This is a genomic window from Tianweitania populi, from assembly GCF_014652875.1.
In the GTDB taxonomy this organism is placed as follows: domain Bacteria; phylum Pseudomonadota; class Alphaproteobacteria; order Rhizobiales; family Rhizobiaceae; genus Tianweitania; species Tianweitania populi.
Genome location: NZ_BMZQ01000001.1, coordinates 394,793 through 622,622, shown reverse-complemented (window position 1 = coordinate 622,622; position 227,830 = coordinate 394,793). Strand labels below are relative to the sequence as shown.

The 227,830-nt window shown below is 61.5% G+C and carries 217 protein-coding genes, 3 tRNA genes and 2 pseudogenes (2 of these 222 cut by a window edge); 106 read left to right on the top strand and 116 right to left on the bottom strand.

The window, feature by feature from the left end; translation table 11 throughout:
- The 9 genes from IE166_RS03060 to IE166_RS03020 all read left to right on the top strand — a co-directional run.
- On the top strand, positions 1 to 1,220 hold the 3' portion of the coding sequence (locus IE166_RS03060) for a NosR/NirI family protein (protein WP_244641304.1). It extends 1,048 nt beyond the left edge of the window; only the last 1,220 of its 2,268 coding nucleotides appear in the window; the start codon falls outside the window, past its left edge; the stop codon is at positions 1,218 to 1,220.
- A gap of 23 nt (positions 1,221 to 1,243) precedes the next feature.
- Positions 1,244 to 3,163: a TAT-dependent nitrous-oxide reductase gene (nosZ, locus tag IE166_RS03055; protein ID WP_189501542.1), complete on the top strand. Its 1,920-nt coding sequence runs from the start codon at positions 1,244 to 1,246 to the stop codon at positions 3,161 to 3,163.
- Positions 3,160 to 4,539 (top strand): nitrous oxide reductase family maturation protein NosD, encoded by a 1,380-nt coding sequence (locus IE166_RS03050; RefSeq protein ID WP_385965094.1) that lies wholly within the window; start codon positions 3,160 to 3,162, stop codon positions 4,537 to 4,539. Before nosZ ends, IE166_RS03050 begins: the two co-directional genes overlap by 4 nt.
- The gene (locus IE166_RS03045) at positions 4,536 to 5,462 is read left to right on the top strand and encodes an ABC transporter ATP-binding protein (RefSeq protein WP_189501540.1); all 927 of its coding nucleotides are present in this window, start codon (positions 4,536 to 4,538) and stop codon (positions 5,460 to 5,462) included. The genes IE166_RS03050 and IE166_RS03045 overlap by 4 nt, the downstream gene beginning before the upstream one ends.
- The gene (locus IE166_RS03040; RefSeq protein WP_189501539.1) at positions 5,459 to 6,286 is read left to right on the top strand and encodes an ABC transporter permease; all 828 of its coding nucleotides are present in this window, start codon (positions 5,459 to 5,461) and stop codon (positions 6,284 to 6,286) included. The genes IE166_RS03045 and IE166_RS03040 overlap by 4 nt, the downstream gene beginning before the upstream one ends.
- The gene (locus tag IE166_RS03035; RefSeq protein WP_189501538.1) at positions 6,283 to 6,861 is read left to right on the top strand and encodes a nitrous oxide reductase accessory protein NosL; all 579 of its coding nucleotides are present in this window, start codon (positions 6,283 to 6,285) and stop codon (positions 6,859 to 6,861) included. Before IE166_RS03040 ends, IE166_RS03035 begins: the two co-directional genes overlap by 4 nt.
- A complete protein-coding gene (locus IE166_RS03030; protein WP_189501537.1) occupies positions 6,854 to 7,849 on the top strand; it encodes an FAD:protein FMN transferase in 996 nt (331 codons plus the stop codon). Before IE166_RS03035 ends, IE166_RS03030 begins: the two co-directional genes overlap by 8 nt.
- Before the next feature lie 250 nt (positions 7,850 to 8,099).
- A complete protein-coding gene (locus IE166_RS03025; protein ID WP_189501536.1) occupies positions 8,100 to 10,454 on the top strand; it encodes a bifunctional diguanylate cyclase/phosphodiesterase in 2,355 nt (784 codons plus the stop codon).
- A 196-nt stretch (positions 10,455 to 10,650) separates the two neighbouring features.
- Positions 10,651 to 11,028, top strand: coding sequence for a MarR family winged helix-turn-helix transcriptional regulator (locus IE166_RS03020; protein WP_189501535.1), 378 nt, complete (start codon positions 10,651 to 10,653; stop codon positions 11,026 to 11,028).
- A gap of 82 nt (positions 11,029 to 11,110) precedes the next feature.
- Here the strand turns inward: IE166_RS03020 and IE166_RS03015 are convergent, their stop codons facing one another.
- The 9 genes from IE166_RS03015 to IE166_RS02975 all read right to left on the bottom strand — a co-directional run bounded on the left by IE166_RS03015 (position 11,111) and on the right by IE166_RS02975 (position 20,589).
- Entirely contained in the window at positions 11,111 to 11,386 is a 276-nt protein-coding gene (locus IE166_RS03015) for an HU family DNA-binding protein (protein ID WP_189501534.1), read from the bottom strand.
- Between the two features lie 179 nt (positions 11,387 to 11,565).
- Positions 11,566 to 13,971, bottom strand: a complete 2,406-nt coding sequence (gene lon / locus IE166_RS03010; protein ID WP_189501533.1) for an endopeptidase La — start codon at positions 13,969 to 13,971, stop codon at positions 11,566 to 11,568.
- Positions 13,972 to 14,267: 296 nt separating this feature from the next.
- Positions 14,268 to 15,536: an ATP-dependent Clp protease ATP-binding subunit ClpX gene (gene clpX / locus IE166_RS03005; protein ID WP_189501532.1), complete on the bottom strand. Its 1,269-nt coding sequence runs from the start codon at positions 15,534 to 15,536 to the stop codon at positions 14,268 to 14,270.
- Positions 15,537 to 15,875: 339 nt separating this feature from the next.
- The gene (locus IE166_RS03000; protein ID WP_189501531.1) at positions 15,876 to 16,511 is read right to left on the bottom strand and encodes an ATP-dependent Clp protease proteolytic subunit; all 636 of its coding nucleotides are present in this window, start codon (positions 16,509 to 16,511) and stop codon (positions 15,876 to 15,878) included.
- A gap of 185 nt (positions 16,512 to 16,696) precedes the next feature.
- Entirely contained in the window at positions 16,697 to 17,464 is a 768-nt protein-coding gene (locus IE166_RS02995; protein ID WP_189501530.1) for a glycosyltransferase family 25 protein, read from the bottom strand.
- 8 nt (positions 17,465 to 17,472) lie between these two features.
- On the bottom strand, positions 17,473 to 17,832 hold the full coding sequence (locus tag IE166_RS02990; RefSeq protein ID WP_189501529.1) for a cupin domain-containing protein: 360 nt from the start codon (positions 17,830 to 17,832) through the stop codon (positions 17,473 to 17,475).
- A 40-nt stretch (positions 17,833 to 17,872) separates the two neighbouring features.
- Positions 17,873 to 19,153: an O-acetylhomoserine aminocarboxypropyltransferase gene (locus IE166_RS02985; protein ID WP_189501528.1), complete on the bottom strand. Its 1,281-nt coding sequence runs from the start codon at positions 19,151 to 19,153 to the stop codon at positions 17,873 to 17,875.
- Positions 19,154 to 19,318: 165 nt separating this feature from the next.
- Positions 19,319 to 19,765: a CoA-binding protein gene (locus IE166_RS02980; RefSeq protein ID WP_189501527.1), complete on the bottom strand. Its 447-nt coding sequence runs from the start codon at positions 19,763 to 19,765 to the stop codon at positions 19,319 to 19,321.
- Between the two features lie 2 nt (positions 19,766 to 19,767).
- Positions 19,768 to 20,589, bottom strand: coding sequence for an enoyl-CoA hydratase (locus IE166_RS02975; protein ID WP_189501526.1), 822 nt, complete (start codon positions 20,587 to 20,589; stop codon positions 19,768 to 19,770).
- Between the two features lie 122 nt (positions 20,590 to 20,711).
- Between IE166_RS02975 and IE166_RS02970 the strand changes: the two genes are divergently transcribed.
- The 5 genes from IE166_RS02970 to argC all read left to right on the top strand — a co-directional run bounded on the left by IE166_RS02970 (position 20,712) and on the right by argC (position 24,396).
- Positions 20,712 to 21,137, top strand: coding sequence for a PaaI family thioesterase (locus IE166_RS02970; protein WP_189503209.1), 426 nt, complete (start codon positions 20,712 to 20,714; stop codon positions 21,135 to 21,137).
- 210 nt (positions 21,138 to 21,347) lie between these two features.
- Complete coding sequence (gene rplM, locus IE166_RS02965; protein ID WP_189501525.1) at positions 21,348 to 21,812, top strand: 50S ribosomal protein L13; 465 nt, start codon at positions 21,348 to 21,350, stop codon at positions 21,810 to 21,812.
- A complete protein-coding gene (rpsI, locus tag IE166_RS02960) occupies positions 21,812 to 22,297 on the top strand; it encodes a 30S ribosomal protein S9 (RefSeq protein WP_189501524.1) in 486 nt (161 codons plus the stop codon). Before rplM ends, rpsI begins: the two co-directional genes overlap by 1 nt.
- 118 nt (positions 22,298 to 22,415) lie before the next feature.
- Positions 22,416 to 23,366: an agmatinase gene (speB, locus tag IE166_RS02955; protein ID WP_189501523.1), complete on the top strand. Its 951-nt coding sequence runs from the start codon at positions 22,416 to 22,418 to the stop codon at positions 23,364 to 23,366.
- 91 nt (positions 23,367 to 23,457) lie between these two features.
- Positions 23,458 to 24,396, top strand: coding sequence for an N-acetyl-gamma-glutamyl-phosphate reductase (argC, locus tag IE166_RS02950; protein ID WP_189501522.1), 939 nt, complete (start codon positions 23,458 to 23,460; stop codon positions 24,394 to 24,396).
- 3 nt (positions 24,397 to 24,399) lie between these two features.
- On the opposite strand, the gene IE166_RS02945 is transcribed toward argC, so the two are convergent.
- Positions 24,400 to 25,506 (bottom strand): COX15/CtaA family protein, encoded by a 1,107-nt coding sequence (locus IE166_RS02945; RefSeq protein ID WP_189501521.1) that lies wholly within the window; start codon positions 25,504 to 25,506, stop codon positions 24,400 to 24,402.
- A 128-nt stretch (positions 25,507 to 25,634) separates the two neighbouring features.
- On the opposite strand from IE166_RS02945, the gene IE166_RS02940 reads away from it, so the two are divergent.
- Positions 25,635 to 25,847 (top strand): DUF2842 domain-containing protein, encoded by a 213-nt coding sequence (locus IE166_RS02940; RefSeq protein WP_189501520.1) that lies wholly within the window; start codon positions 25,635 to 25,637, stop codon positions 25,845 to 25,847.
- On the opposite strand, the gene IE166_RS02935 is transcribed toward IE166_RS02940, so the two are convergent.
- Positions 25,848 to 26,906 (bottom strand): polysaccharide deacetylase family protein, encoded by a 1,059-nt coding sequence (locus tag IE166_RS02935; RefSeq protein WP_189501519.1) that lies wholly within the window; start codon positions 26,904 to 26,906, stop codon positions 25,848 to 25,850. It abuts the gene before it with no gap.
- 102 nt (positions 26,907 to 27,008) lie between these two features.
- Between IE166_RS02935 and IE166_RS02930 the strand changes: the two genes are divergently transcribed.
- Positions 27,009 to 28,214, top strand: a complete 1,206-nt coding sequence (locus IE166_RS02930; RefSeq protein WP_189501518.1) for a GNAT family N-acetyltransferase — start codon at positions 27,009 to 27,011, stop codon at positions 28,212 to 28,214.
- Here IE166_RS02930 and IE166_RS02925 read toward each other — a convergent pair.
- Positions 28,211 to 30,301 carry a GumC family protein gene (locus tag IE166_RS02925; RefSeq protein ID WP_189501517.1) on the bottom strand — a complete coding sequence of 697 codons (2,091 nt, stop codon included), beginning with the start codon at positions 30,299 to 30,301 and terminating at the stop codon, positions 28,211 to 28,213. The two genes, IE166_RS02930 and IE166_RS02925, sit on opposite strands and share 4 nt — an antisense overlap.
- Positions 30,302 to 30,490: 189 nt before the next feature.
- Here IE166_RS02925 and IE166_RS02920 point away from each other — a divergent pair, with 189 nt between their 5' ends.
- The 5 genes from IE166_RS02920 (at position 30,491) to IE166_RS02900 (ending at position 36,537) form a co-directional block, all read left to right on the top strand.
- Positions 30,491 to 31,051: a polysaccharide biosynthesis/export family protein gene (locus IE166_RS02920; protein ID WP_189501516.1), complete on the top strand. Its 561-nt coding sequence runs from the start codon at positions 30,491 to 30,493 to the stop codon at positions 31,049 to 31,051.
- A gap of 20 nt (positions 31,052 to 31,071) precedes the next feature.
- Positions 31,072 to 32,208 carry a glycosyltransferase family 4 protein gene (locus tag IE166_RS02915; RefSeq protein ID WP_189501515.1) on the top strand — a complete coding sequence of 379 codons (1,137 nt, stop codon included), beginning with the start codon at positions 31,072 to 31,074 and terminating at the stop codon, positions 32,206 to 32,208.
- 109 nt (positions 32,209 to 32,317) lie between these two features.
- Positions 32,318 to 33,856, top strand: coding sequence for an undecaprenyl-phosphate glucose phosphotransferase (locus IE166_RS02910; RefSeq protein ID WP_189501514.1), 1,539 nt, complete (start codon positions 32,318 to 32,320; stop codon positions 33,854 to 33,856).
- Entirely contained in the window at positions 33,852 to 35,105 is a 1,254-nt protein-coding gene (locus IE166_RS02905) for an O-antigen ligase family protein (protein WP_189503208.1), read from the top strand. Before IE166_RS02910 ends, IE166_RS02905 begins: the two co-directional genes overlap by 5 nt.
- Before the next feature lie 133 nt (positions 35,106 to 35,238).
- Complete coding sequence (locus IE166_RS02900) at positions 35,239 to 36,537, top strand: PQQ-dependent sugar dehydrogenase (protein ID WP_189501513.1); 1,299 nt, start codon at positions 35,239 to 35,241, stop codon at positions 36,535 to 36,537.
- An 847-nt stretch (positions 36,538 to 37,384) separates the two neighbouring features.
- On the opposite strand, the gene IE166_RS02895 is transcribed toward IE166_RS02900, so the two are convergent.
- On the bottom strand, positions 37,385 to 37,684 hold the full coding sequence (locus IE166_RS02895) for a hypothetical protein (RefSeq protein ID WP_189501512.1): 300 nt from the start codon (positions 37,682 to 37,684) through the stop codon (positions 37,385 to 37,387).
- Between the two features lie 76 nt (positions 37,685 to 37,760).
- Positions 37,761 to 38,285: a hypothetical protein gene (locus IE166_RS02890; RefSeq protein WP_189501511.1), complete on the bottom strand. Its 525-nt coding sequence runs from the start codon at positions 38,283 to 38,285 to the stop codon at positions 37,761 to 37,763.
- A 273-nt stretch (positions 38,286 to 38,558) separates the two neighbouring features.
- Between IE166_RS02890 and IE166_RS02885 the strand changes: the two genes are divergently transcribed.
- Both IE166_RS02885 and IE166_RS02880 read left to right on the top strand, forming a co-directional pair.
- A tRNA-Pro gene (locus tag IE166_RS02885) sits at positions 38,559 to 38,635 on the top strand.
- Between the two features lie 70 nt (positions 38,636 to 38,705).
- Positions 38,706 to 38,921: a hypothetical protein gene (locus tag IE166_RS02880; protein ID WP_189501510.1), complete on the top strand. Its 216-nt coding sequence runs from the start codon at positions 38,706 to 38,708 to the stop codon at positions 38,919 to 38,921.
- A 9-nt stretch (positions 38,922 to 38,930) separates the two neighbouring features.
- On the opposite strand, the gene IE166_RS02875 is transcribed toward IE166_RS02880, so the two are convergent.
- The 6 genes from IE166_RS02875 to IE166_RS02850 form a co-directional block, all read right to left on the bottom strand.
- Positions 38,931 to 39,482 carry a MerR family transcriptional regulator gene (locus IE166_RS02875; protein WP_189503207.1) on the bottom strand — a complete coding sequence of 184 codons (552 nt, stop codon included), beginning with the start codon at positions 39,480 to 39,482 and terminating at the stop codon, positions 38,931 to 38,933.
- 102 nt (positions 39,483 to 39,584) lie between these two features.
- Positions 39,585 to 39,920, bottom strand: a complete 336-nt coding sequence (locus IE166_RS02870; protein ID WP_189501509.1) for an integration host factor subunit alpha — start codon at positions 39,918 to 39,920, stop codon at positions 39,585 to 39,587.
- Positions 39,921 to 40,018: 98 nt separating this feature from the next.
- Positions 40,019 to 40,990 (bottom strand): beta-ketoacyl-ACP synthase III, encoded by a 972-nt coding sequence (locus IE166_RS02865; protein ID WP_189501508.1) that lies wholly within the window; start codon positions 40,988 to 40,990, stop codon positions 40,019 to 40,021.
- On the bottom strand, positions 40,987 to 42,063 hold the full coding sequence (gene plsX, locus IE166_RS02860) for a phosphate acyltransferase PlsX (RefSeq protein WP_189501507.1): 1,077 nt from the start codon (positions 42,061 to 42,063) through the stop codon (positions 40,987 to 40,989). The genes IE166_RS02865 and plsX overlap by 4 nt, the downstream gene beginning before the upstream one ends.
- A gap of 102 nt (positions 42,064 to 42,165) precedes the next feature.
- Positions 42,166 to 42,708, bottom strand: coding sequence for a DUF177 domain-containing protein (locus tag IE166_RS02855; RefSeq protein WP_244641303.1), 543 nt, complete (start codon positions 42,706 to 42,708; stop codon positions 42,166 to 42,168).
- Positions 42,705 to 43,256, bottom strand: coding sequence for a ubiquinol-cytochrome C chaperone family protein (locus IE166_RS02850; protein ID WP_189501506.1), 552 nt, complete (start codon positions 43,254 to 43,256; stop codon positions 42,705 to 42,707). Before IE166_RS02850 ends, IE166_RS02855 begins: the two co-directional genes overlap by 4 nt.
- A gap of 132 nt (positions 43,257 to 43,388) precedes the next feature.
- On the opposite strand from IE166_RS02850, the gene IE166_RS02845 reads away from it, so the two are divergent.
- The gene (locus IE166_RS02845; protein ID WP_244641394.1) at positions 43,389 to 43,883 is read left to right on the top strand and encodes an outer membrane protein assembly factor BamE; all 495 of its coding nucleotides are present in this window, start codon (positions 43,389 to 43,391) and stop codon (positions 43,881 to 43,883) included.
- 61 nt (positions 43,884 to 43,944) lie between these two features.
- Here the strand turns inward: IE166_RS02845 and IE166_RS02840 are convergent, their stop codons facing one another.
- From IE166_RS02840 to IE166_RS02820, 5 genes are all read right to left on the bottom strand, one after another.
- Entirely contained in the window at positions 43,945 to 46,101 is a 2,157-nt protein-coding gene (locus tag IE166_RS02840; protein WP_189501504.1) for a sodium-translocating pyrophosphatase, read from the bottom strand.
- Between the two features lie 167 nt (positions 46,102 to 46,268).
- Positions 46,269 to 47,471 (bottom strand): MFS transporter, encoded by a 1,203-nt coding sequence (locus IE166_RS02835; protein ID WP_189501503.1) that lies wholly within the window; start codon positions 47,469 to 47,471, stop codon positions 46,269 to 46,271.
- A complete protein-coding gene (gene nusB / locus IE166_RS02830; protein WP_189503205.1) occupies positions 47,468 to 47,947 on the bottom strand; it encodes a transcription antitermination factor NusB in 480 nt (159 codons plus the stop codon). The genes IE166_RS02835 and nusB overlap by 4 nt, the downstream gene beginning before the upstream one ends.
- A 54-nt stretch (positions 47,948 to 48,001) precedes the next feature.
- Complete coding sequence (gene ribH / locus IE166_RS02825) at positions 48,002 to 48,457, bottom strand: 6,7-dimethyl-8-ribityllumazine synthase (protein WP_189501502.1); 456 nt, start codon at positions 48,455 to 48,457, stop codon at positions 48,002 to 48,004.
- A 25-nt stretch (positions 48,458 to 48,482) separates the two neighbouring features.
- Positions 48,483 to 48,728: a hypothetical protein gene (locus IE166_RS02820; RefSeq protein WP_189501501.1), complete on the bottom strand. Its 246-nt coding sequence runs from the start codon at positions 48,726 to 48,728 to the stop codon at positions 48,483 to 48,485.
- Here IE166_RS02820 and IE166_RS02815 point away from each other — a divergent pair.
- The gene (locus tag IE166_RS02815) at positions 48,721 to 49,209 is read left to right on the top strand and encodes a hypothetical protein (RefSeq protein WP_189501500.1); all 489 of its coding nucleotides are present in this window, start codon (positions 48,721 to 48,723) and stop codon (positions 49,207 to 49,209) included. The two genes, IE166_RS02820 and IE166_RS02815, sit on opposite strands and share 8 nt — an antisense overlap.
- Before the next feature lie 112 nt (positions 49,210 to 49,321).
- On the opposite strand, the gene IE166_RS02810 is transcribed toward IE166_RS02815, so the two are convergent.
- The 8 genes from IE166_RS02810 to IE166_RS02775 form a co-directional block, all read right to left on the bottom strand.
- A complete protein-coding gene (locus tag IE166_RS02810) occupies positions 49,322 to 49,939 on the bottom strand; it encodes a riboflavin synthase (protein WP_189501499.1) in 618 nt (205 codons plus the stop codon).
- The gene (gene ribD, locus IE166_RS02805; protein ID WP_189501498.1) at positions 49,939 to 51,045 is read right to left on the bottom strand and encodes a bifunctional diaminohydroxyphosphoribosylaminopyrimidine deaminase/5-amino-6-(5-phosphoribosylamino)uracil reductase RibD; all 1,107 of its coding nucleotides are present in this window, start codon (positions 51,043 to 51,045) and stop codon (positions 49,939 to 49,941) included. Before ribD ends, IE166_RS02810 begins: the two co-directional genes overlap by 1 nt.
- Positions 51,038 to 51,526, bottom strand: coding sequence for a transcriptional regulator NrdR (gene nrdR, locus IE166_RS02800; protein WP_189501497.1), 489 nt, complete (start codon positions 51,524 to 51,526; stop codon positions 51,038 to 51,040). The genes ribD and nrdR overlap by 8 nt, the downstream gene beginning before the upstream one ends.
- Positions 51,527 to 51,557: 31 nt before the next feature.
- The gene (gene glyA / locus IE166_RS02795) at positions 51,558 to 52,853 is read right to left on the bottom strand and encodes a serine hydroxymethyltransferase (protein WP_189501496.1); all 1,296 of its coding nucleotides are present in this window, start codon (positions 52,851 to 52,853) and stop codon (positions 51,558 to 51,560) included.
- A gap of 166 nt (positions 52,854 to 53,019) precedes the next feature.
- Complete coding sequence (locus tag IE166_RS02790; protein ID WP_189503204.1) at positions 53,020 to 54,276, bottom strand: L,D-transpeptidase family protein; 1,257 nt, start codon at positions 54,274 to 54,276, stop codon at positions 53,020 to 53,022.
- Between the two features lie 367 nt (positions 54,277 to 54,643).
- Positions 54,644 to 55,156 carry a transcriptional regulator LdtR gene (gene ldtR, locus IE166_RS02785; protein WP_189501495.1) on the bottom strand — a complete coding sequence of 171 codons (513 nt, stop codon included), beginning with the start codon at positions 55,154 to 55,156 and terminating at the stop codon, positions 54,644 to 54,646.
- 148 nt (positions 55,157 to 55,304) lie between these two features.
- On the bottom strand, positions 55,305 to 55,703 hold the full coding sequence (locus IE166_RS02780) for a DUF6163 family protein (RefSeq protein ID WP_385965087.1): 399 nt from the start codon (positions 55,701 to 55,703) through the stop codon (positions 55,305 to 55,307).
- A 17-nt stretch (positions 55,704 to 55,720) separates the two neighbouring features.
- Positions 55,721 to 56,767 (bottom strand): enoyl-CoA hydratase/isomerase family protein, encoded by a 1,047-nt coding sequence (locus tag IE166_RS02775; RefSeq protein WP_189503203.1) that lies wholly within the window; start codon positions 56,765 to 56,767, stop codon positions 55,721 to 55,723.
- Between the two features lie 161 nt (positions 56,768 to 56,928).
- Between IE166_RS02775 and hemB the strand changes: the two genes are divergently transcribed.
- The 7 genes from hemB (at position 56,929) to IE166_RS02740 (ending at position 62,368) form a co-directional block, all read left to right on the top strand.
- The gene (gene hemB, locus IE166_RS02770; RefSeq protein ID WP_189501493.1) at positions 56,929 to 57,960 is read left to right on the top strand and encodes a porphobilinogen synthase; all 1,032 of its coding nucleotides are present in this window, start codon (positions 56,929 to 56,931) and stop codon (positions 57,958 to 57,960) included.
- Positions 57,957 to 58,316, top strand: coding sequence for a DUF423 domain-containing protein (locus tag IE166_RS02765; RefSeq protein WP_189501492.1), 360 nt, complete (start codon positions 57,957 to 57,959; stop codon positions 58,314 to 58,316). The genes hemB and IE166_RS02765 overlap by 4 nt, the downstream gene beginning before the upstream one ends.
- Before the next feature lie 76 nt (positions 58,317 to 58,392).
- A complete protein-coding gene (locus IE166_RS02760; protein WP_244641302.1) occupies positions 58,393 to 58,875 on the top strand; it encodes an RDD family protein in 483 nt (160 codons plus the stop codon).
- 98 nt (positions 58,876 to 58,973) lie between these two features.
- A complete protein-coding gene (locus tag IE166_RS02755) occupies positions 58,974 to 59,744 on the top strand; it encodes an arginyltransferase (protein ID WP_189501491.1) in 771 nt (256 codons plus the stop codon).
- Between the two features lie 40 nt (positions 59,745 to 59,784).
- Positions 59,785 to 60,684 carry a DMT family transporter gene (locus IE166_RS02750; protein WP_189501490.1) on the top strand — a complete coding sequence of 300 codons (900 nt, stop codon included), beginning with the start codon at positions 59,785 to 59,787 and terminating at the stop codon, positions 60,682 to 60,684.
- A 44-nt stretch (positions 60,685 to 60,728) separates the two neighbouring features.
- The gene (locus tag IE166_RS02745) at positions 60,729 to 61,919 is read left to right on the top strand and encodes a winged helix-turn-helix domain-containing protein (RefSeq protein WP_189501489.1); all 1,191 of its coding nucleotides are present in this window, start codon (positions 60,729 to 60,731) and stop codon (positions 61,917 to 61,919) included.
- Between the two features lie 14 nt (positions 61,920 to 61,933).
- Positions 61,934 to 62,368: a GNAT family N-acetyltransferase gene (locus tag IE166_RS02740; RefSeq protein ID WP_244641301.1), complete on the top strand. Its 435-nt coding sequence runs from the start codon at positions 61,934 to 61,936 to the stop codon at positions 62,366 to 62,368.
- A 17-nt stretch (positions 62,369 to 62,385) separates the two neighbouring features.
- Here the strand turns inward: IE166_RS02740 and parC are convergent, their stop codons facing one another.
- Entirely contained in the window at positions 62,386 to 64,638 is a 2,253-nt protein-coding gene (gene parC, locus IE166_RS02735; protein ID WP_189501488.1) for a DNA topoisomerase IV subunit A, read from the bottom strand.
- A gap of 266 nt (positions 64,639 to 64,904) precedes the next feature.
- Between parC and IE166_RS02730 the strand changes: the two genes are divergently transcribed.
- Positions 64,905 to 66,104, top strand: a complete 1,200-nt coding sequence (locus IE166_RS02730) for a hypothetical protein (RefSeq protein WP_189501487.1) — start codon at positions 64,905 to 64,907, stop codon at positions 66,102 to 66,104.
- Positions 66,105 to 66,198: 94 nt separating this feature from the next.
- Here the strand turns inward: IE166_RS02730 and aspS are convergent, their stop codons facing one another.
- The gene (gene aspS, locus IE166_RS02725; protein ID WP_189501486.1) at positions 66,199 to 67,986 is read right to left on the bottom strand and encodes an aspartate--tRNA ligase; all 1,788 of its coding nucleotides are present in this window, start codon (positions 67,984 to 67,986) and stop codon (positions 66,199 to 66,201) included.
- 238 nt (positions 67,987 to 68,224) lie between these two features.
- Here aspS and IE166_RS02720 point away from each other — a divergent pair, with 238 nt between their 5' ends.
- Positions 68,225 to 69,472, top strand: coding sequence for an MFS transporter (locus IE166_RS02720; RefSeq protein ID WP_189501485.1), 1,248 nt, complete (start codon positions 68,225 to 68,227; stop codon positions 69,470 to 69,472).
- Between the two features lie 75 nt (positions 69,473 to 69,547).
- The gene (gene rnd / locus IE166_RS02715; protein ID WP_189501484.1) at positions 69,548 to 70,705 is read left to right on the top strand and encodes a ribonuclease D; all 1,158 of its coding nucleotides are present in this window, start codon (positions 69,548 to 69,550) and stop codon (positions 70,703 to 70,705) included.
- A gap of 28 nt (positions 70,706 to 70,733) precedes the next feature.
- Here rnd and ppx read toward each other — a convergent pair whose 3' ends face one another.
- Both ppx and IE166_RS02705 read right to left on the bottom strand, forming a co-directional pair.
- A complete protein-coding gene (gene ppx, locus IE166_RS02710) occupies positions 70,734 to 72,251 on the bottom strand; it encodes an exopolyphosphatase (protein ID WP_189501483.1) in 1,518 nt (505 codons plus the stop codon).
- Entirely contained in the window at positions 72,248 to 74,455 is a 2,208-nt protein-coding gene (locus IE166_RS02705; protein WP_189501482.1) for an RNA degradosome polyphosphate kinase, read from the bottom strand. Before IE166_RS02705 ends, ppx begins: the two co-directional genes overlap by 4 nt.
- Before the next feature lie 141 nt (positions 74,456 to 74,596).
- Between IE166_RS02705 and IE166_RS02700 the strand changes: the two genes are divergently transcribed.
- Positions 74,597 to 74,842 (top strand): zinc-finger domain-containing protein, encoded by a 246-nt coding sequence (locus IE166_RS02700; protein WP_189501481.1) that lies wholly within the window; start codon positions 74,597 to 74,599, stop codon positions 74,840 to 74,842.
- Positions 74,843 to 74,860: 18 nt separating this feature from the next.
- A complete protein-coding gene (locus tag IE166_RS02695; protein ID WP_189501480.1) occupies positions 74,861 to 76,078 on the top strand; it encodes an FAD-dependent monooxygenase in 1,218 nt (405 codons plus the stop codon).
- Positions 76,079 to 76,102: 24 nt separating this feature from the next.
- Here IE166_RS02695 and IE166_RS02690 read toward each other — a convergent pair whose 3' ends face one another.
- The 5 genes from IE166_RS02690 to IE166_RS02670 form a co-directional block, all read right to left on the bottom strand.
- The gene (locus IE166_RS02690; protein ID WP_280514852.1) at positions 76,103 to 76,906 is read right to left on the bottom strand and encodes an amino acid ABC transporter ATP-binding protein; all 804 of its coding nucleotides are present in this window, start codon (positions 76,904 to 76,906) and stop codon (positions 76,103 to 76,105) included.
- 57 nt (positions 76,907 to 76,963) lie between these two features.
- The gene (locus tag IE166_RS02685) at positions 76,964 to 78,124 is read right to left on the bottom strand and encodes an amino acid ABC transporter permease (protein ID WP_189501479.1); all 1,161 of its coding nucleotides are present in this window, start codon (positions 78,122 to 78,124) and stop codon (positions 76,964 to 76,966) included.
- Positions 78,125 to 78,127: 3 nt separating this feature from the next.
- Positions 78,128 to 79,318, bottom strand: coding sequence for an amino acid ABC transporter permease (locus IE166_RS02680; RefSeq protein ID WP_189501478.1), 1,191 nt, complete (start codon positions 79,316 to 79,318; stop codon positions 78,128 to 78,130).
- 113 nt (positions 79,319 to 79,431) lie between these two features.
- Entirely contained in the window at positions 79,432 to 80,460 is a 1,029-nt protein-coding gene (locus tag IE166_RS02675) for an amino acid ABC transporter substrate-binding protein (protein ID WP_189501477.1), read from the bottom strand.
- A 241-nt stretch (positions 80,461 to 80,701) separates the two neighbouring features.
- The gene (locus tag IE166_RS02670) at positions 80,702 to 81,370 is read right to left on the bottom strand and encodes a phosphatase PAP2 family protein (RefSeq protein ID WP_189501476.1); all 669 of its coding nucleotides are present in this window, start codon (positions 81,368 to 81,370) and stop codon (positions 80,702 to 80,704) included.
- Between the two features lie 248 nt (positions 81,371 to 81,618).
- Here IE166_RS02670 and IE166_RS02665 point away from each other — a divergent pair, with 248 nt between their 5' ends.
- From IE166_RS02665 to IE166_RS02645, 5 genes are all read left to right on the top strand, one after another.
- Entirely contained in the window at positions 81,619 to 82,791 is a 1,173-nt protein-coding gene (locus IE166_RS02665; protein WP_189501475.1) for a cystathionine beta-lyase, read from the top strand.
- Between the two features lie 66 nt (positions 82,792 to 82,857).
- A tRNA-Pro gene (locus IE166_RS02660) sits at positions 82,858 to 82,934 on the top strand.
- Positions 82,935 to 83,121: 187 nt separating this feature from the next.
- Positions 83,122 to 83,427, top strand: coding sequence for an ETC complex I subunit (locus tag IE166_RS02655; protein WP_189501474.1), 306 nt, complete (start codon positions 83,122 to 83,124; stop codon positions 83,425 to 83,427).
- A 23-nt stretch (positions 83,428 to 83,450) separates the two neighbouring features.
- A tRNA-Arg gene (locus IE166_RS02650) sits at positions 83,451 to 83,527 on the top strand.
- A 155-nt stretch (positions 83,528 to 83,682) separates the two neighbouring features.
- A complete protein-coding gene (locus IE166_RS02645; protein WP_189501473.1) occupies positions 83,683 to 84,081 on the top strand; it encodes a hypothetical protein in 399 nt (132 codons plus the stop codon).
- Between the two features lie 54 nt (positions 84,082 to 84,135).
- On the opposite strand, the gene IE166_RS02640 is transcribed toward IE166_RS02645, so the two are convergent.
- From IE166_RS02640 to IE166_RS02615, 6 genes are all read right to left on the bottom strand, one after another.
- Complete coding sequence (locus tag IE166_RS02640; protein ID WP_189501472.1) at positions 84,136 to 85,176, bottom strand: sensor histidine kinase; 1,041 nt, start codon at positions 85,174 to 85,176, stop codon at positions 84,136 to 84,138.
- A gap of 1 nt (position 85,177) precedes the next feature.
- Complete coding sequence (locus tag IE166_RS02635) at positions 85,178 to 85,591, bottom strand: response regulator (RefSeq protein ID WP_189503199.1); 414 nt, start codon at positions 85,589 to 85,591, stop codon at positions 85,178 to 85,180.
- Positions 85,592 to 85,623: 32 nt separating this feature from the next.
- The gene (locus tag IE166_RS02630; RefSeq protein ID WP_189501471.1) at positions 85,624 to 87,117 is read right to left on the bottom strand and encodes a sensor histidine kinase; all 1,494 of its coding nucleotides are present in this window, start codon (positions 87,115 to 87,117) and stop codon (positions 85,624 to 85,626) included.
- A gap of 114 nt (positions 87,118 to 87,231) precedes the next feature.
- The gene (locus IE166_RS02625) at positions 87,232 to 87,909 is read right to left on the bottom strand and encodes an HdaA/DnaA family protein (RefSeq protein WP_189501470.1); all 678 of its coding nucleotides are present in this window, start codon (positions 87,907 to 87,909) and stop codon (positions 87,232 to 87,234) included.
- Between the two features lie 3 nt (positions 87,910 to 87,912).
- The gene (locus IE166_RS02620) at positions 87,913 to 89,115 is read right to left on the bottom strand and encodes an AI-2E family transporter (RefSeq protein WP_189501469.1); all 1,203 of its coding nucleotides are present in this window, start codon (positions 89,113 to 89,115) and stop codon (positions 87,913 to 87,915) included.
- Positions 89,087 to 89,644, bottom strand: a complete 558-nt coding sequence (locus IE166_RS02615; protein ID WP_189501468.1) for a CDP-alcohol phosphatidyltransferase family protein — start codon at positions 89,642 to 89,644, stop codon at positions 89,087 to 89,089. Before IE166_RS02615 ends, IE166_RS02620 begins: the two co-directional genes overlap by 29 nt.
- Positions 89,645 to 89,787: 143 nt before the next feature.
- Between IE166_RS02615 and purM the strand changes: the two genes are divergently transcribed.
- Together purM and purN are read left to right on the top strand one after the other, a co-directional pair.
- Complete coding sequence (gene purM, locus IE166_RS02610; RefSeq protein WP_189501467.1) at positions 89,788 to 90,852, top strand: phosphoribosylformylglycinamidine cyclo-ligase; 1,065 nt, start codon at positions 89,788 to 89,790, stop codon at positions 90,850 to 90,852.
- Complete coding sequence (gene purN, locus IE166_RS02605) at positions 90,849 to 91,553, top strand: phosphoribosylglycinamide formyltransferase (protein ID WP_189501466.1); 705 nt, start codon at positions 90,849 to 90,851, stop codon at positions 91,551 to 91,553. The genes purM and purN overlap by 4 nt, the downstream gene beginning before the upstream one ends.
- Here purN and IE166_RS02600 read toward each other — a convergent pair.
- Positions 91,503 to 93,674: a molybdopterin oxidoreductase family protein gene (locus tag IE166_RS02600; protein ID WP_189501465.1), complete on the bottom strand. Its 2,172-nt coding sequence runs from the start codon at positions 93,672 to 93,674 to the stop codon at positions 91,503 to 91,505. The genes purN and IE166_RS02600 overlap by 51 nt on opposite strands.
- A 67-nt stretch (positions 93,675 to 93,741) precedes the next feature.
- Here IE166_RS02600 and IE166_RS02595 point away from each other — a divergent pair, with 67 nt between their 5' ends.
- From IE166_RS02595 to IE166_RS02580, 4 genes are all read left to right on the top strand, one after another.
- On the top strand, positions 93,742 to 94,596 hold the full coding sequence (locus IE166_RS02595; protein ID WP_189501464.1) for a 23S rRNA (adenine(2030)-N(6))-methyltransferase RlmJ: 855 nt from the start codon (positions 93,742 to 93,744) through the stop codon (positions 94,594 to 94,596).
- A gap of 96 nt (positions 94,597 to 94,692) precedes the next feature.
- A complete protein-coding gene (locus IE166_RS02590) occupies positions 94,693 to 95,139 on the top strand; it encodes a hypothetical protein (protein ID WP_189501463.1) in 447 nt (148 codons plus the stop codon).
- Positions 95,121 to 95,825 (top strand): ribonuclease T2 family protein, encoded by a 705-nt coding sequence (locus IE166_RS02585; protein WP_244641300.1) that lies wholly within the window; start codon positions 95,121 to 95,123, stop codon positions 95,823 to 95,825. The genes IE166_RS02590 and IE166_RS02585 overlap by 19 nt, the downstream gene beginning before the upstream one ends.
- Positions 95,826 to 95,855: 30 nt before the next feature.
- A complete protein-coding gene (locus IE166_RS02580) occupies positions 95,856 to 96,455 on the top strand; it encodes a glutathione S-transferase family protein (protein WP_189501462.1) in 600 nt (199 codons plus the stop codon).
- Between the two features lie 73 nt (positions 96,456 to 96,528).
- On the opposite strand, the gene IE166_RS02575 is transcribed toward IE166_RS02580, so the two are convergent.
- The gene (locus tag IE166_RS02575) at positions 96,529 to 97,191 is read right to left on the bottom strand and encodes an outer membrane protein (RefSeq protein ID WP_189501461.1); all 663 of its coding nucleotides are present in this window, start codon (positions 97,189 to 97,191) and stop codon (positions 96,529 to 96,531) included.
- A 344-nt stretch (positions 97,192 to 97,535) separates the two neighbouring features.
- On the opposite strand from IE166_RS02575, the gene IE166_RS02570 reads away from it, so the two are divergent.
- The 5 genes from IE166_RS02570 (at position 97,536) to IE166_RS02550 (ending at position 101,826) form a co-directional block, all read left to right on the top strand.
- Complete coding sequence (locus tag IE166_RS02570) at positions 97,536 to 98,297, top strand: SDR family oxidoreductase (RefSeq protein ID WP_189501460.1); 762 nt, start codon at positions 97,536 to 97,538, stop codon at positions 98,295 to 98,297.
- A gap of 56 nt (positions 98,298 to 98,353) precedes the next feature.
- Positions 98,354 to 100,360 (top strand): excinuclease ABC subunit UvrC, encoded by a 2,007-nt coding sequence (uvrC, locus tag IE166_RS02565; protein WP_189503197.1) that lies wholly within the window; start codon positions 98,354 to 98,356, stop codon positions 100,358 to 100,360.
- A gap of 125 nt (positions 100,361 to 100,485) precedes the next feature.
- A complete protein-coding gene (gene pgsA, locus IE166_RS02560; protein WP_189501459.1) occupies positions 100,486 to 101,079 on the top strand; it encodes a CDP-diacylglycerol--glycerol-3-phosphate 3-phosphatidyltransferase in 594 nt (197 codons plus the stop codon).
- On the top strand, positions 101,036 to 101,335 hold the full coding sequence (gene moaD, locus IE166_RS02555) for a molybdopterin converting factor subunit 1 (protein WP_189501458.1): 300 nt from the start codon (positions 101,036 to 101,038) through the stop codon (positions 101,333 to 101,335). Before pgsA ends, moaD begins: the two co-directional genes overlap by 44 nt.
- A 5-nt stretch (positions 101,336 to 101,340) precedes the next feature.
- On the top strand, positions 101,341 to 101,826 hold the full coding sequence (locus IE166_RS02550; RefSeq protein ID WP_385964270.1) for a molybdenum cofactor biosynthesis protein MoaE: 486 nt from the start codon (positions 101,341 to 101,343) through the stop codon (positions 101,824 to 101,826).
- Between the two features lie 152 nt (positions 101,827 to 101,978).
- On the opposite strand, the gene ndk is transcribed toward IE166_RS02550, so the two are convergent.
- Together ndk and IE166_RS02540 are read right to left on the bottom strand one after the other, a co-directional pair.
- Complete coding sequence (ndk, locus tag IE166_RS02545; protein WP_189501457.1) at positions 101,979 to 102,401, bottom strand: nucleoside-diphosphate kinase; 423 nt, start codon at positions 102,399 to 102,401, stop codon at positions 101,979 to 101,981.
- Positions 102,402 to 102,484: 83 nt separating this feature from the next.
- Positions 102,485 to 103,177, bottom strand: a complete 693-nt coding sequence (locus IE166_RS02540; protein WP_189501456.1) for a glutathione S-transferase family protein — start codon at positions 103,175 to 103,177, stop codon at positions 102,485 to 102,487.
- A gap of 55 nt (positions 103,178 to 103,232) precedes the next feature.
- Between IE166_RS02540 and IE166_RS02535 the strand changes: the two genes are divergently transcribed.
- The 3 genes from IE166_RS02535 to IE166_RS02525 all read left to right on the top strand — a co-directional run bounded on the left by IE166_RS02535 (position 103,233) and on the right by IE166_RS02525 (position 106,825).
- A complete protein-coding gene (locus IE166_RS02535) occupies positions 103,233 to 103,742 on the top strand; it encodes a DinB family protein (protein ID WP_189501455.1) in 510 nt (169 codons plus the stop codon).
- A gap of 139 nt (positions 103,743 to 103,881) precedes the next feature.
- Positions 103,882 to 104,841: a hypothetical protein gene (locus IE166_RS02530; RefSeq protein WP_189501454.1), complete on the top strand. Its 960-nt coding sequence runs from the start codon at positions 103,882 to 103,884 to the stop codon at positions 104,839 to 104,841.
- Between the two features lie 106 nt (positions 104,842 to 104,947).
- Complete coding sequence (locus IE166_RS02525; protein WP_189501453.1) at positions 104,948 to 106,825, top strand: ABC-F family ATP-binding cassette domain-containing protein; 1,878 nt, start codon at positions 104,948 to 104,950, stop codon at positions 106,823 to 106,825.
- A 7-nt stretch (positions 106,826 to 106,832) separates the two neighbouring features.
- Here the strand turns inward: IE166_RS02525 and IE166_RS02520 are convergent, their stop codons facing one another.
- Genes IE166_RS02520 through IE166_RS02505 form a run of 4 tightly spaced genes read right to left on the bottom strand, consistent with a single transcriptional unit; the run spans position 106,833 to position 109,385 of the window.
- Positions 106,833 to 107,114, bottom strand: coding sequence for a type II toxin-antitoxin system YafQ family toxin (locus IE166_RS02520; protein WP_189501452.1), 282 nt, complete (start codon positions 107,112 to 107,114; stop codon positions 106,833 to 106,835).
- A complete protein-coding gene (locus IE166_RS02515; RefSeq protein WP_189501451.1) occupies positions 107,101 to 107,364 on the bottom strand; it encodes a type II toxin-antitoxin system RelB/DinJ family antitoxin in 264 nt (87 codons plus the stop codon). The genes IE166_RS02520 and IE166_RS02515 overlap by 14 nt, the downstream gene beginning before the upstream one ends.
- Before the next feature lie 57 nt (positions 107,365 to 107,421).
- Positions 107,422 to 107,871, bottom strand: coding sequence for a DNA polymerase III subunit chi (locus IE166_RS02510; RefSeq protein WP_189501450.1), 450 nt, complete (start codon positions 107,869 to 107,871; stop codon positions 107,422 to 107,424).
- 17 nt (positions 107,872 to 107,888) lie between these two features.
- Entirely contained in the window at positions 107,889 to 109,385 is a 1,497-nt protein-coding gene (locus IE166_RS02505) for a leucyl aminopeptidase (protein WP_189501449.1), read from the bottom strand.
- Positions 109,386 to 109,752: 367 nt separating this feature from the next.
- On the opposite strand from IE166_RS02505, the gene lptF reads away from it, so the two are divergent.
- From lptF to rsmA, 5 genes are all read left to right on the top strand, one after another.
- Positions 109,753 to 110,943, top strand: coding sequence for an LPS export ABC transporter permease LptF (gene lptF / locus IE166_RS02500; RefSeq protein ID WP_189501448.1), 1,191 nt, complete (start codon positions 109,753 to 109,755; stop codon positions 110,941 to 110,943).
- Positions 110,940 to 112,028 carry an LPS export ABC transporter permease LptG gene (lptG, locus tag IE166_RS02495; protein WP_189501447.1) on the top strand — a complete coding sequence of 363 codons (1,089 nt, stop codon included), beginning with the start codon at positions 110,940 to 110,942 and terminating at the stop codon, positions 112,026 to 112,028. Before lptF ends, lptG begins: the two co-directional genes overlap by 4 nt.
- Positions 112,029 to 112,096: 68 nt before the next feature.
- Positions 112,097 to 114,415: an LPS-assembly protein LptD gene (locus IE166_RS02490; protein WP_189503195.1), complete on the top strand. Its 2,319-nt coding sequence runs from the start codon at positions 112,097 to 112,099 to the stop codon at positions 114,413 to 114,415.
- Positions 114,416 to 114,549: 134 nt separating this feature from the next.
- On the top strand, positions 114,550 to 115,476 hold the full coding sequence (locus IE166_RS02485; RefSeq protein WP_189501446.1) for a SurA N-terminal domain-containing protein: 927 nt from the start codon (positions 114,550 to 114,552) through the stop codon (positions 115,474 to 115,476).
- A gap of 30 nt (positions 115,477 to 115,506) precedes the next feature.
- Positions 115,507 to 116,328: a 16S rRNA (adenine(1518)-N(6)/adenine(1519)-N(6))-dimethyltransferase RsmA gene (gene rsmA / locus IE166_RS02480; RefSeq protein ID WP_189501445.1), complete on the top strand. Its 822-nt coding sequence runs from the start codon at positions 115,507 to 115,509 to the stop codon at positions 116,326 to 116,328.
- A gap of 6 nt (positions 116,329 to 116,334) precedes the next feature.
- On the opposite strand, the gene gmk is transcribed toward rsmA, so the two are convergent.
- The 7 genes from gmk to fabD all read right to left on the bottom strand — a co-directional run bounded on the left by gmk (position 116,335) and on the right by fabD (position 122,690).
- A complete protein-coding gene (gene gmk, locus IE166_RS02475) occupies positions 116,335 to 116,994 on the bottom strand; it encodes a guanylate kinase (protein ID WP_244641299.1) in 660 nt (219 codons plus the stop codon).
- Between the two features lie 3 nt (positions 116,995 to 116,997).
- On the bottom strand, positions 116,998 to 117,870 hold the full coding sequence (locus tag IE166_RS02470) for a YicC/YloC family endoribonuclease (RefSeq protein ID WP_189501444.1): 873 nt from the start codon (positions 117,868 to 117,870) through the stop codon (positions 116,998 to 117,000).
- A gap of 47 nt (positions 117,871 to 117,917) precedes the next feature.
- Positions 117,918 to 119,096, bottom strand: a complete 1,179-nt coding sequence (gene mltG, locus IE166_RS02465) for an endolytic transglycosylase MltG (protein ID WP_189501443.1) — start codon at positions 119,094 to 119,096, stop codon at positions 117,918 to 117,920.
- 108 nt (positions 119,097 to 119,204) lie between these two features.
- Positions 119,205 to 120,464, bottom strand: coding sequence for a beta-ketoacyl-ACP synthase II (fabF, locus tag IE166_RS02460; RefSeq protein ID WP_189501442.1), 1,260 nt, complete (start codon positions 120,462 to 120,464; stop codon positions 119,205 to 119,207).
- Positions 120,465 to 120,549: 85 nt separating this feature from the next.
- The gene (locus IE166_RS02455; RefSeq protein ID WP_189501441.1) at positions 120,550 to 120,786 is read right to left on the bottom strand and encodes an acyl carrier protein; all 237 of its coding nucleotides are present in this window, start codon (positions 120,784 to 120,786) and stop codon (positions 120,550 to 120,552) included.
- Positions 120,787 to 120,967: 181 nt separating this feature from the next.
- Positions 120,968 to 121,705, bottom strand: coding sequence for a 3-oxoacyl-[acyl-carrier-protein] reductase (gene fabG, locus IE166_RS02450; protein ID WP_189501440.1), 738 nt, complete (start codon positions 121,703 to 121,705; stop codon positions 120,968 to 120,970).
- A gap of 43 nt (positions 121,706 to 121,748) precedes the next feature.
- Positions 121,749 to 122,690 carry an ACP S-malonyltransferase gene (gene fabD / locus IE166_RS02445; protein ID WP_189501439.1) on the bottom strand — a complete coding sequence of 314 codons (942 nt, stop codon included), beginning with the start codon at positions 122,688 to 122,690 and terminating at the stop codon, positions 121,749 to 121,751.
- Between the two features lie 376 nt (positions 122,691 to 123,066).
- On the opposite strand from fabD, the gene rpsF reads away from it, so the two are divergent.
- From rpsF to purF, 9 genes are all read left to right on the top strand, one after another.
- Positions 123,067 to 123,564: a 30S ribosomal protein S6 gene (gene rpsF, locus IE166_RS02440; RefSeq protein WP_189501438.1), complete on the top strand. Its 498-nt coding sequence runs from the start codon at positions 123,067 to 123,069 to the stop codon at positions 123,562 to 123,564.
- The gene (rpsR, locus tag IE166_RS02435) at positions 123,564 to 123,812 is read left to right on the top strand and encodes a 30S ribosomal protein S18 (RefSeq protein WP_173190471.1); all 249 of its coding nucleotides are present in this window, start codon (positions 123,564 to 123,566) and stop codon (positions 123,810 to 123,812) included. The genes rpsF and rpsR overlap by 1 nt, the downstream gene beginning before the upstream one ends.
- 193 nt (positions 123,813 to 124,005) lie before the next feature.
- Positions 124,006 to 124,596, top strand: a complete 591-nt coding sequence (gene rplI / locus IE166_RS02430; protein ID WP_189501437.1) for a 50S ribosomal protein L9 — start codon at positions 124,006 to 124,008, stop codon at positions 124,594 to 124,596.
- Between the two features lie 135 nt (positions 124,597 to 124,731).
- Positions 124,732 to 126,006, top strand: a complete 1,275-nt coding sequence (locus IE166_RS02425) for an SAM-dependent methyltransferase (protein WP_189501436.1) — start codon at positions 124,732 to 124,734, stop codon at positions 126,004 to 126,006.
- A 486-nt stretch (positions 126,007 to 126,492) separates the two neighbouring features.
- Positions 126,493 to 127,983 carry a replicative DNA helicase gene (locus IE166_RS02420; protein WP_189501435.1) on the top strand — a complete coding sequence of 497 codons (1,491 nt, stop codon included), beginning with the start codon at positions 126,493 to 126,495 and terminating at the stop codon, positions 127,981 to 127,983.
- Positions 127,983 to 129,140 (top strand): alanine racemase, encoded by a 1,158-nt coding sequence (gene alr, locus IE166_RS02415; protein WP_244641298.1) that lies wholly within the window; start codon positions 127,983 to 127,985, stop codon positions 129,138 to 129,140. The genes IE166_RS02420 and alr overlap by 1 nt, the downstream gene beginning before the upstream one ends.
- Positions 129,140 to 130,540: a DNA repair protein RadA gene (gene radA, locus IE166_RS02410; RefSeq protein ID WP_189501434.1), complete on the top strand. Its 1,401-nt coding sequence runs from the start codon at positions 129,140 to 129,142 to the stop codon at positions 130,538 to 130,540. Before alr ends, radA begins: the two co-directional genes overlap by 1 nt.
- 48 nt (positions 130,541 to 130,588) lie before the next feature.
- On the top strand, positions 130,589 to 131,239 hold the full coding sequence (locus IE166_RS02405; protein WP_189501433.1) for a CvpA family protein: 651 nt from the start codon (positions 130,589 to 130,591) through the stop codon (positions 131,237 to 131,239).
- A 71-nt stretch (positions 131,240 to 131,310) separates the two neighbouring features.
- Positions 131,311 to 132,816, top strand: a complete 1,506-nt coding sequence (gene purF, locus IE166_RS02400) for an amidophosphoribosyltransferase (RefSeq protein WP_189503192.1) — start codon at positions 131,311 to 131,313, stop codon at positions 132,814 to 132,816.
- 55 nt (positions 132,817 to 132,871) lie between these two features.
- Here the strand turns inward: purF and sugE are convergent, their stop codons facing one another.
- Positions 132,872 to 133,189, bottom strand: coding sequence for a quaternary ammonium compound efflux SMR transporter SugE (gene sugE, locus IE166_RS02395; protein WP_189501432.1), 318 nt, complete (start codon positions 133,187 to 133,189; stop codon positions 132,872 to 132,874).
- A gap of 191 nt (positions 133,190 to 133,380) precedes the next feature.
- Here sugE and IE166_RS02390 point away from each other — a divergent pair, with 191 nt between their 5' ends.
- Entirely contained in the window at positions 133,381 to 134,142 is a 762-nt protein-coding gene (locus IE166_RS02390) for an SDR family NAD(P)-dependent oxidoreductase (RefSeq protein WP_189501431.1), read from the top strand.
- 22 nt (positions 134,143 to 134,164) lie between these two features.
- Here IE166_RS02390 and IE166_RS02385 read toward each other — a convergent pair whose 3' ends face one another.
- A complete protein-coding gene (locus IE166_RS02385; protein ID WP_189501430.1) occupies positions 134,165 to 134,389 on the bottom strand; it encodes a hypothetical protein in 225 nt (74 codons plus the stop codon).
- Positions 134,390 to 134,481: 92 nt separating this feature from the next.
- On the opposite strand from IE166_RS02385, the pseudogene IE166_RS02380 reads away from it, so the two are divergent.
- From IE166_RS02380 to IE166_RS02350, 7 genes and pseudogenes are all read left to right on the top strand, one after another.
- Positions 134,482 to 135,380, top strand: a pseudogene (locus tag IE166_RS02380) (LysR substrate-binding domain-containing protein).
- 139 nt (positions 135,381 to 135,519) lie between these two features.
- Positions 135,520 to 136,836: an ABC transporter substrate-binding protein gene (locus tag IE166_RS02375; protein ID WP_189501429.1), complete on the top strand. Its 1,317-nt coding sequence runs from the start codon at positions 135,520 to 135,522 to the stop codon at positions 136,834 to 136,836.
- Positions 136,837 to 136,969: 133 nt separating this feature from the next.
- Entirely contained in the window at positions 136,970 to 137,842 is an 873-nt protein-coding gene (locus IE166_RS02370; protein ID WP_189501428.1) for a carbohydrate ABC transporter permease, read from the top strand.
- A gap of 10 nt (positions 137,843 to 137,852) precedes the next feature.
- Positions 137,853 to 138,677 (top strand): carbohydrate ABC transporter permease, encoded by an 825-nt coding sequence (locus IE166_RS02365; RefSeq protein WP_189501427.1) that lies wholly within the window; start codon positions 137,853 to 137,855, stop codon positions 138,675 to 138,677.
- A gap of 56 nt (positions 138,678 to 138,733) precedes the next feature.
- Complete coding sequence (locus IE166_RS02360) at positions 138,734 to 139,744, top strand: ABC transporter ATP-binding protein (protein ID WP_189501426.1); 1,011 nt, start codon at positions 138,734 to 138,736, stop codon at positions 139,742 to 139,744.
- A 79-nt stretch (positions 139,745 to 139,823) separates the two neighbouring features.
- Complete coding sequence (locus IE166_RS02355; protein WP_189501425.1) at positions 139,824 to 141,302, top strand: mannitol dehydrogenase family protein; 1,479 nt, start codon at positions 139,824 to 139,826, stop codon at positions 141,300 to 141,302.
- A gap of 2 nt (positions 141,303 to 141,304) precedes the next feature.
- The gene (locus IE166_RS02350; protein WP_189501424.1) at positions 141,305 to 142,006 is read left to right on the top strand and encodes an HAD family hydrolase; all 702 of its coding nucleotides are present in this window, start codon (positions 141,305 to 141,307) and stop codon (positions 142,004 to 142,006) included.
- Between the two features lie 18 nt (positions 142,007 to 142,024).
- Here the strand turns inward: IE166_RS02350 and IE166_RS02345 are convergent, their stop codons facing one another.
- The 5 genes from IE166_RS02345 to IE166_RS02325 form a co-directional block, all read right to left on the bottom strand.
- The gene (locus tag IE166_RS02345; protein WP_189501423.1) at positions 142,025 to 142,822 is read right to left on the bottom strand and encodes a CDP-alcohol phosphatidyltransferase family protein; all 798 of its coding nucleotides are present in this window, start codon (positions 142,820 to 142,822) and stop codon (positions 142,025 to 142,027) included.
- A gap of 6 nt (positions 142,823 to 142,828) precedes the next feature.
- Positions 142,829 to 143,527 carry a phosphatidylserine decarboxylase gene (locus IE166_RS02340; protein WP_189501422.1) on the bottom strand — a complete coding sequence of 233 codons (699 nt, stop codon included), beginning with the start codon at positions 143,525 to 143,527 and terminating at the stop codon, positions 142,829 to 142,831.
- An 87-nt stretch (positions 143,528 to 143,614) separates the two neighbouring features.
- Positions 143,615 to 145,507, bottom strand: coding sequence for an ABCB family ABC transporter ATP-binding protein/permease (locus IE166_RS02335; protein WP_189501421.1), 1,893 nt, complete (start codon positions 145,505 to 145,507; stop codon positions 143,615 to 143,617).
- Between the two features lie 5 nt (positions 145,508 to 145,512).
- Positions 145,513 to 145,848, bottom strand: coding sequence for an ArsR/SmtB family transcription factor (locus IE166_RS02330; protein WP_189501420.1), 336 nt, complete (start codon positions 145,846 to 145,848; stop codon positions 145,513 to 145,515).
- A gap of 75 nt (positions 145,849 to 145,923) precedes the next feature.
- On the bottom strand, positions 145,924 to 147,444 hold the full coding sequence (locus IE166_RS02325; protein WP_189501419.1) for an Ig-like domain-containing protein: 1,521 nt from the start codon (positions 147,442 to 147,444) through the stop codon (positions 145,924 to 145,926).
- 105 nt (positions 147,445 to 147,549) lie between these two features.
- Between IE166_RS02325 and IE166_RS02320 the strand changes: the two genes are divergently transcribed.
- Complete coding sequence (locus IE166_RS02320; protein WP_189501418.1) at positions 147,550 to 148,149, top strand: LOG family protein; 600 nt, start codon at positions 147,550 to 147,552, stop codon at positions 148,147 to 148,149.
- A 21-nt stretch (positions 148,150 to 148,170) separates the two neighbouring features.
- Here the strand turns inward: IE166_RS02320 and rarD (IE166_RS02315) are convergent, their stop codons facing one another.
- The 6 genes from rarD (IE166_RS02315) to cysS form a co-directional block, all read right to left on the bottom strand.
- Positions 148,171 to 149,079: an EamA family transporter RarD gene (gene rarD / locus IE166_RS02315; protein ID WP_189501417.1), complete on the bottom strand. Its 909-nt coding sequence runs from the start codon at positions 149,077 to 149,079 to the stop codon at positions 148,171 to 148,173.
- A gap of 75 nt (positions 149,080 to 149,154) precedes the next feature.
- Positions 149,155 to 150,099, bottom strand: coding sequence for an EamA family transporter RarD (rarD, locus tag IE166_RS02310; protein WP_210312946.1), 945 nt, complete (start codon positions 150,097 to 150,099; stop codon positions 149,155 to 149,157).
- Between the two features lie 87 nt (positions 150,100 to 150,186).
- A complete protein-coding gene (gene cimA, locus IE166_RS02305) occupies positions 150,187 to 151,806 on the bottom strand; it encodes a citramalate synthase (protein WP_189501416.1) in 1,620 nt (539 codons plus the stop codon).
- 112 nt (positions 151,807 to 151,918) lie between these two features.
- Complete coding sequence (gene pip / locus IE166_RS02300) at positions 151,919 to 152,884, bottom strand: prolyl aminopeptidase (protein ID WP_189501415.1); 966 nt, start codon at positions 152,882 to 152,884, stop codon at positions 151,919 to 151,921.
- A complete protein-coding gene (locus tag IE166_RS02295; protein ID WP_189501414.1) occupies positions 152,881 to 153,372 on the bottom strand; it encodes a GFA family protein in 492 nt (163 codons plus the stop codon). The genes pip and IE166_RS02295 overlap by 4 nt, the downstream gene beginning before the upstream one ends.
- Positions 153,369 to 154,787, bottom strand: coding sequence for a cysteine--tRNA ligase (gene cysS / locus IE166_RS02290; RefSeq protein ID WP_189501413.1), 1,419 nt, complete (start codon positions 154,785 to 154,787; stop codon positions 153,369 to 153,371). Before cysS ends, IE166_RS02295 begins: the two co-directional genes overlap by 4 nt.
- 410 nt (positions 154,788 to 155,197) lie before the next feature.
- Between cysS and IE166_RS02285 the strand changes: the two genes are divergently transcribed.
- Positions 155,198 to 155,374: a transcriptional regulator gene (locus IE166_RS02285; protein ID WP_189501412.1), complete on the top strand. Its 177-nt coding sequence runs from the start codon at positions 155,198 to 155,200 to the stop codon at positions 155,372 to 155,374.
- Between the two features lie 3 nt (positions 155,375 to 155,377).
- Here the strand turns inward: IE166_RS02285 and IE166_RS02280 are convergent.
- Positions 155,378 to 156,133 (bottom strand): annotated as a pseudogene (locus IE166_RS02280) (SOS response-associated peptidase); the annotation flags it as partial.
- A gap of 89 nt (positions 156,134 to 156,222) precedes the next feature.
- Between IE166_RS02280 and IE166_RS02275 the strand changes: the two are divergent.
- The 4 genes from IE166_RS02275 (at position 156,223) to IE166_RS02260 (ending at position 158,275) form a co-directional block, all read left to right on the top strand.
- The gene (locus IE166_RS02275; protein WP_189501411.1) at positions 156,223 to 156,660 is read left to right on the top strand and encodes an NUDIX domain-containing protein; all 438 of its coding nucleotides are present in this window, start codon (positions 156,223 to 156,225) and stop codon (positions 156,658 to 156,660) included.
- Positions 156,657 to 157,028 carry a TIGR02301 family protein gene (locus IE166_RS02270; RefSeq protein WP_189501410.1) on the top strand — a complete coding sequence of 124 codons (372 nt, stop codon included), beginning with the start codon at positions 156,657 to 156,659 and terminating at the stop codon, positions 157,026 to 157,028. Before IE166_RS02275 ends, IE166_RS02270 begins: the two co-directional genes overlap by 4 nt.
- Before the next feature lie 142 nt (positions 157,029 to 157,170).
- Positions 157,171 to 157,428, top strand: a complete 258-nt coding sequence (locus IE166_RS02265) for a hypothetical protein (protein WP_189503189.1) — start codon at positions 157,171 to 157,173, stop codon at positions 157,426 to 157,428.
- Between the two features lie 76 nt (positions 157,429 to 157,504).
- Complete coding sequence (locus IE166_RS02260; protein WP_244641296.1) at positions 157,505 to 158,275, top strand: hypothetical protein; 771 nt, start codon at positions 157,505 to 157,507, stop codon at positions 158,273 to 158,275.
- 25 nt (positions 158,276 to 158,300) lie between these two features.
- On the opposite strand, the gene IE166_RS02255 is transcribed toward IE166_RS02260, so the two are convergent.
- Complete coding sequence (locus IE166_RS02255) at positions 158,301 to 159,632, bottom strand: dihydroorotase (protein ID WP_189501409.1); 1,332 nt, start codon at positions 159,630 to 159,632, stop codon at positions 158,301 to 158,303.
- Positions 159,633 to 159,695: 63 nt separating this feature from the next.
- Between IE166_RS02255 and ygfZ the strand changes: the two genes are divergently transcribed.
- The 4 genes from ygfZ (at position 159,696) to IE166_RS02235 (ending at position 163,390) form a co-directional block, all read left to right on the top strand.
- Positions 159,696 to 160,547 (top strand): CAF17-like 4Fe-4S cluster assembly/insertion protein YgfZ, encoded by an 852-nt coding sequence (gene ygfZ, locus IE166_RS02250; RefSeq protein WP_189501408.1) that lies wholly within the window; start codon positions 159,696 to 159,698, stop codon positions 160,545 to 160,547.
- Entirely contained in the window at positions 160,547 to 161,149 is a 603-nt protein-coding gene (locus IE166_RS02245) for a YfbR-like 5'-deoxynucleotidase (RefSeq protein ID WP_189501407.1), read from the top strand. Before ygfZ ends, IE166_RS02245 begins: the two co-directional genes overlap by 1 nt.
- Before the next feature lie 96 nt (positions 161,150 to 161,245).
- Complete coding sequence (locus IE166_RS02240; protein ID WP_189501406.1) at positions 161,246 to 162,055, top strand: mechanosensitive ion channel family protein; 810 nt, start codon at positions 161,246 to 161,248, stop codon at positions 162,053 to 162,055.
- Between the two features lie 96 nt (positions 162,056 to 162,151).
- Positions 162,152 to 163,390: an MFS transporter gene (locus IE166_RS02235; RefSeq protein ID WP_189501405.1), complete on the top strand. Its 1,239-nt coding sequence runs from the start codon at positions 162,152 to 162,154 to the stop codon at positions 163,388 to 163,390.
- 2 nt (positions 163,391 to 163,392) lie between these two features.
- On the opposite strand, the gene recO is transcribed toward IE166_RS02235, so the two are convergent.
- The 8 genes from recO to rpoZ form a co-directional block, all read right to left on the bottom strand.
- Entirely contained in the window at positions 163,393 to 164,148 is a 756-nt protein-coding gene (gene recO, locus IE166_RS02230; RefSeq protein ID WP_189501404.1) for a DNA repair protein RecO, read from the bottom strand.
- A 19-nt stretch (positions 164,149 to 164,167) separates the two neighbouring features.
- On the bottom strand, positions 164,168 to 165,103 hold the full coding sequence (gene era / locus IE166_RS02225) for a GTPase Era (protein WP_189501403.1): 936 nt from the start codon (positions 165,101 to 165,103) through the stop codon (positions 164,168 to 164,170).
- A complete protein-coding gene (rnc, locus tag IE166_RS02220) occupies positions 165,096 to 165,818 on the bottom strand; it encodes a ribonuclease III (protein ID WP_189501402.1) in 723 nt (240 codons plus the stop codon). The genes era and rnc overlap by 8 nt, the downstream gene beginning before the upstream one ends.
- A gap of 1 nt (position 165,819) precedes the next feature.
- Positions 165,820 to 166,569, bottom strand: coding sequence for a signal peptidase I (gene lepB / locus IE166_RS02215; RefSeq protein WP_189501401.1), 750 nt, complete (start codon positions 166,567 to 166,569; stop codon positions 165,820 to 165,822).
- Positions 166,570 to 166,678: 109 nt separating this feature from the next.
- Positions 166,679 to 167,077, bottom strand: a complete 399-nt coding sequence (gene acpS / locus IE166_RS02210) for a holo-ACP synthase (protein ID WP_189501400.1) — start codon at positions 167,075 to 167,077, stop codon at positions 166,679 to 166,681.
- 9 nt (positions 167,078 to 167,086) lie between these two features.
- Complete coding sequence (gene pyrE, locus IE166_RS02205) at positions 167,087 to 167,677, bottom strand: orotate phosphoribosyltransferase (RefSeq protein WP_189501399.1); 591 nt, start codon at positions 167,675 to 167,677, stop codon at positions 167,087 to 167,089.
- Positions 167,678 to 167,699: 22 nt separating this feature from the next.
- Positions 167,700 to 169,919 (bottom strand): RelA/SpoT family protein, encoded by a 2,220-nt coding sequence (locus IE166_RS02200; protein WP_189501398.1) that lies wholly within the window; start codon positions 169,917 to 169,919, stop codon positions 167,700 to 167,702.
- A gap of 114 nt (positions 169,920 to 170,033) precedes the next feature.
- On the bottom strand, positions 170,034 to 170,423 hold the full coding sequence (rpoZ, locus tag IE166_RS02195; RefSeq protein ID WP_189501397.1) for a DNA-directed RNA polymerase subunit omega: 390 nt from the start codon (positions 170,421 to 170,423) through the stop codon (positions 170,034 to 170,036).
- 206 nt (positions 170,424 to 170,629) lie between these two features.
- Between rpoZ and IE166_RS02190 the strand changes: the two genes are divergently transcribed.
- Together IE166_RS02190 and IE166_RS02185 are read left to right on the top strand one after the other, a co-directional pair.
- Positions 170,630 to 171,217: a LabA-like NYN domain-containing protein gene (locus IE166_RS02190; RefSeq protein WP_244641295.1), complete on the top strand. Its 588-nt coding sequence runs from the start codon at positions 170,630 to 170,632 to the stop codon at positions 171,215 to 171,217.
- Complete coding sequence (locus tag IE166_RS02185) at positions 171,210 to 171,878, top strand: uracil-DNA glycosylase (RefSeq protein ID WP_244641294.1); 669 nt, start codon at positions 171,210 to 171,212, stop codon at positions 171,876 to 171,878. Before IE166_RS02190 ends, IE166_RS02185 begins: the two co-directional genes overlap by 8 nt.
- A gap of 2 nt (positions 171,879 to 171,880) precedes the next feature.
- Here the strand turns inward: IE166_RS02185 and IE166_RS02180 are convergent, their stop codons facing one another.
- The 3 genes from IE166_RS02180 to dapA are packed head-to-tail and all read right to left on the bottom strand — an operon-like array spanning position 171,881 to position 173,645.
- Positions 171,881 to 172,261, bottom strand: coding sequence for an energy transducer TonB (locus IE166_RS02180; protein ID WP_189501395.1), 381 nt, complete (start codon positions 172,259 to 172,261; stop codon positions 171,881 to 171,883).
- The gene (gene smpB / locus IE166_RS02175; RefSeq protein ID WP_189501394.1) at positions 172,261 to 172,737 is read right to left on the bottom strand and encodes an SsrA-binding protein SmpB; all 477 of its coding nucleotides are present in this window, start codon (positions 172,735 to 172,737) and stop codon (positions 172,261 to 172,263) included. The genes IE166_RS02180 and smpB overlap by 1 nt, the downstream gene beginning before the upstream one ends.
- Positions 172,738 to 172,763: 26 nt before the next feature.
- Positions 172,764 to 173,645, bottom strand: a complete 882-nt coding sequence (gene dapA, locus IE166_RS02170; protein WP_189501393.1) for a 4-hydroxy-tetrahydrodipicolinate synthase — start codon at positions 173,643 to 173,645, stop codon at positions 172,764 to 172,766.
- 229 nt (positions 173,646 to 173,874) lie between these two features.
- On the opposite strand from dapA, the gene IE166_RS02165 reads away from it, so the two are divergent.
- Positions 173,875 to 175,956, top strand: coding sequence for a lytic transglycosylase domain-containing protein (locus tag IE166_RS02165; protein ID WP_189501392.1), 2,082 nt, complete (start codon positions 173,875 to 173,877; stop codon positions 175,954 to 175,956).
- A gap of 510 nt (positions 175,957 to 176,466) precedes the next feature.
- Here IE166_RS02165 and IE166_RS02160 read toward each other — a convergent pair.
- The 4 genes from IE166_RS02160 to IE166_RS02145 form a co-directional block, all read right to left on the bottom strand.
- Positions 176,467 to 177,495 (bottom strand): porin, encoded by a 1,029-nt coding sequence (locus IE166_RS02160; RefSeq protein WP_189501391.1) that lies wholly within the window; start codon positions 177,493 to 177,495, stop codon positions 176,467 to 176,469.
- 402 nt (positions 177,496 to 177,897) lie between these two features.
- Positions 177,898 to 180,150 carry a xanthine dehydrogenase family protein molybdopterin-binding subunit gene (locus IE166_RS02155; RefSeq protein WP_189501390.1) on the bottom strand — a complete coding sequence of 751 codons (2,253 nt, stop codon included), beginning with the start codon at positions 180,148 to 180,150 and terminating at the stop codon, positions 177,898 to 177,900.
- Between the two features lie 11 nt (positions 180,151 to 180,161).
- The gene (locus tag IE166_RS02150) at positions 180,162 to 181,175 is read right to left on the bottom strand and encodes an FAD binding domain-containing protein (RefSeq protein WP_189501389.1); all 1,014 of its coding nucleotides are present in this window, start codon (positions 181,173 to 181,175) and stop codon (positions 180,162 to 180,164) included.
- Positions 181,172 to 181,693, bottom strand: a complete 522-nt coding sequence (locus IE166_RS02145; RefSeq protein ID WP_189501388.1) for a (2Fe-2S)-binding protein — start codon at positions 181,691 to 181,693, stop codon at positions 181,172 to 181,174. The genes IE166_RS02150 and IE166_RS02145 overlap by 4 nt, the downstream gene beginning before the upstream one ends.
- A 462-nt stretch (positions 181,694 to 182,155) precedes the next feature.
- Here IE166_RS02145 and IE166_RS02140 point away from each other — a divergent pair, with 462 nt between their 5' ends.
- The 3 genes from IE166_RS02140 (at position 182,156) to IE166_RS02130 (ending at position 185,614) form a co-directional block, all read left to right on the top strand.
- On the top strand, positions 182,156 to 183,142 hold the full coding sequence (locus IE166_RS02140; RefSeq protein WP_189501387.1) for a porin: 987 nt from the start codon (positions 182,156 to 182,158) through the stop codon (positions 183,140 to 183,142).
- A 290-nt stretch (positions 183,143 to 183,432) separates the two neighbouring features.
- The gene (locus IE166_RS02135; protein WP_189501386.1) at positions 183,433 to 184,419 is read left to right on the top strand and encodes a porin; all 987 of its coding nucleotides are present in this window, start codon (positions 183,433 to 183,435) and stop codon (positions 184,417 to 184,419) included.
- Between the two features lie 88 nt (positions 184,420 to 184,507).
- On the top strand, positions 184,508 to 185,614 hold the full coding sequence (locus tag IE166_RS02130; RefSeq protein WP_189501385.1) for a pyridoxal phosphate-dependent aminotransferase: 1,107 nt from the start codon (positions 184,508 to 184,510) through the stop codon (positions 185,612 to 185,614).
- A 7-nt stretch (positions 185,615 to 185,621) separates the two neighbouring features.
- On the opposite strand, the gene IE166_RS02125 is transcribed toward IE166_RS02130, so the two are convergent.
- Positions 185,622 to 186,866, bottom strand: a complete 1,245-nt coding sequence (locus tag IE166_RS02125) for an OmpP1/FadL family transporter (protein WP_189501384.1) — start codon at positions 186,864 to 186,866, stop codon at positions 185,622 to 185,624.
- A gap of 168 nt (positions 186,867 to 187,034) precedes the next feature.
- Here IE166_RS02125 and IE166_RS02120 point away from each other — a divergent pair, with 168 nt between their 5' ends.
- From IE166_RS02120 to IE166_RS02095, 6 genes are all read left to right on the top strand, one after another.
- The gene (locus IE166_RS02120; RefSeq protein WP_189501383.1) at positions 187,035 to 187,646 is read left to right on the top strand and encodes a TetR/AcrR family transcriptional regulator; all 612 of its coding nucleotides are present in this window, start codon (positions 187,035 to 187,037) and stop codon (positions 187,644 to 187,646) included.
- A gap of 14 nt (positions 187,647 to 187,660) precedes the next feature.
- On the top strand, positions 187,661 to 188,821 hold the full coding sequence (locus IE166_RS02115; RefSeq protein ID WP_189501382.1) for an isovaleryl-CoA dehydrogenase: 1,161 nt from the start codon (positions 187,661 to 187,663) through the stop codon (positions 188,819 to 188,821).
- Positions 188,822 to 188,825: 4 nt separating this feature from the next.
- A complete protein-coding gene (locus IE166_RS02110; RefSeq protein WP_189501381.1) occupies positions 188,826 to 190,433 on the top strand; it encodes a carboxyl transferase domain-containing protein in 1,608 nt (535 codons plus the stop codon).
- A 10-nt stretch (positions 190,434 to 190,443) separates the two neighbouring features.
- Positions 190,444 to 192,405, top strand: a complete 1,962-nt coding sequence (locus IE166_RS02105) for an acetyl/propionyl/methylcrotonyl-CoA carboxylase subunit alpha (RefSeq protein WP_189501380.1) — start codon at positions 190,444 to 190,446, stop codon at positions 192,403 to 192,405.
- 44 nt (positions 192,406 to 192,449) lie between these two features.
- Complete coding sequence (locus IE166_RS02100; RefSeq protein WP_189501379.1) at positions 192,450 to 193,067, top strand: YitT family protein; 618 nt, start codon at positions 192,450 to 192,452, stop codon at positions 193,065 to 193,067.
- Positions 193,068 to 193,136: 69 nt separating this feature from the next.
- The gene (locus IE166_RS02095; RefSeq protein ID WP_189501378.1) at positions 193,137 to 193,667 is read left to right on the top strand and encodes a hypothetical protein; all 531 of its coding nucleotides are present in this window, start codon (positions 193,137 to 193,139) and stop codon (positions 193,665 to 193,667) included.
- Positions 193,668 to 193,735: 68 nt separating this feature from the next.
- Here the strand turns inward: IE166_RS02095 and IE166_RS02090 are convergent, their stop codons facing one another.
- On the bottom strand, positions 193,736 to 194,002 hold the full coding sequence (locus IE166_RS02090; protein ID WP_189501377.1) for a sel1 repeat family protein: 267 nt from the start codon (positions 194,000 to 194,002) through the stop codon (positions 193,736 to 193,738).
- 356 nt (positions 194,003 to 194,358) lie between these two features.
- Between IE166_RS02090 and IE166_RS02085 the strand changes: the two genes are divergently transcribed.
- A complete protein-coding gene (locus tag IE166_RS02085) occupies positions 194,359 to 194,703 on the top strand; it encodes a DUF2147 domain-containing protein (RefSeq protein WP_189501376.1) in 345 nt (114 codons plus the stop codon).
- Positions 194,704 to 194,739: 36 nt separating this feature from the next.
- On the opposite strand, the gene IE166_RS02080 is transcribed toward IE166_RS02085, so the two are convergent.
- Entirely contained in the window at positions 194,740 to 195,441 is a 702-nt protein-coding gene (locus tag IE166_RS02080; protein ID WP_189501375.1) for a glutathione S-transferase N-terminal domain-containing protein, read from the bottom strand.
- Positions 195,442 to 195,611: 170 nt separating this feature from the next.
- Here IE166_RS02080 and IE166_RS02075 point away from each other — a divergent pair, with 170 nt between their 5' ends.
- Both IE166_RS02075 and IE166_RS02070 read left to right on the top strand, forming a co-directional pair.
- Complete coding sequence (locus IE166_RS02075; protein ID WP_189501374.1) at positions 195,612 to 195,770, top strand: hypothetical protein; 159 nt, start codon at positions 195,612 to 195,614, stop codon at positions 195,768 to 195,770.
- A gap of 74 nt (positions 195,771 to 195,844) precedes the next feature.
- Entirely contained in the window at positions 195,845 to 197,347 is a 1,503-nt protein-coding gene (locus IE166_RS02070) for an AMP nucleosidase (RefSeq protein WP_189501373.1), read from the top strand.
- Positions 197,348 to 197,380: 33 nt separating this feature from the next.
- Here the strand turns inward: IE166_RS02070 and IE166_RS02065 are convergent, their stop codons facing one another.
- Entirely contained in the window at positions 197,381 to 199,105 is a 1,725-nt protein-coding gene (locus IE166_RS02065; protein WP_189501372.1) for an electron transfer flavoprotein-ubiquinone oxidoreductase, read from the bottom strand.
- A 212-nt stretch (positions 199,106 to 199,317) separates the two neighbouring features.
- Here IE166_RS02065 and IE166_RS02060 point away from each other — a divergent pair, with 212 nt between their 5' ends.
- Complete coding sequence (locus tag IE166_RS02060) at positions 199,318 to 200,166, top strand: uracil-DNA glycosylase (protein ID WP_189501371.1); 849 nt, start codon at positions 199,318 to 199,320, stop codon at positions 200,164 to 200,166.
- Here the strand turns inward: IE166_RS02060 and IE166_RS02055 are convergent.
- The gene (locus IE166_RS02055; RefSeq protein WP_189501370.1) at positions 200,163 to 201,392 is read right to left on the bottom strand and encodes an NAD(P)/FAD-dependent oxidoreductase; all 1,230 of its coding nucleotides are present in this window, start codon (positions 201,390 to 201,392) and stop codon (positions 200,163 to 200,165) included. The genes IE166_RS02060 and IE166_RS02055 overlap by 4 nt on opposite strands.
- A 122-nt stretch (positions 201,393 to 201,514) precedes the next feature.
- On the bottom strand, positions 201,515 to 202,486 hold the full coding sequence (locus IE166_RS02050; protein WP_385964212.1) for a DMT family transporter: 972 nt from the start codon (positions 202,484 to 202,486) through the stop codon (positions 201,515 to 201,517).
- Between the two features lie 241 nt (positions 202,487 to 202,727).
- On the opposite strand from IE166_RS02050, the gene pepN reads away from it, so the two are divergent.
- Together pepN and IE166_RS02040 are read left to right on the top strand one after the other, a co-directional pair.
- Positions 202,728 to 205,385 (top strand): aminopeptidase N, encoded by a 2,658-nt coding sequence (gene pepN / locus IE166_RS02045; RefSeq protein ID WP_189501369.1) that lies wholly within the window; start codon positions 202,728 to 202,730, stop codon positions 205,383 to 205,385.
- 138 nt (positions 205,386 to 205,523) lie between these two features.
- On the top strand, positions 205,524 to 207,854 hold the full coding sequence (locus tag IE166_RS02040) for a PAS domain-containing sensor histidine kinase (RefSeq protein WP_189501368.1): 2,331 nt from the start codon (positions 205,524 to 205,526) through the stop codon (positions 207,852 to 207,854).
- Between the two features lie 8 nt (positions 207,855 to 207,862).
- Here the strand turns inward: IE166_RS02040 and IE166_RS02035 are convergent, their stop codons facing one another.
- From IE166_RS02035 to IE166_RS01955, 17 genes are all read right to left on the bottom strand, one after another.
- Positions 207,863 to 210,829, bottom strand: a complete 2,967-nt coding sequence (locus tag IE166_RS02035; protein ID WP_189501367.1) for a bifunctional [glutamine synthetase] adenylyltransferase/[glutamine synthetase]-adenylyl-L-tyrosine phosphorylase — start codon at positions 210,827 to 210,829, stop codon at positions 207,863 to 207,865.
- Positions 210,804 to 212,258 carry an ATP-binding protein gene (locus IE166_RS02030; RefSeq protein WP_385964208.1) on the bottom strand — a complete coding sequence of 485 codons (1,455 nt, stop codon included), beginning with the start codon at positions 212,256 to 212,258 and terminating at the stop codon, positions 210,804 to 210,806. Before IE166_RS02030 ends, IE166_RS02035 begins: the two co-directional genes overlap by 26 nt.
- Before the next feature lie 31 nt (positions 212,259 to 212,289).
- Complete coding sequence (locus IE166_RS02025) at positions 212,290 to 212,964, bottom strand: response regulator transcription factor (RefSeq protein ID WP_189501365.1); 675 nt, start codon at positions 212,962 to 212,964, stop codon at positions 212,290 to 212,292.
- Between the two features lie 187 nt (positions 212,965 to 213,151).
- A complete protein-coding gene (locus IE166_RS02020; RefSeq protein ID WP_189501364.1) occupies positions 213,152 to 214,711 on the bottom strand; it encodes a Do family serine endopeptidase in 1,560 nt (519 codons plus the stop codon).
- A 143-nt stretch (positions 214,712 to 214,854) separates the two neighbouring features.
- Positions 214,855 to 215,310, bottom strand: a complete 456-nt coding sequence (locus IE166_RS02015; RefSeq protein ID WP_189503186.1) for a cytochrome c-type biogenesis protein — start codon at positions 215,308 to 215,310, stop codon at positions 214,855 to 214,857.
- Positions 215,311 to 215,320: 10 nt separating this feature from the next.
- Positions 215,321 to 217,300 (bottom strand): heme lyase CcmF/NrfE family subunit, encoded by a 1,980-nt coding sequence (locus tag IE166_RS02010; RefSeq protein WP_189503185.1) that lies wholly within the window; start codon positions 217,298 to 217,300, stop codon positions 215,321 to 215,323.
- Positions 217,301 to 217,315: 15 nt separating this feature from the next.
- Positions 217,316 to 217,753: a cytochrome c maturation protein CcmE gene (ccmE, locus tag IE166_RS02005; protein WP_189501363.1), complete on the bottom strand. Its 438-nt coding sequence runs from the start codon at positions 217,751 to 217,753 to the stop codon at positions 217,316 to 217,318.
- On the bottom strand, positions 217,750 to 218,889 hold the full coding sequence (gene ccmI / locus IE166_RS02000) for a c-type cytochrome biogenesis protein CcmI (protein ID WP_189501362.1): 1,140 nt from the start codon (positions 218,887 to 218,889) through the stop codon (positions 217,750 to 217,752). Before ccmI ends, ccmE begins: the two co-directional genes overlap by 4 nt.
- Before the next feature lie 85 nt (positions 218,890 to 218,974).
- The gene (locus tag IE166_RS01995; protein ID WP_189501361.1) at positions 218,975 to 219,406 is read right to left on the bottom strand and encodes a hypothetical protein; all 432 of its coding nucleotides are present in this window, start codon (positions 219,404 to 219,406) and stop codon (positions 218,975 to 218,977) included.
- A 73-nt stretch (positions 219,407 to 219,479) separates the two neighbouring features.
- On the bottom strand, positions 219,480 to 220,853 hold the full coding sequence (locus IE166_RS01990) for an ATP-binding protein (RefSeq protein ID WP_189501360.1): 1,374 nt from the start codon (positions 220,851 to 220,853) through the stop codon (positions 219,480 to 219,482).
- Positions 220,854 to 220,862: 9 nt separating this feature from the next.
- The gene (locus tag IE166_RS01985) at positions 220,863 to 221,534 is read right to left on the bottom strand and encodes a response regulator transcription factor (RefSeq protein ID WP_189501358.1); all 672 of its coding nucleotides are present in this window, start codon (positions 221,532 to 221,534) and stop codon (positions 220,863 to 220,865) included.
- Between the two features lie 37 nt (positions 221,535 to 221,571).
- Positions 221,572 to 221,835, bottom strand: a complete 264-nt coding sequence (locus IE166_RS01980; protein ID WP_244641293.1) for a hypothetical protein — start codon at positions 221,833 to 221,835, stop codon at positions 221,572 to 221,574.
- 241 nt (positions 221,836 to 222,076) lie between these two features.
- Positions 222,077 to 222,283 carry a hypothetical protein gene (locus tag IE166_RS01975; protein WP_189501357.1) on the bottom strand — a complete coding sequence of 69 codons (207 nt, stop codon included), beginning with the start codon at positions 222,281 to 222,283 and terminating at the stop codon, positions 222,077 to 222,079.
- 23 nt (positions 222,284 to 222,306) lie between these two features.
- On the bottom strand, positions 222,307 to 226,197 hold the full coding sequence (locus IE166_RS01970; protein ID WP_189501351.1) for a baseplate multidomain protein megatron: 3,891 nt from the start codon (positions 226,195 to 226,197) through the stop codon (positions 222,307 to 222,309).
- A gap of 7 nt (positions 226,198 to 226,204) precedes the next feature.
- Positions 226,205 to 226,645, bottom strand: coding sequence for an NlpC/P60 family protein (locus IE166_RS01965; RefSeq protein ID WP_189501349.1), 441 nt, complete (start codon positions 226,643 to 226,645; stop codon positions 226,205 to 226,207).
- Positions 226,642 to 227,529, bottom strand: coding sequence for a DUF2163 domain-containing protein (locus tag IE166_RS01960; protein WP_189501347.1), 888 nt, complete (start codon positions 227,527 to 227,529; stop codon positions 226,642 to 226,644). The genes IE166_RS01965 and IE166_RS01960 overlap by 4 nt, the downstream gene beginning before the upstream one ends.
- Positions 227,526 to 227,830, bottom strand: partial view of a DUF2460 domain-containing protein gene (locus IE166_RS01955; RefSeq protein ID WP_189501345.1) — the 3' portion only. 328 nt of this gene lie beyond the right edge of the window; the window shows 305 of its 633 coding nt (coding positions 329–633); the start codon falls outside the window, past its right edge — the gene reads right to left on this strand; the stop codon is at positions 227,526 to 227,528. The genes IE166_RS01960 and IE166_RS01955 overlap by 4 nt, the downstream gene beginning before the upstream one ends.

The following is a 227,830-nucleotide window of genomic DNA, read 5'->3' as shown; positions in this document are numbered from 1 at the left end:
TGTTCGATGTCACCAAGCCCTTTGAACTGCAGATGCTGGTGCAGCGAAATGCGGAAGGCCGCAACAAGGCGGTTCTGCCCTATAATCTCGGCTACACACTGCCCGACACATACTTGACGATCGAGCAGCCGCCAGCGCCAGCCGCACCTGCCGTTGCCGCGACACCGGCGCCTTCCGCAGGCGACACAGGCCAAGTCCTGAGCGATCAGCAGATCGCGGACGGCCAGCCGCTTTGGGTGCGGATGTGGGAGATGAACCGCATCAACATTGCAATTGCCAGCGTTGCCCTCATCGTCTTGACCGGCATCTTCTTCTTCCAGGACTGGCTGGTGAAGCGTCCGATCATGTTCGGCTGGATCCGGCGTGGCTTTCTGCTTTTCACGCTGGTCTGGCTTGGCTGGTATGCCAATGCGCAGCTTTCGGTGGTGAATGTCCTCACCTTCTTCAACTCGCTGATCAACGGCTTCAACTGGGAGTTCTTCCTGTCGGCGCCGCTGATCTTCATCCTGTGGGCGTCAGTCGCTGCCGGCCTGCTGTTCTGGGGACGGGGACCGTTCTGCGGTTGGCTTTGCCCGTTCGGGGCGCTGCAGGAACTGACCAACAATCTCGCGCAATGGCTGAAGGTGCCGCAGCTTAGGCTTCCCTGGGGCCTGCATGAGCGGCTTTGGCCCATCAAATACATCATCTTCCTCGGCCTGTTCGGCCTGTCGCTTTATTCGCTAGCGCTGGCTGAGGTGTTTGCCGAGGTCGAGCCATTCAAGACCGCGATCATCCTGAAGTTCGCGCGGGAATGGCCGTTCGTGATCTTCGCGCTGACCATGCTGGCCGCCGGTCTGTTCATCGAGCGCTTTTATTGCCGCTACCTGTGCCCGCTGGGCGCTGCACTGGCGATTCCCGGGCGCATCCGCATGTTCGAATGGCTAAAGCGCTATCCCGAATGCGGCTCGCCCTGCCAGCGCTGCGCCAAGGAATGCCCGGTGCAGTCGATCCATCCGGAAGGGCAGATCAACGTCAACGAGTGCATCTACTGCATGCACTGCCAGGAACTCTACCACGACGATCATCGCTGCCCGCACATGATCCAGGTGCGGTTGAAGCGCGAGAAGTTCATGGCGCTGTCAACGCCGGCCTCGCGCGGCGAAGCGCCTGCCAAGCCCGTCATCACTCACAAAGGCGTGCCGATCGCGAAGACCGATCAGCCTGCCAGCAATTCCGCATGAATAGGCAACCAAGGAGAAACGGAATGTCTACCGAAGAAAGCAAGATGCGCCTCAGCAGGCGACAGATGCTGGGGTCGACAGCAGCCATCGCGGCGGCCGGAGCGGCCACCATCGGCGGCGCGGTGACGCTGACCGGCGGCGCCATTACGCCCGCAGCAGCACAGTCGGCTTCGAAGCACACCACGGAAGTGAAGCCAGGTGAGCTCGACGAATATTACACGTTCTTCTCGGGCGGCCACAGCGGCGAAGTCCGCGTCGTCGGCATGCCTTCGATGCGCGAGCTGATGCGCATTCCCGTCTTCAACCGCGATAGCGCGACGGGCTGGGGCCAGACCAACGAGAGCCGCAAGATCCTGACCGAAGGCCTGCTGCCGGAGTCGATCGAGGCGCTCAAGGATCAGGGCGGCATCTACCACAATGGCGACCTGCACCATCCGCATCCCTCCTTCACCGAAGGCACCTATGACGGGCGCTACCTGTTCGCCAACGACAAGGCCAATACGCGCGTCTGTCGTATCCGCCTCGATGTCATGAAATGCGACAAGATCATCCAGCTGCCGAACCAACACACGGTTCACGGCCTGCGCGTGCAGAAATATCCGCGCACCGGCTATGTGTTTGCCAATGGCGAGGACGGCGTGCCGATCCCGAACGACGGCAAGGTTCTGGACGACAAGAAGCAGTATCAGGCCATCTTCAGCGCCGTCGACGGCGACACGATGAAGGTTGCGTGGCAGGTGGCCATCGACGGCAACCTCGACAATGTCGATTGCGACTATCAGGGCAAGTACGCTTTCGCGACCTGCTACAACTCGGAAGAAGGCGTCAACCTTGCCGAGATGATCGCCAACGAGCAGGACTGGATCGTCATCTTCAACCTGAAGCGCATCGAAGAAGCCGTTGCCAAGGGCGACTTCAAGGAGATGGGCGGCGTGCCGGTGATCGACGGCAGCAAGGGTTCGCCCTACACCCGCTATGTCCCGGTGGCCAACAGCCCGCACGGCATCAACACCGCGCCGGACGGCATCCACGTGGTCGTCAACGGCAAGCTGTCGCCCACTGTTACCGTGTTCGACGTGCGCAAGTTCGACGATCTGTTCGACGACAAGATCCAGCCGCGCGACACCGTCGTTGCCGAGCCGGAAGTCGGTCTTGGACCGCTTCACACGGCCTATGACGGCCGGGGCAACTGCTACACGACGCTGTTCCTCGACAGTCAAATCTGCAAGTGGAACCTCGAAGACGCCATCCGCGCCTTCAAGGGTGAGAAAGTCGATCCGATTCGCCAGAAGCTTGATGTGCAGTATCAGCCGGGCCACAACCACACTTCCATGGGCCAGACCAAGGAAGCCGATGGCAAGTGGCTGATCTCGCTGAACAAGTTCTCCAAGGACCGCTACCTCAATGTTGGCCCGCTGAAGCCTGAGAACGACCAGCTCATCGACATTTCGGGCGACGAGATGGTGCTCGTGCATGACAGCCCGTCTTTCGCCGAGCCACATGACGCCACCATCGTGCATTCATCGAAGATCAACCCGGTGAATGTCTGGGATCGTGCCGATCCGATGTTTGCGGACGCTGTGAAGCAGGCGCAGGCCGACGGCATAGACCTGATGATCGACAGCCAGGTGATCCGCGATGGCAACAAGGTTCGCGTTTACATGACCTCGTCCGCACCGGCCTTCGGTTTGGAGCAGTTTGCGGTCAAGCAGGGCGACGAAGTGACCGTGTACGTCACCAATATCGACGAAGTGGAAGACCTCACTCACGGCTTCTCCATCATCAACTACGGCATCAACATGGAAGTCGCGCCGCAGGCCACCGCTTCGGTGACCTTCAAGGCGAACAAGCCGGGTGTGTGGTGGTATTACTGCTCCTGGTTCTGCCATGCCATGCACATGGAGATGAAGGGACGCATGTTCGTCGAGCCGCAGTCGGCCTGATGATCATGCGTCTCACGACGACAACGATCTGGATGGCGGCCACATTGGCCGCCCTCCCCGCGCCTACGTTGGCGGCCAGCCTAACGGTTAAGCCGACGGATGGGCTTGGCTTGCAGACGATCATCTCAAACGCTGCACCCGGCGACACGATCGTGCTTGAGCCAGGCAGCTATGCCGGCCCGATCACCATCGACAAGCAGATCGTGCTCGAGGGCAAGCTAGGCGCTACGGTGCTGGGCAACGGCAAAGGCAGCGTCGTCACCGTGAACGCACCGGGCGCGATCGTGCGCGGTTTGCGTGTCAGCGGGTCAGGACGCGACCTGATGGTGCGCGATTCCGGCATCTACGTCGCGCAATCCGCCACGGGTGCAATCGTGGACAACAACGATGTCACCGACAACCTGTTCGGCATCTATCTTTTCGGCGCTGTCGATTCGATCGCGCGCAACAACCGCGTCGTCGGCTTGAAGAGCGGGCGCATGAGCGAGGCAGGCAGCGGCATTACCGTCTGGAACGCTCCGGGCGCCAAGGTGCTCAACAACGATATCAGCTTTGGCCGCGACGGCATCGCGACGAGTGCCAGCAAGCGCAACACGTTCAGCGGCAACACCTTCCGCGATCTGCGGTTCGCGATCCACTACATGTACACCAATGACAGCGAAGTCAGCGACAATGTCTCGATCGGCAACTCGGTCGGCTACGCCATCATGTTCTCCAACCGGCTGAAGATCACCGGCAATGTCTCGGATGGCGATCGCGATCACGGTTTGCTGCTGAACTCGGCGAACAGTTCGGAAATTCGCGGCAACAAGGTGATCGGCCGCATGCAGCCGGTGGAGCGTTGGCTGTCGGCCGGCGTGCAATCGAGCGAGCACGGCATGCCGAAGCTTGAAGCAGAGGACGTGGTCGCGGGCGCGAGCGAACGCCTCGGGCCGGAAAAATGCGTCTTCATCTACAACGCCAACAAGAACCGGTTCTTCGACAATAGCTTCGAGAACTGCTCCATCGGCATCCATTTCACGGCGGGTTCCGAAGGCAACACGATGAGCGGCAACGCTTTCATAAACAATCGCAACCAGGTCAAATATGTCGGCACTCGCTTCATCGACTGGTCGAGCGAGGGTCGCGGCAATTTCTGGAGCGACAATCCCGCCTTTGATCTCGATGGTGATGGCATCGGCGACAATGCCTACCGGCCGAACGATCTGGTCGACCAGGTGCTGTGGACCTCTCCGCAAGCCAAGCTGCTGACCACGAGCCCTGCAGTGCAGGTGATCCGCTGGGCGCAATCACAGTTCCCTGCCCTCCTGCCCGGCGGCGTGGTCGACAACCATCCGCTGATGGCACCAGTGGCGGCGGAGAAAGACAGGCCATGAGCGCAACCGCTGAAATCGCAACTGTCGAAATCACCGGCGCCTCCAAGCGCTACAACAAGGTCGATGCCGTGCGCGATGTGGGCTTCACCTTGAATGCCGGCGAGACGATCGCGCTTGTCGGGCACAATGGCGCAGGTAAGACCACGCTGATCAAGCTGATGCTCGGCCTGATCCGCCCCACAACCGGCCAGGTGCGCGTGCTTGGCGAAGACCCGGCGCGGGGCGACTTCGCGGTACGCCAACGGCTCGGCTACCTGCCGGAAAGCGTGTCGTTCCATCTGGCGCTGACGGGTCGCGAAACACTGGCCTTCTATGCCCGGCTGAAGCGGGTCGACCTCGAATCCACCGACACTTTGTTCGAGCGCGTGGGTCTGGCGCGCGAAGCGGCAAATCGGCCGGTGCGGACCTATTCCAAAGGCATGCGTCAGCGGCTGGGACTGGCGCAGGCGCTGCTCGGCGAACCGCGCATCCTGCTGCTCGACGAGCCGACCAGCGGTCTCGATCCCGCGCTGCGGCGAAGCTTCTACGACCTCATAACGGATCTGCGCGCACTTGGCACGACGGTGCTGCTGTCTTCGCATGCGCTGACCGAACTCGAGGACCGCGCCAACCGCGTCATCATCATCAATCGGGGCTTGAAGATCGCAGACGGGACGCTGGATGAACTGCGCCACATTGCCCAACTGCCGACGCAGATCAGCGTGCGGCTTGCTGAGGGCATCGATGCGCCGGACTTCATCAATGGCAGCGCGTGGCGGCGAACAAACGGCGGAGCGTGGGAAACGAACATCGGGGCCGCCGACAAGATCGCGCTGCTGCGCGATCTGACGGCCGAGCCGTCGCGCCTTGCCGCGCTGACGGTGGCCGAGCCTACGCTCGATGATCTTTATGCGCATTTTCTCAGCGGTCAGAACAAGCCATGACGAACATCCTCATCATCGCACGCAAGGAGATCCAGGAGGGCCTGCGCAACCGCTGGGTTCTGGCGACCACCCTGCTGCTCGCCGCACTCGCCCTGACACTGTCGTTTCTCGGCGGCGCGCCGACGGGCAACGTCGGCGTCAACAAGCTCGACATCGTAATCGTCAGTCTTTCGAGCCTGACGATCTTCCTGGTGCCGCTGATCGCGCTGCTTTTGTCCCACGATGCAATCGTCGGCGAAACTGAGCGCGGCACCATGATCCTGCTGCTCAGCTATCCGCTAGGGCGGAGCGAGGTGATCTTCGGCAAGTTCCTCGGCCATCTAGCCATTCTCGCCTTCGCCACCTTGTTCGGCTACGGCGTCGCTGCTGCTGCACTCGCCGTGAGTTCGCCCGACATCGGCTTGGAAAGCTGGCGCTCGTTCGCTTCGATGGTTGGCTCGTCGGTGCTGCTCGGCGCAGTGTTTCTGGCGATCGGCTATTTCGTCAGCACGCTTGCGCGCGAACGCAGCACGGCGGGCGGCATCGCGATCGGCATCTGGCTGTTCTTCGTGCTGATCTACGACATGGCGCTGCTTGGCGGGCTGGTTGCCGCGCGCGGCCAGACGGTTCCGCCGATGCTGCTCGATATTCTGCTGGTCGCCAACCCGACTGACGCCTACCGCCTGCTCAACCTCGGATCGGGCAGCGCCAGCGCCTTGTCCGGCATGTCAGGCATTGCAGGACATACCGGCCTGTCCGCCCCCGTTCTGCTTGCAGCGCTCCTTCTTTGGACGCTGGTGCCGCTCGGCCTTTCGACGCTCGTGTTTTCACGGAGGGAAGTATGAGAACCGCTTGGGCAATCGCCGCGCTGGCGGCTTCGCTTCTGCTTGGTGCCTGCTCGGAAGAAAAGGTGGCGGAGATGCCGCCACCTTTCGCGCTGACGGAAGAGGCCATGGGCCGCTATTGCGGCATGAACGTTCTCGAACATGCCGGGCCCAAGGGGCAGATCATCCTAGACAAGATCCCGGAAGCCATCTGGTTCTCGTCCGCGCGCGACGCGCTTGCTTTCACCATGCTGCCGGAAGAACCGCGCAACATCGCAGCGATCTATGTGTCGGACATGAGCAAGGCGCCGAGCTGGGATCAGCCCGGAGCCGAAAACTGGATTGATGCCAAGACCGCGTACTTCGTGATCGAGAGCCAGCAACGCGGCGGCATGGGAAATGAGGAAGCCGTGCCGTTCAGCAAAGAGTCCGACGCTGACGCTTTCGTCGCGAAACATGGCGGCCGCGTCGTCGGCTTCAACGATGTGCCGCAGCAATACATTTTGGGAAGCGGTGCGCCGGCGCAGGGCGATGATGAAGATCCCGTATCGCCGGAAGGTGAGCCTCATAACATGGGGGCGCATCATCATGGCTAGGACGATTTCGCGGCGCCGCGCCATCTCCATCATGGCCGCTGCTGCCGGTGTGCCGCTTCTGGGCACGCTCGGTGCGGCACGAGCGTCGTTTCCGCCGGTGATCTGGCACGGACAGGCGCTCGGGGCACCGGCAACGCTGATCCTGAACCATCCGGACAAAGCCAAGGCAGAAACACTGCTGCGCCGCGTGGTGGCCGAAGTGGAGCGGCTGGAAGGTATCTTCAGCCTTTACAGGCCCTCGTCAGCCCTCTGCGAACTCAATCGCCTTGGCGCCTTGCCGACACCCCCGCAAGAGCTGGTCCAGGTCCTGAACGCCTGTCGCGCTGCCTGGCAGACGACAAACGGCGCGTTCGATCCAACGATCCAGCCTTTGTGGACCCTCTATGCCCAACACTTCTCGCGCCCGGATGCCAAGCCGACCGGCCCATCACTGCGAGACGTCGATCAAGTCCGCTCCCGCATAGGCTTCGACGCCGTGCGCTTCAACGGCGATCGCATCGCCTTCTCGCGTCCCGGCATGGCGCTGACTTTGAACGGCATCGCGCAAGGCTTCATCACCGACGCCATTGTCGACATGCTCAAGGCTGAAGGCATTACCAGCAGCCTGGTCGACATGGGCGAAAACCGCGCGGTTGGCTCGAAGGAAGACGGCCGCCCCTGGCGGGTCGGTGTGGCCGACATGGAAATGGGCTCGGAGCCGGACACCGTGATCGACCTGGTCGACAAGGCGATCGCGACCACCTCAGGCGCGGGCTTCCACTTCGACCGGGATGGCCGCTTCAGCCATGTTTTCGACCCCCGCAGAGGTGCGGTACCACTCACCTATCGCCGCGTCACGACGATTGCGCCGACCGCAACAATAGCCGACGCGTTTTCCACCGCCTTCAGCCTCATGGACGAAGCGGCTATACGCCAGCTGATCAAGACGACAAGCGGATTGGCCGTCTATATAGTGGACTGGAACGGACGGCAGACCTATATCGGTTGAGCGTCCACTTTCCGCTCCGGCCCTTAGTGAGCGTTGAACAAACTAGCCAGATACGAGAAGCTGCGCCGAAAGTTGCATTGTCAGTTATTGACGATGCGTGCTCGGTTAGCCTCTTTTCTTCATCTCTGTATGACTTAGCTAGATGCGATCCTGGCGCGCGCCCTCGCGAGGGATGCGGCAGGCAGCCGAGGAACAGGTTCGACCGATAAGGTCGGTCCTGATCCAGATGAGGGTGCCTGGGCCTTTTTTCATGTCTGCATCCTTTTTGCGGCTCGCAACCGAGCAATCCCTGGGGCTGGTCGCCGCAGCGATTCTGATCTGCCTTGTCGGTTCCTGGCTGCTCGTAGGCTTGTTGCGCCGCTCGGCGCGCACACGGGGAACCGACCGCTACTGGTGGCTGTCCGCCACCGCCGTGGTTGCAGGTGTTACTGTCTGGACGACCCACTTCCTTGCCATGCTCGGCTATCGTGTCGACCTCGCGATGAATTACGACTTGGATTGGACGCTGCTTTCAATCGGCATCAGCGTTCTAACCGTCGGCGTGCCGCTGGCTGCGACGGTTTTTTTCCCGAAACGGCCGATCCGCATCACGCTGGGTGCGATCGCTGGGCTTGGCATCGGTGCCATGCACTTTACGGGCATGGCGGCCATTGTCGGATGTCTGCAAACGCAATCCCTGCCCGCGGCTGTTCTCGCCTGCCTCGCGGGTGCAGTCTGTTACGGCACCGCGATGGCGATTACCGGGCGTTTTCACACCCGCGTCGTCAAAACGCTTCTGTTCACCACCGGCGTTTGTGCCACTCATTTCATTGCCATTTCCGGCGTTTCCCTGACGCAGGTGCCGGGCTTCCAGACCCTTGAGCATCTGAACCCGATTCTAGGCGCTCTGACGGGCGGCGCCTCTCTCACCCTTTTTGCCGGCGCGATGATTTCACTGATCGCTTCCAAGCGTCTGCGCATCCAGGAACGCGCCCACACGACCATTCTGGCGACCGCGCTCGACAACATGTCGAATGGCTTGCTTTTCATTGGCGAGGATCATCGCCTGCGCTTGTTCAACGATCGCTTCCTTAAGATGTTCGACATCAGCAAAGGCGTCGTTCATCGCGGCATGACGGTTTCCGAACTAATTAGTGTGCTTGCGAAAAGCAGTTCCTGGGACGGGCAAGAGCGTCAGCGGATCACCCGGCGCGTGCAGAGCGTGATGAAGCTTGCGCAGTCCGAGACGTTTGAACACAGTTTCGCGGATGGGCGCCTGCTGGAAGTCGTCAGCGGGCCGGTGCAGGGCGGTGTCGTCATCACCTTCGACGACAAGACGGCTGAGCGTCAGGCGCAGCTGCGCATCGAACACATGGCTTATCATGATCCGCTGACCGCGCTTGCTAACCGGCGTGCGTTGCAGGAACGCATGGAAGAGGGCTTTGCGCCCAAGCGCCGCTACAAGCTGCTGCTGGTCGATCTGGATCGGTTCAAGGCCGTCAACGACACGTTCGGCCATTCGGTGGGCGACGAGCTTCTGGTGGCGGTTGCCGAGCGGATCCGCGATGTGACCGGCGGCGACGATTTCGTTGCGCGCTACGGTGGCGATGAACTGGCGGTTCTCGTTTATGGCGACCTCGATCTGTCCATGAGCGTGGCCAACAACATCGTCGAAGCCATGAGCCGACCCTTCCTCATTCAGGATTTCACCCTGTCGATCGGCTGCAGCATCGGCATGTGCTGCACGGATGATGCGCAGGACGTGACCGAGCTGATGCAGCGCGCCGATCTTGCGCTCTACGAGGCCAAGCATGCCGGACGCGGACAAGCTTCCTGTTACCAATCGGGCATGCTGGAGCAGATCGCGGCGCGTCATCAGCTCGAGCAGGATATCAAGGCCGCGATCGAGCAGCGGCAATTCCATCTCGCCTATCAGCCGATCCTTTCGCTGCATGACGATCGCATCGTCGGCTACGAAGCGCTGATCCGGTGGGAGCATCCAACGCGCGGACGCGTGTCGCCAGCGGAGTTCATTCCGTTTGCAGAGGAAACCGGCCAGATCGTTGCGATCGGTCAGTGGGTGCTGGAAGAAGCCTGCCGCGAGGCCGCATGTTGGGCCGACGATCAGCACGTGGCCGTCAATATTTCGCCCGTGCAGTTCAAGTCGCCGTCGCTGCGCGCCCACATTGTCAGCGCACTCGACCGAAGCGGGTTGCCGCCTCATCGCCTGGAAATCGAGCTGACGGAAACTGCTTTGGTGGCCGATGGTCAGGCGCTCGCCCACATCCTGGGTGAAATTCGCGCCTTGGGGATCAAGGTTGCGATGGATGATTTCGGAACGGGCTACTCGTCCTTTGCCCATCTGCGCGATTTCCCGATCGACCGCATCAAGATCGACCGCAGCTTCGTTGCCAGCGCGGTGACCGACAGCCACGCAATGGCTGTTCTCAGGGCCATCACCCAGCTTGGTCAGGACATGCGCGTGCCCACACTTGCTGAAGGCGTGGAAACGCAGGAGCAGCTTGAGCTGGTGCGGCGCCTGGGATGCGATGACGTGCAAGGCTACTTGATCGGCAAGCCGGAACGCCTCGACACCTCGTCCATATCGCAGAAGAAGTACGCTTGATGAAGCTTTGACCGAGGCTGAAGCGGCGACCTTGATCCCTAGCGCCTGGCACATCGAGCCAGTCGCGAGTTCCGCAACTTAAACGTTAGCTATGCATTAGATAGCAACCTATTTATATCGTTGAAGGCGTTTGGCCATGAGTGAAGCTTCCGTGCGGTCTTCTTTCATGCCGCAACTCGGAGTGGTGACGCGCAAAATGCGCACGCTCTACGATGCGCGGCTGAAGGCACAAGACCTCACCCTTTCCCGATCACGTCTGCTCTTCTACCTTTCCGGGCGCGAAGGAACGACCCAGAAGGAGCTGGCCAAGCTTATGGAAGTTGAGCAGCCTTCAATGGTGACCTTGATCGATGCCATGGAGAAGAACGGCTTTATCCGCCGCGTGGCGCTTTCAAGCGACCGACGCTCCAAGGGCATATTCCTGACCGATCGCGCTCGTGAGCAAACGGCGAAGCTGATGCGGCTGACGGACGATTTCAACGAGTTGGTGCTGGCGGGGATCGGTGACGACGAACTGAGCGTCGTTTGCCGCGTACTGCAACGTATGTCCGACAACATCAGCCAAGCCGACTGACTGCTCGTCCATTTATTGCCACGCTGCAATAAAAAAGGGCGGGAATGACCCGCCCCTTGTGAACCACTGGTTCGAAACCAGATTAGCCGTTCACGGAATCCTTGAGGCCCTTGCCGGCCGAGAACTTCGGCACGTTGCGAGCAGGGATCTTCACTTCGGCGCCGGTCTGCGGATTGCGGCCGGTGGTGGCTTCGCGCTTGGAAACGCTGAAGTTGCCGAAGCCGACGAGACGGACGTCGCCGCCATTCTTCAGCTCTGCGGTGATCGCAGCGAAGACAGCGTCGACAGCAGCTGCAGCTTCGTTCTTGCCCAGGCTGGCGGACTCGGACACTGCGGCTACGAGTTCATTCTTGTTCATCGATCTCTCCCTCTCTCAGGTGTTGTCTCGAAAACTAGTTCAATCCGGCGGGACTGTAGGGATCCCAAGCACTTTACCCAAGCCGGAATTTGCGCCGGGGTAAAGCTTTTCCCGCTTTTCCAAGGCTTTTCACACGAAAAAAGCCGGGCCTGGAAGCCCGGCTCTCGTTTTTTTCCTGCTTAGTGGGCGAGCGACTTGCCCGCTTCTTCGCCAATCGGCTTCGGTGTTTCCACCGGCTCGACCCACTCGATCGCCGTCGGCATGCGAACCAGGGCGTGCTGGAGCACCTCGCCGATGCGGCTGACCGGGACAATCTCCATGCCGCTCTTCACGTTATCCGGGATATCCGCCAGATCCTTGGCGTTTTCTTCCGGAATGATCACCTTCTTGATGCCGCCACGAAGGGCTGCGAGCAGCTTCTCCTTGAGGCCGCCGATCGGCAGGACCCTGCCCCGAAGTGTGATCTCGCCGGTCATGGCGACATCGGCGCGGATCGGGATGCCGGTCATGACCGACACGATCGCCGTCGTCATGCCCACACCGGCCGATGGACCATCCTTCGGCGTCGCACCTTCCGGCACGTGCACGTGGATGTCGCGCTTGTCGAAGATCGGCGGCTCGATGCCGAAGTCGATCGCACGCGAGCGAACGTAAGACGCCGCTGCCGAAATCGATTCCTTCATCACGTCCTTGAGGTTACCGGTCACCGTCATCTTGCCCTTGCCGGGCATCATGACCGCTTCCACCGTCAACAGCTCACCACCGACTTCCGTCCAGGCGAGACCCGTGACCACGCCGACCTGATCGTCCATCTCGGCCTGGCCGAAGCGGAAGCGTTGAACGCCGAGATAATCGCCAAGATTCTCGGCGGTCACATCGACCGATGGCTTCTTGGTGCGGATGATCTCGGTCACGGCCTTGCGCGCCAGCTTCATCAGCTCACGCTCAAGGCTGCGAACACCGGCTTCGCGCGTGTAGGTCTGAATGATCAAACGCAGCGCGTCGTCATTGACCGAGAACTCCGTCGGCTGTAGCGCATGGTCGCGGATGGCCTTGGGCAGAAGGTGCCGCTTGGCAATCTCGACCTTCTCGTCTTCCGTGTAGCCGGCAATACGGATGACTTCCATGCGGTCCAGCAAAGGACCCGGAATGTTCATCGTGTTGGCTGTCGTCACGAACATCACGCTCGACAGGTCGTATTCGACCTCGAGATAGTGATCCATGAAGGTCGAGTTCTGTTCGGGATCGAGCACTTCCAGCAGAGCCGACGACGGGTCGCCGCGAAAATCCTGGCCCATCTTGTCGATCTCGTCGAGCAGGAAGAGCGGGTTCGAACGCTTTGCCTTCTTCATCGACTGGATGACCTTGCCGGGCATCGAGCCAATGTACGTACGGCGGTGACCGCGGATCTCCGCTTCGTCACGCACGCCGCCGAGTGCCACGCGGACATATTCACGGCCGGTTGCCTTGGCGATCGAACGAGCGAGCGAGGTCTTGCCGACGCCGGGAGGGCCAACGAGGCAGAGGATCGGACCCTTCAGCTTCTTCTGACGGCTCTGGACCGCGAGATATTCAACGATGCGCTCCTTGACCTTGTCCAGGCCGAAGTGATCGTTGTCGAGCACCTCTTCCGAGAAGGACAGGTCCTGCCGCACCTTGGAATTCTTGTTCCACGGGATCGATAGCATCCAGTCGAGATAGTTGCGCACGACAGTAGCTTCAGCCGACATCGGAGACATCGTCTTGAGCTTCTTCAGCTCGGCGTCGGCCTTTTCGCGGGCTTCCTTGGACAGGCGCGTCTTCTTGATGCGCGCTTCCAGTTCGGCCGCCTCGTCGCGGCCGTCCTCGCCTTCGCCGAGCTCCTTCTGGATCGCCTTCATTTGCTCGTTGAGGTAGTATTCGCGCTGCGTCTTCTCCATCTGCCGCTTGACGCGGCTGCGGATGCGCTTCTCCACCTGCAGAACCGAAATCTCGGCTTCCATGAAGCCCATCGCCTTTTCCAGACGCTCGCGCACGGAAAGGGTCGCCAGCATTTCCTGCTTCTCGGGGATCTTGATCGCGAGATGCGAGGCGATGGTGTCGGCGAGCTTGGAATAATCGTCGATCTGGCTGGCGGCACCAACCACTTCCGGCGAGATCTTCTTGTTCAGCTTGACGTAGTTTTCGAAGTCGGAAACCACCGAGCGGGCCAGCGCCTCGATCTCGACCTCTTCTTCCTCCGGCTCGTCAAGCGTCACCGCCTGCGCCTCATGGAAGTCGCCGCGGTCGGTGAATTCGGTGATCTTTGCGCGCGTCGTGCCTTCCACCAGCACCTTCACGGTGCCGTCGGGCAGCTTCAGCAGCTGGAGAACATTGGCAAGCGTGCCGACATCGAAGATCGCATCGGATGCCGGATCATCGTCGGCAGCATTCATCTGGGTGGCAAGCAGGATTTGCCTGTCGGCGCCCATGACCTCTTCCAAAGCCTTGATCGACTTTTCACGGCCCACGAAGAGCGGCACGATCATGTGGGGGAAAACCACGATGTCGCGCAGCGGCAGGACAGCGAACGTTCCTGATCCGGAAGAGCGGGGAGTCTTGGTCATTGTCTTGCCTTTCACCTCGCCAACGCCTGATGGCCGAAAGCGAGTCTCATATTAACGGCCATGCCGCGGTCCGCCTATGGCTGATTTCATCAGCCACCTATCAGCACGGATCTTGCGGGAAACAGCCTGACAGGGTGTTAGGTGGCTATATCCACCAGGTGTTTCAAGCCTCCGGTCCCGGCGCCTTCGCACCGTTGCGGAAGATGGTTCGACCCGCCCGGATCCGAAACAAAAAAGCCCGCCGGTACCGCGAAAAGTGCGGCGTCGGCGGGCTGATTCTGGTTCCAACGGGAGCCTCAGGCGCTGACGCTGCCCTTTTCCTTCTCGGCATAGATGTAGAGCGGGCGCGCATTGCCCTGCACCACCTCGTCCGAGATCGCGACTTCCTGCACGCCTTCCAGCGCCGGCAGCTCGAACATCGTGTCGAGCAGGATCGCTTCCATGATCGAGCGTAGGCCGCGCGCGCCCGTCTTGCGCTCGATGGCGCGCTTGGCGATCGCCGACAGCGCACCTTCGTGGAAGGTCAGCTCGACATTCTCCATCTCGAACAGGCGCTGATACTGCTTCACCAGCGCGTTCTTCGGCTCGGTCAGGATCTGGATCAGCGCGGGCTCATCCAGGTCTTCCAGCGTCGCCAGCACCGGCAAGCGGCCGACGAACTCCGGAATCAAGCCAAACTTCAGCAGATCTTCCGGCTCCACCTGACGGAACAGGTCGCCCGATCGGCGATCTTCCGGCGAAGCGACGGTTGCACCGAAGCCGATCGAGGTCTTGCGGCCGCGATCCGAGATGATGCGATCGAGGCCGGCAAAGGCGCCGCCGCAGATGAACAGGATGTTGGCCGTATCTACCTGCAGGAATTCCTGCTGCGGATGCTTGCGACCGCCCTGCGGCGGAACGGAAGCGACGGTGCCTTCCATGATCTTCAGCAGGGCCTGCTGCACGCCCTCGCCCGACACGTCGCGCGTGATCGACGGGTTGTCAGACTTGCGGCTGATCTTGTCGATTTCGTCGATGTAGACGATGCCGCGCTGGGCACGCTCGACATTGTAGTCCGCGGCCTGAAGCAGCTTCAAGATGATGTTCTCGACGTCTTCACCGACATAGCCGGCCTCGGTCAGCGTCGTCGCATCGGCCATGGTGAAGGGCACGTCGATGATGCGGGCGAGAGTCTGCGCGAGCAGCGTCTTGCCGCAACCGGTCGGGCCGATCAGCAGGATGTTCGACTTGGCCAGTTCGACGTCGTTGTTCTTCGTCGCATGCGCCAGACGCTTGTAATGGTTGTGAACGGCGACCGACAGCACGCGCTTGGCGTAAGGCTGGCCGATCACGTAATCGTCGAGAACCTTCAGGATCTCCTGCGGGGTCGGAACGCCCTCGCGGGACTTCACCATCGAGGTCTTGTTCTCCTCGCGGATGATGTCCATGCAGAGTTCGACGCATTCATCACAGATGAACACGGTCGGGCCTGCAATCAGCTTGCGCACCTCGTGCTGGCTCTTGCCGCAGAAGGAGCAGTACAGCGTGTTCTTGGAGTCGCCGCCGCCGGTGCCCACTTTGCTCATCAAACTCGTCCTTTCGCTCAACCCGCCCGAAAGCGGCTGCTCATTCCTGGTGAGAAGAAGTCCTGTGCAGCGGGCTCACTGTTGAACAACCATTAATGGTCGCTGTTCCCGCGCACTCGGCTTCGCTTCGATTCCGGCAGATCGACAGCAAAGGTTCTAACTCTTCTCGCCCACCTGATTTCCCGCGTACCGATTCCCAAGAATGGAATCTCCACGCCATAAGCTCAACATAGGCTTAACGTAGGCCTATGCACTCGCTGAGGGAACAAGAAATTGTGACAGAAATACCGCAGCCCTGCGGAAAGTCGCGGGCTGCGGCGGGACCTGCAAGGAAGCGCGTCAGGCCTTTGCGACCGCGTCTTCGATCGCTTCGCGGCTCGAAATGACCTTGTCGATCAAGCCGAAGTCCTTGGCTTCGTCGGCGGTCAGGAAGTGATCGCGGTCGAGCGTGCGCTCGATCGTCTCGTAATCCTTGCCGGTGTGCTTGACGTAAACCTCGTTCAAGCGACGCTTCAGCTTGATAATGTCCTGCGCGTGGCGCTCAATGTCTGAGGCCTGGCCGGAGAAGCCGCCGGAAGGCTGGTGCACCATGATGCGGGCATTCGGCGTTGCGAAGCGCATGTCCGGATGGCCGGCGCACAACAGCAGCGAACCCATCGAAGCTGCCTGACCGACGCACAGCGTCGATACGGCCGGCTTGATGAACTGCATCGTGTCATAGATCGCCATGCCCGAGGTCACCACGCCGCCCGGCGAGTTGATGTAAAGCGCGATCTCCTTCTTCGGGTTTTCGGCCTCAAGGAAAAGCAACTGCGCGCAAACCAGCGTCGCCATGCCGTCTTCCACCGGACCGGTTATGAAGATGATGCGTTCCTTCAGGAGACGCGAGAAGATGTCATAGGCGCGTTCGCCACGGTTCGTCTGTTCGACAACCATGGGGACGAGGCTCATGGCGCGTTCGACCGGATCTCTCATGGGTTTGTCCCTTTGTCAGGCTGGGATTTCCGTCGCCAAGCAGGCCGAATCACGGGAATCGAAGAGTGGAATTGCCAGACACAAATAAGGTGCGCGTGCCCGGCTTCGCAAGGGTGTCGCTGGAAGGTTCGCGGCCAAGGTCAAGTTGGCCGTCCAGGCATGGGTCTCGCGGCTCCCCGCGTGCCTCAGGCAAACGGAACACGCAGATAGCGATGCGTGCCCCGCACGCGGTTCGGTAAGGACATGACCAACCTCGCAAGCCTGCGAAGCCAGCGACGAAGCTCCCTGAACACCTTGGTGATGACGGAAGCGTCGCTCGGCTTGTGGTGACGGATGACGCTGCCCATCGCGGTTCCATGAACCGCGCGGAACCGCTTTTCCTGCGCAACGACAGCCGGGACCGCCTGGAAGATCAGCGGGCACGACATCAACACGGCGCGCTTTCCGAACATGAAGAGATCGACCGGGTCGGTAAACGTCATTGATCGTGCCAGCAATTCGGCAGCGGCTTCGGCGGAAATGATGTAGCCGGCCGTGCCCGTGTGTTCGCTGCAAAGACGCGCGAAGCGAACACGCTCAAGCGCTGCCAGCGTGTTCGCCTCCACCGCAATCGGACGGCCGGACGTATCCAGCTTGAGGATGTGATTGCCTGCGCCAAGCTTCGCGGCGGCTTGCAGCACGGCCGGAAGATCCTGGCTGAGCCGCACGTCGTCTTCGAGCACCAGCGCCAGTTCATCTCCTGAAGCAACAAGGCGGCACCATGCCTCGCGGTGACTGAGGAAGCAGCCCACCTCGCCCGGCCGCAACCCGCTGGCGGCATAAGGCGACAGGTCGATCTTGTCGCCCTCGACCGCAGCCAGCCGCTCGGCCTGCAAGCCCAGCGCCTCGAGCTGCGCCGTCATGAACGCCAGACGATCCGGCGAGTGATCAAGGTTGATCAGGAAGATCCGCATGGGCCGCCTCAGCTGGCTTGCGGCGGAAGGTGAATCACATACTCCTTGCGAGTCGTTTCAAGCACTTCCCAGGTGCCCTTGAAGCCGGGCTTTAGGACGAAACTGTCGCCTGGTTTGACCATGCGCGCTTGCCCATCATCTTCCGTGATGACGGAAAGTCCGCTCAGGATGTGGCAGAACTCCCATTCGTCATAGACGATGCGCCACTTGCCAGGCGTCGCCTCCCAGACGCCGGCATAGATGCCCTGTGCCGTTTCCTCGGCGTTCCAGGTGCGGAAGGTCGGCTGGCCGGATATGATGCGGTCAGGTGCAGGCGGGCCGACCTCCGGCTCGATTCCCGTCGTGTTGATGGCGGCAAAGAAGGTCATTGGCGGCGTGTCTCCAGCCGCCAATGTTCAGGCAGCTCGTTTATAGCTTGTCAAACGACTGTGACAGATCTGCGATGATGTCTTTGACATCCTCGATGCCCACAGAAAGCCGCACCACGTCCGGCCCTGCGCCCGCCGCGACCTTCTGCTCGTCCGACAATTGCCGGTGCGTGGTGGAGGCCGGATGGATCACCAGCGACTTGGTATCGCCGATATTGGCGAGATGGGAAAACAGCTCCAGCCCTTCCACGAACCGGACGCCGGCCTCGTAGCCGCCCTTCAAGCCGAAGGTGAAAACGGCACCGCTGCCCTTGGGCGAATAGCGCTGCTGGAGCGCGTGGTTGGGGTCATCCGGCAGACCGGGATAGTTGACCCATGCAACCTTGTCGTTGTTCTTCAACCACTGCGCCACGGCCAGCGCGTTCTCGCAATGCCGCTCCATGCGCAGCGGCAGCGTTTCCAGACCGGTCAGGATCAGGAAGGCGTTGAAGGGCGAGATGGCCGGGCCGAAGTCGCGCAGACCGAGCACGCGCGCGGCGATCGCGAAGGCGAAGTTGCCGAAGGTCTCGTGCAGCTTGAGGCCGGCATATTCCGGCCGCGGCTCCGACAACATCGGATAGTTGCCGGATTTCGACCAGTCGAACGTGCCGCCATCGACGATGATGCCGCCGATCGAATTGCCATGACCGCCGATGAACTTGGTCAGCGAGTGGATCACCACGTCGGCGCCATGTTCGAACGGGCGGATCAGATACGGCGTGGCCAGTGTATTGTCGACGATCAGCGGCAAACCGTGTTTGTGGGCGATCTCGGCGATGCCGGCAATGTCCACGAAGGTGCCGCCGGGATTGGCGAGGCTTTCGATGAACACGCCACGCGTGCGCTCGTCGATCAGCGGCTCGAAGCTCGCAATGTCGTCCGTATCGCCCCAGCGCACTTCCCAGCCGAAATTCTTGAAGGCATGGCCGAACTGGTTGATCGAGCCGCCATAAAGCCGGCGCGCCGCGACGAAGTTGTCGCCGGGCTGCATGATATTGTGGAAGGCGAGCATCTGCGCCGCGTGGCCGGATGCCGTAGCCAGCGCCGCCGTGCCGCCCTCAAGTGCGGCCACACGCTCTTCGAGCACGGCCTGCGTCGGGTTCATAATGCGGGTGTAGATGTTGCCGAAGGCCTGCAGGCCGAACAGCGACGCCGCATGGTCCGCATCGTTGAAGACATAGGAGGTCGTCTGGTATATCGGCGTCGCGCGCGCGCCGGTCGATGGATCAGGCTGCGCGCCGGCGTGAACGGCAAGCGTGTTGAAGCCAGGGGCGTCGGTCATGCAGGTTCCTCCTCGATGATGTCCGTTTTCATCAGCGACTATGCACCCTGCTTGTTGTCAAGCGCAAAGAACAAAGTTGCCGAACGGATCGGTAGAGGTCGGCATCGGTGCCTTCGCACCTACCGATCCGAGAATGTCATTCCTCCTCGGCGACAGCCAACCCGGTCAGCGGAAGGCTCTGATCTTCCCTGATAGCCTGGGATAATCGATCGCCGGACAGCGGTTCATCACAACCTTGATGCCCTCAGCTTCCGCCTTCGCCGCAGCCTGATCATTGCGAATGCCCAGTTGCATCCAGATCACCTTTGGCAGCCGCTCCAAAGCCAGGATCTCGTCCACCAAAGCGGGAACAGCTTCCGAAGCCCGGCACACATCGACCATGTCGATGTCGTCCGAGATATCGGCCAGCCGGCCGAACACCGGTTGCCCCAGGATCTCCTTGCCCACCTGACCCGGATTGACCGGCAAAACCGTGTAACCGGCACCGATCAGGAACCGCGTCATACCATAAACCGGCCGCGCCGCATTCGGTGACGCGCCCACCACGGCGATCGTGCGCGTGGTGCCGAGGATTTCGGCGATGTACTCGTCGGAATAGCGGTCGTGGTTCACGGTTATTCCCCCGTCCATTCCGGCTTACGCTTGCCGATGAAGGCGCCGATGCCTTCTTCCGCATCGCGCGCCATCATGTTCTCGACCATGACGCGGGCCGTGTGGTCATAGGCGTCCGACAGGCTCATCTCTGCCTGCTTGTAGAAGGCCTCCTTGCCGATCTTCACCGTCAGAGGTGATTTGGAAGCAATGGCTTCGGCATATTTGTTCACAACCTGATTCAGGTATTCCGGTGGCACCACGCGATTGATCAGGCCGAATTCGCGCGCTTCGGTCGCTTCGATCGTCTCACCAGTCAGCAGCATCTCCATGGCCTGCTTGCGCGAGACATTGCGGGTGAGCGCGACCATGGGCGTGGAACAGAACAGGCCGATATTGACGCCCGGCGTGCAGAAGGTCGCCTCCGTCGAAGCGATCGCCAGATCGCAGCTGGCGACAAGCTGACAGCCGGCCGCGGTCGCCAGACCCGCCACTTCGGCAATCACTGGCTTCGGATGGTTGACGATCGTCTGCATCAGGTCCGCGCAAAGCCGCATCGTCTGCTCGAAGAAGGTACGGCCGCGATCAGGGTCGGTGCGATGCAGCGTGATCTCCTTGAGATCGTGCCCGCCGGAAAAGATGCGGCCAACAGCACTGATGACGATGACGCGCACGGCCTTGTCGTCGCGCGCTTTGTCCAGCAGCTCACGCAGCCGCTCCATGAGGGCGATCGACAAGGCGTTGGCGGGCGGCGAATCGAGGGTCAGGCGCAACACGCCTTTTTCCAGCACCTCGTGCACCGGGCCAGACTGGGTTTGCGGACGCAAAGCGTGAACTTCAGCCATCGTTTCCTCCTGCTTTTGTTGCATCATATGCCCGCTTGAAGGGGATGTGCCAGTCATGGTTCATCTGGTGGGCGTAAAGATTGAGGAGGACGATCTTGCCAGCCACTCTACCCCAGCCGGTCATGTCGGCTGATGACATCAACGCCTTCATTGCCGAAAATTATCCGCACCTGAACGGCCAGACACGCGACTATGAGGTCGTTTCCGTTGCGCCGGGCGCTTGTACCGTTCGCCTGAATGCGACCGAGCGGCACCTGCGACCGGGAGACACGGTGTCTGGCCCCTGCCTGTTCACGCTGGCCGATATCGGCGGCTATGCCTGCGTGCTCGCGCATGTCGGCCGCGAGGCGCTGGCGGTTACGACCAACCTCAACATCACCTTCATGCGAAAGGCCGGTCCCGGTGCAGTTCTCGGGCGCACGCGCTTGCTGAAGCTGGGCAAGAGCCTCGCGATGTTCGACATCGAACTGGTGGCCGGCGAAGACGAAGCGGTGATCGCACACGCGACAGGCACCTACGCTCTACCTTCAAAGCATGCGGTAAAATAATACCTCCACTCTTATCCGCTTGTTTTAGTTGGATAAAGTTCTTCTTAGAGCTGCGTCGGTAGCCTTGACGCTGCGCTAGGCGTCGTTTAGAGACATCCCATCAGCGGCTCTCGTTCGGGGGCCGTTGTTTTTATGTTCATCGCGGATCCGTCTTCGATGAACGCAAGCAACAAGAAACGCCTTCCGCATGGAAGGTCCTAAGGAAAAACCATGGCAACCTTTTCGCAGAAGCCTGCGGAGGTGGTGAAGAAGTGGGTCCTGATCGACGCCGAAGGGCTCGTCGTCGGCCGCCTCGCCACCCTCGTCGCAAACCGCCTGCGCGGCAAGCACAAAGCCACGTTCACGCCGCATGTGGACGATGGCGACAACGTCATCATCATCAATGCCGACAAGGTCGTGTTCACCGGCAAGAAGTACACCGACAAGGTTTACTACTGGCACACCGGTCACCCCGGCGGCATCAAGGAGCGCACTGCGCGCCAGCTGCTCGAAGGCCGCTTCCCGGAGCGCGTTGTCGAGAAGGCTATTGAACGCATGATCCCGCGCGGCCCGCTTGGCCGTCGCCAGATGAAGAACCTGCGCGTTTATGCCGGCACCGAGCACGGCCATGAGGCACAGCAGCCGGAGACGCTGGACGTCGGCTCTCTGAACTCCAAGAACAAGAGGGCCGCATAATGGCTGATCTCAACTCCCTCGCAGACCTCGGCGCTGCAACGGGCGTGCAGTCGGGCGAGCAGGCTGCTGCTCCCGTCCACGTCCAGAAGCTGGATAAGCATGGCCGCGCCTATGCAACCGGCAAGCGCAAGAACGCGATCGCTCGCGTTTGGATCAAGCCGGGTTCGGGCAAGATCATCGTCAACGACAAGGAATTCGTGGGCTACTTCGCACGTCCGGTCCTGCAGATGATCCTGCAGCAGCCGATCGTGGCCGCTGCCCGCAACGGCCAGTACGACGTGATCGCAACCGTCGCCGGTGGTGGTCTGTCGGGCCAGGCTGGTGCCGTTCGTCACGGCATTTCCAAGGCTCTCACCTATTTCGAGCCGGAACTGCGCAGCGTCCTCAAGAAGGGTGGCTTCCTGACCCGCGACAGCCGCGTCGTCGAGCGCAAGAAGTACGGCAAGGCGAAGGCCCGTCGTTCGTTCCAGTTCTCGAAGCGCTAAACCGCTTCCATATTGGATCATCGAAAAAGCGGGCCTTCGGGTCCGCTTTTTTGTTGCCTCGTCACGGAAAGGTGCCAACTAGGAAACCGTTGCCCCAGAAGGCCAGAAGGATTCTCGGATGCCGCCCAAGTCGATCGACAACGCTTTCACCGCCCGTAGCACGCTCGGTCCGTCTGGCGATCCGACCTATGCCGGCGCGCTGTCCTTCATGCGCCGCCGCTACACCAAGGACGTGGCGGGCGCCGATGTCGTGGTCTGGGGCATTCCTTTCGACGCTGCGGTCACCAACCGTCCGGGCGCACGCTTCGGCCCGCAGGCAATCCGCCGCGCGTCCGCGATCTTCGACAACGATCCGCAATACCCTTTCCAGCGCCAGTTCTTCGATGACCTCAGCGTCGTCGACTATGGCGACTGCTTGTTCGACAACGGCTACCATGCCGAAACGCCGGGGATCATCGAGAACGAAGCGGCGGAGCTGATTTCCAACGGCTCCTTCCTCCTTTCGCTCGGCGGCGATCACTTCGTAACCTGGCCGATCCTCAAGGCGCATGCCGCCAAATACGGACCGTTGTCGCTCGTACAGTTCGACGCGCATCAGGACACCTGGCCGGATGACGGTAAGCGCATCGATCATGGCTCCTTCGTGTGCCGCGCCGTGCGCGACGGCGTGATCGATCCGGCGACCTCGATCCAGGTCGGCATTCGCACGCATGCGCCCGACGATTTCGGGATCGAGATCATCTATGGCGAGGAAATCGAGGACATGCGCGTGTCCGAGATCGTGGACCGCATCGAGCGCCGTACGGCTGGCCGAAAGACCTACGTCACCTTCGACATCGATTGCCTCGACCCAGCCTTTGCGCCCGGCACCGGAACGCCTGTCGCCGGCGGCCCCTCCTCGGCGCGCATCCTGTCCGTGCTGCGCCGTCTTGGCTCGCTGGACATCGTCGGCGCCGATGTGGTGGAAGTGTCGCCACCCTACGACCATGCCGACATCACGGCGATCGCGGCCTCTACGGTCGCGCAGCATTATGTCGGCCTCGCTGCCGAGCGGAAGGCGCGCCGCTGATCTTCGCATCTTGATTCAACTGGCTCGCAAATCGTGTCTGCAAGCGCTTACAAATCCTTGATAAGCCTCACGGCAAACGGGAATGACGGATATGAAACCGAAGATCTTCATCGATGGCGAACACGGCACCACCGGCCTGCAGATCCGCACGCGCCTGGCCGGTCGCAACGATCTCGAGATCCTGTCCATCCCGGTTGAACGCCGCAAGGACCCGGAAGCGCGCGCCGAGTTCCTGAAGGCGTCGGACATCGCCATCCTCTGCCTGCCAGATGCCGCGTCGAAGGAAGCGGTAGCGCTGCTTGGCGACGACAGCTCGACGCGCGTCATCGACACCTCGACGGCTTTCCGCACGGCACCGGATTGGGCTTATGGCTTTGCGGAGCTGACAAAAGGCCAAGCGGACAAGATTGCTCAAGCGCGGCTGGTCGCCAATCCCGGCTGCTATCCGACTGGTGCCATCGGCCTGATCCGCCCGTTGGTGGAGGCCGGCATTCTGCCTGCCGACTATCCGGTGTCGGTCAACGCCGTGTCTGGCTACACTGGCGGCGGCAAGCAGATGATCGTGCAGATGGAAAACCCGGATGCGCCGGATGCGATCACCGCGCCGCACTTCCTTTACGGGCTAACGCTGTCGCACAAGCACGTTGCCGAGCTTCAAACGCACGGGCTTCTCGACCGCAGGCCACTCTTTTCGCCGAGCGTCGGCCGCTTTGCGCAGGGCATGCTGGTGCAGGTGCCGCTGTTTCTCGGCGATTTGAACGGCAGCCCGAGCTTAGTCGATCTGCATGCCGCACTGGAAAAGCAGTATGCCGGCGCGGGTGTGGTCGAGGTAGTGCCTTACGCCGAAGGCATCGCCCTGCCCCGTGTTGATCCGACCGAGCTCAACGACACCAATCGCATGAAGCTCTTCGTGTTCGGCACTGAGGGTGGCGGTCAGGCCAATCTGGTGGCTGTGCTCGACAATCTCGGCAAAGGCGCTTCGGGCGCGGCCGTGCAGAACATGGACCTCATGCTCGGCAAGGCCGCCTGAGCTTCAGTGCCGAACCGCGCTCGCGGTCGGCAACGGCATCGCGCCCTTCGTGCCGCGCCAATGCGCGGCCGTGAAGCCCAACACGAGAATAGCACCGGCATGGTGCAGGATCGCCCAGGAGAACGGCACCACCAGCACGAGCGCGGTGATGCCGAGGGCCGCTTGACCGAGCAGCAGGATCACCAGCAGCGTCGCGCGTCGTGCATGCGTCGAGTCCGGCGCAAGACGGGCTGTCTGGAAGGCATGGATCAGCGCCAGGATCAGCACCGTATACGCGCCCAGGCGATGCACGAATTGCACGGTCTTCGGGTTTTCGAAGAAGTTGACGATGCCGGGATGCATGGCGAAAAGATCGCCCGGAATTAGGCTGCCATCCATCAAAGGCCAGGTGTTGTAGGTCAGCCCTGCATGCAAGCCGGCTACCAGCGCGCCAAGATAAATCTGCGCCAGAACAGCCACCACCATCCAGCCAGCAAAGCGCTGGACCTTACGATCTGCGGCCGGTGCGGTATGCGGCGCCAGACTGCGGGCAGTGACCACCGTCGCCACGAAGATGATGCAGGCGAGCGTGAGATGGGTTGCAAGGCGGTATTGGCTAACGCTGGTGAGTTCAGACAGGCCGGACGCTACCATCCACCAGCCGACGGCCCCTTGCAGACCCCCGAGTGCAAGGATGCCAAGCAGCTTCGGCTTCAAGCTCCGTTCAAGTCGACCGGTCGCCCAGAAGAAGATAAGCGGCAGCGCCATGACTACGCCGACGCTTCGCGCAAGCAGGCGATGGGCCCATTCCCACCAGAAGATGCCCTTGAACTCGTCGAGGCTCATGCCTCGATTGAGCTCCTGATATTGGGGAATTTCCCGGTATTTTGCGAACTCTTCTTCCCATTCTGCAAGGGAAAACGGGGGAATTACGCCGTGAATCGGCTTCCATTCGGTGATGGAGAGCCCGGAACCGGTCAATCTCGTCCCGCCCCCGACTATAAAAATGGCCACCAGGAAGACGATGACGACGTAAATCCAGGTGCGAACAAGCCGTCGGTTATGCAGGATGCGATCCTGCTCGCTGGCTGGCGTGAGGTCGAGGCTGAGGGGGCTGACGGCGGTGCTCATGGCGGATGTGGTGCGCCATTCGGCACAACCAAGCAAGCCTCCTTATCCAGCGACACGCCGTCGCGCTGGATGCCACCGGTTGCGTTCGACTGGCGCCGGTTCTAGACGGGCTGACGAGGAGATCACCGATGCCCGTTCGCCTGAAGAAACTGATCGGCACCGTGCTGCTGATCATCCTGGTTTGCGTTTACGCGCTGGCCGCGACCTTGTTTGCAGTCGGGCATCTCGGCGAATCCAGCCCATGGGTTCACCTCGCCTACTTCTTCTTTACGGGCCTGCTGTGGATCCTGCCGGCCATGGGCATCATCAAATGGATGGTGACCGAGCCGAAGCGGCGCTGATTACATCGTCACGACGCGCCGGCCGCGATTGGCCATGGCGACGGTGAGCCCCGACAGCATCGTGCGCACATGGCTGATCGACTGGTAGCGGCCGTTGAGTGACAGGCGCGGCATGGCGTGCAGGTGGCCGGCATGTTCGGCATGGATCAAACCGTGGCGCGTGGTGACGGCCGACACGAAGCCAACCTCCTCCGCCAGCCGCGCTTCGCGTTCCCCCACCGCCTTGGCGAAGCCGTAGGGATAGGCCATGTGGCGCGGGCGCACGCCGAGTTCGCGTTCCAGCATGCAGGCGGCTTCGGCGATCTCGGCGCGGGCGGTCGCTTCATCGAGACGACGCAGAGCATAATGATTGACCGTGTGTGCGCCGATCGTGCCCAGCGGATGCGCTTCGATGCTGCGGATCTCGTCCCAGCACATCAGCAGGGATCGGGAGCGTTCGAGGAGGTCGAAATAGGGCAAGCGTCCCAAAGATGAGACGACGCCATGCTGTTCGCTTTCGCTGACGCCGCCCGACAGGTGCCCCATCAAGCGATGAAAGGTCTTTGCCTTTTCCGGTCGCGTACGAGCGCCCCAGGTCACCGCGCCGCTTTCGGTGGCGAGCAACACCTTGTCCTTGACCGTGACGACGTCCTCGATCACCTCCCACCAGAGATCGACATCGCCGCCGATCAAACCCGGCGCGATGTAGATGGTGAAGGGCGTCTGGTGCTTTTCGAAGATCGGCAACGCTTCAGTGAGATTGTCGCGGTAGCCGTCGTCCAGGGTGATTGTCGCGAAAGGCGCGCCGCCGTCGGGTTCCTTCACCAGCCGCACGGCCTCGTCCATGGACACGAAGCGGTAGCCCTGCCGTCGCATGTCGGTGAGGACTGCATCGAGGAAGTCGGGACGCACGGCGAGATGCCCGTTGAGATCGAGCGGTTTGGCCGGAGCTGCGGTCACGCGATGCAGCATCAGGATGACACCGATGCCGCCGAGAAACGGCCGCGCCAGCGCCGCGAGGCCGGTCACCCGCATCGTGGCCAGCGTCAGTTTGCGCAGCGTTTCGACGCCGTCGATCATCCCTTTACCTTTGCGTGCCAATTTGCCCGGCAACTTCTTGCCCGTTCTTTAGAGAACAAGAATTGAAGCATGGTTGACGCAGTCGTTTCGAAACAACCCACTTTGAACAAGCGCGCGATAGTATCGGACAGCGTGGTTCCCCTGGCGCGCGTGGATGCGGTTACTGAAGCAACGCTGCAACGCTACCGTGATTTTACAAGCGACACGACTTGCGGCGCCGCGCAGCATCCGGACTGGGTGGACGCCTGGGCACGTACGCGGTCGACCGAGATCCTGTTCCTCAGTCTGGAGCTTACGGGACGAACCGTCCTCATGATGCCACTGGAGGTGGTTCGGCAAAAAGGCTGCCGGGTTGCGCGCGCGATCGGCGGCAACCACGCCAATGGCAACTTTTCGCCGATACTTCCGGGCCAAGCGCATCTGCTGAGTGCGGACGTAGTCGCAGCCATGCTGAAGGGCTTGCGCCGCGCGCGGCCCGACATCGACCTTGTTCTTATCGAGCGGCAGACCGCATCGATCGACGGCGTCGCTAATCCGTTTGCGAGCGTCATAAACGTGCCAAGCGCTAATATCGGCCTGGCGCTTGATCTCAGCTGCGGCTTCGAAGCCGTGCTCGACCGCATCGGCCGCAAGCGCCGCCTCAAGAAGCATCGCTCGCAAACGCGCAAACTGGAAGCCGCGGGCGGTTTCAGGCGGATCGAAGCGAAGACCCCGGATGAGGTCGAGCGTCTCGTCGCAGAGTTCCTGAGTCAAAAGGCGGACCGTTTTCAGCGGCTCGGCATCCGCAATGTCTTTGCGGATATGCAGCCGTTCCTGACGACGCTGTTCAACCAGGCGCAAAACTCACCGGCGCCGACCTTTCTGCTGCACGGGCTGGAAGTCGGCGGAATTATCCGCGCGGTTACCGGCTCGTCCGTGGTGGGCGATCGCCTGATCTGCGAGTTCGGCAGCATCGTGGAAGACGAACTTGTTCACGCCAGCCCCGGCGACTTCCTGTTTTTTCTCAACATTGAAGATGCCGTGCGGCAGGGCTTCAAGACCTACGATTTCAGCGTCGGCGATGAAGGCTACAAGCGCGCCTGGTGCGATATCGAGATGCAGCAGTTCGACACGATCGCGCCGCTAACCCTGAAAGGCCGGGTCTATGCGCTGGCCCTACAAGGCGTGATTGGCGCCAAGCGTCGGATCAAAGCCAATGACCGGCTTTGGGCGCTACTGAAGCGCCTGAGGCGTGGTACAGCATCTGCGCGATCGGACGCCAGTTCGTCCGATGGCTCCTCTACGGACGGCAGCGGCGACGGCGATTAAGCCGCCGAACGATGTAGCCCGTTCCGACCCGCTGCTGCACCGACTGGCGAGACGAGCAGCATGTCGTCGTGGCCGGCCCGCGCGAAGGCTTCGGTGCTGGCAACGACGGTTTCGTCGGCCGGGTCGATCAGCGCCAGTGCGATCTTCGTGTCTTCACCAAGCAGACGCGCAACGCCTTCCGGGTCGGTCGGACCGCATTCCACGACCACCAGATCATAGGCGCTGGCGAGCGAGCGCATGATGATGGGCAAGCGGTCGGCTGCGCGCATGGCGGTTTCAGGATCGGCCGTACCGACGGGAATGACGTGGCAATCCGAATAGAAGTCGGCATGGATGACGTCGGTAAACTGCGCCTCGGCCGCAAGGAGATTGGTGATGCCGGGACGCTGCTGACCATCCAGCATGGGGTGCGACGCAACGCCCGCTGATGTCAGGTCGAGCAGCAGAACGCGCTGGCCGGAATTTGCGATTTCGCGAGCGACCATGACAGATGCGGCGGCTGCTTCATCCCCTTCCGGCGACACGAAGATCGCGCGCTTGGCATTGTCGGCAATCAGCCGTGCGGCGGCCCGCTCGACGGTGAGCGTGCCGGTCCGCTCCTCAACGAGTTCCCGCTCTTCGACGAGCGCGGCAACCGGCATGGCAGCGGGCATGGCGAGTTCGTCCACGTCATAGAAGCCCTGCCCGGCCCGGCGCATGGCGCGGCCGCTGAACAGTTCCTGCAATAGAGTGATGATGGCCATGATCAGCAAGGAGGCGACGAAGGCCGCGATCGTGATCGGGAGGATCTTTGGGAAATAAGGCTCAACCGGCGCCACGGCACGCGAGAAGATGCGCGCATCGGCCGGCAGGTAGTTGCCTTCGCCGCGCGACATCGCTTCGCGATAGCGCGACAGGTAGGACTCCAGCAATTCACGCTGCGCAGCCGCTTCACGCTCCAGCGAGCGGAGTTCGACCCCCTGGTCGTCGGCACGGGCCGATACCTGCTTCAAGGCATCCAGATCGCGCTGCAGGCTTGCTTCACGCGCGGCGGCTGTCTTTGCTTCCGTTTCCAAGCCGGAAAGAACCTTGCGGGCTTCCGAGCGAATCTGACCTTCGAGATCGTTGAGCTGCGAGTTGAGGGCACGCAGACGCGGGTGGTTGCCGAGCAGCGTGACGGACAGATCGGCGATCTGTGCCTTCAACTCGACTTCCCGCTCCCGCAAACGCTGGATCAGCGGCGAGGACAGAACCTCCGGTGCGGAGTCCAGCGAAGCCCCTGCCCTGATGGTCGAGCGCAGGCTTTCGGCATTGGCTTCGGCCGCCGAGCGGTTGGCGCGCACGCGCGACAATTCACTGGAGAGTTCCGACAGCTGCTGCGTGGCGAGCACCGAATTGTTCTGGCCAATTAGCAGGTCCGATTGCGAACGGTAGGCGGCGACCTTGCCTTCGGCTTCCTTTACGCGATCCGAAAGGTTGGCAATCTCTGGCTGCAGCCACTGCGTGGCATCCGTGTTGGACTGCTGCTTGGCGACCTGCTGCACGCCGAGATAGGCTTCGGCGATCTTATTGGGGATTGCGGCAGCGAGTGCCGGGTCTTCCGAGGAGAACTCGATCACGATCACGCGCGAGCGCTCGACATTGTAGACCTTGAGCTTCTCGCGGAAGGTCGACAGCACGCGTTCATCGGCCGGCACATCCTTGGGGTCGCGCATCAGGCCGGTGGAAACCAGGATACGCTTCGGCAGGGACATATCGATGGAGGGGTCGAATTCCTTGCGGCTGGCAAGGTTCAGATCGGTCGCGACCTTCTTGAGAATGTCGGTGGAGGAAATCACCTGCACCTGGCTGGCTACGCCCTCCGCATCGAGGATCGGACGGTCCGCATCCGCCGGCGCATTGCCCCTCGTCAGCGGGGATTCGCGGGTTTCAATCAGGATACGGGTTTCGGCGCGATAAAGCGGAGTGGCAAGCCAAGCGAGCAGGAAAGCCAGCCCTGTGATGCACAAGGCGACGAGGAGGATGCGCAGCCAGTTTCGAGCCAGGCTGGAGAACAGCCGGCCGAGATCCACATCGATGTCGTTCGCTTGGTTCGAGACCACCGGCATTCGCCTACACTCCACCACGATGGCGAGAATCTAAACAAGTATGGTGACCGGCTGGTTAATATTGCCTGTGTACCTGCCTGTATGACTTGGCCGGCCAGACTTAAAGCCCGGCCCTTTCACCTTTACCCGGCATTAACCCTAACAAGGCAATAACGCGGCATCTCAGACCTTCCGAGGCACACGCCGGCCATGATCACAAAAGCACTTGCCTCCGTTCTTGCGCTTTCGCTGCTGACGGCCGGTTGCTCGGGATATCGTCCGGCGCCTGCCGCTTTCCACCAGGCGATCGACAAGCCCTATGTTCTCGATGCCGGCGACAGTGTTCGCGTCACGGTGTTCGAGCAGGAAGGCCTGACAAACACCTATGCGGTGGATCAATCCGGCTACATCTCCTTCCCGCTCGTCGGCGCAGTCGCTGCGCGTGGGAAGACGGTTCAGCAGATCGAGCGCGACCTCGCGGTGAAGCTGCGCAACGGTTATCTTCGCGATCCCGATATCTCCGTGCAGATCGAGCGGTACCGACCGATCTTCGTGATGGGCGAAGTGGGTGCCGCCGGGCAGTACTCCTATGTTCCCGGCTTGACCGTGCAAAAGGCCGTAGCACTGGCCGGCGGCTTCTCGCCGCGCGCCAACCAGGCCGATGTCGACATTACCCGCAGCATCAATGGCAAGGTCATGACCGGTCGCGTCGTCACCTCCGACCCGCTTCTGCCGGGCGATACGGTTTACGTGCGCGAACGCCTGTTCTGATCCCGGCTGTCCTGAACGCCGTGGGTCAACCCTTACGCATCCTGCACTGCTTCCGTTCGCCGGTGGGCGGCATCTTCCGGCATGTGCGCGATCTCACGCATGCGCAGGTCGCGGCCGGGCATCAGGTCGGCATTCTCTGCGATTCCACCACGGGTGGCTCCCATGAAGCCCGCTTGTTCGACGAGATCGAACCGCAGCTTGCGCTGGGCATCCACCGCACGCCGATCCAGCGCCATATCGGAGCCGGCGACATCGCTGCCGCATGGCGCACCTACAAGATCATCAAGCAATTGCAGCCGGACGTTCTGCACGGACATGGCGCCAAGGGGGGCGTTTATGCCCGCATGTTCGGCTCACTTCTGCGGGTTTCAAGGTCTCGCGTGGCCCGCCTTTATTCACCGCATGGCGGCAGCCTGCATTACGACGAGCATAGCGCCTTTGGCCGGACAGTGTTCGCGATCGAGCGGCTGCTGGAGCGGTTTACGACCGACCAGCTGCTGTTCGTGTCGGAACACGAGATGCAGACATTCCTCGCCAAGGTCGGCCAGCCGAAGGTCCCGTATCGGCTCGTTTACAACGGTTTGCGGGCGGAAGAATTTGAACCCGTTCTGCCCAACGGCGATGCGGCCGACTTCCTTTACATCGGCATGATGCGCGACCTGAAAGGTCCCGACATCTTTATCGACGCGCTGGCGAAAGCAGCGGCCATTCTGCAGCATCCGCTGACGGCGGTAATGGTCGGGGATGGAGACGACCTGCCAAAGTACAAGGCGCAGGCAGCCTCGCTCGGTTTGGCCGAGCAGATCACCTTCCATCCCGCCATGCCGGCGCGGCGCGCCTTTGCTTTAGGCAAAACGATCGTCGTGCCGTCGCGGGCAGAAGCTATGCCCTATATCGTGCTGGAAGCGCTTGCGGCGGGAATGCCAATGATCGCGACCTCCGTTGGCGGTATCCCGGAGATCCTAGGACAAACCTCCAGTGCTTTGATCGTGCCGGGCTCATCAGACGCACTCGCCACCCGCATGGTGGATGCGACCCGTGATCCCAAAGTTTTGCACGATGCCATGCCTTCGCGTGACACCCTGCGGAGCCGGTTTGGTGTCGATGTGATGGCGCAAGAGATCGAACAGGCTTACTTTGCCGCGCTTGCGCGCTGAGATCGCAACAAAGTCACTGACGGCTGCAAGTCTTTATTAGCCGCTCTTTGCTCATATATGCCCTTGAGGAACAAAGCCCTTAGGCAGGGTTTTGGCGGGGCCAGCTTTGATGACCGAGAACGATCCGGCGCTTCGCTATACGCTTGAGGCTGTGCGCAGCTTCCGCGACGGCGAAATTGCGACTGCGCCGCGTCGAGAGTTGAACGATATGGCGCGTCAGATCGCGCAGCAATATCGTGGCGACGGCATGTCCTCGAACATGGTCAGCGGCCTGCTGCGCATCGCCGAGTTCCTGCTGCTTTGCGCAGTTGGCCTCGGTATCCGCGCCGTTTACGTCGGCAAGGGCCCATGGCTAGCCTGGGAATATCCGGCGGTGATCGTGAGCGGCTCGCTGCTTGCGGTGGCCTTCCTCAACATCGCCGAAGCCTACCAGTTTCGCATTCTCAGCCGGCCGCTGCAGAACATCGCCCGCTTAGGGCTTGCCTGGATTGCAGCGCTCGGGGCGTTGGCAACCATGGGCTTCCTGCTGAAATGGTCGGAGGACTTTTCGCGTGTCTGGTTCGGCTCGTGGTTCCTCGGCGGCTTCACCGCGATCCTCCTGGTGCGCGTCATCGTTTCGCATTTCGTAAAGCGTTGGGTGCGCAACGGTGTGATCGAGCGGCGCGCCGTGATTGTAGGCGGAGGGCCTGCGGCGGAGATGCTGATCCGCTCGATCGAGGCGCAGCCCTATAACGACATCCGCATCTGTGGCATCTTCGACGATCGCGATGACCGCCGCTCACCCCCGATCGTTGCCGGCTATCCCAAGCTCGGCACGATCAACGAACTGCTGGAATTCGCGCGCATCGCCCATATCGACATGCTGATCGTGTCGCTGCCGCTGACGGCGGAATCGCGTGTGCTGACGCTTTTGAAGAAGCTCTGGATCCTGCCCGTCGACATTCGCCTGTCGGCCCACACGCACAACCTGCATTTCCGCCCGCGCTCGTATTCCTTTATCGGCCAGGTGCCGATGCTGGATATTTTCGACAAGCCGATCAACGACTGGGACTCGGTTGCGAAGCGCATCTTCGACATCGTGTTCAGCCTGTTCGGGATCATCCTGTTTTCGCCGATCATGATCGCCACGGCCATTGCCATCAAGCTGGACAGCAAGGGTCCGATCCTGTTCCGGCAGAAGCGGCACGGCTTCAACAATGAGGAAATCGAGGTCCTCAAGTTTCGCTCGATGTATAGCGAGCAATGCGATCCCACCGCCAAGCAGGCGGTGACCAAGAACGATCCGCGTGTAACCCGCGTCGGTCGCTTCATCCGCAAGACTTCGATCGACGAGCTGCCGCAGTTCTTCAATGCACTGCTCGGCAGTCTATCGCTGGTAGGCCCCCGCCCCCATGCGGTATCCGCGCAATCGCACGACACGTTGTTTTATGAAGTGGTCGACGGATATTTCGCGCGCCACCGCGTGAAGCCCGGCGTAACCGGCTGGGCGCAGATCAGCGGCTGGCGCGGCGAGATCGATTCTTCCGACAAGATCCGCATGCGCACCGAATATGATTTGGATTATATCGAGAACTGGTCGATCTGGTTCGATCTGAAGATCCTGTTCCTGACCCCGATCCGGCTGCTGCGCTCGGAGAACGCCTATTAGCGCCGTTGTTCATCCGGCGCTGCCGCGTGAGGCGATCAACGCCAAGCTGATTGCCTTGATCGGCACGGCGGCCGTCAGTCTCGGCGTGCTTCTGTCCGGCTTCGTGATCGAGGAACCGGCGCCCTACGAGCTCTATATGGCCGGGCTGATCGGCGTGTGGGCCCTGTTCGGCCTGCGCATCTCGCGCGCCATTCTGCCACTGGTGATCCTGCTGATCACCTTCAACATCGGCGGCATGATCTCGATGACGCAGATGGCCGACCTCAAGGAAACGCCGCTATATCTCGCGGTCTCCATGTTCCTCGCTTTCACGGCGATCTTCTACGCGTCTGTCACGGAATCGCAGCCGGACCTTTTCCGCCCGATGGCTCTGGCCTGGGTGCTGGCAGCTGTCGCAACGTCCTTCCTCGGTATCGCCGGCTATTTCCACCTGCTGCCCGGCGCCGAGATGTTCACGAAATACGACCGCGCAGCGGGTGCCTTCCAAGACCCGAACGTGTTCGGCCCATTTCTGGTTTTTCCCGGCATCTACATGCTGCATCGCATCCTGACCGGCGGCTTGAAGACCGCCGCCGTGTGGAGCGGGCCGCTGCTGATCCTGGTCACCGGCATCTTCCTGTCTTTCTCGCGTGGCGCCTGGGGCCTGTTCGGTGCGGCCGCGATTCTGCTGGTGGCAGCCCTTTTCCTGCAAAGCTCCAGCGGACGGTTCCGACTGCGCGTGGCCGTCATGAGCCTGGGCGCCGTGGTGTTCGTCAGCCTCGCCATCCTCATCGCACTGCAACTGCCGGGCGTGGCCGAACTCTTCTCGACGCGCGCGCAGCTGGTGCAGGACTATGACGGCGCCCGCCTCGGCCGCTTTGCCCGCTACGGCTATGGTTTTGCAATGGCCCTGGAACATCCCCTCGGCATTGGGCCGCTGGTGTTCGGCACGATCTTCGGCGAGGACACGCACAATATCTGGTTGAAGGCGCTGATGGACTACGGCTGGCTCGGCTTCCTGTCCTATATCACGCTGATCCTCTGGACCTTTGCGGCCGGCTTCCGCATCCTGTTCCGCAACCGCCCCTGGCAGCCCTACCTGCTCTGTGCCTATGCGACGCTGCTCGGCCATGTCGCACTCGGCAGCGTGATCGACACCGATCACTGGCGTCACTTCTATCTGCTGCTTGGGATGGTGTGGGGCTGCCTCGCGCTTGAAGCACGATACGGACATGAAGCGCGCTTGCAGCGTTCACAGACATCCCGGTGATGACGCGTTGTTGAGAAGCCGTGTCGCAACCGGCTGATAGGGTCCGCATTGGATCGTGAAGGCGGAAGGCTTCGCAAGCCCGCCCGATCTCGGCATTGGCCGACACATGATAAACGCGACACAAGGACAGTCCATGAGCCGCCTCCTCATTCTTCTCACCAGCACCGCTTTCTCCGTTAGCCTTGCAGGCACAGCCGCGCATGCCCAATCAACCGGGGACACATCGCCGGTCGAACAGGTGGAAGGTCAGGTTCCCGCGAGCGGCGATGAGGGCACGCCGGCCAACAAGCCTGTTGAAACCCAAAGCCCCAACGCGCCCAACCAGAAACCCGCCTTCCAGAATCAAACGCGCGCGCCGCAGCCTTCCACCCTGGCGAAGGTCTCGGTCACGCCCGTGGCAGAAGGCCTGCCGCAACTCTGGGCCATGGAGTTCCTGCCGGGCGGGCGCATGCTGGTGACCACCAAGGAAGGCGCGATGCATGTGGTGTCGGCTGACGGCAAGCCGGGCAAGGCGCTCGAAGGTCTCCCGAAAGTCGACTCGCGCGGCCAGGGCGGCCTCCTCGATGTTGCCCTCGCGACGGATTTCGAAAGCTCGAACCGCATCTACTTCAGCTTCAGCGAGCCACGCGTTGACGGCAATGGCACGTCGGTCGCCTCGGCCACCCTGTCGCTCGATGACAGTAACGACGGAAAGCTGGACGATGTGAAGGTCATCTTCCGTCAAACGCCATCATGGGAAAACAACAAGCACTTCGGCTCGCGCATCGTGCCAACCGACGATGGCCACCTCTATGTCACGGTTGGCGAGCGGTCGGATAAAGAGCCGCGCGTGCAGGCACAGGATCTCAGCAGCGGCCTTGGCAAGGTCTTCCGCATCAAGACGGATGGTACGGCTGCAGACGGCAACCCGCTTGCCGAGCAACAGAATGCCCTGCCGGAGATCTGGTCCTACGGACACCGCAACATGCAGGCGGCCGCCTTGGACAGTCAGGGCCGCTTGTGGACGGTTGAGCATGGGCCCAAGGGCGGCGATGAGCTCAACCGCCCCGAAGGCGGCAAGAACTATGGCTGGCCGGTGATCACCTATGGGATCGAATATAGCGGCCAGCCGGTCGGCGACGGCGTTACGTCCAAAGACGGCATGGAGCAGCCGGTTTATTACTGGGATCCTGTGATCGGCCCATCCGGCATGGTCTTCTATCAGGGCGATCAGTTCTCCGACTGGAAGAACACCGTCCTGATTGGTGGACTGGTTTCCACCGGCATCGTGGTTCTGCATCTCGACAACGACCGCGTCGCTTCCGAAGAGCGCATCCCGCTCGAAGCCCGCGTGCGCGACGTGAAAGTGGCCGACGACGGCGCCATTTACGCCGTGACCGAAAACCCGAAGGCGGGCACGTCGAGCATCCTGAAGGTCACGCCGGACGCCTGATCCGAGTATACACAACGAATGAGCGGGCTGCATCGCGGCCCGCTCAGAACTACGCGTGAACTAGGTCGGACTTAGCGGCTCTCGTGACGAGAGCGCCACACGAAGTAGGTCGCGCCGACTTTCCAGACAGGCACCAGCCTCGCCCGTTCATCACTGCGAAGGTGCCAATAGCGCTTCACCTTCAGGGTTCCGCCGGGGAGCCAAATGCGCAGGGGCAGCATGAGCAGGATCTCTTTGCTCGTTCGTCTTGCATCCTTGTATAAGAATATTATGTTTTTGTGAAATGCCTTGCCACTTTGGCAAGCATCCGAGACTCTGTCCAGCTTGTCACGCCATAGCCGTGGAGTGCGTGCTGATATCAGACACGAAAAAGGGCCACCAAGGCAGCCCTTTCAATGGCACTGTCACTCAGCCAAACCCGTCAGGACTTCGAAGCGCCGCCTTTGTTTTTCGCATCATGCGTGTGGTGGCTATCGGGCTCGCCGCCACCATCGGACACGTTGCTTCGACTGCGTTCATCTGAGTCTGCTGGCGGCTTCTTGATCTCAAGCGGCTCCTTAGCCGCAAGCTATGGAACAATGCGCGATCACAAGTAGCTGACCGCCAAGGTAGCCCATTGTTCTCCGGCGCTTCTTCCCTGCCCTCCGGGCCTGCCATCCGGCCCAATCAAACAGCAGAAAGGAAGCGGCTTCAGCCGACTTCGGCTCCTGTCACAAGAACACCATCGTGTGATTGGTGTTGTGAAAGAGCGGCATGCGTGCAAATAAGGCTTTAAGAAGTTTTTAACCGCAGAGTTCTACGGTTATGTCAGCAGAGGATGGCGGTCCCCTGCTGACAGGCGCGATCGCTAAACTGGGATCGAGCCGTTCAAAAGACCGATAGCAATGGGAATGGCGATTGGAGCAACCCAGGAGTAAATCCTGTCCACCTGCTTCACTCGCCGTTCCTTATCGGCTTCACGTGCATCAAGCTCAAGCTGGACCATGACGTCGGCTAGATAGTGAGCCGCCTTATCGTGGTGACCTTGACGCTTGTATTCGAGGATCTTTTCTCGAAGGGCTTCCAAAAAATCGGCTCGCTTGGCGACCTCTGGAATAACCATGTGCACCAAATAACGGACACGGCTGTTTATCGGATCATCTTCCATGCGGAGGGTCCTTTCCCTGTTGCAGATGGTAAAGTCGTTCGGTCATGTCTCTCTCCTTGTTAGCTAAACAAAAGGGTCAGGCGACTGCCTGACCCTCAGCGGCCTTCAGCGTTTCAGCGTTCAAAATAGCCATCTTGAATGCATCGCGCCCGAAGTTATTGATCTTATAGAGACGGCTTCGCCCCGCCTTACCTTCCGCCGAGTTGATGATCTCGTCGAGCAAGCCTTTGCTCATCAACCGTTCGATTGTCTTATAAACCATTGCAAGGTTCATCGGTCGCCCGTTGAACTGCTCTGTCACCTGAAGAACGGTTGAGTAAGAGATCTCTGCTCCTCCACCCGACCTTTCAGAATAAAGAGATGTAGCTAGGACATGTACCTCGTGTCTGTTGAGTGGCTCGACAAACCAGTCCTCATATAGGCCCAGAGCAATCATCGCCTCCTCAAGTTCACGCTCGAAATCGCTCTGCTCCCAAAGGCGCAGAACGGTTTCAAGTGATTGCTTGAGTCGTTCCTGATGAATGTGCGTCGGTGCCACAGGCCTTGGGTCGTTTGTCGCAGCCAGACCTGGCGGGTCTGTATTAAGCATCATGTGGTCCATTGTGATCCTCCATCAATCACGCGCACGCACGCTTGCGGCGCTCCCTTATTCTAAGATCGTATAATGGAGCTTTCAAGGGCCTATTATACGATCATGTAAATAGGTGGGGAGTGGGAGATTGCATGCTGGAACAAGCACAAAACATCCGCGGTAAAATTGCGGTAGTTTCCGTACCGCAAGCTGCGTCCAGCGACTTTCCAGTGCCCTTATGTTCTTTCCTTCCTTTTTCAGGCTTGCGCCAAAACCCCAGGCTCTATAAGGCTTTCCTTGGTTCGGAGCGTAGCGCAGCCCGGTAGCGCACTTGACTGGGGGTCAAGGGGTCGTGGGTTCGAATCCCGCCGCTCCGACCAATTTCCTTCCGGGAACAAACAAGCTGCCTGCGCGTCTTCATCGACTATCCCTAGATGAGCGACCGAGATCATGACAGCACCCTCCGAAGCGACCACGTTGACGATCACGCTGACGCCGGAGCTTTCAGCTGCCCTTGATCGCTACATTGCGGAATCCAGCCACGACCAAAGCCATGCGCTTGCGATCACGCAGGCGCTGCGGGAATGGGCTGCTTCCAAAGGCTATCTTGAGGGGTCCGACGAAGGGCTGCGGCCCGATCAGTTGAATGCCGCGAATGACGACTGACGCAAACCGTCAGCGCACCTGGTCGAGCAAACGTTTGCATTCCAGCAGATCGAACAGGGCTTCCTGAAGAAGAGCGCGGTTATCGCGAGACAGGCGCCCCTGATCGGCGGAAACGGGGCCGTCTTCCTCGTGTTTGCCCATGCCGAAGAACCGCCGGCTGGGCTTCACCTTCGGCTCTCCGAGCAGCATCTCGTCTTCCGGCCCACGGTGAACCAGCTGCGACGCGGCTGGCACAGGCTCGGGTGCTTCCGCCTGCTTGCGCTGTGCGAGCGCCTCGGCAGCGGCCAGGTCGCCATTTCCGACAGCCATCAGGAACTGGTTGCCATTATCGCGCAGCAGCTTCTGCACGCCCTTGATCGTATAGCCCTGATCATAAAGCATATGACGAATGCCCTTGATCAGCTCGACGTCATGCGGCCGATAATATCGGCGGCCGCCGCCACGTTTCATCGGCTTGATCTGGGTGAAACGGGTTTCCCAAAAGCGCAGCACATGCTGCGGCAGATCGAGATCTTCCGCGACCTCACTGATGGTGCGGAAGGCGTCAGGGCTTTTGTCCAGCATTGTCACACTCCCGCTCGCGTAAGCGATTCGCGAATCATGGGATATTCCAGCGAGTTAAGCTGGCACTTTCAAGCCCGGCAAGAAGCCGGCGCTCAAACTTCAACCGGCTTTCTTCGCCTTTGAAGGCTTGGCAGCACTCGTATGGCCGTCGATGATGCGGCTTTTCAGAACGTTGGAAGCCTTGAAGGTCATCACCCGGCGCGGTGAAATCGGCACTTCCTCGCCGGTCTTTGGATTGCGTCCGATACGTTCGTTCTTCTCGCGGACATGGAAGGTCGCGAAGGAAGACAACTTGACGTCCTCGCCGCGCACGATCGCGGCGCAGATTTCATCGAGCACGGATTCAACGAGTTGGGCAGATTCGCTGCGCGACAAGCCGACCTTGCGATACACGGCCTCGGCAAGATCAGCCCGTGTGAGTGTCTTGCCTTCCATCCGCCGCCGTCCCAGCTTGTCGCTTCATCAAAGTAACAAATGAGAAGCGAACCTAGAAAATTCACTTCGCGAGGTCAAGGACTTAGCCTGGCAAAACGCTACCAGCGCAGAAGCACGGCACCCCAGGTGAAACCGCCGCCCATGGCTTCCAGAAGCACGAGGTCGCCCTTCTTGATACGACCGTCGGCAACAGCGCTGGCCAGCGCCAGCGGAACGGAAGCGGCAGACGTGTTGCCGTGCAGATCGACGGTGACGACGACCTTTTCCATGGGTATGCCGAGTTTCTTGGCCGATGCTTCGATGATGCGGCGGTTGGCCTGATGCGGCACAAACCAGTCGAGCTGATCGGCGGTGATCTCGCCCTGGCGGAAAGTTTCTTCGATCACATCGGTGATCATGCCCACCGCGTGCTTGAAGACTTCCTTGCCTTCCATGCGCAGCACGCCGACCTTGCCAGTCGTGGACGGGCCGCCGTCGACATAAAGCTTCTGCTTGTGGCTGCCGTCTGAGCGCAGGCTGGCTGCGATAATACCCTGATCGGTCAACGCGCCCGTGCCCTCCTCCGCTTCAAGCACGACGGCGCCAGCTCCATCGCCGAACAGCACGCAAGTGGTACGGTCGGTCCAGTCGAGAATGCGCGAGAAGGTTTCGGAGCCGATCACCAGCGCGCGCTTGGCCATGCCGCCACGCAGATGCAGGTCGGCCGTGGTGATCGCGTAAACGAAGCCGGAGCAGACCGCCTGGAGATCGAAGGCGAAACCGTGGGTGATGCCCAGGCGGTTCTGGATCTCCACGGCTGTTGCCGGGAAGGTGTTGTTGGGCGTCGATGTCGCCAGCACGATCAGGTCGATGTCGGCCGGCGTCAGGCCCGCTGCATCAAGCGCTGCACGCGCTGCCGCTTCGCCGAGCGACGCGGTCGATTCGTCGTCACCGGCAATGTGGCGCTGGGTGATACCCGTACGCTGAACAATCCACTCGTCGGTGGTGTCCACCAGTGTTTCGAACTCGGAATTCTTCATGATGCGGCGCGGCAGCGAGGTGCCTACGCCTTTTACGACAGATCGAATCACGCTTCGCCCTCGCCTTCTTCGTCTGCTCGCGCCCGGCCCAGCGCTGATAGTTGATGCCGATGCGCGTGAAACAGCTGCAGATCCGCTTCGATGCGGTCGATCAGCCGGTTGCGCACCATGTCGTAGCCGAGGTCGATCGCGGCCGCGAACCCTTCGTGATCCGTGCCGCCATGGCTTTTCACGACGATGCCGTTCAAGCCGAGAAAGACGCCGCCGTTGGATTTGCGAACATCCATCTTCTCACGCAGCGCGTTGAAGGCACCGCGCGCAAAGAAGTAGCCGATCTTGGACATCAGGCTCTGGCTCATCGCCGCGCGCAGGTAGCCCGCGATCTGCTTGGCCGTGCCTTCGGCAGTCTTCAGCGCGATATTGCCGGAAAAACCTTCGGTCACCACAACGTCAACGGTGCCCTTGCCGATGTCGTCGCCTTCGACGAAGCCTTGGTAAACCAGCGAGTTCAGCTCGGTATAGCGCAGGATCTGCCCGGCTTCCTTGACCTCTTCCTGGCCCTTGATCTCCTCGACGCCGACATTCAGCAGGCCGATGGTCGGCCGTTCGATCTGGAAGAGTGCGCGCGACATGGCACCGCCGAGGATGGCGAAATCAACGAGCTGGTGGGCGTCGGCACCGATTGATGCGCCGACATCCAGCACGATGCTTTCGCCGCGTGTGGTTGGCCAGATCGCGGCGATGGCCGGACGATCAATCTTCGCCATGGTGCGCAGGCAGAAGCGCGCCATGGCCATCAGCGCGCCGGTGTTGCCGGCCGATATGCAGACATCGGCCTGGCCGAGCTTGACCGCCTCGATGGCGCGCCACATCGACGACTTGCCGCGACCATGGCGCAAAGCCTGGCTCGGCTTGTCGTCCATACGCACAGCAACATCGCAGTGGATGAATTCGACTGAACTCGCGAGGCTAGGGAACTTGGCCAGTTCCGGATGCACGGCCTCCTGGCGCCCGAACACGATAAAACGCGAATCGGGCCGGCGTTCAAGAAACGTGGCGAGGGCGGGAACGACGACCCCTGGGCCGTGATCGCCGCCCATGGCGTCGATGGAAATTCGGATCACGCTTGGCTTTTTCTTTTTTGCTTAAGGGGCCGGGCGACAGGAGGCGCGAAAATAGCTGTTTTGGCGGACGGCACAACAGCTAAGGCGCGCCTGCCCGTGAAATCAGAGCTTGTCCTTCAAAGCCGCCAGTTTTTCGGCAAGCGGGTTCATGGGCGCCGCAGAGTCTTCACGGATTTCCAGGGTTTCTACGCCTTCCTTACGCGGATAAGGATCGATTGCGAGGGCGAAGATCTCCTCCGCGAGCGCGCCGACATCCACGGTATCACCCTCAAGAATCTCCGGCGCATCGGGACCGTCGGGATCGATCATCAACTCGTCGCTGGGATCTGGAAGGCGATGCAGCTTGGAATTGCGCGGCAGGAAGGTCGCCTCGATAGCTTCATCGATTCGCGCCGTGAGCGGCTCGAGCGTAACAATGCAGGCCTGGGTGATCTTGGCTTCGACCTTGCCATTCACCGCAACGCCGCTGCCTTTCCAGTCCGTGACCATGACATCGGCGACGAACCGCTCCACCGAAACGAGGTCATGCGCTTCCGCCAGAGCCGCGCGCATATCAGCGTCGGCTTCGATTCGCACCGGCATGCCTTTTGACGGCAAGCGGTTGATGCTGACGGGAAAGGAGACCGGGCTTTTTGTGGTGTTCAAGTTTCGATTTCCTCAAGAACGCTGCCGAAGCGAACCTGCCCCTCGGCGAATGCCGTCAAAGGCTGGCTCGCAAGGTAATTGCTGGCACGCCGCATGTAATCAGCAATCGCAGGTGTTTCCGCCCAATCTGTGACGTCCGGCCGAACATTGCGCGCGATGGCGGCTGCTAGCGCGACTTGATCGCCGCTGTCGAGCGCATCCGAGTAGGATCTTGCGCGACCGAAAAACATACGCGCCAGCTTCTTGATGCGCTTCGGCACGCCTACGTCGGAGATGCCGAGTTCGCGAAGGGAATGATCCACATCGAGAAAGAACTCGTCGGTCAGGATCTGCGCGATGCGCTGGAGATCGCCCGCCTCACCTCGGATGCGGTGCAGAAACAGGACCATGTGAACCGAAATCATCTCGAAACGGCCAATCGGCGTATCGGGTACATTCCAGTGTGCATAAAAAGCTGGCTGCCGCGCCGCTGCCACGATCTGCTCATAAAGGCTGATCGCTGCCGTTCTGCCCGCATTCTCGCTGCGGCCGAACAGTTTGCGTAACATGGTGCGTGAACTCCCGTTTCTGCGGCGAAACCAGTCCGGTTGCATCCGCTTCGAAGCTGGTCTACCGGTTTTCACGCTTTCCTGCAAAGCTGGTGGGGATTGGACAGTATGAACTCGACGGCATTTTCCCGGATGTGGAAGGTTACTCGCGGCATTGCGGTGCTCGGCGCATCGACCCTTGCGCTTTCAGCGTGCACGGCAGCAAGCCTCGCACCCGGCGAAACGCTCACGCAAGGTTATGTCATCGACGAGCAGGCGATTGAGCTGGTGCCAGTCGGCTCGTCTCGCGAACAGGTGCAGCTGGCTCTCGGCAGCCCATCGACCACGGCGACCTTTGACGCCGAAGCCTATTACTACATCTCACAAACGCGCCGCCGCGATGTGGCTTTCATGAACCCGCGCATCGTTGATCGCCGCATCCTCGCCGTTTACTTCGGTGCCGACGGACGCGTGACGCAGATCGCCCATTACGGGTTGCAGGATGGCAAGGTGTTCGACTTCATTTCGCGCACAACGCCAACAGGCGGCAAGGACCAGACGTTTATCGGTCAGGTGCTGACGGGCGCTGGCGCCTTCGGTGCCCCATCCCGCCTTGACGGCAACCGTGGCCCCAAGGCCGGCATCTAGGCCTTCAAAGACTCAAGCAAAGAGCCCGCCGAGATCATCTCGGCGGGCTCTTTCGTTTTGATCAGCCGCTATGGGCGAGCACGGCCAGCAGCAGCAAGGCTACGATGTTGGTGATCTTGATCGCCGGATTGACGGCAGGCCCGGCGGTATCCTTGTAGGGATCGCCGACCGTATCACCGGTCACCGACGCCTTATGCGCGTCCGAGCCTTTGAGGTGGCGGGTGCCGTCCTTGTCGACGAAACCATCCTCGAAGCTTTTCTTGGCATTATCCCAGGCACCGCCACCCGAGGTCATCGAGATCGCCACGAACAGGCCGTTGACGATGACGCCGAGGAGCGATGCACCGAGGGCTGCGAAAGCCGACGCCTTCGAGCCGGAAATCAGCAGGACGCCGAAATACACGACGAGCGGTGCCAGTACCGGCAGCAGCGAGGGCACGATCATCTCCTTGATCGCGGCCTTGGTCAGGATATCCACAGCGCGGGCGTAATCCGGCTTGGACGTTCCCTGCATGATGCCGGCATCGGCGCGGAATTGCCGACGCACCTCCTCGACGATCGACCCCGCGGCTCGACCCACCGCCGTCATGGCAATGCCGCCAAACAGGTAGGGAATCAGCCCGCCAAAGATCAGCCCTGCCACCACATACGGGTTCGACAGGTCGAAGGAGACCGTGCCGATATCCGAGAAGTAGGGGAAAAGCGTCGGGTTCGATGCGAAATATTGCAGGTCGTAGCTATAGGCGGCAAACAGCACGAGCGCGCCCAAACCGGCCGAGCCGATCGCATAGCCCTTGGTGACGGCCTTGGTCGTGTTGCCGACCGCATCGAGCGCATCGGTGGATTGCCGCACTTCCTTGGGCAGGCCCGACATTTCAGCGATACCGCCAGCATTGTCGGTGACGGGGCCGAACGCATCCAGCGCGACGATCATGCCAGCGAGGCCGAGCATCGTCGTGACCGCGATGGCTGTGCCGAACAGGCCGGCAAGCTGGTAGGTCGAGATGATGCCGCCCACGATCACGATCGCCGGAAGCGCGGTTGATTCGAGCGAAACCGCCAGACCCTGGATGACATTTGTGCCGTGACCGGTCACAGATGCCTGGGCAATGGAGTTCACCGGACGTTTGTTGGTTCCGGTGTAGTATTCGGTGATGACCACGATCAGCCCGGTGACGATGAGACCGAGCAAGCCGCAGGTGAAGAGGCTGAGGCCGGTAACAATCATGCCGTTGGCCGAGCCGATATCACCCCAGCCGACCGTCAGCTGCGTAGCAAGTGCCAAGCCAACAATCGATAACAAGCCGGTGACGATCAGGCCCTTGTAGAGGGCGCCCATGATCGAGCCGTTGGCCGACAGTTTTACAAAGAAGGTGCCGATGATCGAGGTGATGATGCAGGTGCCGCAGATGGCGAGAGGATAAAGCAGCACGCTAGACAGCACGTCGGTGCCGGCAAAGAAGATCGCCCCGAGAACCATGGTGGCGACGACCGTCACCGCATAGGTCTCGAACAGATCGGCCGCCATGCCGGCGCAGTCGCCGACATTGTCGCCGACATTATCCGCGATGGTTGCGGGGTTGCGTGGATCGTCTTCCGGGATCCCCGCCTCAACCTTGCCGACGAGATCGCCGCCGACGTCCGCGCCCTTGGTGAAGATGCCGCCGCCCAGACGCGCGAAGATCGAGATCAGCGATGCGCCAAAGCCGAGTGCCACCAAAGCATCGATGACTTCACGCGGCAGCTGGTTGTTGGTGATCGCATAGCCCATCGGCCCGATCAGAACCCAGAAATAGACCGCAACACCAAGCAGAGCGAGGCCGGCCACCAGAAGGCCAGTGATCGCGCCGGACTTGAAGGCGATGTTTAGGCCTGCCGCCAGGCTGTTTGATGCGGCTTGCGCTGTGCGGACATTGGCGCGGACGGACACGTGCATGCCGATGAAGCCGGCGACGCCCGACAGAACCGCTCCGATCAGAAAGCCGATGGCGGCGGTGGCGGACAACAGCCACCAGACGACGAGGAAGACCACCACGCCGACAATGGCGATCGTGGTGTATTGGCGTGCAAGATAGGCCTGCGCGCCTTCGCGGATTGCGGCCGAAATCTCTTGCATGCGCGCGCTACCCTGGTCGGCGGCGAGAACCGACCGGGTTGCCCATATCGCATATGCAAGGGAAAGCAGACCGCAGAGAATGACGACGGTAAGCATGGTCATTGCCTGGGATTTCCTTCCGGTTTCGTCCGGCGAACCCCTCCCCGGACGCAAAGCGAGACCCTGGACAGGACACTCCGATCCCGGCCCCTTCCTTAGGGGTAGGCCCTGGAAGCGGAGATCGTCAAGCGGAAGACGACTCGTCGCGGTCGCAAACGGGCTCGTGCCGATCAGGCGAGAAGCTGGCGCCGCTGCTTGACCAGGGGAACGAGCACCACGAAGCAGATCGCGACAACGGGGAACACGATCCAGTTCAGCATATCCCAGCCATAGGCATTGTAGACCTGGCCGGACATCAGGGAGGCAAAGGCCACGCTGCCGAACAGAACCGAATCGTGGAAGCCGAGCACGCGCGAGCGCTCGGCTGGGCGGTAGGTCTGCGCCGTCATGGCCGTCGAGCCGATGAAGCCGAAGTTCCAGCCAAGGCCGAGGATGATGAGCGATGTCCAGAACTGCCAGAGTTCGATGCCAGACAAAGCGATCAGCGCGCAGACAACGAGCAGGACGAGGCCGACGGTGACGATGACCGGCGCGCCAAAGCGGTTGATCAGCCGGCCGGTGAAGAAGCTCGGCCCAAACATTGCCATCACGTGCCAGGAAATGCCGAGCGTCGCCTGATCCTGGGTGAAGCCGCAACCGACCATCGCGAGCGGTGCGCCGGTCATCACGAAGCTCATCAGCGCATAACTGCCGACACCACAGGTCAAAGCCGCAACGAAGCGGGGCTGGCTGATGATCTCACGCAAGGGTCTCGCCGGCTCAGCGTCGGCGTCTCCGGTCGACTTGGCAGCAAGGGCGCGACGCGGCAGAAATGAAAGGAGAACACCGCCAACCGCGGCAAGCCCAATGATCGAAGCAAAAGAACCGGCGAACATGACCGGCGCCAGTAGCTCGCGCGTGAAGATCACGATCTGCGGTCCGAGAATGGCGGTGAGCACGCCTCCGGTCATGATAAAGGAAATGGCGCGCGCCTTGAACTCCGGCGGCGCATTGTCGGCAGCCGCAAACCGGAATTGCTGGACGAAGGCGCCACCAAGGCCGACCACCAAGAGGCCGACCACGAGCACCCAGAAGTTGCCGGCATACAAAGCGGCAGTGGCGATTGCTCCACCGGCCGCTGTCGTGACGACACCGGCTAGAAAGCCGCCGCGTTGGCCGAGCATGCGGATTGCGGCTGCGGCAGGCAATGCGCCCAAGGCGACGCCCAGCGTGTAACCGGTCACCGGAGCGGTGGCGAGCGCCTTGTCCTGATCAAGCAGATAGTAGCCCGCAAGGGCTCCGATCGAAATGCAGATCGGTCCCGCGGCCCCGACGATAGCCTGGGCAAAAGCGAGGATCAGTGCCGTCCTGCGCGCTTCTGCCGGGCTTGTCATCCCACGTCCTTGCCGGGATCGCGTCCACGGCCCTCGCCCCGAATGCGGCGCGCCACGCGGTCGAGAACCGCGTTCACCAGCTTCGGCTCGTCTTCGAGATAGAAGGCCTTGGCGATGTCGACATATTCGGAAACGATCACAGCCACCGGCACGTCCTGGCGGCGCATCAGCTCGTAAACACCGGCGCGGAGAATGGCACGCAGGGTCGAATCAAGCCGCGACAACGGCCAGTCCTCAGTGAGCGCCTGGCGAATAACCGGATCGATCGTCTTCTGGTCTTCCACGACACCCGACAGAATGGCGCGGAACCACTGCGCGTCGGCATCACGATAGGTGGCCCCATCAATTTCCTTGCCGAGCCGGAACGCCTCATATTCCGCGGCAATTTCCAGAACGCCGGTTCCGGCGACATCCATCTGGTACAGCGCCTGCACGGCAGCGAGCCGAGCCGCGCCACGCTTGTTCACCTGGCGGATCGGGGCGGCTTCGTTGGTTGGCCGACCTTCGTTGGTTGGATTGTCAGACAATCCTCAAGCTCCCAGCTTTGCGCGCAGCGCAATCATCGTCAGCGCGGCGCGAGCGGCGGAACCACCCTTGTCGAGTTCGCTGCGCTTGGCGCGCGTCCAGGCCTGCTCGTCGTTTTCTGTGGTCAGGATGCCGTTGCCGATGGCCAGCGACTCGTCGACCGAAAGCTCCATCAACGCGCGGCAAGACTCGTTCGCCACGATGTCGAAATGGTAGGTTTCGCCGCGAATGACGGTGCCAAGCGCGACATAGCCGTCATAATCAGTTCCGCCATGCTCCGCGGCATCGAGGGAAAACGTAATGGCGGCAGGAATTTCGAGGGCACCCGGCACGGTCACGATGTCATAGGTCGCGCCAGCAGCGTCGAGGGCAGCCTTCGCGCCATCAAGCAACGCGTCGGCGAGATCGTCGTAGAAACGCGCTTCTACAATCAGCAGATGGGGCTTGTTGCTGTCGGCCATGTCAGTCTCCGGAAGAGGCGCTGACTTAGGCCGAACACGCGACGAGCGCAAGAAAGGATTGGCCATGCGTAGTCCGAGAATGATCGGCCCAGTCGCCTGCCAGCTTTTCATCTTGGCGGTTGCTCATGACCGGATGTTCCCAGATGATATTTCGTAAGCTAATCTCGACAATCGGAATGCCGACGTAAATGCCCCGAACACGCCTCGCTGCGCTCGCCTTGAGCGTCTTATTGTTTGCAAGCCCGCCAGCGTATTCCAATGTCTTGACCATCGTCGTGGACGAGCCGCTGCTTACGGAAGGGGGAACCGTGGTAGTCCTGATTACGCGGCTCGACCAAGCGACATTCGATCGGAAATACGGCGTCGAGATCGAGGAGAACGATGGCGAGATCGTGCTTGATGCCGTTGCCCACGGCATCGTCACCTTTGTAGAGTTCGACGCGCCGCCCGGTGTCGAATATCGCTTCAGGACGCCAAGCGGCGAACCAGTCAGGGAACAACAAGTCAGTGTCGGAGAAGGTGGTGGCTATATCGACAGCACGACCGGCGATTTCGCGGCGTCAGATGTTACTTACCACCACCACATCGAAGGAACGCGTGTGGATGAAGCCACTTCGCGCGCCTTGCTCGGCAGTTTCTTTCGCATCGACCCTGCTTCCTGCCGCGTGGTGCCCGCGGTTCGCGTCTGTTCAGGGAGCAGCGAAGCGTTCGACGCGATGCTGCGCTACTTCGAGAAGTCTCGAACGCCTTGATCGTCGCCGGCCGCCAGGCAAAAGGACCGAGCATGCGGCGCACGGTTTGAGGCGGTTCGCTTGATCACACTAGGCTGGCTCGGCCACGATGAGCCCGCAGCTGCGCTGAGGTCTACAGCCCCTGCTCGCGCGCTTCCACGAGGCGCGCGGCATAGCGGGCCATAGTGTCGACTTCGAGGTTGACGCGGTCGCCGACCTGGCGGTCGCCCCAGGTGGTGACGATCAGGGAGTGGTGAATGAGGAGCACGTCGAAGCGCTGGCCCTCGACCTTGTTGACGGTCAGCGACGTGCCGTCCAGAGCGATCGAGCCTTTCGGCGCGATGAACTTCGCCAGCTCCACCGGTGCTTCCAGGGTGAAGCGAACGGCTTCGCCCTCATCCGTTCGCTCCACGATCGTGGCCATGCCGTCGACGTGGCCGGACACGATGTGGCCGCCGAGTTCGTCGCCCATCTTCAGGGCGCGCTCCAGGTTGAGCGCCGTTCCTTCGCTCCAATCTCCGGCGGAGGTGAGGCGCAGGGCTTCTTCCCAGGCTTCCACATCGAACCAGCGCATGTTGGAGGAGGCATCCGGCAGTTCCACGACCGTCAGGCACACGCCGGAGCAGCTGATGGACGCACCGATGTCGATCGTTGCGGGATCATAGGCTGTTTCAATGCGCAGGCGCTTGCCGCCTTCGCGTGGCGTGATCTGGCCAATGCGGCCGATGTCGGTGACAATTCCGGTGAACATCAGTAAGCCCTCACCCATTCCTGGCCGATATCCGCGCCGAAACGGCTTTCGCGCAGGAGACGGAAGCTTGGCGGAACGGTTGCCGGTGTGATCGGCGCGCGCACGCCCGCGCTTCCGATTTCCTTTGTGCTGCTGAACAACACCAAACGATCAACGAGGTCTTCCGCCAGGAACTGCCCGGCGGCATCCGCGCCGCCTTCCACCATCAGCGTGCCGATGCCACGGGCGCTCAGGTCTTCGAGCAGTTCGGGCAGCGCCACGCGGCCTTCATGCGCTTCCGTCGCCAGGAAGGTGACGCCGCGCGATTCGAGTTCCGAGCGCTGGCTAGGTTGGATGGCGTTCGGAAGAGCGGCTACCATCGTCGGCACCATGCGCGCGGTCACGGCCAGCTTGGCGCTTGCTGGCAAGCGTCCATTCCGATCAAGCACGATGCGTACGGGCGAGCGGGCTTCCAAGCCGGTCAGACGGCAGGTCAGTTCGGGATCATCGGCAAGCGCGGTCTTGATGCCGATCAGGATTGCGTCGGATTCGGCGCGCATCAGATGGACCTGCCGCCGCACGGTCTCACCCGTGATCGCTACCCTGCCCTCATCGGTCAGCCCGATCATGCCGTCGGCGGAAACCGCAAGCTTCAGAGTCACTTCCGGGCGGCGCTTCACAGATCGCAGCAGGTAGCCGCGTAGCTGATCGCCGGCTTCTTCAGCCAGAACGCCTTCCAGAACCTCGATGCCGGCGGCCCGAAGGATCGCATAGCCGCGTCCTGCGACGCGCGCGTCCGGATCGGATGCGGCTCCAACGACACGGGTTACACCGGCGGCAACCAATGCTTCGGCGCACGGCGGGGTGCGGCCATGATGCGCGCAGGGTTCGAGCGTGACATAGGCGGTCGTGCCCCTGGCCCGCTCGCCCGCTTCAGCCAGCGCCTGTGGTTCGGCATGCGGCCTTCCGCCAATCGCGGTAACGCCGCGGCCGACGATGACGCCATCGGCAACGATCAAGGTGGCAACGGAGGGATTGGTGCCGGTCAGTCCGAGATGCCGGCGTGACAGCCGAATGGCCGCCGCCATGAAGCGGCGATCATCGGCGTTCGGCTGTGCTTCAGCCATCGTGCCGTTCGGCTCCATGATCGGGATCGTCTTCCACCGTCAGCTCATCGAGGACGCCGTGGAAATCGCGGGCTTCGCGGAAGTTGCGATACACGGAAGCGAAGCGGACATAGGCGACGTCGTCCAGCGCCTTAAGCGCTTCCATGACCAGGCGGCCGATTTCGCCCGCCACGATCTCCGTCTCACCCGAGCTTTCCAGCTGGCGCACGATGCCCGTAACCGCTCGCTCGATCCGGTCGGGATCGACATTGCGCTTGCGCAACGCGATGTCGAAGGAGCGCATCAGCTTGTCGCGGTCGAACGGCACCTTGCGGCCGGACTTCTTGACCACGACGAGATCGCGCAGCTGCACGCGCTCGAAAGTGGTGAAGCGGCCGCCACAAACCGGGCAGATCCGGCGGCGCCGGATCGCGGCGCCGTCTTCGGCAGGCCGCGAATCCTTAACCTGGGTGTCTTCGGATTGGCAGTAAGGGCAGCGCATCGGACTTCCGGTCTAAGAGGAATGCTCCCCCTTACCCCAGATAGGGATAAAGCGGAAAGCGATCCGTCAACGAAACGACCTTGCGCTTCACAGCCTCTTCAACCGACTGGTTGCCTTCATCCGAGTTGGCAGCCTTCAGGCCATCCAACACCTCGGTGATCAACTGGCCGATCTCACGGAACTCCGCTTCGCCGAAGCCGCGCGTCGTGCCGGCCGGCGTGCCGAGACGCACGCCAGAGGTCACGAAAGGCTTTTCCGGGTCGAACGGAATGCCGTTCTTGTTGCAGGTGATGTTGGCGCGGCCCAAAGCCGCCTCCGCGCGCTTGCCCGTGGCGTTCTTCGGCCGGAGGTCGACCAGCATCGAATGATTGTCCGTGCCGCCGGACACAATGTCGAGGCCGGTGTCCTTCAAGCTTGCAGCAAGGGCCTTCGCGTTCGCCACGATATTTGCGGCGTAGGTCTTGAACTCCGGCTGCAGCGCTTCCCCGAAGGCCACGGCCTTGGCGGCGATGACATGCATCAGCGGCCCGCCCTGCAGGCCGGGGAACACGGCCGAATTCATCTTCTTGGCGATATCCTCGTCATTCGTGAGGATCATGCCGCCGCGCGGGCCGCGCAGCGACTTGTGCGTCGTGGTGGTGACGACATGCGCATGCGGCAGTGGCGACGGATGCTGGCCGCCGGCCACGAGACCCGCGATGTGCGCCATGTCGACCATCAGGTAAGCGCCGACCGCATCGGCAATCTCGCGGAAGCGCTTCCAGTCCCAGATGCGGGAATAAGCGGTGCCGCCGGCAAGGATCAGCTTCGGCTTGGTTTCATGCGCCTTCTGCTCCACCACATCCATGTCGATGAGATGATCATCCTCGCGCACGCCATAGGACACGACGTTAAACCACTTGCCGGACATGTTGACCGGGGAGCCGTGCGTGAGATGGCCGCCCGAGTTGAGGTCGAGGCCCATGAACGTGTCGCCGGGCTGCAGAAGCGCCAGGAACACGGCCTGATTCATCTGGCTACCGGAGTTCGGCTGGACGTTGGCGAAGTTGCAGTCAAACAGCTTCTTGGCGCGCTCGATCGCCAGCGTTTCGGCGACATCCACGAACTGGCACCCGCCGTAATAGCGCTTGCCCGGATAGCCCTCCGCATATTTGTTGGTCATGATCGAGCCCTGCGCTTCCAGCACGGCGCGCGACACGATGTTTTCCGAGGCGATCAGCTCGATCTCGTGGCGCTGGCGACCCAGTTCATCGCGGATGGAACCGAAGATTTCCGGATCCCGCTCTTCCAGCGAGGTGGTGAAGAAGGCATTGGTCGAAGAAGCCATCGCAGGATCCTTTACGAAGCGAACGGGAAGATTGAGCGCGCACTATCACACTTGGTGCGCGCTCGCCACGAGCCGGAACCGCATTTTTCTGCTGTGTTTCCGACACAGATGCCGAAACGAAAAAGGCCGCCTCGAAGGCGGCCTTTGATCTTGCAAGCAGAGGCGATCAGATCGCCTGCGACATCTGCAGTTCCTGATTGCCGTCCAGCGCATAAACGTCATCGCGGAAATGCACGACGCCGTCGCCGGTCGACCAGGCCGATACATAAGTGAAGTGCACCGGCACGGCCTGCGAAAGCTGAACGGGCGTGTTCTGGCCGCTGCGGATCGTGTCCTCGAAGCGCTGGCGGCTCCAGCCCGGCGTGTCACGGAGCAGCCAGGTCACGAGATCGCGTACGTTCTGCACGCGCACGCAGCCCGACGAATCGAAGCGCATGAGGTTGTTGAACAGGCTCTGCTGCGGCGTGTCGTGCATGTAGGTCGCATGGCTGTTCGGGAAGTTGATCTTCACCGAAGCCATGGCATTGATCTTGCCCGGATCCTGGCGGAAATGCATCTTGGCGGCATCTTCGGTCGACCAGTCGATGGTCAGCGGATCGATCTCCGAACCATCGGCGGCAAGGATGCGGATGTTGTTGTCGCGCAGATAGTTCGGGTTCTTGCGCATCAACGGAATGATGTCCTTGCGGACGATCGACTCCGGCGCGTTCCAATAGGGATTGACGATCACTTCGTTGATCGCGGAATCGATCAATGGCGTCTGGCGATCGATCTTGCCCACGATTGCCGTATGGCGCGAAACGACGCGACCGTTCTCTACGGCTTCGATCTGCGCCGCCGGAATGTTGACCATGACATAGCGCTGATCCTGATAGGAGCCCATGTTCTGGTTGAGGCGGTTCAGGTTCGTTTGCAACTGACCAAGCCGGATCTGCGGCGACACGTTCATCGCGGCATAGGTGTATTTGCCGGTGACGCCATCGGCCGGGAGGCCATGACGGCGCTGGAAACGCTTGAGGGCGGCATCGGTGTAGGTATCGAAGGACTGGGACAGGCCGGCGCGCTGCGACAGGTCGCCCGAGATCATCAGACGGCGGCGCATAGCCTCGACGTCCGGATGAACGACGCCAAGCTGCAACTTGTTGCCCGACGGCACCTCGTTCCAGCCCCCCTGAGCGACGATGTTCTGATATTCGGTAATCGCCTGCTGCGTGTACATCAGCGTTTCGTGGCTATAGATCGGGATAGCTGACTGAACCGCTTCGCCGCCGGCTGCCTTAGCATCGAACTGGTCGTTCCAGCCGCCGCGGCGGTTGGACTGGAAAACATCGTCGAGGATGTCCTGAGCGAAAGCAGGCGCGGCAAGCGCCGTACCAGCCAAAGCACCGGCTGCGGTCAGAAAATGGCGGCGGGTTGTTTTCATCATCTATCCACGTTGTCTGCGGTCACTCGGACACGTCTGAACTCGGCATCGATCCGTCACGATAGGAAAACAGGCTTAACAAGTTACCAATCAACGGATGGCCATTGAGCCGCTCGATCCTCGATCACGCTGCAACGCAACGCCGATCGGGTCGTTCCAGGCTCCAAACGCCCGTTCCATGACAATCGCCGTGTCACTCGAATATGGCGGCAGCGTGGCCTGCCCTATCACCTTGATCTTCAACGCCCTGGATCAGGCAAGGCACACGTAAATGTGTTGCATTGCGGACGCAGGAACGGCGCCCGGAGTTCAGACCGAGGCGCCGTTTCATCGAGGTTCTCCCTCGAGCCCAGAAGATGTGCGGGACTTACATCCGGTAGGCGATCGTGTCGTTCCAGAAGCGATCGAGGCGCTGCAGCGACTTGTTCATCTGGTTGAACTCGTCGTGGTTGATGCCGCCGACAGCTTCGATGGAGCCGATGTGGCGCTCATACAGGCCGGCAACGATCTTTTCGATTTCCTGGCCCTTCGGCGTCAGGCTGACACGGACCGAGCGGCGATCGATGCGCGAACGCTGGTGGTTGATGAAGCCGAGATCGACCAGCTTCTTCAGGTTGTAGGAAACGTTGGAGCCGAGATAATAACCGCGCGAGCGCAGTTCCCCGGCGGTGAGCTCGGCATTGCCGATGTTGAACAAGAGCAGCGCCTGGATCGCGTTGATGTCGCTGCGGCCGTTGCGGTCGAACTCATCCTTGATCACGTCGAGCAACCGGCGATGCAGCCGCTCAACGAGCTGAAGGGCTTCCATGTAAAGCGTGCGGATTGCTTCGCGGCGTTCGTCTTGCGCCGGTGCGGGCTTGGCGGCCTGTCGCGTGTTCATCGGTTGTGCCTCTCGTGTTGACGCCTGGTGATTGTTTTTTTGATCTCACCTTGGGCATGACCATAACCGTCGCACCTAAAATTCGACTTAAACGCCAAGCTTAACCAGAGCTTTCCAAGCCTCCATTTCAAAGAGGCTTAATAACGACTTACGCCAACCTTTTCTTTTGGAAATAAATAACCAACCGCAGGATCAGATAAAGCGCGGCAACGGTGAAATGAACAGCAACCGCTCCAATGCGCCATCCGAAGACTTGCGGGAAACCGACATACATCACGATTTCCGTGATCGCGCAGATCAGCCACAGGACCGGGCCCCAGGAGGCCAGCATCCATAGGCCGATGGCAGCAAAGGGAAAGAACACGGCGAGCACGACGCCGGCTGCCTGCCAATAGATCGGCATCGTATCGAAGCGCCAGGTGACGCCGTCGTTCAGGCCGATCAAGCGGATCCAGTACAGGATGCCGAACAGGAGGCAGTACACGGCAACCAGCCGATGCAGAAAGGCAAGCGCGCGTTCGGCAAGGGTCGGCGCGGCAACCGCGATCCTGGCTGGGCCGGCAATCACAGACGCAGTTCCCCTTCGCCGAGCGGCGCGAAATAGGCTTCAACATCCGCATTGGACACCGCGTTGATGTCAGCCGGCTTCCATTGCGGTGTCGAGCCCTTGTCGATCAGCGCCGCGCGGATGCCTTCATAGAAGTCATGGCCCTGCAGCATGCGGTTGAGGATGCGATATTCCATCTGCATGCATTCAGGCATCGTAAGCATCTCACCGTCGCGGATCTGCTTGAAGGTGACATGCAGGCTGGTGGGCGAGCGCTTGGAGATGGTGTCGAGCAACTTTTGCGCAAACTCGTCGCGCGGTGCAGCGCGTTGCAGGCCGGCGATAACCTCCTTGAAGCGATCCACCGATAGCAGCTTGGAGATCGTATGCAGCGCGCCATCATCGATCTCACGCGCCGGCTCTTCCGTGATGAACTTGGCGAGGGCTGCACGCGGATTGCCTGAGGAGGCCAGTTCCTCGACCAGCAGCGGATGGCTGGCGGACGGCACGAAATGCGTGCCCATTCCGGACGCCATGATGTCGCCCGCGCGGATACGATCGCCGGTCAGCGCAAGGTAGCGACCGAACGAGCCCGGCAGCTTCGGCAGAAGATGGCTGCCGCCGACATCGGGAAAGAAGCCGATGCCGACTTCCGGCATAGCGAACAGCGCATTCTCGCTGATCACGCGATGCGATCCGTGAAAGGAAATGCCGACACCGCCGCCCATGACGATGCCGTCGATCAACGAGATATATGGTTTTGGGTAGGATTCGATCTGTGTGTTCAGGCGGTATTCGTCGGCAAAGAAGGCCACCGGATGCTCGCCGGCCTTGCCGCGGCGATACACGTCCAGAATGTCGCCGCCGGCCGAAAAGGCCCGGCCTTCCGCCTTTACCACCACGACGGCGACGTCGCTTTCTGTAGCCCATGTCGTCAGCGCTGCCGCCAGCGCCTTGACCATGCCGTGGGTCAGCGCGTTCAGCGCCTTCGGTCGCGTGAGCGTAACGACGCCCGCCCTGCCGACGCGTTCGAAGGCGATCTCTTCGCCGCCGCCGAAATCCACTTTCATGACCACCTCTCCCAAGTCATCGCGCCCAAAGCCAGGTCGTACAGACAAGCTTCGGGCTTACGGTTCGCCCTGCGTGGCGTCAATGCCGCAGGCTTGCTGCGTGGTGCGCGCACAGCCCTTGTGCTATGAGCCCGCTCTGAGAAAGGGCATCTGCCATGGACAGGATATCCCGCGCGCCGACACGGATCGGCCGAAGCGTCGATGAAATTACCGGAAGCCGCCGCCTGCGCCGCACGCGCAAGGCAGACTGGTCGCGCCGACTGGTTCAGGAAAACAGGCTGACCGTCGACGACCTGATCTGGCCGATCTTTCTTGTGGATGGCGAGAACAAGCGCGAACCCCTGCCCGCCATGCCCGGCGTGTTCCGCTTGTCGGTAGACATGGCCGCGCAGGAAGCCAAACGCGCCGCTTCGCTCGGCATTCCCGCCATCGCCACTTTCCCTTATATCGACCACGCGCTGAAGGATCAGACCGGCTCGCATGCCTGCCATGCCGACAATCTGATCAATCGCGGCACGCGCGCGATCAAGGATGCCGCACCTAATATCGGCGTCATCACCGATGCCGCGCTCGACCCTTTCACCGATCATGGCCATGACGGCATTTTGCGCGACGGGGTCATCGTCAATGACGAGACGGTCGACCAGGTCGTTGCGGCTGCGCTGTCTCAGGCGCGTGCCGGCTCCGACATCATCGCGCCTTCCGACATGATGGACGGACGCATCGGCGCGATCCGCGATGCATTGAATGCGGACGGCTTCCAGGACGTCGCGATCATGTCCTATGCGACCAAGTTCTCGTCGGCCTTTTACGGTCCTTATCGTGAAGCGATCGGCACCAGCGGTCTCCTGAAGGGCGACAAGAAGACCTATTATCTCGACCCTGCCAACACAGACGAAGCCATGCGCGAAGCCGAGCAGGATCTCTCCGAAGGCGCTGATATGCTGATGGTGAAGCCAGGCATGCCCTATCTCGACATCGTGCACCGGCTGAAGGAAACCTTCGCCGTTCCGACCTTCGCCTACCAGGTGTCGGGCGAGTTCACGATGATCAAGGCGGCTGCCGCAAATGGTTGGATCGATGGCGAGCGTGCCATGCTTGAAAGCCTGCTTGCCTTCAAGCGCGCGGGCTGCGACGGCATCCTGACCTATTTCGCGCCCGATGTGGCGGAACTCCTCGCATCATGATTGCAGCCGTGCCGGATCGCGGTCTCTGCGTTGCCGCCGCGCTTTGCGGTGCCGCCGGTGTGGCCTTCTCAGCCGTCGCGACCCATAGCGGCGGCGGGCCGATCGCAACCGGCGCTTCCTTTCTTCTGATGCATGCCCCTGCCCTTCTGGCCGTCGGCCTGCTTGGCGCGTCTAAGCCGCTGCGGCTCGCCGCATGGCTGCTTTTTGTCGGCGTCGCGCTGTTTGCGACCGACTTGATCGTGCGCCATTACGGCGCCGAGCGACTGTTCCCGATGGCGGCACCCACCGGCGGCACGCTGATGATCCTCGGCTGGCTTGCCATCGGCGTCACAAGCCTGCTGCCAAGGCGCGCCTGAAGGCGGGCCTTGGCATCGCTTGAAGTTGCTTAGGCAAATCGCCATCTCCATGGGGCAACCCACTGGAAGGACCGCGATGTCGACTCAACACACTGCCACGATGGATCAGACCGGCGCGCTTTACCGCAGCCTCGATGATGTCAGGCTGTATGATGGTGTCCGCCGGCGTCGCATCCTCGCTTTCTGCATCGACTATGCCATCGTGCTTCTTTTGCTGATCCCGGTCAGCGTCATCGTCGGCTTCCTCGGCATCATCACGCTTGGTCTGGGCTGGATGCTGTTTGGCATGCTCACCCCGCTCATCGCGCTTGTTTATGTCTTCTCGACCATGGGCTCGCCACGGCAGGCCACGTTGGGCATGCGCGCCATGTCGATCCGGCTCGAGCGCCTTGATGGTGGGCGCGTGGATGGCGTGCTGGCAGTCGTTCACTCGGTCCTGTTCTGGGCCGGTAACGTGATCCTGACGCCGCTGATCCTGCTCGCATCGCTGTTCATCGACCGCAAGCGCACGCTGCATGACCTGCTGCTTGGCACTGCCGTGATCCGCACGGATCGCTGAGCGACGGCAGCGTCACCTCACGGATCAATCTTTGTGAGTTGACCTTTTGCGCGAGCGGTTCAACCTACGCTCGAAACGAGTGAGCCGCTTCGGCATCGATGACGCATCACCAGCCTCCTTCGCCGCAGTTCTTTCTGACGGCACCCACCGCCTGCCCCTACCTTGAAGGGCAGTTCGAGCGGAAAGTGTTTACGCATCTGATCGGCGACCGGGCCAAGGATCTCAACGACCTGCTGACCCAGGGCGGCTTCCGCCGCTCGCAGAACATCGCCTATCGCCCGGCCTGCGAGACTTGCCGGGCCTGCGTGTCCACCCGGATCCTCGTCAACGAGTTCGAGCCCACCCGCAACATGAAGCGGGTGGCCGCGCGCAACGGCGATCTCGTTGGCGACATGCATGATGCGGAACCCAGCACCGAGCAATATTCCCTTTTCCGCCGCTATCTCGAAGCCCGCCACAAGCGCGGCGGCATGCTGGAGATGAGCGTGCTTGATTATGCAATGATGGTTGAAGACAGCCATGTCGAAACCAAGGTCATCGAATATCGCCGCCGTGGCCCTGATACGTTCATCACCGGCAAGGGCGTGGGCGATCTCGTTGCCGTCGCACTCAGCGATCGCATGGGTGACGGGCTTTCGATGGTCTATTCCTTCTTCGACCCCGAGCTCGAAGACCGCTCGCTCGGCACTTTCATGATCCTCGACCACATCGCCCGCGCCCGCTCCATGGGCCTGCCGCATGTGTATTTGGGATATTGGGTCAACGGCTCGCGCAAAATGGCCTACAAGGTCCGCTTTCAGCCGCAGGAGCATCTTGGACCAAAGGGTTGGGAACGCTTCCGCATAGATGAGGTTGGACAGGACAAGTGAAGTCGACCTAACTCGGGCGAGACCCCGGGGGAAGATTCGCTTGTTCCATTCGCTTTCGCCGCATGCGCGCGGCCTGCTTCTGGCGGCCCTTGGCGGGCTCGTTCTCACCATCGACATCCCGCTGGTCAAGCTCGGCCATGCCAACAGCTGGAGCGCACTTCTGATCCGCACCAGCACGACGCTGGTTTCCACGCTGGTAATCTGGTCGATACTGCGCGGCATCGGCATGAAGCTGCCACCGCTGATACCCGGCCGCATCGGGCTGATCGTTGCCGGGCTTTACTCGCTCTCTTCAATGACGTTTCTGCTTGCCGTGTTCCACACGACAACGGCCGATCTCGTCTTTATCCTGGCGTTCAACACCGCTTTTGCCGCCGTTTTGTCCTGGATTTTCCTGAAAGAGCGGCCAAAACCGGCAACGCTTGCCGCAATTTTCCTGATGATCGTCGGCGTGCTGATCATCGTTCATGCCGGCATCGGCACCGGCAATCTCGTCGGCAATGCTCTGGCCATGTGCTCCGCCTTCCTGATCGCCACCGCCATTACCATCAGCCGCTGGAGCGGCCGCGACATGGGCTTTGCGTCGCTGATGGCCGTCATCCCGGCGTTGTGCATAGCAATCATCATGGTCGCACGCGTCGGCTTCGAAGCGGAAGCGCCGCAATGGATCATGCTCGACGGCTTCGTCGTCATCCCCATCGCGTTCTTCTGCCTTGCCAATGCCCCGAAATACTTGTCGGGGCCGGAAGTCGCGATGTTCTACCTGCTCGAAACGGTACTGGCGCCGATCTGGGTGTGGCTGATCTTCACCGAAGTCCCGACCACCGCCAGCCTGGTCGGCGGCGCGATCCTCATTGTGACGCTGATCGCGCATTCGGCTTGGCAGATCGCGCAAGGACGGCGCCGCCGCGCATCACTCGCCTTGCGCCATCCGACTTGAGACATCTGACTTGAGGCTGGCGGGCGAAAGGCTACCTTCCACCTATGCAGCAGCTGATCCAGAACCGCCTTGCACGCCGCCTCCTGATCCATCACCAGGCCCTGTCCGACCCACCACACCGCGCGCAGACGCTGCCCGAGCTGCAAGGCGTAATCGAGCGTCTTGGCTATGTGCAGGTCGATAGCATCGCGATCGTGGAACGCGCGCATCACCAGATCCTGTTTGCCCGAAACAAGACCTACAAGCAGAAGCAACTACACCGGCTGATCGAACGTGAGCGCACCCTGTTCGAGCATTGGACGCATGATGCGTCGGTCATTCCGGTATCCTTCTTTCCTTACTGGAAGCACCGCTTCATCCGGGAGAAGGAGCGTCTGGCGCTGAGGCCGATGCATTTCGGCAGCGACTTCGCCCGTTCTACCGACGCCATTCTCGAACGCATCCGCCGCGACGGTCCTGTCATGGCGCGCGACTTCGAAGCGCGCGACAAGCCCTCTACCGGCTGGTGGGATTGGCATCCGTCGAAAGCGGCTCTTGAATACCTCTGGCGTACCGGGGAATTGCAGATCAGCCGGCGCGAAGGCTTCCAGAAGGTCTATGACCTCACCGAACGCGTCATCCCGGCCGCCTATCGCGAGCAAACCTTCGATCACGACACCTTCGTCGATTGGGCCTGCACGTCGGCTTTGGCCCGCCTCGGCTTCGGCACACGCGGCCAGATCGCCGCCTTCTTCCAGCTACTCAAGCCGGCGGAAGTCGAGGAATGGGTTGCGGCCAATCGCAGCCGGCTTGAGGAAGTTCGCATCGAAAGCGCCGACGGTTCCAAGCCGCGCACCGCCTTCGCCTTCCCCGCCACGCTAGCAGAACTTGACACAGTGCCCGAGCCGCCGACCAGGGTTCGCGTACTCAGCCCCTTCGATCCGCTGCTGCGCGATCGCGGCCGTGCCGAGCGCATCTTTGACTTCCATTACCGCATTGAGGTCTTCGTGCCGGAAGCGCAGCGCAAATATGGCTATTACGTCTTCCCCGTTATGCGCGGCGACACGATCGTCGGGCGCATCGACATGAAGGCCGATCGCCCGAACGACGTCATGAGCGTGCGCCGCTTCTGGCCAGAAAAGCGTACGCGGCTATCCCGTCAGCTCGTTTCCGGCCTCGAAGCCGAGATCGAGCGCCTGCGCCGCTTCACCGGCGTTTCGCGCACGAATTTCAAGCTGGATTGGCTGCATCCCTAAAGCGAGATTTCAGGATGACGAAGACCCCGGTTTTAAACGGCGACTTTGCATTCGCCACGGAAGTCCCATCCCTTGAAGAGTATATGCGCCTGCGAGGCGTCGCCGGCCTTACGGCTTTTTCCGAAGAGGCCGCAGCGATCGGCCTGAAAGGAACAGTGTTCGCCGCCGTCATCAGGCATCGGGACGTAGCGATCGGCATGGGCCGCATCATTGGCGATGGGGGATGCTTCTTCCAGATCACCGACATCGCGGTCGATCCCGCCCATCAAGGCAAAGGTCTCGGCAAGGCGATCATGGCGCATTTGATGGCCTATGTGAATGAAGCCTTGCCTGCGACCGCCTATGTCAGCCTCATTGCGGATGTCCCGGCAAACCGGCTTTACGAGCAATATGGTTTTCGTGAAACCGCGCCCAGATCGATAGGCATGTCCTACATCGTGCGCCGGTAAGCGTCGCTGCGAAGCCCTCAGCTGAACTGACCCGTGCGCGGGAAGCCCTTGGGCACGACACGCCCGGCGGTCGCACGCTCGGCGGTCCATTCAACCAGCTCGGCCGCGCGGCGGGTAAAGGTTCGGTCGGCCGAGTCGTGCCAGCTCAGGCCTTGTTCCAGCGTGAACACCTTGATGTCGGACATGCCGCCATCCTTAAAGCGCTGCAAGCGCACGCCCTTGCCGCGCGCCATCTCCGGCACTTCGCCCAGCGGGAACACCAGCATCTTCCGGTTTTCGCCGACAATCGCGACCTGATCGCCATTGGCCGGAACGCAGCGCTTGGCTTCGTCCGGCATCTTGACGTTCATCACCTGCTTGCCCTTGCGGGTGTTGGCGACCACTTCGTCTTCCGGCACCAGGAAGCCGTAGCCACCATGCGAAGCGAGCAGCAGCCGCCGGCCCGGCTGATGCGCAAAAGCGGTGACGATCGCCTGATCATTTTCCATGTCGACGATGATACGGATCGGTTCGCCATGGCCGCGACCGCCCGGCAGACGGTCGGCGCCGATCGTGTAGAACTTGCCGCCCGTGGTGAAGACCAGGATCTTGTCTGTCGTCTGCGCATGGAAAGCGAGCTTGAGCTGGTCGCCTTCCTTGAAGGTCAGCGCCGAGAAATCCGCCAGATGCCCTTTCAGCGCCCGCAGCCAGCCCTTTTCGGAAATGACGACGGTGACCGGTTCCTTCTCGATCATCGCCTGATGAATGTCGCCGAGATCAACGTCGGGCGCATCCGCGAACGTCGTGCGGCGCTTGCCGATGTCGGTATCCGGTCCGAAGTTGCGGCGAACAACCGACACTTCCCACTTGATCGTCTGCCACTGCTTCTCGGACGAATCCAGCAGCGCTTCGATCGAGGCCTTTTCAGCCGAAAGCGCGTCGAACTCCTTGCGGATCTCGAACTCTTCCAGCTTGCGCAGCTGGCGCAAACGCAGGTTCAGGATGGCTTCGGCCTGGATGTCGGTCAGGTCCCAGCGCGCGATCATCACCTGCTTGGGCTCATCCTCTTCGCGGATGATGCGGATCACCTCGTCGATGTTGAGGAAGGCGATGAGGTAGCCACCGAGGATTTCCAGCCGGCGCTCGATCTCTGCCAGACGGTGCTTGGACCGGCGGATCAGGACATCCTTGCGGTGCTCCAGCCATTCCTGCAGCACGCCCTTGAGCGACAGCACGTTCGGCACCTTGCCGCGCGACAGCACGTTCATGTTGAGCGGAAAGCGCGTTTCGAGCTCGGTCAGCTTGAACAGCGATTCCATCAGAAGGCCGGGGTCTACCGACCGGCTCTTCGGCACCAGCACGACGCGGATGTCTTCCGCGCTCTCGTCGCGAATGTCTTCCAGCAGCGGCAAACGGCGCGCGATCAGCAGATCGGCGATCTTCTCGATCAGCTTGCCCTTCTGCACGCCATAGGGGATTTCGGTGACGACGACCGTCCAGGTGCCGCGCCCCAGGTCTTCCTTTTCCCACCGCGCACGCAGCCGGAAGCCACCGCGTCCGGTTTCATAGGCTTCCTGAATCACGGCGCGCGAATCGACCACGATGCCGCCGGTCGGGAAGTCGGGCCCCTGCACCCATTGCAGCAGCGATTCCAGCGGCGCGTCGGGATTGTCGATCAGATGAAGGGCTGCATCGCAAAGCTCGGCCGCATTATGAGGCGGGATCGAGGTCGCCATTCCGACCGCGATGCCCGACGAGCCGTTGGCCAGCAGGTTCGGAAAGGCGCCCGGCAAAACGACAGGTTCTTCGTCTTCCTCATTATAGGTCGGGCGATAATCGACGGCATCCTCGGTGATGCCTTCCAGCAGTGCTGTCGCGACATCGGTCATGCGCGCTTCGGTGTAGCGCATGGCCGCAGCGCTATCGCCGTCGATATTGCCGAAGTTCCCCTGCCCGTCGACCAGCGGATAGCGCACGGAAAAATCCTGCGCCAAACGCACCAGCGCATCATAGATCGACTGGTCGCCATGGGGGTGGAACTTGCCCATAACCTCGCCCACGATGCGAGCGCACTTGGCGAAGCCCTGATCGGGATTGAGACGCAACAGGCGCATGGCGTGCATGATGCGGCGATGCACCGGCTTCAGCCCGTCGCGGACATCCGGCAGAGCGCGATGCATGATGGTCGAAAGCGCGTAAGCGAGGTAGCGCTCTTCGAGCGCCCGCTTCAGGTCGACCGGTTCAATGGCGTTGCCGCCATTATCCGGCGGCGGAACAAGGCTTTTTCCCATGGTTTCGGCGTAACGGTCGCAGCGATTCGCGGCAAGAACAAGATCAGAACAGCGGCGTAAACCAGCCGTTCAGCCTGTGAGTTCTGTGGATAGAAGCGCGTTTGCTTTTCGTACTCAGTTTCAGCAAAGTGCCGGTGTTACGGGCAGAGCGCTGAAATTCTTGCCCATCATCATCTTCGAACACGATTCGCCTTGCTCTTGCCGGGATGATCTCGGATTGAAACGATCAAGAGTGACCGAACCATTGTTTTAACGGGATCATCAGCATGACCATTCGTTTGCCGCTGGCTTCAACCCTGTCTTTCACCGCGCTTGCGCTCATCTTGCCCATCACGGGTGCGCAGGCCTTCGAGCTCGAGCAGTTCGGTACGCGCTTGAAGGCGCTGTCGGCCGAACAGGGCACGATCCTGGAATGGAGCGACCTGACCGGCGACGAGTCGGAAGTGGTTGCGAAGGGCGTGAAGGGCACGGTTCCTGGCGCGACACAGCCGGTTCAGCTCGGCGACGTGACCTTCTCCGACATTTCGGAAGAAAGCGATCATTACCTCGTCGGCTCAATCGCCCTATCGGATTATTCCGTCATGCAGGAAGGCGCGACGGTCACGGCCAAGGGTATCGAAGTCAAGGGCGCGCAGTTGCCGTTCGATGCCGCTGCCGCCGCCGGCATGACGCCATATGAGAACGCCAAGGCCGACAGCGCGACTGTTGAACTCGGCGGCAAGCGCGTGCTGACGATCGAAGACCTCAGCAGCTCGGCGACCGAGACCACGGCCGGCAGCGGCGCTTATGACATCACGATCGCGGCCAACCGTTTCAGCAGCGACCTGTTTGAACTGGCAACGCCGGATGTGAAGCCAACCCTCTCGGATCTCGGCTACGAGACCGTTACCGGCAAGATCCAGATGGAAGCCTCCTGGAACACCAAGGACGGCAAGCTTCTGATCAAGAAGAACGACTTCATCGTCGACGATGCCGGCACGCTCAGCATCACCTTCGATCTCGGCGGTTACACGCCGGCACTGATCAAGACCATGCGCGAAACCACCGAGAAGATGGCGGCAGCGCCTGAAGCCGATCAGTCCGCTCAAGGCATGGCGATGCTCGGCCTGATGCAGCAGGTGATCTTCAACCAGGCCACCATCCGCTTCGAAGACGATTCGCTGACCGAAAAGGTCATTGGCGCCATCGCCAAGAAGCAGAACACGACGCCGGAAGCCCTCGTCAATCAGGCCAAGGCGATCGTTCCGTTCGGTCTCGCTCAGCTCAACATGCCGGAATTTGCGCAATCGGTAACCGCTGCCGTCAACAGCTTCCTGGATGATCCGAAAAGCCTGCAGATCACCGCGAAGCCGGCTCAGCCCCTGCCCTTCGCCCAGCTTGCCGCAACCGGCATGATGGCGCGCGGCCCGGATGCGCCCAAGGCGATCATCAACCAGCTCGGCGTCAGCGTCACCGCCAACGATTGAGAACGGTTGAACCGCTTCAACAAAAAAGCCCGGCTCACGCCGGGCTTTTTTGTTTGTCTCGAGAAGAGATGAAGCGGCTGAAAAGCCGCCCGCCTCAGTCCTTCTTCTTCGGCGCGGTGCGCAGCTCAAGCTCGCGCAGCTGCTGCGGCGTGGCTTCCGACGGTGCGCCCATCAGCAGATCATAGGCCTGCTGGTTCATCGGGAACATGGTGATCTCGCGCAGGTTCTTGGCGCCGCACAGAAGCATCACCACGCGGTCCACACCAGCCGCCATGCCGCCATGGGGCGGGGCGCCGTACTGGAATGCTCGGTAAAGGCCGCCGAAGCGCTCTTCCACCGTTTCGCGCGACAGGCCGACCATCTCGAACGCCTTCACCATCGTTTCCGGGAGGTGGTTGCGGATACCGCCGGACGCGATCTCGAAGCCGTTGCAGACCATGTCGTACTGGAACGCCTTGATCGACAGCGGATCCTGCCCGTTCAACGCCTCGATGCCGCCTTGCGGCATGGAGAACGGGTTATGCGCGAAGTCGATCTTCTTCTCGTCCTCGTTCCATTCGAAGAACGGGAAGTCGATGATCCAGCACAGGGCGAACTGCTCGCGATCAACCAGGTTCAGCTCCTCGCCGGCCCGCGTGCGGGCATCGCCTGCGAACTTGTAGAACTTCGCGGGGTTGCCGGCGACGAAGAAGGCGGAATCGCCGTCTTCCAGGCCGAGCTGCTGACGGATGGCTTCGGTACGCTCTTCGCCGATGTTCTTGGCGATCGGCCCAGCGCCTTCAATCTTGTCGCCTTCCTTGCGCCAGAAGATGTAGCCGAGACCCGGCTGCCCTTCGCCTTGCGCCCAGGAGTTCATGCGGTCGCAGAACGCGCGGCTGCCGCCGGTCTTGGCGGGAATAGCCCAGACTTCCGCCTTCGGATCGTTGGCGAGGATGCCTGCGAAGACCTTGAAGCCCGAGCCTGCGAAATGCTCGGACACCGCCTGCATCTCGATGGGGTTGCGCAGGTCAGGCTTGTCGGAGCCATACTTGCGGATCGCGTCATCATACTTGATGCGCGGGAAAGACTGCGTAACGGGCTTGCCCTCGGCAAACGTCTCGAACACGCCGCGCAGCACCGGCTCCATGGTCTGCAGGATGTCTTCCTGTTCCACGAAGCTCATTTCCAGGTCGAGCTGGTAGAACTCGCCAGGCAAACGGTCGGCGCGCGGATCCTCGTCGCGGAAGCAGGGCGCGATCTGGAAATAGCGGTCGAAGCCCGACACCATGATCAGCTGCTTATACTGCTGCGGCGCCTGCGGCAGCGCGTAGAAGGTGCCGGGATGGATGCGCGACGGCACAAGGAAGTCGCGCGCGCCTTCCGGGCTCGAAGCTGTCAGGATCGGCGTCGAGAACTCGGTAAAGGCCGACTCGTTCATGCGCTTGCGCATCTCGGCGATGATCTTGGTGCGCTGAACGATGTTCTTGTGCAGCGTATCGCGGCGCAGATCGAGGAAGCGGTATTTCAGGCGGATGTCTTCGGGATAGTCCGGCTCGCCGAAAACGGGGAGCGGCAGCTCCTTGGCGGCCGACAGCACTTCCATTTCCTTGGCGAAGATCTCGATCTCGCCGGTCGGCAGGTTGGCGTTGGCGGTATCGGCCAGGCGCTCTTTGACCTCGCCATCAACGCGGATCACCCATTCGCCGCGAACCGTTTCCGCGATCTTGAAGCAGGGCGAATCCGGATCGGCGACGATCTGGGTCAAGCCGTAATGATCGCGCAGGTCGATGAAAAGGAGACCGCCATGGTCGCGGACGCGATGAACCCAGCCGGACAGACGGACGGTCTGGCCGACATCGGCCTTACGGAGTTGAGCGCAGGTGTGGCTGCGATAGCGGTGCATGACAGTTCCCGGGTGGTACGGATGCGCTGGAAGTCACCCACAAGTTGCGGGGACCAAAATCGGCGCGAAAAGCGCATGCAGGGTCCGGTTTGTCAAGAACGCGCTCTCATGGGGCGCAATCCTGTTCTTCCCCATCCGCAAATGAATGCTACTGGTACAGCTAATCCGTGCGTTTTGGATCGCAATATGGCCGTTCTGCGCTCCATATTGCTTGGCTTATGCCCCGCCTTGGAAGTTCATGTCGACGCTGCGCCCCCTCATACCCCTCCTGATTGCTGCCGGGATCCTGCTCGGCGGCAATGGTTTGCAGGCAACCTTGATCGCCGTTCGGGGCGCCGCCGAAGGCTTCCAGCCTTCCATGATCGGCTGGATGGGAACCTCCTACTTCGCAGGGTTTTTCATCGGCTGCCTGTGGATCACCCGCATCATGCAGGCCGTCGGCCATGTCCGCGCCTTTGCAACGCTCGCCGCAATCGCCTCCGCCGCAACGCTGATGCTGATCCTGTGGATTGACCCGCTTGTATGGGCCGGCGTGCGCTTCGTCACCGGCTTCTGCTTTTCCGGCCTGTTCACCGTCATGGAAAGCTGGCTCAACCAGGGTGCGTCGAACAAGGACCGCGCCCGTGTCCTGGCGCTCTACCGCATCGTCGATGTCAGTTCAGTCACCGGGTGCCAGTTCCTGATCCCGATCGTCGGAACGGAAGGCTATGCGATCTTCTGCATCATGACGATGATGATCACCCTGTCCCTTGTGCCGGTTTCGCTCGGTGATCGCTCGAACCCGGTCGCGCCGGACGAGGTCAAGCTCGACCTGAAGCGCGCCTGGGCCATCTCGCCGCTGGCCGCCATCGGCTGCGTTGCGGTCGGCGTCACCAATGGCTCTTTCCGCACGCTCGCGCCCGTTTATGCGCAGCAGCTCGGCATGTCGGAAGCCAATATCGTGATCTTCGTCAGTGCCGGCATCATCGGCAGCGTGCTTCTGCAATATCCGCTGGGTTCGCTGTCCGATCGCTGGGACCGCCGCAAGGTGCTGCTGATCGTCACGGCAGTGTCGATGATCGCCGCCTTCGCGCTGGCCTTTCTGGCCGGCAGCAACGTGCTGGCCAACTTTGCGCTCGTCTTCATCTTCGGCGCCTTTGCGATGACGCTGTTTTCGCTGTGCGCCGCGCATGCCAACGACTACGCGGAAAAGGGTGAGTATGTGCTGGTGACAGCAGCGCTGATGCTGTTCTACTCCATCGGCGCCATCGCCGGCCCAGTGATCGCAGCCTATGTCATGCAGGTATTCGGTCCGCCTGCACTGTTCGTTTTTACCGGCATGGTTTATGCCGTTCTGATCGTGATTACGATCTACCGCATGTTCGTTCGCGAGCCCGTGCCGGCATCAAGGCGAAGCCGCTTCACCGCGCTGTTGCGCACGTCGCCCTTGTTTTCACGGCTGACGCGCCGCACCCGCAATTCGTCGGCGCCTCTTGCGGGCGAATGACGCAAATGGCGTCTCGCGGCCTTGACGTGCCGCGCTTGCGCTGAAAACTGCGCAAACGGAATCGAAAGCAGTTTTATGAACCTTATCCAGACCCAGGCAGAACTCGAAGACGCCATTGCAGACTTCGAGCAGGCGGACTTCGTGACGGTTGATACGGAGTTCATCCGCGAAACCACATTCTGGCCTGAGCTCTGCCTCATCCAGATGGCGACGCCTGAGCGCAACGCTCTGATCGACCCTCTTGCGGAAGGCCTAGACCTCGCGCCCTTCTTTCGGTTGATGGCAAACCCGTCAGTCATGAAGGTCTTTCATGCCGCGCGACAGGACATCGAGATCATCTTCCACCTCGGCGGCCTGGTGCCCTCGCCTGTGTTCGACAGCCAGATCGCGGCGATGGTGTGCGGCTTCGGCGAGAGCGTCTCTTATGACCAGCTGGTGCAGAAGATCACCGGCGCGCATCTCGACAAGTCGTCACGCTTTACGGACTGGCGGCATCGGCCCCTGTCCGACAAGCAGCTCGAATATGCGCTGGCCGATGTGACCTATCTCATCCCGGTCTATCTCCACCTCAAGTCGCAGCTTGAGCAGGAAGACCGTGCACATTGGCTGACCGAGGAAACCGGCATCCTGACGGCCACCGAGACCTATGATCTGAAGCCGGAAGACGCCTGGAAGCGGCTGAAGATGCGGCTGCGCAAGCCGGTCGAACTCGCAGTCGTGCAGCATGTCGCAGCGTGGCGCGAGCGCGAAGCCCGCAGCCGCAACGTGCCGCGCGGACGTGTGCTCAAAGACGATGCCATCTACGAGATTGCCCAGCAGCAGCCAAAGGATGCGCATGCGCTTGGACGGCTGCGCACGACGCCGAAGGGCTGGGAGCGGTCGTCTACGGCCACCGAACTTCTCGCCGTCATCAACACCGCCCTCGCCATCCCCAAGGACGAGATGCCGAAGCTGCCGCGCTATGCGCAGCCGGCTGAAGGCACGAGCGCCGGTGCTGAGCTGTTGAAGGTTCTCTTGCGCATTGTGGCCGAACAGCAGTCGGTGGCACCGAAAATGCTGGCTTCCAGCGACGATATCGAACAAATCGCGTCAAAGGGCGAAGACGCCAATGTACCCGCCCTTCAGGGCTGGCGTCGCGAAGTGTTCGGCGAACAGGCGCTGAAGCTCATCAAGGGACAGGTGGCGCTCAAGTTCGAGAAGCGCCGGATTGCCGTGGTCGAGGCACAAGGCTGAAGATCATCTTCAGCCTTGTTTCAGTGCGTCATTGATCGGCGACCAGCATCTCCAGCGCCTTGCCGCTAACCTTGGCAAGCTGCGCCACCCGGCCTTCGGGCCGCTCGCCGGCAAGATGGGCTAGCGCCTTCGGCAAAACAAGCGCGAGGTTGCCGTTCGGCTGCTTCACCCATTTTAGCTGTGGCAGCACGCCCGGCATGGAAGCTGACAGCAGGTAGACCACGCGCATCATGGCGCCGAGCAGACGCGCACGCTCAAGGTAATGCGTGCCTGCAAGCGTGGCGAGTTCGGGCGCAAAACCATCCTGGAACACGCCTTCGTGGCGGAACAAATTGGCCAATGCGATAAAAGCGCGGCCGGGATGATCGACCCCGATAAATGACGCATGCGCGATGATGTTCAGCGACTGCACGCCGCGATATTCGGGATGGGCCCGCCAGCCGATATCGGCCACGAGACAGGCGGTGTGACGCAGGCGCGCTTCGTCTGCGGTCTCCTTCACGCCAAGCGCCCGTAGCGTCTCGCCGGTCCAGGCGGCAAGCTCATGCGCGTGCGTGACTGAGCGGGCGCGCAAGGTCGCCAGTTCTTCCGCTGCCGAGACCAGCGGGTCGGCCTTGCGCTCTTCCTCGGTCAACAGCGAATACAGGTAGCCCTCGCGAACGCCGAGTGCCGACACGACGATGCGCGACGGCTTCATGACCGCAGCAATTTCCTGCAGAGCGGCAGCACCGTAAGGCAGCAGGCTGCGGCGATTCTTGGAGATCAGATTGATCCCCTTCATCTTGTCCAGCTCGCCGCGCGCGACCTGCCGCAGGAACGGCGCGGTGCTTTCCAGATCCATCTCATAATGATGCATGACATTGAGCGGGTAACCGGTCGAGATCATGTGCAGGCGGGCAAGATTTCGCCAGGTGCCGCCCACCGCGTAGAAGGTGCGATTTTCGCCGTCTTCCAGCAGATCGGCGCGCGCCAACTGCTTGCGGATGACCTCCACGGCCGCTTGCGGCGAGCCCTTGGTCACGTCCTGCAAGCGAAGGCCGCCCAACGGCAGCGTGATGCCGTCGCCGATCACGTCACCTTCGACATCCACCAGTTCCAGACTGCCGCCGCCGAGATCGCCGGCGATGCCGTCTGGATCATGGAAGCCGGAGATGACGCCAAGGGCCGAGTAATAGGCTTCTTCGCGCCCGCTCAGCACCTTGATGTCAACGCCGAGAATGTCCTCAGCGCGACGGATGAAGTCCGGGCCATTTTCCGCTTCGCGGGCAGCGGCGGTGGCGATGACATGCAGGCTTTCGGAGCCGGCCTGTTCGGCAAGGGCCCGAAAACGACGGAACTCTTCGACCGAGCGCTGCACGGCTTCGGGATCGAGCCTGCCCGTCGAAACAATGCCGCGGCCGAGACCCGCCAGCATCTTTTCGTTGAACAGCACAGTCGGCGACCGGGCGATGCCCTCATAGATAACCAGTCGGATCGAATTCGATCCGATGTCGATGATGGAGATCGGACGACGGTCTTGCAGACGCCCTTGAGAGATGGCGATCATGCGTTGCCTTCAACGCTCCCTTTCTTACGCTTCTGGCGGGTAATGCGTTTGGGTGCGGATTGTTTCAGCGCATCGCCTCGGCCTGACAGGCTCGGGTTCGTCATGAAATATTCCTGCGCGTTGAACGCTTCCTCGCTGCCGTCCCATTCCATACGGCGGGACGTGCCGTCGGCCAGTACTTCAAAGCTTTGCTGGTTGTCCATGATGTTGCCCAGCATGATCTGCCCGAGAACCTGTTCATGCACAGTCGGATTGGTGATGGGCACCAAGGTCTCGACGCGGCGGTCGAGATTGCGCGGCATAAGATCGGCAGAGCCGATGTAAACCAACGCCCCATCCGAAGGCAGACCACCGCCATTGCCAAAGCAGAAGATGCGGCTGTGTTCGAGGAAGCGGCCGATAATCGACTTGACGCGGATGTTTTCCGACAGTCCGGGCACCTGCGGTCGCAAACAGCAAATGCCGCGCACAACGAGGTCGATGTCCACACCGGCGCTGCTCGCATCATAGAGCGCATCGATGATCTCAGGATCGACCAGCGAGTTCATCTTCATCCAGATCTGCGCCGGACGGCCTGCCTTGGCGTGCTCGATCTCGGCTGCGATGTTCTTGATGATGCTGGAGCGCAGCGTGAATGGCGAAATCGCCAGCCGCATCTCTTCCGTCGGCTCTGCATAGCCGGTGATGAAATTGAACACCTGCGACACATCCCGGGCGAGCTGCGGGTCGCAGGTGAAGTAGGACAGATCGGTGTAGATGCGCGCGGTGATCGGATGGTAGTTGCCGGTTCCGAGATGCACGTAGTTGCGCAGCTTCCCTTCTTCGCGCCGCACTACCAGCGACATCTTGGCATGCGTTTTTAGCTCCACGAAGCCGAACACGACCTGTACGCCGGCGCGCTCGAGATCGCGCGCCCAGCGGATGTTGGCCTCCTCGTCGAAGCGCGCCTTCAGCTCTACCAGAGCGGTCACCGACTTGCCGGCTTCCGCCGCATCCGCCAGCGCGCGCACGATCGGGCTGTCGTTCGAGGTGCGGTAAAGCGTCTGCTTGATTGCCAGCACGTCCGGATCGGCGGCGGCTTGGCGCAGATACTGCACCACCACGTCGAAGCTCTCATAGGGGTGGTGGACGATGATGTCTTTTTCCCGGATCGCCGCAAAACAGTCGCCATTGCGGTCACGCACACGCTCGGGAAAGCGCGGATTGTAGGGCACGAATTTCAGGTCATCGCGCGGGATCGATGTGAGTTCCGAGATCTGGTTGAGCGCAAGGGGCCCGCGCAACACGCTGACACGGCTTTCCGGCACCGCCAGCTCGCGCGCCACGAAAGCCCGCAGCTCGGCCGGCGTTCCGCTGTCGAACTCGATGCGGATTACCTGGCCGCGACGGCGGCGCTTCAGGGCGGTTTCAAAGAAGCGGACGAGATCTTCGGCTTCTTCCTCCACCTCGATATCACTGTCGCGGATAATGCGGAATGTGCCCGACGCCGTCATCTGATAGCCTGGAAACAGCTTGCCGATGAACAACTCGACGGCGTCTTCAAGCAAAACGAGCCGGATCTGCTTGTCCTTTTCCGGCAGACGGATCAGGCGGCGCAGAGCGGGCGGCATGCGCACCAGTGCCGTCATGGTCTCGTTCAAGCGCTTGTGCTTGAGCGCCAGCGCCATGGTGAAGCCGAGATTCGGGATGAACGGAAACGGGTGCGCCGGATCGATCGACATCGGCGTGAGAACCGGGAAGATCGCGTCCATGAAATGGGCTTCGAGCCAAGCCTTTTCATCCTTGGCGAGCGCGTTGGGCTTAACGGTCTCAATGCCTTCAGCCTTCAGCAACTGCCCGAGCTGGCCAAGGCTGGCTTCCTGATCTTCCTGCAGGCGGCCGACTTCGAGCAGGATGTTCTCCAGCTGCTCTTCCGGCGTGCGGCCGTCGGCGGATTTTTCGGCGATGCCCTGGCGCACCTGCCCTGCAAGGCCTGCGACGCGAACCATGAAGAACTCGTCGAGATTGGCAGCCGAGATCGACAGGAACCGGATGCGCTCGAGCAGCGGATGGCGCGGATTTTGCGATTCTTCCAGAACGCGGCGATTGAACTGCAGCCAGGAGAATTCGCGATTGACGAAGCGATCGGGGTTGCCGCCCGACGGTTCAGACACGTCCACTGCGCCGACCTTCAACTCGCCGCGCACCGGCTTGACCTCGTTCATGCACAATCTCCCATTTCACTGCCGCAGGCAGCGCGGCACATAGTAGCGTCATGCAGCGGTTTTGCGACAGTTTCGTCACGGCGGCTTGCAAAGACCCGATTTCTGTTCCAGATGCCGGTCAGCAAGCATGAGGAGCGTGTCATGGCTGGCGGCGCTATTCCGCATTTCCAGAACGATGCCGGACATCCGGTTGTTGAGGTCGGGGTCAAGGAATTCATGTGCGTGGGGGCAAATCCGCCCTTCGACCATCCGCATGTCTACCTGGACATGGGTGCCGACAGCGAGAAGGTCTGCCCTTATTGCTCAACGCTCTACCGCTACAATGCGACTCTCGGCGCGGGTGAAAGCCTGCCGGCCGGCAGCCTTTACGAAGCGCACGCGGCCTGACGGGCTGCGCGTGCAGACATGGACTCCGCCGATAGAACGATCCTGATTGCAGGCGGTGGCATTGCCGGCCTGACGGCAGCACTTGCCTTGGCTGCTGAAGGGTTCTCCGTGCGCCTGTTTGAGGCCACGCACGAGTTTGGCGAGGTCGGTGCCGGGCTTCAGCTATCTCCAAACGCCACCCATATTCTGCGTCGGCTCGGCGTGCTCGATCATCTGCTGCCACATGCGGTGGCACCGACAGGCGTGGTTCTGCGCGATGCCACGACGCTGCGCCAGCTCGCCGAAATCCCGATCAGTGACAGTACCGACCGCTATGGCGCGCCGTATCTCGTGGCGCATCGCGCTGCGATCCAGCAGGCCTTGTTGGCGACGGTGAAGGCAGAACCGCGTATCACGGTGGAAAAAGGCGCGCAGGTGCTCGGTGCGGAGTTCGGAGCCGAGGATGTTACCCTGTCACTTGTGCGCGATAACAGCACCGCCACGATCAAGGGGGCGCTTCTGGTGGGCGCGGATGGCGTGTGGTCCAGTTTGCGTCGCTTCGCGCATCAGGGCCAGCCGGCCGAAAGCGTTTTTTCCGGCATGACGGCGTGGCGCACAACGATCGATCGTGCGACAGCCGAGGCGCTCGGCATTGCCGACATCATCCGCTTCGACAAGGTGTCGACCTTCCTAGATCCCGCCGCCCATCTTGTCGCCTACCCGCTGTCAGCCGGTCACGCGCTGAACCTGGTTGCGATCACGCGCGGAACTGTCGGCACGCAAGGCTGGTCGCAGACGGATGGCAAGGGTGCCTTGTCAGGCTTCCTGTCGCGCTTAGCCGCACCGCTGCGTCCGTTGCAGACCCTGCCCGCCTGGACCCGCTGGCCGCTTTATGGTGCGCCATCGGGGCTGAAGTGGACGGGTCATCGGCTTGCTCTCACAGGCGATGCGGCGCACGCCATGCTGCCCTTTGCAGCGCAGGGCGCCGCGATGGCGATCGAGGATGCCACCGTTCTGGCAACGCGGCTTGCCCAGCATCCCGGCGATGTCGCACGCGCTTTGTCCGCCTATGAAGCCGAGCGCCGTCCGCGCGTGGATCGCGTGCTGGCACGCGGCAGGCTGAACCGCCTGGCATGGCACGCGGCCGGGCCGATTGCCTTTGGTCGCGACATGGTTCTGCGCTTGAAGGGGCCGCAAAGCCTCTCCCGCGACCTCGACTGGCTTTACGGCTGGAAGGAGCCACGCGCGTCGCGCTGACCCCTTCCCGCTTTGGTCTGGATCCTAGTGCAGGATCTGGCTGAGGAAGAGCTTGGTGCGCTCGTGCTGCGGGTTGGTGAAGAACTCGACAGGCGTGTTCTGTTCGACGATCTGACCCTGATCCATGAAGATCACGCGATTGGCGACCTTGCGCGCGAAGCCCATTTCGTGCGTCACACACAGCATCGTCATGCCTTCTTCCGCAAGGCCGACCATGGTTTCCAGCACTTCCTTGATCATCTCGGGATCGAGCGCCGAAGTCGGCTCGTCGAACAGCATGATGCGCGGGTTCATGCAGAGCGAACGGGCAATCGCCACGCGCTGCTGCTGACCGCCGGATAGCTGACCCGGATACTTGTTGGCCTGTTCCGGGATCTTCACGCGACGCAGGAAGTGCATCGCGGTTTCCTCGGCTTCCTTCTTCGGGGTCTTGCGAACCCAGATCGGCGCCAGGGTGCAGTTTTCCAGGATCGTCAGGTGCGGAAACAGGTTGAAGTGCTGGAACACCATGCCGACGTCACGGCGAACCTCGTCGATCTTCTTCAGATCGTCGGTCAGTTCCTTGCCATCGACGATGATCTGGCCGCGCTGGTGTTCTTCCAGCCGGTTGATGCAGCGGATCAGCGTTGATTTGCCGGAACCAGACGGACCGCAGATGACGATCCGCTCGCCGCGCATGACCTTGAGGTTGATGTCGCGCAGAACGTGGAAGTCGCCATACCACTTGTGCATGCCAACGATCTCAACAGCGACTTCCGTGTCCGAGATGTGCATCTTGGAGCGATCGACATGGAGCTCTTGCGCGCTGACGGCATTTTCGATTGCCATTTTCTGTATCCCTTTGGGCGGTTGCGCCTGTAAGTCCTGATAAGTTCCTGGTTGCGCCTAGCGGCGATAGCCTGTGTCCAGCCGCCGCTCCATGAACATGGAATAGCGCGACATGCCGAAGCAAAAGGCCCAGAAGATCAGCGCCGCGAAAACATAGCCTGTCTTCGCGGTCTGCGGCGTGGCCCAGGTCGGGTCACCCGAGATGCTCTGCTTGACCGTGCCCAGCAGGTCGAACATCGAGATGATCAGAACCAGCGTCGTGTCCTTGAAGAGGCTGATGAAGGAGTTGACGATGCCGGGGATCACCAGCTTCAACGCCTGCGGCATGACGATCAGGCCCATCTTCTGCCAATAACCGAGGCCGAGCGAATCGGCGCCCTCATACTGGCCGCGCGGAATGGCCTGAAGGCCGCCGCGAATGACTTCTGCCATGTAGGCGGACGCAAACAGCGCCACACCGATCAGCGCACGCAGAAGCTTGTCGAAAGTCACGCCCGGCGGCACGAAGAGCGGCAGCATGAAGGCTGCCATGAACAGCACGGTCACCAGCGGCACACCGCGCACCGTCTCGATGAAGATCACCGACAGCAGCTTGACCACCGGCATTCTGGATCTGCGGCCCAGCGCCAGAATGATGCCCAACGGCAAGGACACAGCGATGCCGACATAAGACAGCACCAGCGTGACCATCAGCCCGCCCCAGAGCGACGTTTCGACGTGAGGCAAGCCGAAAACACCGCCGAGCAGCAGGATATAGGCGACCACAGGAAAGATGCCGAAGATCAGAACGGCATTAAGCCCCTTGAACGGCACACGGGGGATCAGGAGCGGTATCAGCAGGCCTATAAACAGGATGCCCGTCAGGATCACGCGCCAACGCTCATCGATCGGATAGCGCCCGAACATGAAGTAGCCGAAGCGATTGATGACGAACGGCCAGCATGCGCCGGACCAGCCGACCGGCAGTTGTCCGCCCTGCTCCGTGGTCAAGCATGCCGTACGGTCCGTGCCCGTCCAGACCGCATCGAACAGCAACCAGTTCAGGATCTTGGGCAGGAACCAGGCCACCGCCACGATCGCAATGGCGGTCATCAGAGAGTTCAATGGTGTCGCGAACAGGTTCTTGCGACCCCAGGCAAATGCCCCGGCCTCGCTTCGCGGCGCGCTTTGCGCCAAGGCCATCTCGGTGCGGACCCAGGAGAGATCGTGCTCTTGCATAGTCTATCTCTCGTTGAGGGCCATCTTGGCGTTGAACCAGTTCATGAGAAGCGACGTCAGCAGGCTGATGCTGAGGTAAACCACCATGAAGATGACGACCACTTCGATCGCCTGACCGGTCTGATTCAGGATCGTGCCGCCGACTGCGTAGAGGTCGGGGTAGCCGATCGCGACCGCCAGGGACGAGTTCTTGGTAAGGTTGAGATATTGGCTGGTCAGCGGCGGAATGACGATCCGCATCGCCTGTGGGATCACCACCATCCGTAGGCTTTGGCCTGAACTCAGCCCGAGAGACGAAGCCGCCTCGGTCTGCCCCCTGCTCACGCCCTGGATGCCAGCGCGCACGATCTCGGCGATGAAGGCCGCGGTGTAGAAGGACAGTGCCAACAAGAGCGACAGGAATTCCGGCTTCACGTTGAGGCCGCCGGTCAGATTGAACGCGCCTTTTTGCGGCAGGTCAAAGGTGAGCGGCATTCCGGAAAGGATGAAGCCTAGAATCGGCAAGCCAATGATCAACGCGAGGCTGGTCAGAAAAACAGGAAACTGTTGGCCGGTCGCGGCCTGCCGAGCCTTGGCGCGCCGTGCCACGAAGTAGCTGAGCGCAACACCAACGATCAGTCCGGCAAGCACGAGCCATGCGCCGTCGCCCCAAACCGGACGTGGAAGATAGAAACCGCGGCTGTTCAGAAAAGAGTTGAAGGGCAGCACGTAGCTTCCGCGTACGTTCGGCAGCAGCGCAAGGACACCCTGATACCAGAACAGGATCACCAGAAGCGGCGGAATGTTGCGGAAGACCTCGACATATACGGTCGCAATCTTGCGGATCAGCCAATTGTTCGAAAGCCGTCCGATACCAACAAGAAAGCCAATGATCGTGGCGACGACGATGCCGGTGACCGCAACCAGAAGCGTGTTCAGGATGCCGACAACAAGCGCGCGTCCGTAGGTGCCGTCCGAGCTGTATTCGATCAGGCGATCCGAAATATCGAAACCGGAACGGCCGCGCAGAAAGCCGAAGCCCGTCGTGATGTTGGAGCGGCGAAGATTCAAAAGCGTGTTGTCGACGATCCACCAGATGCCCAGCACGAGCAGCAGGATGACGACGGCTTGAACAAAAAGGCTTCGAACGCGCGGATCATAGAGAAACGAAGCCTTGGCGGGCCTGATGTCCTCTGTCACGTCTTGTGTAGCCACGGGGTTCCCTTCCCACGGTCATTCAATAAGGCGGCCGAATTCTAAAGACCGGTCCTGCCGTGGCTGTCGCCGTCGGGGCACTCGCGCACCCCGACGGATCGTTTCAGCTGATTTTAGCGGATTGGCATGCCGTACTGCAGGCCGCCCTTGGTCCACAGTGCGTTGACGCCGCGGGCAATCTTCAGCGGGCTGCCGGAGCCGACATTGCGCTCGAAGATCTCGCCGTAGTTGCCGGTCGCCTTGATGACGTTGACGACCCAGTCATTGGTGAGACCGAGATCGGTGCCGATCTTGGTTTCAGCCTCGCTGCCGAGCATACGCTTGATGTCCGGATTGGCCGAGTTCTTCATTTCCTCGACATTGGCCTGCGTGATGCCGGCTTCTTCGGCGTTCAGCAGCGCGTAATACGTCCACTTGACGACATCGAACCACTGGTCGTCGCCCTGGCGAACGGCCGGTCCGAGAGGCTCCTTGGAGATGATTTCCGGCAAAACGACGTGGTCGTTCGGCGAGGCCATCTGCAGACGAACGCCATACAGGCCCGACTGGTCGGTCGTGTAGGCATCGCAACGGCCGGCGTCGTAGGCGGCGTTGGCTTCCTCGAACTTCTCGAACACAACAGGATTGTATTCCATGTTGTTGGAACGGAAGTAGTCGGCAAGGTTCAGTTCGGTGGTCGTGCCGGCCTGCACGCAAATAGCGGCGCCGGACAGCTGCATGGTCGAGGTAATGCCTTCGAGCTTCTTCGAATTGATCATGAAGCCCTGGCCGTCATAGTAGGTGACGCCGGCGAAGTTGAAACCGAGCGCGGTATCGCGGTTCACGGTCCAGGTCGTGTTGCGCGACAGGATGTCGATCTCGCCGGACTGGAGCGCCGTGAAGCGATCCTTCGCAGACAGGCCGGTGAACTTCACCTTGGTGCCATCGCCGAAGACGGCAGCGGCAACGGCACGGCAGAAGTCTGCGTCGAGGCCGGTCCATTCACCCTTGTCGTTTGGCGCCGAGAAGCCAGCCAAACCGGTGTTGACACCGCACTGCAGGAAGCCTTTTGCCTTCACATCGGCCAGCGTCGCTGCCGATGCTGTCGCAGCAGACGCGGCAAGCAAGCTTGCGCCAACCAGCACCTTGATGACAGTTTTCATTACCACAACCCTCTTATCGCGCCGAAGCGGCCTGATTTTCTTTGGAGAGTGAACGTTGCTGTCAGGCGGCGCCATGCCGGCGACCTGCTCCTCCGTCCCTCACACCGGCATCGAAAGCGATATTAAGCCAGTGGTCAAGGGCGAAAGGGCCAGACCGCATCTTTGTTGTGCAATATTAAGGGACTGCCCGGCTCTTCATCGTACTAAAGGCTAGTACGCCGCATGGCTGCCGCAATGTCACTCAGCCTGCGCGATGGAACCTCGGCACCGGAAACAGGTGTCCGCTCTCCATGCGAAAGGCGATCTCGCGCTGGGCTAGCCATCGCGCCAGCGTCAGCGTAAACAGGAAGCCGACTGTGAAGCCGCCAACGATGTCGCTCGGGTAATGTGCATCCGCCGCGACCCGGCTTGCCGCCATGAACAGGCCGGCAGCCAGGAACAGCCAGCGGAACCGAGGCATCCAGGTCATCAGGATCACAGTGACCGCTGCTGCCGTGGTGGAATGGCCGGAGGGGAAGCTCGCAAAATCATAGGCCAGAGTGAATGGCTGCAGATGAAGGTGCCCGAAATTGTCGAACAAGAGAGGACGTGCACGGCCAAAAATGATCTTGAAGACGTTGGTGGTGAGCAAGGCTCCGCCAACCGCCACGAACACGAAGACGGCTTGCGCATAAAGGTTTGACCAAACGCGCCGCGCGCCGCTGTCCGGCGCGTCCCAATCCGCCACGCCGGCGATCAGGATCAGCAGCCCGGCCGGCACGATGTACCATTGGATGCGCACTAGGTCCGTCCAATCCGCCATAAAGGCGCGCAAGGGCGCCTCCGAGGCGCGCACGACCGCGTTGATGTCGCCATCCACGAAACTGAGAGCAACGATCAAGATCGCAGCGCTCCAGGCGATGATCGTCATGTGCCGCGTCCAGACCGACGGCGCTCCATCAACAGGTCCTTCGCGCAGCTTTCTCCATCCCTGGCGAGCGCGGTGGATGAAGCGTTGGTGGCCCCGGGCAGGCTCCTGGGGAAGTGATTTTTGCTGCGGCGGAAGCGGTTTAAACAAGCGAGTGCCTTTGAAGGGATGATTGGTCCAGCAGAGCTGGCACAGTTGCGCTTGAGCTAGTGCATGCGTAACCCTCGGCAAACAAGTTTCACGAGGTCATGATGACGACGTCCACAAACGGCAAGCACGGCATGAACACGCGTCTGGCGCACGGCGGCCACGATCCGCAAAGCTTCCACGGCTTCGTCAATCCGCCGGTTGTTCATGCCTCGACGGTTCTTTTCCCCAATGCCGATGTGATGCGTCGCGGTGCCCAGAAATATACCTACGGCACGCATGGCACCCCGACCAGCGACGCGCTCGCCGCTGTTATCGACGATCTCGAAGGCACCGCGGGCACGCTGCTCGTTCCGTCCGGCCTCGCAGCGGTCACCGTTCCGCTGCTGGCCTTCCTGTCTTCGGGCGATTACGTGCTGATTACCGACTCCGTTTATCGCCCGACGCGTCGTTTCGCGGATACCGTGCTGAAGCGGCTCGGCGTTACAGTCACCTATTACGATCCGCTGATCGGCGGCGGGATCAACGCCTTGATCCAGGCGAATACGAAGGTGGTATTCACCGAGTCGCCGGGCTCGAACACGTTTGAAATTCAGGATATTCCGGCCATTGCGGCTGCAGCACATCAGGCCGGCGCTGTTGTCATGATGGACAATACGTGGGCCACGCCGCTTTACTTCCGCTCGGTGGAGCACGGCGTCGATGTGGTGATCCATGCGGCCACCAAATACCCCGCCGGTCATTCGGATGTTCTTCTCGGCACGATCTCGGCCACGCAGCCGCATTTTGCCAAGCTGGAAGAAACCTACACTGCGCTTGGCATGTGCGCTGGCCCCGACGACGCTTACCAGACCTTCCGCGGAATGCGCACCATGGGCGTGCGCCTCGAGCATCACCGCAAATCGGCTTTGGAGATTGCGCAGTGGCTAGAGGATCAGGCTGGCGTGGCGCAGGTTCTGCACCCTGCCCTCGAATCGCACCCGACTCACGACCTGTGGAAGCGCGATTTCACGGGATCGACCGGCGTGTTCTCGATCGTTCTGGATGGCGGCAGCACGGCCCAGGCCGACGCGTTCCTTGATGCCCTGCAGATCTTTGCGCTCGGCTATTCCTGGGGCGGCTTCGAGAGCCTCGCCGTGCCGGTTTTTCTTGAGGATCGCACGGTTGCCAAGGGCGACTATGCCGGCCCCGTTATTCGCCTGCAAATCGGCCTGGAAGATGTCGAGGACCTCAAGGCTGATCTTCTCGGAGCGCTGGCGGCAGCAAAAAGCGTCTGAGATCCTGTAATTTCACCGAAGTGGTCTTGCCATCGCCGGTTCCTATCTCTAGGAGACGCGAACCGGCGGAGTGTAGCGCAGTCTGGTAGCGCATCTGGTTTGGGACCAGAGGGTCGGGAGTTCGAATCTCTCCACTCCGACCATTATTTTCCCAAGAACTTAGTTGCGGCCGTGTTCAACGAAGCGTGCATCGCGCTTCGTGCCGAGCCGAGCCGAGCAGCCTGTGACAATTTACAATCCCAGGCTTTGCATCCAAATCGCGGCTGCTCTATTGAAGCATCAAAATGCGTGCGGCTCGGGCTGCACGATCGCCTCGTTCAGGAGATTATCATGTCCGCCAGAATCTTCAGCCCAGCCAAGACAGCCATGCAGTCGGGCAAGGCGAAGACGGGTTACTGGGTGCTGGAATATGATCCGGAAATGCCGCGCAAGATCGACCCGCTGATGGGCTACACGTCATCGGGCGACATGAAGAGCCAGATCCGGCTGACGTTCCAGACGCAGGAGGAAGCCGTGGCCTATGCCGAAAAGCACGGCATCGAATTTCGCGTGCAGGAACCGAAGGAAAGCCGCCGCCGGCAGATTTCCTATTCGGACAACTTCCGTTACGAGCGCAAGACGCCCTGGACGCACTGATCTAGCGCGGTCGATCGCGCTCCGGTCCCGTAGCTCAGCTGGATAGAGCACCGGCCTTCTAAGCCGATGGTCACAGGTTCGAATCCTGTCGGGATCGCCAGTTTCCCCTGCCCTCAGCTTTCTTGACAGCCGAAGTTGCAACTCGGCTTCAGGGCGAGTTGCAACGTTCGCTCATGCTGCAGTTCTGCTTCGTGCTTTTCAGCACCCGCTTGATCAGCGACGAGAACGAGCCCTCGACCGATCGTCATACATCAAATGGATGATGACGCCGCGTTTGTTCAAGGGCAATCCTCCAATGCATTGGCGCATTTGAGGGGGATCATCATGGCTGCACAACATGGCATCGCATACGACCACGCACCGCTTTCTTTTGACCACTTCGACGGGTTGATTTCCAGCCAACAGGCTGGAACGCTCGTTGAGCCAAAGCTCAACGGCACAGGCAAAGAAACCGCCGAGGGGCTTCTGGTTACCTACGGTGCGGTTCAGCGGAAGCTGCGGGAAGTCGGCATCGTCATGAGTAAGCCGAACGGGCGGTACAGGATCAACTTCTTCGGCGGGCAACCCTCTACCGAGCAACTGATCGATGAGCTTGAAGCTGTTCTGGAAGCAGGATTGAAGCTCGCTTCGACGAGGAAGGGACCGGCTTGGTAGCCTTCCGCCTCGCGGACTTTCTATTGAGCCTGCAGCGCCCTTGGCCGCACTGCATTAGCCACCTTGCAGCACCAGCGTGGTTCGTGTTCCGCCGACGCCGTCGCCATAGCTGATGGTGCTGCCGAGCGTCGAGGCCATTGCCTTCACGATGCGCGAGCCGAGACCAGTGCCCTTCGCGACGCCCTGCCCGTTCCAGCCGATCCCGTCATCCTCGACGATGAGAACGGCGGTCTGATCGTCGGACTTGCGCACGATCAGCCTGACTTCTCCGTCCTGCTCGTCGGGATAGGCGTATTTGAAGGCGTTGGTCAGGAGTTCGGTCACGATCATGCCGACGGAGACAGCACGGTCCGTGGGGACTGTGAAGGATTCCAGGTCGAGTTTCACGCGCGAGCGATAGCCGGTTGCGGCCATGGAAGCGTCGAGCTCGGAAACCAGCGTCGAAAGATAATCGTCCAACGCTACGCTCTTCACGTCCTCGGACGTGTAGAGGCTGCGATGGAGGTTGGCGATGGCGGAGATGCGAGCCTGCGTTTCGGCCAAGGCTTCCTTGGCCCCAGGATCCTGGATCGCAGAGGCCTGCATTCGTACCAGCGCGGCCACAAGCGCCAACGAGTTGGCGACGCGATGGTTGACTTCGGCCAGCAAGAGTTCGGCGCGGTCTTTTGCGCGACGGATCTCGTTCTCGGCTTCAATCTGGGCGTGGCGCATGCGTGCGGCGGTGATCGCCTGTTCCAGCGCTTTCGCCAGAAGGGCGATGAAGTCCTCACCGACTGACTTCAACACATAATCGTCGGCGCCCGCCTTCAGCGCGTCGACGGCAATCGAGGCTTCCATCGAGCCGGTGACATAAACCACCGGCGGTGCGTCAACTTGGTCGCGCAACGCGTTCAACACGCTAAGGCCAGTGCCGGAGGAGAGATAATGGTCCAGCACCACGGCGTCGAAGTCGCCATCGCGAATGCCCGCGAGGCCGCTTTCGATGTCGCTTGCGTTCTCGACCTCGAATCCACGACGCGCCAACGACTTCGCGACCAGCCGAACGAGGGCTGGATCGTCGTCGATATGGAGAATGCGGACGGGTCGAGTATGCAAGTTAGGCAGTCTCCGGAACCTGCATCACCGAAAAGAACAGGCCGAGTTGGCGAATCGCGTGAGCAAAGCCCTCATAGTCGACCGGCTTGGTGATATAAACATTGGCGCCAAGATCGTAGCAGCGCTGGATCTCACGCTCGTCATCGGTGGTCGTCAGGATGACCACCGGAGACCGCTTGGTATGCTCATTGGCCTTGACGCGCTGGAGAATGTCCACGCCCGTCATATCGGGCAGGTTCAAGTCCAGTAAAATGAGCAGCTGGCGGCCAGCATTGGCGGAACCCGAACCATCGGGCCCCAACAGGAACTCGAGCGCCTGGGTGCCGTTGGCGAAAGGCACGATGGGGTTGTTCACGCCGGCACGGCGGATGTTCTTTTCGATCAGTCGGGCGTGGCCCTCATCGTCTTCGACCATGACGATCGTGACCGGCTTAGGATTGTCACTCACTACACTTCACTCCTTACGACGGTTCTGAGGTCCAATGGCAGTTCTACGGTGAATGTCGAGCCGCGGCCGAATTCAGACGTCACGCTTATATCGCCCCCGAGGCTGCGTGTCAGGGTACGCACATGCGCAAGCCCGATGCCCTCACCTGCTTTATCCTGTGTGCCCGCGCGGCGGAACAGGTCAAAAACACGCTCATGATCCTGCTCGGCAATACCACGGCCATTGTCTTCGACGCTGAGCGTGAAGCGGTTGCCGGGTTTGCGTTCTGCCTTCAAGCGCAGCCGCAGCGGTCGGTCCTTGGCGCTGTATTTCACGGCATTGTCCAAGAGGTTGCCTACGATCTGCTCCAGCGACATGCGATCGGACACGATGCGAGGAACCGCTACGTCGAGGGTCGCCTCTCCGTCATCCTCGATGATCTGATGCTGAATGCTGGCCAGCGTATTTTCGAGCATGGACTTAACGTCGATCGGCTCCGGCTTGAGCGGCCGGCGGCCTTCGCGGGAGATCTTGAGGATGGCGTTGATCAGTCCGTCCATCTTCTTGGTGGACGAGCGGATGAAGCCGATGGCTTCCGGCAGATCCTCCTGCGCGGCAAGCTTTGCCTCTTTCGCGTCATTCTCCGAGGCCTTGCCGGGCTCGGCCAGAACGTAGTTCTGGATCGTCTTCATCGTCGTATCGAGTTCGGCGGTGAAACCCATAATGTTGACGAGCGGCGCACGCAGATCATGTGTGACGATGTAGGCGAAGCGCTGCACTTCCTCATTGGCGCGCAGCAAATCCTGCGTGCGTTCCTGAATGCGCGATTCCAAGCCGACATTGAGGGCTTCCACCTCACCGCGCGCCTGCATGATCTCACGCGTGTAAACGAGAGCGGTCCACACCGAGCCACCCACAACCAGAAGAATCACGGCGCCACCGACAAGCGTGACGATGCGCAAAGCGGAAAAGTTGCTCGCCTGCGTGGTCAATCCCTGCAGAGATTGAGCATCGGCTGCCTCGATGGTTTGCGCAAAGAAAGCCTGCGCTTCATCCATCAACTCCTTGCCTTCATTGGTGCGAACAAGGGCAATCGCCTCATCCTTGCGGCCGGTGCGCGCCAGTTCGATCGTGCGCGCCATCTCTTCCAGCTTGGCAGTGATAGCGGTTTCGAAGCGGCTGACATCGACTCGATCACCGAGCAGCGGCTGCACGGTTGCTGCAAGGCGACCGTAAAGAGGCGCGATCCTGCCGACTTCACGCTCATAGGGTTCGAGATACTGTGCGTCGTCGGTCAGCAGAAAGCCGCGCTGGCTTGTTTCCACGAGCTGGAGCGAATTGCGCAGGTTCACGGTTGCCGCACGCGCAATGCGCCATTGCGTCAGCGTGTCGGAAATTCCTTCCGACCTCTGCGCGAGCCAGAAGGTCGCGCCGACGATGGCCAACAAGGCGACCAAGCCGATCAGCAGGAACAATGCGCTGCTTCGCATAAATCGGGCACGGGAAATCGGCATGAAGCGTTGGTCCTTGAACAGCGCTTCCTTGATCGAAGACAGGCAAAGAAACCAGCGGAAAGTGTATTTCCGTTAAGATTTCTGCCGGTTCATCGTTTTAGCAGCAGGCTTGATCTAAGATGCCCGCCCGCTTGCTGCAAGCACTTCGGATACGAGCGCGCGCGTAATTGGACGTCTTTGTTCAAGAGCGAGGCGATCAATGTCGGCCACCACGGTCATCGCGGTGGCAAGCGAGCGTTCGATTCGCCGCGTGATGAACTGCACCACATGTGGTTCGATCTCGATCTGGCGGTCGGCGAACAGTTTCGTCACAACAGCGTTCAGCAGCATGTCACCCGGTTCACCGATCTGAACCACCGCAGCCGTCTTCAGGCGCGAGATGAGGTCGGGCAACGTCAGGGTCCAGGCTGCGGGCAGAAGCCGCGCCGTCATCAACAGGGTCGCGCCGCCTGAGCGCACGGCATTGATGAGGTGGAACAAAGCGACCTGATCAAGCGGCATGCCATCGGCATCATCAAGGATGATCGCCTGTCCTCGTTCGGCAGCGTCTATCGCACCCTGGTAATCTGCAGCCGCATCCGTTGCCGCGGCTTCCTCGCGGAAGATCGAAAGGAGGTGCGACTTGCCCGAACCTGCCGGTCCCACGAGAAGCGCCAGGGGTGCTGCCCAGCGCGGCCAGTTGTCGATGAGGCCAAGCGCTGCCGCATTTTCCTCGGATCCGACGAAGTGGTCGCGGCTTTGACCCGGGCGATGGCCGAGATCGAGCGGCAGTTGGCGGGCTCCAGACGGCATGGATCAGACGATCACCTGCGCCGTCTTCCCCTTGTAAAGCGGGGAAGCAAGATACCGCGCGACGGCGAAGCGCACGAGAACGCCAACCGCCGCAGCAGCCGGCACGGCGAGCAGCAGGCCGACAAAGCCGAACAAGGAGCCGAAGGCAAACAGTGCAAACATCAGCCAGACCGGATGCAGACCGACGCTCGATCCCACCAGCTTCGGCTGCAGGATGTTGCCCTCGATGAACTGACCGCCGAAGAAGATCGCGGCCACCAGCACCACCATTGGCCAGTCCGGCCAGAACTGAACGCAGGCAACGCCGATGGAGAGAATAAGACCGACAAGCGATCCGACATAGGGGATGAAGCTGATGAGGCCAGCGAAGAGGCCGATCAGCAGGCCGAAGTTCAGCCCGACGACCGTCAGGCCGACCGCATACATGGCGCCCAGGATCAGGCACAGCGTACCCTGCCCGCGCACGAAGCCGGCCGTTGCGCTGTTCACGTCGCGGGCGAGCTGGCGCACGGTCTGGATGTGGTCGCGCGGCACGCAGCGATCGATGCTGGCGATCATCCGGTCCCAATCGAGCAGCATGTAGAAGGCCACAACCGGCGTCACCACGAACAATGCGACGACATCTACGATCGCCTTGCCGGAGTTCCACAGCGATTGCAGCAGCGTGGTGATGAAGCCGGCACCTTGCGTGACAAGCCCGCTCAAGCCGTCGCGCAGTGCTGCCGGCTCCACGCCGAAATTCTCGCGCAGCCATTCGGGATCGAAGTCGGTGATCAGCATCTGCAAGTTGGTGATGTAGCCCGGAACATTGGAAATGAAGTCCGACAGCTGTGAGCTCAGCAGCGGCACGATGATGATCACCACCAGTACCACGGCCAGAAGGAAGCTGATCAGGATCACGATCGTCGCCATCAGACGCGAAAGGCCAAGCCGCTCCAGCCGGTCGGCGACGGGATCAAGGAAATAGGCCAGCGCCATGCCCGCCACGAAAGGCAGCAGGATCGAACTGAAAACAACGAGAAAGGCGATGAAGCCCAGCAGTGCTGCGCCCCAGAAAAGGGCCGTGCGCGCATAGCGCGTGTTCAGGCCGGCAGGCGCGCTTCCGGTGGCCAGAACGAGGTTGTCGGTCTCGATCGCAACGGGCCGTTCGGGAGCGGATGCCTCAGCGGCCTGGCGGTCAGCCGTCGGAAAGATTGGATCTGCCATAACCGCTCATATGCCTCAGCCAGCCCACGAGATAGGCCGCCGCGGAAGCAACGGTCAAGGAGGCGGAGATATATATGAGGACAGTGCGCAAGGCACCAGCGTTCCAGCCCGACGCCAGTTCAGCCAGAACAACGAGGGCAAGCAGGATCTGAAAGGTCGTATTGGCTTTGGACACGAAGAGCGGCTTCATTTCCACGGGATTGCCCATCACGGTCGCCAGCATCACGCCGCCAATGATCAGCGCATCGCGCGAAACGGCCGTCACCACGATCCAGAGCGGCAATTCGCCGAGGAAACCCAGCACCACGAAGACGCAAACGAGAAGCAGCTTGTCGGCGATCGGGTCGAGATAAGCGCCAAGCTCACTGCGCTGATCGAAGGTGCGGGCGATAAAGCCGTCGACGCCATCGGAGATGCCGGCCACCAGGAAGCCGATGAAGGCCCAGCCCATATTGCCGCCAAGCAGCGCCAGCACCACGCAGGGCACCAGGAAGAACCTGATCAGCGTTATGATGTTGGGGATCGTCACTCCGCTACTTTTGTCCTCACCGACTCTCAATTTACCGGCCTCCTAGCACGTTGAAGCCTGTGGTCGAAGAGCGCGTCCAACTTGCGAGCGAAGCTGGTGCATGCGAAGAGCGCAAAAGCCGCGGCAAAACGGAGCGAAAGATCATGACGGGCGAGCAGGACAAGCTCACTTACGCGCAGGCGGGCGTTGATATTGATGCCGGCAATGCGCTCGTCGAGAAGATCAAGCCGATCGTCAAGTCGACGCGCCGCCCAGGTGCCGACGGCGAGATCGGCGGCTTCGGCGGATTGTTCGACTTGAAGGCCGCCGGCTTCACCGATCCCGTGCTGGTTGCCGCCAATGATGGCGTCGGCACCAAGCTGATGGTTGCAATCGAAGCCGGCAAGCATGACACGGTCGGCATCGATCTCGTCGCCATGTGCGTCAACGATCTTGTGGTGCAGGCGGCTGAGCCCCTGTTCTTTCTGGATTACTACGCCACCGGCAAGCTGGAGCCGGAAGAAGGTGCGGCGATTGTTGCCGGCATAGCGGATGGCTGCCGCCAGGCGGGCTGTGCGTTGATCGGCGGTGAAACGGCCGAGATGCCGGGCCTTTACCGCGAAGGCGAATACGATCTCGCGGGCTTTGCCGTCGGTGCAGCCGAGCGTAGTGCGCTTCTGCCCACCAACGACATCGTCGATGGCGACGTCATCCTCGGCCTGTCTTCCTCCGGCGTGCATTCCAACGGCTTCTCGCTGGTGCGCAAGATCGTGGAGCGCAGCGGTCTTTCCTATTCCGATCCCGCCCCGTTCGCCGAAGGCTCGTCGCTCGGCGAAGCGCTGCTGACGCCAACGCGCATCTATGTCCGACCGCTGCTCAACGCGATCCGCAATACCCATGGCATCAAGGCGCTCGCCCACATCACCGGCGGTGGCTTCCCCGACAACATTCCGCGCGTTCTGCCGAAGGATTATTCGGTTGAACTCGACCTCGACACGATCGACGTACCGCCGGTGTTCTCCTGGCTGGCTGAAGTCGGCGGTGTGGAGCCGAACGAGATGCTGCGCACCTTCAACTGCGGCATTGGCATGATCGCGGTGGTGGCAGCCGGTCAGGCCGCACAGGTCGCGGCCGTTCTGCAGCAGGAAGGCGAGACCGTCACGCCGATCGGCCAGATCGTGCTGGCGCGCGAGGAGCGCGTGGTTTATCGCGGCACGCTCTCCCTATGAACGGATCACGAAAGCGCGTCGTCGTCCTGATCTCGGGACGCGGCTCCAACATGCGGGCGCTGATCGAAGCCGCGCGTGACCCGGCCTACCCTGCCGAGATCGTCGGCGTGATTTCCAACCGCGCCAGTGCCGCCGGCCTGGAGTTCGCGGCGCGTGCGGGCATTGCGACGCGCGTCATTACCAAGTCCGATTATCCCGACTCGACAGCGCAGGACGCCGCTCTGGAGCGCGCGCTGGCTGAGTTCGGCGCAGAGCTGATCTGCCTTGCGGGCTATATGCGGCTCCTGACGGAAAGCTTCGTGTCACGCTGGAGCGGGCGGATGATCAATATCCATCCCTCGCTTCTGCCTCTCTTCAAGGGCCTGCACCCGCATCAACAGGCGCTGGACGCCGGCGTTCGCCTGCATGGTTGCAGCGTGCATTTCGTGACTTTCGCCATGGATTCCGGGCCGATCATCGCACAGGCTGCCCTGCCGGTTCTCACCGGCGATGACGAGGATAGATTGTCCGCGCGCACGCTCGCTGCGGAACACAAGCTCTATCCCCATGCCCTCCGGCTTTTGGCCGAAGGCAAGGTGCGCATGGTCGGCGACAGGGCCGTCTTTAGGGTGGCCGAAACCGGCACCGCGTCGATGCTGATTTCGCCGGATCTAGTTGAGCAAGGTCCTGATCTCGAGGCGCTCGCCCGTTCCACGCCCTGATCCATTTCCGGGTACGTTGTCCACCTTGCGCACCCAGACATGGGTGTCATGAACGACAAGCCCGCCATATGGCGGCGGTGAATCGGCGCTGGTCAGCGTGTTGATGCCTTCGCCGTTGAGATGCGCCGAATTCGGCCAAATGCCTTCGGCAATGACCACGCCCGACAGCACGCCGTCGAACAGCTTGACGTGCAGCGCTACCTCGCCGCGATTGTTGCCGATTTCGACAACGTCTCCTTCGCTAAGATCGAGCTTGGCGGCATCCAGCGGGTTCAGCAGCAACTCCGGCCGCCCTTCCCGCTTCAGCGAGCCCGGCGTTTCCGTGAAGCTCGAATTGAGGAAGGAGCGCGCCGGCGACGTCGCCAGACGGAACGGATGTATCTCATCCGCGCCTTCGATCAGGTCGACGTGATCGGGATAGGCCGGCAGGCGCGCGTAGTCGCCCTGCGTGCCCATCGATTTCGGCGGTTTGTTGGGCGCCGGCGTGTTGATCCAGTCCGGCCGGAAGCGGAACTTGCCGTCGGGATGACCGAACCCGTTGACGAAATGCGCGTCTTCGAAGGGCGGCTGCATGTCGACAAAGCGCTTTTCCTGCAACTCAGCGAAGGAGCCGAGCCCGCGCTTGTCCAGCATGATGTCGATGTGCTGCCGAGCCGTGAGGCCGAAACCGGGTTTGTTGGCCACGCCCAGACGCTTGGCCAGTTCCTCGATGACGTAGAGATTGGGTCGGGGTCCAAGCGGCGGCTCGACCAATTTTGGCCCGAGCGTCACATGCTGCTGCCCGCCGCCCTTGTAGATGTCGTCATGCTCCACGAACATGGTGGCCGGCAGCACGACATCGGCGAGCTTCGCAGTGTCGGTCATGAACTGTTCGTGCACGCAGGTGAACAGGTCGTCGCGCAGGAAGCCCTGCTTCACAAGCCGCTGCTCGGGCGTCACATTCGCCGGATTGGTGTTCTGGATCAGCATGGCGGTGACCGGCGGGCCGTCATAAAGCGCCTCACGATCCCCGGTCAGGATGCGCCCGATCTTCGATTGATCGAGATGGCGAATGCCGGAAACGGCCATTTCGCGCCCTTCGATCAGCCTTGTATCGAGCTTGAACACGCCGGAATTGGAGTGGAAGGCACCGCCGCCTTCATAAGCCCAAGCACCCGTCACGGCCGGGATCGAAAGCGCCGCATGCATGTTGACCGCCCCGTTGCGCTGGCGCGAAAAGCCATAACCCAGCCGGAAGAAGGTGCGCTTGGTCGTGCCCACCAGCCGGGCAAAGGTCTCGATTTCCGCGACGCTGAGGCCAGTGATCGCCGCAGCCCATTCGGGCGTGCGTTCCCGCAGATGCGCTTCGAGCCCCGCCGGATCGTCCGTGTATTCAGCGAGAAAAGCGCGGTCCGCCATGCCATCGCGGAAAAGCACATGCATCACAGCACAAGCCAGCGCGCCATCGGTGCCCGGCCGCAGGATGAGGCCGAGATCAGCCTGCTTCATCGTGGCATTGTCGTAAATGTCGATCACGACGATCTTGGCGCCGCGTTCCTTGCGGGCACGGGTGGCATGGGTCATCACATTGACCTGCGTGACTACGGCATTGGTGCCCCAGATCACTACGCAATCCGACTTCGCCATTTCGCGGGGATCGACACCTTGCAAGGCGCCTGCACCCATCATCCAGCCGGTCCAGGCGAGATTGGTGCAAAAGGAATCGAAGGTGTTCGAGTATTTCTTGGCGTGGCGCAGACGGTTGATGCTGTCGCGCTGCACCAACCCCATCGTTCCAGCATAGTAATAAGGCCAGACGGTTTCGCTGCCGTGCTTGGCTTCGGCTGCGATGAACTTCTCGGCGACATGATCGAGCGCGGCGTCCCAGCTCGCTTCCTTCCACGCGCCCTCACCCTTTGCGCCGGCACGGATCAGCGGCTTCAGCAAGCGGTCGGGATGATGCACCCGCTCGGCGTAGCGCGCGACCTTGGCGCAGATGACGCCGGCCGTGTAGCTGTTGTCCTTCGCGCCATAGAAGCGGCCCACCTGGCCGTCGATGATCTCGACATTCAAGGCGCAGGTCGAAGGACAGTCATGCGGGCAGGCCGAATGGCCGATCGTGGTACGGACATGGGTGTTCATGGAAGGCAAACTAGCCGGTTTCGGTTCCGCCGTGTAGAGCTGGGGATGACGAGGACGAACACATCTCATGAACTATCGACACGCTTTCCACGCCGGCAATTTCGCCGATGTCTTCAAGCATGCGGTGCTTGCGCGGCTGATCGAGTATCTGAAGCGCAAGGAAGGCGCTTTCCGCGTGGTGGATACCCATGCAGGCATCGGCCGCTACGACCTGCAAGCCAGCGAAGCGACGCGCACGGGCGAGTGGCAAGGCGGTATCGCGCAGATTGCGGAAGCGCGCTTCAAGCCTGAGGTCGAAGCTTTGCTCGCGCCTTATCGCTCGGCGGTCGATGCACTGAACCCAAATGGCGGGCTACGCTTCTATCCCGGCTCCCCGCTCGTCACGCGCCACCTCCTGCGCAAGCAGGATCGATTGTCCGCACTGGAATTGCATCCTGAGGATGCAGAAACGTTGCGCACTGTCTTTGCGGGGGATCATCAGGCACGCGTTATCGAACTCGACGGTTGGCTCGCCATGGGCGCGCATCTGCCGCCGAAGGAGAAACGTGGTCTGGTGCTGATCGACCCGCCCTTCGAGCAACCGGGTGAGTTCGAGCGGATGGCGGAAGGTCTGGCCATAGCGCATCGGCGTTGGCCGGGTGGGATCTACGCTTTCTGGTATCCGATCAAGGATCTGGCGGCCGTAAACCGCTATCGTGAGAGCCTCGCCGGACTAGGCATTCCGAAGATCCTGGACACTTGGCTGACGATTCGCGGCTCCACGGATGAAGCCGGCTTGATCGGCAGCGGCATGGCGATCATCAACCCGCCCTTCACGCTTGAACAAGAGCTGGCCACGTTGCTGCCGGCGCTGTGCGACTGCCTTGCCGAGGACAAAGGTGCGTCTTCCGGGACACGGTGGCTTGCCCGCGAACGTGTTTGAGCCCATGTGCAACCTGCGCTTGACCTGATCGGCTTGACCGGGCAAGTGCGGTGCAAGACATTGGTTCATCAATTTTCATCATCGCGGAGCTTCATCATGGCGCGTGGTTCGTTTCTCCTCAAGGCAGCGGCTGTCTTGGCAGTCAGCCTGGCGAGCCTGGGCGCGCCGGCCGTGCAGGCTGCCGATTACATCCAAGAAATGCCTGCCGACGCAGGCTTCTGCATGGACACCGGCGTGCTTGGCCGCATCCAGTCCAAGTTCCAGCATCAGGTCACGCACGTACCGAACCTGCCGAATGTCGCGATCACCGACTTCCAGGACATCACGCTGCGCCGTTGGTTGCCAGCCGTTCCGGAAGAGCGTCCGATTGCGCGTCTCTACTGCGGCGCGACGGTGAGCCTGTCGGACGGCCATCAGCGCAAGATCTGGTATCTGGTGGAAGAAGGCATGGGTCTTGCCGGCACCGGCTACAATGTCGAGTTCTGCGTGGACGGCTTCGATCGCTGGAACGTTTATAGCGGTGCTTGCCGTATTCTGCGGTGACCGGCCTGCATTTCGGGCTCTGCCTGGCAGCCACGCTTCTTCTTTCCGCATGCCAGCCGCCTGAATCATCTGGCGAGGCTGACGCCTCCCCTTCTCCGAGTGCCAACGCGATCCCGCAAGGCACCGGCTTCGACTTCTATGTTCTCAGCCTGTCCTGGTCGCCAAGCTACTGCCAGGCAGAAGGCGATCAGGCGAAGCGGCAGCAATGCGGCCGGCGTGATCCGCATGGCTTTGTGGTTCATGGGTTGTGGCCGCAATTCGAGCGCGGCTATCCCGAATCCTGCAAGAGCAGCGAACCGGATCGCGTTCCGGATTCGCTGATCGCCGAGTATCGCGATCTCATCCCCTCCGCCGGCCTGATAGGTCATCAATGGCGCAAGCATGGGTCTTGCAGCGGATTGTCACAAGCCGACTACCTCGCGACCGTTCGGGCGGCTCGCGAAAAGATCAACGTTCCTAATGGTTTGGACGGTGACACGCAGCCTGTGTCTCCCAAGGCGATCGAGGATGCGCTGGCGGCGGCAAACCCCGGCCTGGAAGCACGTGACATGGCGGTGACGTGCAAGGCGGGGCTGATCCGGGAGGTTCGCATCTGCCTCACCAAGGACAATCTGGATTTTCGCGCCTGCCCCGAAATCGATCGGCAAGGCTGCTCGCGACCGGCTTCGATGCCCGAGGCGCGCTGAGTTTTTGTTCAACCGATTGTCGGAGACTGTATGCCTAAGATCCTGTTTTCCAAAGCTTCTCCTTACAGCGCCAAGGTCCGGATGGCGGCGCATCAGGCTGGCATCGCGTTTGAATCGGTTGCCACCGAAACCGGCACACCGCCCGAGTCGCTGTTGGAAGCCAATCCGCTCGGCAAGATCCCGGTCTTCATTCCTGACGAGAGCGGTGCCATCTATGACAGCCGAGTAATCACGCAATATCTGAACCGTGAGAGCAAGGGTTCGCTGTTTCCGCGCAATGGAATCAAGCGCTTAGAAGCGGAACAGATGGAAGCTCTGTGCGATGGGATCTGCGATGCCGCGCTGGCGCATGTTTATGAGCGGCGGATGCGGCCGGAGGAGTTGGTGCACCAGCCCTGGCTCGATCGGCAGTGGGACAAGGCTGAGCGGGCGCTGGATCTTTTGAACGGCCAGACCATCAGCCTGCCGACGAAAGTGCATGCCGGGCATCTCGCATTGCGGGCCACACTTGCCTATCTGGCGCTGCGATTTGAGGGGAAATGGGAGAAAAAAAGGGGAAAATTGACCCGGTGGGCGGACCGTTTCGACCGGAAATTTCCGGAATTGGCGGCTTATTTGCCGAAAAGCTGATCGTTTTTTCCGATTTTTAGGCACAAAAAAGCCGGGCACTGGGCCCGGCTTTCTCGTTGGATGGATGCGAAGCTTAGAACTTCACACCGAGACCGACGGACACCTTGTGGTCCTTGGTGCCAACGTCCTGAGCGAAGCCGCCCGTGTTGAACGTGTCGTCCGACAGGTCGGTGTAGCGGTACTCGACGCGGCCGAAGACCTGGTCGGTCAGCTTGGCATCGACGCCGGCACCGACGGTGTAGCCGAGCAGGGTCTGCTTGTCGTTGCCGAGTTCGTTCGACACTTCGACGCGCTCTGCAGCGCCACCAGCCGTACCATAGATCAGGACGCGATCGGTCGCTGCAACGCCAACGCGAGCGCGGATCGAGCCGTTCAGGCCGCCTTCGACCTTCTGGCCGCCAGCCGAACCGTCAACGCCGCTGTAACCAACGTCGCCTTCAACACCGTAAACGAGGTTGTTGGTCTGCCAGTTGTAACCGGCGAAGCCCGAACCAGCGAAACCGTCGGTGTCAGCTTCCGGACCGACGAGGCCGTTGCTGCGGCCTTCGAAGCCGTAGGAAGCCACGGCACCAGCGTAGGCACCAGCCCACGAAGCAACCGGGAGGGTTTCCATAGCAACCGGTGCCGGCGGCTCTTCCATGATGACGTCAGCTGCCTGGGCGGAAGCGGCAGCGAACAGGGCTGCAGCACCGGCGAGAACCGCAACGGAGCGGCCGTACTTCTTGGTCAGGTTCATTTTCGTACTCCTTGTACACAGGGACCCGCTTGGGACGGATCCAACCACTGTGGGTGTCAAGAGCGACGCTAGAACGCCGTCTGTGCCCTACGAGAATGAAAATGGTCGCGAAATGCGGCTGAACAAGACCCCAAAAACGAAGTTTCCCTGTCAGCAATGTGGCAGAAAAGTGATGTTGCTGCACCGCAACAGACGGGTCAAAAGTTTAATAAAATCTTATGCTTAGGATTTTGCCGGCAAGCATGGTTACCATTTGGTTGAACCGCTGAGAAAGCCTATATTCCGGCTTCGCGTGCGAGTCACGCATGTCGTTTTTCAACCAAGCTCACCAAGGTTCAAGACTCATGACAGCATTGCCCGTTGCCTTGATCACCGGCGGCGCCCGCCGGATCGGCCGAGCAATCGCCCTCGACCTCGCCGCACACGGACATTGCGTCGTCATTCATTGCAATCACTCGCATGAGGACGCTGACGACCTCGTTGCGGAAATCATTAAAAATCACGGCAAGGCCGCAATTGTTCGGGCGGATCTGAGTGACACTGATGCGCTCGATGGACTGGTCGCGGAGGCTGCTCGCTGTTTCGGAGCCCTGGGTCTTCTCATCAACAATGCGTCGATCTTCGAGGAAGACAGCGCGCAGGATTTCGACTGGGATATCTGGGACAAGCATTTTGCCGTTCACGCCAAGGCCCCGGTGCAGCTGGCACGTGCCTTTGCGCGGCAGCTCGGTGCGGATGGTGAGGGCTTGATCGTCAACATCATCGACCAGCGGGTGTGGCGGCCGACGCCGCGCTTCTTTTCTTATACTCTGTCGAAATCCGTTCTCTGGACCGCGACCCAGACGCTGGCGCAGGCCTATGCCCCGCATATCCGGGTCAATGCGATCGGGCCCGGCCCGACCTTGCCGAACAGCCGGCAGGATCAGGCGGACTTTGACGCGCAGGTTGCAGCGCTGATTCTGGAGCGCGGGCCGGATCTCGCCGAGTTCGGCGCAACGATCCGCTATCTCTGGCAAGCACGGTCGGTGACCGGGCAGATGATTGCGCTGGATGGCGGGCAGCATCTTGCCTGGCAGACGCCGGATGTCGCGGGGATTCCGGAATGAGCGCGGGACATCCGAAAGCCGTTTCGCATCAGGCCGGCAGCGATGTTGCCGGCTATATGCCCGGCCGCGACGTCGACGACGAGAGCCTGGTGGATGATGGCGGCAACGAGCCGACCGAAGCTGCCGCCAAGCCGCTGGCCAATATGGACTGGATCGGCACCGGCGGCGATGCAGCCGGTCTGGTCGGCGAAGCCGCGATCCAGATGCTGGTCAAACGCCTGCCGAACGCGCCCGGCGTTTACCGCATGATGAATGCGTCAGGCGACGTGCTTTATGTCGGCAAGGCGCGCAACCTGAAGAAGCGCGTGACGGCTTACGCGCAAGGCCGCTACCACACCAACCGGATCGGCCGGATGGTGCGCGAAACAGCGGCCATGGAATTCGTGATCACGCGAACCGAGATCGAGGCGCTTCTGCTTGAAGCGAATCTGATCAAGCGCTTGCGGCCGCGCTTCAATGTTCTGCTGCGCGACGACAAGTCGTTTCCTTATATCATCCTGACCGGCGATCATCCCGCGCCGGGCATCTTCAAGCATCGCGGCGCGCGCTCGCGCAAAGGCGATTATTTCGGACCCTTCGCCTCGGCCGGGGCGGTGGATCGTACGATTAACGCCCTTCAGCGCGCGTTCCTGCTGCGCACCTGTACCGACTCGACGTTCGAAAGCCGAACGCGGCCCTGTTTGCTGCATCAGATCAAGCGGTGTTCCGGCCCTTGCACGGGCGAGATCGACGAGGCCGGCTACAAGGAGCTGGTATCCGAAGCGAACGGCTTCCTTTCCGGGCGCAGCCAAAGCGTGAAGGCGCAGATCGCGGCGGCGATGCAGGACGCCTCGGCCGATCTCGATTTCGAGCGCGCCGCGATCTATCGCGACCGCTTGAGCGCGCTGAGCCACGTGCAGAGCCATCAGGGAATCAATCCGGCTTCCGTGGAAGAAGCAGACGTGTTCGCCATTCATGGCGAAGGCGGGCAGACCTGTATCGAGGTGTTCTTTTTCCGCACCGGGCAGAACTGGGGCAACCGGGCCTATTTCCCGAAAGCCGACTCTGCCATCGAACTCGGCGAAGTGCTCGGCGCGTTTCTGGCGCAGTTCTATGAGGACAAGCCCTGCCCGCGCATGATCCTCCTTTCGCAGGAAGTGGAAGAACAGCCGCTGCTGGAAGAAGCCCTTTCGACGCTGGCCGGTCGCAAGGTTTCGATCTCCGTGCCGCAACGCGGCGAGAAGAAGGAGTTGGTTCAGCACGCCTTGCAGAATGCGCGTGAAGCGCTTGGCCGGCGACTGGCGGAAACCTCTTCGCAGGCGCGGTTGCTGGAAGGCGTGCAGAGCGTGTTCAAGCTCGAGCGCAAGCCGCGCCGTATCGAGGTCTATGACAACTCGCACATCATGGGCACGAGTGCGGTCGGCGCGATGATCGTGGCAGGGCCGGAAGGCTTCATCAAGAATCAGTATCGCAAGTTCAACATCCGCTCGACCGAGATTACGCCGGGCGACGATTTCGGCATGATGCGTGAAGTGATGGAGCGCCGTTTCGGCCGCTTGATCAAGGAAAACGGCATCCCTGATCGCTCGGTCGCGCCTGATGCGTCTGACGAAGACGAGGCCGTGCCGGCCTGGCCGGACGTGATCCTGATCGATGGCGGCGAAGGGCAGATGACGGCGGTTCGCAAGATTTTGGCCGATCTCGGCATTTCCGAAGCGGTGCATGCGATCGGCGTGGCCAAAGGCATCGACCGTGAGGCCGGACGCGAGCGCTTCGTGATGGAAGGACGACCAAGCTTCACCCTGCCCGTGCGTGATCCCGTGCTTTATTTCCTGCAGCGGCTGCGCGACGAGGCCCATCGCTTTGCCATCGGCGCGCATCGCACGCGACGCAAGAAGGACTTCGTGCGCAATCCGCTGGATGAGGTGGCTGGCATCGGACCGGGCCGCAAGCGGGCGCTTCTGCACCATTTCGGCACCGCAAAGGCAGTCAGCCGCGCGGCAATGGAAGACCTGATGGCGGTGGACGGCATTTCGGAGTCGATTGCCCGCACCGTGTATAATCATTTCCACGAAAAAGGATGAGCGCGGCTGGCCTATTAAAGATCGGGGCAAAGATCGTGGCGAGGCGCTTGCCCCGGCTCTCAATTTGCCGCATTTGAACCGCCAACAATCAAGCTCGCGCTAAAGAAGGCTTCGAGACTCATACCATGGCAAGCCGCCGGGCTTTCAACATTCCGAACCTTCTGACCTACGGCCGCATCCTCTGCGTGCCGCTGATCGTTCTCTGCTTTTTCTTCGAGGGACGTCTGCAATCCAGCGATCTTGCGCGCTGGTCGGCCCTCTTCCTGTTCATTCTGGCGAGCGTGACGGATTACCTTGACGGGTATCTCGCGCGGATCTGGCAGCAGACGTCCAATATCGGCAAGATGCTCGATCCCATCGCCGACAAGCTTCTGGTTTCGGCCTGTCTTCTGCTGCTTGCAGCCGATTCGGACGGCACGATCGCCGGTTGGACCTTGTGGGCCGCGATCATCATCCTGTGCCGCGAAATTCTGGTTTCCGGTCTGCGCGAATATCTTGCAGCACTCAAGGTGAGCGTGCCGGTGACGCAGCTCGCCAAATGGAAAACGACGCTGCAGATGTTTGCCATCGCCTTCCTTCTGGCAGGACCGGCAGGCGACAAGCTCGTTCCCTACACCACCCAGATGGGCATCGTGCTGCTCTGGATTTCCGCAATCGTGACCCTTTATACCGGCTATGACTATTTCCGAGCAGGTGCCAAACACATCATCGACGAGTAGGCCGGTCAAACTGGTTTACTTCGCCTGGGTCCGCGAGCGGATCGGCGTGGCGCAAGAGGAGATGGCAATCCCCTCCTCCGTTGTCACCGTGCGCGACCTTCTTCATTGGCTGAAGGATCGCGGCGAAGGCTATGAGCAGGCGCTGCAGGTCCCCGATGTCATTCGCGTTGCGCTCGACCACGAACATGCCGACCATGACGAGCCGATCGGCAACGCACGCGAGATCGGGCTGTTTCCGCCCATGACCGGAGGCTGATCGTTATGGCGATCAAGCCCGTCATTCGCGTTCAAAGGGACGATTTCGACATTGCCCGCGAGATCGCGCTCGCCACAGCCGGGCATCCCGGGATCGGCGCGGTTGTGACCTTCTCCGGCATCTGCCGTGATGATGGCGGGTCGTTGGCAGCGCTAGAGCTCGAGCATTATCCCGGCATGGCGGAACGGGCGATCAACGAGATTGCGCTTCAGGCTGCGGAGCGGTGGCCGTTGCAGGCGATAACCGCCATCCATCGCTATGGCCGCGTTGAACCGGGCGAAAACATCGTGCTGGTGTTGGCGGCCTCAGCGCATCGGCAGGCTGCGTTTGATGGCGCGGCGTTCCTGATGGACTTTCTGAAATCCAAGGCGCCGTTCTGGAAAAAGCTGATTGCGGCCGATGGCAGCGATGGCGGCTGGGTGGACGCCAAGGAGAGTGATGACGAGGCCTTGCAGCGCTGGTCGGCTGCGGAAGGTTTCGAGCGCTCATGAAAAAGCCCGGCGCTAGAGCATTTTGGGCGACATAAGTGTCGCCGAAGACGCTCTAGCTCTTTGTTTAGACGCAATTTCCGGACGCAAAACCGCTTCGCACTTTTGCTGGAATTGCTCTAGGCTGGGCTTTCTTGTTTCCGGTCAGCAGATAATCAGCCGACGACTTCGGTCTGCGAGAACCAGTAGGCGATCTCGATCGCAGCGGTTTCCGGGGCGTCCGAGCCGTGAACCGAGTTTTCGCCGATCGACAGTGCATGCACCTTGCGGATCGTGCCTTCGTCGGCGTTGGCCGGGTTGGTGGCGCCCATGATTTCGCGGTTCTTCAGGATGGCGTTTTCGCCTTCCAGAACCTGAACCACCGTCGGACCAGCCGACATGGATTCAACCAGCTCGCCGAAGAACGGACGATCCTTGTGCACGGCGTAGAAGCCTTCGGCTTCGCGGCGGCTCATCCAGACGCGGCGCGATGCGACAACGCGCAGGCCGGCATCTTCCAGCATCTTGGTGATCGCGCCGGTGAGGTTGCGCTTGGTCGCATCCGGCTTGATCATCGAAAAAGTACGCTCTACCGCCATGGTCCTGTTGTCCTGTGCTTGGGGGTTCGGGAGGTGGGCGTCCTATACAGAGCGCCCTCCCTGTTGCCAAGCCTTGGCGCGACTCAGGCTGCGGCGGGCACGCTGGCGCCGAGGCCTTCGTGCAACTGAAGGCAGCGCTGGAACCAGGCGTCGACCGGATCATCGCCGGCAAGGAACCCGTAGGGCGAGATGACTCGCGCCCATTGCAGCGCGCCGAACACGATGTAATCGCAGAACAAGGGCGTGGCGCCGCCGATAAAGGGCTGGTCGCCCAGCATGGTGCGCAGCGGTGCGAGATTGGCGCGGAAGGTTTCGAGCCGGTTGTCGCGGCCAACGGGCACTTCTTCCAGAGGCTTGTTGAAACGGGCTTCGCGGGTCTTGCGGAAGTGCGCCTGATCAACGGGTTTCAAGCGCTCGTAGATGTCCATCAGGGCCGACGTCGCAATGAAAGGATGCACGGTGAGGAACGACCAGCGCTCGATGAAGCGCGCCATCGCCTCGCCACCCTCGCCGCCGAACAAAGTGGGACGATGGGGATAGGTGTGTTCGAGATAAAGCGCGATGGCGAAGCTATCCGACACGATCGTGTCGCCGTCGCGGATCACTGGGATGATCTTTGAGGCGCCCTCTTCCACCGCAGGAATTGCGGTGAAGGGCGTGGGGATGGTCTCGAAAGACAGGCCCTTGTGCGCCAGCGCCATCTTCACCTTCCAGCAATGCGGGCTGAAAGGACGGGAATGATCCTTGCCGACGAGATCATAAAGCTTAATGGACAAGGCATCACCTCCGGGACTCAAAGCGCCCCGCAACGCTGCATCAGAAAGGCGAGCGATGAAACAGGAATTCCAGATGTTCGCTGCATATAACAGCTGGGCGAACCGGGCGATCTATGATGCAGCTGCGGCCTTGTCCGACGACGAGTTCACGCGCGACACCGGCGTGTTCTTTCGTTCGCTGTGCGGCACGCTGAACCACATCCTGGTGGCCGACCGCATCTGGCTGAAGCGGTTTACGGGACGCGGCGAAGCGCCTAGCGCGCTCAACACGATCATCCATCCGAACTTCGCGCCGCTGCGAATCGCGCGCGACAGCGAGGACAAGCGGATCTCGGACTGGATCAACGGTCTGGACGAAGCGGATTTTGCGGGGCGCTTTTCTTATACGACCGTGAGCGACATGCGCACCATCAGCCAGCGGCTGGCGCCGGCGCTATACCACTTCTTCAATCACCAGACACATCATCGCGGCCAGGCGAGCGCCGTTCTGACCATGCTCGGCCAGCCTGCGCCTAATCTCGACCTCATCAGCTTCCAGCGCGGCGAAGGGCGACCCTTTGCTTGAGCACCATCAGTAAAGCTGCAAGTCGTCGTTAAGGTGTACGTAAAGCATGCTTACAGGAGCCGTGAAACGTTTCCTGTACCCGCGCGTCTTTGCTTTCGAGGTCGGACAGACCGGCCAAGCAAATTCAAAGGAACGGGAAATGGCTATGCGTACGAAGACTTTCGCTTCCTCCGTTTTCGGTGGACTTTTGTTGATCTCGGCTGCTTATCCCGCAGCCGCCCTCGATGTCGGCGCAAGCGTCGGCGGCGTGGGTGTTGGCGCCTCGGTGGGCGGTGACGGCATCGGTGCTGGCGCATCCGTCGGCGGCGCCGGTGGGATCGGTGCAGGCGCTGGTATTGGCGGCAATGGCAGCGGCGGCGTCGGTGCTGGTGCAGGCGCATCGGTCGGTGGCGCAGGCGGCGTCGGTGCAGGTGCTGGTGCGTCTGTCGGTGGTGGCGGCGGTGTTGGTGCCGGTGCCGGCGCATCGGTTGGCGGCGGTGGCGGCATCGGTGCCGGCGCGGGCGCTGGGATCGGTGGCGGGCGCGGTGGTAACGGCGGTGGCATCGGTGCAGGCGTCGGCGCATCCGCTGGTGGCCGTGATGGCATTGGTGCTGGCGCAGGCGTCGGAATTGGCGGTGGACGCGGCGTGAATGCCGGCCTCGGCGCTTCGGTCGGTGGCCGTGATGGCGTCAATGCCGGTGCTGCGGCATCGCTCGGTGGCGGTCGGGGTGTGAATGCCGGTGTCGGCGCATCACTGGGTGGTCGTAATGGCGTGAACGCCAACGTCAATGTTCGTACCGGTGGCCGCAATGGCGGCACCGGCGGAGACGATGGCTTCGGCGGCAATGGGACCGGCGGCACGCCGGGCGCCGGTACGACGCCCGGCGGCGGTATCAGCAACCCGGTGAACGCCAACCGTCCGGGCGTTGGCAATCCTTACGCACCGCCGACGCAAACCGCGACCTCGTCAACGACCACAAGCAGAACGGTTGGTGCGCCTCGTGTGGGCACCACAGCTGTCAACGGTCGTGTTCTGAACCGCAAGAAAAAGCTCTGTCTGGATGTGCAGGCTAACAGTTCAGAATATTCTGCCGAAACGGTTGACGCCTGCGGCCGGTAATTAACTGGATCCTCCCAGATGCAACGGCCCGCTTCGGCGGGCCGTTTTGCGTTTTCGGCTCCAGCCTGCGCTTGCGCCAAGGCGTGCTAGCAGGCAAAAGCCGGACATGCTTATCATCAATGATCTTTCCTTGCGTATTGCCGGCCGGCTTCTGCTGGATCACGCCTCCCTCACTTTGCCGGCGGGAACCAAGGCCGGCCTTGTCGGGCGCAACGGCACGGGCAAGACCACGCTGTTCAAGGCGATCACCGGCGATCTCGCGAGCGAAACCGGTTCGGTCAGCCTGCCGAAGGGCTTGAAGCTTGGCCAGGTGGCGCAGGAAGCGCCGGGCACCGAAGAAGCGTTGATCGAGATCGTGCTGAAGGCCGACAAGGAACGGCTGTCTTTGCTCGAAGAGGCAGAGACTGCGACCGATCCCGAGCGCATCGCGGATATCCAGATCCGCCTCGCCGACATCGACGCGCATTCGGCGGAAGCGCGCGCTTCGACCATCCTCGCCGGCCTTGGCTTCGATCTTGAAGCGCAGCAGCGCCCCGCCTCCTCCTTTTCCGGCGGCTGGCGCATGCGTGTGGCACTGGCAGCCGTGCTGTTTTCGCAGCCAGACCTGCTGTTGCTCGACGAACCGACCAACTATCTCGATCTCGAAGGCACGCTGTGGCTGGAGAACTATGTCTCCAAATATCCGCATACGGTGCTGCTGATCAGCCATGATCGCGATCTGCTCAACCGCGCCGTCAACTCGATCGTCCATCTCGACCAGAAGAAGCTGACGCTCTGGCGCGGCGGCTATGACCAGTTCGAGCGCCAGCGCGGCGAACAGGCCGCCTTGCAGGAGAAGGGGCGCGTCAAGCAGGAAGCGGCGCGCAAGCATATGGAAGACTTCGTGGCGCGCTTCCGCGCCAAGGCTTCCAAGGCGCGCCAGGCGCAATCCCGCCTGAAAGCGCTGGAAAAGATGAAGCCGATCTCGGCGGTGATCGAGGACAATGTCGCGCCGTTCAACTTCCCAGAGCCGGTCAAGACGGTGGCCTCGCCGATCATCACCATGCAACAGGGAACGGTCGGCTATGCGGAAGGCAAGCCGATCCTGAAGAACCTGACGCTGCGCATCGATGCGGACGACCGCATCGCTTTGCTCGGCGCCAACGGCAACGGCAAGTCGACCTTCGCGAAGCTCCTGTCCAGCCGCCTGCCCTTGCAGTCCGGCTCGATAACGGTTGCGCCGCAGCTGAAGGTCTCGATCTTCGCGCAACACCAGCTGGACGATCTGCGCCCGGAAGAAAACGCCATCGAGCATGTGCGCCGCATGATGCCGGACGCGCCGGAGTCAAAGGTACGCGGCCGCGTTGCGCAGTTCGGGCTGCCAACGGAAAAGATGAACACGCCGGCGAAGGATCTGTCGGGCGGCGAAAAAGCGCGCCTGCTGATGGGGCTGGCCGTGTTCGACGGGCCGAACCTCTTCATCCTCGACGAGCCGACCAACCATCTGGACATCGACAGCCGTGCCGCGCTGATCGAGGCGCTCAACGACTTTTCCGGCGCCGTCATCATCATCAGCCACGACCGCCATCTGTTGGAAGCGACGGCGGATCGACTTTGGCTGGTGAAGGACGGCACGGTTGCGCCTTATGACGGCGATCTGGCCGATTATCGCCAACTGGTGACCGGCAGCACCGGCGACCGCAAGGAGAAGCGCGAGGCCGATAAGGCGAACAAGGCCGACAAGCGGCGCGAAGCTGCGGCACGACGCGCCGCGCTGGAGCCGCTCGCCAAGGAGATCAAGGCGACGGAAGCCCTGATGGAACGGACACGCAAGCGCATCAACGGCATCGAGGAACAGCTCGCCGATCCTCGCCTGTACGACAAGGATCCCGGCGCCGTGACGCAGCTGTCGAAGGAACGCTCACAGCTGGAGTCGACGCTCGCGGTGAACGAGGAGAAGTGGCTGAACTTGTCGAGCCAATATGAAGAGGGTTTGGTGGAGTAGTTCGCTATCAAAAACCGAGTTCTGAGTGCGATCCCAGTCGCACGAGCCGTAGCGTATGCTCATCTGGCTTCTGATAGATCAGGACCAGGTCAGGGCGTATGTGACAGTCGCGGAAATCTTTCCATGAACCCGTTAGCGCGTGGTCGCGGTGACGGGGTTCGAGCAGACTGTCATAGGCCAAGGCGGTAAGAACCAGCGTGAGATCCGCATCAAGGCTCGCGCCATAACGACCCTTTGCTTCGCGCTTGTAATCGCGTTTAAACTGACTGGTGCGTTCAATCGTCCGCATGCAGTTCGTTTAGCAAAGCCTGCACGCTCTGGAAGCTTGGAAGATCGCCATTTTTGGCTTCTTCCATCGCAGCCAGCGAATTCTCGTTGGGAGCAAGTAGCTCGATCGGAAGGCTCTTTTCTTGCGCAACATGAGCAAGAAGCCGCCTGACCGCGTCCGGCAAGGTAAGGCCCTGCTTCTCCAGCGCGACCGCAGCTTCCGCTTCAATCGCCGGATCTGCTATTTCTTTTAACAGCTGTTCTGCAGACATTCCGCACTCCTTGCCTGTCAGAACATTGATAGGCCCGAACGTAGCACTTTACCAGTTCTAAGCCTTCCGCTCCCACCTTCGCTCCGGCGTTTGCTGCCAGTAGGTTGCCTGGTGTCCGGCTGATTTGACCTCGCGCCAGTGGCGGCGGGCGGTTTCGAGTTGGTGGGCGTCGTGGCCGTCGAACAGGAAGACGGCGCGTTCGTAAGCGTCGATTGCGGGTGGTTCGGCGGCGTCGACCATGAAGCGGATCTTGGCTTCGTTGGCGTTGTCCTGGCTGGTTGTCAGCAGGATGGGCTGCTCGGCTGCGTGCAGATCGCGGTCGATGCCGTGGCCGAGGAAGGAGTCATCGCGGAAGGTCCAGAGATGGGCGTCGAGCGCATCGCGGCGTTCTTCGCTGCCGGACTGCACCACTACGCGCCAGCCGCGCGCGACTGAACGCTCGAGGAGGGCTGGAAGCGCCTCCTCGAGCGTCGATTCGGTCAGGTGGTAGAACAGGACCTCAGTCATTTCAGGCGAAGGCCCGCTCAGGCCTCGTAGTTGTCGCGCACCAGACGGTCGAGCAGGCGCACGCCGAAGCCGGACGCCCAGGACTGGCTGATGTCGGTTGCCGGCGAGCCCATCGCGGTGCCGGCAATATCGAGATGCGCCCAGGGCGTGTCGCCAACGAAGCGCTGCAGGAACTGCGCCGCCGTGATCGCGCCGCCGAAGCGGCCCCCGATGTTCTTCATGTCGGCATTCTTGCTGTCGATCAGCTTGTCGTATTCCGGTCCCAGCGGCATGCGCCAGAGCTTCTCGGCGGTGGCCAGACCGGCGGCGGTCAGGCGCTCCGACAATTCGTCATTGTTGGAGAACAGGCCGGCATGGTGCTGGCCGAGCGCCACCATGATCGCACCGGTCAGTGTTGCCAGATTGACCATGAAGCGCGGCTTGTAGGTTTCCTTGGCATACCACAGCGCATCGCACAGAACGAGACGGCCTTCCGCATCGGTGTTCAGCACTTCGATGGTCTGGCCGGACATGGAGGTGACGATGTCGCCCGGGCGCTGGGCATTGCCGTCCAGCATGTTCTCGACGAGGCCGACGATGCCGATGACGTTTGCCTTGGACTTGCGGGCAGCGAGCGCATGCATGAGGCCGGTGACGGCAGCGGCACCGCCCATATCGCCCTTCATGTCTTCCATGCCGGCAGCAGGCTTGATGGAGATGCCACCGGAATCAAAGGTCACGCCCTTGCCGATGAAAGCAACGGGCTGCTCGCCTTCCGCACCGCCATTCCAGCGCATGATGGCAAGACGTGGCGGGCGAACGGAGCCCTGAGCCACGCCGAGCAGCGCGCCCATGCCGAGCTTGGTCATTTCCGTTTCGGTGAGGATCTCGACTTCGACGCCGACTTCGCTGAGCGCCTGGATCTTGTCGGCGAACTCGACAGGGCCCAGCAGGTTGGCGGGCTCATTAACGAGGTCGCGCGCAAGAATCACGCCATCGGCGACGGCCTGCGCCGATGTGAAGGCTTGTTCCGCAGCCGCCGGATCGGCGCAATGGATGGTGATCGTGGCAGCTTTGTCGGCCGGCTTGCTTTCAGCGTCGTCCGTCTTCTTCGTCTTGTACTTGTCGAAGGTGTAGGAGCGCAGCAGCACGCCCTGCGCCAGACCGGCGATGTCCGCTGCCGAGACGGAAGCGTCCGGCAGATCGGCAATCACGACGATTTCCGTGGCGCGGCGTGCTGCAGCCATTGCAACGCCGCCGATGCGCGACCAGGCGATTTCATCGAGCTTGTCGGTCTTGCCGGCGCCGATCGCCACCAGCCGGTCCACCGAAGCGCCTTCAGGCGCAATGACCTCGACGGTGCTGGCCAGCTTGCCTTCGAATTCGGCGATCTTTGCCGCGCGCGTCAACACACCGGAGGGATCGCACGACTTCGCGGCTTCGGAGAAGGTTGCGCCCTCGCCTGCCAGCACGAGCACGGTGCCGGTTTGCGGACAATCGAGGGGAGCGAAGCGGATAGTGGGACGAAGCGCCATGAGGAGGTCCTGCAAGTTGGTCCGCCTGAGCGGAAAAAGCATCCCCAGTCAGTGACACCCCGGCGCGGCAGTTTCAAGAGCGTGACTTTTCAGCATCGCATTGCGCGCAACCGCCATGCGGCGCTGTGACTTCAGCGTGGCCTTCCTTCCCCAACGTTCAGTCAGAATATCCAGCGTTTTCGGGCTCAACACTTCGTTAACCACCCTTCTTCGCCATTCCTTAGCCATTAGCGCTGCTTCTATGACTGCTGGACAACCCGTCCGGGGCGGTTAAACACTCCGGCTCAGGGCGAGGTCAACTGATTGGGTGCAGCAGATGCGTGGGGGCGCGCCATCTGCTGTCGTGGTTTAGGACGAACACGACGGAATGAAAGTCGTAGAGCGCTACATCTTGCGGCGTGCGTTTGGCGTGTTCGCTTCAGCGCTGTTCTGGACGCTTGCCATGGTCTGGGTGAGCCAGGTTCTGGCGCGCATCAACCTTGTGACCGACAGCGGCCAGTCAGCCTTCACCTTTTTCCAGGTGGCGACGATGATGCTGCCTTCGGTGGTGCCAATCGTCGTGCCGTTCGCCCTCATCATCGGCATTACGCAGACGCTGAGCGCAATGAACCAGGATTCGGAGCTGGTCGTGCTGAGCGCCGCCGGCTCCTCGCGCCGCACCATCATTCGCCCGATCATTCTGATGGCGCTGCTGGCCAGCGTTTTCGTTTTCATTGTCGACAACGGCCTCAACCCTCTGGCGCGCGAGCGCTTCCGGGTGCTGCTCGCCAGCGCCAATGCCGATCTGATTTCCAGCGTGATCCAGGAAGGCTCGTTCCGGCGCGTGGAAGACGGGCTCTACGTGCAGATTTCGCAGCGGCTGCCGGACGGGCGGCTGGGCGGCATTTTCGTGGCCGATTCGCGCGATCCGAAGACCGAGCTGAACTATTACGCCAAGACCGGCGTGATCCTGGACAAACCCGGCGAAAACGTCCTCCTTATGCAGGAAGGCATCATCAGCCGGAAAGCGCCCGAGCGCCCGGCTTCGCTGATCCGCTTTGACTCCTACGGCTTCGACCTGTCGGCTTTCGCGCCTTCCGAAAAGGCGCCGGTGATGTTCCCGAAGGACCGGCCGCTGTCTTATCTGCTCGATCCCGATCCGAACGATACGGTGCTGATCGAGCGTCCGGACTACTACAAGACCGAGCTCAACAACCGATTCACGGAATGGCTGTATCCGCTTGTTTTCGCACTGATTGCAATCGCGTCGGCCGGTGATGCGCGCTCGCATCGCGAAGCACGGCTGCATCCGATGGCGACCGCGATCTTCATTGCCCTGTTCGTGCGCTGGGCTGGCTTTACCGTCGCGAACAGTGCGGAAGGCAGCATGCTGTTCTCGGTTCTGATGTATGTCGTTCCGCTTGGTGCCGCGGCGGTGGCGATCGGCTTCATTCGTGCCAACAAGACGCTGGAACTGCCGGTCTCGTGGGTCGAATCGCTGTTGCAGCGCTTTGAGGGCCTGCGGGCCATGATCAGCCGTTCGCGCTTCGGCAATGCCCAGCCGGGAGGCCGCGCATGATCGGCTTCACGCTCGGACGCTATTTCTTTCTGCGCTACGTGACGATCACCGCGTGGTTCTTCGTAGGCGTTTTCGCGCTGGTTTTTCTTGTCGACTTCACGCAGTTCCAAGACGTCGTATCCGGCTCATCCAGCTACTCCTTCACCGGAGCGCTCGCAGTGTCCGCCCTGCGCGTGCCTATGGTGATGCAGCAGACGGTGCCGTTCATCGGGCTGTTTTCGGCGATGTTCACGCTGATCTCGCTGAACCGCAAATATGAGCTGGTGATTGCGCGTTCGGCCGGCATTTCGGCCTGGCAGTTTCTGACGCCGGTGGCGATCGGCGCATTCGTGTTCGGCCTGTTCACGATCATCCTGCTCAATCCGCTGGCGGCCTATGGCTTTGCGCAGTCGCAAGGGATCGAAACCAGCCTCCGCGCTGGCGACACCAAACGCAGCACGGCGTTTGAAGAGCCCTGGCTGCGCCAGAGCTTCGACGGTGTGGACACGATCATCGGTGCGCGCGCCGTGCTGAACGATGGGCTTGAACTGAATGGCGCAAGCTTCTTCCGCTTCGATGCGGATGGCGGTTTTAGCGATCGTCTGGATGCCGAGCGCGCTTATCTGCGCGAAGGCTATTGGGAGTTGCAGGGCATCGAAAGCTTTGCCGATGGCCAGCGCATCGTTTCAACCGAATCGGTTCACATCCCAACCGGTCTGACACCGGAACTGGTGGCGCAGCGCGTGGCGCGGCCTGAAACCGTTCCCTTCTTCGAACTGCCGGGCAAGATCAGCGTAGCGCGGACCTTTGGTCTGCGCGCCGACGCCTTTGCCATGCAGTTTCATTCCTTGGTGGCGCTGCCGCTGTTGCTCGTGGCGATGACGCTGATTGCGGCAACAGTGTCGATGCGCTTTGCACGTATGGGACAATCCGAGATCATGATTCTGGGTGGCATCCTTGCCGGCTTTCTGCTTTATGTCGTATCGGTCCTGGTCAAGGCGTTCGGGAGCGCGGGGATCGTTCCCCCCGTCATCGCGGCTTGGGTACCCGTTGTAGTTGCGATGTTTTTCGGGGTGACTTTCTTGCTGCATCGAGAGGACGGCTAGTGCGGGGCGCGACCGTGTCTTCGGCGCGCCTGAAGCGCCTTCTCAGCGCCAGCGCGCTCGGCTGTATCATGGCCGTGACGCCGCTTGGGCTGGCTTCCGCGCAGACCGTGGAAGAAACTGCTGTGCGCAACCGGATTCCGGAAGGCGGGCAGATGCTGCTCGAAGCCGATACGCTGGTTTACGACAACGACAAGCAGACCGTCACGGCTGTCGGCGGCGTCCAGATCGACTACAACAACAATCGCGTCGTTGCGCAGCGTGTTGCCTACAACCGCGCGACCGGCCGTTTGGTTGCAAGCGGCAATGTGCAAGCGATCGATCAGAGCGGCAACGTCATTTATTCCGACCGCATCGACGTCACGGATGATTTCCGCGACGGTTTTGTGAATGCGCTGCGCATCGAAACGCCGGATAAGACCTACTTTGCCGCCGAGAGTGCCGAGCGTCGCGACGGCGTGGTGACGACCTTCAATCAAGGCGTTTACACCGCGTGCGAGCCCTGCGAGGACAAGCCGGAGAAGCCTCCGATCTGGCGCGTGAAGGCGCAGAAGATCATCTGGAACGGCCAAACCAAGGTGGTGCGGTTCGAACGCGCCCGCTTCGAAATGTTCGGCTTCCCTATCGCCTATCTGCCGGCCTTCGAAGTGGCGGATCCGACAGTCAAGCAGAAGAGCGGCTTCCTGTTCCCGACCTTCGGCTACAAGGACGAACTCGGCTTCAGCGCAGCCGTGCCCTACTACGTGGCGCTGAACCCGAGCTATGACCTGACGATCACGCCACGCGGTTATACGCGTCAGGGCTTCATGGGCGAGGCTGAGTTCCGGCGCAGATTCGATAATGGCGGCTTCAATCTGCGCGTTGCCGGCATCAACCAGGCCGATCCCGACGCGTTCGACGCCAATACCGTGGATGCAGACGAGGAGTTCCGCGGTGCGGTGACCTCCAGCGGTGCCTTCAGCATCAACCCACGCTGGACGTTCGGCTGGGACATTCTCGCCCAGACAGACAAGAACTTCGCCTACACCTACGGGCTTGATCGCTATGCAAGCTACGTTCATCGCTCGGAAGTTTATCTTACCGGCCTGAACGATCGGAACTACTTCGACTTGCGGGCGATGAAGTTCCAGGTTCAGGAAGAGGTGCTGAACAGCGATCCGAACTCCGTGTCGCAGAAGCAGCCTTGGGTTCTGCCGAGCTTCGATTATTCCATCACCCCGGATGAACCCATCGCCGGCGGCGAGTTGTCGGTCGACGTCAATGTGCAGGGTATTTCGCGCGACCGCCTGGCGATCGACGATTATCCGGACTTCGCCGGGATCGTGCCTAATGTCATCGACGGGCAGAACATTCGCGGCATCGACGGCAATACCGGCCGCGCAACAGCCCAGGCGGAATGGCGCCGCACGCTGATCACACCCGGCGGTCTAGCCCTGACGCCTTTGCTGCAGGTTCGCGGCGACGGCATCTATACGAGCTATGAGGACAACACGATTGCCGCCATCGAAGCGCAGTCGGCGGCATCCGACATTCGCGACCAGTATTGGCGCGGCATGGCGACAGCCGGGCTCGAAGCTCGCTATCCCGTGCTGTTTACAACCGCCAACTCCTCGCATGTCATCGAACCGATGGCGCAGCTGCTCATCAGACCAGACGAGCGCTATGCCGGAACGCTCGGCATCCCGAACGAGGATGCGCAGAGCCTTGTTTTCGACGCGACCTCCTTGTTCGAGACCGACAAGTTCTCGGGCTATGACCGCGTCGAAGGTGGCACGCGTGCCAATCTCGGCATCCGCTATTCCGGCACCTTTTCCAATGGCTGGACCACCAATGCGATCATCGGTCAGTCCTACCATCTGGCCGGTTTGAACTCCTATTCCACGGCGGATCTGGTGAGCGCCGGCGCCTATTCCGGCCTGGAAAGCGATCGCTCGGATTACGTCGCGCAGTTCGGTGTCGGCAGCCCGCTCGGCTTCTCAGGCGCGGTCGGCGGACGGTTTGACGAAGACACGCTGGAAATGCGTCGCGGCGAAGTCAAGCTCGGCTACACCACCGCGCCTTTGACCGTGACCGGCCAGTATGCCTTTATCCAGAAGCAGCCGCTTTACGGGTTCTCGGAAGATCGCCATGAAGTGACCGTCGGTGCCCGCGCCAAGGTGGCCGAGAACTGGTCGGTGTTCGGATCGGCAATCTACGACTTCCAGTCCGAAGTCGTCGTGCGTGACTCGATCGGCTTTGCGTATGACGACGAGTGCTTCACCTTTGCGCTGGCTTTGAATGAGAGCCGCGAGATCGACGATCCCGATGACGTGGAGCGCGGCGTCGGCTTCAACCTGACCTTCCGCACGATCGGCGATTTCGGCAAGGTCAATCGCGGCGGATTGAACTAGCGTCTTTGTTCGGGCGGTTGCGGACACCGCCCGATCAAGGTTAAGACAAGGCCGAACGCCAGACATCGTTTCGCCGCAGTGAACCGGCACGAGCGCCGGTAACAAGCGCGATCCAGACCCACGAGGCCCTCTTCATGACGACTTTCATCAAGAAGCTAGCCGCTCCTCTTTTTGCGGTTGCCCTCCTTTCGGCAGCTGCCCCCCTCGTTTTGCCTGTGCCGGCACAGGCGAGCGAGGTAAAGTACATCGTCAACAAGCAGGCGATCACGAGTTACGACATCGACCGCCGCGCGGCCTTCCTGAAGCTGCAGAAGCGCAGCCCTAGTGAGGCCGGCAGCGACATGGTGGATCAGGTGCTGCGCAGCCAGGAAATCGCGCGCATCAAGGTCAACGTAACGGATGCGCAGCTGGATGATTCCTACAAGCGCTTCGCCGAATCGAACAAGCTGACGCCGGCGCAGATGGACGAGATCCTAAACAAGGCCGGTGTCACCAAGGCGCATTTCCGCGAATATATGCGGGTTCAGATGGGCTGGGGTCAGGTTTTGGGCATGCGCGCGCGCTCCGAAGGGCGCATGAGCGAACAGGATGTCGTGCAGCGCATGATGAAGGAAGGCCGCAAGCCTTCTGCCACCGAATATCTCCTGCAGCAGGTGATCTTCGTGGTGCCGGCTGCCGAGCGCGGCTCGATGCTGGGCAAGCGTAAGCGCGAGGCTGATGCGATGCGCGCCCGCTTCAATGGCTGTGACAGCACGCGCAGCTTCGCCAAGGGCCTGATCGACGTGACCGTGCGCGATCTCGGCCGCGTGCTTGAGCCAGAGCTGCCGTCGGAATGGTCGGACCAGATCAAGTCGACCAAGGCTGGAGGCGCCACGGGCGTCAAGGAAACGGCCCGCGGCGTCGAGTTCATCGGCGTTTGTTCGCAGCGTGAAGTGTCGAACGACCGCGTTGCCCGCATGGTGTTCGGCGCCGAAGACGCAAGCAAGAATGAAGGCGGCGAAGCGCTGAGCAAGAAGTACACGGAAGAGCTTCACAAGCGCGGGCAGATCGTCAAGCGCTAAGCCTCTGCGCTGCCGCTTGACCACACGCTGATGGAAGACCTTCCCCCGCTCCGAGCGGTTGTCGAGCGCCACGGGCTCTTTGCCAAAAAGGCGCTCGGCCAGAACTTTCTGTTTGACCTCAATCTGACGGGCAAGATCGCGCGGGTCGCTGGGCCGCTCGATGGCGTCACCGTCATCGAAGTTGGTCCCGGCCCTGGTGGTTTGACGCGTGCGCTGCTGTCGCAGGGCGCCGAGGTGATCGCCATTGAACGAGATGAGCGCTGCCTTGCCATTCTCGACGAGATTTCGGCGCATTATCCCGGCCGGCTCACCGTGATTCCCGGCGATGCGATGGCGACCGACTTCGCCGCGCTTGCTGGCAGTCGGACGCGCGTGCGCATCATCGCGAACCTGCCCTACAATATCGGGACGGAACTGCTGATCCGCTGGCTGACGGTGGAGCCGTGGCCGCCCTTCTACGAGAGCATGGCGCTGATGTTCCAGCGCGAGGTAGCGGCACGCATCGTGGCGCGTCCAGGCGACAGCGCGTTTGGCCGACTAGCCGTGATGGCGGGCTGGCGCACGGAAGCGCGCATTGCCTTCGACGTGCCCGCGCAGGCCTTTACGCCGCCGCCGAAGGTGACCTCGTCCGTTGTGCACCTCGTGCCGCGCCCTTCCCCCTTGCCGGTGAACCTGCGTATGCTTGAGCGCGTCACGCAGGCCGCGTTCGGCCAGCGCCGCAAGATGCTGCGGCAGAGCCTGAAGGTTCTGGGCGGCGAAGCGCTGTTGCAACGCGCCGAGATCGATCCGACGCGCCGCGCGGAAACGCTGGAAATCGAAGAGTTCGTGCGACTGGCGAACGCCGTCGCCTGAGCGCACTTACGGCTTTGTGGCCTTTTCGGAAAGCAGACCCGCGACGAAATCATACATGCCGGGCCGGCGATCACGACGGAGCCGCTCGGCCGCGACGATCGCGCGAACCTCGCCAAAGGCGCGGTCGAGGTCGTCATTGACCACCACGTAGTCGTACTCGCGCCACCGTTCGATCTCGATCCGCGCATTAGTCAGACGGGTTTCGATGATGTCGTCCGGGTCCTCCGCACGGCGTTTCAATCGCGTGCGCAGTTCAGCCATCGATGGCGGCAGGATGAAGATCGATACGAGATCCGTGTTCATCTTCTCGCGAAGCTGCTGTGCGCCCTGCCAATCGATGTCGAACAGCATGTCGCGTCCCTCCGACATGGCCTTTTCGACCGCATCGCGTGGTGTCGCATAGTAATTGCCGTGGACTTCTGCCCATTCCAGCAGCTGATCGTCGTCGCGCAGGCTTTCGAACTCGCGGCGCGAGATGAAGCGATAATGGACGCCATCGATCTCACTGCCACGGCGCTGCCGGGTTGTAACGCTGACGGACAGCTCGAATTCATGCTGTTCCAGAAGTGTGCGCGCGATGGTCGACTTGCCGGCGCCTGATGGCGACGACAGAACCAGCATCACGCCGCGGCGGCGGATGGTCTTTGACGGTTGGTCCGTCCGCATGATCTACTCCAGGTTTTGAACCTGCTCGCGGAACTGGTCGACCACGACCTTCAGTTCCAGGCCGATGGCCGTCACAGACGCGGCGTTCGACTTCGAGCAAAGCGTATTCGATTCGCGGTTAAATTCCTGCGCCAGGAAATCGAGCTTGCGGCCCACCGGTCCGCCGGCGGCAAGCAGCTGCCTGGCTGCCGCGACATGGGTCGTCAGCCGGTCGACCTCTTCGCGAATGTCGGCCTTGGTGGCAAGCAGCGCCGCTTCCATGTTGAGGCGGGCTTCATCGAGCGCAGCGTTGCTGTCCAGCAGGAGCCGAACCTGTTCGGCAAGACGGGCGCGTATGACGGCAGGGTCGCGCGACGGGTCGGCCTGGACGCGCTGCGTCAGTGCTTCGATGTGGTCGATATGGCTGGACAGGATGTCGAACAGCGCCTCGCCTTCGCTGCGGCGCGCCTGTTCCATCGCATCGAGCGCTTCGGTCAAGGCGGCAAGGATCGCGGCGTCGAGCGCTGAGCGCGCATCTTCGCTCTCTGCGGCGTCCGACACTTCCAGTACGCCGCGCAGCGCCAGCAGCTGAGCCGAGGTGGCGGGGGCAGCGCCGAACTGGTCTTCGATGCGCTTGGCGAGGCCTGCAAGATCGCGCAGGAAGGCTTCGTTGACGACCGGTGGGGCTTGCAGGGTCTGGCGCGAAATCGTTAGCTGTCCCTGAATGTTGCCGCGCGCGAACCGGCGCTGCAGGGCTTGGCGGGCCGGTTGTTCAAGGCGTTCGAAGCCAGGCGTCAGGCGCAGACGTGCTTCCAGCGTCTTGCCATTGACGGATTTCAGCTCCCAGGCAATCGCCGTGCCGGCTTGTGTCGCGGATGCGCGCGCGAAGCCGGTCATGCTCTGCAGGCCGGTGGACGAAGCTCGACCTGGGCGTCTGTCCGAGGTCATTCGACCGGCAGGGTTTCTTCCGCTTCCGCAGCGGACTGACCGGCGGTCTGCGCCTGCTGGCGGCGGATGGTGCGCCAGCGCGCGACGTTCTCGTTATGCTCGGCGAGCGTTTCGGCAAAGACGTGACCGCCCGTGCCGTCCGCAACGAAATACAGTTCCTTCGTACGCGACGGGTTCGCCACCGCTTCCAGCGACGCACGGCCGGGGATCGCGATGGGCGTCGGCGGCAGGCCGTCTATGCGGTAGGTGTTGTAGGGCGTGGTCTTGTCGATGTCTGAGCGGTAGATCGCGCGATCCGCCGGCTTGCCTGCCCCGCCAAACAGGCCATAGACGATGGTCGGATCGGATTGCAGGCGCATATTCTTGCGCAAGCGATTGATGAACACGCCGGCGATGCGCGGGCGCTCATCAGAGACCGCCGTTTCCTTCTCCACGATGGAAGCGAGCGTAACGAACTCTTCGACCGTCTTGATCGGCAAGTCGGACTGGCGGCGCGCCCAGATCGTTTCCACCAGCTCCTTCTGACGATCCACCAGCTTGTCGACCAACGCCTTGCGCTGCATGCCGCGGGTAAAGCGTTCGGTTTCGGCAAGCAGGCCACCTTCCGGCGGCATGTCGGTCGGCATGTCGCCACTCAACGCATCGTTCTCGGCAATGCGCGCGAACGCCTGCTGCACGGTGAGGCCTTCGGGGATAGTGAGCGACGCCAGCACGGACTTGCCGCTTTGCAAGAGTTCCATGATGTCGCGCATGGAAGCGCCCGCCTTGACCTCGTATTCGCCGGCCTTGAGCTGGTTATCCGCGCCGTTGACGCGCAGGCCTATACGGAAAACGCGGGCGTCGCTGATGACGCCGGCACGCTCCAGCGTGTCGGCGATCGTCGCGCTGCTGGAATTAGGGCGGATCATAACGAGTTCGGTGTGCTGGGCAGGTCCCGGCCCTTCGAACATTGACTTGCCGAACCAAGCCACGACGAGACCGCCGACCGCGGCCAGAACCAGGCAGGCGACGATGAAGTTCAGGAACACCACGAACTGGCTGCGCGAACCCTTGGATCGGCGCGGGGGCGGCAGGCCGCGCTCGGGACGCAGCGCGTCATTGGCCGATTTCGGCACGATTGGTCGGCTTGGCTGAGACCCGGCGGCAGGCGGCTGATCGTAGGGATCCATGCTCATCGTGTCGCAACGTGCTCCTTGGCAGAATCGGCCCAATCTACCGCCGAATATGGCGGAAATCGCAGCTCATGCTTCTTGGCCTGCGAGGAACGGGGCAGATGCCCCGCGTCAGGCGTAACGCTGCATCACGAGGGATGCGTTGGTGCCGCCGAAGCCGAACGAGTTCGACAAGGCCACGTCGATCTGCCGTTCGCGCGGCTTGTGCGGCACGAGATCCACGGCCGTCTCGACGGAGGGATTGTCGAGGTTGAGCGTGGGCGGAGCGACGTTGTCGCGCATGGCAAGGATCGAGAAAATCGCCTCGACCGAGCCAGCCGCGCCCAGAAGGTGTCCGATTGCCGACTTGGTGGACGACATCGAAATCTTCGAGGCAGCATTGCCCACCAGACGCTCGACGGCGCCGAGCTCGATCGTGTCGGCCATGGTCGAGGTGCCATGGGCGTTGATGTAGTCGATGTCGGCTGCTGCAAGGTTGGCACGCTTGAGAGCCGCGCTCATGCAACGGAATGCGCCATCGCCGGTCTCGGAAGGAGCCGTGATGTGGTAGGCGTCGCCGGTCAAACCATAGCCGACAACCTCGGCGTATATCTTGGCGCCGCGCGCCTTTGCGTGTTCCAGCTCTTCCAGAACCACAACGCCGGCGCCCTCGCCCATGACGAAGCCATCGCGGTCACGGTCGTAAGGACGCGACGCCTTTTCCGGCGTGTCATTGAAGCCGGTGGACAATGCACGAGTTGCCGAGAAGCCAGCGATCGACAGGCGAATGACCGGCGATTCGGCGCCGCCTGCCACCATCACGTCGGCATCGCTGAACTGGATGAGCCGCGACGCGTCGCCGATCGCGTGCGCGCCGGTCGAGCAGGCCGTGACGACCGCGTGGTTCGGGCCCTTCAATCCGTGACGGATCGAAACCTGGCCGGAAACGAGATTGATGATGTTGCCTGGAATGAAGAATGGGCTGACGCGGCGCGGGCCCTTTTCATGCAGGATCAGGGCGTTTTCGGCGATACCACCAAGGCCGCCAATGCCCGAGCCGATCATCACGCCGGTTGCGCAACGATCATCCTCGCTCTGCGGATGCCAGCCGGCATCGTTCAGCGCTTCGTCAGCAGCCGCGATACCATAGAGAATGAAATCGGAAATCTTGCGGAGCTCTTTGGGCTCCAGATAGGCCTCGGGATTAAAGGTCCCGTTTGTGCCATCGCCACGCGGAATAACGCCGGCGATCTTGCAAGCCAGATCGTCGGTCTGGAAGTGATCAATTGTCTTGATCGCGCTCTTGGACGCGAGAATGGACTTCCAGCTATGCTCGACACCCGAGCCGAAGGGAGTCACGAGGCCCATGCCTGTGACGACGACGCGCCTCATGACCGTCCTCCTGGAGAAATCGAAACGATGGAGTTTCGACCTTAGTTGAACCGAGCGGCGCTAGGCGCGCCGCTCGTAGAAACGATCAGGCCTGAGCCTTTTCGATGAACTTCACGGCGTCGCCAACCGTGAGGATCGTCTCGGCGGCATCGTCCGGGATCTCGACGCCGAATTCTTCTTCGAACGCCATCACGAGCTCGACGGTGTCGAGCGAGTCAGCGCCCAGGTCGTCGATGAAGCTAGCCTGCTCCGTAACCTTATCGGCTTCGACACCGAGATGCTCGACGACGATCTTCTTAACGCGCTCTGCGGTATCGCTCATGACAGGGCCCTTGGGTTTCCTTCGTTGAGTGCTCTGGTTAGCGGCACGTTTGCCGCTAATCAAGCTGAAAAAACATAGTCTTCACCGGGTTTACAACAGCTTCCGCAGTGTTTTCACCGCGAGAGATGCCATCCACAAACCATTTTACGAGAACGACAACATCAAGCTGTCGTTCCACGCGTCAGATCATAGCCATGCCGCCGTTTACATGCAAAGTCTGGCCGGTGACATAGCTGGCTTCGTTAGCGGCGAGATAAATCACCGCTGCCGCAATCTCGGCGCCCGTGCCCATGCGCTTGGACGGAATAGCTGAGAGAATCGCGTCCTTCTGCTTGTCGTTGAGCTTGCCGGTCATGGCCGATTCGATGAAGCCGGGCGCCACGCAGTTGACCGTAATGTAGCGGGTCGCGACTTCCTGCGCCAACGACTTGGTAAAGCCGATCATGCCGGCCTTGGACGCGCAGTAGTTGGCCTGACCGGGATTGCCGGTGACGCCGACCACGGACGTGATGTTGATGATGCGGCCAAAGCGGCGGCGCATCATGGGGTGGGTGAGTTCGCGCGTCAGGCGAAACACGGAGGTCAGGTTCACTTCAAGAACACTGTCCCAATCCGCATCGGACATGCGCACAAACAGGCCATCCTTGGTGATGCCGGCATTGTTGACGAGGATGTCGACGCCTTCCAGCTCGACTTCCGCCTTCTGGCCCAACGCCTTGACCGCATCGCGGTCGCTCAGATCGGCCGGGAACAGCTTTACGCGCTCGCCGAGTTCGTTGCCGAGGGTTTCAAGCTTTTCCTGACGCGTGCCATGAAGGCCGACGGTTGCACCCTGCGCATGAAGCGCACGGGCAATTTCCTCGCCGATACCACCGGTCGCGCCGGTCACCAGAGCCTTGCGGCCGGTCAAGTCGAACATGAATATCTCCTTCGAACGCATAAGCCCTTAGCAGGACGGCGTCTTACTTCAAAGCAGCCAGCGCGGCCTCGACCTCGGCAGCCGTGCCGACATTGGCCGTTGCCAGCGACTTGTCGATGCGGCGAGCCAGGCCCGACAGAACCTTGCCCGAGCCGATCTCATAAAGCGTGGTCACGCCGTTCGCCGCAAACCACTCGATCGTTTCGCGCCAGCGCACGCGGCCGGTGACCTGCTCCACGAGGCGTGCTGCGATTTCATCGGGGTCACTCACAGGCGAAACGACGACGTTGGCGACAACCGGAACCTTCGGCGCGTTCTTCTGCACCTTGGCCAGTGCCTCGCGCATTGCATCGGCAGCGGGCGCCATAAGAGAAGAGTGGAACGGCGCGGAAACCTGCAGCATGAGTGCGCGCTTGGCGCCCTTTTCCGTGCAGATGCGCGCTGCCTGTTCCACCGCAGGCTTGGCGCCGGAAATCACCAGCTGGCCGCCGCCATTGTCGTTGGCGATCTGACAGGCCGAGCCCTGGCCTGCCTCAGCGCAAGCCGCTTCAACCACATCCTGTTCCAGACCGATGATCGCAGCCATCGCCCCCTCGCCCACCGGTACGGCCGCCTGCATGGCATTGCCGCGAATGCGAAGCAGGCGCGCAGTGTCGGCGATCGAGAACGTGCCGGCGGCAGCGAGCGCGGAATATTCGCCGAGCGAATGGCCGGCGACATAAGCAATCTTGGAAGCGAGATCGAACCCTTGGGCTTCAAGTGCCCGAATCGCGGCAAGCGAAACGGCCATGAGCGCCGGCTGGGCGTTTGCGGTCAGCGTCAGCTGATCCTCAGGACCATCCCACATCAACTGCGACAGCTTCTCGCCGAGCGCGTCATCGACTTCCTGAAACACGGCGCGCGCTTCCGGAAAGGCGTCGGCGAGATCCTTGCCCATGCCGACGACTTGACTGCCCTGACCGGGGAATGTGAATGCGATGCTCATCGGGTTGTCCTTCCGGGGTCATCCTCTGGTTGGCGGCGCGTGTGGCGCAAGCGCAACGGCGCTGTCAAGACTTGGAGCCCGGATCGCAAAAGGCGACCGATTCGAAAAGATGCCGGTGCTCTTGCCTGCCGCGGCTTGCTTTTACCCGAGCGCCCTGTATAAGCGCGCCATTCTGCCGGTCTCAGCTGGGGGCTGAACGGAGGGCCGTGTTTTGGCAAAAGCCAGGACCTGTCGTGGAGCCGAAGGGTCTCCTGCCTCCCGTGTCTCCTCTCTCGACCGTCTCGACATCGCGCCTTTCCCTGCCACCTCATGTGGCTCGAAATGTCGCAGAGGCTTTGCCGTTGGGACCGGAAGATCAAACGAAGAAAGGCGAACAATGGCTCTTTACGAACATGTGTTCCTTTCCCGTCAGGACCTGTCCCAGCAGCAGGTCGATGCGCTTGTCGAACAGTACAAGGGCGTCGTCGAAGGCTTGGGCGGCTCGTTTGGCCGGATTGAGAACTGGGGACTGAAGTCCCTCACCTACCGGATGAACAAGAACCGGAAGGCCTACTTCACGCTGATCGACATCACCGCGCCTGCCGCGGCGATTGCCGAGCTCGAGCGTCAGCAGGGCCTGTCGGAAGACATCCTTCGCTTCATGACCATCAAGGTCGAGAAGCACGAAGAAGGCGCATCGGCCATGATGCAGAAGCGCGACGACCGCGAGCGCGGCGACCGCTTCGGCGATCGTGGTGACCGCGGCGGCCGTGGCGGCTTCGGCGATCGCGATCGTGGTGATCGCGGCGGCGATCGTGGTCCGCGCAGCTTCGGCGGCGACCGTGACGGCGCTCCGCGTCGTCCTCGTGAAGCTCAGGCAGAGGGCGCTGAATAATGGTCGACATCAATCAGATCCCGACGCGCCGGCCCTTCCATCGCCGTCGCAAGACCTGCCCGTTCTCGGGCGCCAACGCACCGCGCATCGACTACAAGGACGTGCGCCTGCTGCAGCGTTACATTTCCGAGCGTGGCAAGATCGTGCCGTCGCGCATCACGGCTGTCAGCCAGAAGAAGCAGCGCGAACTCGCCAAGGCGATCAAGCGCGCCCGCTTCTTGGGCCTCCTGCCCTACGTCGTGAAGTAAGTGTTTCGGGCGGCATTCGTGCCGCCCGTTTCTCCTTCCGATCGGCGGATGGAGAGTAAGTAAAATCCGAGTTGGGCTCAGGCCCTAACTGCCGCATGGCAGGACAGCGTCACTGGTGGTTCAAACCATCCTGTCCTTCTTTCGCGGCTCAACGCCATCTTCGCCGTTTCGGCGACATCGAAGGACCAGATCCATGCAAGTTATTCTTCTCGAGCGCATCGCGCGCCTCGGCCAGATGGGCGACACCGTCAAGGTCAAGGACGGCTTTGCCCGCAACTTCCTGCTGCCGCAGAACAAGGCGCTGCGCGCCAACGAATCCAACAAGAAGAAGTTCGAAGGCCAGCGCGCGCAGCTCGAAGCCCGCAACCTCGAGCGCAAGTCCGAAGCGCAGCAGATCGCCGACCAGCTCGACGGCAAGACGTTCATCGTCGTGCGTTCGGCCGGTGAAACCGGTCAGCTCTACGGTTCGGTTTCGACCCGTGACATCGGCGACATCCTGACCGCCGAGGGCTTCTCGGTTTCGCGCAACCAGGTCGAACTCAACCACCCGATCAAGATGATCGGCCTGTCGAATGTTGCCATCGCGCTGCATCCGGAGGTCGAAGTCACGGTTACGCTGAACATCGCCCGTTCGAGCGAAGAAGCCGAGCGCCAGGCACGCGGCGAAACGCTGACGACCGCTGAAGCGATCTATGGCGACGACATCAACGAGAACGCCCGTCCCGACAACTTCTTCGATCCGAACGAGGACGGAGAAGACGAAGACAACGGCGAAGAAGCTTAAGCCTTCTCATTGTTTGGACCAAAGCCCGGGATTGTTGTCCCGGGCTTTTTTTATGTCTTGTGGCGCAATGTCACAGGGATCATTCTGGCTATTCTTCGAGTTCGAGCACCCGGCAACGGCACTTGGGTTTCAAGAATGAACAGACTTCTGCGCAGTGTTATCGAACGCGTGGTCAAAATCGGTGATCTCGCCATCACCGACCCGTCCGGCATCATTCACCACTTCGGGGACAGAACCGGTGATCCGGTTCATGTCTGGATCAAGACCAAGCAGGCCGAGCGTGCTATCGCGCTCGATCCCACCCTGCATGTTGGCGAAGCCTTCATGAACGAGGAAGTGGACTTTTTGCGCGGCGACATGCTGGCGCTGCTTCGGCTGGTCTACAACAATTCCGCCTGGAGCAACTCGCAGTCCGGCCGGTCGCTCGATGCGTTCCGCAACCTGTTCAAGCGCTTTCAGCAGCTGAATACCGAGAAGCGTTCACGCGAGAACGTCCATCGCCATTACGACCTTTCAGGCGAGCTCTACAAACTCTTCCTCGACGAGGACATGCAGTATTCCTGCGCCTATTTCGAGCGTCCGGACATGACGCTGGAAGAAGCGCAGGCGGCGAAGAAGCGGCATATCGCGGCCAAGCTCGACCTGAAGCCAGGGCAGACCGTGCTCGACATCGGTTCGGGCTGGGGCGGGATGGGGCTCTATCTTGCGCGCGACTTCGGCGTGGATGTGCTGGGCGTGACCCTGTCCACCGAACAGCATGCTGTTTCAACCGAGCGCGTGCAAAGCGAAGGCCTGGAGAACCATGTGCATTTCGAGCTGCGCGATTATCGCAGCCTGTCCGAGCGTTTCGACCGGATCGTTTCGGTCGGCATGTTCGAGCATGTCGGCGTGAATCATTTCAAGACCTTCTTCGACACTGCTGCAACGCTGCTGAAGCCCGATGGCGTGATGGTCCTGCATTCAATCGGCCGCAACGCGCCGCCGCTCGCCACGAACGCCTTCATCCGCAAATATATCTTTCCTGGCGGCTACGTTCCCTCGCTGTCGGAAGTGCTGCCGCATATCGAGCGCGCCGGCTTGATGGTGACCGACATCGAAATCCTGCGCCATCATTACGCCGACACGCTGAAGGTCTGGCGCGAGCGCTTCCTCCTCAACCGAGAGAGGGCGAAAGCGATCTATGACGAGCGCTTCTGCCGCATGTGGGAGTTCTACCTGTCAGGGTCCGAAGCCGCCTTCCGCTGGCAGGACATGATGGTGTTCCAGATCCAGATCACCAAGCGTAACGACGTGCTGCCGGTAACGCGCGACTACATCTACGAACGCGACCACGCGGCGCCCTTGCCGCTCCTGCCGGAAAGCATCAGCCCGCGAAGGCAGCGGACCCGAAAGCGGGCGGGCCAGAAGTAGGCGCGGCAGCTTAGCGGCACTTTGACGTTTTCAGAGATCGCCACTATAATATGGAGGTGGGAGGCAGGTTGCTGCCTACCTCCCGTTGTGCTTAGAGAAGTATACGGACCCGGAGTACGACATGCCAGCCGCTCCGGGTCCTCTTCATCTCAAAGCTGACGTTTAGTGGTATAAACCACATCATCGTCACCTCCATCCGAAGGCAAGGCTGTTGCCGCAGCCGAGGAAGCCCATCTTCCCCGGTGCGCCGGCTGGCTGGCGCTGCTGCTTCTGCCTTCGAAAACGAAACGCGTGGTTCCGAACCACGCCAACCAATTCCTGTTTTGTTCTTGTTCTCGACTCAGTTATGGCTGACGGGGTGCAACGGTCAATGTCTTTATGGCCGGCTGTTCACATGCTGTGGATCATGGGTGGAAGCGCAAGGTCATGCGTATCTGGCTGACGCGTTCTGATACCTAGACCGACATAAGCAGGGGCACGAGGCAAATGGCGGAAGCGCTTAGGAAAGTACCGGTCAATGACGCGGCGCCGCTTTATCGCGAAGCACCGCACAATATCGAAGCCGAGCAGGCGCTGCTGGGCGCGATCCTGATCAACAACGATGCCTTTTACCGGGTTTCCGATTTCCTTAAGGCCGCGCATTTCGGCGAGCCTTTGCACCGCAAGATCTGGGAAATCTGTGCGGAAATGATCCGCATGGGGAAGATGGCGACGCCGGTCACCATCAAGACGTTCCTGCCGGGTGACGCCAAGGTCGGCGACATGACCGTGTCGCTTTACCTCGCCAAGCTTGCGGCGGAAGCGGTGACCGTCATCAACGCCTCCGATTACGGCCGGGCGATCTATGATCTGGCGACCCGCCGCGCTTTGATCACCATCGGCGAGGACATGGTGAACATCGCCTATGACGCGCCTGTCGACATGGCGCCGCAGGAGCAGATCGAGGACGCCGAACGGCGTTTGTTCGAGCTGGCGGAAACGGGTCGCTATGACGGTGGCTTCGAGTCCTTCTCGGATGCGATGAAGACGGCCGTCGACATGGCCAGCGCTGCTTACCAGCGCGATGGCGGTCTGTCAGGCATCGCCTGCGGCATCCGCGATCTCGACAACCGCATGGGCGGCTTGCAGCGCTCCGACTTGATCGTGGTTGCGGGACGTCCTGGCATGGGTAAGACCTCGCTTGCCACCAACATCGCCTTCAACATCGCTTCCGTTTATGAGGCGGCGCAGCAGGCCGATGGCACGCTCGAAGCCAAGAACGGCGGCGTGGTCGCCTTCTTCTCGCTGGAAATGTCGGCCGAACAGCTGGCGACGCGTATCATTTCCGAGCAGACGGAGGTGCCGTCTTCGAAGATCCGCCGTGGCGATCTCACGGAATCGGACTTCGACAAGCTCGTCGCTTATTCGCAGATGAACCAGAAGCTGCCGCTTTACATCGACTCGACCGGTGGCATCTCGATCGCCCAGCTGGCCGCGCGTGCCCGGCGCTTGAAGCGACAGCGCGGGCTGGACATGATGGTGATCGACTACATCCAGCTCATGCAGGGTTCGGGCAAATCCTCGTCGAACCGCGTGCAGGAAATCACCGAAATCACGACCGGCCTCAAGGCGCTGGCCAAGGAGCTGAACGTGCCGATCATGGCGTTGTCGCAGCTGTCTCGTCAGGTTGAAAGCCGCGACGACAAGCGTCCGCAGCTGTCGGATCTGCGTGAATCGGGTTCGATCGAGCAGGACGCCGACGTGGTGATCTTCGTGTATCGCGAGGAGTATTACCTCAAGAACAAGGAGCCGAAGCCCGGCACCGACGACTACATCAAATGGGAGGGCGAGATGAATGACGCCCGCGGCAAGGCCGAAATCATCATCGGCAAGCAGCGCCATGGTCCCACGGGCACGGTCCAGGTCGCGTTCCAGGGCGAATTCACGCGCTTCTCGGACCTGGCCGAAGAAAGCCATCTGCCGGAGCGGTACGAATAGTGACAAGCACAAAGCGGGACGCGGGCAACGGCGTCGATCCCCGGATCGCGGGCGGCGAGCTGATCATCGACCTCGACGCCCTCAAGGCCAATTACCGCGCTTTGGCGCAGGCGTCCCATCCCGCCAGGACCGCGGGTGTCGTGAAGGCCAACGCCTATGGCCTTGGCAGCGACGTGGTGGTTCCGGCCTTGTTGTCGGAAGGCTGCCGCGACTTCTTCGTGGCGATGCCGGAAGAAGGCTTGATCGTACGGCAATACGCTGATGACGCCCGGATCTTCGTTCTGGCTGGGCTCGTCAGCGAAGACGTCGCTCGACTTTACGCTGCATTGGATCTGACCCCCGTCCTCAACTCGCTTGAGGACGTTGCCATATGGTCGGATTTTTGCGCGACGATCGGCGAACAGCGTCCATGTGCGCTGCACGTCGATACGGGCATGACACGGCTGGGTCTGACCGTTCCCGAAGCCCTCGCCTTGGCTGAGAACGAAAGCCGTCGCGGCGCGTTGAACATCGTGCTCGTGATGAGCCATCTGGCTTGTGCGGATGAGCCGGAGCATCCGCTGAACCAGCGCCAGCTCGAGTCCTTTCAACGGGTTCGCGACGCTTTTCCGCATATTGATTCAAGCCTGGCTAGTTCGGCCGGCATCTTTCTGGGTGATGACTTCCATCAGTCGCTGACGCGTCCGGGCATCGCGCTTTACATCGGTCTGCCGGACGCCGCTTCGCAGAAGCCGGTGGTGACGTTGAAGGCGCGCGTCGTTCAGGTTCGGGCGGCGTCGGCAGGTGAAGGCGTGAGCTATGGCTCGGCCGTGCTCGTTCGCGACAGCATTTTGGCCGTCGCGTCGGTCGGCTATGCCGACGGCTATCTGCGGGCGGGCTCCGGTGCCGGCGTCCCCTTGCGCGGTGTGGAAGCGGCGGGTGGCGGGGGCTTTCTGCATGGGCGGCATGTGCCGGTGGTCGGCCGTGTTACGATGGATCTCACGATCTTCGATGTGACGGACGTTGGCGTCGACCGCGTGCAGGTCGGCGACCAGATCGAACTGATCGGAGAGAACATTCCAATCGAGCGCGTTGCCAAGGCGGCCGGCACGATCCCCTACGAGATCCTCACCTCTCTAGGCTCACGCTACCATCGCCGCATCATTGGAGCCGCTTGATGGCAAAGGCGCGCTCGCAATTTGTTTGCCAGAACTGCGGCACGGTTCACTCCCGTTGGGCCGGCAAATGCGACGGCTGCGGTGAATGGAACACGCTGGTCGAGGAAGGCACTGCCGGCGGCATCGGCAGCGGCCCGTCTTCTATGCGCTCGGCGCGCAAGGGTCGTGCCGTCACCCTAACCTCGCTCGATGGTGAGATCGAAGATGCGCCGCGCATCATTTCAGGCATAGGCGAGTTGGATCGTGCGACCGGCGGCGGCTTCGTGCGTGGCTCTGCGCTCCTTGTCGGCGGCGATCCTGGCATCGGCAAGTCGACCCTGCTGACCCAAGCCGCAGCCGCATTGGCCTCCAAAGGGCACCGCATCGTTTACGTGTCGGGCGAAGAAGCTGTTGCGCAGATCCGGCTGCGCGCCCAGCGCCTCGGCGTCGCATCCACGCCGGTCGAATTGGCCGCCGAAACCAATGTCGAGGACATTCTGGCGACGATCGCGGACGGCAAGCGGCCCGACCTCGTCATTCTCGACTCGATCCAGACGCTGTGGACCGACACGGCCGACTCTGCGCCGGGCACGGTCACGCAAGTGCGCTCCTCTGCGCAAGCGATGATTCGCTACGCAAAATCCACGGGCGCTGCGATCGTGCTGGTCGGCCACGTCACCAAGGAAGGGCAGATCGCCGGGCCGCGCGTGGTTGAGCACATGGTGGATGGCGTGCTGTATTTCGAAGGCGAAGGCGGCCACCATTATCGCATTCTGCGCACGGTGAAAAACCGCTTCGGGCCTACCGACGAGATCGGCGTGTTCGAGATGTCGGACAAGGGTTTGCGTGAGGTCGCCAATCCGTCCGAGCTTTTCTTAGGCGAGCGCAGCATCAAGTCGCCGGGTGCGGCGGTGTTCGCCGGTATGGAAGGCACGCGGCCGGTGCTGGTGGAAATCCAGGCGCTGGTTGCCCCTTCGCCGCTCGGCACGCCGCGCCGCGCCGTTGTCGGCTGGGATTCATCGCGGCTATCCATGGTTCTGGCAGTGCTGGAAACCCATTGCGGCGTGCGCTTTGCGCAGCATGACGTGTATCTCAACGTCGCCGGCGGCTACCGCATCACCGAGCCCGCGGCCGATTTGGCCGTCGCTGCCGCCCTCGTCTCATCCCTGACCGGCCTTGCTCTGCCTGCCGATTGCGTTTATTTCGGCGAAATTAGCCTTTCGGGTGCGATCAGGCCCGTGGCGCATGCGTCGCAGCGGATGAAAGAAGCAGAAAAGCTCGGTTTTCGACAAGCAGCGATGCCGGTCGTTGGTGACGATGCCGCCGGCGCGTTCTCCGCCCGATCTTTTCAGCCTTCCGTTCTTGCCGATCTCGTCGCACGCATCGCGGCAACGAAGCGTGGAAGCACTGATGGCGACTAACAGCCCGCGTTGGGCGGAAACTGTTTCGACGGCGACTTAAGGGGAACCATGCCGATCACATTGCTCGACGGAATCCTCATCGGGTTCACCCTCGTATCCGCCTTGCTCGCCATGGTGCGCGGTTTCTCGCGCGAAATCCTGTCGATCGCATCCTGGATCGCGGCGGCTGCAGCGGCCTACTTCTTCTATCCCGTCGCCCTGCCCTATCTCACGCCTTACATCGACAATGAGAAGCTCGCGCTGGCCGCTTCGGCAGCCGTGATCTTCGTGCTCGCCCTGATCCTGGTGACGGTGATCACGATGAAGATCGCCGACTTCATTATCGACAGCCGCGTTGGAGCGCTGGATCGCACGCTCGGCTTCCTGTACGGCGCGGCGCGCGGCATCCTTGTCGTCGCCGTGGCCCTGCTGTTCTTCAACTGGCTCGTTGGCGCCAATCCGCCGGCTTGGGTGACATTCGCGAAGTCGCGTCCGATGCTGGAAAACATCGGTGCGCGGATCGAAGCGCTGCTGCCGTCCGATCCCGACAATTCGATCTTCGATCGCATTCGCGGCCAGGAAGAAGAAGCGACGCCGGCGCCTGAGACGCCTGCGGAGCCTTCGGCGAGCGACACGGCGCCGGGCCTTGATGCAGCGCCTGGCCCTGACTCTACGCCGGAAGGTGAGCCGGCTCAAAATAACGGCGTCACGAACAACTGAGTGGCGAAGCGCGCAGACTTTCATTATATGCGCGCTTTAAGCCAGCGAGCGCGAGCTGAAGGGCCTTCATGATGCATGGTGCGGACCTTTCCTCGGACGATCACCGTTCCGAGGTCGATGATGTTTTCGGCGACGAGTTGCATGAGGAATGCGGCGTCTTCGGCATCCTCGGCCACCCCGACGCGGCCACTCTGACGGCGCTTGGCCTTCACGCCCTGCAGCATCGCGGGCAGGAAGCGGCCGGCATCGTGTCCTTCGACGGTTTGCGCTTCCATTCCGAGCGCCGCATGGGCCTGGTCGGCGATCATTATACCGATCCGGTCACGCTGGCGAAGCTGCCCGGCACGATCGCAATGGGCCATGTGCGCTATTCCACCACCGGCGAAGTGGCCCTGCGCAACGTGCAGCCGCTGTTTGCCGAGCTGGAAGTCGGCGGCATTGCAATTGCGCATAATGGCAACTTCACCAACGGTCTGACGCTGCGGCGCCAGTTGATTGCCGGCGGCGCCATCTGCCAGTCCACGTCGGACACCGAAGTGGTTCTGCACCTGATCGCCCGCTCGCGCTATTCCTCCACGGCCGACCGCTTCATCGATGCGATCCGCCAGATGGAAGGCGGCTATTCGATGGTAGCGATTACCCGGACCAAGCTGATTGCCGCGCGCGACCCCACCGGCATTCGGCCGCTGGTGATGGGCGAACTCGACGGCAAGCCGATCTTTGCTTCCGAGACCTGCGCACTCGACATCATTGGGGCGAAGTTCGTCCGCGATGTCGAGAATGGCGAAGTCATCATCTGCGAGATCCAGCCGGATGGCTCGATTTCGATCGATGCGCGCAAGGCTGGCAACGGGCAGCCGGAGCGGCTGTGCCTGTTCGAGTATGTCTATTTCGCCCGGCCGGATTCGGTCGTGGGCGGACGCAGCGTTTATGTTGCGCGCAAGAACATGGGCATCAACCTCGCGCGGGAAGCACCGGTTGAGGCCGATGTCGTCGTGCCGGTGCCCGATGGCGGCACGCCGGCAGCCCTCGGCTATGCGCAGGAAAGCGGTATTCCGTTTGAATACGGCATCATCCGCAATCACTATGTCGGCCGCACCTTTATCGAGCCGACGCAGCAGATCCGAGCATTTGGCGTAAAGCTGAAGCATTCGGCCAATCGCGCGATGATCGAGGGCAAGCGCGTCGTCTTGGTCGATGATTCGATCGTGCGTGGCACGACTTCGCTGAAGATTGTGCAGATGATCCGCGATGCCGGCGCGCGCGAAGTGCATCTGCGCGTCGCCAGCCCGATGATCTATTATCCGGATTATTACGGCATCGACACGCCGGATCGCGAGAAGCTGCTGGCCAACCAGTATGACAGCCTGGAAGCGATGTGCCGCTATATCGGCGCCGACTCGCTTGAGTTCCTGTCGATCGATGGGCTTTATCGTGCAGTCGGCGGCATGCCGCGCAACAATGCGCGGCCGCAGTTCACCGACCACTATTTCACCGGCGATTATCCGACTCGCCTCCTCGACAAGGATGGCGAGACCATGGGCAACAAGTTGTCGCTTTTGGCCAGCAACGGTTGAGCCGCCCTTAGGCAGGTGCAGCAAAAGGCCGGATCAAACCGGCCTTTTTCTTTGCTCAATGGGTGACGAGCTTCAGCCCGACAATACCCGCAACGATCAGGCCGATACAAACGAGCCGCATCGCTTGCGCCGGCTCGCCGAACAGCGCCATGCCGAGAATGGCAGTGCCGACTGTGCCAACGCCGGTCCAGATTGCGTAGGCCGTGCCGAGCGGCAGGGTGCGTAAGGCGATGCCCAGCAAGCCAAGGCTGATGACCATGGAAACAACCGTCAGACCCGTCGGCACCATGCGGGTGAAACCTTCGGTGAATTTGAGGCCAACGGCCCAGCCGACTTCAAACAGGCCGGCAATGATGAGAATGATCCAGGCCATCGCCCGATCTCCTATGAGAGGCGATGAGGTCGTCCCCATCCATGTCTGTGATAAGCCGGGTCGTCCCGGCCGCTCTTACCTAGGCGACCTGGCTGCACGCGACAAGGTGGCTGAGCGGGCGGGGTTCCGTGAGCGCCGAAATCCCGCTATCAGCGCTCAGTTTTCAACAATCGGGAGCTGGATACAGGCCCATGAGCACTGCCCCTGATCTGACCGGACAGGTCGCGCTGGTAACCGGCGCTTCGCGCGGCATCGGCTATCATCTCGCCAAGCAGTTGGCGGCAGCCGGTGCGCATGTCATCGCGGTGGCACGCACCGTCGGCGGCCTCGAAGAGTTGGACGACGACATCCGCCAAGAACGCGCGCGGACCGGCAAGGGTGAAGCCACCCTCGTGCCGCTCGATCTGGGCGACATGGCTGGCATCGACCGCCTGGGTGGCGCGATCTTCGAGCGTTGGAAGAAGCTGGACATCCTGATCGCCAATGCCGGCGTTCTCGGCGTCATTGCACCGCTCGGCCACGTCGAAGCGAAAGTGTTCGAGCAGGTCATGACGCTCAACGTCAACGCGACCTGGCGATTGATCCGCTCGGTGGATCCGCTGCTGCGCCAGTCGGAAGCTGGCCGCGCGCTGCTGCTATCCTCAGGGGCTGCTGCCAACCCGCGCGCCTTCTGGGGTCCTTATGCGGCGTCGAAGGCTGCGGTTGAGGCGCTGGCGCGCAGCTGGGCTGACGAAACCAAGAACATGGCACTGCGCGTCAACGCCGTTGATCCCGGCGCGACGCGTACTGCCATGCGCGCTCAGGCCGTTCCTGGCGAAGACCCGTCCACCCTGCCGACCGCCAGCGAAGTCGCGGCGCGCATCGTGGCGATCACCGGACCGGACCGGACCGAGACCGGTCAGCTGTTCCACGTTCGCGACAACCGCTTCAAGACGTTCCGCCTGCCGGAGTGACGGATAGCGGATGGCAGGCGCTTCAAAGGCGCGGCGCCTGCTCGATGATGCCCGGCGATAGGCTGGGCTTTTCCATACCATCAGTGAGACCGAGATCGCGCGCCAGATGAGGCGTGAGGTCTTCGCGGCGGAGATGGGGCGGTCTGGAAGCGGTTCTTCCGCGCTTCATCATTGCCAAAGCTGCCGCGATAGCGCGCGCCAGCAGCGAAACTTCAACTGTACCTAGGACAACACCGTCGCTTCTCATGATCTTTCTCCCAATCTGCATCTTGCAGAAAGGTGATCGTTCGGCGCTTATTGATCCAATCGAACCTCGATCAGGATGCATAAGGAGCGTTTATGCCTGACGCGTCGGATCTGCCTCCGCTTGCGGCTCTGCGGGTGTTCGAAGCGGCTGCGCGATTGCTGTCTTTCACCAAGGCGGCGGAAGAGCTCGGCATGACGCAGGCGGCCGTCAGCTACCAGATCAAGGTGCTGGAAGACCGCATCGGCGCCCCCTCTTTCTGCGCCGACCGCGCCAGGTGGAACTGACGGAGGTCGGCGCGCGCTTCAGCCCGTCGGTCAGCGATGCGTTCGAGCGTCTGCGCGAGGCCTATAAGGATGCGCGCGGTGAAAGCCGGTCCGTGTTGGCGTTGTCGAGTGTCGCGACCTTTGCTTCGAACTGGCTGGCGCCGCGGCTTGGGCTTTTTCAACTCGAGCATCCGCATATCGCGGTTCGCCTCGATACCGAATCGCGCAACCGCGATTTCACGCGCGAGCAGGTCGACGTCGGCATTCGTGGCGGCTTCGGGAAATGGCCAGGGTTGGCAGCACACAAGCTCATGCCGATCACCTTCACGCCGATGCTGAGCCCGCTCCTTCTCAATCGCGCAGGGCCGTTGAACGAACCCGCCGACCTGCTTCGCCTGCCGATCATCGACGCCTTCGATCCCTGGTGGGCGAGCTGGCTGGAAAGCGTCGGCCTGCCGCCCGACAGTCTGGCGACACGGCCGCGCAACGATCTGGAGTCACAGGCCATCGCCGCGAGTGCTGCGCTTGCCGGCAATGCTGTTGCCATGCTGACGCCAGCCTTCTTTGGAGAAGCTTTACGTAGCGGAGCTTTGGTGCAGCCTTTCGAGCATTTGGGCAGCGATGGCCAGAATTACTGGCTGGTTCATGCCGAAAGCCGCAGGAATGTTGCTAAAATCAAAGCATTCCGCGAATGGCTACTGGACCAGTTCAAAGCTGGACCTACCTAGTGGATGCTTCTGGAAAAGCGCGGAAACCCGCGCTTTCGCTGCATTGCAGCAACAGATTTTTATTGACTTAGACGCCAAGCTTCGGACATTCGCCCAAGGCGAAGGCATTTGCTGAAAAGCCCCAAACGGGAGGTACAGGATGACGCTGAAAACACTGATGCTCGGCGCATGTTCGCTGCTGGCAATCGCCGGCACTGCGCAGGCACAATCGACCACGCTGACCATTGCGACCGTGAACAACGGCGACATGATCCGCATGCAGTCGCTGACGGAAGATTTCACCACGAAGAACCCGGACATCCAGCTCAACTGGGTGACGCTGGAAGAAAACGTTCTGCGCGAGCGCGTGACCACGGATGTCGCCACCAAGGGCGGTCAGTACGACGTCATGACCATCGGCAACTATGAAGTGCCAATCTGGGCCAAGCAGGGCTGGCTCCTGCCGCTCGACAATCTGGGCGCCGACTACGATGCCGACGACCTGCTCCCGTCCATCCGCAGCGGCCTCCAGATGGAAGGCAAGCTTTATGCTGCGCCGTTCTACGGCGAATCCGCGATGCTGATGTATCGCACCGACCTGTTCGAGAAGGCCGGCCTGACTATGCCGGAAAACCCGACCTGGGAGTTCATCGCCGACGCTGCGCGCAAGATCACCGACCGCAACGCCAATCTCAGCGGCATCTGCCTTCGCGGCAAGGCCGGCTGGGGCGAGAACATGGCGTTCCTCACCGCGCTCAACAACTCGTTCGGCGGCCGCTGGTTCGACGAGAACTGGAAGCCCCAGTTCGACCAGCCGGAGTGGAAGGAGTCTCTGCAGTTCTATGTCGACCTGATGAAGGATGCCGGCCCGTCCGGTGCCTCTTCCAACGGCTTCAACGAGAACCTGACGCTGTTCCAGCAGGGCCAGTGCGGCATGTGGATGGATGCGACGGTTGCCGCTTCCTTCGTCGCCGACCCGAAGAACTCGACGGTTGCCGACAAGGTCGGCTATGCGATCTTCCCGTCCAAGGAAGGCGTCGACAATCACGGCAACTGGCTGTGGTCGTGGAACCTCGCAATCCCGGCCGGCTCGACCAAGGCTGAGGCTGCACAGAAGTTCATCGGCTGGGCAACCAGCAAGGGCTATACCGAGCTCGTCGCATCCAAGGAAAGCTGGGCCGCCGTTCCTCCCGGCACGCGCACCTCGCTCTACGACAATGCGGAATACAAGAAGACGCCGTTTGCCGGCCCGACCTTCAAGGCGATCCAGGCTGCCAACATCACCAAGCCGACCGTGAAGCCGGTTCCGTATATCGGTGGCCAGTGGGTTTCGATCCCCGAGTTCCAGAGCCTCGGCACCACCGTTGGCCAGCTGTTCTCGGCAGCGCTTGCCGGTCAGTCCAGCGTCGATGACGCGCTTGCACAGGCCCAGCAGGTCAGCACCCGCGAAATGACCCGCGGCGGCTACATCAAGTAAGCGCCTGCCCAATACTTGTGTTGCCGAAATCAGTTGGTTTCGGCAACCTTCATCGCCCGGCTTGTGTCGGGCGATTTTCTTCTATCTGATAGATGTACTGTGCCGTTTGCGAAGCACAGACTGGGGAGACGCAATGGCTACGAGACAGACCCGGACGCTCGCCCGCATCATGATGATGCCTTCGGTGCTCTTGCTGCTTGTCTGGATGATCGTGCCGCTGGCGATGACGCTGTGGTTCTCGTTCCAGAACTACAATCTCCTCAACCCCGCCAATGTGTCATGGGCTGGTCTGTTCAACTACCAGTTCTTCTACACCGACCCCGCCTTCTTCCAGTCGATCTGGAACACGCTGCTGATCGTTGGCGGCGTCCTTTTCATCACGATCGTCGGCGGTATCGCGCTGGCTCTTCTGCTCGACCAACCGATGTTCGGTCAGGGCATTGTGCGCATTCTCGTGATCTCGCCCTTCTTCGTCATGCCGCCGGTGGCCGCGCTGATCTGGAAGAACATGATCATGCATCCAGGCTACGGGGTGCTGGCCGACCTATTCAAGGTGTTCGGCGCGACCCCGATCGATTGGTTTGCGCAATTTCCGCTGTTGTCGATCATCATCATCGTGGCCTGGCAGTGGTTGCCTTTCGCGACGCTGATCCTGCTGACTTCGCTGCAGTCACTCGATGGCGAGCAGAAGGAAGCAGCCGAAATGGATGGCGCAGGCCTTGTGGCGCGCTTCTGGCATTTGACGCTGCCGCATATGGCGCGCGCGATCACTGTCGTGATCTTGATCCAGACCATCTTCCTGCTCAGCGTTTATGCCGAGATCCTGGTCACCACCAACGGCGGCCCCGGCTACGCTTCCACCAACCTGCCCTTCCTGATCTACCGCACCGCGCTGCTCGGCTATGATGTCGGCGGTGCTTCGGCCGGCGGTGTGATTGCAATCGTGCTTGCCAATATCGTCGCGCTGTTCGTGATGCGCGCGGTCGGCAAGAACCTGGACCGCTGAGGAAACGATCATGGCTCGCACTGCCTCAACCGGACAGAAGATCGCCTGGACCGTGGTCGCCTGGGTGATCGCCCTCGTGATCTTTTTCCCGATCCTTTATACGATTATCACCAGCTTCAAGACGGAGCCGGAAGCCATTGCCGGCATCAGCCTAATTCCGTCGGGCACGTTCCAGAACTATATCGACGTGGAAACCCAGCGCGATTACTTCCGGCCCTTCATGAATTCGGTGATCATCTCGCTGGGATCGACGGTGCTGGCTCTGATCGTGGCCATTCCGGCCGCATGGTCGATGGCGTTTTCGCCGACGCGCCGCACCAAGGACATCCTGATGTGGATGTTGTCCACCAAGATGATGCCGGCGGTCGCGGTTCTCGTGCCAATTTATCTTCTGTTCCGCGACTGGGGTCTGCTCGACAGCCGCATCGGTCTGACCGTCATGCTGACGCTGATCAACCTGCCGATCGTTGTATGGATGCTTTACACCTATTTCCGCGAGATCCCCGGCGAGATCCTGGAAGCGTCGCGCATGGACGGCGCGTCCTTGTGGAACGAGATCATCTATGTGCTGACGCCGATGGCGGTGCCGGGCATTGCCTCGACGCTGTTGCTCAACATCATTCTCGCCTGGAACGAAGCGTTCTGGACGATCCGTTTGACCACCACCAACGCCGCGCCGCTGACCGCTTTCATCGCGTCCTTTTCCAGCCCGCAAGGTCTGTTCTGGGCAAAGCTGTCGGCCGCATCCACCATGGCGATCGCGCCGATCCTGATCATGGGCTGGTTCTCCCAGCGTCAGCTGGTTCGCGGTTTGACCTTCGGTGCGGTGAAGTAAACAAAGACAAGGGCCGCCGTGCCGCGTAAGTGGCGCAGGGCTTGAAGGGGAGACATATGGGCAAGATCAACCTCGAACACGTCTCGAAATCCTTCGGGGTCACGAGCATCATCCCGGACCTCAATCTCGATATCGAGGATGGCGAGTTCGTCGTTTTCGTCGGTCCTTCGGGCTGCGGCAAGTCCACCCTGCTGCGCCTGATAGCGGGCTTGGAAGATGTGACCAGCGGCACCATCCGCATCGACGGCCGCGACGTGACGCAGGAAGCGCCGGCCAAGCGGGGCCTGGCCATGGTGTTCCAGTCCTATGCGCTTTATCCGCATATGTCGGTCTACAAGAACATCGCCTTCCCGCTGAAGATGGCTGGCGAAGACAAGACGCTGATCGACCGCAAGGTGAAGGATGCCGCCAAGGTCCTGAACCTCACCAACTATCTCGACCGTCGCCCCGGCCAGCTCTCCGGCGGCCAGCGCCAGCGTGTCGCGATCGGCCGCGCCATCGTGCGCCAGCCTTCCGCCTTCCTGTTCGACGAGCCGCTGTCCAACCTCGATGCGGCCTTGCGCGGCACGATGCGGTTGGAGATCAGCGAGCTTCACCAGCAGCTCAAGACCACGATGATCTACGTGACGCATGACCAGGTCGAGGCCATGACCATGGCCGACAAGATCGTGGTGCTGAATGCCGGCAATATCGAGCAGGTCGGTTCGCCGCTCGAACTCTATCGCAGCCCGCGCAACCTGTTCGTGGCCGGCTTCATCGGCAGCCCACGCATGAACCTGCTGAGCGGTGCGGCTGCATCCAAGTACAGTGCGGAAACCATCGGCGTGCGTCCGGAGCATCTTCTGATCTCCCGTACGGAGGGCGACTGGAAGGGCACGGTCGGCGTGGCCGAACATCTCGGCTCCGACACGTTCCTGCATGTGCATGCCGAAGGCATGGATCACGGCATGGACCACATCACCGTTCGCGCTGAGGGCGAAGCGGGGCTGAATCCGGGCGACACGATCTACCTGACGCCGGACGCCCAGAAGCTGCACCGCTTCGGCAAGGACGGCATCGCGCTTTAAGCACAAGGCGGCGTTGCCTTGTCATGAAACGACCATCGCCTATGGCCAAGATGCCCTAGCGAAATCTGGAAGAACTGCCATGTCTGTGAAATTGTCTGCTGCCGCGCTGTCCGATCTGCCGGCCAAGGTCCCTGCTCCCCGTTATGACCGCTCCGACCTGAAGGCGGGTATTCTGCATTTCGGCGTCGGCAACTTCCATCGCGCGCATCAGGCGGTTTACCTCGACGATCTGTTCGCCACGGGTGCGGATCATGACTGGGCGATCATCGGTGCCGGCGTGCTGCCGTCCGAAGCCGCCATGCATGAGAAGCTCGGCGCGCAGGATTGGCTGACCACTGTGGTTGAGCAGGACACCGGACATATGGAAGCCCGCGTCACGGGTGCGATGATCGACTTTATTGCGCCGGGCGACACGGCTCGGATCCTCGCCACGCTGGCCGATCCGGCAATCCGCATCGTATCGCTGACCATCACCGAGGGCGGCTACTTCATCGACGCGTCGACCGGCAAGTTCAACCCGAAGCATCCGGCGATCGTGGCCGACGCCGCATCACCGGACGCGCCGACCACCGTGTTCGGCTTGATCCTGGCCGGCTTGAAGCAGCGCCGCGAGGCAGGAGCCGTACCTTTCACGGTCATGTCCTGCGACAACATTCCCCATAACGGACATGTCACGCGCGATGCGGTGGCGGGTCTGGCTGAGCTGTTCGATACAGATTTTGCGGCATGGGTGCGCGAAACCGTGGCCTTCCCGAATGGCATGGTCGATCGCATTACGCCGGCAACGTCGGATCGTGAGCGCACCCTTTTGCGCGATGATTTCGGCGTGGAAGACAACTGGCCGGTGTTCTGCGAACCCTTCAAGCAGTGGGTGCTGGAAGACAAGTTCACGGCCGGGCGCCCCGCGCTGGAGAAAGTCGGCGTTCAGTTCGTGCCGGATGTTTCGCCCTTCGAACTGATGAAGATCCGCATCCTCAATGGCGGGCATGCGACGATCGCCTATCCCGCTGGTCTGCTCGACATCCATTTCGTGGATGAAGGCATGGCCGAGCCGCTGGTGGCACGCTTCCTCGACAAGGTGGAGCGCGACGAGATCATCCCCACCGTGCCGCCGGTACCCGGCGTGGTGCTCGACGAGTATTACGAGTTGATCGTACGCCGCTTCTCGAACCCGAAGATCGGCGACACCATCCGCCGCCTCTGCCTCGACGGCTCCAACCGCCAGCCGAAGTTCATCGTGCCGACCATCGCCGACCGCCTCAAGGCGGGTGCCTCGGTGGACGGCCTCGCATTCGAATCGGCTTTGTGGTGCCGGTATTGCGAGGGCACGACCGACTCCGGCGCGGTGACCGAGCCGAACGATCCGTCCTGGGACCGCCTGCAGGAGACTGCGCGGGCTGCCAAGAGCGATCCTTCGGCCTGGCTTGCCATGAGCGACATCTATGGCGACGTCGCCAAGTCCGAAGTCTTTGCGGCGGCCTTCGCCAAGAGCCTGAAGGCGTTGTGGGCTGACGGCACACGCGCGACCGTCGAGCGCTATCTGGCCGGCCAGCACTAAGCGTGACCGATCTCTCTGTTCCGGCTTACCCGGGCCTCGTCATCTTTGATTGTGACGGGGTTCTGGTGGATAGCGAGCCGCTGTCAATCGGCGTGCTTGTCGATCATATCGCCCGCGCCGGTGGCGACGTGTCCACCGCCCTCGCCTACGAAGCCTTTCTCGGCCGCAGCATGGCGACGATCCGCGAGCTACTGCGCGAGAGCCATGCCGTCGACTTCAGCGACGACCACATGGAAGCGATCCGTGTGGATATGCGTCAGCGCTTCACGGATGAGCTGACGCCGATCCCCGGCATCCGCGATGCGCTGCTATCGCTGAAGCGGCCCTTCTGCGTGGCGTCTTCGAGCCAGCCCGACCGTATCCGGCTGTCGCTGGGCGTCACCGGTCTGCTCGACTTGTTCGAGCCCAACATCTTTAGTTCGACCATGGTGAAGCGCGGCAAGCCCTTCCCCGACCTGTTCCTGCATGCAGCCAGTCAAATGGGCGTGGAGCCCTCGGACTGCATCGTGGTGGAAGACAGCCCGGCCGGCATCCAGGCCGCGCAGAGCGCTGGCATGAAGGTTCTCGGCTTTGCCGGCGGCGCGCATGCCGAACTCGGCGGGTTGTTGAAGGCGTTCGAGCGGCTTCAACCGGATGCCGTATTTACGGACATGCGGCAGCTGCCGGATCTGCTTAAAACGATCAAGGCGCCGCACGCTTTTTGAGGCGGCGCCGCCCTGCGTTTAAGCCCGAGCTTCCTTGGCGGCGCGGCGGCGGTACGCGCGCACGCTGAGCGGCAGGAATACTGCGTAAGCAACAGCTGAAACAACCAGCGTTTCCCAGGTATAGCTTGTGAGAAACAGCACATAGGCAACGGCACCCAGCGTCAGCGGGATGACGGCATCACGGCCGATCCGCTGCCCCACCGTCTTGCCAGAATAAACCGGCAAGCGGCTGACCAGAAGCCAGGCGACGATCAGCGTGAAGACCACAGCGCCCATGGCAAAGCTGCGATCCGGCTCCACGCCGAGAAAGCCGAGATAGATCGGCAGCATCACCAGCCCTGCCCCAGCCGGTGCCGGCACGCCAACGAAATAGGCGGTCTTCCAGGCCGGGCGGTTGGGATCATCCAGCATGACGTTGAAACGCGCGAGGCGCAGTCCGCAGGCGATGGCGTAGAGCATCGCGGCGATCCAGCCGAAGGATCCTGCCTGATCAAGGAGATAGGCGTAAAGCACCAGCGCCGGCGCGACGCCGAAATTGACGATGTCGGCCAACGAATCCATCTGCGCGCCGAAGTTCGATGTCGCCTTCAGCATGCGTGCGGCGCGCCCATCGATACCGTCGAGGAAGGCAGCGCCAAGCACCATGATGACGGCGATCTCGAAGCGCCCTTCGAAAGCCAGCCGGATGCCCGTCATGCCGGCGCAGATCGCCAGCAGCGTCAGCAGGTTGGGGATCAGCAGGCGGATGGAGATGCGGCGCATGCGCGGCTCTGCCTCCAGCCCATTCTCGTCTTGATGATTGACGGGATCCAGCATGGGTGATCAGGCAATCCGCACGAGCGGCGTCGTCAGCCCGCTATCGAAATCAGCCAGGATGGTTTCGCCGGCGATGGCCGTCTGCCCGACAGCCACGCGCGGCGTGGCGTTGCCCGGCAGGTAAACATCAAGGCGCGAACCGAAGCGGATCAGGCCGAAGCGCTCACCGGTCGAAATCTGGCTGCCTTCATCAACCCAGCAGAGGATGCGGCGGGCCACGAGGCCGGCGACCTGCACGCAGGCGATCGTGCCATGCGGGCTTTCGATCAGCAGGCCGTTGCGCTCGTTTTCGGCGCTGGCCTTGTCGAGATCGGCATTCAGGAACTTGCCAGGACGATATTCGATCTTGCTGACGAGACCGCGCACCGGCGCGCGATTCACATGACAGGAAAACACGTCCATGAACACGGAAATGCGCGTCATCTCGGCATTGCCCAAGCCGAGCTCGCGTGGCGGCACGGCCGGACCAACGGCGGAGATGCGGCCATCTGCAGGGCTCACCACCAGCCCGTCGTCGATCGGCGTCACGCGCTGCGGATCGCGGAAGAAGTAGGTGCACCAGGCCGTCAGCACCAAGCCGACAAAGAACAGCGGCGCCCAAAGAAAGCCGATGATGATGGTGACAACCGCGAAACCAGCGATGAAGGGGTAGCCCTCCTTGTGGATCGGCGTCAGCGTATTGCGGATAGTGTCCGCCAGGGTCATGCGTCAGGTCCCGTTAATCGCAGCTGTGATTAGCGGAAAGGGTTGCGCCTTTCAACGCAACCCATTGTCATCCGTGTGTGTGCGCGTTCAGCTTTCAACCAGTTGAGGCTCGATGCGCACCGAACCCTCTTCCATCTCGGCTGCTTCGCGGGCACGACGCAGCCGCTCTTCGGCTTCGGTAGCTTCACGCTGGCGCATCCACATGGAGGCGTAGAGACCGTTTTCGTCCATCAGCTCCGCATGAGTGCCGCGCTCTGCGATCGTGCCGTCGCGCAGTACGATGATCTGATCGGCCTTGATGACAGTGGACAGCCGATGCGCGATTACGATCGTGGTGCGCCCACGGCTGACCTCGTCCAAGGATGCCTGGATCGACTGCTCGGTCTGTGTATCCAGCGCGGATGTCGCTTCATCCAGAATCAGGAGCGGCGGCGCCTTCAGGATGGTGCGGGCAATTGCAACGCGCTGCTTTTCACCGCCCGACAACTTCAAGCCGCGTTCGCCAACCATGCTGTCAAAGCCTTCCGGCAGACGCGTGATGAAGCCGGAAATCTGCGCCTGCTCGGCGGCACGCTCCACCTCCTCCGCCGAGGCATCGGGGCGACCATAGCGGATGTTGTAGGCGATGGTGTCGTTGAACAGCACCGTATCCTGCGGCACCATGCCGATCGCCGCCCTCAGGCTTTCCTGCGTGATCTCGCGGACATCCTGGCCATCCACGGTCACGCGGCCCTTCTGGACATCGTAAAAGCGGAACAGCAGGCGCGAGATCGTCGACTTGCCGGCACCGGATGGGCCGACGATCGCCACCGTCTTGCCGGCTGGCACTTCGAAGCTGACGCCCTTCAGGATCTGCCGGTTGGCATCATAAGCGAAATGCACGTCCTCAAAGCGTACCGTGCCGTTGGTGATGGCCAGGGGCGGGGCACCCGGAGCATCGGTCACTTCCTGCTTCATATCCAGCAGGCCGAACATCTGCTCGATGTCGGTCACGGCCTGACGAATTTCGCGATACACGAAGCCGATGAAGTTGAGCGGGACGGATAGCTGCATCAACAGGGCATTGACAAAAACGAAGTCGCCGATCGTCTGCGTGCCGTTCATGACCTCGCGCGCCGACATCGCCATGACGATCGCAGTGCCAAGACCGAAGATGACGCCCTGACCGAAGTTCAGCCAGCCAAGTGATGTCCATGTCTTGGTTGCCGCGTCCTCGTATCGCGCCATGGAGCGATCGAACCGCTCGGCTTCCATGCGCTCATTGCCGAAATATTTGACGGTTTCGAAGTTGAGCAGCGAGTCGATTGCCTTGGAGTTGGCGTCAGTATCCGAGTCGTTCATCTCGCGGCGGATCGTGATACGCCAGTCGCTCGCCTTAACCGTGAACCAGACATAGAGCACCACGGTCGCACTGATGACCGCGACGTAGCTCCAGCCATACGCCCAGGCGAAAACGGCGGCCGTGAGCACGAATTCGAGCACGGTTGGCATCGTGTTGAGGATCGTGAAGCGCACGATCGTTTCGATGCCCTTCGTGCCGCGTTCGATGACGCGCGACAGGCCCCCTGTGCGCCGCTCCAGATGGAACCGCAGCGACAGTTGATGCATGTGGACGAAGGTACGGTAGGCAAGCTGCCGAACGGCATGCTGTCCGACGCGTGCGAACAGAGCGTCGCGCAGTTGATTCAAGCCAAGCTGCACGAGACGCACGACGTTATAGGCGATCACCAGCATGATCGGCCCGACCAGCAAGGCCGGAACGATCTGCGACACGGTAAGCTGCCCGTTCAGCGCGTCGGTCGCCCATTTGAAGAAATAGGGAACGCCGATCAGGATCAGCTTGGACAGAACGAGATAGAAGCTCGCCCAGATCACACGCTGACGCAGGTCCGGCCGGTTGGCGGGCCACATATAGGGCCAAAGATTGCCGAGCGTCCGGAACAGCGATCCGGAGTCGGCCGAAACAGTTTTGTCAGCCAAAAGAATTATCCGCAGAGTTCGTTTAAAGAAGCCGCGCAGGCGCCGGAAAGGCAGGACAGGCTGTCAGCCAGATCTTTGAGCGCGGCAGTATCAAGTCTGTAGCGCGAACGCTGGCCGTCGGGTGAGCACACCACGAGACCGGCATCCACGAGAACCTTTAGATGTTGCGACACAGTCGATTGGGCAAGGTCCAGCCGACCAACAACATCCTTGCAGCAACAAGCCCGGCTTCGCGAAAGCTCACGCAGTATGCGCAAACGGGCGGGATGCGAAAGGGCCGACAGCCCCGCCGCAATCCGCTCGTCATGCTCCCATCGATGATCCGAGGCAATGTTGTTCATCGTTTATCGGCGATATACGATGAATGTGTGACACGCAAGTTCAACTGGCAAGGCAGGAAGGGCCTGCCCCTGCTGTCAGTCGCGCGTCGTGGCTTGGTCGCCGAGTTGGGTCATATCCGCCTTTTCACCTTCGGTGGTGCTGTCCGGCATATGGAAGATCTGGCCGGGCCAGATGCGGTTCGGATTCTGGATTTGGTCCTGATTGGCGAGGTAGATCGTGGAATAACGAACGCCTCGTCCGTAAGCGCGCTTGGATATGCGCCACAGCGAGTCGCCGCGACGGATGATGACGGCGCCTTTTGCTGTCTGCAGTGCTGGAGCGGTGGTCTGCACGGCTGCCGCAGCAGGGTCGGCGGCAGCGCTGGCGGTTGGCGTTGTGCTGGCCGAAGCGGCTGCCGGGCTTGTAGCAGCGGGCGGTAGAGCGCTGGCAGCGGCAGTGGCGTCCGAACTTGGCGCGGCGCTTTCCTGCGTTGGCGCGACTGCAGCCACGGCTTCACCCGCTTCGCGCTCAAACGGAACGGCGGCACGCTGCGTTACCGTCGCACCATCAGCGCCGATGGCATCAATGCGGATCGTGTATTTGCCGACGGCGAGATCGCGCTTGGCTTCCACCAGGAACTGCCCATCGGGCGAAGCGGTCGCCTCACCTAGGAAATCGTCATTAGCATAAGCGCGCAGCTTGGCGCCCGGAGCGGACCGGCCGGCGACATAGATCATGCTGCCTTCGATTTCGACGGCTTCTACCGTTGGCGCGGTGTTTGCGTTACCGTCTTGCTGCGCTGCCGGTGCTGGTGCCTGGCCGCTCACAGCTGCCGTCTGGGTGTTTGCCGCAGGCTGAGACGCGGCCGCTGGAGCCTGGTTGTCCTGAGCGGGCGCAGTGGTCGAGGCGGTCGCACTCGTGGATGGCTGATCGGACATCGCCGGCTTATTCGTCGTCTCGTCCGCTTCCGGCAGGCTGATCAAGCGGCTGGGCTGGCCGGGTTCCTGCACCATGGCGAGAACCTGGCCCTTCTTGTCTGCCGGAACGGAAACAATGGCCATCTCGGTTGAAGACGCCGATCCGCCCTCACCCTTGGAGCGCAGAACCAGCGTGTGATCGCCGGCCCGCAGTGGAGACTCCAGCGCGATGGCGAAGTCGCCGTTCGGGCTGACCTTGGTTTGCCCGAGAACCGTGCCGTCCGAGACGATTTCAACATCAGCGCCGGGCTTGGCTCGGCCTGCTACGACGGTCGAGCCGTCGGCTTCCACACGCAGAATGTCGAAGCTCGGCGTTACGCGGTCGCTGCGCGTGGATTTCGCTTCTTCCAGAGCAGCCTTGGTATTTTCGAGGGCAGCACTCTGCTGCGCGACAGAGTTCGGCTGGCCGGTGATGGATGAGGGAATGGCGGCCTGGGACTGCGGTTGAACTGCCGGCTTGGGCGTCGTGGGCGCTGGCGTCGCGGGCACTGGCGTCGAGGTTATGGCCGCGGCTGTTTGCGGCTGCGCCTGCTGAGAATCGAAGGCGCCGGAGCCATAAGCGACCAGCCCGCCCGCAAAGAACAGCCCGATCAGGAACAAAACGACGCGCGCCGGTGTCACAGCAATCTCCAACCCCATGTTCTCCAAGGCATTAGCCTGTTTTTCGAAGCGTCACAAGAAAAAGGCAGCGCGTGGCCTTGACGGCGGCTTGACCTGAACTATCCCCAAGGTGCACTCCACGGCATGTCTTCGATTCAATCCGTCTGCGTTTATTGCGGCTCCTCAACCGGCCGTTCCCCCATTTACATCGAGAGCGGCGAGGCGCTGGGCACCGCATTGGCGGCAGCCGGACTGCGGCTGATCTATGGCGGCGGCACGCGCGGCATCATGGGCGCAGTGTCAGCCGCGGCCGTGGCTGCCGGCGGCAAGGTCACCGGTATCATCCCGACCTTTCTCCTGTCCAAGGAAGCCAAGGACGGCGCGCCGAGCGGTCTGGACGAGCTTCACGTTGTCGACACGATGCATGTGCGCAAGCACATGATGTTCGAGCGGTCGGACGCCTTCGTCGCCCTGCCCGGCGGCATCGGCACGGTTGAGGAAATCATCGAGATCATGACCTGGGGCCAACTGGGTCAGCACCGCAAGCCGATGATCTTCGCCAATATCGACGGCTTCTGGGAGCCAATGCGCGCGCTGATCGACCATATGACGGCCGAGGGCTTCATCCACAGCGCGCATCAGGTGCGGCCGATCTTCGTGGACAAGGTCGAGGACATCATCCCGGCGATCGTTGCGGCAGGCAACGCCTCGGAAGGCGACGAAGCCGTTATCGAGCAGATGTAGGCTTCGCCACCTGCGCTGGCATCACGTCCGGCGCGACAGGAAGGCCGAGGCGGTGAACACCACCAGCGCCGACCAGATGAACAGAAAAGCCACCAAGGTGGTGAAGGTGAAGGGCTCGCGGAACCAGAACACAGCGAGCAGGAAGACGATGCTCGGCGCAATATACTGCATCATGCCGATGGTCGACAGCTTCAGCAGTTTCGCGCCATTGGCGTAAAGCAGCAACGGTACGGCCGTGACGAGGCCTGATGCTGCCAGCAGCCAGGGATTGGCTCCGCCTGGACCGCCGAAGAAATGCGACCCGCCGGTCATGCCGATCCAGATCAGGTAAGCCAGCGCGGGCACGCTGATGATCAACACTTCCAGAAAGAAGCCCTGGTTGGGTCCGATCGGCAGGGACCGTTTGAACATGGCGTAGAAGCCCCAGCTCACAGCCAGCGCAACCGACACCCACGGCAGGCCGCCGCGTTCCCAAGCAAGAATGGAAACAGCGATGATGGCAAGACCGATGGCCACGAGCTGCGCCCGCTTCAGCCGCTCACCGAGGAATAGTGCGGCCAGAAAGACCGAGAAGAGCGGATTGATGTAGTAGCCGAGCGCGGCTTCCACCGTGCGGCCAACCGCAATGGCCCAGACATAGATGCCCCAATTCACCGAGATGATGGCGGCGGTGACAACGGCCATGCCGAGCATGCGCGGCGTACGCAGCGCGGTGATCAAATCGCCCATACGCCCCGCCCAGAACAGCGCGAATGCAGCGATCGGCACCGACCACAAAGCGCGGTGCGCAACAACCTCAACCGCAGGGATATGACCGACGGCTTTCATGTAGAGCGGCAGGAAGCCCCACAGGAGGTAGGCGGTTATCGCAAGGGCGAAGCCGCGGGTGGACGATTCACGCGGGGCGATGGGTGTGATCTGATTTGACATGCCGGGCTCTATGAGCCGGCTGCGGAGCGGCGACTATCGAAAAGCATTGATGAACGCTTTGCTTTTCATGAACGATCAGGACGAGGCCGGGGTCAGCGGCAGTTCCGTCAAGGCTCTGCGCTTCATCAGCAGGGACGCGGTGTAGATGATGAGGGCGACCCAGATGAAGGCGAAAGCGATCGCGCGGTGCCAGCCGAAGGGTTCGCCGAACACGAAGACCGCAAGAAGGAACAGGCCGGTCGGCACGATATATTGCATGATGCCGATGGTGGTGATGCGCAGCAGCTTGGCGCCGAAGCCATAAAGCAGAAGCGGCGCTGCCGTCGCCGGGCCGCAAACGAGCAGCCAGAACGTGTCGGACGCGCTTCCGGCAAGAAAGTGCCCCTGCCCCGTTGCCGCGAGCCAGATGACATAGGGCAGCGCGGGAATGAGCAGAATCATCGTTTCCAGAAAGAAGCCCTGGCTTGGCCCGATCGGCAGTGTCTTGCGCAGGAAGCCGTAGATGGCGAAGGAAAAGGCCAGAAGCAGCGAGATCCAGGGAAGTCCGCCAGTTTCGATTGCCACGAGCGCGACGCCGATCGTTGCCAGTGCGATGGCGACGAGTTGCAGGCGGTCGAGCTTCTCGCCCATGATCAGCGCGCCGATCGCTACGGTGACCAGCGGATTGATGTAATAACCAAGCGCTGCTTCAACCGTGCGGTTGACGGAAATGGCCCAGACATAAACGCCCCAGTTCACCGTCACCGCCGCCGCAGTGACCGTCGCCATCAACAGGGTTCGCGGAGACTGGAGGGCCGCACGAATATCGGCCGTTCGCCCCAGCCACAACACAACGATGGCGGCAATCGGCACGGCCCAGATTACCCGATGCGCGATCACCTCGGCGGACGGAATATGCGCCACCAGCTTCATCAGAAGCGGGAACAAACAGCCCCAGATGAGATAGGCCGAACCGGCATAGATAAAGCCGCGCGTTTCAGCGGAGGGTGCGGGCTTCGGGGATGGTGGAAGGCTGGACATGGTCTGGCTATGCGCCGGACCGCGCATCGACGCCACAGGCGGCTGATGCTGGACCACCCGCTTGCCGTGCATGGCTCATTCGGCAGTTCATTCGGCTGCCACCAAACCTGCCAGCTCGCGGTTCTTCATCAGCTTGAAGGTGATGGAATCCATCAGCGCCTGAAACGAGGCGTCGATGACATTGTCCGACACGCCCACCGTGCGCCAGCGCGAGCCTTGCCCATCCTGCGATTCGATCAGAACGCGGGTCACGGCCTCCGTGCCGCCGTTCAGGATGCGGACCTTGTAGTCGACCAGTTCCAGATCCTCGATCTCGTCCTGGAATTTGCCGAGATCTTTGCGCAAGGCGATGTCGAGCGCGTTCACGGGACCGTTGCCTTCGGCGACCGACATCTTCTCCTCGCCGTCCACCATGACCTTCACGACGGCTTCCGAAACGGTCTTCAGTTGCCCGACCGAATCGAAACGGCGCTCGACCATGCAGCGGAAGCTGGTGACGGCGAAGAAGTTCGGCACATGGCCCAGCATCTGGCGCGCCAGAAGCTCGAAGCTCGCATCCGCGCCCTCATAGGCATAGCCCTGCGCTTCGCGATCCTTTACCAGCGCGATCAGAGTATCCAGCCTGCTGTCATCGCGCGCGACATGAACGCCGCGGCGCTTCAACTCGGCGATGAAGTTGGCTTTGCCGCCCTGATCCGAAACCATGACGCGGCGGCGGTTGCCGACCGTTTCCGGGGGCACATGCTCGTAGGTTTCCGGCTCTTTCAGCAGCGCCGAAGCATGGATGCCGGCCTTGGTGGCAAAGGCAGAGGAGCCGACATAAGGCGCCTGCTCATCCGGCGCCCGGTTCAGCAATTCGTCGAAGGCATGCGACAGGCGCGAGATGCCGCTCAGCGCCTCATGCGTGATGCCTAGTTCAAAGCGCTCTGTGAAAGCCGGCTTCAGCATCAGGGTCGGGATCAGGCTGATCAGATTGGCATTGCCGCAGCGCTCGCCGATGCCGTTCAGCGTACCCTGGATCTGTCGCGCCCCGGCCTCCACCGCTGCCAGCGAATTCGCGACAGCCTGCCCCGTATCGTCATGCGCGTGGATGCCGAGATGATCGCCGGGTACGCCGCCTTCGATGACCTTGCCGACGATCGCGCGCACTTCCGACGGCAGGGTGCCGCCGTTGGTGTCGCACAGCACGATCCAGCGCGCGCCAGCCTCGAAAGCCGTTTTGGCGCAAGCGAGCGCGTAATCGGGATTGGCCTTGAAGCCGTCGAAGAAGTGCTCGCAATCGACCAGCGCTTCCTTGCCGGCCGCCATTGCTGCTTCGACGGACGCCTTTATCGCGTCGAGGTTCTCGTCATTCGTGCAGCCGAGCGCGACGCGGACATGATAGTCCCAGCTCTTCGCCACAAAGCAGATCGCGTCCGATGATGCCTGCACCAGCGCCGCCAGCCCAGGATCGTTCGAGGCCGAAACGCCGACGCGCTTGGTCATGCCGAACGCGACGAACTTCGCCCGCGCCGTGCGCTTCTTCGTAAAGAAAGCCGTGTCGGTCGGATTTGCACCGGGATAGCCACCTTCGACATAGTCCAGCCCAAACGCGTCCAGCATGCCGGCAATCGCGATCTTGTCCTCGACGGAAAAGTCGATGCCCGGCGTTTGCTGGCCGTCGCGCAAAGTCGTGTCGAACAGGAACAGTCGCTCTCTTCCGGTCATCGTGCCAACTCGTTCAGCGCGACGGAGTCTTTCATTTGTTCGTCCTCGCACGCTTCGCTGCTGCGGGTGAACGGGCAGCGCAGCGTCGCGTCGAAGAGATAAAGACGCTCCTTCATGACCCGGACTTGCCGGCGAAGCGATCGGTGGCGCGGATCAGCTGGTCGAGGATGCCCGGCTCCGAATAAGCATGGCCAGCGCCTTCGATGATGTGCAGCTCCGAGCCTGGCCAGGCCTTATGCAGCTCCCAAGCATAACGCAGCGGACACGGCATGTCATAACGACCGTGGATGATGACGCCCGGAATATCAGCGAGCTTGCCCGCATCGCGGATCAGCTGACCTTCTTCCAACCAACCGGCGTGGGTGAAATAGTGGTTCTCGATGCGCGAAAAGGCCAGCGCGAACTCGTCGCCATCGTGCTGGGCGCTGAGTGCGGGGTCCGGCAGCAGCGTGATCGTTTCGCCTTCCCACAGGCTCCAGGCCTTGGCGGCGGCGATCTGCTCGGCGCGGTCGTCACCCACCAGCCGTTTGCGATAGGCGGCCATGAGGTCGCCGCGCTCGGCTTCTGGGATCGGCGCGATAAAGCGCTCCCACTTGTCCGGGAACATTTCGGAGACGCCGAACTGGTAGTACCAGCTGAGCTCCGCCTCCGTCAGCGTATAGATGCCGCGCAGCACCAGCTCGCTGACACGCTCGGGATGCTTTTCGGCATAGGCCAGCGCCAAGGTCGAGCCCCAGGAGCCGCCGAACACCAGCCATTGCTCCACACCCACCATCTCGCGCAGCCGCTCGATGTCGGCGACGAGGTCCCAGGTCGTGTTGGCTTCCAACGAGGCATGCGGCTCGGAGCGGCCCGCGCCGCGCTGCTCGAACAGGAGCACATCGTAAAGTGCCGGATCGAACAAACGGCGGTGGTTAGGCGACAGTGTCGAGCCCGGCCCGCCATGCAGAAATACGGCCGGCTTTGCGCCTGGCGTACCCGACCGTTCCCAGTAGATGCGATGGCCGTCGCCGACATCGAGATGGCCGGACGCGTAGGCTTCGATTGCCGGATACAGCTGGCACAAAGGCTGGCTCATTGCTTGCTTCCTTGAGGCCAGGCCGCGGTGTCGTAGTCAGGATGCTGGTAGTTCTTCAGATCGGCCAATAAAGGCGAGACTTCCGCGTCATCCTCTGTACGCTGGCCCGGCAGATCGTGCAGCGCATCGACATAAGGCAGCTTGTTTTCAATGCCCCACTGCTTGTCCGGCGCAACGCTGGCGGGATCATCGAAGGCGCCGATGGCCAGAGCGACACCATCGTCCGCTTCAAATGAGAGCGGCGTGCCGCATTCACCGCAGAAGCCGCGTGTGGCGATGCTGGAAGACTTGAAGCGTTTCGGCTCGCCGCGCGTCCAGCGCAGCGTGCCTTCGTTCACGGTCGCCAGCGGCGCATAGAAGCTGCCGAACGCCTTCTGGCACATGCGGCAATGGCAGATGGACGCATGATGCAGCGCGCCCTCAACGCGAAAACGAACGGCGCCGCACTGGCAGCCGCCGGTAAAGATCGGTTTGTTGTCCAGGCTCATCGTTTGACCTCCCATGTCGTGATGCGCTCGCCCGTTGCGGGATCCTTACCGTCCTTGAGCTGAATGCCTTTCGCAAGAAGTTCGTCGCGGATCTTGTCGGCTTCGGCCCAGTTCTTGGCCGCAATGAGATCGAGGCGGCGCTGAACGATCTCCGCAAAATCGACATCGCCAGCATCCTTTCGCACGGGATCGATGCCGAGCAGATGCAAGGAAGCGAGCGCGGCGCCGGCTTGCCCATCATTCATCAACGCGTGGATGCGCACAAAGGCTTCGTTGAGGTTGAGATCGTCAGCCAGTGCTTCGAGCACAATGCTATCCGGCGCATCGGCGGGGACGGCATCCCCCGCAAAGCGCTCCCAACGCTCGATTTCACGTAGCGCCTCTTCGAGCTTCGCGACGGTGAAATCGATCGGCTCGCGATAGTTGGTCTTGAGCATCGCCAGCCGCAGCACCTCGCCGGGCCACTTGCGCCCGCCGAACGTATCCGTATGCAGCAGGTCGTGAATGGTAACGAAGTTGCCTTCGCTCTTCGACATCTTGCGGCCTTCGACCTGCACGAAGCCGTTATGCATCCAGATATTGGCCATCACATCCCGGCCATGGGCGCAGCAGGATTGGGCGATCTCGTTTTCATGATGCGGGAAGATCAGGTCAAGCCCCCCGCCATGGATGTCGAACACCTCGCCGAGATAGGCCGCCGACATGGCCGAGCATTCTATGTGCCATCCGGGGCGGCCGCGAATGGCAAGCGCCTTTTCGCCGACGGTGAACTGCGCGTCCCAACCCGGCTCCTCGGCGGATGAGGCCTTCCACAACACGAAGTCGCCAGGGTTCTTCTTGTGGGCGTCGACCGCAATGCGCGCTCCGGCTTGTTGTTCGTCGAGCGGGCGGCGGGACAGCTTGCCGTAGTCCTGCATCGAGGCGGTGTCGAACAGGATTTCGCCTTCGGTTGCATAGGCATGGCCGCGATCGATGAGGATCTGAATCAGGCTCACCATGTCCGTTTTGCCGTCGTCGCGCGGCAGAACGAATTCCGTGGCACGCGGCTCATGCTTCGGCGGCAGGCAGCCCAGCGCGTCTACATCGGCATGGAATTGGTTGGCGGTCTTCTCGGTGACCTTGCGGATCGCCTCGTTCAGCGGCAAGGCGGGATAATCGCGCAGGGCCCGCGCGTTAATCTTGTCGTCCACATCCGTGATGTTGCGGACATAGGTGACATGATCCTCGCCATAGACATGGCGCAGCAGGCGATACAGCACGTCGAACACGATGACCGGCCGCGCATTGCCGATATGGGCGAAGTCGTAGACCGTCGGGCCGCAGACATACATGCGCACATTGTTTGGATCGATGGGCGTAAACACGTCCTTCGACCGCGTGAGCGTGTTGGTGAGCCTGAGCTGCGTGTCCGCCATTTCTGTTCCTTCCCCTCGCATGACCCCGGATTTTCACCGTGCGCCGACCTGCCTGCTGGCCGGGGCGTTTGTCTCGTCTTGATGGAAGAAGGCGAAAACGACCGGACCAGCTGAGCGCTAGCCGATAATGCAAATCCCGCAGATTGCGAAAGCCGTTTTCATGGGAGGGTTTATGCCGCCTGCCCCTGCGAAAAGCAAGATGATGCGCAGGTCGGCCGTTGCCCAATCGCAACAGCGATCATGCCCTGCGATTAGCGAAGATCGGGCGGCGACGATCGCTAGGGTTTTATTAAACATAGAAGCAAAGAGTTACCGGGATGAAGTGACCGATCCCCGTCGCCCGACACGCTTTGGTCCTAATCGGCCAGCATCGGTCGACAGCACGTTCATCATCAGTTGGAGGTATCAAGATGCCGCAAATCAAGCCTGCCCAAGCCGCTCAATCGCAAGGGCGCCAAGATGTCGAACTCGCCGACCAGTATCGTCAGATTGGATCCGCCGCGATTCTCGGCGCGCTCGCAGCCAGGATGAAGCAGGAACAGGCCGAGAGCGACAATGGCCAGAAGCGTTCGCGCCAGGCGGCCTGAGTTTCAGAACAGGCGAAGCTGATCCGGTTCTTCGCCCTTCTTCAACACCTTCGGCTTCGGCACTGCTGCCGGTGCCTCGACCCGCTCGATCAGGTCCGGGCCGAGATTAGCGACCTTGTTGACGCGATCCGATACCGGAATCGCTTCGAAGAAATCCGACTGAACCGGCTTCAAGAGGTCGAGCACATCGCGCGGCTCCTGCGTGCGGCAGTCGAGCCAGCGCGCAAAATCCTCTCGTTTGATCACCACCGGCATGCGGTCATGGATCGGAGCCAATGTTTCATTGGCTGACGTGGTCAGGATGGCGGCGGTATCGATCTCCGAGCCACCCGGTTCGCTGAAGCTTTCCATCAGCCCCGCAAAGGCAATCAGCCCGCCGCTCTTCGGGCGGATGAAGAAAGGCTGCCTGCTTTTGCCCTCCCGCCGCCATTCGTAGAAGCCGGTCGTGGGCACAAGTATGCGGCGATGGCGCATGGCCGTCTTGAAGGCTGCCTTCTCCAGAACGGTCTCGGCGCGCGCATTGATCATCAGTGGCATGTCCGCCGGGTTCTTCGTCCAAGACGGAATCAGGCCCCAGCGCACAAGGGCGGCCTGCCGGTCCGGCAGGTTGGAGCCCGGCTCGCGCGGCGGTGCGGAAACGACAACGAGCACCGGCTGTGTCGGCGCGATGTTGTAGCGCGGCGGAAACGGCTCCAGGTCGATCAAGGCGAAAATGTCTTCGACCTCGTTCGGCGTCGCGATGAGTGTGAAGCGTCCGCACGTGCGCTTGGCCTATTTCCTCGTGTATTTCTCGTTCTGGATCGCGGCGGCGTTTGACTTGCTTTCTTGAGCCTAGATAGTCGCTCGTAATGGCAAATGCACCGATTCCCGCAGTGTCCGTTGCTTTGCGCGACAAGGACCGCTTCCTGCTCGTGAAGCGCGGCCGCGCGCCGAGCAAGGACTACTGGGCATTTCCAGGCGGGCGCGTCGAATCAGGTGAGACGCTCGACGAAGCGGTGCAGCGCGAGCTTGCCGAGGAAACCGGCCTCGTTGCCGCTGATTATCGCATGATCAGGATGATCACCCTGTCCGGCGAATGGGGATCGTTCGACCTGCATATCTTCAGCGCGATTGCTTGCGGCAACACGAACGCGGTGGCTGCTGATGATGCCGCCGATGCGGGCTGGTTCAGCCTGAGCGACATGGCAGTGATGCAGGTGACGCCGTCCACGATCGAGATCGCCGAAGAGATTCTTGAGGCCGCGCCTTCAAGCGACCATGTTGAAAGTGCAGGATCGGACCAATGATCCGCCGCGCCCTCCCCGCTTTTGTGCTTGTCGCTGCCCTCTCAGTCGGCCAGCCCGTTCGTGCGGCCGAAGCGCCGTTCGAGCCGTCTTTGCTGCGCTTGTCGGAAGTGTTGGGCTCCCTGCACTACCTTACCACGCTGTGCAAAGAGGACGGCCCGCAATGGCGCGGCTTGATGGAAAAACTGGTGAGTGCCGAAGCGCCTGACGAGGTCCGAAAGGCCAGGTTCATCGCTAGCTTCAACCGCGGCTATCGCTCATTTGCGAGCGTTTACACGACCTGCACGGCGTCGGCGAAAACCGCGCTTCAGCGCTATCGCAGCGAGGGTCAGGACCTTGCCAACCAGACTGCCGCACGTTTCGGCAATTAAGACACAGTTTACTTTTTAACCATCTCGCAGGATGACGACTCGACGGACTGTGCTAAACTTTAATGGGACATTAAAAGAAAGCATCAAGTTCGCCCGGTGTTGCGCCCGGGAGACACACATGCAGACGGGAAGAATGGCAATCATGGAACCAGGCCGTAGCGACATCGACGCCATGATCCGTGAGGAAAAGCGGCTCACGGCTGTTGAAAGCCATAGCGAAGCTTGGGCCGACGGCATTTCCGCCGGCATCGAGCCCGAGATCATGGCCGAAACAGCGTTGGCTACCGCGTTGGAAGAACTGCTTCGCGTGTCTGGTGACGAGGCTGCTCTGGCGCTTCTTGAGCGCATGCGTGAGCGCGTCGAGGCCGGCGAGTTCAACGCCAACCAATCCCGCCATTAGTCCTGAATTAAGTCCCGAAAGCGTTTTATCCGGCTGTTCGAAAGGCTGGACACCCGATTCGCTTGGAAGGAACCCGATGATGCGTGCACAACGCCTGCTCCCTACGCTGGGGCTTGTCCTCGGCGGCACCCTTCTTGCTTCGACGGCCTTAGTCACCTTCAGTGTGCCGGCCTTCGCCTTGAGCGAAATCCCGCAAGGTGCGCCGAGCGAGCCATCGACGCCGTCGATCCAGCGCACGCCTCTGCCGCTGCCCAACGTCAATGATGGCGAGACGACCGCGCCGGATGCGCAGCCCGGGCAGGATGATCCCGACGACAGCGGCGACGAGCCGCAAACCTCCCCCTCCGCCGTTCATCCTCGCGCCGATCCCGACAGCCCGCCGCCGGAGATCGTTTATGATCTGCAGCGTTTGCCGGAGCCAGTGAAGCGCATGCACCAGCTGATCATCGACGCCTGCAAGAGCGGCGACCTGGAAAAGCTGCGGTCGCTGATTGGCAATGGTGATTCGCAGACGCAGTTGACGCTGGGCGAAATCGACGGCGATCCGATCGACTTCATCCGCCAGCTGGCCGGCGACGATCAGGGTCAGGAAATTCTCGCGATCCTCGAAGAGATTCTGGAAGCCGGCTATGTCCATGTGGATGCCGGAACGCCGGAAGAGCTTTACGTCTGGCCCTACTTCTTCGCCTTGCCGCTGGACAAGCTGACGCCGGCGCAACGTGTCGAGCTGTTCCGCATCGTGACGGCGGGCGACTTCGAAGAAATGAAGAGCATCGGCGCCTACATCTTCTACCGCGTTGGCATCACACCGGAAGGCCGCTGGTCGTTCTTCGTCGCCGGCGAATAAGCGACCTCCAGCCGATAGCGCTCCCTCAGGCGGGGAGCGCGTCCGAGAACAGCACCGGCTGTCCGGTCGGTGGCGTGACGATCTCGCCTTCCCACATCACACGCGTTCCGCGCACGAAAGTGCCGACCGGCCAGCCTGTCACCTGCTTGCCGTCATAAGGCGTCCAACCCGCCTTTGAGCCGGCCTGCGCATGGGTGATCGTTTCTGTGCGCTTCATATCGACGATCGTGAAGTCGGCATCATAGCCGACCGCAATGCGTCCCTTGCGCGCCATGCCGAAGATGCGATTCGGGCCGTGGCTCGATAGGTCCACGAAACGCTGCAGACTAAGGCGCCCGGCATTGACGTGATCGAGCATGATAGGCACCAGCGTCTGCACGCCGGTCATGCCTGAGGGCGATGCCGGATAGGGTTTGGCCTTCTCCTCCAAGGTGTGCGGCGCATGATCGGACCCCAGCACATCGACGATGCCTTGGCTGATACCCTCCCAGACGCCATCGCGATGATGCGCATCGCGCACCGGCGGGTTCATCTGGATGAGGGTGCCGAGACGAGCATAATCGTCCGCCGACAGCGTCAAATGATGCGGCGTCGCCTCGCAAGTCGCGACATCCTTGTTTTCGCCAAGGAATGGGATCTCGTCGGCAGTGGAGATATGCAAAACGTGGATCTTTGCCCGCGCCTTTCGGGCAACTGACACCAGTCGCTGCGTGCATTGCAAAGCCGCGATCGCATCGCGCCAGACTGGATGCGAGGACGGATCCTCCTCCACCCGCTCGCCCAACCGCTCGCGCAACCGAAACTCGTCTTCTGAATGGAAGGCTGCGCGGCGGCGCGTGTTCTTCAGGATCTCGTAGACGCCATTGTCGTCTTCCACCAGCAGATCGCCAGTCGATGACCCCATGAAAACCTTGATTCCCGCGGCTCCCGGCAGGCGCTCCAGTTCTGCCACGTCGCCCGCATTCTCGCGCGTTCCGCCGACCCAGAAGGCGAAGTCGCAATGCATGCGGTTGGTGGCGCGCTTGATCTTGTCGGCCAAAGCGGCTTCGCTGGTGGTCAGCGGATTGGTGTTCGGCATCTCGAATACAGCCGTCACCCCGCCCAGCACCGCCGCGCGCGAACCCGTTTCCAGGTCTTCCTTGTGTTCCATGCCCGGCTCGCGGAAATGAACCTGGCTGTCGACCACACCCGGCAGGATGTGCAGGCCCGTGCAATCGACGCGCTCCCCGGCATCTGCTCGAGTCAGATCGCCGATATGAGCGATACGCCCTGACGTGACGCCGATGTCTCGGACGGCTTCACCATCATGGTTCACCACCGTGGCGCCTGCCAGGATCAGATCGTAGCTCGCTGTCATCGCAACTTGTCCCCGTTGATGGCCGGGCTTACGTAATGGGCAGCCTTGTGACAAGTGAAGACCATGCCTGTTGTATCCCTTCCCGACCGCGCCTCTATTCTCGTCACCGGCCCGGAGGCCGAGGACTTTCTGCAAAACATCCTGACGCTGGACCTCCATACGCTTCAACCCGGCGAAGCGAGGCCGGGCGCGCTGCTGACGCCGCAGGGCAAGATTCTGTTCGACTTCCTCATCTCGCGCATGAATGGCGGCTTCCGCCTGGAATGCCGGAGTGACATCGCCGCTGATTTCGCTCGGCGATTGATGATGTACCGCCTGCGCGCAAAGGTCGAAATCACCGTTGACGATGAATCGCTTGTGCACATTTCCTGGGGCGAAGAGTCCGCTTCTTCACAATTAGAATCATCTGTTCCGGATCGCCGCTTTGCGGATGGATTTGTGCGTCGTTTCTACGATGCCGACCTTTCGGCTTCTGCAACCATGGACGAGTGGACTGCCTATCGCGTCGCGCAAGGCGTGGCCGAAAGCGGGTCGGATTACGAACTTTCCGACGCTTTCCCGCATGACGTTCTGCTCGACCAGAACGGCGGCGTAGGCTTCAAGAAGGGCTGCTATGTCGGTCAGGAAGTCGTCTCACGCATGCAGCATCGGGGAACCGCGCGCCGCCGCATGCTGATTGCGAAAGCCGATACCGCCCTGCCCGCTTCCGGTACGCCGATCACGGTTGATGGCCGACCGATCGGCACCATGGGCTCGTCCGCCGGCTCAGCCGGTTTGGCTTTGGTGCGGCTCGATAAGGTGAAGAGCGCGATCGATCGCGTTGTGCCGGTGCTCGCGGGCGAAACCAGCATCACGCTTTCCATTCCCGCCTGGGCGACGTTCGGTTTTCCCGAAGCCACTGCTGCGGAAGACTGATGCCCGTGCGATCTGCACTCAAGGCGCGTGCCTGGCAGCGCATGTTGTCTGGGCGGCGGCTGGATCTGCTTGATCCATCCCCTCTTGACGTCGAAATCACTGATATTGCGCACGGACTTGCCCGAGTCGCGCGCTGGAATGGCCAAACCGTGGGCGATCATGCGTTCTCTGTCGCCCAGCATTCGCTGCTTGTCGAAGACATCATGTCGACCTTGCAGCCCGAAGCGCATGATGCGATCCGCCTTGCCGCCCTCCTCCACGACGCGCCGGAATATGTCATCGGCGACATGATCTCGCCCTTCAAGGCGGCGGTGGGCGGTGACTACAAGGCCGTCGAACATCGCCTGCAAACGGCCATTCACCTGCGTTTTGGGCTGGCTCCCGTTCTACCCGCGCCCGTCAAAACGCTGATCAAGCGCGCTGACCACATCGCAGCTTATTTCGAGGCCACACAACTGGCCGGCTTCAGCGAAAAGGAAGCGGCCGCGTTCTTTGGTCGGCCTCGCGGCCTGTCGGCTGACCGTTTCGGTCTGACGCCAATGCCAGCGCTTGCCGTGCAGGAAGCCTTTCTTCAACGCCATGCCGCGATCTGGCGGAACTGAGTTCCGCCCCTTCCGGCCTTCCCCCTGCCGCATTCGGTTGGTGAATGGCGCCCTAGGCTGAAACGATAGCCGCCGAATGATGGAGATGTCTTGATTATGAATGGTTCGACACCCGACTTCTTTGCTGCAGCAGGTGATACGTGGCAGGCGCTGATTGCGCTGGTGGTCGCCTATTCCTTCTCCGCGGTGGGTGCGATCCTGATCCTGATCATCGGCTGGCTGATCGCCGGTCTGGCCGAACGTTGGTCCTATCGCGCCATGGGCGCCTTCGGCCATGTCGACGAGACGGTAAAGCGCTTCCTGTCCAAGAGCCTGCGCTACGGCGTCTTGATCCTGGTCGCCATCACCGTTCTGTCCCAGTTCGGCGTGCAAACCACCAGCATCATCGCAGCGCTGGGTGCCGCCGGTCTGGCGGTTGGCCTGGCGCTGCAAGGCACGCTGCAGAACATCGCGGCGGGCCTGATGCTGCTGTTCCTGCGCCCTTTCCGGGTCGGCGAGTATATCGAGACCTCCGCGATCGGGGGCACTATCCGCGATGTTGGCCTGTTTGCCACCGAGTTGCAGACCAAGGAGGGCATCTATGTGCTCGCGCCGAACAGCTCGCTTTGGAACACACCGGTCAAAAACTACACCCGCAACGCCACGCGCCGCAACGAGTTGACCGTCAAGATCGGCGGCGACACCAATCTTGAAGAAGCCCAGGCCGTTCTTCGCGGCCTGCTCGATGCTGATCCGCGCGTCATCAACGATCCTGCACCGGCCGTGTATGTTTCCGAACTCAGCGGTGCGGGACTGACGCTGGCAGCGCGCTATTGGACGGCGACGACGGACTTCACGGCTGCGCGCTTCGACCTTAACCGCGCGCTGGAAGAAGCGCTGCGCAACAAGGGCATCGCGATCAAGTAATCGCATCCATCAAGATTGCTGAAGCACCGGTTTCATCAATTCATTTGAAGCCGCGGACAAAGCGCGTAGTTTGCCGTTTCCTTCGGAGCTCCGCCCATGTCCCGCGCCTCGGCTGTTCAAGCACAACAAGACAGCCTTCCCTGGCTGATCATCATCTGCGGCTGTCTGGTTGCTGCGCTGACCTTCGGGCCACGCTCGGCAATGGGCTTCTACCAGCTGCCTTTGTTGGCCGAGAAAGGCTGGGACCGCACCACGTTCAGCCTGGCCATGGCGCTGCAGAACCTGGCATGGGGCTTTGGAACGCCGATCTTCGGCGCGCTGGCAGACCGCTATGGCACGTGGCGCGTTCTAGCGCTGTCTGGAATCATCTACTGCGCGGGCCTCGTGATGATGGCGACCGCGACTTCCCCAGGCATGCTGCATCTGGGCGGCGGCATCATGGTTGGACTAGGCATTGCGTCGGGTTCCTTCGGCATCGTTCTGGCCGCGTTCGCGCGCAATGTGGCGCCTGAGCGACGCAGCTTCGTGTTCGGGCTGGGAACGGCCGCTGGCTCGGCCGGCATGTTCCTGTTTGCGCCGCTCAGCCAAGGGCTGATCGAAGCCTATGGCTGGTATCAATCGCTGCTGATCATGGCTGGCATGATGCTTCTGCTGCCCTTCATCGCCATTCCGTTGCGCGGCAACTCCAAGAGCGGACTGGCTCAGCAGGCGGTGTATGAGCAGACGATGGGCGCTGCGCTCAAGGAAGCGCTAGGGCACCGCTCCTATAATCTGCTGGTCGCCGGCTTCTTCGTTTGCGGTTTCCAGGTGGCTTTCATCACCGCGCACTTCCCGGCCTATATCGCCGATCTCGGCATCGACGCGCGCTATGCGGTTCTGGCTTTGGCGCTGATCGGCTTCTTCAACATTATCGGATCGCTCAGCGCCGGTGTGATCGCGCAGCGTTATTCCAAGCCGCACTTCCTGGCCTGGATCTATTTCGGGCGCTCAGTGCTGGTGACGGCCTTCCTGCTTTTGCCGCAAACGCCCGTATCGGTGATCGTCTTTGCGGTGCTGATGGGTCTGCTTTGGTTATCGACCGTGCCGCCGACAAATGGATTGGTCGCAATCATGTTCGGCACGCGGCACCTCGGACTGCTGGGGGGCATCGCCTTCTTCTCGCATCAGATCGGTTCGTTTCTCGGCGTTTGGCTTGGCGGCTATCTCTACGACCGCATCGGCAGCTACGATCCCGTCTGGTGGCTGGGTGTCGTGCTTGGCCTGTTTGCCGCCGTGATGCATTTGCCCATACGGGAAAAGCCTGTGGAGCGCCCTGCCCTCGCCGCAGCGGAGTAAGGTCAGACAGTGGGTGCCGTCGGCGCCTGCCGATCCAGCGCCTTCAACAAAGCGGCAAGGAAGCTCGCACGTGATTCGGGCGCGGTGATGCCGCGCGGCTCGTAGACATGCCGCGCCAGGAAATAGCCGCTGAGGCGGAAGGCGGCGCTGACCGCCTGAACGTCGCCGCTGATCTCGGCACCGCTTTTCAGGAACGGCGGCAGCGGCAGGAGTTTGTCGGCCCATGGTTCACCGGCTTCGGCCGAAATCGCACGGCCGGTTTTTGGCGAGACATAGGTGAGGTTGTCGCGTGTTCCGGTGGCACCGCATTGCAGCAGATCGAGGCCGAAGCCGAGTTCATCCAGCACCATGATCTCGAAGCGAGCAAGCAGCGCGCCGGCCACCGTCGCATCATTGAGGTGGGCGATGATCAGGCCCAGCGTCTCGTATAGACGGGCATGCGGATCGCGTTCCGGCAGAAGGCGCAGATGGGCGGCCAGCGTTTGCAGGCCGTGAACGGCAGTGGCGCTTTCCAGCAGCCGTGCAGCATTCTGTTCGATCGGTTCGACCTGGAAGGTGCCGAGCTGCTCATCGAGCCTGGCCCGCCAAGAAACGTCGACACGGTTGCCGGGTTGAAGAAACGGCCGCATGCGTCGCGAACGTCCGCCGCGCACCATGCCGAGATGGCGCCCGCGCCCACGCGTCATCACTTCAAGGATGACGCTGGTTTCGCCGTGCTTACGGGTTGCGAGGATGATGCCTTCGTCGCGCCATTCCATAAACGCGTGTGTGAGCTCCCTAGGACGGGAACTCAAGCCCCATCTCGCGATAGCGCTCGGGATCGTCGCCCCAGTTCTCGCGCACTTTCACGAACAGGAAGAGATGCACGGTCTGTTCCAGCATTTCGCCGATCTCGCGCCGAGCCGCCTGACCGATGGCCCGGATCGTTTCGCCCTTGTGGCCAAGCACGATCTTCTTCTGGCTGTCGCGCTCGACATAGATCACCTGCTCGATGCGAACCGAGCCGTCCGATTTTTCTTCCCACTTCTCCGTTTCGATCGTGGAGGAATAGGGAAGTTCCTGGTGCAGGCGCAGATACAGCTTTTCGCGGGTTACTTCGGCGGCCAGCTGTCGCATCGGCAGGTCCGAAATTTGATCTTCCGGATAATACCAGGGGCCAGCGGGCAGCGTTTCGGCGAGATAGTTCAGGAAGTCCTTGCAGCCGGAACCCGTCAGCGCCGAAATCATGAAGGTGCGGGTGAAGGCGACCTTCTCGTTGGCTTCCGCGGTCAGCTTCAACAGCGCTTCCGGGTTGACGCGATCGACCTTGTTCAAAAGCAGGATCTTGGGCTGCTGTACCTCGGCGAGGCTTTCCAGGATCGCCTGAGCATCGCCGCGAATGCCGCGTTCGGCATCGATCAGCAGAACGATCAGGTCGGCATCTTTGGCGCCGCGCCAAGCGGTCGTGACCATCGCGGTATCGAGGCGGCGACGTGGGCGGAAAATGCCGGGCGTGTCCACGAACACGATCTGCGCTTTGTCCTGCGTGACCACGCCGCGAACCATGGCCCGCGTCGTCTGCACCTTATGCGTAACGATCGAGACTTTGGAGCCGACGAGCTGATTCAGCAGCGTCGACTTGCCAGCGTTCGGCGCACCGATCAGTGCCACGAACCCAGAGCGGGTATCGGGCGTGGCCGACGCGTTGTCGGTCGAAGCTTCGGTCTCAGGCATTCACTGTTTCCTCGTCGGCCGCCCAAACAGCCTCACGGATCAGAACAGCGCGGGCAGCCGCCTGTTCCGCTTCACGCTTGGAGCGGCCGGTTCCTTGTTCTTCGGCGACACCGGCAATCGCCACCTTGACCACGAAAACGGGATCATGGTCCGGGCCGGTGCGGCTTGCAACGCTATAGCTCGGCGTGACGGCGCGGGTTTGATGCGCCCATTCCTGCAATTCGGTCTTGGCATCGCGCCGGGCTGACTGCGCCTTGGTCGCATGCTCCTTCCAGAAGGTGCGGATGAACGTCCGCGCCGGCTCGAAGCCGCCATCCAGATAGATCGCTGCGATCAGCGCTTCCATGACGTCGGAGCGCATGTTGACGCGCTTGCGACCGGTGACACCACGCAACTCACGCCCGGCCTTGATCCACTCGGACAATCCGATGTCTTCCGCGATCGCCGCCAGCGTTTCGGCATTGACCAGTGCGTTGAGCCGGACCGACATCTCGCCTTCGTTCGACGTCGGATAATCTGCGTAGAGCCAATCGGCGACGACCAGGCCAAGCACGCGATCGCCCAGAAATTCGAGCCGCTGATAGTCCGTGCCGCCAGCAGGCCGCGCGCTGGCATGCGTAAGCGCGCCTTCCAGCCTTGCCGGATCGTTGAACGTGTAGCCGATCCGGTCTTCCAGTGCCCTGCCTGTCGGCTCCCCTTGCTTTCGACGCGGCATACTATCGAACGGCGTTGAGGAGGCGCGAAGCGCGCAACTCGGTCGGCCATTTCCAGATTTCGAGCGGGCTAGCGCCATCGGCGATGGAGAAGAAGATGATGTTGGCGCGACCGACCAGATTTTCTTCCGGCACATAGCCGACCGTGAAGCGGCTGTCGGTAGAGTTGTCGCGATTGTCGCCCATCATGAAGTAATGCGCGGGCGGCACGACAAACTCACGGGTGTCATCGCCAACCGCGTTCGGAGACAGATCGAGCGTGTTGTAAGACACGCCGTTCGGCAGCGTTTCGCGATAGACGTCGACGGGTCGATTCTCTTCCGTGATGTCAGGATTGTTGATCTGACCGACCTGCTCGCGCGGAACCGCCTGATCGTTGATGTAGAGTACGCCGCGACGCACCTGGATGCGATCGCCCGGCAGGCCGATCACGCGCTTGATGTAGTCGAGCGCTGGGTTCGGCGGATATTTGAACACGACAACATCGCCGCGCTCCGGCTGCGAACCCCAGATCCGGCCCTCGAACAGGTTGGGGCTGAAGGGCAGCGAATGCTTGGAATAGCCGTAAGCCCACTTCGTCACGAAGAGGTAATCGCCTTCCAGCAGCGTCGGACGCATCGAACCCGAGGGGATCGAGAATGGCTGGAAGAACAGCGTCCGGATAATGAGAGCGAGGATCAGCGCCTGGGCGATCACATTGATGGTTTCACCAAAGCCGCCGCTTTTCTTGTCAGTCTTGTCTGCCACGCTCAATCCGTCTCCGGTCCGGCACTCGAGCATGAGCGCCGCAGGTCATTCTGCCATCTCTTATCCGCTAGAGTGATCGTGGGCAATGCAGGCGGCAAAGCGGCTTTAACGACGCTTATTCCGGCAAAGCCTCAATGATCACGAAGGCTTGAGCCAGCGGGTAATCGTCGGTGATCGTCAGATGCACCACCGCCCGGTGCTTTGCCGGCATCATCTGCGCAAGGCGATCCGCGGCACCGCCCGTCAGCTCCATCGTCGGCTTGCCGCCCGGCAGGTTCACGACACCCATGTCGCGCCAGAACACACCGCGTGAAAGCCCCGTACCCAGCGCCTTGGAACAGGCTTCCTTGGCCGCGAAGCGCTTGGCATAGGACGCCGCACGTTCCTTGCGCCGTTCAGACTTTGCTTGCTCGACCTTGGTGAAGACCCGCGCGCGAAAACGCTCGCCATGCCGGTCAAGCGTTTTTTCGATCCGCCTGATATCGATAAGATCGCTGCCAATGCCGATGATCATGGCGCGCTATCAGGCCGGCGCGTTGGTGTAGCGGCTGCCGGGCTTCACCGGCGGAATCTTGGCCAGTTCTTCAGGCATCAGATCCGGCGGATAGGCCGGCACTTCATATTGAGCGAGGGCCACCAGCGGCACGCCGACATCCGCCTTGCCGGCGGAGCGATCGATGATGCAGGCCGCGCCAAGAACGTTGGCACCGACTTTCACCATGGCCGTCACTGTCTCGCGAATCGACAAGCCGGTCGTAACGATATCCTCGACGATCACGATCCGCGCGCCCTCGTCGATGTCGAAGCGCTTCAGTCGGAACTCGCCGTTTTCGCGCTCGACCCAGATGGAGGGCACGCCGAGATGACGGGAGGTCTCGTAGGATGGAATGAGGCCGCCGATCGCCGGACCGACGACATAATCGATGCCATCCGGGAACTGCTCACGGATCTTCTCGGCCAGCGCCCGGCAGAGCTTTTCCGTCTTGTCGGCATGCATGAACACGCGTGCCTTCTGCAGAAAAATCGGGCTGCGCAAGCCGGAGGTCAGGATGAAGTGACCTTCGAGGATGGCACCAGCCTCGCGAAATACCTCAATCACTTCATCCGTGTCCATGGAGCCCCTCCAATCCTTATGATCAGCCATTGACGCGGCGTGCGTCACTAACGCTGGATGTATCCTTGAGTTGCGACAGCAACCGGTTGAGATGCTTAAGATCCCACACTTCCAGATCGATCAGCACCTCCGTAAAATCGGGTGCGGTGCTGACCATCGAGAGATTGTGGATGTTGGCATCGTTGGCCGCAATGACCCCGGCGATCTCTGCAAGCGAACCCGGCGCGTTGATCAGCGTGACCGAGATTCGGGCAGGAAAGCGCTCTGCGGTCGCCTCGTCGATATCCCAGCGCACATCGATCCATCGCTCCGGGTGATCATCGAAGGCGGTGAGCGAGGGCGACTGGATCGGGTAGATCGTGATGCCCTGCCCCGGCTCAAGAATGCCGACAATACGATCGCCGGGCACGGCACCTTCGGGCGCGAACTTTACCGGCAAGTCGCCCTGCACACCGCGAATCGGCAGCGCACCATCGGTTCTCGTTTTGCGCGAGGAAGAAGAACGGCCCGGAACCTGAAACAGCATGCCGGCAGCGTTGCGGATGTTGAACCAGCCTTCTTCGCGCTGACGCGGCACCGGCGGAACGCGCTCGTCCTTGTAGTCGGGAAACAGCGCCTTGATGACATATTGCGATGGCAACTCGCCGCGACCGACCGCTGCCAATACGTCGTCGATCTCTTTCTGCCCGAGACGATGCAGAACCGGCTTCAGCTTTTCCTTGGAAAAGGTCTTGCCGCTGCGGTCGAAGGCACGTTCCAGAATGCGGATGCCGAGACCGGAATATTGCTTGCGGATCGCGTTCTTGGTGGCGCGCCGGATCGCCGCGCGCGCCTTGCCCGTCACCACCATCGATTCCCACGCAGCAGGCGGAACCTGCGCCTTGGAGCGGATGATCTCGACCTCGTCACCGTTTTTCAGCTCGGTCATCAGCGGCATGACATGGCCGTTGACCTTCACGCCGACGCAGGTGTCTCCGACATCGGTGTGCACGGCATAAGCGAAGTCGATTGGCGTCGCGCCGCGCGGCAGGGCGATCAGCTTGCCCTTGGGCGTGAAGCAAAAGACCTGGTCCTGGAACAGCTCAAGCTTGGTATTTTCAAGGAAGTCTTCCGGGCTGTCGCCTTCCGCCAGCGCCTCGATCGTGCGCCGCAGCCAGGCATAAGCGTTGGTGTCCTTGGACACGCCGTGACCAGCCGGCGCCTTGGTCATGCCATCCTTGTAAAGGGCATGCGCGGCGACGCCATATTCGGCGATCTTGTTCATGTCGTCGGTACGGATCTGCAGCTCGATACGCTGCTTCGCCGGACCGACGATCGTGGTGTGGATCGAGCTGTAATCGTTCTGCTTGGGCGTCGAAATGTAGTCCTTGAACCGCCCCGGCACCATCGACCAGGTCGTGTGGATCAGGCCGAGCACGCGATAACAATCTTCCACGCTTCCTACGAGCACGCGGAAACCGAAGATGTCGGACAGCTGCTCGAAGGACAGCGCCTTGGTTTCCATCTTGCGGAAAACCGACCACGCCTTTTTCTGGCGGCTTTTCACGCTGGCCGTGATGCCGAAGCGCGCAAACAGCTCCGACAGCAGCTTTTCGATGTCGGTCAACGTCGTCTTGTTGCGCTCGAAGATGTCGGCCAGGCGGTGGGTGACAGTTTCGAAGGCTTCCGGATTGATGTGGCGGAAGGCGAGTTCTTCGAGCTCTTCGCGCACGCCCTGCATACCCATGCGGCCGGCCAGCGGCGCATAGATATCCATGGTTTCTTCCGCGATCCGCAGGCGCTTTTCCGGAGCCATGTGATCGAGGGTCCGCATATTGTGCATGCGGTCGGCGAGCTTCACGAGGAGAACGCGCACGTCCTGCGCAATCGCCAGCAGGAGCTTGCGCAGATTCTCTGCCTGCTCCGCCTTCTTGGAAACGAGATCGAGCTTCTTGAGCTTGGTCAGGCCTTCGACGAGGCGGCCTAGATCCTGGCCGAACAGCGCGTCGATTTCCTGGCGCGTCGCCGACGTGTCTTCGATCGTGTCATGCAGCAATGCGACGGCGATCGTCGCCTCGTCCATATGCATGTCGGTGAGGATGGCCGCTACTTCGAGCGGGTGCGAGAAGTATGGATCGCCCGAAGCACGCTTCTGGTGGCCATGCTTCTGCATGGCATAAACATAGGCCTTATTGAGCAGCGCTTCGTTGACGTCAGGCTTGTAGCGCTGGACGCGCTCGACAAGCTCATACTGACGCATCATGGGCGGAAGCTCCAAAGCCGAACAAGAAAAGGGGTACCGCCGCCGAACTGCGCCGATACCCCTCAAGTAGCATCAAATCGCCCTCATGAAAGAGGCGGCGATTGAACCAAGCAATCAGAAATCGTCGCTTTTTTCCGGAGCTACGAGACCCTCGATGCCAGCGATCAGATCTTCTTCCGTCATGCGGTCGAAGGTGATGTTTTCTTCTTCGACGTCGTCAGCCGGGGCATTGGCGTTGGCTTCGACCTGACCGGCATCGGCTTCCGGCTCATCGACTTCCACATGCTTCTGTAGCGAGTGGATCAAATCCTCCTTGAGATCGCCTGGCGACAGTTTCTCGTCGGCGATTTCGCGCAGAGCCACGACCGGGTTCTTGTCGTTGTCGCGATCGACAGTAATCGGCGCACCCTGCGAAATAAGGCGGGCGCGATGACCGGCAAGCAGAACCAGCTCGAAGCGGTTGTTCACCTTGTCGATGCAATCTTCAACGGTTACGCGGGCCATGAATGCCCCTTTCCTATCGATGGATGTCGGAATTTGAGGCGTGCTTAGCCGGAAAAGGCGGAAAAAACAAGGCAAAGTGCCGCGCTTCGCAATCATCGCTTTTCGGCAGAAATGTGATTACGGCTTGATCATAGTGCAACGCTTTTTCGTGCCGTCAGTTTCTTCAAGATGTTTCGACTTTGAATTTTCGTAGAAGGACTTTTCCAATGTTCGACCCGCGCGAAAAGATCGCTTTGTTCATCGACGGAGCCAACCTCTACGCCACGTCGCGTTCCCTCGGCTTCGACATTGATTACCGCAAGCTGCTCGCCAATTTTCAGAAGCGCGGCTACCTCCTGCGGGCCTACTATTACACGGCGCTGGTCGAGGATCAGGAGTATTCCTCGATCCGCCCGCTGATCGACTGGCTCGACTATAACGGCTACCGCGTCGTCACCAAGCCAGCCAAGGAATTTACCGACGCCACCGGCCGCCGCAAGGTGAAGGGCAACATGGATATCGAGCTCGCGATCGATGCGCTTGAGCTCGCCGATGTTGTCGACCACTACGTGATCTTTTCAGGCGACGGCGACTTCCGTACGCTGGTGGAAGCACTGCAGCGTCGCGGCCGAAAGGTCAGTGTGGTTTCTACCATGTCCTCGCAGCCGCCGATGATTTCCGATGAGCTGCGTCGTCAGGCTGATCATTTCATCGACCTTCAAACCTTGCGCGCTGAGGTGGGGCGTGATCCTTCCGAGCGGCCGGTTCGTCGCCCAGATCCGGTTGAGCTTGAACCGGAAGACGATCTTGTCTGATGCCATCCGGCGGCCGGAGCCTTCGCCCGACTGCAATTTCTGCCCTCGCCTGCACGACTTCATCGCCAGTTGGCGCCAGCGCGAACCAAGCTGGTTCAACGCGCCGGTTCCCCCTTTCCTACCGGTTGAGGGAATAGCGTCGGCCAAGCTGCTGATCATCGGCCTGGCACCTGGGGTGCGCGGCGCAAACCGCACAGGCCGGCCTTTTACGGGCGATTATGCCGGTGATCTGCTTTACAGCACGCTGCTGAAGTTTGGCTTTGCCACCGGCCAGTTCGAAGCACGGCCCGATGATAGTCTCCAGCTGGTGGACACAGCGATCGTCAATGCCGTTCGCTGCGTGCCGCCGGAAAACAAGCCGACGCCGGAAGAAATCCGCACCTGCCGGCAATTTCTTACGCCGATGTTTGATCAACCCGAATCGTTGCGCGTGGTTGTGACGCTGGGCTCCATCGCACACCAGTCGACGATTCGCGCCTATGGTCTGAAGATCAAGGATTACCCGTTCAAGCACGGGCTGCCGGCTGATGTGCCGGGTGGGCCAACGATCATCTCGAGCTACCACTGCTCGCGCTACAACACGAACACAGGCGTGCTGACCACGCCCATGTTCCATGACGTGTTCAGGCTCGCCCGTAGCGTGATCGATTCGGCAGGCTGAGCTTATTGCGCCGGTGCTGCCGGCGGCACCGGCTCGGTATATTCGAGCCGCAGCGGCAGTTGGTAAGTGGCCTCTGCGACATAACCGTTGAGCAAGATTGGCGGCAGATCGCCGAGCGCTGCCAGGATCGCCTTCTGCGCGTCCTGAGACAGGATCGAATGCACGATCTTCGGCTTGCCGACCTTGCCTTCTGGATCAAGCCGAAACTCGACCGTCACATTGCTGGGCGAAGCGTCACGTGCAACCGCGATAACGCGCTCGTCAGCCCGCACCGTCATCAGATGCTGGTGCAAGCGCTGCGCGAATTCCGCATCTGTTTCGGCGGCATGGGCCGGCAGCATCGCCGCAGTCAGAAAGGCCAGCCCTAGCAGAAGTCGTTTCATCAACCACGGTCCTTCATGAGCCGCGCCTTTTCGCGGCCCCAATCCCGCTGCTTTGCGGCTTCGCGCTTGTCATGCAGCTTGCGGCCACGCGCAACGGCGAGCTGCAGCTTCGCCCTGCCGCGATCGTTGAAATAGATCTTCAACGGCACCAGCGTCATGCCTTCACGCTCGATGCTTTGCGACAGGCGAGCCATTTCGCGCTTGTTCAACAAGAGCTTGCGCCGTCGGCGCGGCTCGTGATTGAAGCGGTTCGCCTGCAAATATTCCGGCAGATAAGAGTTGATCAGCCAGATTTCGCCGCCTTCCACCGACGCGTAGGATTCGCCGATCGTGGCATGCCCTTCGCGCAGCGATTTGATCTCGGTGCCCGTGAGAACGAGCCCGGCCTCCAGCGTATCGAGAACCTCATAGGAAAAGCGCGCCTTGCGGTTCTCGGCTGCGATCTTGTTGTTGGGGTCGTGCTTCTTCTGGCTCATGGCGGGTAAGTAGGGCCGAAGCCGCCTTAATTCATCAGGCCGGCATGCTTCAAAGCAGCATCGATCTTCTCGGCCGTGCTGTTTTCAATCGTCACAAGCGGGGAGCGCACGACGTTTTCGATCTTGCCGAGACGCGACAAGGCATACTTCGTGCCGGAAACGCCCGGCTCGATGAAGATCGCCTTATGCAGCGGCATCAAGCGATCCTGCAGCTCGCGGGCGCGCTCCATGTCATTGGCCCGGCATGCTTCCTGGAACTCCGAGCAGAGCCGCGGCGCGACATTGGACGTGACCGAGATCGCACCAACGCCGCCATGCGCGTTGAACCCGAGAGCGGATGCGTCTTCACCCGAAAGCTGGATGAAGTCCTTGCCGCAGGTGATGCGCTGTTCCGAAACGCGCTCGATCTTGCCGGTCGCGTCCTTCACACCGACGATGTTCTTGAAGTCATGCGCCAACTGCCCCATCGTTTCCGGCGTCATGTCGATCACCGATCGTCCTGGGATGTTGTAGATCAAGATCGGCAGTGAAGTCGCTTCGGCAACCGCCTTGAAGTGGGCATATAACCCGCGCTGCGGCGGCTTGTTGTAGTAGGGCGTCACGACCAGAACGGCGTCGGCCCCGACGCTTTCCGCAAACTGCGCCAGTTCGACGGCTTCACGCGTGTTGTTGGACCCCGCCCCCGCAATGACAGGCACCTTGCCCTTCGCGACTGCGACACAGGCCTTCACGACCTGGCGATGCTCTTCATGCGAGAGAGTCGGCGTTTCGCCCGTTGTGCCCACCGGCACGACACCATGCGTGCCTTCGGCTATCTGCCAGGCAACGAAATCCTGAAAGGCTTTCTCGTCGAAGCGACCATCCTGTGCGAACGGGGTCACGAGCGCCGTAATCGAGCCTCTCAACATCTTCCTGCTCCAAACAAAGGCAAGCCCGCTAACAAGCGGCGGGCGCGAGGACTTCTAGACGATTGCATCGGCCGGCACCATAGTCTTGACACGGAGCTCGTTCACCCCGGCTGGAGACAAGACAGAACCGGAAAGGACGGGGATGTTTACGCTCTCTTCATCCTGCGTGCTTACTTCTAGCTAACCCTCACCACCCCTGTTTCTCGTCTGGTTCTGGGAAATCAATGACATGAAGCCTCGTTCGCTCCTGCCTTTGGCCTTTACCGGCGTCCTGCTCGCCACGCTCCCGGCTTTCCAGCCTGCGCATGCGCTCGACCTTTTCAAGACGCCCAAGCCTACCAGCCGACCGGGTGTCAATGCCTTTGTCGACACAAAGATCAAGACGGGTTCGCTGACCTCCAACGTCGATCTGTCGGGCAAGCTCGAGCGCGGCGGCAGCGTGACCGTGCTGAAGAGCGGGCTGGATGCGATTTCGTCCAAGAACATTCCGCGCGCCCGCACTGTTCGCGACAGCCTGCCTTCCAATTCGCTGGACCGGCACATCCTCGCCTGGGCAATCGCCTTGTCGGCTGATCCGGGTGTCGGCAGTGACGAGATCGCTAATTCCGCGGCAATGCTACCGAACTGGCCGGGCATGGCTGCTCTGCGCCGCAACAGCGAACGGGCACTCGCTCGTGAAAAGCCGGCTCCACAGATCGTGGTCAACGCCTTTGGTGGTACGCCGCCGCTAACCAAGGACGGCACCTTGCTGCTGACGCGCGCCCATGTTGCGCTGGGCGACGCCAAAGGTGCACGTGCCGTGCTGGCACCTTATTGGCGATCTGAAAAGCTGGAAGCCGCCGACGAACAGGCGATCATCCGCGAATTTGGCAAGATCCTGACGACTTCAGACCATCGCGCTCGCATGGAGCAGATGCTCTATAACGAACGCGTCTCGTCCGCTGAGCGCGTCGCCGGCTTGAGCGGCGCGCCGGCTTTGTTCAAGGCTTGGTCTGCCGTGATCAAGAAAGACGGCAGCGCGACGCGCTTGCTGGAATCCGTTCCTGCCGCACAGCGCGAGACCGGCTTCTATTACGCACAGGCACTGAGCCTGCGCCGTGCGGAAAAGTACACGCTGGCGGCAGCTGCAATGCTGCGTGCACCTAAAGACCGTGCCGCGCTGGTCGACCCGGATGCATGGTGGATCGAGCGGCGGGTTTTGTCGCGCGAGTTGCTCGACCTCGGCAAGCCCGACCTCGCCTACCGTGTCGCCGCTGCTCACTCGGCCGAAAGTGCATCGAGTGCCGCCGATGCGGAGTTCCATGCCGGCTGGTACGCTCTGCGCAGCCTAGGCGACCCGAAGACTGCGGCGGCCCATTTCGCGCGCATCGCAAAAATTTCCAGCACGCCGATCTCGTTGTCGCGCGCTTACTACTGGCTGGGACGCGCGGCGGAAGCTGGCGGGCCTGGCAGCGCGCAGACCTATTACCAGCAGTCCGCGCGGTACGGCGCGACCTATTACGGACAGCTGGCATCCGCCAAGCTTGGCCGTCACACGATTACAGCTGACTACCCCTCGCCTACCCTGACCGATCGTCAGAACTTTGCCGGTCGCGAAGCCGTTCAGGCCATTCAGCGGCTGGAAGCAGCTGGCCATGCCTGGCGTGCCGATGGTCTTTATCGCGATCTCGCCGAACAGCTGACCAGCCCAGGCGAGTTGGCATTGCTGGCTGTGCAAGCGGAAAAGCGCGGCAACCATTATCTGGCTCTGCGTGTCGGCAAGATCGCTGGACAGCGGGGCCTCGACATCGGCTCCCTCGCCCATCCAACTGGCGCGATTCCGGCTTCTGCAAAGATGTCGACTGCCGGCAAGGCTTTGGCTTACGCGATCGCGCGGCAGGAGAGTGAGTTCAATGCCAGCGCTGTTTCCGGTGCCGGCGCCCGCGGTCTTTTGCAGCTTCTTCCCGGCACGGCCAAAGAGATGGCCCGCAAGAGCGGCCTTGCGTACTCCGCCGATCGTCTCACAACGGATGCGGGATACAACGCAACGCTTGGCGCGGCCTATCTCGCGACTCAACTCGATCGATTCGACGGCTCCTATGTGATGACGTTCGCGGGCTACAATGCCGGCCCTTCTCGCGCTGCCGAGTGGGCGAAGCGCTATGGTGATCCGCGCGGCCAGAACATCGACATGGTCGTGGATTGGGTAGAGCGCATTCCCTACACCGAAACGCGCAACTATGTGCAGCGCGTTATGGAAAACTACCAGATCTACAAGATGCGGCTTGCCGGCTCGATGGACATCGCCGGCGATCTCTCACGCGGCCGCTAAAGCACCTTCAGCATCTGACCATCATGGCGCCCCTTCATAGGGGCGTTTTGCTGTGTGCTGAGGAAGGCCTGACGTAAGAAGCAGAGATGCCTTCGCTGCTCGGCTCAAGTTCCCTGCTAAGGGACAGCTCACCCTTCTCCGCCCTCGATGCAGCATGATGTGCGCTGTCATAGGCTTGCGTACCTCGCTACAGCTGACGTCTCCTAGGCGAGCCGTTCATCCCACGATTATCTAACTGCTGGGGTAACTTGAGGCTGTAGTGCGTCAGACGTTCCTGACGATGAAAACAACCCGCTGCTTGCGAACAGCGAACCTAAGTCTATCAGTCTCAGGCAGCTGTACAATCGCTATCAAAGCTGGGCGTGAACGACTTTACGCATCCAGCAGAACAACTCGCGCTACCTTCAGAGCCTTAATGCGGGCCGCTATCCGTTGCGAAGACGCGCACCCCAAAAACAAAAAAGCCCGGCGAAATCGCCGGGCTTTCTGTAACCAACTCTTGCGAGTGGATTAGAACGAGCGCTGGAAGCGCAGGATGCCGTTGAACTCTTCGTTCCGGGAGACGTAGTTGACTTCCGGAGTGATCGAGAGGCCAGCAACCGGCGAGATCGGCAGCGAAACAGCTGCGAAGAACTCTTCAGTGTCGAAGTACTGGAACGTACCAGCCAGGCCGACCTTCTCGTTGAAGGCAACCGAAGCGCCAGCAAGAACAGCCCATTCAGCGTAATCGAAGTCGCCGTATGCGTCGCCGTTGTCGCGGATCGAGTAGAAGTGACCGAAGTCGTCTTCGCTGGAGTACAAGCCCTGAACGGTCAGCTCGATAGCCGTGTTCGGGATCTTGAAGCCAACGCCAACCTTAGCGCCGAACTCTTCTTCAACGCCGTCATAACCGGCGAGACCACCGATCCAGCCCCAAGCCTGCGTGAAGCGCACGCCGCCTTCGAAGTTCGTGTCCCAATCGCCGTTCACGTCGTTGTCGACGGCAGCGATGATTGCCGAGAAGCCGTTACCACCGGTGAAGGTGTAGGAGATTTCGGAAGCGTTGGTGTCGCCGTACGAACCGTCGTTGATGGTCGGACCACCGTAGTCGAGGAAGCGCGAGTAAGGCGTATCGCCGTAGCCGACCAGGAACGTGCCGGTAGCAGTGGCCAACGAGATCTGAGCATGCTCGATCGTGGTGTCGTTAGCGCCGTTGGAGTCGTACTGAGCGAAAATACGGCCGTAGCCGGTCAGGGTGCCGAGCTCGGTTTCCGACTTCACGGTGAAGGTCGGAGCGAAACGGGCGCGAGTGTCGTAGCCGTCGTTGTTGAAGTCTTCGTCGTCGCCACCGATGTTGCGAACTTCGAAGCGGACGTAGCCGCCGACCTTCAAGCAGGTCTCGGTGCCCGGAATGTAGAAGTAACCGGTGCCGTAGACGTCGCAAACGCGAACGTATTCAACGGGCTCTGGTTCTGCGATCACGACAGCGTCAGCAGCGCGAGCGCCGGAGACAGCGATCATGGCCGCTGCGGAGCCGAGAAGCAGGCTCTTAATGTTCATTTTCTGACCTCCAGTCAAAGTTGATAGTGGGTCTGGGTATTTTGCTGAAGGACAGCGTTCCCTGCCCCATCCCCTATGGCCGAAAAAGCTGCGTTGTTCGCCCCTTCTTCTGGAAAGACGTTTACTCCCCCTGTCGGCCCGTTCAACTGGGATTGTGGCTGAGGGACCTTGAAGTCGCCCCTATGAGAACACCTTGTTGCACAAAAGACACGAATTGAGGGGGGTGGGTAAGGTTTGGTTAACGAATGAGGCTGTCCGATCGCTTGAGCGCAGCCTTTTAGATCATCCCAGCTCTCGCAAATTGGCGGAATCAGAGGCTTTGTCCGACGAATCGAGGGGCAAACGCGCCAAAACAAACAAGGGCGCCGAAGCGCCCCTGTTCTCATTGTGTGACTGACTCGCCTATTCCAAGATCTTGTCGATGGTGATCGGCAGATCGCGAAGCCGCTTTCCGGTCGCATGGAAGATGGCGTTGGCTACCGCTGCCGCTGTTCCGACAATGCCGATCTCGCCCACGCCCTTCACGCCCATTGGCGTTACCTCCGGATCAGGCTCGTCCACGAAGATCACCTCGATGTCGTGAATGTCGGCATTGGCGGGCACGTGATACTCGGCAAGATCATGGTTCATGATGCGACCGAGACGGTGATCGACGAACGTCTCTTCATGAAGTCCCATGCCGATGCCCATCACCACGCCGCCCAGGATCTGGCTGCGTGCTGTTTTAGGATTGATGATGCGGCCGGCGGCGACGGCGCAGACCACTCGGGTGACACGAACCACACCAAGTTCTTCATCAACCTTCACTTCGGCGAAGACGGCACTGTGCGTGTTGCGCGACTTGCGCATCTGGCTGATCATACCGGAGATGCCGGACGACACGGTTTCCTCGGCTTCGATGCTGACTTCTCCCGCAGCGGCCATCGCTTCGCCGTAGGAAACGGACTTGTCGGGATCCGTCTTCGAAAGAAGGCGTCCATAATCAAAGCGGACATCATCAATCTTCGCGTCGGCAAGCGGTGAGTTCTTCACCTTCTGCGCTGCCTCGAACAGCTTTTTGCCGAGGCTCTGACAGGTGGCTTCGACTGCTGCGCCGGCGGAGGCCGCAGTCCAGGAACCGCCCTCGATAGGCGACATCGGCAAATCGCTATCGCCAATCTTCACGGAGATCTGCTCGACCGGAATGCCGAGCGTATCCGAGGCGATCTGCGCGAGGATCGTGTAGGTGCCCGTGCCGATATCCGATGCTGCCGTTTCGAGGAGCAGATCCCCGTTGGCCGACAAGCGCGCGCGTGCAGACGTCTTCTGGAACATGGCGTCCCACATGCCTGTGGCGACGCCCCAGCCTACGAGCTCGCTTCCATCACGCATCGAGCGCGGCGCCATGCTGCGGCTATCCCAACCAAACTTCGCCGCCCCCTCCGCATAGGCCTCTTTCAAGGCCTTTGAGGTGTAGGGCGTGTCGTGCATCGCATCCTTTTCGGAATAGTTGATAAGGCGGAACTCGAGCGGATCGACGTTGGCCTCATAAGCCATCTCGTCCATCGCGATTTCGAAAAGCGTCATGCCCGTTGCAGCACCGGGCGCGCGCATGTCGCCTGGCGTATAGCTGTCGACCGGAGCGATGGTGTAGTCGGCCTCGGCATTAGGGCAGGCATATGCCATGAGCCCCCAGTTTACGACGGTCTCCATGTAGTTTTCGAAGCGAGAGGTTGCCGTCGTGGCCTCGGTACGCATTCCGGTCAGGTGGCCTTGAGAATCGGTAGCCAGCGACACGGCCTGAAGTGCCTCCGGACGATGGACGTGGCTAAACATCTGCGGACGGGTCATCACCAAGCGCACCGACCGCTCCAGCATCTTGGCCGCCATCGTGGCCAGGTAAGCCTGGTATTGCGGACGCAGGCCGGAACCGAAGGCGCCGCCAACAAACGGGTTCAGAACGCGTATGTTCTCTTTCTTGAAGCCGAACACATTGGCCAGATAGGTCTGCGTGTTCTGCGAGCCTTGTGTCTTGTCGTAAACGGTGATGCGCTCATCGCCTTCCCACACGACCGTCGTGGCATGCATCTCCATGGGATTATGGACATGCGTCGCCAGATGGTAGGTGCCGGCGATCTGGTGTGCAGCTTCTGCGAAGGCGGTATCGACGTCACCGCGGTTCTTCGGAGGCTGGTAGGCGGCGCGCTTGCGGCGAGGCATGAAGCGCTCGCCCTGCGCGATGCGGAAGTCTGTGTTGTGTTTAGCCGCTTCGTAGTCGACCTTGATCAGGGATGCCGCATAGCGGGCAGTTTCCAGATCCTGAGCCACGACGAGCGCAACTGGCTGAAGGCTGTACTGAACTTCGTCATCATACAGCGCGCGGAACGGCTTTCCTGGAGGAGCGACCTGCTCCTGATAGGCGCTGTCGGCCTTTGCGAGATCAGGCCTGTTCTTGTGGGTGATGATCTCGACAACGCCAGCGACCGCCCGAGCGGCGTCTTCATGGATGGCAGTGATGCGGCCTTTCGCAATGCTGCTTGAAACAACCCAGCCATAAAGCAGATCTGCCACCGGATGCTCGGCAGCGTAACGAGCGTGACCGGTCACCTTCAAACGGCCGTCGACGCGGCTCAGCGGTTCGCCGATGCGGGCGGGTGGATTTACATGTGTGTTCATAGCCGCTCTCCTCAGGCCACGTGCTTGTCGGTTTGCGACTGCGGCGTTCCCGCAGCCGCCTGACGGAGCGCCCGTCGGATCGCGCGGCGTGCCAGGTCGATCTTGAAGTCATTGGTGCCCTGGCCAACCGCGCCTTGAAGCAGCGCGTCAGCCACTCGCCCGAACAGCTCCGGCGATGGGGCCTGCCCTTCAAGCAGCGCTTCTGCGGCCGGAACGCGCCAAGGCTTGTGGGCGACGCCGCCTAGCGCAATGCGAGCCTTGGCGATCTTGCCGCCTTCCATCGTCAGCCCGACTGCAACAGACACCAGTGCGAAGGCATAAGACAGGCGGTCGCGCAGCTTCAGATAGGTATAGTTCTCGGTGAAGCTGTCTGCCGGCAAGTCAATGGCGGTGACGATCTCGCCGGGCTGCAAGGTGTTGTCCTTGGACGGTTCGTCACCCGGAAGCCGGTGATAGTCGGCAAACGGGATCACGCGCGCGCCGCCCGGACCTTCCACACGGACCTCGGCTTCAAGAGCGGCCAGCGCCACGCACATATCCGATGGATGCGTTGCGATGCAGGCTTCGCTCGTGCCAAGGATCGCATGGATGCGGTTGACGCCGTTGATCGCGCCGCAACCTGAGCCCGGCTCGCGCTTGTTGCAGGCAGTTGCCGTGTCATAGAAGTAATAGCAGCGGGTACGCTGGTTAAGATTACCGCCATTGGTAGCAGCGTTGCGCAGCTGCGGGCTGGCGCCGGCCAGAATGGCGGAGCTCAGCAGCGGATAGCGCTGTTCCACTCGTGCATCGTAGGCGGTGTCTGCGTTGGTGACGAGCGCACCTAGACGCAAACCACCTTCCGGCAGTTCCTCGATCTTGTTGTGCGGCAAACGCGAAATGTCGACAAGCCGCGTCGGGCGCTCGACATTCGCCTTCATAAGGTCAACGAGATTGGTGCCGCCTGCAAGAAAGCGTGTGTCGGCTTCAGCGCCCATCTGGGCCGCTTCGGCAACGTCACCTGCGCGGTGATAAGAGAAGCGGTTCATTTCACGCTCTCCTTCTCCAGCACGTCCATCACGGCATCGGTGATGTTGGTGTAGGCACCACAGCGGCAGATGTTGCCGCTCATCAGCTCGCGGACCTCGTCGCGCGTACTTGCGCGGCCTTCATTCATCAAGCCGATGCCTGAGCAGATCTGCCCAGGCGTGCAGTAGCCGCACTGAAAGGCATCGCGGTCGATGAACGCCTGCTGCAGCGGATGCAGCGCCTCGCCCTGCGCTAACCCCTCGATCGTAGTGATCTCGGCGCCGTCATAAGCAACGGCGAGCTTTAGGCAGCTGTTGATGCGCTTACCGTCTACCAGCACCGTGCAGGCGCCGCACTGGCCATGATCGCAACCCTTCTTGGTGCCGGTCAGATCCAGCCGCTCGCGCAGCAAATCCAGAAGGGTCACCCAGGGCGCGACGCTCAGCTCGCGAACCCGGCCGTTGATAGTAAGCGTGATTGGAATGCCCGGCAGGTCCGTGCCCGCCGATAAATCCTGTGAGCCGGTGATGTGATCCATCCGATCCTCGGTATCTCTTGCGAAATGGGCGCATCGCTGTGGAAAATCCGGAGGCGGACCGAGGCGTTGCCAGCTTCAAGGGCGGGCTGCGTTCCTCGACCACGCGCCAGCTGCGCCCGTCGATTGGTCAAGTGCGTGGTGGCAGGCACGAAGATCGCGACTACTGGCTGCTAATCCGCAAAGTGCCCACAGGTTCCCGATGCGGCTTGGATCAAGGATGCAAGGCTGTGCTGAACCTTGCTTAAAGACAAACAGTGCGCAGCGCCGGATGGCAGCGTCGTTACATTCGAGCAACAATGCTCAACAATCCGATCCAAGCAGCGTTCAAAGTGTCGTGACATATTGCGCAGTACAAAAAACAGGTATGTGGTTCTTGCACCCACGGTTCACGACGTCGACGCTCTTGGGGAAGAGCGGCGAGAAGGTGCCCAGGCAATTATCATGTCTATCATGGGGCGCTTTATGACTATCAAGGCCGTATGGCTCGCAACCGTCGCATCATTGTGCGTCGCCAACATCGCCACTGCTGCCGATGCCGTCGTGATCGCCGAACCGGAGCCGCTGGACTATGTTCGCGTCTGCGACGTCTATGGTGAAGGCTTCTTTTACATTCCGGGAACAGAAACCTGCCTGAAGGTCGGCGGTTATTTCCGCTTCCAGGTCAACAGTTCCGGCGAGGACTTCGACGGCTATACCAGCTACGCGCGCTTCGCTCCGAGCTTCACGGTCAAGTCGGAAACCGAGCTTGGCACGCTGACCAGCTATGCCGAGACAGAGTTCACTTGGGACTCCGGTGAAGGCAACTCTTTCAACCTGCTTTATGCCTATGTCGAACTGGCCGGCTTCCTGGCCGGTAAGACCGAAACACCGTACTTGCGCTACCTGGATTTCGCCGGGCCGACCCTCTTCGAAGGCCGGTATGGGTCGAACGAAGCGACCGAAATCAGCTACACCTACGACAATGGCAAAGGCTTCACCGCCATCATCGCGGCCGTCGACAATACCGCCAACACTAGTTGGGAAACCAACGGCGAAGCAGGCGCCAAATACGAGAAGGACGATTTCACCCTCGGTGCCATCGCCGGCTATGACGGCGTGGCAGACTCGTGGGGCGCTCGCGCGACGCTACGCTTCAAGGTTCCGAACACAGTGCTGAATGTCGGCCTCTACGGCTTCTATTCGAGCCCGGACGGTGATGAAGGCGTTTACACGATCCTCGATCCCGTCGATGAGCGCACGGAATGGTCGGGATTGATCGGTGCTTCGGCGGAGTTGAACCCGAAGGTCGCGCTGGCAGGAACCGCGCAGTATTTCGACACCAACGAATGGGAGTTCAGCGCCGATCTTGAACTCACGCCCGTGAGCGGTTTGGCGATTACGCCGGAAGTCATCTACAATACGGCTTCCGAGGATTGGTCCGGCGTGCTGCGCTTCCAGCGCAACTTCTGACATCATTCAACATCCGAAAACAGGCAGGTGCGCAGTGAATAGCTGCGCGCCTGCCGACGCGCGGCCGCGCACCAGCCTCCCCTGCCAAGGCATCCAAGATCACTAATGTCGCACATTTTCCGCAACAAGGCTGCGACAAGATCATCCATTCACAGGCTTTCAACATCCGACGCATTGCGTAGTGCAACAAAGATGTATGTAGTTGCTGTACCTAGGGTGAACTGCTTCACCGTTCTTGGGGAAGAACGAAAGCAAAGTAGCGCTACGGCATCTTGCTTCAGGGGCACGTCGTGAAAATCCGTTTTGTTCTGCTTACCGCCATCGCCGGTCTTTTCGGTGCTTCCATCGCGAGCGCGTCCGATGCCGTTGTCATCCCGGAAGCAGAACCGGTCGATTATGTCCGGATCTGCGACCTCTACGGTCAAGGCTTCTTCTACCTGCCCGGCACGGAGACCTGTCTGAAGATCGGCGGCTACTATCGTTATGAAGTGGCGTCCACTGGTGACGACTTCGACGGTTACTTCAACTATGCCCGCTTTGCTCCGACGTTCTCGGTGAAGTCCGAAACCGAACTCGGCACCCTCACCGGCTATGTCGAAGCCGAAATGGACTGGTACGCGGACGGCGGCACATCGAGCCGGCTGCTCTACAGCTACGTCGAGCTGAATGGCTTTCTCGTCGGCCTGACGAAAACACCTTATGCCCGCTTTCTCGACTCGGCCGGCCCAACCCTGTTCGAGGGCCGCTACGCCTATAATCAGGGCGGCGAGATCAGCTATACCTACGATAACAACAATGGCTTTACTGCCATCGTTGCGGCGATCGACAATGAGGCGTCGAGCGACTGGGAAACCAATGCGGAAGCCGGCGCGCGGTACAAGCGCGACGACTTCACTCTCGGCGCCGTTGCCGGCTATGACGGTGTCGCTGACTCATGGGGCGCCCGCGCAACCGTCCGCTTCAAGGTTCCCCATACGCAGATCAATATCGGTCTGCACGGCTTCTATTCCAGCCCGGATGGTGAAACCGGCGATTACACGATCCTCGATCCGGTTTACGAGCGCACGGAATGGTCGGGTTTGATCGGCGTGTCCGCCGAACTCACGCCGAAAGTGGCGCTGTCAGGCACCGCGCAATACTTCGACACGGATGCCTGGGAATTCAGCGGCGATCTTGAACTCACGCCCGTGCGGGGTTTGGCCGTCACGCCCGAGGTCGTCTACAACACGGCCTCGCAAGACTGGTCGGGCGTGCTGCGCTTCGAGCACAAGTTCTAAGACGGTCAAACCTTCGATCGACGGACAGGTTTGTTGCGGCAAGCGGCAATCCTCGGTAAGCCAGATCGACTGTTAGACAGGTTTTCCCATGCCGCCCCATCTCACTGCGCTTGCCGACTCGTTGCCGTCCACCGTGCCGTTTGTCGGCCCGGAAACCCAGGAACGAAACAACGGACGGCCCTTCAGGGCGCGCCTTGGCGCCAACGAGAATGGCTTTGGCGCGTCGCCGAAAGTGGCTGCAGCGATGGCCGCCGCCGCGGATGATATGTGGAAATACGGCGATCCTGAAAACTACGATCTGACACAAGCACTGGCCCGGCATCTCGGCATCAAGCCCGACCAGATTGCCGTGGGTGAAGGCATAGACGGCCTCCTCGGCCTTGCCGTGCGGCTCTTCGTGGAGCCCGGCGGCACCGTCGTCACCTCGCTGGGCGGTTATCCGACCTTCAACTACCATGTCGCCGGCTTTGGCGCGCAACTGCATACGGTGCCTTACAAAGGCAACCACGAAAATCCCGAAGCGCTTCTGGCGGCTGTGCTGAAGATCAAGCCGGCGATGGTGTATTTTGCCAACCCCGACAATCCGATGAGCACCTTCTGGCCAGCTGAAGACGTGGTGCGCCTGATCAAGGGCGTGCCGGATGATGTCATGCTCATCCTCGACGAAGCTTATGGCGAGTTCGCGCCGGCCGGCACGCTGCCGCCGATCGACCTGATCCGGCCGAACATGCTGCGCATGCGCACCTTCTCCAAGGCTTACGGCCTTGCCGGCATGCGGTGCGGCTATGCCATCGGCGATGCGGAGGTGATCCGTGCGTTCGATAAAGTGCGCAACCACTTCGGCATGTCACGTATGACGCAAGTCGCAGCGCTGGCGGCGCTCGAAGACCAGGCGCATCTCGCCCAAACGGTGAAAAAGGTGGAGCACTGCCGCGAGCGACTGACCCGCATCGCCGAAGAGAACGGTCTTTCCGCCCTGCCCTCGGCCACGAATTTCGTGGCGATCGACTGCGGCTCAGATGGCGCTTATGCCTTGCGCGTTCTGCAGGAACTCGGCCGACGCGACATCTTCGTGCGCAAGCCGATGACTCCCGGCCTCGACCACTACATCCGCGTCAGCTGCGGCCCCGATGTGGAAATCGACCTGTTTGCGCAGGCTTTGCCGGCCGCCTTGGAAGCGGCCGGCAAAGCCTAGTTTTAGGTTAGAACTTCAGCGTACCACTCAGCGAAAGGGCGTAGCCCCATTCGTTGTCGGATGTCGCGGTATAGTCGAGCGCGCTGGAGACCTTGTCCTTGTCACCATCGGTGAAGTAGATCGCCGCGCCGCCGGCCCGCAGCTGGAACTTATCCGTGAAGTCGTAGGCAACGCCGCCGCCGAAGCTCCAGGTGTCGGTCAGCGTATCCCAACCAGTGGATACGCCTTTGTCCCAGGTAACCGACAGGGAACCGCCCAGCTTGTCGTTGAACTTATGTCCAACCCCGCCAGTCACCGTCCAACCGTCCTCGAAGTAGAAGTTGGTGGAGGAAAAGGTCTGGCCTGCGATGCCTTCAACCACCTGAAGACGCTTTAGCACGCTCCAATCCGTCCACTTGACAGATCCAAACGCCAACCAACCCGGGGCAATGCCCGATTGCAAACTAAACTCAAGATTTTGCGGCAGGGTTGCTGATGTGCTTGCGGAAGCCGTCAGGGAATTCCCGTAGATTGCCTGAGCAGCTGCAAGAGAAATCCGTCCGCCTGACAGGGCAGAAGTCAGAACCGCAAACGGCGTGTTGGTATAGTCGCCCGTCGCATCATGGTGCGTTTCCGACCGATACAGGAGTTGCGCCTTCAGCGCGATTTCAGGAATCTCGTAGCCAACCCCTAGACGGTAGCCAAAGTCCTCGGACTCTACCCTGATCCGGCTTTCCCCAGCGAACGGAAATGGGAATGCCTGCGTGAAATCTCTCGCCTGCGTGAAATCGACTGTTTCATAGAACACGCCGCCGATCAGCAGCAGGCGACCCTTGGACAAGTCGAAGCCGTAGCCGCAGGTCAGACCGTATTCATCGGTGTCGAGCTTCTGCTGCGCGATGTTGAAGCGGATCGCGCCATCGTAATTTGCTTCCACGCCGTAAGGCTGCGTGTAGGAACCGGCGCAGCTCAGATCGCCGATGATGCGGCCGCCGACGGTCACGGACGGAACGGTGAAATCCTCGACGATGTCGGTTTCACCCTGCGTATAAAGCCCAGGACGGCCGCCAACGATGCGCGCTCCCGACACGCTCGAAAACGATCGCGCCGGCGATACGTAAGTCACAGAACTCGTGAGACCGAAGCCGGTGGTATAATAAAGCGGATCAAGGTTCGCGATGCCGCGATTGAAGCCGCCCGCCTGCGAAGACGAAGCGAGCAGAATGGATGCGATACCGGCTGACACCAAAGTTGTCACGGCGCGTGTCGTCATAAGCCCCTCCCCAAGTGATTGATTCGACCGTAACAAGCTGCTCACGATCAAAGAAGTGCAAGAATACAACGGTGCGCTAATCTTTGTAGCCGGCGGGAACATCGACACGACCTGCATTTCGCTTGAATTAAATGAACGATCGTTTTATTCCTTGCGGCAGGAGGAATGATGGCGCGAACGATCGGATCAGACGGGGGAAAAACGGAAGCGGCTATCCGCATGGCGGCCGCCGGTCTCGTCGCGCGCCACGGCTTCGAAGCGGTCACCATGCGCCAGCTGGCCAGCGAGGTCGGCGTTCAAGCGGCAGCGCTGTACCGCTATTTCCCGACCAAGCAGGACCTGCTCTTCAAGCTGATGTCCCGCCACATGGAAGAGCTTCTGTCTTCCTGGGACGATGCAGCAAACAGACATGCGGACCAGCCGGATGATCGCTTGGCGGCCTTCGTGGAGCATCACATCCGCTTTCATCTTGAGCGGCGCGAAACAACGCATGTCAGCAATCTCGAGCTTCGCAGCCTTTCGCCAGAGCAGCTGTCGCCGATCCTTGGCTTGCGCGCTCGTTATGAAGCGGAGCTACGCGCGATCCTGCAGAAAGGCTCCGATGTCGGCTGTTTCGCGATTGAGGACACGGCGCTCACCACAATGGCGATCATTCAGATGATCACCGGCGTGATCGTCTGGTATCGTCCGCAGGACCGTTTGTCCGTCGACCAGCTGATTGCCCATTACCGCATCATGACCTTGCGCCTTGTCGGCGCCGCACACGATCACACAGACTGAACCTGGGAGGCAGCATGTATACGACCAGCATGGACTTCGGCCTTGGCGAAGACGTTGAGGCCCTTCGCGATACGGTCCGCCGCTTCGCGCAGGATCGCATCGCGCCGCAGGCAGCCGCGATCGACCGTGAGAACGAGTTTCCCGCGCCGCTTTGGAAGGAAATGGGGGAGCTCGGCCTTCTCGGCATGACCGCCGATCCCGATTACGGCGGCTCTGGGCTGGGCTACGTCGCCCATGTCGTGGCGATCGAGGAAATCAGCCGCGCTTCCGCTTCCGTCGGCCTGTCCTACGGTGCCCATTCCAACCTTTGCGTCAACCAGATCAATCGCTGGGGCACGGCCGAGCAGAAAAGCAAATACCTACCGAAGCTGTGTTCTGGCGAGAATGTCGGCGCGCTCGCCATGTCGGAAAGCGGCTCGGGTTCGGACGTGGTTTCGATGACCTTGCGCGCAGAAAAGCGCAACGACCGATTCGTGCTCAACGGCACCAAGATGTGGATCACCAATGGTCCCGATGCAGAAACGCTGGTGGTCTACGCCAAGACCGATCCGGAGCGGAATTCCCGCGGCATCACAGCCTTTCTGATCGAGAAATCGATGGCCGGTTTCTCCATCGCGCAGAAGCTCGACAAGCTCGGCATGCGCGGTTCCAACACCGGCGAGCTGGTCTTCGAAGATGTCGAAGTTCCCTACGACAACGTGCTCGGCGAAGAAGGACGTGGCGTCGAAGTGCTGATGTCCGGCCTCGATTACGAGCGCGTGGTGCTATCCGGCGGGCCGCTGGGCATCATGGCCGCCTGCCTGGATACCGTCGTGCCTTATGTTCAGGAGCGCAAGCAGTTCGGCCAGCCGATCGGCTCGTTTCAGCTCGTTCAAGGCAAGCTTGCCGACCTCTACACGACGCTCAACGCCTGCCGCGCTTACGTTTATGCCGTCGCGCGTGCCTGCGATGAGGGCAAAACTTCGCGCAAGGATTCCGCCGGGTGCATTCTCTATGCCGCTGAAAAGGCGACGCAGTGCGCGCTGGATGCGATCCAGCTGCTTGGCGGCAACGGCTACATCAACGACTATCCGACCGGTCGTCTTTTGCGCGACGCCAAGCTCTACGAGATCGGCGCCGGCACCAGCGAAATCCGCCGCTGGCTGATTGGCCGCGAGATGATGGAAGAAGGCTGACCCGATGCCCGTGATCCAGACGCAGATTTCCCCCTCCTCCGAAAGCTTCAAGGCAAACGCTGCCCGCATGCGGGCGTTAGTAGCGGAGATGAAGGACAAGGCCGCCATCATCGAGCAAGGCGGGCCGAAAGAAGCTCGCCAACGCCACACCGCGCGCGGCAAGCTCCTGCCTCGTCAGCGTCTGGCGCAGTTGCTCGACGCCGGCTCGCCTTTCCTGGAAATCGGGCAGTTCGCGGCCTGGGACATGTATGGCGGCGACATTGCCTCGGCCGGGATGATCGCCGGGGTCGGCATGGTCGAGGGTACGCCCTGCATGATCGTCGTCAACGATGCGACGGTGAAGGGCGGCACCTACTACCCAATGACCATCAAAAAGCATCTGCGAGCACAGGAAATTGCGGAAGAAAACGGGCTTCCTTGCCTGTATTTGGTGGACTCAGGGGGGGCAAATCTCCCGAATCAGGACGAAGTTTTCCCGGATCGTGACCATTTTGGCCGGATTTTCTTCAACCAGGCCAACATGAGCGCAGCCGGCATTCCGCAGCTCGCCTGTGTGATGGGCTCCTGCACGGCGGGTGGTGCCTACGTGCCGGCGATGTCTGATGAAGCCATCATGGTGAAGAACCAGGCGACCATTTTCCTCGGCGGTCCTCCCTTGGTGAAGGCTGCAACCGGCGAAGTGGTGTCGGCGGAAGATCTGGGTGGTGCCGATACGCATACACGGCTTTCGGGCGTGGCGGATCATTATGCGCTGAACGACGACCATGCCTTAGCTCAGCTTCGGCGGATCGTGAGAAACCTCAATCGAAAGCGGGAGATGCCGCTGAAGCTTCGCGAAGTGAGTCAGCCGCTTCGCCCAGCCGATGAGATCTACGGCATCGTGCCGGAAGACACGCGCCAGCCCTATGATGTGCGCGAGGTGATCGCCCGGATCGTGGATGGATCCGAGCTTGATGAGTTCAAGCAGAACTACGGCACGACGCTTGTCACCGGCTTCGCCCATATCCACGGAATGCCGGTCGGGATCCTCGCTAACAACGGTGTTCTGTTCTCCGAAAGCGCGCAGAAGGGGGCGCACTTCATCGAGCTTTGCTGCCAGCGCAAGATCCCGCTGGTGTTCCTGCAGAACATCACGGGTTTCATGGTGGGTCGGAAGTACGAGGCGGGCGGCATTGCCAAGGACGGTGCGAAGCTGGTCGCAGCGGTCGCTACCGCGCAAGTGCCGAAGCTCACCGTCATCATCGGCGGCTCCTTCGGCGCGGGCAATTACGGCATGTGCGGCCGCGCTTACTCTCCGCGCTTTCTGTGGATGTGGCCGAATGCCCGCATCTCCGTGATGGGCGGCGAACAGGCCGCGACGGTGCTGTCCATCGTCAAGCGCGAAGGCATCGAGCGGCGTGGCGGTGCGTGGAGCGCGGAAGAGGAAGCGGCCTTCCGCCAGCCGATCCTCGACAAGTATGAACGCGAAGGTCATCCCCTTTACTCTTCGGCGCGGCTTTGGGACGACGGCATCATCGATCCCGCCAAGACGCGCGATGTGCTGGCGCTGAGCCTCGCGACAACACTCAACGCGCCGATCCCGGACACCAAGTTCGGCCTGTTCCGGATGTGAGGTGAGCGAGATGTCAAAGCTTTTCAGCAAGATCCTCATTGCCAATCGCGGCGAAATCGCCTGTCGCGTGATCCGCACGGCACGGCGCCTGGGCATCCGCACCGTTGCCGTTTATTCCGACGCCGATGCACGTGCGCTGCATGTCGAAATGGCGGATGAAGCCGTGCATATCGGCCCCTCGCCTGTCGGCGAAAGCTATCTGCGTGGCGACAAGATCATCGAAGCCGCCAAGCAAACATCAGCCGAAGCTATTCACCCCGGTTACGGCTTCCTGTCGGAAAATCCCGACTTCGTGGATCAAGTGATGGCCGCCGGCCTCATCTTTATCGGACCCTCCGCCGACTCGATCCGTGCGATGGGTCTGAAGGACGCGGCCAAGCGGCTGATGGAGAAGGCCGGCGTACCTGTCGTGCCGGGTTACCACGGCGAGGCGCAGGAAATCGTCGTTCTGGCTTCCAAGGCGCGCGAGATCGGCTATCCCGTCCTTATCAAGGCGCGCGCCGGCGGCGGCGGCAAGGGTATGCGGCGGGTGGATGATCCCGACGCCTTTCCCGAAGCGTTGGCGGCGGCGCGCCGGGAAGCCAAGGCGGCGTTCGGCGATGACCGGGTGTTGGTGGAAAAATACATCCTGTCACCGCGCCACATTGAGGTGCAGGTGTTCGGCGACAATCACGGCCATGTCGTGCATCTCTTCGAGCGCGATTGCTCGGCGCAGCGCCGCCATCAGAAGGTGATCGAGGAAGCGCCTGCTCCCGGCATGACGCCCGAAATGCGCAAGGCGATGACCGATGCGGCGGTGAAGGCTGCTCAGGCGATCAGCTATTCGGGCGCCGGCACGATCGAGTTCATCGTCGACGGCGCCAACGGTCTGCATCCGGACCGGTTTTGGTTCATGGAAATGAACACGCGGCTGCAGGTTGAGCATCCGGTGACCGAGATGGTGACGGGCATCGACCTCGTGGAGTGGCAGCTGCGCGTCGCGGCTGGCGAGACGCTGCCGAAAACGCAGGATCAGATTACGCTGAACGGTCACGCCTTTGAAGCGCGGGTTTATGCCGAGGATGCAGCCAAGGGCTTTCTGCCGGCCACCGGCACGCTGCACCACCTCGCCTTCCCCGCAGCAGGTCAGGAGTTGCGTGTCGAGACCGGCGTCCGTGCCGGCGATGCGATCTCGCCTTTCTACGATCCGATGATCGCCAAGCTGGTGACGCATGGCTCAAATAGGACGGCCGCGCTGGATGCTCTGGTAAAAGCGGTGGACGATACGCAAATTGCCGGATCGGTGACCAACACCGTGTTCCTGCGCGAACTCGCCCGCGATCCCGATTTTGCGGCAGGCCGGGTCGATACGGGGCTGATCGAGCGCAAGGCAGAAACGCTGACGGCGCTGCTGGCGCCTTCTGAGACGGCCAAAGCTAAGGCCGTTCTAGCAGCGGCCGGGATTTCGCCTGCTGGCGGCTCAACCGACCCGTGGAAGGCACTAGGCGGCTATGCGCACTTCAACGCTGTGCAGCGCCAGGTCAGGCTTGGCTCAGATGATTTGTCAGTTGAGGTTGCCGTCACAGCGCTTGAAGGCGATCGTTGGGCAGTTGTGCTCGGCGATGGCAATGGGCCGGTCACCCTGCCCGCCAAAGCCGTTGAGGACGTCGTGCGCTGGCCCGGTCACCTCACGGTGTTCGAGGGTGCGATGGGTTTCAACTTCGCCTCGCTTGATCCGCTGGAACAGGCGTCGGAAAGCGGTGCCGCGTCCGGCGGCCTGCGCGCGCCGATGCCGGGTCTGGTGAAGCTGGTTCGGGCCAAAGCAGGCGATCACGTCAGCAAAGGCCAGCCGCTGCTGGTGCTCGAGGCCATGAAGATGGAGCACACGATCAACGCACCCGCCGATGCCATCGTCGCTTCGATTGTCGAACAGGGCGAGCAGGTCGAGGACCGCACGGTGCTCGTGACCTTTGAAGAAGCGGGGACAGCGTGAGCTCGGCTCTTGCCGCGTTCGCGCTAGCCCAATAGCGTTCAGCCATGTCGATCAGCGAAGCCACTGCCAGCCGCCACCGGTTCTATGAGGATGTGCTCGCACTTCTGATCGGCACCGGCTTTGCCGCACTCGGGCTGACCTTCTACACCGAAACCCGGCTGGCGACCGGCGGTGCGGCTGGCCTCGCGCTGTTGCTGCAGTACATGACGGGTTACGGCTTCGGCCTGATCTTCTTCGTGACCAACCTGCCCTTCTATGCCTTTGCGGTTGCACGTATGGGCTGGGGCTTCGCCATACGAACCTTTGTTGCCGTGATGCTGGTCTCCGTGATGAGCCGCATCTTTCCAATGTTCATCACCTTCTCGCATCTCGACCCGCTTTTCGCGGCCTTCGTCGGCGGCGGCTTGCAAGGCATGGGCCTGCTGATCCTTGCGCGGCACCGCACGGGCCTGGGCGGTTTCTCGATCCTGGCGCTCTACCTGCAGGACCGCTACAACATGCGCGCGGGCTATTTCCAGTTAGGCGTGGATCTCGTCATTCTGCTGATCGCGCTCTCCGTGCTGACCTGGCCGCAGGTCGTGTTGTCGGTGATCGGCGCCGTCATGTTTAACATGATCCTGGCGATCAACCATCGCCCCGGCCGATATGTCGGCATGAGTTGAACGTTGAAACAGGAACCATCGGGAGTCACGATGGTTGGGCAGGCAGATCGAAACCAAGGAGATCTACCCATGAAACGCCTGATTGTCTCAGCAACCGCGCTTACTCTGCTGGCCGGCTCGGCCTTTGCCCAGGAAGCAGCCACCAACCCGCCTCCGGCTGCACCGGCCCAGACTGCGCCGAACCAAACGCAAACGACGCCGCCCGAACTAACGCCTGGCAACAAGACGGGCGCGAAAAATGACGATCAGGACCTCCAATCCTCAAATGGGATGGAAGACCAGATGGACAGCATGGATCAGGACGAGCGCGATCCCGCTGACAGGCAGGACGAAGCGGGCCGAGGCCCAGGTCACCATCACTGGGACCGAGACCGTCCGCGCGGACATCCTTGGCGCGGCGGCGATAACGGTCCGCGCCACGGCCGCGGCAATGAAGGTGCGCATTTCCGCCTCACCACGAAGGAAGATGGCGGCGTGGAACTGGATGTTCGATGCGCTTCCAACGAGCCGATGAAGGCTTGCGCCGATATCGTCAACGACCTGCTCGACAAGCTCAACAGCAACGCAGGAACGAACGACGAGGACAGCGCCGATCTCTGAGGATCGCGTCTGACCCTCATCGTCAAATTTATGGGGAGCGGTGCATCGTGCCCCGCTCCCCATTGTTTTTAGTGAACCGTCATCCAGTCGCGTGCCTGCCGCAGCGCCTTGGCGAGATCGGCCTTGTTCATGCTGGCCGACACTTCCGCCCGCATGCTTCCGGCGCGTTCGCAGCCCTTGATGGCAGCGATGTTGAACCACTTGTGCGCAGCAACCAGATCGACGGCGCAGTCGCGGCCGGTTGCGTACATCAAGCCGAGGTCGAAGAGGATGTCGGCGTGGGTGGTCGTACCCATCGAAGATGCTTGGTCGTCCAGGATTTCAAAGCGTGCCATTATCTCGATCCCTGTTAGCCCCTGAGACCTTGTTTTCCCGGCCTCTTCTGATGCCCATAGAATGCGCTTCTTCCTTGAATCCGCTGTTAAGCCATGTGCTTAACTCCTGGAAAACAAACATAAAACAAGAAGTAAAGGTGACTGATTCTTAAGGATGAGAACCGCAGGAGCGCGGGAAAGTCGAAGAAATATCGACAGAAACTGTCGGCTGCGAAGTCACGCTTTGCTAACCGCGATTTCGGGAAGCACTTCGACCGGCGCGAACCTTTCGCATCAAAGAAGCCGTCTTCCACGCAACTGGCTTTGTGTTCTAAGCTCCGGGAACAGCACCTTTGAGGAAGCCGCTGGAGGAAAGAATGAAGCGTTCGATCATGTTTGCGCTTGCAGCGCTGCTTGCTACATCAGGCATGGCCTTTGCCGACGATATCGAAGGCAGGTGGAAGACCGACAGCGGCGCCACCGCCGAGATCGCGCCCTGCGGAAAGGCTTTCTGCATCACACTGCGCAGCGGCGCGCATAAGGGCAAGCAGATCGGTCGTATGAATGCCGATGGCGATAACCGCTATTCCGGCGATGTCACCGATCCCGCCAATGACAAGACCTATTCCGGCAAGGCGAGCTTGTCCGGCAACGCTCTATCGATGAAGGGGTGCGTGCTGGGCGGGTTGATCTGCCGCGGCCAGAACTGGACGCGGCTGTAAAGGCGGCAACGCTAGGCGCTGCCGCCTTTAACGGCGTCAGCGCGCCTTCTGGCCGAACAAGACCTTCTGCGCGTCCTTGTCATCGGCAAGGTTCGAGCGGGCTTCGTTGGCGACAGCCAGACCACGCTCGACAGCAGGACGCGCATTTACAGCTTCGTACCAGCGCTTGAGGTTCGGGAAATCGTTGAGATCCTGACCCTGGTTCTTGTGCGGCTTGATCCAGCCGACGCAGGCCATATCGGCGATCGAGTATTCGCCTGCGAGAAAGTCGCGGTCGGCCAGGCGCTTGTTCATGACGCCGTAAAGCCGGTTCACCTCGTTGGTGTAGCGGTTGATGCCGTATTCGATCTTTTCCGGCGCATATTGGCGGAAGTGGTGGGCCTGACCGGCCATGGGCCCGAGACCGCCCATCTGCCAGAACAGCCATTGATCGACCTCGACGCGTTGCCGCTCGTCGGTGGGGTAGAACTTGCCGAACTTGCGGCCGAGATATTGCAGGATCGCACCAGACTCGAACACTGAGATCGGCTTCCCGTCCGGGCCTTCCGGATCGACGATCGCGGGCATGCGGTTGTTGGGAGAGATCGCGAGGAATAAGGGCTCGAACTGTTCGCCCTTGCCGATGTTCACGAGCTTCAAATCATAAGGGATGCCGAGCTCTTCCAGCATGATGGAAACCTTCCAGCCATTGGGCGTCGGCCAGTAATGAAGTTCGATCGGCTTGGTTTGTTCGGGCATGATAACTCTCCTTCAAGTCGGAAGAGATATGGGCGCAATGCCGGCAACAATCGAGCGAAGCATGGTTAATTGCGGCTCAATTTTGTTGAACGCAGGATGAACGGCAGTCTCAGGGAGGATTCAGCGCGGCGGCTTCATAGTTGGCTCAACACTTTCGGAGGACCGCCGCCATGCTCGCACGCCGCTTCGCCATTGTTTGTTTCATGACCATGCTTTTCGGCATGATGCTGTCCGTCGTGGTGGCGGAGACAACGCGCGGGCGGACCAATGATGGCAGCATTTCCTGCACATGGTTCAACGATTACGCCTGCCATTGGGACAAGCAGTAACCAAGCGTCACGGCTTCGCAACATGAAGCCGCTACGCCTCTCCCACAAAGAGGGGCGTGCCCTTATATTGGGTCATGGAAAAGCGAATCTACCCGACACCGATCGAGATCATCTCAGGGCCTGAAGCCTATGGCCGCAAGAGCTTCACCAATGCCGAAGAGGCGGTGGATGCGCTGATCTGGCTTTACGAGCGCAACACCCGCTTTCTGCGCGACAGTTTCTCGGCGCTGGCCGAGGGCGGCAATGCGGATCACCGTTACCGCGCCTTCTATCCGGAAATTTCCGTCAGCACCTCGTCCTTCGCGCTGATCGACTCGCGCCATGCCTACGGTCACATGCCGGCACCGGGGCAATATACGACGACGGTGACGCGGCCGGACCTGTTCCGGCATTACCTGCTCGAACAGTTGCATCTGATCATCCGCAACCACGGCGTGCCGATCATCGTGCAGGAATCCGAGACACCCATCCCGCTGCATTTCGCCTTCTTCGAGGGCACCTATGTGGAAGGGGCTGCGGCGGAGCGGATCACGCGGCCGCTGCGCGACATGTTCGACGTGCCGGACCTGAATGCGACCGACGATTTGATCGCCAACGGCACCTATGAGCCCGCCCCCGGCGAACCGGCTCCGCTTGCACCCTTCACGGCACAGCGCATCGATTACTCACTGCACCGGCTGGCGCATTACACGGCGACCGGGCCGCAGCATTTCCAGAACTTCGTGCTGTTCACGAACTACCAGTTCTATATCGACGAGTTCTGCGCTTATGCGCGCAAGCTGATGGCCGAGGGCGGCGGAGGTTATGAGAGCTTCATCGAGCCCGGCAATCTCATCACGCTTCCCGGCCAGAACGAGGCGCGGGAGGGTGCGGTGCCGATCCGCCTGCCACAGATGCCGGCCTATCATCTGACGAAGCCCGGTCATGCCGGCATCACGATGGTGAATATCGGCGTCGGCCCATCCAACGCCAAGACGATCACCGACCATATCGCGGTGCTGCGGCCGCATGTCTGGCTGATGCTCGGCCATTGTGCTGGCCTTCGCAATACGCAGGCGCTGGGCGATTATGTACTTGCGCATGCCTATGTACGCGAGGACCATGTGCTGGACGACGACCTGCCGGTCTGGGTGCCGATCCCTGCGCTAGCCGAGGTGCAGGTCGCTCTGCAGGAGGCGGTGGCGGAAGTCACCGGGCTGTCCGGCTACGAGCTGAAGCGCATAATGCGCACCGGGACGGTAGCCACGATTGACAACCGCAACTGGGAACTGCGCGATCAGCGCGGACCGGTGCAGCGGCTGTCGCAATCACGCGCGATCGGCCTCGACATGGAAAGCGCGACCATCGCCGCCAACGGTTTCCGCTTCCGCGTGCCTTACGGCACGCTGCTTTGTGTGTCGGACAAGCCGCTGCATGGCGAGTTGAAGCTGCCGGGCATGGCGACCGACTTCTACAAGCGGCAGGTGTCGCAACACCTCACGATCGGCATACGCGCGCTGGAAAAGCTCGCCGACATGCCGCTGGAACGGCTGCATTCACGCAAGCTGCGCTCGTTCTCGGAAACAGCTTTTCAGTAAGAGAAAAGCGGGCTCAAGGCCCGCCTTTTGCATTTACATGTTGGCGTAGACCGGCCCTTCGCCTCCTTGGGGCGGGACCCAGTTGATGTTCTGGTTGGGATCCTTGATGTCGCAGGTCTTGCAGTGCACGCAGTTCTGCGCGTTGATCACGAAGCGGGCTTCGCGCGCATTGCCTTCGTCGCGGTTCTCACTGCCCTTCTCGCCTTTGGGCGCAGCTGGGCCGCCGGCGACGGAATTGCCGTCTTCATCTACCCATTCATAAACGCCGGCCGGGCAGTAGCGGGTCGATGGGCCGGAGAAGACGCCGAGTTCGGACTGCTTCTGCAAGGCAGGGTCGAGAACCTGCAGGTGGATCGGCTCGTTTTCGTCGTGATTGGTGCTGGACAGGAAGACCGACGAGAGGCGGTCGAAGGTCAGCACGCCATCAGGCTTCGGATAGCTGATCAGGCGGTGCTTGGACGCGGGTTCGGTCGAGGCATAGTCCGGCTTGCCGTGCTTCATCGTGCCGAAGGGCGACCAGCCGAACAGCGTGTTCAGCCACATATCGAGGCCGCCAAGCGCAATGCCGGCGATGCCCAACTTCGACCAGAGCGGCTTGACGTTGCGGACCTTGAACAGGTCCTTGCCGATGGCCGAACCGCGCCAGGCATTTTCGTAGCCGATCAGCTCGTCATTAGCGCGGCCGGCAGCCAGCGCTTCGACGATGTTATCCGCCGCCATCATGCCGGACAAAACGGCGTTGTGCGAACCCTTGATGCGGGGCACGTTGACGAAGCCGGCCGAACAGCCGATCAGCGCGCCGCCTGGGAAGGATAGTTTCGGAACGGACTGGTAGCCGCCTTCGGTAATCGCGCGGGCACCGTAGGACAAGCGCTTGCCACCCTCGAACGTGTCGCGGACGCGCGGATGCGCCTTGAAGCGCTGGAACTCTTCGAAAGGCGAAATGTAAGGATTCTTGTAATTCAAGTGCACCACGAAGCCGACGGCCACCGTGTTGTTCTCGAGATGATACAGGAACGAGCCGCCACCGGTGGAACGATCCAGCGGCCAGCCAAAGGAATGCTGCACGAGGCCGGGCTGATGCTTTTCAGGGCTGACCTGCCAGAGTTCCTTGAGGCCGATGCCGTATTTGCCGGGTTCGCGGCCCTGATCCAGGCCGAACTTCTTGATGATGACCTTGGACAGCGACCCCCGCGCGCCCTCGCCCAGCAGCACGTATTTGCCGAGCAGCGCCATGCCGGGTGCGAAGTTCGGGCCGGGCTCGCCGTTGCGCTCGACGCCCATGTCGCCGGTGATGACGCCGATCACAGCGCCTTCGTCGTTATACATGACCTGAGTGGCTGCGAATCCGGGATAGATCTCGACGCCAAGAGCTTCGGCCCTCGTTGCCAGCCAGCGGCAGACATTGCCGAGCGACACGACATAATTGCCGTGATTGTTCATCAGCGGCGGCATCAGGAAGTTCGGAAGCGGTAGCGAGCCTGCCGGCCCGAGCAGGAAGAACTGGTCCTTGGTAACTGGCGTCTTGAACGGATGATCGGCATCCTCGCGCCAATCCGGCAGCAGCTGGTTGATGCCGGTGGGATCCACAACAGCACCCGACAGGATATGGGCGCCGACTTCGCCGCCCTTTTCCAGCACCACGACGGAAAGATCCGGGTTGACCTGCTTCAAGCGAATGGCGGCGGCTAGACCGGCGGGACCTGCGCCCACGATCACCACGTCAAATTCCATGCTTTCGCGTTCGATCTCGTCCATGACTTCCCTCCGGGGCGCTGTTCCCGAGCGCCTCCAAACACCTGTTAGATCGTGCATAACGCAAGTTTCCTCGCGTGGGCACGTCTTTTTCGACGTTCTAACGGCGCAAAACGTCGCGTCTTTGGAGGTTTTCTAAACTGCGGTTCGCGCTCTTTCCAGCCTCTTGCGATCCGGCGCTTGCATCCGCTCGAAGAGAAGCCGAAAAGGGCATCATGCCAGACAGGATCGATGCCGATATTGAAGCGCTGCTGCGCTTTTATGCCGATGCCGGCTACAGCGATGCGCTGGATGACGAGCCGCATGATCGGTTTGCAGAAAGCGCCAAGCGGGTCATGCCGCATGGAGACACGCGGGCGGCTGCGCAATCCTCAAGGCCATCCGCACCCGCGGCAGTCCCTGTTCCAGCCGCACCGATTGCCGCCGCACCGCTCAGTCAACCGACCATCCCAGCCGAAGCGCAAGCGGCGCGAGCGCGTGAGTTGGCCCGGTCTGCTTCGAATTTGGAAGAGTTACGCGGACTGCTGGACAGCTTCGACGGCTGCAATCTGAAATTCACAGCCAAGCAGATGGTGTTTTCGGACGGCAATCCGGAAGCGCCGATCATGTTTATCGGCGAAGCGCCCGGGCGCGATGAGGATCTGGAAGGACGGCCATTTGTCGGGCGATCCGGGCAGTTGCTCGACCGCATGCTGGCGGCCATCGGGCTTGATCGCGACAGTGTCTATATCGCCAATGTCATTCCTTGGCGCCCGCCGGGCAATCGCGATCCCTCGCCGCTGGAGACCGAAATCTGTCGTCCTTTCATTGAACGTCAGATCGAGCTGGCGGCGCCCCAGGTGATAGTAACGCTGGGCAATCCTTCGGCCAAGGTGATCCTGCAGGCTAAGGAAGGCATCATGCGCATTCGCGGCAGCTGGAAGGTGCACCAGACACCTGGAGGCATGGAGATCCCCGCCATGCCGACGCTGCATCCGGCCTATCTCCTGCGCAATCCCGCACACAAGAAGCTTGCCTGGCGCGACTTCCTTGAGATTAAGGCGCGGCTGAAGAGCGTCGTTTAGCGCTCGAGCGACAGGCGATCCACCAGCGCATTGTCGCCCTCTCCTGCCATCTTGTCTGCGAGCAGCGCTGCCGTGGTGGGTCCGAGCGTAAAGCCCTGATGGCCGTGGCCGAAGTTGAACCACAAGCCCTTGTAACGGCGCGCGGCACCGACCACAGGCAGCATGTCGGGCATGCAGGGCCGGTTGCCCCACCAAGGTTCGTTCTCGACCGGCTCGCCGAGGTCGAACAGCTCGCGGATGCTGTTTTCGGCGCGATTGAGCTGGCGCAAGGCAGGCGCGGCATCGAAATGCGTCAGTTCAGCGCCGGTGAGAACGCGCGAGCCAGCGATCATCGGCGCGATGATCGCGGCGTTTTCGGCATCCATGATCGCGACCGTCGGGCTTTTGCCGCCATGATAGTGGCGGTGGTAGCCGCGCTTGAACAGCATGGGGATACGGTAGTTGAAGCGCTTCAGCAGTTCTGGCGACCACGGACCGAGCGCGACGACGACGTCAGACGCTTCGATCACGCCATCGTCCGTTTTGACCCGCCAGCCGGAAGCGGCCTGTTCGAGCGTCGTGGCATCTCCGCTGACGAAGCGACCGCCGCGTTCTTCGAACAGGCGCGCGTAGTTCGCGGTGAGACCGCCGGGGCTGGAGCAGGTCCATGGCTCGGTCCAGCGCACGGCGCCTTGCAGATCGCGGCGCAGGTTGGGTTCGGCAGCCTTCAACTCGCTTGCGGTTTCGATGCTGATGCCGACGCCGTAGGCCTCGTGCAGACGCTCGGCCGTGCGGGCGCCCTCTTCCATGCGCTTCGGCGTGCGGAACACTTGGCGGAAGCCTTCGCGCTGGATGAGGTTGTCGGAGCCGGATGCCTGAATCAAAGGTGCGTGGTCGGCGGTCGCGCGGTGGATCAGCTGCGAATATGTCTGCGAGATCGTCTTGTAGCGCGCCGGGCTCGAATGGCGGAAATAGCGCAGAACGGGTGCGGCCCAGTTCGGCAGTGAGGTGAGGTTCCAGTTCACCTCGTTGCCGCGCTTGAGCGCGATCGACACCATCGAGCCGAGATCGCGGGGAAAGGCGTAGGGCTCGACGGCTTCGCCCTGGATGATGCCGGCATTGCCATAGCTGGTTTCTTCGCCGGCACCTCGGCGATCCACCAGGACCACCGAACGCCCCTTTGCCTGTAATGCAAGCGCGGTGCTGACGCCCACCATACCCGCGCCGAGAACAATGCAATCCGCCATGATCAAAGTCTTCCCTGCCTTAACGACACTGTCGTGGCACTCGGCTCGCACGGGATCAAGATCGAAGCATCTTTCATCCCAAAGTAAACGTTGCGCCAGGCGGGGAAGTCTTGATCGGGGTTCTACACACCCGGAGACGACGCCTTCTTTGCAGCTGTCCGTTCCAGGCCAAGACGATGTTCGCGCCAGATAACGAAAAGCCCTGCAGCGACAACGATCAAACCGCCGATGATCATGTTGACCGACGCGACTTCTCCGAACAGGAAGTAACCAGCGGCGATCGCAAAGATCATGCATGTGTATTCAAAGGGTGCGACGGTCGACACCTCAGCGTGGCGGTAACCTTCGGTCATCAGGATCTGAGCAACGCCGCCGCAAAGACCGGCGGTGACAAGAAGCGTGAGTTGCGGCCAGCTGAGCGAGACCCAGCCGAAAGGCAGCGTCAGGAGGCCGGCAACGGTCGACGTCAGCGAAAACCACAGGACGATGGTGGCGCTTTCTTCAGTCTTCACCAACCGGCGCACCAGCAACATGGCAACGGCCGAGACGGCTGTAGCGGTCAGCGCGGCTGTGACGCCGGCCGCCTGCGCGTTGGTGAAACCTTCCCCGGAAGTGAACAGCGAAAGGCTCGGCCAGGAAATGATGACGACGCCGACCAGCCCGAACAAGACCGCGCCCCAGCGATAGGCGCGTATCATCTCTCCCAGGAACACAGCGCTGAAGACGATCACGAACAAGGGCTGCGCGTAGTTCAGCGTCACGGCCTCCGGCAAAGGCAGGTGGGTCAGCGCGAAGAACTGCAGGCCCATCGAGGCAACACCAACCAGACCGCGCAGAATATGGCTCGCGGGATGTTGGGTCTTGAAGCCACGCAGAAGCTTGTTCTGCCAGGCCAGCATCAGCATGATCGGCACGATGGCGAAGGCCGAGCGGTAGAACACCAATTGCCCGAGCGGTACATCGCCGGCCGCCTTCAAACAGATGCTCATGCCCAGGAACACCAGGATCGACGAGACCTTCAAGCCGATCGCCAGAAGCGGACGCGAGTCACTCGGTTCGTAGCGCCTGGAGGCAGCTCTGCTGGGAGGTTTCAATTCTAAGTCCGCGGCTATCGGTGAAATGCCATGCTCAAGCAACAAGGCTGAACAGGCTCAATTTTTGCGTCGCACCCCGCTTAAGTGAATTGGCTGGAGCAAGCCAGCATTCATCCGGGCGAAAGTGCTAGGCCACGGGCGTGTTGTCGATTTGTTTCGACGGGCTTCCGTAATATGAAGGCCGCATCAGCGATCCCGCCGCGCCCGTTCAGCCGGCGCGGCTTTTCCCGAGGAAACCGGAATGCGCGTCGACACAGGCCAAGTGTTCAAGCTTGAGGATTACAAGCCGAGCGAATTCCTGATCCCGGAAACCAAGCTGACCTTCAATCTGCATCCAACGAAGACGCTGGTTCAAGCCGAGTTGACGATCCGCACGCGCAGCGGTCAGCCGCCTAACGCGGCCCTTGTTCTGGATGGCGACGAGCTGGTGCTGCGCTCCCTTGCGATCAACGGGAAAGTGCTGGATGCGGCAAGCTACACGGCGACGCCCGACAGGCTGACGATCAACGAGTTGCCGCAGGCCGACACGTTCACACTGTCGATTGAAACGGAAGTGGCGCCGGAGCACAACAAGGCGCTGTCTGGCCTTTATCGCTCAAGCGGCAACTACACGACGCAATGCGAGGCGGAGGGTTTCCGACGCATCACATACTTCCTGGATCGGCCGGATGTCTTGTCGGTCTATACGGTGCGGCTCGAAGCGGACAGCAAGGAAGCGCCGCTACTCCTGTCCAACGGCAATCTAGTGGAAAGAGGGCCGGTGGAAAGCGGCGCGCTGGACAGCGGCCGGCATTTTGCAGTGTGGCACGACCCCTTCCCCAAGCCGTCCTATCTCTTCGCGCTGGTTGGCGGCGATCTCGGTTCGATCAAGGACAGCTTCACCACCGCGAGCGGCCGTGAGGTCGAACTCGGCATCTATGTCGAGCATGGCAAGGAAGAGCGCGCTGCCTATGCGATGGCTGCGCTGAAGCGCTCCATGCGCTGGGACGAGGAGGTGTTCGGCAGGGAATACGACCTCGATGTGTTCAACATCGTTGCCGTGTCCGACTTCAACATGGGCGCGATGGAGAACAAGGGTCTCAACATCTTCAACGACAAATATGTTCTGGCCGACGAAGCCACCGCAAGTGATGCCGATTATGCCGGCATCGAGGCGGTGATCGCGCATGAATATTTCCACAATTGGACAGGCAACAGAATCACTTGCCGCGACTGGTTCCAGCTCTGCCTGAAGGAAGGGCTGACGGTTTTTCGCGATCATGAATTCTCGGCCGACCAGCGTTCGCGCGCCGTAAAGCGTATTGCCGAAGTGCGCGGCCTGCGGGCGCAGCAGTTCCCCGAGGATCAGGGGCCGCTCGCCCATCCCGTGCGTCCGCGGCGTTATCGCGAGATCAACAACTTCTACACGTCGACAGTCTACGAAAAGGGCTCGGAAGTCGTGCGGATGATCCGAACCATCCTTGGCGCGGAAGATTTCCGGCGGGGCATGGATCTTTACTTCGAGCGTCACGATGGCGACGCCGCGACCATCGAGGACTTCCTGCGGGTGTTCGAGGAAGTCTCCGGCCGCGACCTCTCGCAATTTGCGCTTTGGTATCATCAGGCGGGTACGCCGAGCGTGCAGGTTGCGATGCGCCACGATGCCGACAAGCGGGAAGTCACCCTGCATCTGGAACAAGCGCTGGCGCCGACACCCTCCGAAAGCCGCAAGCGGCTGATGCACATTCCCCTGCAGTTCGGTCTTGTGGGGCAGGATGGTCGCGACATCGCGGTGAAGGCTGCGGGTGAAGGCGTCGAAGGCGACGTCATCCACCTGCGCAAGCGCCACCAGACGATCCGCTTCACCGATGTGCCCGAGCGTCCCGTGCTCTCCATCAATCGTGGCTTCTCCGCGCCGATCATGCTGGCGATGGAGCAGACGGCGGAAGACCGCATGTTCCTCGCGCGGCATGACAGCGACCTGTTCGCCCGCTGGCAGGCGCTGACGACGCTCTACACGCAGGCTCTGACGCAGGCCTATCGCACCATTCGTGGCGGCAGCACGCCCGAGTTCGCCCCGGCCCTGCTGGCGCTGGTAGGTGATACGGCGCGCAACGAAGCGCTTGAGCCTGCTTACCGCGCGTTGGCACTGTCCTTGCCGGGTGAAGGCGACATCGCGCGGGAGATCGGCCAGACCATCGACCCCGACGCGATCCTTGCCGCGCGTAACGCGCTGGTGCTTGCTATCGCAGCTGCCAATGCAGATGACTTCGCGAAGATCTACGAGGCGATGGCGGCAAGCGGTCCGTTCAGCCCCGACGCGGCCGATGCGGGCCGACGCTCGCTGCGCAACGTGCTGCTCGATTATCTTTCGGCGCCGGCAGGTGACGTGAAGCGTGCTGCCAGCCGGTATGAAAGTGCAACCAACATGACGGATCGCGCTGCGGCCCTCGCCGTGCTGGCCCACCGCCAGAGCGGATCACCGGAAACCGTTGCAGCGCTTGCAGATTTCGAAAGCCGCTTCCGCCCCGAGCCGCTGGTGATCGACAAGTGGTTCCAGATCCAGGCGACGGTGCCCGGCACGGCAACCGTCAACACCGTGCGCGAGCTCATGCGCCACAGCGGGTTCTCGATCGACAACCCTAACCGTGTGCGCTCGCTGGTGGGTACGTTCGCGGCGGCCAACCAGACGGCGTTCCATGCAGCGGATGGCTCCGGTTACAAGCTGTTCGCGGATGCCGTGCTTGAAGTCGAGCGCCGCAATCCGCAGGTGGCCGCACGCATCGCTACCGCTTTCCGGTCGTGGCGCTCGCTGGAACCGGGCAGGCAGGACAAGGCCCGCCAAGCTTTGGTCGCGATTAGCCAGCACAGGGACCTGTCATCGGACCTGCGCGACATCGTCGAACGGACGCTGGCTTGAGTCTTCTTTGCAACGCTTGGCGGCAAAGCCGACCAAAGGGGCTGGACACGGCGAATCGGGTCTGATTCTTTAGGTTAGATTCGGCAGTGCGGCGTTCTCGGATCTTTTCAGTAGCAAGAGCAATTCGGGGGCCCATTGATGGGAAAGGCGGACGCGTGGCGCGCGGACGGTAAGCGGACGCATGCGCGAGCAAGCGCAGCGAAGCACCGGTCGGCACTGGCGGGAACAGCCCGCTCGCTTGCGCATCCAGCGTATCAGCGCCTGCTTGCGGCCGAGCCGATCCTGCGCCGTTCCATACCCAGCCTGATCGTCGTTTTCCTGATTGTCGTGGCCGCTACGCGCGTTCTTTCGCTGATGACGTCGCAAGACGAGGTCGAGCGCAATGCCCGCACGATCCTTGCGCTGACGGCTGCCGACATCATCCGTGGCTACGAGCATGCCGGCGACACGCCGGAAGCGCGCCAGGCTGCGTCGAGCAGCACGCTGAACTATGCGCGCGGTTTCAGCTCGCTCAGCAATCACCATGTGCTCGCTTTGACCGACGCCAAGTTCAAGGTCACGGCGGTTTCGCCCGACCAGACCGGTTTGCTCGACCGTTCGCTGGAACAGGTCATCATCGGCGGCCAGCCGCTGTTCCTGTTCGGAGAGCGCGCCGGCGTGCTGACAGTGTCGATGAACGGCGAGGAATGGTACGCGGCCATGAGCCTGATGCCGGACCGTTCGGCCGGCGCCATTTCGATGATTTCGCACGAAGCCGTGTTTGCGGAATGGCGCAAGACCGTGTCGCTCAACGTCACGCTCTACGTGCTGACAGCCGGCGTGATGATCGTGATCCTGTATGCCTATTTCGGCCAGGCATCACGCGCTCGCTCTGCCGACCGCATCTATCTCGAAGCGCATCAGCGCATCGATCTGGCGCTTGTGCGTGGCCGCTGCGGTCTTTGGGACTGGGATCTTCACCGCGGCCGCATGTACTGGTCGCGCTCTATGTATGACATGCTGGGCTATGAAGCCTTCGACTCCATGCTGTCCTTCGGCGATGTGGCGGAGATCATCCACCCCGACGACGGCGATCTGTTCGCGCTGGCCAACCGCATCGTGTCGAAGCAGACCGATCAGATCGACCACATCTTCCGCATGCGCAATGCCGAGGGTCAGTGGGTCTGGATGCGGGCCCGCGCCACCGTCGTGGACCCGGATGCCGACGAAATTCACCTGATCGGCATCGCCGTCGATGTCACCGAACAGCGCACGCTGGCTCAACAATCGGAAGCCGCCGACCAGCGCCTGCGCACGGCAATTGAAAGCATCTCTGAATCCTTCGTTCTATGGGACGCCGACAACCGGCTGGTGATGTGCAACAGCAAGTTCGCAGGCGATGTGGGCTTGTCGCTGGACGATCTCGCGGAAGGCACCGAACGCCGCGCGATCGAGCAGCGCATGACGAAGTTCGTATCCGAGCGCCGGCTTGCCAATTCGAACGGGCCGTTCGGCGGCGCGACCTATGAGCGCCAGGTTGCCGATGGTCGCTGGTTGCAGGTCAATGAGCTGAGGACGCGCGATGGCGGCATCGTGTCGGTGGGTTCCGACATCACGCAGCTGAAGCAGCATCAGGAGCGTCTAACCGAAAGCGAGCGGCGCCAGATGGCGACCATTCACGATCTCAGCCTTGCCCGCCGCGCCGAAGAAGAGCGCGTGGCGGAACTCGCCGACCTCAACACCAAATACATGCACGAGACGGAACGCGCCGAGGCAGCCAACCGCGCCAAGTCCGAGTTCCTCGCCAATATGAGCCATGAGCTGCGCACGCCGCTTAACGCCATCATCGGCTTTTCCGAACTGATGGCGAGCGGCTTCTTCGGACCGCTGGGCTCAGAGCGCTATGCGGAATATGCGCGGGACATTAATTCCAGCGGCACCTATCTGCTGGGCGTCATCAACGATATCCTGGACATGTCCAAGATCGAAGCCGGTCATTTCACGGTGGATCGCGAGGAAGTCGATCTCGCACCGCTGATCACCGAAGCGGTGAAGGTGGTTGCCCTACAGGCGCAGGCCAAGGCGATTACCATCGACACCAAGATCGCCGACACTTTGACAGCCTTTGCCGACAAGCGCGCCGTCAAGCAGATCGCGATCAACCTCCTGTCGAACGCGGTGAAATTCACCGGCCAGGGTGGGCGCATATCGGTGCGGGCGCGCCACGCGGCGGGTGCCTTGATGCTGACGATTGAAGACAACGGCTGCGGCATCCCGAAAGACGCGCTGAGCAAGCTCGGGCGGCCCTTCGAGCAGGTGCAGAACCAGATGTCGAAGAACCACACCGGCTCAGGTCTCGGCCTCGCTATTTCGCGCTCGCTTGCCGAGCTGAATGGCGGCTCTCTGAAGATCCGCTCGGTGGAAGGTTCGGGAACGGTCGTTTCGGTCCGCCTGCCCGCTCAACAGCATTCACAACTGCGCGCCGCCTGATCGCACCGCTATTTACGGCGAAGAAGGCGATCGAAGATCGCGCGCACATTGCGCTGGGTGTCCACAAGCAGCGCATCATGGAGGGAAACCTCGGGCGTGTCGGTCGCCCGCAGCAGAATATCGGCCAGTGCCGGCGGCATGTCGGTCTTGTCGAAATCGCCGACGACACAGAGGCGGATGACCTGTGTGACCGCCGTGTAAAGCTGATGGGCCGATACAAGCGTCTCGACAGCGCCTGCGTCGACGAAAGCGGGATCGAGATGGGCGAGCACGGCGGCTGTGCTGGTCTCACGATCCGGTCCGGCCTGAACCGCGCCAGTGAGACTTGCCACCTGCGCGATGAATTCGAGATCGATCAAGCCGCCGGGAACGAGCTTCAGATCCCAGGCGTCGCGTGCGGGCTTTTCTTGCTCCAGCAGGTTCCGCATTTCGACCGCCGCCGCCTTCACTTCCGAGGCTTTGCGTGCAGCCGACAGGATCGCGTGGATTTCGCTGCTCAGCTCAGTGGCGAGCGTGACGTCACCTGAAACCGGGCGAGCGCGTGTCAGCGCCATATGTTCCCAGGTCCAGGCATCCTGCTGCTGGTATTTGCGGAAGGCGTCGATATGGGTAGCGACAGGCCCCTTATTGCCGGAAGGGCGCAGCCGCAGATCGAGCTCGTAGAGGATACCCTTTGAGGTCGGCGCTGATACGGCTGCAATCAGCCGCTGGGTCAGCCGGGCAAAGTAGCGCGAGGGCTCCAACGGCTTGTCGCCATCGGACCATTCGGCGCTTTCAGCGTGATCGTAGATCAGGATCAGGTCGACATCAGAGCCCGCCGTCAGCTCCCGGCTGCCAAGCTTGCCCATGCCGAGGATTACCGTGCGCGCGCCGGGTATGCGACCATGCCGCTGCGCCATTTCGGCTTCCACCGCCGCGAATGCATGGCCGATGGTAAGGTCTGCGAGGTCCGAGAAAGCGCGACCGGCACGCGGCGCATCGATCGCGCCAGTGAGCAGCCGCACGCCGATCAGGAAGCGCTGCTCGGCAGCAAAGATACGCAGCCGATCGAGCGCTTCCTCGAAGCTGGGTGCGCCGTCCAAGAAGGTCACGAGGCGGCCCGACAGGTAATCGCGGCTAGGCAGTTCCGACAGAAGCGCGGGATCAAGCAGCCCGTCGAAGACATGCGGGCTGCGGGTGATCGTTTCAGCAAGCCTCGGCGCGGCGCCCATGATCGTGACCAGAAGGCGCAGCAGCGCTGGGTTGTTCTGAAGCAAAGAGAACAACTGGATGCCGGCGGGCAGGCCTGACAAAAACGCGTCGAAGCGGATCGCTGTATCATCCGCGCGCCGCGTTTCGCCGAAGGCCTGTAGAAGAGCCGGTGTCAGTTCGGTCAGCCGTTCGCGCGCTTCGGCCGAGCGCGTGGCGCGATAACGCCCGAAGTGCCAGCCACGGATCAGGCGGATCATGTCGGAAGGACGCTCGAAGCCGAGCGTGGTCAGCGTTTGCAGCGTGTCGGGATCATCAACATCGCCCGTGAAAACGAGATTGCCAACCTCGTCCGACAGTTTCGGCGCGGTTTCAAACAAAGCCGCGTAGTGCTTCTCGACAGATTTCAGCGCCGCACGAAGGTCGTCGGCAAAAGCGTCGTCCTGACCGTAACCCATCAGGCGCGCGATGCGGGAGAAGCCCTCGTCTTCCTCCGGCACGACATGGCTCTGCTCATCCGCCACGATCTGGATGCGATGCTCGACATCGCGCAGATACCAGTACAGCCGTCCAAGGGTGCTAGCTGCTTCCGTGGTGATCCAGCGCTGATCAGCCAGCATACCCAGCATCGCCAACGTTTCGCGTCCGCGCAATTCGGGATAGCGTCCCCCGGCAATCAGCTGCTGAGTTTGCACGAAGAACTCGATCTCGCGAATACCACCGCGGCCGAGCTTCACATTGTGCCCGCGTACCGCGACATCGCCGTGGCCACGATGGGCGTGGATCTGGCGCTTGATGGAATGCACATCGGCAATCGCCGCATAGTCCATGTATTTACGCCAGACATAGGGGCGCAAATCGCCGAGGAAGCGCATGCCGGCCTGTCCATCACCCGCCACGGGCCGCGCCTTGATCATGGCAGCACGTTCCCAGTTCTGGCCGCGCGCTTCGTAGTAGGCCAGCGCCGCATCGACCGAGATGGCGAGCGGGGTGGAGCCCGGATCGGGGCGCAGCCTCAGATCGGTGCGGAAGACGTAACCGTTGCCGGTGCGGTCATGCAGAATGCGCACCAGGCGGCGCGTCAAGCGCACGAACAGCTCTCCCGCTTCATCGCGGTCAGGGACGGCGGGTGCTGCGGGATCGAACAGAACGATCAGGTCGATGTCGGAAGAAAAGTTCAGCTCACGCGCGCCGAGCTTACCCATGCCAAGCAGGATCCAGCCGCTGCCTTCTTCCGGCTTGTCGGCGTTTGGCAGCTTGAGCTTGCCGCCGTTGTGCGCGTCACGCAGCAGGAAGCGTACGGCAGCACCAAGGCACGCATCGGCGAGGCTCGACAATTGGTGGATGGTCACTTGCGTGTCTTGCGTGCGCGAGAGATCCGCCAGACCGATCAGAGCATGCGCCTCGCCTTTGAGCCGGCGCAAGCGCGTCATCAGCTGGCTTTCCGTTTCGCCCTCAAGCGACGTCAGGATGTCGGCTTCGATCGCTTCAAGCCGCTTGGCCAGCGGAAGACTGAACAAAGCCTCGAGAGCGATGGGGCGCCGCAGGAAGGCGCTTTTCAGGAAGGGCGACAGCGAAAGAACGCTGCCAAGAAAATCCGTAAGCGGCGCGTGACAGCTGCTAAGCACGGCAAGCTGGGATGCGCCCTGCTCCTTCGCGGCAGAGGTTAGGTCTGACAGAGCATCCCGTGCCTCCTCGGCATTGAGCGGCGGCAAAGCTTGTACCGGCTGGCCGAACCAGAGCGTGCCGTCTTCCGCTTGTTTATCCCGGTCTGTCCGCTGTTTCATCCGGCTTCCTGATCATCGGAAAGATCATCGATACCAGCAAACCGGGCTCGGCGTCAGCCAGTTCCAAACGCCCATGGTGGAAGCCCATCACAGCCTTGGCCAAGCTCAGGCCAAGGCCTGAACCCGGCTGCGATCGGCTTTTCTCCAGCCGCACGAATCGTTCGGTCGCGCGCGCTCGATCGTCTTCCGGAATGCCGGGACCGGTATCGCGCACCGACAATCGCGCTTCCGCATCATCGGCGGTCAGAGACACGACGACGCGTGACTCGCCATCGGTGTCTGCCGAATATTTGATCGCGTTGTCGACAATGTTGGACAGCGCCTGCCCGATCAGCTCGCGGTTGCCATGCACGGTCGCGGCCACATCCACAGCGCTTTCCAAAACAACGCCGACTTCCTCGGCCGCCGGCTCGTAAAGCTCTGCCACATCCCTGGCGATCGCCGTCAAATCGACATCCACCATGGCCTCGGCGGAATAGCCGGCTTCAAGGCGCGAGATCATCAGGATGGCGTTGAAGGTGCGGATCAGCTGATCGGATTCCGCGATCGTGCCCTCCAGCACCTCGCGATACTCGGCGGTGTCCTTGGGCGTGCCCAGCGCTGATTCCGCCTTGTTGCGCAGCCGGGTGAGCGGCGTCTTCAAGTCATGAGCGATGTTGTCGGACACCTGCTTGAGGCCCTCGTTCAGAGCCGCAATGCGGGCGAGCATCTCGTTGAGGTTTTCCGACAAACGATCGAACTCGTCGCCGCTGCCTTCCACCGGCAGCCGCCCGCTCAAGTCGCCACCCATGATGCGGCGGCTGGCTTCCGAGATGCGGTCGATGCGGCGCAAAGCCGTTCGTCCAACGAAGAACCAGATCAGCAGCGCGCCGAGGCCCATGATGCCGAGTGTGACGATCAGCGCGCGCTGCACCACCTGGCGGAAACGCTCCGGCTCGCCGAGGTCGCGGCCCACCATCACGATCATCTGGTTTGGCAGGCGCAGCACCACGGCAGTCGCCAGATGCACCGGCTGGGTCGGATCGGCATCGACGGTCGCTTCTTCGCCGTAGCGCGTGGCGCGCCTTTCGCCTTCGGCCTCGCCATAACGCTGATAGCCGAAAGGCCGCTCGGTCCAGCCGAGCTTGTCCAGAACGCCCGGTTGCAGGCTCTGAACGTTGCCGGCGAGAATGCGCCCTTGCGGATCGGTGATGAGGTAGAGGTTCGCGCCGGGCTGCCGGGAACGCATCTCGATGACGCGCACAAGCGACGCCAGCCCGCCGCGCTGGTAAGCGCGTCCAAGACCGGCCATTTCCTCGTTGATCGTGTCCTGGATCTGGCCGACCAACATGCGACCGGACAAGGAGGTCATGTAGAAGACGAGCAGGATGGCACAGCCGGCAAACAGCAGAAGGTAAAGCGCCGACAGCCGAGCTGCCGTCGTCTTCATCGTGGCCGAAAGGCGAGCCCACACGGAAGCGCTAACCCGCCTTCAGCATATAGCCGGCGCCGCGCACCGTATGCAGAACCGGCGTGTCGAAGCCCTTCTCGATCTTGGAGCGCAAACGCGACACATGCACGTCGATGACGTTGGTCTGAGGGTCGAAATGGTAGTCCCAGACATTTTCCAGAAGCATCGTGCGCGTCACCACTTGGCCCGCATGGCGCATGAGATATTCCAGCAAACGGAACTCGCGTGGCTGCAAGGTCACTTCCTGTCCTGCTCGCTTCACGACATGCGAGAGACGGTCGAGCTCGAGATCACCGACGCGATAGGTGGTCTCGACCTCCTTGTTGCCGCTACGCCGATTCAGCACTTCAACGCGCGCGAGCAGTTCGGAGAAAGCATAGGGCTTGGTGAGATAATCATCGCCGCCAGCGCGCAAGCCTGTCACGCGGTCATCGACCTGGCCGAGCGCTGAAAGGATCAGCACCGGCGTATCATTGCCGCGCGATCTCAGCCCGGCGACCACCGACAGACCGTCGCGCTTCGGCAGCATGCGGTCCACCACCATGACATCGTAGTCGCCGTTATCGGCCAGCACGAAGCCGGACTCGCCATCACGCGCGACATGGACGGTGTGGCCGACCTCGTTCAGCGCCTTCTCAAGGTAGTCCGCGGCTTCGCGATCGTCTTCGATGACAAGGATTTTCATGCCTGATGTATATGAGGATAGATCGGAACGCTGGAAAGAGGAATCGCTCAGCATGATCGGATCCTTTCCTGAAAAGGTGCAGCAGCGAACACGATGCCCGCTGCCGCAATCAGCCTCCTGAGCGGAGGTGGCATCACCCACGATCCGGCCGGCTCAAGGGAAAAGCCAACCGGATCGTGCAGGGCAATCAGCCCTGATTGGTGGGCAGGGCGACGAAGCGGTTGACGTCGTCACGGGTCACCTGAACCAGCACCTGCTTGCGGCCGGCCTTGGCGGCATCCTTGATGGCGGTCTCGACCTCATCCGGGCTGGTGACTTCCTTCGAGTTGACCGACACGATGACGTCGCCGGCCTCCAGACCACGTGACGCAGCGTCGCTATCAGGATCAACCTGCGTGATCACGACGCCCTTGCCATCGTCAGACGGAGCAACCGTCAGGCCGTAATCGTCGAGCGTGCTCGCCAGATCCTCGTCCTGCTGGTCGTCGCCGGTCTGAGCCGCAGCCTTTTCGTCGCCGGGCAACACGCCAAGCTTGACGTTGATCGACTGGGCCTTACCGTTGCGCCACAGGTCGATCTTCACGTCCTTGCCGGGACGTGCCGAACCGATCACGCGGGCCAGTTCACGCGGCGTCGAAACCGCCTGACCATCAACAGCCGTGATGACGTCGCCGTCCTTCACGCCGGCCGTGGCCGCCGGGCTGTCGCTCTGGGCAGAGGCAACGATCGCGCCCTTGGCGTTTTCCAGGCCGATCGATTCCGCGATCTCAGGCGTTACCGGCTGGATCTGCACACCGAGCCAACCGCGCTCGATCGACTTGCCTTCCATCAGCGTCGTCACGACCTGCTTCACGGTGGAAGCCGGAATGGCGAAGGCGATGCCTACATTGCCGCCGGACGGCGAGAAGATGGCGGTGTTGACGCCAACAACTTCACCATTGGTGTTGAAGGCGGGACCACCGGAGTTGCCGCGGTTCACGGCAGCGTCGATCTGCAGGAAGTCGTCGTAAGGGCCCGCGCCGATGTCACGGCCGCGCGCCGACACGATACCAGCCGTCACCGTGCCGCCAAGACCGAACGGGTTGCCGACAGCGACCACCCAGTCACCGACACGCACCTTCGCATCATCGGCAAAGCCGACATAGGTGAACTTGCTGCCCTTGTTGTCGACCTTGAGCACGGCGAGATCCGTGCGCGGATCGCGCCCGATCAGCTTGGCATCGTATTCAGCACCATCCGTCAGCTTGACGCTATAGGCATCGCCGCCTTCAACCACGTGATTGTTGGTGACGAGGTAGCCATCTTCGGAAATGAAGAAGCCGGAGCCTTGAGCGACTGGCCGCTCCTGGTTGCGATGGTGACGCTCGCCGCCGCGGCGCTCTGGACGACGGCTTTCGCCCTGACCGTCTGGTCCGCCGAATTCACGAAAGAAGCGCTTCAGGGGATGATTGTCGGGCAGTTCGTCAAAGCCCGGCATCTGCGATGGTCCGCCGCGACCGCCATCGTTCATCGCGGTTTCGGTCTGGCCCTTCACCATGACGCTGACAACGGCCGGGCTGACCTTATCGACGACGTCGCCGAAGCCGGTGGTCTGGTTTTGCGGCGCAACGCTGACGGCCTCTGCCAGAACAGGAACCGTGCCGCTGGTCACAGCGCCGAAGCCGGCGCCTGCGATGATCGCTGCGGAAGCGGCGGCCGCGAGGAAGCGGTTGCGCGTGCTGAGCGAGGGTTTGCTGGAGTTGCTCATAGTCTCTGATCTCCTTGCCATCGAAGTCCGATCCCGTACTTCGTTGAGGCTAGAGATAGGGCGGCGTTCCTTACAGGACGCTGTCCGCCGCATGAAACTTTCGTAATCTGCAACGGCTCAGCCGTTTCTCAGGAAGCGGCGGCTCAGCCGTCCTTCAGGATGGCGTCCAGACGCTTGCGTTCGTCCGAACTGAGTTCGGCCGAAGCTTCCGAGGAAAGCTGCCGTCTGTTCATGATCAGAACGGTGGCGCCGGCAAGCAGGAGTAGCAGTGGGGCGCCCCAAAGCAGTGCGGTACGGACGCTGAAGCGCGGCTTCAGCAACACGAACTCGCCATAGCGAGACACGACATAATCCAGCACGGCTTCATTGTCGTCGCCCGCCGTCAGCCGCTCGCGAACGATGATGCGCAGATCCTTGGCAAGATCGGCATCGGAGTCGTCGATCGACTGGTTCTGGCAAACGAGGCAGCGCAGTTCGGCCGAAATGGTCCGCGCGCGAGTCTCCAGTTCCTTGTCCGCCAGCACTTCGTCGGGCTGCACGGCAAACGCCGGAAAGCTCAAGCCGATCAGGATCAGGATTGCCGCAAGCCAGCCTCGCATCGCGCTCATCCTATTCTGCCGGCTGAGGCGCAAGAACTGCCTTGCGACGCGCCGGAGCACCGATCCGCAGGCGGCGATCGGAGATCGACAGGATGCCACCGATCATCATGAGCAATGGGCCAAGCCAGATCATGGTCACCATCGGCTTCCACCAGATGCGCACGACGATGCCGCCGTCAGGGGTCGGATCCCCCAGCGCAACATAAAGCTGGCTGAAGCCGCGTGTCAGAATGCCGGCCTCCGTGGTTGGCATCCGACGAGCGGTGTAAAGGCGCTTAGCGGACGAAACCGAGCCGATCTCGCGATTGCCGGAGATCAAGGTGAACACGGCTTGATCCTCGGTGTAGTTCGGCCCCTGATGCGGAACGAGCCGTTCGAAACGCAGATTGCGGCCGGCGATGTCCGTTGTTTCGCCGGGCTTCAGGGCAACGATATGCTCGCTCTGGAAAGCTGTCGTTGCGACGATGCCGAGCAAGGCAACGCCTAGCCCGAGATGCGCCAGCGCTGCGCCATGCGCGGAGCGCGGCAGGCCGAAGAAGCGGCGGCGCATGTTGGAAAAGGACGTGTTTCCGAACCCGGATCGCAGCGCGATATCCGTAATCGCGCCGAGAAACAGCCACACGGCCAAGCCAATGCCTAGTGCCGCAAACAACATGGTGCGATCAACGAAGATCATCACGACCAGTGTGGCCAGGATCGCACCGCCTAGCGCCCAGGCAAGGCGCTGCGCAGCCGCATAAAGGTCGCCGCGCTTCCAGGCTAGCAATGGCCCGAACGGCACCAGAGCCAGCAGCGGGATCATCAGGGGACCGAAGGTCAGGTTGAAGAAGGGTGCGCCAACGGAAATCTTGTCGCCGCTGACGGCTTCAACCAGCAAAGGATACAGCGTGCCGATAAGTACGGTTGCGGTCGCGGTTGTCAGGAACAGGTTGTTCAGCACCAGCGAGCCCTCGCGGCTGATCGGCTGGAACACGCCGCCCGCCGTCAAGCTCGGCGCTCGGAATGCAAACAGTGCAAAGGAACCGCCCACGAACAGGCTGAGGATCACCAGGATGAACACGCCGCGCGCGGGATCGGTCGCGAAGGCATGCACGGACGTGAGCACACCGGAACGCACCAGGAAGGTGCCAAGCAGCGACAAGGAGAAGGTCATGATGGCGAGCAAGACCGTCCAGATCTTCAGCGCCGACCGCTTCTCCATCACCAGCGCCGAGTGCAGCAGCGCAGTGCCAGCAAGCCACGGCATGAAGGACGCATTTTCGACCGGATCCCAGAACCAGAACCCGCCCCAGCCGAGCTCGTAATAGGCCCAGTAAGACCCCATCGCGATACCGCCGGTCAGGAAGATCCAGGCCGCAAGTGTCCAGGGCCGAACCCAGCGCGCCCAAGCCGCGTCGATCCGGCCTTCGATCAGGGCTGCGACGGCAAAGGAGAAGCTGACGGAAAAGCCGACATAGCCGAGGTAAAGCAGCGGCGGATGGATGGCGAGACCGATGTCCTGCAGGATGGGGTTCAAGTCCTGCCCTTCGAACGGCGCGGGTACGAGGCGTGTAAAGGGGTTGGACGTCGCCAGAATGAACAGGAGGAAGGCGGATGCCACCCAGCCCTGTACGGCAAGCGCATTGGTCTTCAAGGTCGCCGGCAGATTGCGTCCGAACGCGGCAACCAAAGCCGAGAACAGGGAGAGGATCAGCACCCAGAGCAGCATCGAGCCCTCATGGTTTCCCCACGTTCCCGTGATCTTGTAGAGCGTCGGCTTCATCGAGTGGGAATTTTCGAAGACGTTGCGCACCGAGAAATCGGACACGACGTAAGCCCAGGTCAGCACCAGAAACGACGCTGCGATCAAGGTAAAGACCGCCACGGCAACGGGTCCCGCGACCGCCATCAAGCGGGCATCGTTCTTCTGGCTACCGACAATGGGAATGGTCGACTGGACCAACGACAGCGCGAAAGCCAGAACGAGGGCGAAGTGGCCGAGTTCAACCATTGGCATGCCCGCCCATCACTGTTCTTCCTGCCAAACGCCCTTGGCCTTCAGGCCTTCGGCAACTTCCTTCGGCATGTAGTTCTCGTCATGCTTGGCAAGCACGCTGTCGGCAACGAAGGTGCCATCCTCGCGAAACGCGCCTTCGGTCACCACGCCTTGCTCCTCACGAAACAGATCGGGAAGAATGCCGGCATAAACGACCTTCACCGAGTCGGTGCCGTCGGTGACCGAGAAGGCCACATCCGTGCCCTGCCCGCGCAGAACCGTGCCGCTTTCCACCAAGCCACCTAAACGGATGCGCTGGCCGGCTGGCACCGCTGCGGTCTGAAGATCTTCCGGCATGTAGAAAAAGGATGTGCGCTGTCCGAGCGCATAAAAGGTCAGCCCGGTCGCCACGCCTAGAAAGGCCAGCGCCCCGAGAATGACGGATAGTCGCTTCTGCTTGCGCGTCATTGCTTGCTCGCTTCGGAAATGCCGACGGTGGCTGCAAATGCCTGCAGCGCCGCCGCCTCCCGTGTCGTGTTACCCAGGGCCGCAGTGCCGCGCTCCAGAGCGTCGCGCGCTTCATCCGGCTTGCCGAGAACCGTGTAGGACCGGATCAACCGCTCCCATCCCTGCTGGTCGTTGGGATTGTCCTTGAGCTTAGCATCGAGACTGGCGACCATGCCCTCGATCATGGCGGTGCGGTCTTCCGCCGTCATGCTGCTGGCATTGTCGATATCAGCAGCGCTGGGGTTCGGCTGCGTGGAGGCCGCTTGTTCAGTCTGCATTTCGCCCGCTTGCGCAAGGGCGGCCGTGGCCGCGCCCTTCCAGGACGAGTTGTCCGGCAGATCAGCCTGCATCGCTCTCCAGGCCGCTTTCGCCTCCTCAAGGCGGTCTTCTTGTGCATCGCCTAAAGCAAGGTAAAAGCGAGCCTTGCCGTCCTTGGGCTCGGCCGCCAAAGCGCGCGTGAAGGCGGCCTTGGCGTCAGGCGAAATCATGCCGTCGGCAACATTCACATAGGCTTCCCCGAGACCGCTTTCGCGCTGAGGCGTGGAGCCCAGATACTCGATGGCATTGCGATAGGCGGTCACGGAATCGTTTGCGCGGCCGATGCGGAGATAGATCGGCGCCAGCACTTCCCAGCCGTTGCCATCCCGCGGATTGGCCTGCAGATGCGCTTCGGCGCGTGCAATCAGGTCGTTGACCGGGCTGTCGGCGGGGTTCTGCTGCTTGCGCGCTTCTAATGGCTGCGATGGCTGGTCGGGCGAGCCGGTGGCGGCATAAACGCCCCAGCTCACCAGCGGCACTGAAAGCACGGCGATCATGGCAAGCCAACGTCCCGCAGCTCCGGTTCGGCCGGCAATCTCGTCCTTGGTCTGATCCGCCTTGAGGATGCGCCGCGCGATCTCGTTGCGCGCTTGTTCGGCCTCCGCACGACCGATTAAGCCGCGGGCATGGTCGCGCTCCACTTCGGCAAGCTGATCCTTGTAGATCATCAGATCGAAGGCACTGTCGGGCGCAGCCGCGGGAGTGTGCCGCATGAACGGCAGTAAAACACTGACGCAAGCGCCGAATGTCAGCAGGGCGGCAACGATCCAGAACAACATGGGCGTCTTTTACGCCCCGCTAATCCCTTCGCCAACACCGGCGGGGTGCGGCTTTCCGTCTGGGATGGCCTTACCTCAGGCAGCCTCAGGTCAGCGGCGTCCAGCTTCCGTCCGCATTGCGACACGCCGAACCGCGTGCGCTCTTGGGATTTCCATCGACAAAGATGGTGTGATTATACTGCCGGCAGTCCTGCGATCCGACGCGGTAAGGCTGGGCTGCGACAACTTCGCCGTAACGGCCGGCGCGCTGGTTGCGCCACGTTACAGGCTGACCGCTCGGCGTATATTCCAGCGCCCTGTACTCGGCTTCCAGCGCACTGCGCTTGTCGCGATTGTCGAGTTCCTTGCCGATCGTTCCACCGACAAGCCCGCCCGCCATGGCGTCCAGGAGGGCCGCGCCGATTGGCTTTTCGGTTTTCGTCGGCTGCACGAAGCTATTGGCCGGCACGCGCAGACCCGTGGTCGAACATCCGGCAAGAACGGCCAGGAGAAGCGCGGAAAGGACTTTTGTCTTCATGGTCGTGGGTGCTGCCGATCGGGAAAGTGCATGCCTGCCGAGCACTTATAGCACAGCTATATACATAGCATAGCTAATGAGCGCGGGGGAGTTCTACAATCACTTTGAGCCCGCCAAGTTCCGATCGATCCAGCGTCAGCGTTCCGCCATATTGCGCCACGAGGTCCGAGACGATCGAGAGGCCGAGCCCCGAGCCCGGTTTGGTTTCGTCCAGGCGCTTGCCGCGCTTCAGCGCCTCGCGCCGTGCTTCGTCCGGAATGCCCGGACCGTCATCCTCGATGATCAGTGCCAAACGCTCCGCGCTCTCGACGTTTGCAGCGCTGCGAATGCTGACCTGCACCCGCTCGCCGGCCCACTTCATGGCGTTCTCGATCAGATTGCCGGACACTTCCTCGAAGTCTCCTTCCTCGCCGGCAAAGATGATGTCGCCATCCGGCATGTCGAGGCTGGTGCGCATGGACGGATTGAGCTTTTCCATGACGCGCAAGAGACGCTCCATGGAAGGCCGCAGCGGCGTGCGGAACACCACGCTGTCGCGCTGTGCTGCAATTCGAGCGCGCTGAAGATAGTTGTCGATCTGCTGGCGCATGGCCGTTGCCTGGTCGCCCAGCAACTGCCCTTGCTCCGTGCCCATGGACCGCCCTTCGTTCATGATTACGGCCAGCGGCGTTTTCAGCGAATGGGCGAGATTGCCGACCTGCGTGCGCGCCCGCTCCACGATACGGCGATTGTTGTCGATCAGCGCATTGGTTTCATGAACCAGCGGCTCGATCTCCGGCGGGAAAGAACCTTCCAGCCGCTGAGCCGATCCTTCGCGCACCTTGGACAAGGCCGCCCGCACTTTCGCCAGCGGCCGCAAGCCAAAGATGATGGCGGCCGCGTTGAAGGCCACGGTGCCGAGACCAAACATGAAGAGATAGAAGTAAAGCCGCTGCTCGAACTCGCCGATCTCGTCTTCGAGTTCGGTCAGGTTGCCCATGACGCGGAACCGCGCGATGCGGTTCTGGTCATCCAGCACGAACTCGTTTTCGAACACCTTGACCCGCTCGCCGGCCAAACCATTGGCGGCATAAGAGCGCTGAAACCGCCCATCAAAGGGCACCTGCACCAGCGTCGGCGAATCGACATTGCCGCTGAAGGACAGCGAACGCAGGCGACCTGTCAGGTTCTCCGAAATCGTCTCGACCGACCAGTACCAGCCGGAACGGGGAATGACGTAGCGCACGTCGCCAAGATCCGGCGAGCCTTGAAGGCGCCCCTCATCGCTGACGCCGACCGCCCCAATCAGGTTGAACAGGTGCGCCGACAGAAGACTGTCGAAGCTCCGTTCGCTCGCCTGCCGATAAAGCGCCGATATCACAGTCGCAATCGCTACGAGCGACAGCACCGCCCAAAGCGTCGACAGTGCCAGAACGCGGATTGTCAGCGAGCGCGGAAGGCGAACCATGCGCCGGGATCAGGCCGCTCGGCCGGGATCGCGCATCCGATAGCCCATGCCGCGCACCGTTTCGATCAGGTCCACTCCCATCTTGCGGCGGAGACGTCCGACGAAAACCTCGATCGTGTTGGAGTCACGATCGAAATCCTGATCGTACAGATGCTCGACCAGTTCCGTGCGCGACACCACCTCGCCGGTGTGATGCATGAGATAGGCCAGCAGCCGGAACTCGTGCGAAGTCAGCTTCAGCGGCACGCCGTCCACATCGGCCTTGGATGCCTTGATGTCCAGACGGAGCGGACCGCACGACAATTCCGAAGACGCATGGCCGGCTGCGCGGCGGATCAGCGCCCGCACACGCGCCAGCACTTCTTCGATATGGAAGGGCTTGGTGACGTAATCGTCGGCGCCTGCATCGATGCCCTGCACCTTGTCGCTCCAGCGATCGCGCGCCGTGAGAATCAGCACCGGCATCTTGCGACCTGCACGGCGCCAGCGTTCCATCACGCTGATGCCGTCCATTTGCGGCAGGCCGATATCGAGAACGACTGCGTCATAGGGTTCTGTATCGCCGAGGAAGTGTCCTTCCTCGCCATCATAGGCGCGATCGACCACATAGCCCGCATCGGACAATGCGTCGGACACCTGACGGTTCAAATCCTTGTCGTCTTCGACGACCAGTATGCGCATGCCCTCTCCCTCGAAAGGTCTGTGTCTGCCGTCCGGTTCAATCCTTGTCGGCAGGCACGATATATTCGGCGCGCCGCGGCCGGGCGCCGTCTTTTCCGGGAAGCAGGATCACGATACGGCAGATCTGCTTCCCGTCCTGAACGGCCGGCATGGCGCGTGCAAGCTGGCCGCCTTTGTCGGCCGCCAGCTTCACGCCAATCGCATAGCAATCATCGGCATAGGCTGTCGATGGCCAAGGTGTTGCCGCCAACGAGCCGAGCACGACGAGCGAAGCGAAGGTGAGAGCGCGTGTGAGCTTCATGATCCCCGTCGAGGAAAAACAGTGGGCCGGAGCGAAGATGGCGTGTGCGTGGGCAACAGCTCATTGCCCGGCGATCGATCCGCATCCCGGATCCTTTCGCCTCGTCTTGCCGCCATCTGTTTCTCCACTTTCCTTGAGGTTATCGCAGGAGGGCTGAACGCGTCATGAACGTTTCCGTTGCCCGCTTGGCCCATCCCCAACAGCCCGGATCACTCAGCGAGACATCACGAACCGCCCGCACTCAGCCGATCTTTTCCGTCGCCGACAAGCGGCTGAGGACAGCGATCACACCGCCTACAGCCGTCACGATCTGCAGCAAGGCTTCGCTCATCAGGGCCTGATCGCTTGCCCCGATCGACATGCCCATCAAACCGCCAAGCGCGGCGGCCACCGTCACCAGCGACGCCCAGACCGTACGCGAGAGATACCAGGGTTTCGAGCTTTCCATTGCGAACTCCTTCCGTTTGTTCATCACAAAAGTGCGAAATCAGCCTGCGCCGGAAGCCCGGCACCGACCGCTGCGCTGATTTGGCGGACCGTCACGCGGATCATCGCCGGCGCGCTTCCGAAGTCGCCAACCGCTTGGTCGCGAGTGTAGAAAAGCCCGGTTGAGGACACCTGCACACGGCGGTTCACCCCTCCTGCGCCGTCCGCAATCTCGACCTCATAAGCCTCCGCGGCTTCACCCAAAGGGATCTCGCTGGCCGTCCAGTCATCCGCATCGACCCGGCTGCGCCGGATCCACGAGAACCGCCATCCATCGGCCTGAGCCGAACAGCGAAGATGGACCGGCGCAAGCGGAAGCCGCGAACGCTGGCCGCCGATTTGGGTTTGAGTCGCAAACAAGGCATCCGAGATGGCATAGCCGGTCGGCCCAACCCGCCATTGCCGCTCCAGTCCAAGCTCGGCCGAGCGCAACCCAGCCGGCTTCACCCGCTCATCGAGCAGAACGAAATATCGCCCGGCAGAAGCGCCTGCCAGCATTGCATCATCGGTGCCAAGCTGAGCCCGCAGCAAATCACGCAGCCGCCAGCGTCCTGCCGAAACCTCTTCGGCTTGGCTGAACTGCACGATCTCCCAAACTCCATTGTTCGACTGCACCGCCGCCGTCCCGCCACCGTTCAGAAACTGCGCGGTGGATTGGCTGGCCAACGACCCCGCCAGCAACGACACATCGATCCGATTGGCATGGTCGAGCCGACCGACGACGCCAGGCTTCAGCGGCTCCACCAACTCGCCAATCACGGCTGGCGCAGCAACCATGCCCCGCTCGCTGAACCCGCTGCCTTCCGGCGACGCCATCACGGCCAGCGACTTCCACGGCTTGGCATAGGCCGCGATCCGCAGTTGGTTCTCGGGCGAGGTTTCGCCCGGCAGCATCGGCAGATCGAGCACCACCACGAAGGGCGCGCCCGCCATCGGCTGCGTAATCACTGTCTCGATCGGCTTCTGCACCCGCCAAGGTGACGCCGGCACGCGGCGGATCTGCTTGGCGCGAAGACTGCGCTTCGACCCCGCTTCCACGCTCGTAACCAGATATTCGATCCCCGGCTTGTCCTCCGGCAGCCGGATCACCGTACCCGGCTGAAGATCGATCGCGCCATTGGGAACGGCAAAAGCCACCTCTTCCCGCCCAGCCCAAAAATCCCGCAACCGATCTGCCGCCAAGGCGGCCGCACTCGCTGGCTCCAGCACCACCGGCATCGCCAGCGCCTGTTGCCGCGTTTCCGCCTGCCGGGGATCAACACTGCGCACCGTTCCCGCCTGGTAATCCGCAAACGGATCACGGAACGCCAACGTCAGCTCCGTCGGCAACTCGCCATCCGACACGCGGCTCGTTTCAATGACGCCCCCGCGCTCCTCGATGACAAGATCATCGACCTCGATCGCCGCAGCCGTGCTCTGCCCGCCAAACCGCAGGCGCTCGCCATCATCCCGAACGCCCAAGCCAAACAGGTTGACGATCGGCTCCAGCGCGGCGCGCGCCGTTCCCGGCTCTTTCACGACATAGCCATGCACCGAGCCATCGACGCCCGACGTATCCGCCGCCGGCAGCCCCTGATCGGCAAGTACCGCAGTGATCAAATCCGCCACTGTGACCGTATTCAGGCGCCCGTTCAGCCAATGCCCCAGCAGCCAATTGCTACCATCCGCCCAAACATCACCGCGCACCGGAAAAGCCGGAAACGGCCGCGCATCCCAAGCCCAGAGGTAGACACGTTCGGGATCCACCATCCGCCCGTTGTAAACAGGCGAAACCGGATTTTCGGTGTCGCGAAAGCCCGCAACATCAGGATCCCAATGCGCTTGATGCGCCTGGAGAAAGTTCTGCTGCGCCACATCCGAACGCCCACCTGTCGAATAGTAAGGAAGCCCGTTCTCCGTCGATTTCGGATCAGGAAAGACATTCGGCTGGTTCGGCCCCTTGTCCGCCGCCGAACAGCCGAGCTCCGTGAACCAGATCGGCTTTGAGCACGGCACCCAGGCGCTCGCCTGTGCCGCCTCTACACCGCCCGCACGATCATGATGCGGGTTCGCCCACCAATTCCTGAGATCCTTGAAGCGATAGACCCATGGCTTGCCATAGGCGCCATCCGTGATCGGCGTGCGCTTTCGTCCATGCCGGTCCTCCAGACTGGCATAATACCAGTCATAGCCCTCGCCGCCCGCGATCTGGCTGCGTAAGCCATCCGGATCATAGGCACTGCCGAACCCATCCGGATTGCCGCCACTGGCATCCGCGTCGCGCCAGTCGGACAGCGGCATGTAATTGTCGATGCCGACCGCATCCACCGACGGATGCGCCCAGAGCCGGTCGAGATTGAAGATCACGTCGCCGGTACCCGGCGGCTGATGCCCGAAATACTCGCTCCAGTCCGCGCCATAGCTGATTTTCGTGTCCGGCCCGAGGATCGCCCGCACATCTTCTGCCAGACGCATCAAGGCTTGAACGAACGGAAACGCACCCGTCTCATCTCGCACCGAAGTCAGCCCGCGAAGTTCGGATCCGATCAGAAACGCTTCCACCCCGCCGGCCGCCTTGGCGAGATGCGCGAAGTGCAGCAGGAAGCGACGATAACCCCAGTCGTCTGCAGCGCCGGTAAAGCGTACGGTATCGGCTTGCGCATGAAACGCTGCCCGCCCCGCTTCGCCGACAAACGCAGCGATCTGCGATCCAGCCGCCGCGCGTCCCTGCACCGTTTCCACCTGATCAGGCGCCGGATGGCAGGTGATCCGGCCGCGCCAGGGATAAGCTGGCTGCCCCGTGCCACCGTACGGGTTCGGCAACATGTTGCCATGCGCCACGTCCATCATGATGAATGGGTAGAGCGTCACCTGAAGGCCGCGCGATTTGATCTCCCGGATCGCCTCCATCACCGACCGATCCGACGGCGCACCGCCATAGGCCGCATGGCCGTCATGGCGCGACACCTCCGCCGCCTCCGCCCGCTCCAGCCCTGACACACGCCACGGCTGCGACTGACCGCCGCTCGTGTTCTGCGTCACCATCGGCCGGATCGTGCAATCGCCCGCGCGCAGATCATTACCGAACCAGGTCGCAACCAGCCCGATATGGTCGAGCCTCGGGCAAAGCGCCTGCAGCTCGTCGAGGGCCGCCACGAGGTCGCTGCCGGCATGCAGCACATGCCGGTTCAGCGCTTCCGTTTCGCCCGGCCGATGCTTTTCGGTTACAAGCGCGGGCGACAGGCCGTATTCCGTCGAACCCGGAATCAGCGTCACCGCCCTGATATTGGCGCTCAAGCCTCCAACCGCCCGCATGACCTCGAAAGAAAATTGCGGCACGCGATTGCCATAATCGGCCAGCGGGAAGCGCTCGAACACGACATAGGCCGTGCCTCGATAAGACGGCGCATTGCCCGCGCCCTGCTTGGCCTCGATCAGATGATCCGGCTCCTGCGCGTCATCGCCGCGATACCAGCGAATTTCATAGCGCGTCTGGTCGAGCTCCCGCCCATCCGCCCAGATGCGTCGCACGCCGGCGATCGGCCCCTCACACAACGCAAAGGCCAGATTGGCGAAATAGGTGTAGCTGGTGACCTTCGGCCCGCCCTTGGCGCCAGCACGCTCGGAGGTCGTTTCCTCCTCGAACCGCGTCGCCCAGATCAGCGTCCCGTTCACCCGCACGCTGCCGTAAACGCGTGGCAGTGCGGCTCCGTCTTCCGCCGTGAACGGGCGCGGATCGTTGAGCCGCGGCCCTTCCAGGCGCCGCGTGCCGTTGATGACGGCCTGGTCCACGGCATAGCCCGCCAGCGCACCGGCCGCGCGGCCCACCACCGCGCCGACAGGCCCCAGCATGCCGCCGAGAAACGCCCCGGCCGCCTGCAAAACGATCGTCGCCATCGAAACCTCAATTCAGTTCGGGAAAGGCAAACACGCCGGCAATCCGGCGCTTCCAGTGCGAGCCGAGCGGCGAAAAGAGCACCGCATGCCCCTCATAGGCATGGATCATGCGGCTTTCGCCCAACGCGATCGCGCAATGCTTGGCCGGCAGGTCCGGCCGCCAGCGAAACAGGATCAGATCGCCCGCCGCCACCTCACCAACCGGCTTCTCCCGGCAGTGCCGCCGAGTGGCCTCCAGCAGCGGATCACCGCCACCCGCCTCTGCCCAGTCGGCGGCATAAGCGCCCGGCTGCTCGGGAACGGCACCATAAACCCCGTCCCAAACGCCCATGATGAGCCCCAGGCAGTCGCACCCCACCCCGCGCCGCCGCCCCTGATGCCGATACGGCGTGCCGAGCCATGTCATCGCCTCGGCTACGATCCGCTCGCCACTCACAACTCTGGTCATGGCACAATCGGCGCGCCGTCGAACACGACGCCGTCCGTGACATAGCCGTAAGCAGCGTCATTGCCCGGCAGATGCGGAAAGCCGCGGAAGTTCGCGCTATTGCCAAACTTCGCCTCGCAGGTCGCAAACAGCTTGTCGCAACCGACTTCCACGGTGAACGCGTCGCCGGGTGCCGAGACAATCGTGCCATCGCGCCAAAGCACCAGCCGCACCCCGTCCAGCCGCCGCGCATGGTCCAGCACCTGCTCCACCCGCCCGGCATTCGCACCCGATGTCCAGGTCAGCCGCCCATGCGAAAACCACCCGGCTTCCACATCGTTCAGGCCGGAAGCCAGCACCGCATCGCGCCCCTCGATCTTCACCACCAATCCACTGGCATGAAAATCCGGCCGATCCAGCGCCACCTTGCAGCGGCGGTCGCCCAGCACCGAGTCACATTCCCTGCGAATGTATCGCCCATTCACGCGGTCGAGGCTTTCCGTCGGGCTTAACAGCTCCGCCGTAAACAGCCCATCCTGCCTGACAATCTTGCCGATCACCGCCTTGCGCAGCAGCGTCCATTGGCTGGGGTCGCTCCAGTTCACCAGCAGCGTTTCCACGCCCGCGCCGTCGAACGCGCCCGCGGCGATCTCCTCGTCAGAAATATCGAGCGAAGACAGCGCACCATCGATGTCCACCGTATCAGTGCTCAGACCCAGCCGGTCCCGCGCCTCGCTGGCCGAAAACCCGCTTTCCGGCTGGAACGCCGTGCCTTCCACCACCAGCTTCTCGTCATGATCGGTATAGCCGGCCACCGTCCCACCGCGCCGCGTCACGCGCCAGCAATGGCACAAAGTCGTCGTCGCGCCGCTCAGATGGGTGCGAAACTCCTCGCTCACACTCATGCGCTCACCTCGATCAAGGGAATGGAAGGGATTTGCCCGGCCTTGAAGGCGGTCAGGCTGATGGCGATGCGCTCGGTGTCGAAGCGCACCGGCACATGGAACTCGAAGCCGGCCGTCACCGCCGCGCCTTCAACCGGCGCCTGCATCAGCGTCACCAGCCCGGTCGCCGCATCCACCGCAAAACGGTTCGGGGCCAGTTCAGCACCCGCCACCGCCACCCGCACACTTGATGTCAGCACCTTGCGGATCGGCCTGACATAAGCGTCCTCGCCAACCCCATAGGTCTTCGCCAGCTGGAACA

Bases quoted from the DNA above. Each gene is read 5' to 3' on its own strand.
- nosZ (WP_189501542.1), top strand. From the start codon at position 1,244: ATGTCTACCGAAGAAAGCAAGATGCGCCTCAGCAGGCGACAGATGCTG.
- IE166_RS03045 (WP_189501540.1), top strand. From the start codon at position 4,536: ATGAGCGCAACCGCTGAAATCGCAACTGTCGAAATCACCGGCGCCTCC.
- IE166_RS03040 (WP_189501539.1), top strand. From the start codon at position 5,459: ATGACGAACATCCTCATCATCGCACGCAAGGAGATCCAGGAGGGCCTG.
- IE166_RS03035 (WP_189501538.1), top strand. From the start codon at position 6,283: ATGAGAACCGCTTGGGCAATCGCCGCGCTGGCGGCTTCGCTTCTGCTT.
- IE166_RS03030 (WP_189501537.1), top strand. From the start codon at position 6,854: ATGGCTAGGACGATTTCGCGGCGCCGCGCCATCTCCATCATGGCCGCT.
- IE166_RS03025 (WP_189501536.1), top strand. From the start codon at position 8,100: ATGTCTGCATCCTTTTTGCGGCTCGCAACCGAGCAATCCCTGGGGCTG.
- IE166_RS03020 (WP_189501535.1), top strand. From the start codon at position 10,651: ATGCGCACGCTCTACGATGCGCGGCTGAAGGCACAAGACCTCACCCTT.
- IE166_RS03015 (WP_189501534.1), bottom strand. From the start codon at position 11,386: ATGAACAAGAATGAACTCGTAGCCGCAGTGTCCGAGTCCGCCAGCCTG.
- lon (WP_189501533.1), bottom strand. From the start codon at position 13,971: ATGACCAAGACTCCCCGCTCTTCCGGATCAGGAACGTTCGCTGTCCTG.
- clpX (WP_189501532.1), bottom strand. From the start codon at position 15,536: ATGAGCAAAGTGGGCACCGGCGGCGGCGACTCCAAGAACACGCTGTAC.
- IE166_RS03000 (WP_189501531.1), bottom strand. From the start codon at position 16,511: ATGAGAGATCCGGTCGAACGCGCCATGAGCCTCGTCCCCATGGTTGTC.
- IE166_RS02995 (WP_189501530.1), bottom strand. From the start codon at position 17,464: ATGCGGATCTTCCTGATCAACCTTGATCACTCGCCGGATCGTCTGGCG.
- IE166_RS02990 (WP_189501529.1), bottom strand. From the start codon at position 17,832: ATGACCTTCTTTGCCGCCATCAACACGACGGGAATCGAGCCGGAGGTC.
- IE166_RS02985 (WP_189501528.1), bottom strand. From the start codon at position 19,153: ATGACCGACGCCCCTGGCTTCAACACGCTTGCCGTTCACGCCGGCGCG.
- IE166_RS02975 (WP_189501526.1), bottom strand. From the start codon at position 20,589: ATGGCTGAAGTTCACGCTTTGCGTCCGCAAACCCAGTCTGGCCCGGTG.
- IE166_RS02970 (WP_189503209.1), top strand. From the start codon at position 20,712: ATGTCGGCTGATGACATCAACGCCTTCATTGCCGAAAATTATCCGCAC.
- rplM (WP_189501525.1), top strand. From the start codon at position 21,348: ATGGCAACCTTTTCGCAGAAGCCTGCGGAGGTGGTGAAGAAGTGGGTC.
- rpsI (WP_189501524.1), top strand. From the start codon at position 21,812: ATGGCTGATCTCAACTCCCTCGCAGACCTCGGCGCTGCAACGGGCGTG.
- speB (WP_189501523.1), top strand. From the start codon at position 22,416: ATGCCGCCCAAGTCGATCGACAACGCTTTCACCGCCCGTAGCACGCTC.
- argC (WP_189501522.1), top strand. From the start codon at position 23,458: ATGAAACCGAAGATCTTCATCGATGGCGAACACGGCACCACCGGCCTG.
- IE166_RS02945 (WP_189501521.1), bottom strand. From the start codon at position 25,506: ATGAGCACCGCCGTCAGCCCCCTCAGCCTCGACCTCACGCCAGCCAGC.
- IE166_RS02940 (WP_189501520.1), top strand. From the start codon at position 25,635: ATGCCCGTTCGCCTGAAGAAACTGATCGGCACCGTGCTGCTGATCATC.
- IE166_RS02935 (WP_189501519.1), bottom strand. From the start codon at position 26,906: ATGATCGACGGCGTCGAAACGCTGCGCAAACTGACGCTGGCCACGATG.
- IE166_RS02925 (WP_189501517.1), bottom strand. From the start codon at position 30,301: ATGCCGGTGGTCTCGAACCAAGCGAACGACATCGATGTGGATCTCGGC.
- IE166_RS02920 (WP_189501516.1), top strand. From the start codon at position 30,491: ATGATCACAAAAGCACTTGCCTCCGTTCTTGCGCTTTCGCTGCTGACG.
- IE166_RS02910 (WP_189501514.1), top strand. From the start codon at position 32,318: ATGACCGAGAACGATCCGGCGCTTCGCTATACGCTTGAGGCTGTGCGC.
- IE166_RS02900 (WP_189501513.1), top strand. From the start codon at position 35,239: ATGAGCCGCCTCCTCATTCTTCTCACCAGCACCGCTTTCTCCGTTAGC.
- IE166_RS02895 (WP_189501512.1), bottom strand. From the start codon at position 37,684: ATGGAAGATGATCCGATAAACAGCCGTGTCCGTTATTTGGTGCACATG.
- IE166_RS02890 (WP_189501511.1), bottom strand. From the start codon at position 38,285: ATGGACCACATGATGCTTAATACAGACCCGCCAGGTCTGGCTGCGACA.
- IE166_RS02880 (WP_189501510.1), top strand. From the start codon at position 38,706: ATGACAGCACCCTCCGAAGCGACCACGTTGACGATCACGCTGACGCCG.
- IE166_RS02870 (WP_189501509.1), bottom strand. From the start codon at position 39,920: ATGGAAGGCAAGACACTCACACGGGCTGATCTTGCCGAGGCCGTGTAT.
- IE166_RS02850 (WP_189501506.1), bottom strand. From the start codon at position 43,256: ATGTTACGCAAACTGTTCGGCCGCAGCGAGAATGCGGGCAGAACGGCA.
- IE166_RS02845 (WP_244641394.1), top strand. From the start codon at position 43,389: ATGTGGAAGGTTACTCGCGGCATTGCGGTGCTCGGCGCATCGACCCTT.
- IE166_RS02840 (WP_189501504.1), bottom strand. From the start codon at position 46,101: ATGACCATGCTTACCGTCGTCATTCTCTGCGGTCTGCTTTCCCTTGCA.
- IE166_RS02835 (WP_189501503.1), bottom strand. From the start codon at position 47,471: ATGACAAGCCCGGCAGAAGCGCGCAGGACGGCACTGATCCTCGCTTTT.
- ribH (WP_189501502.1), bottom strand. From the start codon at position 48,457: ATGGCCGACAGCAACAAGCCCCATCTGCTGATTGTAGAAGCGCGTTTC.
- IE166_RS02820 (WP_189501501.1), bottom strand. From the start codon at position 48,728: ATGGTCAAGACATTGGAATACGCTGGCGGGCTTGCAAACAATAAGACG.
- IE166_RS02810 (WP_189501499.1), bottom strand. From the start codon at position 49,939: ATGTTCACCGGAATTGTCACCGACATCGGCCGCATTGGCCAGATCACG.
- ribD (WP_189501498.1), bottom strand. From the start codon at position 51,045: ATGGCTGAAGCACAGCCGAACGCCGATGATCGCCGCTTCATGGCGGCG.
- nrdR (WP_189501497.1), bottom strand. From the start codon at position 51,526: ATGCGCTGCCCTTACTGCCAATCCGAAGACACCCAGGTTAAGGATTCG.
- glyA (WP_189501496.1), bottom strand. From the start codon at position 52,853: ATGGCTTCTTCGACCAATGCCTTCTTCACCACCTCGCTGGAAGAGCGG.
- IE166_RS02790 (WP_189503204.1), bottom strand. From the start codon at position 54,276: ATGAAAACAACCCGCCGCCATTTTCTGACCGCAGCCGGTGCTTTGGCT.
- ldtR (WP_189501495.1), bottom strand. From the start codon at position 55,156: ATGAACACGCGACAGGCCGCCAAGCCCGCACCGGCGCAAGACGAACGC.
- hemB (WP_189501493.1), top strand. From the start codon at position 56,929: ATGGACAGGATATCCCGCGCGCCGACACGGATCGGCCGAAGCGTCGAT.
- IE166_RS02765 (WP_189501492.1), top strand. From the start codon at position 57,957: ATGATTGCAGCCGTGCCGGATCGCGGTCTCTGCGTTGCCGCCGCGCTT.
- IE166_RS02760 (WP_244641302.1), top strand. From the start codon at position 58,393: ATGTCGACTCAACACACTGCCACGATGGATCAGACCGGCGCGCTTTAC.
- IE166_RS02755 (WP_189501491.1), top strand. From the start codon at position 58,974: ATGACGCATCACCAGCCTCCTTCGCCGCAGTTCTTTCTGACGGCACCC.
- IE166_RS02745 (WP_189501489.1), top strand. From the start codon at position 60,729: ATGCAGCAGCTGATCCAGAACCGCCTTGCACGCCGCCTCCTGATCCAT.
- IE166_RS02740 (WP_244641301.1), top strand. From the start codon at position 61,934: ATGACGAAGACCCCGGTTTTAAACGGCGACTTTGCATTCGCCACGGAA.
- parC (WP_189501488.1), bottom strand. From the start codon at position 64,638: ATGGGAAAAAGCCTTGTTCCGCCGCCGGATAATGGCGGCAACGCCATT.
- IE166_RS02730 (WP_189501487.1), top strand. From the start codon at position 64,905: ATGACCATTCGTTTGCCGCTGGCTTCAACCCTGTCTTTCACCGCGCTT.
- aspS (WP_189501486.1), bottom strand. From the start codon at position 67,986: ATGCACCGCTATCGCAGCCACACCTGCGCTCAACTCCGTAAGGCCGAT.
- IE166_RS02720 (WP_189501485.1), top strand. From the start codon at position 68,225: ATGTCGACGCTGCGCCCCCTCATACCCCTCCTGATTGCTGCCGGGATC.
- rnd (WP_189501484.1), top strand. From the start codon at position 69,548: ATGAACCTTATCCAGACCCAGGCAGAACTCGAAGACGCCATTGCAGAC.
- ppx (WP_189501483.1), bottom strand. From the start codon at position 72,251: ATGATCGCCATCTCTCAAGGGCGTCTGCAAGACCGTCGTCCGATCTCC.
- IE166_RS02705 (WP_189501482.1), bottom strand. From the start codon at position 74,455: ATGAACGAGGTCAAGCCGGTGCGCGGCGAGTTGAAGGTCGGCGCAGTG.
- IE166_RS02700 (WP_189501481.1), top strand. From the start codon at position 74,597: ATGGCTGGCGGCGCTATTCCGCATTTCCAGAACGATGCCGGACATCCG.
- IE166_RS02695 (WP_189501480.1), top strand. From the start codon at position 74,861: ATGGACTCCGCCGATAGAACGATCCTGATTGCAGGCGGTGGCATTGCC.
- IE166_RS02690 (WP_280514852.1), bottom strand. From the start codon at position 76,906: ATGGCAATCGAAAATGCCGTCAGCGCGCAAGAGCTCCATGTCGATCGC.
- IE166_RS02685 (WP_189501479.1), bottom strand. From the start codon at position 78,124: ATGCAAGAGCACGATCTCTCCTGGGTCCGCACCGAGATGGCCTTGGCG.
- IE166_RS02675 (WP_189501477.1), bottom strand. From the start codon at position 80,460: ATGAAAACTGTCATCAAGGTGCTGGTTGGCGCAAGCTTGCTTGCCGCG.
- IE166_RS02670 (WP_189501476.1), bottom strand. From the start codon at position 81,370: ATGACGATCATCGCCTGGAGCGCTGCGATCTTGATCGTTGCTCTCAGT.
- IE166_RS02665 (WP_189501475.1), top strand. From the start codon at position 81,619: ATGACGACGTCCACAAACGGCAAGCACGGCATGAACACGCGTCTGGCG.
- IE166_RS02655 (WP_189501474.1), top strand. From the start codon at position 83,122: ATGTCCGCCAGAATCTTCAGCCCAGCCAAGACAGCCATGCAGTCGGGC.
- IE166_RS02645 (WP_189501473.1), top strand. From the start codon at position 83,683: ATGGATGATGACGCCGCGTTTGTTCAAGGGCAATCCTCCAATGCATTG.
- IE166_RS02635 (WP_189503199.1), bottom strand. From the start codon at position 85,591: ATGGTCGAAGACGATGAGGGCCACGCCCGACTGATCGAAAAGAACATC.
- IE166_RS02630 (WP_189501471.1), bottom strand. From the start codon at position 87,117: ATGCCGATTTCCCGTGCCCGATTTATGCGAAGCAGCGCATTGTTCCTG.
- IE166_RS02625 (WP_189501470.1), bottom strand. From the start codon at position 87,909: ATGCCGTCTGGAGCCCGCCAACTGCCGCTCGATCTCGGCCATCGCCCG.
- IE166_RS02620 (WP_189501469.1), bottom strand. From the start codon at position 89,115: ATGGCAGATCCAATCTTTCCGACGGCTGACCGCCAGGCCGCTGAGGCA.
- purM (WP_189501467.1), top strand. From the start codon at position 89,788: ATGACGGGCGAGCAGGACAAGCTCACTTACGCGCAGGCGGGCGTTGAT.
- purN (WP_189501466.1), top strand. From the start codon at position 90,849: ATGAACGGATCACGAAAGCGCGTCGTCGTCCTGATCTCGGGACGCGGC.
- IE166_RS02600 (WP_189501465.1), bottom strand. From the start codon at position 93,674: ATGAACACCCATGTCCGTACCACGATCGGCCATTCGGCCTGCCCGCAT.
- IE166_RS02595 (WP_189501464.1), top strand. From the start codon at position 93,742: ATGAACTATCGACACGCTTTCCACGCCGGCAATTTCGCCGATGTCTTC.
- IE166_RS02590 (WP_189501463.1), top strand. From the start codon at position 94,693: ATGGCGCGTGGTTCGTTTCTCCTCAAGGCAGCGGCTGTCTTGGCAGTC.
- IE166_RS02580 (WP_189501462.1), top strand. From the start codon at position 95,856: ATGCCTAAGATCCTGTTTTCCAAAGCTTCTCCTTACAGCGCCAAGGTC.
- IE166_RS02575 (WP_189501461.1), bottom strand. From the start codon at position 97,191: ATGAACCTGACCAAGAAGTACGGCCGCTCCGTTGCGGTTCTCGCCGGT.
- IE166_RS02570 (WP_189501460.1), top strand. From the start codon at position 97,536: ATGACAGCATTGCCCGTTGCCTTGATCACCGGCGGCGCCCGCCGGATC.
- uvrC (WP_189503197.1), top strand. From the start codon at position 98,354: ATGCCCGGCCGCGACGTCGACGACGAGAGCCTGGTGGATGATGGCGGC.
- pgsA (WP_189501459.1), top strand. From the start codon at position 100,486: ATGGCAAGCCGCCGGGCTTTCAACATTCCGAACCTTCTGACCTACGGC.
- moaD (WP_189501458.1), top strand. From the start codon at position 101,036: ATGACTATTTCCGAGCAGGTGCCAAACACATCATCGACGAGTAGGCCG.
- IE166_RS02550 (WP_385964270.1), top strand. From the start codon at position 101,341: ATGGCGATCAAGCCCGTCATTCGCGTTCAAAGGGACGATTTCGACATT.
- ndk (WP_189501457.1), bottom strand. From the start codon at position 102,401: ATGGCGGTAGAGCGTACTTTTTCGATGATCAAGCCGGATGCGACCAAG.
- IE166_RS02535 (WP_189501455.1), top strand. From the start codon at position 103,233: ATGAAACAGGAATTCCAGATGTTCGCTGCATATAACAGCTGGGCGAAC.
- IE166_RS02530 (WP_189501454.1), top strand. From the start codon at position 103,882: ATGGCTATGCGTACGAAGACTTTCGCTTCCTCCGTTTTCGGTGGACTT.
- IE166_RS02525 (WP_189501453.1), top strand. From the start codon at position 104,948: ATGCTTATCATCAATGATCTTTCCTTGCGTATTGCCGGCCGGCTTCTG.
- IE166_RS02520 (WP_189501452.1), bottom strand. From the start codon at position 107,114: ATGCGGACGATTGAACGCACCAGTCAGTTTAAACGCGATTACAAGCGC.
- IE166_RS02515 (WP_189501451.1), bottom strand. From the start codon at position 107,364: ATGTCTGCAGAACAGCTGTTAAAAGAAATAGCAGATCCGGCGATTGAA.
- IE166_RS02510 (WP_189501450.1), bottom strand. From the start codon at position 107,871: ATGACTGAGGTCCTGTTCTACCACCTGACCGAATCGACGCTCGAGGAG.
- IE166_RS02505 (WP_189501449.1), bottom strand. From the start codon at position 109,385: ATGGCGCTTCGTCCCACTATCCGCTTCGCTCCCCTCGATTGTCCGCAA.
- lptF (WP_189501448.1), top strand. From the start codon at position 109,753: ATGAAAGTCGTAGAGCGCTACATCTTGCGGCGTGCGTTTGGCGTGTTC.
- lptG (WP_189501447.1), top strand. From the start codon at position 110,940: ATGATCGGCTTCACGCTCGGACGCTATTTCTTTCTGCGCTACGTGACG.
- IE166_RS02490 (WP_189503195.1), top strand. From the start codon at position 112,097: ATGGCCGTGACGCCGCTTGGGCTGGCTTCCGCGCAGACCGTGGAAGAA.
- IE166_RS02485 (WP_189501446.1), top strand. From the start codon at position 114,550: ATGACGACTTTCATCAAGAAGCTAGCCGCTCCTCTTTTTGCGGTTGCC.
- rsmA (WP_189501445.1), top strand. From the start codon at position 115,507: ATGGAAGACCTTCCCCCGCTCCGAGCGGTTGTCGAGCGCCACGGGCTC.
- gmk (WP_244641299.1), bottom strand. From the start codon at position 116,994: ATGCGGACGGACCAACCGTCAAAGACCATCCGCCGCCGCGGCGTGATG.
- IE166_RS02470 (WP_189501444.1), bottom strand. From the start codon at position 117,870: ATGACCGGCTTCGCGCGCGCATCCGCGACACAAGCCGGCACGGCGATT.
- mltG (WP_189501443.1), bottom strand. From the start codon at position 119,096: ATGAGCATGGATCCCTACGATCAGCCGCCTGCCGCCGGGTCTCAGCCA.
- fabF (WP_189501442.1), bottom strand. From the start codon at position 120,464: ATGAGGCGCGTCGTCGTCACAGGCATGGGCCTCGTGACTCCCTTCGGC.
- IE166_RS02455 (WP_189501441.1), bottom strand. From the start codon at position 120,786: ATGAGCGATACCGCAGAGCGCGTTAAGAAGATCGTCGTCGAGCATCTC.
- fabG (WP_189501440.1), bottom strand. From the start codon at position 121,705: ATGTTCGACTTGACCGGCCGCAAGGCTCTGGTGACCGGCGCGACCGGT.
- fabD (WP_189501439.1), bottom strand. From the start codon at position 122,690: ATGAGCATCGCATTCACATTCCCCGGTCAGGGCAGTCAAGTCGTCGGC.
- rpsF (WP_189501438.1), top strand. From the start codon at position 123,067: ATGGCTCTTTACGAACATGTGTTCCTTTCCCGTCAGGACCTGTCCCAG.
- rpsR (WP_173190471.1), top strand. From the start codon at position 123,564: ATGGTCGACATCAATCAGATCCCGACGCGCCGGCCCTTCCATCGCCGT.
- rplI (WP_189501437.1), top strand. From the start codon at position 124,006: ATGCAAGTTATTCTTCTCGAGCGCATCGCGCGCCTCGGCCAGATGGGC.
- IE166_RS02425 (WP_189501436.1), top strand. From the start codon at position 124,732: ATGAACAGACTTCTGCGCAGTGTTATCGAACGCGTGGTCAAAATCGGT.
- IE166_RS02420 (WP_189501435.1), top strand. From the start codon at position 126,493: ATGGCGGAAGCGCTTAGGAAAGTACCGGTCAATGACGCGGCGCCGCTT.
- radA (WP_189501434.1), top strand. From the start codon at position 129,140: ATGGCAAAGGCGCGCTCGCAATTTGTTTGCCAGAACTGCGGCACGGTT.
- IE166_RS02405 (WP_189501433.1), top strand. From the start codon at position 130,589: ATGCCGATCACATTGCTCGACGGAATCCTCATCGGGTTCACCCTCGTA.
- purF (WP_189503192.1), top strand. From the start codon at position 131,311: ATGCATGGTGCGGACCTTTCCTCGGACGATCACCGTTCCGAGGTCGAT.
- sugE (WP_189501432.1), bottom strand. From the start codon at position 133,189: ATGGCCTGGATCATTCTCATCATTGCCGGCCTGTTTGAAGTCGGCTGG.
- IE166_RS02390 (WP_189501431.1), top strand. From the start codon at position 133,381: ATGAGCACTGCCCCTGATCTGACCGGACAGGTCGCGCTGGTAACCGGC.
- IE166_RS02385 (WP_189501430.1), bottom strand. From the start codon at position 134,389: ATGAGAAGCGACGGTGTTGTCCTAGGTACAGTTGAAGTTTCGCTGCTG.
- IE166_RS02375 (WP_189501429.1), top strand. From the start codon at position 135,520: ATGACGCTGAAAACACTGATGCTCGGCGCATGTTCGCTGCTGGCAATC.
- IE166_RS02370 (WP_189501428.1), top strand. From the start codon at position 136,970: ATGGCTACGAGACAGACCCGGACGCTCGCCCGCATCATGATGATGCCT.
- IE166_RS02365 (WP_189501427.1), top strand. From the start codon at position 137,853: ATGGCTCGCACTGCCTCAACCGGACAGAAGATCGCCTGGACCGTGGTC.
- IE166_RS02360 (WP_189501426.1), top strand. From the start codon at position 138,734: ATGGGCAAGATCAACCTCGAACACGTCTCGAAATCCTTCGGGGTCACG.
- IE166_RS02355 (WP_189501425.1), top strand. From the start codon at position 139,824: ATGTCTGTGAAATTGTCTGCTGCCGCGCTGTCCGATCTGCCGGCCAAG.
- IE166_RS02345 (WP_189501423.1), bottom strand. From the start codon at position 142,822: ATGCTGGATCCCGTCAATCATCAAGACGAGAATGGGCTGGAGGCAGAG.
- IE166_RS02340 (WP_189501422.1), bottom strand. From the start codon at position 143,527: ATGACCCTGGCGGACACTATCCGCAATACGCTGACGCCGATCCACAAG.
- IE166_RS02330 (WP_189501420.1), bottom strand. From the start codon at position 145,848: ATGAACAACATTGCCTCGGATCATCGATGGGAGCATGACGAGCGGATT.
- IE166_RS02325 (WP_189501419.1), bottom strand. From the start codon at position 147,444: ATGGGGTTGGAGATTGCTGTGACACCGGCGCGCGTCGTTTTGTTCCTG.
- IE166_RS02320 (WP_189501418.1), top strand. From the start codon at position 147,550: ATGTCTTCGATTCAATCCGTCTGCGTTTATTGCGGCTCCTCAACCGGC.
- rarD (WP_189501417.1), bottom strand. From the start codon at position 149,079: ATGTCAAATCAGATCACACCCATCGCCCCGCGTGAATCGTCCACCCGC.
- rarD (WP_210312946.1), bottom strand. From the start codon at position 150,099: ATGTCCAGCCTTCCACCATCCCCGAAGCCCGCACCCTCCGCTGAAACG.
- cimA (WP_189501416.1), bottom strand. From the start codon at position 151,806: ATGACCGGAAGAGAGCGACTGTTCCTGTTCGACACGACTTTGCGCGAC.
- pip (WP_189501415.1), bottom strand. From the start codon at position 152,884: ATGAGCCAGCCTTTGTGCCAGCTGTATCCGGCAATCGAAGCCTACGCG.
- IE166_RS02295 (WP_189501414.1), bottom strand. From the start codon at position 153,372: ATGAGCCTGGACAACAAACCGATCTTTACCGGCGGCTGCCAGTGCGGC.
- cysS (WP_189501413.1), bottom strand. From the start codon at position 154,787: ATGGCGGACACGCAGCTCAGGCTCACCAACACGCTCACGCGGTCGAAG.
- IE166_RS02285 (WP_189501412.1), top strand. From the start codon at position 155,198: ATGCCGCAAATCAAGCCTGCCCAAGCCGCTCAATCGCAAGGGCGCCAA.
- IE166_RS02275 (WP_189501411.1), top strand. From the start codon at position 156,223: ATGGCAAATGCACCGATTCCCGCAGTGTCCGTTGCTTTGCGCGACAAG.
- IE166_RS02270 (WP_189501410.1), top strand. From the start codon at position 156,657: ATGATCCGCCGCGCCCTCCCCGCTTTTGTGCTTGTCGCTGCCCTCTCA.
- IE166_RS02265 (WP_189503189.1), top strand. From the start codon at position 157,171: ATGGAACCAGGCCGTAGCGACATCGACGCCATGATCCGTGAGGAAAAG.
- IE166_RS02260 (WP_244641296.1), top strand. From the start codon at position 157,505: ATGATGCGTGCACAACGCCTGCTCCCTACGCTGGGGCTTGTCCTCGGC.
- IE166_RS02255 (WP_189501409.1), bottom strand. From the start codon at position 159,632: ATGACAGCGAGCTACGATCTGATCCTGGCAGGCGCCACGGTGGTGAAC.
- ygfZ (WP_189501408.1), top strand. From the start codon at position 159,696: ATGCCTGTTGTATCCCTTCCCGACCGCGCCTCTATTCTCGTCACCGGC.
- IE166_RS02245 (WP_189501407.1), top strand. From the start codon at position 160,547: ATGCCCGTGCGATCTGCACTCAAGGCGCGTGCCTGGCAGCGCATGTTG.
- IE166_RS02240 (WP_189501406.1), top strand. From the start codon at position 161,246: ATGAATGGTTCGACACCCGACTTCTTTGCTGCAGCAGGTGATACGTGG.
- IE166_RS02235 (WP_189501405.1), top strand. From the start codon at position 162,152: ATGTCCCGCGCCTCGGCTGTTCAAGCACAACAAGACAGCCTTCCCTGG.
- recO (WP_189501404.1), bottom strand. From the start codon at position 164,148: ATGGAATGGCGCGACGAAGGCATCATCCTCGCAACCCGTAAGCACGGC.
- era (WP_189501403.1), bottom strand. From the start codon at position 165,103: ATGCCTGAGACCGAAGCTTCGACCGACAACGCGTCGGCCACGCCCGAT.
- rnc (WP_189501402.1), bottom strand. From the start codon at position 165,818: ATGCCGCGTCGAAAGCAAGGGGAGCCGACAGGCAGGGCACTGGAAGAC.
- acpS (WP_189501400.1), bottom strand. From the start codon at position 167,077: ATGATCATCGGCATTGGCAGCGATCTTATCGATATCAGGCGGATCGAA.
- pyrE (WP_189501399.1), bottom strand. From the start codon at position 167,677: ATGGACACGGATGAAGTGATTGAGGTATTTCGCGAGGCTGGTGCCATC.
- IE166_RS02200 (WP_189501398.1), bottom strand. From the start codon at position 169,919: ATGATGCGTCAGTATGAGCTTGTCGAGCGCGTCCAGCGCTACAAGCCT.
- rpoZ (WP_189501397.1), bottom strand. From the start codon at position 170,423: ATGGCCCGCGTAACCGTTGAAGATTGCATCGACAAGGTGAACAACCGC.
- IE166_RS02190 (WP_244641295.1), top strand. From the start codon at position 170,630: ATGTTCGACCCGCGCGAAAAGATCGCTTTGTTCATCGACGGAGCCAAC.
- IE166_RS02180 (WP_189501395.1), bottom strand. From the start codon at position 172,261: ATGAAACGACTTCTGCTAGGGCTGGCCTTTCTGACTGCGGCGATGCTG.
- smpB (WP_189501394.1), bottom strand. From the start codon at position 172,737: ATGAGCCAGAAGAAGCACGACCCCAACAACAAGATCGCAGCCGAGAAC.
- dapA (WP_189501393.1), bottom strand. From the start codon at position 173,645: ATGTTGAGAGGCTCGATTACGGCGCTCGTGACCCCGTTCGCACAGGAT.
- IE166_RS02165 (WP_189501392.1), top strand. From the start codon at position 173,875: ATGAAGCCTCGTTCGCTCCTGCCTTTGGCCTTTACCGGCGTCCTGCTC.
- IE166_RS02160 (WP_189501391.1), bottom strand. From the start codon at position 177,495: ATGAACATTAAGAGCCTGCTTCTCGGCTCCGCAGCGGCCATGATCGCT.
- IE166_RS02155 (WP_189501390.1), bottom strand. From the start codon at position 180,150: ATGAACACACATGTAAATCCACCCGCCCGCATCGGCGAACCGCTGAGC.
- IE166_RS02150 (WP_189501389.1), bottom strand. From the start codon at position 181,175: ATGAACCGCTTCTCTTATCACCGCGCAGGTGACGTTGCCGAAGCGGCC.
- IE166_RS02145 (WP_189501388.1), bottom strand. From the start codon at position 181,693: ATGGATCACATCACCGGCTCACAGGATTTATCGGCGGGCACGGACCTG.
- IE166_RS02140 (WP_189501387.1), top strand. From the start codon at position 182,156: ATGACTATCAAGGCCGTATGGCTCGCAACCGTCGCATCATTGTGCGTC.
- IE166_RS02130 (WP_189501385.1), top strand. From the start codon at position 184,508: ATGCCGCCCCATCTCACTGCGCTTGCCGACTCGTTGCCGTCCACCGTG.
- IE166_RS02125 (WP_189501384.1), bottom strand. From the start codon at position 186,866: ATGACGACACGCGCCGTGACAACTTTGGTGTCAGCCGGTATCGCATCC.
- IE166_RS02120 (WP_189501383.1), top strand. From the start codon at position 187,035: ATGGCGCGAACGATCGGATCAGACGGGGGAAAAACGGAAGCGGCTATC.
- IE166_RS02115 (WP_189501382.1), top strand. From the start codon at position 187,661: ATGTATACGACCAGCATGGACTTCGGCCTTGGCGAAGACGTTGAGGCC.
- IE166_RS02110 (WP_189501381.1), top strand. From the start codon at position 188,826: ATGCCCGTGATCCAGACGCAGATTTCCCCCTCCTCCGAAAGCTTCAAG.
- IE166_RS02105 (WP_189501380.1), top strand. From the start codon at position 190,444: ATGTCAAAGCTTTTCAGCAAGATCCTCATTGCCAATCGCGGCGAAATC.
- IE166_RS02100 (WP_189501379.1), top strand. From the start codon at position 192,450: ATGTCGATCAGCGAAGCCACTGCCAGCCGCCACCGGTTCTATGAGGAT.
- IE166_RS02095 (WP_189501378.1), top strand. From the start codon at position 193,137: ATGAAACGCCTGATTGTCTCAGCAACCGCGCTTACTCTGCTGGCCGGC.
- IE166_RS02090 (WP_189501377.1), bottom strand. From the start codon at position 194,002: ATGGCACGCTTTGAAATCCTGGACGACCAAGCATCTTCGATGGGTACG.
- IE166_RS02085 (WP_189501376.1), top strand. From the start codon at position 194,359: ATGAAGCGTTCGATCATGTTTGCGCTTGCAGCGCTGCTTGCTACATCA.
- IE166_RS02080 (WP_189501375.1), bottom strand. From the start codon at position 195,441: ATGCCCGAACAAACCAAGCCGATCGAACTTCATTACTGGCCGACGCCC.
- IE166_RS02075 (WP_189501374.1), top strand. From the start codon at position 195,612: ATGCTCGCACGCCGCTTCGCCATTGTTTGTTTCATGACCATGCTTTTC.
- IE166_RS02070 (WP_189501373.1), top strand. From the start codon at position 195,845: ATGGAAAAGCGAATCTACCCGACACCGATCGAGATCATCTCAGGGCCT.
- IE166_RS02065 (WP_189501372.1), bottom strand. From the start codon at position 199,105: ATGGACGAGATCGAACGCGAAAGCATGGAATTTGACGTGGTGATCGTG.
- IE166_RS02060 (WP_189501371.1), top strand. From the start codon at position 199,318: ATGCCAGACAGGATCGATGCCGATATTGAAGCGCTGCTGCGCTTTTAT.
- IE166_RS02055 (WP_189501370.1), bottom strand. From the start codon at position 201,392: ATGGCGGATTGCATTGTTCTCGGCGCGGGTATGGTGGGCGTCAGCACC.
- pepN (WP_189501369.1), top strand. From the start codon at position 202,728: ATGCGCGTCGACACAGGCCAAGTGTTCAAGCTTGAGGATTACAAGCCG.
- IE166_RS02040 (WP_189501368.1), top strand. From the start codon at position 205,524: ATGGGAAAGGCGGACGCGTGGCGCGCGGACGGTAAGCGGACGCATGCG.
- IE166_RS02035 (WP_189501367.1), bottom strand. From the start codon at position 210,829: ATGAAACAGCGGACAGACCGGGATAAACAAGCGGAAGACGGCACGCTC.
- IE166_RS02030 (WP_385964208.1), bottom strand. From the start codon at position 212,258: ATGAAGACGACGGCAGCTCGGCTGTCGGCGCTTTACCTTCTGCTGTTT.
- IE166_RS02025 (WP_189501365.1), bottom strand. From the start codon at position 212,964: ATGAAAATCCTTGTCATCGAAGACGATCGCGAAGCCGCGGACTACCTT.
- IE166_RS02020 (WP_189501364.1), bottom strand. From the start codon at position 214,711: ATGAGCAACTCCAGCAAACCCTCGCTCAGCACGCGCAACCGCTTCCTC.
- IE166_RS02015 (WP_189503186.1), bottom strand. From the start codon at position 215,310: ATGCGAGGCTGGCTTGCGGCAATCCTGATCCTGATCGGCTTGAGCTTT.
- IE166_RS02010 (WP_189503185.1), bottom strand. From the start codon at position 217,300: ATGGTTGAACTCGGCCACTTCGCCCTCGTTCTGGCTTTCGCGCTGTCG.
- ccmE (WP_189501363.1), bottom strand. From the start codon at position 217,753: ATGACGCGCAAGCAGAAGCGACTATCCGTCATTCTCGGGGCGCTGGCC.
- ccmI (WP_189501362.1), bottom strand. From the start codon at position 218,889: ATGTTGTTCTGGATCGTTGCCGCCCTGCTGACATTCGGCGCTTGCGTC.
- IE166_RS01995 (WP_189501361.1), bottom strand. From the start codon at position 219,406: ATGAAGACAAAAGTCCTTTCCGCGCTTCTCCTGGCCGTTCTTGCCGGA.
- IE166_RS01990 (WP_189501360.1), bottom strand. From the start codon at position 220,853: ATGGTTCGCCTTCCGCGCTCGCTGACAATCCGCGTTCTGGCACTGTCG.
- IE166_RS01985 (WP_189501358.1), bottom strand. From the start codon at position 221,534: ATGCGCATACTGGTCGTCGAAGACGACAAGGATTTGAACCGTCAGGTG.
- IE166_RS01980 (WP_244641293.1), bottom strand. From the start codon at position 221,835: ATGAAGCTCACACGCGCTCTCACCTTCGCTTCGCTCGTCGTGCTCGGC.
- IE166_RS01975 (WP_189501357.1), bottom strand. From the start codon at position 222,283: ATGGAAAGCTCGAAACCCTGGTATCTCTCGCGTACGGTCTGGGCGTCG.
- IE166_RS01970 (WP_189501351.1), bottom strand. From the start codon at position 226,197: ATGGCGACGATCGTTTTGCAGGCGGCCGGGGCGTTTCTCGGCGGCATG.
- IE166_RS01965 (WP_189501349.1), bottom strand. From the start codon at position 226,645: ATGACCAGAGTTGTGAGTGGCGAGCGGATCGTAGCCGAGGCGATGACA.
- IE166_RS01960 (WP_189501347.1), bottom strand. From the start codon at position 227,529: ATGAGTGTGAGCGAGGAGTTTCGCACCCATCTGAGCGGCGCGACGACG.